The following is a 226,238-nucleotide window of genomic DNA, read 5'->3' as shown; positions in this document are numbered from 1 at the left end:
CCGCGCCATCGCGGCCTTCGGCCGGGAGGCGACCCGCCGCGGCGTGCCGCCGGTCGTCGTCCACCTGTTCGGCGCGCCGTTCATCACGTGGCGTGGCGTGCCGCTGGTGCCGAGCGACAAGCTGCCGATCGACCTCGACCCGGTGACCGGGGCCGAGACCACCTCGATCCTGCTGCTGCGCGTCGGCGAGGGCGAGCAGGGCGTGGTCGGCCTGCAGAAGTCGGGCGTGACCGGCGAGATCGAGCCCGGCCTGTCGGTGCGCTACATGGGCACCAACGACCACTCGATCGCCTCGCACCTCGTGACCCGCTACTTCTCGGCCGCCGTGCTGGTCGAGGACGCGATCGCCCGCCTCGATAACGTGCTGCTGGGCAACTACCATGACTACGCCTGAGGCACGCGCCCTCGGGCTGCCCGGGGCGAGCCCGGGCGAGCTGGCCCACGCGGATCTCGTCGGGCGCCTCGCCCGGGAGATCTACGGGCAGGGGCAGGCCGCGAGCCAGCCTTTCGCCCCGGCGATCCCCGCCGGCCCCCAGGTCCCGCAGGCTCTCGAGAGCCTGCCCCAGGGCCCGGGCGGCGCGCCGCTGCCGAGCGGCGCCCTGAGCGTGCCCTCGGCGCCTGCCGGCGGCCAGCCCGCCGTGCCGCAGCCCGACGCCTCCGCGCTGGCGGCGCGCTCGTTCGGGGCGCCGCCGGTCGGCCTGCCGGGCCTCTCCGGCCCGACCGTGCCGAACCTCGCACCCGCGAGCCCGGCCTTCGCCGATGTCGGGGCGATCCCGCCGGTCCACCCGGCGAGCCCGCGCCCCGTGCTGCCCGATTTCTCCTTCGCCGGCGCCCCGGCGCTGGCGGCCGCCCTGCCCGGCGGTCCGGAGCTGCACCGGCAGATCGCCGCGGACCATCCCCGCGCCAACGCCTTCGCGCACGCGCTCGCCCCGCACCTCGTGCCGGCCGACCCGTCGAAGGCCGGCCGCGACGAGGCGCAGGAGCGCTTCGCGCGGACCGGCCGGCTGTCCCCGGCGCCCGAGGCGCCGCCGTCCGACTACTACTTCCTGAACCTCGGCCCCGGGCCGGCCCGCAGGGCGCCGGCGAGCCCCCGGGTGGAGCCGGCCCGCTACCCGGGCCCGGCGCCGCGCCTGGCGGCACAGGGATCGAGCCCGGTGGCGGCGCCCTTCGACGTGGAGCATGTCCGCCGCGATTTCCCGGCCCTGCACCAGAGCGTCAACGGCCACCCGCTGGTCTGGCTCGACAACGCCGCCACCACCCACAAGCCGCAGGCGGTGATCGACGCGACCTCGGAGTTCTACGGGCGGCACAACTCGAACATCCACCGGGCCGCCCACACCCTGGCGGCGCGCTCCACCGACCTGTTCGAGGGCGGCCGCGAGGCGGTGCGCCGCTTCCTCAACGCCCCGTCGAAGGACGACATCGTCTTCCTGCGCGGCACCACGGAGGCGATCAACCTCGTGGCGAATTCCTACGGCCGGGCCAATGTCGGCCCGGGCGACGAGATCATCGTCTCGACCATCGAGCACCACGCCAACATCGTGCCCTGGCAGCTGCTGGCGCAGCAGACCGGGGCGACGCTCCGGGTGATCCCGGTCAACGACCGGGGCGAGATCATCTTCGAGCAGTACGCGGCGCTGCTGTCGGGCCGTACGAAGATCGTCTCGGTGACGCAGGTGGCCAACGCGCTCGGCACCGTGAACCCGGTGCGGGAGATCATCCAGCTCGCCCACGCCTACGGGGTGCCGGTGCTGGTCGACGCGGCGCAATCCTCGCCGCACATGCCGCTGGACGTGCAGTCCCTCGACGCCGACTTCCTGGTCTTCTCCGGCCACAAGGTGTTCGGCCCGACGGGCATCGGCGCGCTCTACGGCAAGACCCACCTGCTGGAGGCGATGCCGCCCTGGCAGGGCGGCGGCCACATGATCGAGGACGTCACCTTCGCGAAGACCGTCTACAAGAGCGCGCCCGAGAAGTTCGAGGCGGGCACACCCGACATCGCCGGGGCGGTCGGTCTCGGGGCGGCGCTCGACTACCTCGCGGGCATCGGCATGCCGGCGATCGCCGCCTACGAGCACGACCTCCTGGACTACGCGCAGGGCGGCCTGGCCGACGTGAAGGGCCTGCGCCTGATCGGCACCGCCCGGGAGAAGGCGAGCGTGATGTCCTTCGTGATCGAGGGGCAGACGAACGAGGCGGTCGCCCACCACCTCGACGCGCACGGCATCGCGGTGCGCTCGGGCCACCACTGCGCCCTGCCGGCCCTGCGCCGGTTCGGGGTCGACCAGTCGGTGCGGGCCTCGCTCGCCTTCTACAACACCCGCGCGGATGTCGACGCCTTCCTGAGGGCGCTCCACACCCTGCCGCGAGCGTGACCGGCGGGGCGCCGGTCACGCGGCCGGCTCGTCGCTGTCCGCGTTGAACCCGTCCCCGCGGGCGTGACGATCCGCGCGTCCACGATCGCGCGGGTCCCCGCTCCCGTGCGGGAGAGGGGGCCGGTCGCGCCCGACCACCGACCACCGACCACCGACGTCCGGCGGGGCGGGCGGTCCCCCTACGCCGCCGGCCGGAGGTGCCGCGTCCGCACCGTGCCGTCGATGGCCCGCAGCGCGCGCAGGACCCCGTCCGCCTCGCCCGGCCGCACCGACGCGTCGACCACGACGTAGCCGAACTCGCCGTCCGTCTGCAGGTACTGCGCGTCGATGTTGAGCGACCGGCCCGAGAAGATCGCGTTGATCTGCCCGAGCACGCCGGGCACGTTCCGGTGCACGTGGAGGAAGCGCGCGCCGGACAGGCGCGGCGGCAGCTGGACCTGCGGGAAATTCACGGCGCCGAGCGTCGAGCCGGTCTGGACGTAGTCGACGAGCTTGCGGGCCACCTCCGCGCCGATGCGGTCCTGGGCCTCCTCGGTCGAGCCGCCGACATGGGGGGTGAGGATGACGTTCGGCAGGCCCTGCAGGGGCGAGACGAAGCGCTCCGCGTTGGAGGTCGGCTCCACGGGAAAGACGTCGATGGCGGCCCCGGCGAGATGCCCGTCGCGCAGCGCCGCCGCCAGGGCGTCCAGGTCCACGACCGTGCCGCGGCTGTTGTTGATCAGGTAGGCGCCCGGCCTCATCGTGCGGATCCGCTCCGCGCCCATCAGCCCGTGGGTCAGCGGCGTCTCCGGGACGTGCAGGCTGACCACGTCGCTCAAGGCGAGCAGGGCCTCGAAGCTCTCGGCCGGCTCGGTGTTGCCGTGGCGCAGCTTGTCGGTGAGATCGTAGAAGATGACGCGCATGCCCATCGCCTCGGCGAGGTTCGAGAGCTGCGCGCCGATGTTGCCGTAGCCGACGATGCCCAGGGTCTTGCCGCGCACCTCGTAGGCGCCGGTGGCCGACTTGTCCCAGCCGCCGTCGTGCGCCGCGACCGAGCGCGGCACGATCCGCCGGAGCAGCATCACGATCTCGCCGATCGTGAGTTCGGCGACGCTGCGCGTGTTCGAGAACGGCGCGTTGAAGACCGGCAGGCCGCGGGCCCGCGCCGTCTCGAGGTCGACCTGGTTGGTCCCGACGCTGAAGCAGCCGATGGCGGCGAGATCGGGCAGGGCGTCGAGAAGCGCGGCGGTGACCTGCGTGCGCGAGCGGATGCCGAGGACGGTGACGTCGGCCAGATCGCCGGCGTCCCCGGGGCTGACCGCGCGCGGCAGTTGCCGGATGGCGCCGATCCCGGCCTGCGTGAAGATCTTGGACGCTGTCGGCGCTATGCTTTCGGTCAGAACGACGCGCTCGGTCGACACGGTCTGTCCTCCCTCCACGGACGGGATGCGATCCGCGACCTTGGCGCCGGCGCGGCACAGCGGCAAGGGCGGCGCGGGCAGGACGGGGTTGCGGGCGCGGACCGCCCTCCCCGGCCCCGCGGCGGGCGGCCCAACCCCGTCGTCTCGACGCGGCGCGCGGGGCCTGCCAGTGTCCGCCTCCCGGCGGCCGAGGCCGCGGAGCGACAGGTGCGTCATGACCGGATCGACAGCCCGGGCCGTCATCGTCCAGCCCGGCGGCGGCTTCGACAAGGTGACCTTCGGCGAGCGGCCCGTGCCGGAGCCCGGGCCCGGCGCGATCACCGTCCGCCTGCGGGCGAGTTCGCTCAACTACCACGACTACGCGGTGGTCAGCGGGATGTGGGGCCCGAGCGAGCCGCGCATCCCGATGTCCGACGGGGCCGGCGAGGTCGAGGCCGTGGGGCCGGGCGTGACCGAGTTCGCCGTGGGCGACCGGGTCGTCAGCACGTTCTTCCCGACCTGGCTGGAGGGCGCGCCGCGCGTCGAGGGCTTTGCCACCGTGCCGGGCGACGGGGTCGACGGCTACGCCCGCGCGCGCGTCACCGCGCCCGCCACCGCCTTCACCCGCGCCCCGCGGGGCTGGGACCACGCCGAGGCGGCGACGCTCACCACCGCCGCGCTGACCGCGTGGCGGGCGCTGCACGCCGATGCCGGCCTGAAGAGCGGCGACGTGGTGCTGGTGCAGGGCACCGGCGGCGTGTCGCTGTTCGGCCTGCAATTCGCCAAGGCGGCGGGGGCCGCGGTGATCGCCACCTCCTCCAGCGACGCCAAGCTGGAGCGCCTGCGCGGGCTCGGCGCCGACCACGTCATCAACTACCGCGCCGACCCGGCCTGGGGCGAGACTGCCCGGCGCCTGACCGACGGGCGCGGCGTCGACCACGTCCTCGACGTCGGCGGCCCGGCCACGCTGGAGCAGTCCATGGCGGCCGTGCGGGTCGCCGGCCACATCTCGGTGATCGGCATCCTCTCGGGCGTCGCGGGCGAGCTGCCGCTGGTGCCGGCGCTCCTGAAGCAGATCCGGCTGCAGGGGGTGCTGGTCGGCAGCCGGCGCCACCAGATCGAGATGATCCGCGGCATCGACGCCTGCGGGTTGCGGCCGGTCATCGACCGCCGCTTCCCCCTCGACGACCTCGTCGCGGCGTTCCGCCACCAGGAGAGCAACCGCCACTTCGGCAAGATCTGCGTCGAGATCTGAGCGTTCCGGCCGGGTCCCGGGCGGGGGACGGCGGGCGGCGCGGCGGGCGCTCAGCGGAAGGCGATCCCGAGCGCTCCGGGCATCACGAGGGCCCGGGGCGCCTCGGCCTGGCTCGGCGGAGGCGGCACGTGCGAGCAGCCGTTCTCGCAGAACGTGCGGAGCGTGCGCCGGTCGAGCCCGATGTCGCTCAGCATCTCGTCGTCGAGGGCCGATAGAATACGAAGATTTCGCGCCGCGATACGGTTCTTCCGGGCAGATTTGAGGAACGAGAGGATCATGATTCAGCCTCCGTTGCGCCGAAAGATCCGCGGTTCGTCCACGATCGGCCGGATCAGCGTCGCTTTATCCTGGAATGTGCGCATCCTCCGTTCGGATTAATGGTGGCCGGCGGCGCGAATATTTTTGCCGGATCGCGCTAAGCGTCCGCGATCGGCTGCGGGCAGAGCAGGAGCAGGCGCACCAGCTCGGCCTGGCGGCGCGTCCCCGTCTTCTCGAACAGGTGGCGCAGGTGCACGCGCGCGGTGTTCCGGGTGATCCTGCGGCGCGTCGCGCTCGCCGCGAGGTCGTTCCCGGCCAGGATGTCGACGGCCAGAGCCGCCTCCGCGGGCGTGAAGCCGAACTGGTCCTGGAGAACGCCGGCATCCGGCAGGCGCGGGGTCCCGGGGTCGGTGAGGCGCAGGAGAACGGCGCCCTCAGCGATCGGGCCCAGCGTCCCGGGAATCGCCGAGGCGGCGACCAAGAGTGTCCCGCCCGCGCTCTCCAGGCGCACCGAGCCGCCGCGATGGCCTGAGGCGCAGCGGGCGATGACCCGGCGCAGCGCCGCGCTGTCCTCGGGCGCCGCGCCGCGCAGGCCGCCGTGCTCGAGGCACAGAAGGCCGCGCGCGATGAAGGCCTGCGCGGCGCGGTTCAGGAAGTGGGCCCGCCCGTACCGGTCGGTCACCGCGAGCCCCTGCTCGAGATGCTCGGCCAGGAGATGGAGCGCCGCCTCCACGAGGGACGGGTCCGGGAAGGCCGGGGCGCCGCCGGCCTGGGACCGCCGCCCCTGCGCGGGGCCGATCTCGGATACTGTTTCGGCTCTGCGGGTGTTCAGGTGCGACTGACTGATCACGCTGGGATCCTCGCCGGATCGACATCACGATATCAGTAATAACCCGACATTGACCGCCGTTATTCCCGCGTCAGCCGGGCGGGCCCCCGGTCCGGGATTGGAACAGGTCGGCGAAGGCGCGCAGGTCGCGCCGGTTGAGATCCGACACCGCCCAGTAGGTCAGGTCGCCGAGGCGCCAGCGCTCGATCGTGGACCCGTCGCGCCGCTCCTCGCCGGCCCCGGGGCCGTCGGCGGCGGGGATCACCGTGACGCTGATGACGTGCCGGTCTCGGCGATAGACCAGGGTCGGCACGGGGGTGCCGCCGACGATGTCGACCCGGCCGCCGACCAGCGGGAAACCCTTGTCGGACAGGTCGGGGGCCTCGGGCGCGAGGGTGGTCCGGCCGTTGAACCACGGCTTCACGACGTGCCGGTCCGAGGAGGCGATGTCGAAGGGCTGCGGGGCCGCGAGGCCGCGGAGATGGCCGGCGAGCACGGCCTCGCCGGTATCCGGGGCGCCGCCGGGGCGGTCGAGATAGACGACGCCGCCGCCGAGCGCGGCCCCGCCGACGAGGCCGACGAGCAGCGTCGCGGCCAGCGCCTGCCAGGACCCGCGCCAGGACCCGCGCCAGGACTTGAGCCAGGACCTGAGCCATGTCTCGAGCCAGGTCTCGAGCCGGGACCCGAGCGGGCCTCCGAGGCGGCCGCGGGACGGGGGCGGGTCGGAGAAGCCGATCTGCTCGATCACGCGCGCCCGCAGGGATTCCGGGGCGGGCGGCCCCGCGAGGGTCTCGCGCAGGGTACCCGACAGGTCGCGGAGGCGGTCCGCCAGGGCCCGCGCATCGGGGTCCGCCGCGAGACGGCGCTCCATGGCCAGGACTTCGCCGGGCGACAGCTCGCCGTCCGCGTAGGCGCTGAGGAGCAGGAGGGTCTCGTCGTCGGTCATCGCCCGTCCTTCGCGAGCCGTGCAAGCAGGTGCTGCCGCGCGCGGCCGAGGCGCGACATCACGGTCCCGATCGGGACTCCCGTCACCGCGGCGATCTCCCGGTAGCTGAGGCCGTGGTACTCGCGCAGGACCAGCGCCTCGCGGAAAGCCACCGGCAGGGCCTCGACCGCCCGGGCGAGCTGCCCCGCATCGTCGCGGGCGATGAGGGTCGCCTCGGGCGTCTCCTGGGCCTCGGTCAGAGCGCCCCCGATCTCCAGCTCGGCGCGGGCTTCGGGGGCGAGGTCGTCGGCGAAGACCACCGCCCGCGGCCGGTGCCGCTGCAGCCAGGAATAGCCGGTGTTGCGGACGATGGTCAGGAACCACGCCCGGGCATTGCCCTCGGCGAAGCCCTCGATCGCCCGGTAGGCGCGCAGACACGCCTCCTGCATCACGTCCTCGGCGTCGGTGGCGTTGCCGGTGAGCCAGTGCGCGAGCCGGTAGCCCTCGTCCAGGCGCGGGAGAACGAGCTGGCTGAAGCGCGCCCGCGCCAGGGTCGTCATGTCGGCGGCCGGGCCGGGCCCGCCCCGTCGAGAGCCTGCGAAGCCATGGGGTCCCTGCCCTGGTGCTCCTGCCTGCAGCCTTGTGCCACACAATCGGGAACCGGGCGGCGGCGGGCTTTATTCCCGCGGCCGGGCACGAGAATTCTCTGGGCGCTGCTCTGGGGGCTACTCGGGGAGCCTCTCGGGCCGGTGGCGCGCCGCCACTGGCCGCCCCGGAGGCGTCCGGCGGTCCGGCGCCGCGGCCTCCGTCCCGCGGACCTGTCCGGACGGCGGTCGCGGGTCGGGCGCCGGTTCCGGGCAACCGTCCGGGCCGAGGCGCTTGCGGGCGACGCGCTCGGCCGCCGCCCGCTCCGCCGCCGAGGGGTTCGCGCCGCCGCTCTGATCCTGGGCCATGGCCGTATCCAACAGGAGCGGGACCGTGCGCGGTCCCGGTCGTAGCATCCTCGACAATGCCGGCGGACGGGCGCCGGATGCGCCAGCCCGCCGCTCGCGTCACCGCCAACGGGAAGGGGCAGGCCCCGCCTCCTCGGAGACGGGACCTGCCCCTGGATCAACCCGCGGGTCGGGTCACGGTTCGGCGCCGGGATCGGCGCCGAACCGCCGCGTCGGGACGCGTGCCTGGGCGCTCCTAGCGGCAGACGCGCCGCGGGCCCCACGGCGTCGGACGGAAGAAGCAGCGCGGGCCGTAGAAGCGCGGTCGCCGGTAGATCGGCCGGCAGCGCCCGTACGGGCCGGGCGCCCAGCCGGGGCCGCAGCCGAACGCGACCGTGCTGACCGCGGCGGGGCCGGTGATCGTATCGGCGCCGGCGGGCGCCAGGGGCGCCGCTCCGGCGGAGGCCAGGCCGAGGCCGCCGACGACAGCCGCGGCGGCCGCGATCATCTTCACGTGCATCATCATCAGACCTTCTGCTCGGTTCCGCGCCGGTTCGGTCCGGCGCAAGGCTCGGCTAGAATGGTCGTCGGGCCTGAATGTGGGCTGACCTCCTCTATAATTGTCTAGAAACAAACAGTCCCACTGGCGCACGCGCGGGCGCCGCAGCGGGGTTCTAGCGGCGGTCGGCGCGGCCCAGGAGCGAGGCCGCGGCCGCCGTGGCCCCGGCCAGCAGGATCCCGGTCAGGACCGGGTTGATCGAGGCCTGAGTGTAGGCGCTGCGCATGACGTGGTGGGGCGAGCCGCCCCGCACGGCCCCGTCGCGGCCGGCCGCGCGGAGGGCGCCGTCCCGCTGCCTGCCGGCCACGCCCGCCGTCTGGCTCCGCGACATCACCTGGGCGCCCATCCAGTCGGTCACCGCGGGCACCCGCTTGCGCATCGCGCTCATCAGCTTGCCGCCGCCGCCGACATAGAGGTCGCGGGGCCCGTGCTCCGCCGCGTACAGGATCGCGTCCGCGACGTCCGCGGGGTCGTAGACCGGCGGCGGCAGCTTGGGCGCCTGCGCCATGTAGTTCCGGGCATGCTCCGGGAACGGCGTGTCGATCGAGGCCGGCTTGATGAGCGTCACCGAGACCGGGGCGCCCTCCTCCTGGAGCTCCATCCGGAGCGCGTCCGTGAAGCCTTTGATCGCGTGCTTGGAGGCGGAGTACATGCCCTGGATCGGCAAGGCGAGGTCGGAGGCGACGGAGCCCAGGTTGACCAGCGCGCCGCCGGTCTTCTTCAGGTGCTGCAGCGCCACCGTCGAGCCGTAGACGATCCCCCAGAAGTTCACGTCGAACAGCCGGCGATGGTCCTCGTCCGAGACCTCCTCGAGGCGGCCGAAGATCGAGAGACCGGCGTTGTTCACCCAGGTGTCGAAGCCGCCGTAGGCGCGCACGGTCTCGGCGGCCAGCGCCTCGACATCCGCGCGGCGGGACACGTCGGTCACCACGGCCCGGGCCTCGCCGCCGCGCTCCTGGATGTCGCGGACGATGGTGTCGAGGGCGGCGCCGTTCCGGGACGCCAGCACGACGCGGGCGCCGCGGCGGGCGGCCGCCCGGGCCGTGGCGAGACCGATCCCGCTGGAGGCGCCGGTGATGACGATCACCTGCTCGCGCAGGGGCTTGTGCCGGATCTGCATGCTGCGTCTTCCTCTCTCGTGGGCTGTCTCGATGGCGGCGCTCAGCCCCGGCCGCCGCCCGGCCGGTCGCGCTCCGCGCCGAGGCTGGTCCCGCCCCGGCGCGCCTCCTCCTTCTCGGTGCCGGCCCGCTCCATCGGGCCGCCCTGCGGCCTGACCGTGCCGGTGGCGGTGTCGCGGGGGCTATCGGCCAAGCCCGCGCGCTCCGGTTCGCCGTGCGGCATCCGCTGGGCCTGGGTGTCGTCCGGCGCGTCGGCCATGCTGCATCCCTCGCGATGGAACCTGATCTACGGGCGCCGCCGCGTGCCGCGACGGAGCCCCGGGCGGATCGGACCACGCGTCCGATCCCCTCGAGGGCCAACCCGTCAGGCGCCCGGCGTATCCGGCGCCCCCGGTCGCGGCGGCGGACGTTGCGTGCGGGTGGGCGCGAACTGGGCGAACGCGCCGCAGGAACACGGCCGCGGGGCTCGTGTTGTCTGCCAAATCTTTCTCACGAGGCGCCGATGTCAGGAACCGCCAAGAAGACCGACCCCGAACTCTGGAATAAGGTCAAGACGCAGGTCACGAAGTCCGAGAAGGGCGGGAAATCTGGCCAGTGGTCGGCGCGCAAGGCGCAGATCGCGACCGCTGAATACAAGAAGGAGGGCGGCGGCTACGCCGGCAAGAAGGCGGCCGACAACCATCTCAAGCAGTGGACCGACGAGGAATGGGGCACGAAGTCGGGGAAGGAGAGCGGCAAGACCGGCGAGCGCTACCTGCCCAAGAAGGCCCGCGAGAGCCTGACCGACGAGGAATACGCCGCCAGCACGGCCAAGAAGCGGGCCGATACCCGGAAGGGCAAGCAGTTCTCCAAGCAGCCGAAGGCGGCCGCCGAGAAGGCCGCCGCGGCGCGCGAGGACGGCCAGTCCGCCAAGGCGTCCGGCAAGGGCAGCGGCAAGTCGGAGACGACGAAGGCCGAACTGATGCGCAAGGCCCGGGCGCAGAACGTGCCCGGCCGGTCGCGGATGTCGAAGGCGCAGCTGGAGCACGCGGTCCACGCCTGAGGCGCGCCGCGGCGGGTCGTCGCCCCAACGCAAGACGTCCCGGGAGTGGCTCCCGGGACGCTCCTCGGCTCAAGCGGCCAGTCTGATCGGGCTGGGGATGCTCAGGTCGAGAGAGGGTGCGGCCTGTCCAGAGGCCCGCGCGACGTCCCGGTGACCGGGACGCAGCCCCCCGCGGTGCGGGGGGCGCGATCGCGGGTGGATCTCAGTACGAGCCGAACTTGTAGTTCAGGCCGGCGCGGATGACGGCGAACTCGTCGTCGCGGCGGCCGATGTTGTTGTACACCACCGGGAAGTTGTTGGCGGCGTTGATGACGAACGCACCCTGGTTGCGGGTGTTGCGGTCGAGGTTGACGTATAGGCCTTCGACCTTGAGCGTCACGGCGTTCGAGCGGAAGAAGTTCAGGAACGAGTCGGTCGGCAGGGCGTACTCGATGCCGCCGCCGACCGCGTAGCCGGTGCGGAAGCTGTCGTTGCCGGCGAAGCCCCCGAAGGAGCGGTCGGCGCTGCCCGAGCCGTAGGCGAAGCCGCCGGTGCCGTAGAACAGCACGCGGTCGAAGGCGTAACCGATGCGGCCGCGGACGGTGCCGAAGAAGTCGAGGCTGGAGAGGCCGCGCGGGTCGGTCACGTAGTAGCCGGGGGCCAGCGGACCGGCGAGGAAGGCGTTGTTCCGGCTGCGGCCGAAGTCGAGGTACTGGGCGTCCGCCTCGATACCGACGACGATGCCGGAGCCCGGGGTGAACTGGAAGTTGTAGCCAACCTGGCCACCGCCGGTGAAGCCTTCCTGGTTGCGCTGGCTGAAGAAGGCGGTGGTGCCGTTGCCGTAGGGGGCGGGCACGCCGAAGCTGTTGGTGTTGTTGCTGCTGGCGTCGAAGGCGTAGCCGGCGTTGATACCGAAGTAGGCGCCGGTCCAGGTGAACACCGGGACGGGGGTGAACACCGGCGGCGGGGCGGCGCGGCGCGGCAGGTCGGCGGCCGAGGCGGCGCCGGTCAGGAGGGCCGTGGCGGCGCTCGCGAGCAGAAGCTTCTTGATCATCTGGTCCTCTGTCTCCCGTTGGGCGGGATGTGTGCGGGGCGGACAGAACGCCAGGACGCGCCGGGACGATAGTGCATCGCTGCAACAGCTCGGAATCGGGTCTTCGACGCCGAAACAGCCGGGTGCGCTGGAGCACATCGCGGAATCGACCGGTCGAAGCCAAGAAGAGGATCTGTATCCGAATGTTTCCGGAAACAAAATGCCCCGTCGCGCGGGGGGCGGACGGGGCTTCAGTTTGTTGGTGAACGTTCCCAGGACCAACCAGGAAGCTTCGAGGTTTAATAAATCCTACCGGCCGGCGGCCCGCAAGCCCGATCGCGATCCCGCGAGCGGTTAACATTAATTGACGGGCGGTCACGGTCGGTGCCCCGGCGCGCGGTCGTGGACGGTGCCGCAGATCTCGTGCGATCCGGCCCCGTATCGCGGGCGGCTGGACGCGTCCGCGCATCCACGCCGCGCCTATTCGCGCTCGCCCTCGCGGATCCGCGCAGATGAATCCAGCATCCGATCCCGTCCCAGTCTTGATCCCGCGCCGCCGTGTCTTGTCGCGCGGCCCGGACCGGGTCGATCTCCTGGGGAGCGGCAGATCTCGCGGCGGAACGGCGCCGCCGCGCCGGCGCGGCGCCGGCTCGCCCGGGCTGTGGAGAAGACGCCGCCACGGCCGGGCGGTGCGACGGCCGCGGCTTTTCCGGCCCGCCGCGGGCCCTATGTGCCGGCCTCGTCGTCGGTGGGAATTTCAGGAGACGCGCATGCGCCCCGTCGCGCTGCCTTCGATGCCGGCCTCCCGGGTCCGGATCGGGATCCAAGATGTCGGCCCCGCGTCGGCCGGGAGGCCTCGATGACCGACACGCCGGCCCCGTATCTCGCGGTGGCGTTCCTCTCGGCGCTGTTCCTGCTGGTGGCCGGGCTGCAGGCGGAGGGTCTCCTGTGGTGATCCGCCCGGCCCGCTGTCGTCGCGCCGCCGCGCGGCCGTCGGGCCCGGGCGCCGGCGGCGCGCGCGCGTAGCCCGCCGATGTTCGGCTTCTCCCTCAGCGCGACCGAACCCGACAGCATCGCCCACATCATCCAGGTGGCGCTCGCGCCCGCCTTCCTGCTCTCGGCGCTGGCGACGCTGCTCAACGTGTTCTCGACCCGGCTCGGCCGGATCTCCGACAAGGTCGACAGCCTCTCGGCGCAGGCCACCCGGGCGACGGACGCCGAGGCCGACCGCCTCGCCCGCCACCTGACCTTCCTGCGGCGGCGCTCCTTCGTGCTGGACGTGGCGGTGGTCCTGGCCTCGCTGGCGGGCGGCCTGATCGGTCTGGCCGTGCTCACGCTGTTCGTCGGCGCGCTGCGCGATGCGGCGACCGCGTCCGTCCTGTTCGCCTGCTTCGGGGCGGCGCTGGTCTGCACCGTGGCGGCGATCGCGGCGTTCATGACCGAGATCCTCATGGCGGGGCGCGGCGTCCGCGACGCGGTCGACCGCCAGCAGGACCAGGTGTCGACGCCGCGGTGAAGCCTCGAATCGCCCGGCCGCTCTCCGCGACCGGGGGCGGCCGCCCGGTCCTCCCGGAGATCGCAGGGGCGATCCTGCGGCGCCCGCTCCGGGTGCGCCCGCGGCGCCGGTCGGGCGAGCGGGGCCGAACCGGTGGCGATTTCGATTGCGGCGTGCGGGAACCGGGCCTTAGTCTTCCGGTGGCCTGATTCCGCCGCCGGCCGCGCCCGAGTGTTCCGCCATGAGCATCGCGATCCTGATTGCCTTCGTCGCCGGCGCACTCTGCCTCGGGATCCTGTCCGCGCTCATCCCGTTCGGGCGGCGCGAGGCCGAGTCGCTGGACGAGGCGCTCCCGTACGAGGACGAGTTCTTCGACGTCGGTGGTCCGGTGATCGATCTGGAGCCGCGCCACCTCACCTGACGGCGCGCCGGGCTGAGCCTACCGGGGTGCGGATCCCGCGGTGCCGGGCGTCGCGGCGTTCTGCCGGGCCGACCAGACGACCCGCCCGGCGGCATCCCGCAGGGCCGCCGAGCCCGCGCGGCCGGCGCGCAGCTCAGCGAAGCGCGCCTTCGCGGCGGCGACCGCCACCTCCTCGAGGGGGCCGGCAATCTGCTCGTCGTGGATGATGATGCCGCCGGCGCTCTCGCGGTGGATCATGCATTGCAGCCGATAGGGCGCCGGGGTCTCGGGCGGGGCCATGGCGATCTCCCGTCCGGTCACTAGGCCGACGCGCCGCCGGAGCCGGCGTGGCGCAGCAGGATCCCGGGCGCCGGCCCTGTGCCGGTTCGGATCGCGGGGACGCCGCGGAACATCCGGCCCTCCTCGGTTCGACGCGTCGAGCGCGATCCATACCAGATTCATCCGGCCCGGGGCCATCTCGCGCGGTGCCTCTCGCGCTCTGCCTCACGCGCTTGTCCCCGACACGCTCGCGGACCGCCCGCGCGGGGTGCGCGGGCGGCCGCTATCCGGCGGTCAGAGACCGCCCGAGCTTCGCTCAGGCCGCCTCGCCCTCCGCGTCGTCGGCGTCCAGGATCGTCTCCAGGTCGCCCACGAGGGCGTCGAGCTGGTCGGCGGTCGCGACGAGCTTGAGCTTCGTGCCGTCCTGCGCCTCGACCGCGATCTCGATGTGGTCGGCCACCTTGGCGGCCAGGGCCTGCTTCACCGTGTAGGTCGTCACGTTTGACGTGTCGGCGGACTTGTCGGCCATGCTGATCTCCTGAGTGGCTGCGGGCAACGCGGGGAGACCGGGATCGGCGGTGCGGCAGAAGCTCGCGACCATGGCCGACATCCAGGCGCGTCGTGTTCGGCCGCGCCTAGCCGCGCCTAGCCGCGCCTAGCCGCGCCTGCTCGTGTAGCGCTGGACCACGCGCTGCCGATGCGTCGGCACCTCCGGCAGCCGGGCGAAGCCCGCCGGGGTGCGGTCGCGGGCCGCCGCGGGTCGGGGTGCGGGCAGCAGCTCCGGCGGGGACCGGGGCGTCTCGACGACGACCGCCTCCAGCACGATGGGCCGCCTCGCCGGCGCGGGCCGCACCGCACGCTCCGGCCGTGCCCCGAGGGTCCCGAGGGTCCCGAGGGCCCAGAGGCCGAGGCAGAACAGGCCGATCAGGATCCCGTCCCAGGACGGCTCGGTCCGGCACATCAGGATCCCGGTGCCGGTGAGGGCGGCCGCGGCCGCGAACAGGCGCGGTGTCGGATCGGCGGAACGCATGCGGCACCTTCGGTGCGGCGCCCCTAGGGACCGGTGAACGGCGTCGCTCCAATTGTCCGCACCGCCCGGTTCTCCCCGCTTCTCCCCGACTTCTCCCCGGTACACACCGGTTCAGGCGGCCGGGACGGGCTGCGCGGCCCGGGGACGCGCCTCAGCCCGCGAGGCTGGACGGGGCCTGCCAAGCGACGCCGGGATGCTCGCGGATGTCCCCGGCCCGGGATCCGGTATCGGCGTCGCTCGTCCAGTCGCCGGGCTCGGCGACGTGGGCGATCTCGGCGTCCGGATAGGCGGCCGCCAGGAACAGGCGCGCCTCGCCCTCGGCCTCGGCCCGGACCGTCACGAGCGGCCGCTCGCCGCCCCCGTCGCGCACCTGCGCGATGAACAGCTTGGTCATGGTCTCCCTCCGAGTGGCTCCGCCGGCGCGGCGGGATCAGGCTCGCAGTTCCTCGACGTGGAGGCCGCCGGCCCGCAGGTGGTTCGGGATCCGGGTGCGGTCGCGGAAGCCGGCGGCGCGCGCCATCGCGTCGAGGGCCGCCAGGGGATCGAGCGCCGAGCCGCTCCAGAGAATCGCGCCGGTCGCCGCCTGCATGATCCGGAACACCTTCACGCCACGCTCCCGGCCTCGACCCTCGGACAAGCTCGGGGGACTCGCGGGTGTTCCCGACGAGCGGCCGTGGGCGGCTGCGGCCGATTCGCGCCGGCCCGGCCCCGGCGGGAACGGGCGGCGCCGGGCGGCGGTTCTCCAGCCAACGCCGGCACGGGCCGGCACGGCGAGAACCCTCGTCGAGAACCCGATCGGGATCCTCAGGAGAGCCATGACCAGCCGCACCGTTCAATCCGCCCTGCTCGCCCTCGCGCTCGTCGCCGGCAGCGCCGGGATGGCCGCCGCGCAGAGCACGCCCAACGGCAACACCTCGTCCCCCGGCGCCCCCGCGGGCGACAGCAGCACCGGCAACGGCGCCACCGGCAGCGGCGCGGCCCCGAGCGGCCGGTAACCGACGGTTAACCATAAGGGTCGAAGCCCTCGATCCTCACAACCGTGCAACTCTCCGTCCCGCGGCCACCCGGCTCGCGGGACGTTCTGTTTCCGGCCCCTCGCCGGCCGCGCCCGGACGAGGGCGCACCTCAGAGTCCGGTGATTGGAACGGAGTGCCACTTTTCTGAGCAGACAGAATCGCCATACTGTAGGCGTGACCGGGCTGCGCGCTCGGTCAGGACCGACACGGGCGATGCGACCGAAACCGATCCTGCAGCTCACGGGCGAGAGCCCGGGCCCTCGTCAGGCCGACGATTGGCGCGACGCCGTCGCGCCGTTCTGGGATTTCACGATCCGCCGGGAGGACCTGTCCGATTTCCGGGGGCAGTCCCGGGTCCGCCACCTCGGCACCGCGATCGTCTGCAGCGCCCGCGCCTCCGGGCTCCGGTTCGTGCGCGCGCGGGCCCTGACCGCCCGGATGGGCGTCGATCACATCGTCGCCCACATGCGCGTCTCCGGGCAGTCCAGGGTCACGATCGGCGGCCGGGAGCGGGACTGCGCCCCCGGCGACATCTGCCTGTTCGACCTGTCGCAGCCGCTCTCCGCCGCCTCCACGGACTACGAGGCCATCACGGTGGTGCTGCCGCGCCCGCTCTTCGGATCCCGGCAGAGCGGCCTCGACGCCCTGCACGGCTCGGTGATCCGGGGCGCGACGCCGTTCGGCCGGATGCTCAACGACCACCTGCGCTCCCTGAGCGCGCACGCGACCGGGTTCTCGGAGCCGGAGGCCGCGGCGGCGGCCGAGGCCACGGCCGCGCTGCTCGGCGCGGCGACCCTCGGCCTGCCGCAGGACGAAGGGGGCACACGGCCGCCCGAGCGGGCGCCGCTGCTCGTCGCGATCCGGCGCTTCATCGAGGCCGAGCTGGCCTCCGCGGACCTGTCCGCCGAGACGATCGGGCTGCGGTTCGGCGTCTCGCGCAGCGCCCTCTACCGGCTGTTCGTCCCGCTCGGGGGCGTGTCCGGCTACATCCGGCAGCGCCGGCTCGCCCGCGCCTATCGCGACATCGCCGCCGGCGACGGGCGCTTCGCCCGCATCTCCGAGGTGGCGTATCGCTGGCGCTTCGAGAGCCCCGCGCATTTCACCCAGGCCTTCCGCGCGGAGTTCGGCTGCGCCCCCCGGGATGTCCGCGCCCAGGCCGCGGCCGAGCCCGCCCGGTCCCCGGTCGCGGAGCCGCCGGCCCGGGCCGAGACCTGGACCGACTTCTACCAGTGGGTCCTCAAGCTGGCGGCCTGAGCGGGTCCGGGGCCGGATCCCGGACCTTGTGCCCCCGGCCTCGGATGGACCATAAGGGCCGCGATGACCTTCGGGGTTCGGCATAGGCGCCCGGCCGGGGCGCGGGGCTGGTGGGCGCTCGTCGCCCGCACGCTCGCGCTCGTCCTGGCTCTGACCGTCGCCGCTCCGGGCGTCGGCCTCGCGGCGGATCTCGCCTTCCACGCGGGCGGCCATCACGACCGGAGCCAGGGCCAGGCCCTCGACGCGCCGGCGGCCCCGGCGGCCGTCGATCCCGGCCTCTCGGAGCACCTCCATTGCGGCTGCCATCAGGCGGCCCGCCTGGAGGCGACCGAGATCGCGCCCCCGGCCGCCCCGGGCCGGTTGCTGCCGGGTCCCCTCGCCCAGGGCCGCCCCTCCGTCAGTCCAGACCGGCTGCCGCGCCCCCCGCGCGCGTGAGCTGACGCCGCCCGCGGGCGGCGCTCCGCCCGGATTCCGAACCGGCTCCGGGTTCGCCCTCACGTGACACCTGAACGGGACCTCCCGGGACCGCCGCGCGCGGCACCCCGCCGTCCCGGCCGAGCACCCGTCCCATGCGCATCGTCCTGTCCGTGGTCGCCGCCGCGGCACTCCTGGCCGCCGGCTTCGCCCTCGGGGCCGCCGTCCCCGCCCTGCCCGACCGCTTCCGGCAGACCCTCGCGGCCGCCGGGCTCGCCCGTCCGCCGGCCGGCGACCCCGATCGTCGCTACGCGGCCGCCGCACCGGACCGGCCGAAGGCCGCGCCCGATCCGCACGCGGGCGACGATCACGCCGGCCACGACGACCACGGCCACGCGCACGACCGCGCCCACGGCCACCCGCACGGCGCCGACGAGGCCCACGAGGCTGACGAGGCGGGCACGATCCGGATGCGGCCCGACCAGATCGCCGGCCAGGACATCGTCACGCGCACGGTGGCGGGCGGCACGCTGGCGCGCCACCTCCTCGTCCCCGGCACGATCACGCCCGACACCGACCGGATCGCCCGGGTCCCGGCCCGGGTGGTCGGGACCGTGGCCGAGATGCGCAAGCGCCTCGGCGACGCCGTGCAGGCGAACGAGGTCGTCGCCATCCTCGACAGCCGCGAGGTCGCCGACGCCAAGAGCGAGTACCTCACCGCCCAGGTCCAGGCCGAGCTGCAGACGATCAACTTCGAGCGCCAGCAGAAGCTGCTCGCCTCGCGCAGCGCCTCCGAGGCCGCGTTCGAGACCGCCCGGGCCGCCTATCTGGAGAACCGGCTCCGGGTCGACCTCGCCCGCCAGAAGCTGTCGGCGCTCGGCCTCGACGCCGCCGAGGTGGCGGCCGCCCAGAAGCGCGACGAGGCCACGCCGAACCGGTCGACCATGCGCCGCTACCCCCTGCGGTCGCCGCTCGCCGGCCGCATCGTCGAGCGCAAGGTCGACGTCGGCACGGCGGTCGGCAAGGAGGGCGACCCGGCCGACCTCTACACGGTCGCGGACCTCTCCACGGTCTGGATCGAGCTGTCGGTGCCGACCCTCGACCTCGCCCAGGTGCGGGAGGGCGCCCGCGTGACGGTCACGCCCGGCCGGACGGGCGAGACGGAGCGCCGGGCGGAGGGCCGCGTGATCTTCGTCAGCCCCTTCCTCAACCCCGACACGCGCTCGGCCCGGGTGGTGGTCGCCCTGCCGAACCCCGACCTCGCGTGGCGGCCCGGCACCTTCGTCACCGCCGAGGTCGAGATCGCGCAGGACGCCGTCCCGGTCCGGATCCCCAAGGCGGCCGTCCAGACCATCGAGGGTCGGAGCGTCGTCTTCGCGCGCACGGCCGAAGGGTTCGAGAAGCGGCCGGTCACCCTCGGCCGGTCCGACGACGAGGCTTTCGAGGTCACCGCCGGGCTCGAGCCCGGCGCCGAGATCGCGGTCGGCAACGCGTTCCTGCTGAAGGCCGAGCTCGGCAAGGCCGACGCCGGCCACGCCCACTGAGGAGACGGACGATGATCAGCCGCATCCTCGCCGTCTCGGTCCGCCAGCGCTGGCTGGTGCTGCTCCTCGTGCTGCTGGCATCTAGCTTCGGCGCCGCCGCGCTCACGCGGCTGCCCATCGACGCGGTGCCCGACATCACCAACAACCAGGTCCAGATCAACACCCTGGCCCCGTCCCTGTCGCCGGCCGACGTCGAGCGGCAGGTCACCTACCCGGTCGAGACGGCGCTCGCCGGCATCAAGGGCCTCGAGTACACCCGCTCGCTCTCGCGCAACGGCTTCTCGCAGATCACCGCGGTCTTCGCCGAGTCCCTCGACATCTACTTCGCCCGCCAACAGGTCGCCGAGCGCATCGCCCAGGTGCGGGAGGACCTGCCGTCGGGGGTCGAGCCGCGGATGGGCCCGATCTCCACGGGCCTCGGCGAGATCTACATGTGGTCGGTCCAGTACGCGCCGCTGCCTGAGCGCGCGACCGTGCCGGCGGGCCGGCCGGGCTGGCAGCCGGACGGGAGCTACCGGACCCCGGAGGGGCAGGTGCTCAGGACGGAGCTGGAGCAGGTCGCCTACCTGCGCACGGTGCAGGACTGGATCGTACGGCCGCAGATCAAGTCGGTCCCGGGCGTCGCCGGCGTCGACGGGATCGGCGGCTTCGAGAAGCAGTACCACGTCCAGCCGGACCCCACGAAGCTGACCGCCCTCGACCTGTCCTTCGCGGACGTCGCCCGGGCGCTCCAGGCCAACAACGCCAACCAGGGCGCCCGCTACCTGGAGGATAACGGCGAGAGCTACGTGGTCCGCGCCGCCGGCCGCCTGGAGGGCCCGGAGGCGATCGCCGACGTCGTGGTGGCGAGCCGCGGCGGCGTGCCGGTTCGGATCCGCGACGTCGCCACGGTGCGGATCGGGCGCGACCTGCGCACCGGCTCGGCGAGCGAGAACGGGCAGGAGAGCGTCATCGGCACCGCCCTGATGCGGATCGGCGAGAACAGCCGCACGGTGGCGGCCGCCGTCGACGCCCGCATGGACCAGATCCGGCGCGCCCTGCCCCCCGGCGTCGTCGTCCAGACCGTCCTCGACCGGACGCAGCTCGTCGAGGCCACGATCCGCACGGTCGGCAGGAACCTCGCCGAGGGCGCGGCCCTCGTGATCGTCGTGCTGTTCCTGCTGCTCGGCAACATCCGGGCGGCGCTGATCGCCGCGCTGGTCATCCCGGTCGCCATGCTGATGACCGTGACCGGCATGGTCGAGGGGAAGATCTCGGCGAACCTGATGAGCCTCGGGGCTCTGGATTTCGGGCTCATCGTCGACGGGGCGGTGATCATCACCGAGAACGCGCTCCGCCACCTCGCCGAGCGGCAGCACGCTCTCGGGCGGCCGCTCGTGCTGGAGGAGCGCCTGGAGACGGTGCGGGACTCGGCCGAGGAGATGATCAAGCCGTCCCTCTACGGGCAGGCGATCATCATCCTGGTCTACGTCCCGCTCCTGACCTTCACGGGGGTCGAGGGCAAGATGTTCCAGCCGATGGCGCTGACCGTCATCCTCGCCCTGGCGGCGGCCTTCGTGCTGTCGCTGACCTTCGTGCCGGCCCTGATCGCCATCGCCGTCACCGGCCGGGTCACCGAGGCGGAGAACCCCCTCGTCCGGGGCCTGAAGGCGCTCTACCGGCCCGTCCTCGCCGCGGCGATCCGGACGCCGGCCCCGTTCGTCGGGGCGGCGCTGCTCCTCCTCGCGGGCGCCGGGCTGCTCGCCACCCGGCTCGGGACCGAGTTCATCCCGCAGCTCGACGAGAAGAGCATCGCCCTCAACGCCACGCGGATCCCGTCCACCTCCCTCACCCAGTCGCAGGCGATGCAGCTCAAGGTGGAGCGGGCGATCGCCAAGTTCCCGCAGGTCGCCTACGTGTTCTCGAAGACCGGCACCGCCGAGGTCGCCACCGACCCGATGCCGCCGAACTCCTCCGACACGTTCGTGATGCTCAAGCCGCAGGCCGAGTGGCCCGACCCGGGCCTGTCGAAGGCCGAACTGCAGGAGCAGATCGAGGCGGCCCTGGGCGAGCTCGCCGGCAATACGTACGAGTTCTCCCAGCCGATCCAGCTGCGCTTCAACGAGCTGCTCGCCGGGACGCGGGGCGACCTCGCCGTGAAGGTGTTCGGCGACGCCTTCGAGCCGATGCTGGAGACCGCCAACCGGATCGCCGCGATCCTGCGCGGGATCCCGGGCGCCGACGACGTGAAGGTCGAGCAGATCGCCGGCCTGCCGGTCTTCGAGATCAGGATCGACCGGACCGAGGCGGCCCGGCTCGGCCTCAGCACCGGCGCGATCCAGGACGTGATCGGCGCCGCCATGGGCGGCCGGGACGCCGGGGTCGTGTTCGAGGGCGACCGGCGCGTGCCGATCGTCGTGCGCCTGACCGACCAGGTCCGCGAGGACCGGGAGGCCCTGGAGAACCTGCCGGTCCCCCTCCCCCCGGGCGCGAACGGCCGGGCCGCCTCCGTGCTCCTGCGGCAGGTGGCGCAGTTCTCGGTGAGCGAGGGGCCGAACCAGATCAGCCGCGAGAACGGCCGGCGCCGGGTCGTGGTCACCGCCAACGTTCGCGGGCGCGACATCGGCTCGCTGGTGGCGGAGGCGCAGGCCAAGGTCGCCGCGCAGGTGACCCTGCCGGCGGGCTCGTACGTCACCTGGGGCGGCCAGTTCGAGAACCTCGCCTCGGCTCAGGCGCGGCTCACCGTGGTGGTGCCGGTCTGCTTCTTCCTGATCTTCCTGCTGCTCACCTCGGCGCTCGGCGGCGCGCGGGACGCGCTCCTGGTGTTCAGCGCCGTGCCGCTGGCGCTCACCGGCGGCATCGCGGCCCTGTGGCTGCGGGGGATGCCGCTCTCGGTGCCGGCCGCGGTCGGGTTCATCGCGCTCTCGGGGGTCGCGGTGCTCAACGGCCTGGTGATGCTGACCTTCATCAAGCAGCTCGTCGCCGAGGGGCGGCCGCTGCGGGCGGCGATCCGCGAGGGCGCCCTCACCCGGCTGCGGCCGGTGGCGATGACCGCGCTGGTCGCCTCCCTGGGCTTCGTGCCGATGGCGCTCGCCACCGGCACCGGGGCCGAGGTGCAGCGGCCGCTGGCCACGGTGGTGATCGGCGGCCTGATCAGCGCGACCCTGCTGACCCTGGTGGTGCTGCCGGCGCTCTACGCGCGGTTCGGGCGCGCCGGTCCGGTCGACCGCGGCGCGCTCGCGGCCGGACCGGCGGCGGACCGTGCGGCCTGACGGCGCCCGCGCGGCGGCCGTCAGGCGGGGAGGATGTGCAGCATCCCGCCGACCATCCCGAGGGCGCCGATGCCGATCAGCCCCGCGGCGATGTAGAGCCGCATCCGGCTCTCGTCGGCGGTCGACGGCGGCTGGGGGTCTTCGGGCAGGTCGAACCAATCCATCGGGTGAGCGCAGCCGGTCGGGTGGGCGGGAGGCGCCGCCCTAGGCCAGCCCGATGACGACGGCATGACGATGGGGTGACGATGGGGGGATGGCCGCCCCGCGTCCGGCCGCTACGGCTTCACCAGCAGCACGTTCACCGCCTTGGCGAGCACGTGGACGGTGTCGCCCTCCTTGAGGCCCAGCTCCTCCAGCGAGTCGACCGTCATGACCGAGGCCATGCGGTAGGCGGTGCCGACCAGCTCCACCTCGACCTGGGCCATCACATCCCCGCGCTTGATCGCCGTCACCGTGGCGGGGATGTCGTTGCGCGCGCCGTGTTTCATGGGGCCTTCCGCGTTGCGCAGCCGGTTCGGCCGCCGTCCAGGCCTATCGCGGCCGGGCCCCCGGTATCAATCGCGACGCCGGCGCCCCGGCCGGGAGACCGCCGGGTGACCGCCGTGTTAGCGGCCCGGGGCAGGGCCCAGTCAGCGACGGCCCGAGGCTCCGGCCGAGCCGCCATCGCTGCCGCCCGGCTGGAAGCCGGCCGCGTTCGGCGGACCCTTCATCCGGCCATCCTGCTTCGGCATCTCCGAGCCCGGAGATCCGGTCGTCGTGCCCGTCGTCTCGCCCTTGCCCATCTCGCCCTTGCCCATCTCGCCCTTGCCCGTGTAGCCGGCCGCGTTGGGCGAGCCTTGCATGCGTGGGCCGGTATTCTCCGCGGCCGTGGCGGCCGCGCCCGTTGCCAGGAGGCCGGCGACGGTCAGGCTGATCAACGTCTTCATGTGCGAATCCTCGAACGTTTCCCCAGGCCGCCTCTCCGGGCGTATCGGGGCAACGCGGCCGGCCCGATCCCGTTCACAGGCCCGGGATCGGGTCGGCGCGGGCGCCGGAGTTGCGGAACAATACTTGCTGCGCTGCGATAATTCTGCATCGAAGAAGGCGCGGGCGCGCATTTCGGTGACGATGTATTGATTTATGTTCGCGTTATCGCGGGCGTGCACAATTGCAATCCGCGCCAGAATCTGTTTGAATATTGGTGTGCGTTGCATTTCATCGCGGTGACTGAATTCGCTCGCGGCCTATCGGGCTCCGCGAGGAGGTCGAACATGTACGCTTTGGCCAAGACCAGAGAGAGAACCGATTGGGAGCTGGTCGTCGTCTTCGGCAGCTGGATCGTCTTCGAAGTCGCGATCCTGACGCTGTGCTTGGTGTCGATGTAGGCTTTCTTCGGGACGACGCTCTGTCCGGATCGTCCGCCGGATCGCCCGGGACCGCGCGGGCCGGCTGATGCCCGCGCCGGACCGCCGATGCTTGGCGACGGGCTCGCCGACGCGCGGAAACGCTTGAGAGACCCGCGCGTGCCGGGGCATGCTCTGCCGATCGCAGGATAGGCCGACAGAGTCGGCGCGACGGCAGGGGACGGGTGCATGGCGAAGGCGGTGCGGGCAGGCGGCGATCGCGAGGCGCGTCAGAGACCCCCGGCCGAGGACGTTTACGCGGCGGAGCTCGCCCGCCTGCGCGCCGAGGATACGGCGCCGCGGCCGCCCGGCTGGCAGCTCTCGCTCCAGGCCGTCCGGCGCTTCATCTGCGGCGACGGCGCGACCCCCGCCAAGGTCGTCTGCGCCCCGGCGCTGGTGGAGCGGGCCATGGTCACCCTGGCGACCTCCCGCGCCCTCCTGCTGATCGGCGAGCCCGGGACCGCCAAGAGCCTGCTCTCGGAACTCCTCGCGGCGGCGATCAGCGGGCGCTCGACCCTGACGATCCAGGGCGGCGCGTCGCTGACCGAGGACCAGATCCGCTACGGCTGGAACTACGCGCTGCTCGTCGCCGAGGGACCGAGCCCGCGCGCCCTGGTGCCGGGCGCCCTCCATACCGGCCTCAGCGAGGGGCGGATCGTCCGCTTCGAGGAGCTGACCCGCTGCCCGCTGGAGGTGCAGGACAGCCTGCTCTCGGTCCTGTCCGACCGGGTGCTCGCCGTGCCCGAACTCACCGGCGCGGACGGGATGGTCTACGCCCGGGAGGGCTTCAACCTGATCGCCACGGCCAACACCCGCGACCGGGGCGTCAACGAGATGTCGGCAGCCCTCAAGCGCCGGTTCGGCTTCGAGACCGTGTTCCCGATCGCCGATCTCGAGGCCGAGCTCGCCCTGGTGCAGCGCGAGGCCACGGCCCTGCTGGCCCGCTCCGGCGTGCCCCGCGGCCCGGATCCGGAGGTGCTCGAGCTCCTCGTGACCTGCTTCCGGGAGCTGCGCGAGGCCGTGGACACCGAGGGCACCGGCATGGAGCGGCTCTCGTCCGTGATGAGCACCGCGGAGGCGGTCAGCGTCGCCCACGCCATCGGGGTGAAGGGCCATTTCCTGCGGGGCGATGCCGGCCAGCCGGAGGACATCGTCGCCTGCCTCGCCGGCACCGCCGCCAAGGACGACGCCGAGGACCTCGCCCGCCTGCGCCGCTACCTCGACCAGCGCGTCAGCCGCCGCTCCGGCGCGGCGTGGCGCGAGTTCTACGCGGCGCGGCACCTCCTCACCCCGCAATGAGCGGTCCCGCGCCGGATCCCGGCCGCCTGACCGTCATCGGCGTGCGCCACCATTCCCCGGCCTGCGCCGGGCTCGTCCGGCGGACGATCACGGCGCTGCGGCCGGCCTGCGTGCTGATCGAGGGGCCGGTCGACTTCAACCCGCACCTGCCCGACCTCGCCCTCGGCCACGACCTGCCGGTGGCGATCTTCTCGTTCCGGGCCGACGCGGCGGGCAGCGCCGCCTCCTACACGCCGTTCTGCGCCTTCTCGCCGGAATGGCAGGCCCTGGAGGCGGGCCGGGCGGTCGGTGCCGAGACGCTGTTCTGCGACCTGCCGGCCTGGGATCCGGCCTTCGGGCGCCGCGCCAACCGCTACGCCGACCCGCACGGGGCCCGCGCCGAGGCGGCCGAGCGGGCGCTCGCCGCCGCCCTCGGCGTCGCCGACCAGGACGCCCTCTGGGACGTCCTCGCCGAAGCGGCGCCCGAGGCGGAGCTGCCCGCCCGGCTCGACCGCTACTTCGCCCTGCTGCGCCCGCCCGGCACGGACGATCCCGCCGAGGAGGCCCGCGAGCGCTTCATGGGCGCCTACGCGGCCCACGCCCTGCGGGCGGCCGGCGACCGGCCGGTCGTCCTCGTCTGCGGCGGCTGGCACGCGGACGCCGTCCGGCGCCACGCCGCGGGGGCGGACGGGACCCGGCCCGAGCCGGCGCCGCCGGAGCCGGACCTGCGCACCGGCAGCTACGTGGTGCCCTACGCCTATCCCCGGCTCGACCGGTTCTCGGGCTACGCGGCCGGCATGCCGGCGCCGGGCTACTACGAGCGCGTGGCCGAGTCGGGCCTCGCTCCCGCGGCCGACTGGGCGATGACGGCGATCACCGCGGCCCTGCGCGAGGCCGGGCAGGTCGTCTCCACCGCCGACCGCGTCGCCTGGCGGGTCCACGCCGAGGCCCTCGCCCGGCTGCGCGCCCATCCGGCGATTCTGCGCGCCGACCTGATCGACGCGGCCCTCGCCGCCCTGGTGAAGGACGCCCTCGACAGCCCGCCGGCCTGGGCGGCCGGCGCCGCCGCGCCCGGCCACCCCGCGCTCGCCGCGATGCTGCGGGCGCTCACCGGCCCGCGCGAGGGACGCCTCGCCTCCGGCACCCGGCAGCCGCCCCTCGTGGCCGACGTCGCCGAGCGCCTGCGCGCCGCCGACCTGGAGCCCGGGCCGGCGCGACGCCATGTCGACCTCGACTGGGCCGCGCCGGGCGACCGGGCGCGGGCGCACCTGCTGCACCGGCTGGTGCTACTCGGGCTGCCGGGGATCGCCCGCGAGGGCCCGGACCGGGCCGAGCCCGGCCTGCCGCGGGAGCGCTTCACGCTCGTGCGCCACCCGCACTGGCTCGGCGCCCTGATCGAGGCCTCGCTCTGGGGCGGGACCCTGGAGATGGCCGCGTCCGCCCGGATCACCGCCCGGGTCGAGGCGGCGCCCGATTCCCTCGGAATCCTCACCGGCGCCCTGTCCGACGCGCTGTTCGCCGGCCTCACCCTGGAGGGCGAGCTGCTCGCCCGCCTGAGCGCGGGCATCGCGGCGGCGCACGACGCCGCCGCCCTCGGCGCCGCCGGGGCCGGGATCGTGCGGCTGTACCGGTTCGGCGACGCCTTCGCGCCGGCGCGGCCGGCCCTCGCCCGCCTCTGCGCCGTCCTGGCGGCCCGGGCGCTGTTCGTCGTCGAGGCCGTCCGGGACCCGCGCGCGGGGCTCGGCGCCGTCCCGCTGGTCCTCGCCTGCCGCGACCTGTTCCGCGAGGTCGGCGCGGAGATTCCGGGCCTCGATGACCTGCGCGCGCCGTTCTCCGCCATGCTCGGCCGCCGCCTCGCCGATCCGGAGACGCCGCCGGCCCTCGCGGGGGCGGCGCTCGGCTTCCGGGTCGCCTGCGGCGCGGCCGGATCGGACCCGGAGGCCGCCCTGGCCTGGCTGCGCCGCTTCGGCCTGCCCACGACGCTCGGCGACTTCCTCGCCGGCCTGTTCGCCCTCGCCCGCGAGGAGATCGCCGCCGACGCGACCCTCGCCGTCGTCGAGGGGCTGGTGGCCGCTTGGGGCGACGCGGATTTCCTGCGGGCGCTGCCGTCGCTCCGGATGGCCTTCGCGTGGTTCCCGCCCCGGGAGCGCGAGCGCATCGCCGTCGCGATCCTGCGCCGGAGCGGCCTCGGCGAGGCCCGGGCCGAGGTCGAGGCCCTGGCCTGGATGCGCCAGCGCGCCCGCCCGGCCGATCAGGCCGAGGCCCTGGCCCGCGAGGCGCGGGTCGCGGCGCGGCTCGCCCGCTACGGGTTGACCTGAGCCGCGACAAGGAAAATTTTACCGCCGCGCCACCGGGAGAGGACTGCATGCAGCGTTACGAGCTGACGGCGGGATCATCGGCGAAGTTCTGGGAGGCCGGAACCGAGGACAGCGTTCTCATCGTGAGATTCGGCCGGATCGGCACGCAGGGGCAGTCCAAGACCAAGCAGTTCCCGAGCGCGCAGGCGGCTCAGGCCGAGCGCGACCGGCTGGTGCGGGAGAAGACCGGCAAGGGCTATCGCCCGGCCGGCGACCCGGCGCCCGCCGAGCCGGATCCGGCCTCCGGTATCGAGGCGACGGCCCGGGCCGCCGATGCGCGGGGCGCCGATCCGGAGTCCGCCGAGGCCCCGCCCGCCCCCGCCGCCAGTGCGGAGGCGCCCCGCGTCCCGATCTTCACCGGCACGCCCCTGCCCACGCGCGGCCGTCCCGGCGCGCCCCTCGACGCCGCGGCCGACTGGGCCGCCTTCGCGGCGCGGATCCGCCCGCTGCTGGCGGACGCCCCGGACGAGGCGCGCGCGCAGGCCGAGGCCCTCGCCGCCCGGCTCGACGGCGCGCCGCCGGCCCTCGACCCGGACGAGGTCCGCGCCTGGCTGGAGCGGATCGAGGCTGCCTGCCCGGCGCTGAGCCAGCGCCCCTGGGGCGCCAAGCCCGGACCGCAGGGGCCGGCGGCCCGGGCGGCGTTCACGCATCTCGCCCGCTGGCTCGTGGCCCGCTCCGGCACCGGGGGGACGCTCGTGGCCCTGTTCGACCGGCTGCGGCCCCGCCCCTCCGGCCGCTACGGCTCCCTGCCGGTCTCGGCCTGGGACCTCCCCACCGCGTGCGGCGTCCGCGCCGCCCTGACCTCCGCTCCCGAGGCGGCGTACGCGGAGGCCTTGGAGGCGGCCCTCCGGCTCGCCGCGGCGGAGCCGGAGCCCACCCTCGCCCGCTGGCTCGCGGCGGTCTTCGCGGACGACCGGCCCGGCGCCGACCACGCCCTCTCCGCCGGCGCGGTGCTGGCGCGCTGCGACCCGCCGGATCCTAAGGCCTACGGCACGTCCCACGCGGCCCTGCCGCTGATCGTCGACCTGCCGCCCGCTCAGGCCGCGCCCTGGTACGCCGCGCCGTATCACCGGGCGACGCTGGCGACCTGCGATGTCGGGGCCGAGGAGGCCGCCGCGACGGTGATCGCCGTCGCCGACGCGGCCGGCGAGCCGGCCACCCCCGGCCTCGTCTGGCTCCTGGAGGGGGCGGTCGGCCCCGAGCGCACGATCGTCGCCCGGGCCCTGCTGGAGACCCGCGCCGCCGACGCCCTCGACGCGCTCCTGCCCTTCGTGGGCACCAAGCTGGTCCGCGACGCCCTCGACGCCGCCGACGCGGCCTTCCCCGACTGGATGCTGCGGTCCTATCTCGGCGCGCTCCACGGCAAGGGGGAGCCCGCCTACGGCCCCCGGGCCGTGACGCTCGCCGCGCGCCACGGGCACGCGGTCGCCCGCGCCTGGGCGGCGGCCGACGGGGCCCGGGGCGCGGGGCGCCTGGACCGGCTGCTCGCCCCCGGCAGCGCGCCGCGGGCGGCGCCGGAGGCCCTGCCGCCCGTGCTCCGGGACCCGCCCTGGCGGCGGCGCGGGGCCGCGCGCGCCCGGTCGGAACGGGCGGTGGCGCCGATCCCGACGCCCTTCGCGCACGGCTTCGACCCCGACGAGGCCCTCGACCGCAGCACCTTCTACTTCGAGGCCGGGACGCTGGTGGAGTCCATGACGGACCTCGCGGCGCGGATCCGCGCCACCGAGGCGGAGGCCCTCTACGACATGCCGATCCCGCCGCCGGCCGAGCCAGTGCCCGCCGCCGACGCGGATCCGGCCACCGCCCTGGCCTGGCTCGACCGCCGGCTCGACCTGGATCGCGACGCGTTCACCGGCTTCTTCTACTTCAACTACGGGCCCTGGTTCCGGATGGTCGGGTGGCAGCCCGAACCCCTGGCGCTGATGCTGTGGGAGAAGACCGGGCCGCAGCGCGCCCACTACGTCGCGTGGCGGCGCACCATCGCGGTGATGCTGTCGCGCTTCGGCGCGCGGGCCGTGCCCGGCCTCGTCCGCCTCGTCGCGGCGGATCCGGCGCAGCTCCTGCCGGAGGTCGAGCCGGTGGACGCCGCCGACCTCGCCCCGGTCGCCGCCCGGGCCTTCCACCGCACCCGCAAGCTCCGGCCGGCCGCGGCGGCGTGGCTGCGCGCCCATCCCCGCACCGCCGCGCTGCGGCTCCTGCCCGAGACCCTCGGGCCCGCCGGCCCGGACCGCGACGCGGCCGACGCGGCCCTGCGCTTCCTCGCCGCCGAGCCCGCGGGACGCGCCGCCCTCGACGGCGCCGTCGCGGCCTACGCGGAGCGGGATCCCGGCGTCCCCGGGGCGGTGGCCGCCGGCGTCGACAGCGACCCGCTGGAGCAGGTGCCGTCCAAGCCGCCGAAGCTCCCCGACTGGGTGGTCCCCGCCGCCCTGCCCCGCCCGGTCCTGCGGAGCGGGGGCGCCCTGCCCGACGCCGCCGTCGCCGCCCTGTGCGAGATGCTCGCCTTCTCGGACCCGCTCACGCCCTACGCGGGCGTCGCGCAGGTCCGCGCCGCCTGCACGCCGGAGAGCCTCGACGCCTTCGCGGTCGCGCTGTTCCGGGCGTGGATCGCGGCCGGCGCGAAGGCGACGGGGGAGTGGGCCCTGCAGGCGCTCGCCCTGATCGGCGGCGACCACGCCGCCCGCGACCTCACCCGGCAGATCCGCGCCTGGGGGCAGGCCGGCCTGAAGCCCCGCGGCCGGGCCGGCATCGCCGTGCTCGCCGGGATCGGCACCGACGTGGCGCTGATGAACCTCAGCGCCATCGCCGAGAAGAGCCCGCTGCTGCAACTGCGCGAGGCCGCCCGCGCCGCCATCGTCGACGCCGCCGAGGCTCGCGGCCTCGACGAGGTCGACCTCGCCGACCGGCTCTCCCCCGATCTCGGCCTCGACGCGCGCGGCGGGCTCGACCTGTCCTTCGGGGAGCGCCGGTTCCGGGTCGGCTTCGACGAGACCCTGAAGCCCGTCCTGCGCGACGCCGAGGGCCGGCGGCTCGCCGCCCTGCCCCGCCCGACCAAGGCGGACGATCTCGAATCCGCCAGGGCGGCGTCCCGGCACTGGGCGGCCCTGCGCAAGGACGCGGAGGCCGCGGCCGGCCTGCAGGTCACCCGGCTCGAGGCCATGCTGGCGTCCCAGCGCCGCGTCGCCCCCGGGGTGTTCTGGCCGTTCTTCGCCGCCCACCCGCTGATCCGCCACCTCGCCGGGCGGCTCGTCTGGGGCCTCTACCCGGACGCCGCGCCCGCGACGCCGCCGGCGCGCGTCTTCCGCCTCGCGGAGGATCTCGCGCCGACCGACGCCGCGGACGACGCCCTCGCCCTCGACGTCGCGGCGGCCGAGGGCGTGGTCGGCCTCGTCCACCCCCTGCACCTCGACCCGGAGGCACGGGCCGCCTGGAGCGGCCTGTTCGCCGATTACGAGATCGCCCAGCCGTTCCCGCAGCTCGCCCGCGAGACCTTCGCGTTCACCGAGGCCGAGCGGGGCGCCGCCGAGACCCACCGCTTCGACGGGGTCCGGGTGGGCGGCCGCCGCCTGCGGGGGCTGCGGCCCCAGGGCTGGTCGACCGACACGGGGAGCGAGCACGTCCATGCGGTGCAGCGCCCGGTCGCGCTGCCCGACGGCACCCGCCTCGTCGCGGTCCTCCGATTCGAGGACGGGTTCTGGCACCGGCCCGGCCCGGAGGGCGACGGGATCCAGACGCTGCGGACCCTGACCCTGTCGGAGACCGGCTGGCGCGCCGCGGCGACCCACCGGTTCGGCGACCTCGACCCGGTGACCGCGAGCGAGGTCCTGCGGACGCCGAGCCTGCTCGCCGCCGCCGGCGACGCGTGAGAGGGAGACAGCCCATGGAACGCTACGAACTGGTCGAGGGCAGCGCGGCCAAGTTCTGGGAGGTCGGCGTCTCCGGCCCGACGCTCACCGTCCGGTTCGGGCGCCTCGGCACCCAGGGCCAGAGCAAGGACAAGACCTGCGCCGACGCGGCCGCGGCCGCGAAGGAGAAGGACAAGCTCGTCCGCGAGAAGACCGCCAAGGGCTACGTCCGCGCCGACGGAGCGGCTCCCGCCCCAGCCCAGGCCCCAGCCCGGAAGCCCGCTCCGGCACAGGCGACCGGGCCGGTCGGCGAGACAGTCGGCGAGACAGTCGGCGAGACAGCCGCGGATCCGGCCGCCGCCCCGCCGCCCGTCGAGCCCCCGCCGGCCGCCCCGGCGGAGCCCGTCCCGCCCCCCGCCCCGGCCGCGGTCTTCGAGGCGGAGCCGCTGCCGACCCGCCTGCGCCCCGGTCCGCGCCCGGACGCGGCGGAGGCCTGGCAGGCGATCGCGGCGCCGCTGGCGGCCGCGCTCGGCGATGCCGAGGCCGCGCGCCTCGCCGGAACGCCGCCGGACCGGGACGGCCTCGCCGCCTGGCTGGACGCGATCGTCGACGCCGCGGAGGCGCGCCGACAGGCGAACCCGTCTCGGGCCGCCACCGGCGACGCCGTCCTGCGGCGGGCGCTGGAGGCGGTCCTGCGCTACGCCGTGGTCCAGGGCGGCACGGAGGCCGTCGCCCGGCTGGCCGACCGGCGCCGCCCGACCCCGAAGACGCCGCGCGCCTACCAGCGCCTGTCCTGGGCCGAGCCGCTCCACCTCGCCCTGCGGGCCGCCCTCGTGCACGCCCCGGAGGCCGAGTACGACGCCGCGGTCGCGCTCCTGAACGCGCGGATCGCCGAGGACCACGACTGGTCGGCGGCCTGCGCCTTCGCGTTCATCCTGGCCGACGACCGGCCCGCCCCGCACCCGCTCCAGCCCCGCGCGGTCGTCGAGGCCGCCTCCGCCGGGATCGACGTGGCGGCCGACACGGTCTACCTGCCGCTCCTCGCCGACGCGGCGCCGGAGGCGGTCGCGGCCTGGCGCGCCAAGCGCAGCTACCACCTCTACTTCGTCTACTGCGCCCTCGACGCGGCCGAGGCGGCCGCGACCCTGCTGGCGGTGGCCCGCGCCGCCGGGCAGCCGGCCCTGCCGGCCCTCGACTGGCTGCTGCACTACGCCCTCGACGAGCAGCGCCGCACGGTCGCCCTGGCGATCCTGTCGACCGGGGAGGCCGGCGCGCTGCCGGTCCTGCTGCCCCATCTCCACGAGAAGCCCGTCGCGGCGGCCCTCGACGCGGCGCTGGAGGCCGATCCCGCCGCGATCCTGCCCCGCTGCCTCGCCGCCCTCGCGGGCGGCCGGTCCGAGCCCGCCCTGCGCGCCCGGGTGAACCGGGCGCTCGATGCCCACGGGATCGACCGGGTCCGCGGCTGGCTCGCGGCGTCGGGCGGGCGCGGGGCCGGCATCCTCGACGCCCTGGCGGAGGCCCGCGCGGTGTCCCTCGCGGAGCCCACCGCCTGGCCGCGGGTGCTGCGCGACCCGCCCTGGCGGGCCAAGGCCCGGACCCGGGACGACCTCGTCCTCGCCCTCGCGCCGCTGCCGACCCCGTTCGCGCACGCGGTGCCGGAGGTCGCCCCGAGCTACTGGCGGGCGCGGAACGCCGTGACCCTCGACGGCCCGGAGGCGCTGTCGGCCTTCGTGGCGGCCACCGAGCTTTCCCATCCGACGCAGGGCTGGAGCCGGATCCCGCCCCCGCTCACCGAGCCGCCGCGCGACGATCCGCCGGCCCTGATCGCCTGGGTCGCCGCGCGCGTCGCCCAGATCGACGAGGCCTGCCGCTACTGGGCGAACTCGCCCTATCGCCAGCTGGTCGGCAGCCTGGAGCGGCAGCCCGAGCCCCTGGCGCTCGCCCTCTGGGCCCAGTCGCGCGTCGTTGCGGGATGCTTCCACGTCTCGCAGTGGCCGGAGATCGTGTGGGCGATGCTGGCGCGGTTCGGCGAGCGGGCGATGCCGGGCCTCGTCGGGCTGGTCGAGGCCGATCCGGTCGGGCTCCTGCCGGCGGTCCTGGCGGTGGACGATGCCCGCCTCGCAGGGCCCGCCGCTCGCGCCCTCACGAAGCTCAAGAAGGCCCGCGAGCCGGCCCTGGCCTGGCTGCGCCGCCATCCCGAGACCGCCCTCACCCGACTCTTGCCCGACGCCGTGGGCCGGCCCGGGGCGCTGCGCGACGCCGGCGAGCACGCCCTGCGCGTGCTGGCGCAGGACCGGGCGGACGGCCGCGCCCTCATCGCTTCCGTGGCCGCGCGCTACGCGGACCAGGCACCGGACGTGACCGAGGCGGCCGCGCAGGTGCTCGACCGCGATCCCCTCGCCCGCGTCCCCGCCAAGGTCGGCAGGCCGCCCGCCTGGGTCGTGCCGTCCATGCTGACCCGGCCGCGTCTGCGGGACGGGACTGCCCTGCCGGACGCGGCGATCCTGACCCTCTGCGAGATGCTGTCCTTCACCAACCCGGACGCCGTCTACGCCGGCGTGCCGATGGTCCGCGAGGCCTGCACCGAGGCGAGCCTCGCGGCCTTCGCGTGGGACCTGTTCTCCGCCTGGATCGCCGCCGGGACGCCCTCCAAGGACGGCTGGGCCCTGCGCGCGCTGGGCTGGTTCGGCACCGACGCCACGGCCCGCGACCTGACCCGCCTGATCCGCCGCTGGCCCGGCGAGGCCGCCCACGCCCGCGCGGTCACCGGCCTCGACGTGCTGGTCGACATCGGCACCGACGTCGCGCTGATGAACCTCAACGGCATCGCCGAGAAGCTGAAGTTCAAGGGGCTCCAGGAGAAGGCCCGGCAGAAGATCGCCCAGCTCGCCGAGGCCCGCGGCCTCACCCCCGAGGAGCTGGCCGACCGCCTCGCCCCCGACCTCGACCTCGACGAGCGCGGCGGCCTCGACCTCGATTTCGGCCCCCGCGGGTTCCGGGTCGGGTTCGACGAGACCCTGAAGCCCTGGGTCCGGGACGCCGCCGGCCAGAGGCTCAAGGACCTGCCCAAGCCCGCCAAGGCCGACGAGGCCGGGAAGGCCGCGGCGGCGGTGGCCCGCTGGGGTGCCCTGAAGAAGGACGCGCGGGCCGTGGCGAGCCTGCAGGTGGCCCGCCTGGAGGCGATGCTCGCCGGCGCCCGCCGGGTCCAGCCGACGGTGTTCGGCCCCTGCTTCGCCGCGCACCCGCTCGTGCGCCACCTCGCCCAGCGCCTCGTCTGGGCCACCTTCGCGGATGCCGACCCGCGGACCGGCCCGGGCCTGACCTTCCGGGTGGCCGAGGACCTGACCTTCACGGATGCCGACGACGCGCCGCTCGACCTCGACCTGACCGGGGCGGCCCCGGGCCTGATCGGCCTCGCCCATCCCCTGCAGCTCGACGCCGGGGCGCTGGCCGCCTGGGGGGCGCTGTTCGGCGACTACGAGATCGTCCAGCCCTTCCCGCAGCTCGCCCGCGAGACCTACGCGTTCACGGAGGCCGAGGCGGCCGCATCGACCACGAGCCGCTTCGCCGGGACCGTCGTGGAGGCCAACCGCCTGCGCGGCATGGCCGCCCGGGGCTGGCCCCTCGGGGCGCCCCAGGATGCCGGGGTGGTGTGGTGGATCGAGCGCGCCGTGACCTTCCCGGGCGCCGCCGCCGGCCAGGCGTCGCTGACTTTCTCGGAGGGCCTGTTCACCGGCGCGGTCGAGTTCGAGGACCGGGAGCAGACCCTCGGCGACCTGACCCTCGGCTCGCCCTGGAGCAGCCGGTCGGATCCGGGCCAGCGGACCTTCGGCGAGCTCGCGCCGGTCACGGCGAGCGAGCTCCTGCGGGGACCGAGCCTCCTCGCCGGGACGCGGCTGCGGTGAGCCTCGACCCGGTCACGCGCTGGCGGCTCATCCTCGGCGAGGCGGCGGACTCGGCCTGCGCGGGGGCCGGCTGCGCCCTGTCGGGGGAGGCGGCCGCCATGGATCAGACGCTCGACTGGCTCTACGGCCGCGACGCCGAGGGCGCGGCGCGGGGGGAGCGGCGCCAGGGCGGCCGCGAGGGCTCGACCCTGACGGTGCCGGGCTGGATCAACGCGGTCCACACGCTCTTCCCCCGCGAGACGATCGAGCGGCTGGAGCGCGACGCGATCGAGCTCTACGCCATCGACGACGTGGTCACGAATCCCGAGGTGCTGGCCCGGGTCGAGCCGAACGAGACGCTGCTGAAGGCGGTCCTGCGCACCAAGCACCTGATGGCGCCCGACGTGCTGGTGATGGCCCGCAAGCTCGTGCAGGAGGTGGTGCGGCAGCTGATGGAGCGGCTGGCCCGGGACCTCGCGGTGGCGTTCTCGGGGGTGCTCGACCGGCGGCGGCACACCCGCCTGCCCGGCGCCCGCGACCTCGACCTGAACCGGACGATCCGCGACAACCTGCGCCACTACGATCCCGAGAGCCGGCGGATCACGGTCGAGCGGCTGCACTTCTTCGCCCGGAACCGGCGCCAGATGCGGCCCTGGCAGGTGATCCTGCTCGTCGACCAGAGCGGGTCGATGCTCGATTCGGTGATCCACGCCTCGGTGATGGCCGCCTGCCTGTGGAAGCTCCCCGGCATCCGCACCCACCTCGTCGCCTTCGACACGGCGGTGGTCGACCTGACCCGCGACTGCGACGACGCCTGCGAGATGCTCATGAAGGTCCAGCTCGGCGGCGGCACCGATATCGGGGGCGCCGTGCGCTACGCGGCCGGGCTGATCACCGCACCGGAGCGGGCGATCGTGGTCCTGGTCTCCGACTTCTACGAGGGCGCGAGCGAGGCCGCGCTGGTCGAGCAGGTGCGGGCGCTCTCAGGCCAGCGGACCCGCGTGCTCGGCCTCGCGGCCCTCGATTCGGAGGCGCAGCCCGCCTACGACCGGGCGATGGCCCAGCGGCTCGTGGCGGCCGGCGCCGAGATCGGCGCGATGACGCCCGGCGAACTCGCCGGCTGGCTCGCCGCCGCGATCCGGGCCTGAACGGCGCCGATGGCCCGCCCCGACCTCCGCGCCCTCACGGATGACGGCCTGATCCAGCTCGCCAATGCCGGGCTGGTGAAGCGCGCGCTGCGCGAGGTGGCCGCCGGCGCGGGGCCGGCCCTCGCGGAGGCCGACGACGGCACCGTCGAGGCGCGCTTCGCCGACGGCACGGTCACGCGGCTCGGCCCCGGCCGGCCCCCCGACGCGGCCACCTGCACCTGCCCGGCGAGCGGGATGTGCCGCCACCGGGTCGCCCTCGTCGTCGCCTACCGGGCCGCGGCCGTCGCGGACGGGCCGGCCGAGGGAGCCGCCGAGGGGGCAGCCGGGGGAATGGCCGACGGGGCGGCGGTCCCGGCCGCGGAGGCGGTCGCCTGGGATCCCGGCACCCTGGACGGCGCCGCCCTCGAGGCGGGGCTCGGCGGCGCGGCGGCGGCGGAGCTGCGGCGCCTCCTGGCGGCCGGGATCACGGTCGAGCTGGAACGCGGCGCCGTGCCGGCCGCGCGGCTCCCGACCGCGACCGTGCGCTTCCTCGTGCCCGACGCCGTCGGCTACGCCCGCTGCGACTGCGCGGCCGGGGGCGGCTGCGCCCACGTCGCGCTGGCGATCCGCGCCTTCCGGGAGGCCGCGGGCGCCCCCGAGATCCGCCTGGGCGGCGCGGCTCCGGCCGGAGCGGCCACGGCAGAGAGCCCGGCGGAGGAGGGACTCGCCGAGGCCGTCGACCGGGTGATCGCCGGCCTGCTGGAGGCCGGTGTGGTGTCCGGGCCGGAGGCCCACGACGGCGCCCTCATCCGGCTGCGGCGCGCGGCCGAAGCGCGGGGCGCCACGCAGGTCCTGCTGGCGGAGGCGGAGCTCGCCGGGCAGCTCGCGGCCTATGCCGGGCGCCACGCCGCCTACGACGCGGCCGTCGTCCTGGCGCTCGCCGCGGAACTCCTCGGGCGCGTCCGGGGCGGGGCGGCCGCCCTCGGCCTCGGCCAGCCCTACGAGACCGCCATGGGCAAGACCCGCCTCGTCTCGCTGGGCGCCCGGCTCCTCGCCCGCGGCCGCGGCGCCACCGCCCGCGTGGCCCTGGCCGACACCGATACCGGCGCGCTCCTGGCGCTGGAGCGCGAATTCGCGCCGGGCGAGGCCGAGGCGGATATCGTGGCCGGCCTCCCCGGGCGCCTCCTCGGCCCGGGCCTGTCCGTCGCGGGCACCGGCCAGGGCCAGATCCTGACCAGCGTGGCCCGGCGCCGGGCCGACGGGCTCCTCGCCCTCGGCCAGGGCGCGCGGGGCCGCACGGCGCTGCTGCCGCGGGACGCCCTGGTGACCCTGCCGGCCCCCCTGGCGGCGCGGGACGTCCCGTCGATCCTGCGCCGCCTCGCCGACCGGCCGCCCGCCTTCCTGCGCCCGCGCGACCGGCTGGAGGCCTTCCACGTCTTCGCCGTCGAGGCGGTCCTGGGACAGGCCTGGGCGCCGGGCGCCCAGATCTGGCAGGCCGCCGTCGAGCTGCCGGAGGCGGGCGGCACGCTGCATCTCGCCCGCGCCTACGACCCCGCCGCGCCGCACGCCCTGGACGCCCTCGCGGGCGCCTGCGCGGGGCGCTGGGGACCCGTGCGGCAGGTCGCCGGCCCGGTGCGGATCGCGGACGGGGCCCTGGTCTGCGAGCCCTGGTCGGTGTCTGTCGACCGGCTCGTCGTGCCCGACCTCGCCGCCCCGGACGGCGCCGGCCACCCGATCCCGCCGGCGCCGGATCTGGGGCCGGCCACGCTCCTCGACGAGGCGGCCGCGCTCCTGGCGAACGCCCTCCATGCCGGCCGGCGGGCCTTCGCGGCCGGCGCCCGCGCCGGCGGCGCCGACCTGGTCGCCCGCCTCGCCGCGGCGGGGCATCCGGCCACCGCCGCGCGGCTCTCCGCCTTCCTCTCCGCCACCCTGGCGGCTCCGGGCACGCAGTCCGAGCCCTTCGCCCGGGCCGCCCTCTGGGTCGCCGCCATGCGCGATGATCCCGGGCCGGAAGAGGCCTGATCAGAGGCCTGATCACGGAATCGTGCGCGCGCGGTTGCCCCTGCGGTCCCGCTGGGGCAGCTTGCCGCGGTCTCGGGCGCCGCGATTCGCCGGCCGGCCCGTCCCGGTCGTTTCGCGAGGAGCCCGGATGCGAGGACCCGTCGATCGTCGCGCCCCCGCGACGCAGCCCTGCCCGGCCGCGCGGGCCGGCGCGGTGGCATGAGGGTCGTCCGTGCGGCGCGTCTCCACCTGCGGGACGCCACCTCCGACAAGGTCTACGACGTCGACCTGATCGAGAACGAGGCCCTCGGCACCCCCGAGCGCTACTTCGTCAACACGCGCTACGGCCGGCGCGGCGCGACCCTGCGCGAGGGCTCCAAGACGCCGCAGCCCGTGACCGCCGAGGCGGCCGCACGGGTGTTCGACAGCGTGGTCGTCTCCAAGATCAACGGCGGCTACCGCCGGGTCGACGGCCCGGAAACCGCCGCACCCGAGGCGACGGCCGACGGCCGCGCGGCGGTGCTGCGGGCGCGGCTCTCCGCCTGCCTGCGCGAGAGCTGGGCCGAGCGCGACCGCGACCGCCTGCTCTGGCGCGTCGGCGAGCTGCGGCTGGCCGCGGCCGCCCCGGACCTGATCGCCCTGGCGCGGACCCTCGGTCCGGCGCGGGCGAGCTACGCCCTGGTCTGGGCGCTCGCCCGGGCGGCGGGCGCGGAGGCCGGTCCGGTCCTGGCGACGATCGCCGCCGACGCGCCCGGAAGCGTGGTCCACGACCTCGCCCGCTTCGCGCTCGCCGCCCCGCTCACCGGGCCCTACCGGCCGCCGGAGGCCGAGCCGGACCTGCCCGGCATGGTCGCCCGGCCGGCCGAGGCCGGCGACGTCGACGGGCTGTGCGGGGCGCTGGACGGCCTCGCCCGGCACGATCCGGGCCGGGTCGGGCCGGCCCTCGTGGCGCTCGGCCGGCGGGCGCAGGCGGCGCCCGGCCTGCACGCGACGCTCTGCGCCGCCCTGCTCCGGCTGCCGGCGCGGCCGCCCTACCTGATCGGCCTGCGGCGCCTGTTCAAGCATGCCGAGATGGCCGACGACGCCGCCCTGTTCGGCGCCGCCGCCCAGCGCTTCGAGACCGCGCAGGCGATGTACCAGTCCGGCCGGAGCCACGCCTACGTCCCCGACCTCCGGCGCTACGTCGCGGTGGACGCGGCGCGCCAGGGGCCGGAAGCGCGGCTCGGCCTGTCCACCGCCACCCGCGCCTACATGAAGCGACGGATCTGGCGCGCCCTGCGCAAGCGCGGCGCCGTCGGGGACCCGGCCTTCGCGGCGCTCGCGGCGGGCTTCCTGCTGGCGCTCGGGCCGGAGGACCTCGACCCGCCGGCGCGCTGGACCGCCTGGGGGCGGCAGCCGGACGGGACCTGGGGCCGGCAGGCCCGGGCGCGGGGGCCGCTCGCCCGCAACTGGACCGCGAGCCAGCTCCTGTATCGCCACGCCCCGGAGGCCCGGCCGCGGACGGGATCGCTGACCTTCCTGGAGACCGGCGCCGTCGATCCCGACCGGCGTGACGAGGCGTTCCCGGATCTCTGGAGCGCCCGCCCGGACCTGGCGCTCCGCCTCGCCGCGGAGGGACGGATCGAGCCGGTGACGCGGCTGGGCCTGCGGGTGCTGCGCGCGGACCCGCGGGCCTGCGCGGCGCTGACGGCCAGCGAGATCGGGCGCCTGCTGGCCGCGCCGCACGACGCCGTGCGGACCTTCGCGTTCCGGACCGCCCAGGCGCGTCTCGCCGCCGGGATCGCCGAGCCTGCCGAACTCGCCGCCCTGGTGGCGGCGCTGCTCGCGAGCCCGGAGCCGGAGGCGCGGGCGCTGGCCCTTCGGCGCCTCGAGGCGGGGACTCCGATCGTCTGGTCGGACCCCGACCTCGCCGCCGCGCTGCTCACGAGCCCGGAGCCGGACGTCCAGGCGGCCCTCCCCGGCTTCGCCGGAGCGCGGGCGCTGCCCACCGGGCTCGCGGCGCCCCTGTTGGCGCGGCTGGTGGCATGGCTGCGGGCGATGCCGCCGGAGCCAGACGCGGCCGCGACGGCCGCGATCCGGGGTCTGCGCTCCGCCCTGCCCCTCCTGTGGCCGGACCACGACCTGCCGGTCGCGTCCGAGACCGCCGCCGCCCTGATCGCCCACCCGTCCGCCGCGGTCCGGTCCGCCGGCCTCGCCCTCCTGGCGCAGTCCGAGGCCGGGGCCGCGGGCCTGCCGCCGGAGAGCTGGGACGCGCTGATCGGCGCGGAATCCGAGGACATCCGGATCGCCGCCCTCGTCCTGCTGGCGCGCCTCGACGACGCGCGGCTCGGGCCCTACGCGGACCGGATCGTCGCCTTCGCCAGCGGGCCCGACAGCGCCGTCCGGCGGGCCGCCCGGCCCCTGGTGGCGCGCCTCGCGTCGGCAGATCCGGGCCTCGCCCCCCGCCTCGCCCGGGAGCTGATCGGCAGCCTGTTCCGCGCGGCGCCCGACGACGCCTACGCCGCCGACACCGTGGCCCTGCTGCGCGAGGCCCTGCCGGGGGAATGCGCCGCCCTCGACGACGGCACCCTGTGGCGCCTGCTGCAGGCGCGGGCCGACGGGGCCCGCCGCCTCGGCGCCGCCCTCCTGCCCGACCGGCGCCCCGAGGCCCTCAGCGTCCGCCAGATCGCCCGGCTCGGCGGCCACCCGTACCGGGCGGTGCGGGACTGGGCGACGGCGGCCTTCGCGGCCGACCCGGCCCGGTTCCAGGCCGCGGCGGCCGAGGCCGTCCTCCTCGTGGAGAGCGACTGGCCCGACACCCTCGCCTTCGCCCGCGGCCTGTTCGACGCGTGGCCGGAGACCGCCTGGACGCCCGAGGCGCTCGCCGTCGTCACCGACAGCGTCAAGCTGGAGGTCCTGACCCTCGCCCGCCACCTCCTGCGCAGCCGGCTCCGGCCCGAGGACGCGGAGGCGCAGGTCCTGCGCCTCCTGGAGCACCCCGCCCCGTCGATGCACCTCCTGCTCACCGAGCTGCTGACCGAGCAGGCCGTGGCGAGCGAGGCGGCCTTCGCGCGGCTGATCCCCCTCGCCCGCATCGTGATGCTGCAGGTGCTGCGGGGCCGGGTCGCCAAGGACCGGATGGCCGCCTTCCTCCGGGCCGAGGCCCTGCGCAGCCGCGCCCGCGCCGAGGCGCTGCTGCCGCTCCTCGCCGACCTGACCCTGAGCGGCACGGCCCGGGACCGCAGCGCCGCGATCCTGGCCCTGCGCGACGTCGCCGACGCGCATCCCGATCTCGCCGTGCCCCTCGTCCGGCGCCCGCCGGAGGCGCGGGGACCCGTCTCCGTCTCGGAAGAGGCCCGATGAACTTCGTCCATCGCTACCTCGGCGAGAGCCGGGCCGTCTCGGACGCGGACGCGACCCGGCTCGGCTTCGTCCCCGACACCCTGCGCGAGCCGACCTACTTCGCCGGGACGGTGGCGCGGCACCTGCCGTTCCGGGAGGCGATCTCCGCCCTGCACCACGTCGTCGTGTCGGACCTGCGCTTCAAGCCGAAGGACCGCACCGCCTACTTCGCGTGGCTCCAGGCCCACGAGCAGGAGCTCCTGGCCGAGGCCCTCGCCGAGAAGGACAGCCTGCGCGCGGAGATCGAGGCGCTGCGCGCCGAGTCCCGGGACATCGCGGCGCGCTCCGACGCGGTGATGCGGCCGTTCTACGACGCGCGGAAGCGGTACTTCGACCACCTCTACCGGGAGAACCTCGACGCCTGGATCGTGCTCGACCCGGTCATCACGGTCCATCCGGACGAGATCTTCTTCGAGGCGTTCAGCCTCGACGAATCGAGCTACGGGCGCCTGTCCTGCGACCACGACACGTTCGCGCGGATCGGCGACATGGCCTGCGGCACGACCAACATCGACTACAGCCACGCCCTCTACGACGAGTTCCAGAAGATCCGCAGCTACCGCGACACCGAGCTGGCGATCGACCCGACGGGCTTCGCGGTCCAGACCTCCGGCGAGGCCGCCTACCGCGAGGACAAGATCGACCTGCCCGATTCCTGGATGCGGGGCTTCCTGCAGGTGTCGAGCGCCATGGCGCAGCCCGCCCACGTGGTGGACCTGCACCCGGTCGACATGCACGCGATCCTGACCCGCCTCGCCGCGCGCCGGGAGCGCCACGGCCCGCGCTCCCTGCGGTTCCTGCTCGAGCCCGGCCGGCCGGTCAGCGTGCTGATCGAGCCCTGGAACGAGCGGCTGACCTTCCGGCGCTCGATCTACCGCGGGGGCGCGACGGCGGAGATCCGCCTGTGGGGCCGGCGGCGCCTCGCGATCCTGGCCCGGACCCTGCCGCTCGCCCGGTCGGTGCGGCTGCACCTCCTCGGCACCGGCCTGCCGAGCTTCGCGGTGGTGGATTTCGGCGGCCTGCGCTTCACCCTCGGCCTGTCGGGCTGGACCGCCAACGACTGGTCCCGGGCCGGGCAGTTCGACCTGCTCGCGCCCCGGGCCGACGTCGACGCCGACACCGCCGCCCGGGTCTTCGCGGCGCTCCGGCGCCACCACGCCGCCGACACCGGGCAACTCGCCGCCGAGACCGGCCTCGACCGGTCGACCGTGGAGGCGGCGCTCGGTGGCTACGTGCAGGCGGGCCGCGCCATGTTCGACCTCGACAAGCGGGTCTACCGCCTGCGGGAGCTGACCCGGGAGCCGCTGGCGCCGGGCGCCCTGCGCTTCGCCTCCGAGCAGGAGGCCAGGGCTGACCGGTTCCTGGCGGCCGGACTGGTCACCCTCGGGCCCGTCGAGCAGGCCGGCGACAGGCGGCGCCTGAGCGGGACCGTGCTGGACGACGGCCGGAGCCTGACGCCCGCGGTGGAGCTCGATTCCGACGACCGCATGGTCGGTGGCAGCTGCCAGTGCGGGTTCTACACCCACAACCGGCTGACCCGCGGCCCCTGCGAGCACATGCTGGCCGTGCGCCGCCTCGTCCACGCCCAGGTCGAGGGCAAGCCGGTGCGGTGGCAGGCGTGAGACGGACCCGATTGATGCGGCCGCGCGCCTGGCCTATCCTCCCCGCGACGAGGGGCGTCGGCCGGGGCGGACCTTGCATTTCGGGCGGCGATTCGCCGTCCCTGCACCCTGCCCGGCAAAGCGTCACTGGCCCGCTCTTCACTGGGCCGGCACTGACCACCGGTGCGCGTTCGCGGTTTGGGTTCGCTGAACCCAAACGCGCACCGGTGGTCGTGCCGGCGTCGAGTGGACCGGGCCAGTCCCGAGACTTGACGAAGGCATCCCGGCCGACGTCCCCCGTCACGCCTCCTGCCTGCGCCGGAGGTCGCCGATGAGCCAGCAGCCCGGCAGCCTGACCCGCCAGCAGCTCTACGACCGGATCCGCGAGAGCTCGAAGGACGAGGTCATCCTCGAGGAGATGATCCGGCTCGGCTTCTGGCCGGACGGGGAAGCGCAGCCCAACCCGCCGGACGACCTGATCCGCCGCCGCGGCGAGATCGCCCGCGCCCTCGCCGACCTCCACCGGCGGGAGGCGGCGTGGCGCGACCCGGAAGCCGCCCTCAAGGAGATGCATCGCCGCCGCAAGAAGGCGGCGCTGGAGCGGCGGCGCGAGACGCGGCTGCGCGACGCCCGCGACCGCCACGCGCGGGCGCAGGCGTGGCACGCGCGCCGGGAGGCGGAGATCCTCCATCTCGGCGACGGCGTCTCGGCCGGCCTCGCGCACGCGGACGCTCCGGCGCGGGGGCCCGCCCCCGGTCTCCCGCCCCTGGCGAGCCCGAAGGCGCTGTCCGAGGCCATGGGGATCGGCCTCGGCGAGCTGCGCTTCCTCGCCTACGACCGGGCGCTCAGCGCGGTGAGCCATTACCGGCGCTTCACCATCCCCAAGAAGGCGGGCGGCCTGCGCCGCATCTCGGCGCCGATGCCGCGCCTGAAGCGGGCGCAGTACTGGATCCTCGACGCGCTCCTCGCCCACGTCCCCGTGCACGCGGCGGCCCACGGCTTCGTGCCCGGCCGCTCGATCGTCACCAACGCCGCCGCCCATGTCGGGCGGGACGTCGTGGTCAATCTCGACCTCAAGGATTTCTTCCCGAGCCTCGACTACCGGCGGATCAAGGGGAAGTTCCGGGGCCTGGGCTACGCCGAGCCGGTGGCGACCGTGCTGGCGCTGCTCTGCACCGAGCCGGACGTGGACGCGGTCGAGATCGACGGCGCCCGCCTCTACGCCGCCCGGGGACCCCGCCGGCTGCCGCAGGGCGCGCCGACGAGCCCCGCGCTCACCAACCTCGTCTGCACCCGGCTCGACGCCCGGCTCGCCGGCCTCGCCGGCAGCCTCGGTTTCACCTACACGCGCTACGCCGACGACCTGACCTTCTCGGCCTCCGGCGAGGCCGCCGGGAAGGTCGGCGCGCTGCTCAAGTACGTCCACGCCATCGTCGCCGGGGAGGGCTTCACCGTCCATCCGGACAAGACCCGCGTGATGCGCCGCGGCCGGCACCAGGAGGTGACCGGACTCACCGTCAACGAGCGGGTCGGCGTGCCCCGCGAGACCCTGCGCCGCTTCCGCGCCCTCCTGCACGGGCTCGAGCGGCACGGGCCGGCCGGGCGCCGCTGGGGCGCGGCCGGCGAGGCGGGCGTGCTCCGCGCCGCGGTCGGCTTCGCGCAGTTCGTCCGGATGGTCACGCCGGAGACCGGCGCGCCGCTGCTGGCGCGGGCCCGCGCCCTCGCGGAACGCCATTCGGCTCCGGCGACGGCGCCCCGGCAGCCGGACTTCCGCGCCCGGTCCGCGCGGGGCGAGGTGCCCCTCGCCCGCTGGTGGGTGCCGGCCCCCCGCCCCGCGCCCGAGCCGGACCCGATCCTGGCCGAGGCCGAGGCGGCCGCCGCCCGGGAGGCGGCCGAGATCGCGGCCCGCGTGGCCGCGCCGGTGCCGGGCCGCAGCGGCGTGCCGGTCTCCGGGCGCCCGCGCCTCGGCGCGCCGGAACCGGCCGCCCGCGCGGAGGCCGCGCCGGACGCGGGCGCCGAGCCCGACGACGCCCCGATGAAGCCCTGGAAGGTCGTCCTGGGGATCTTCGTCCTGTTCCAGGCGGCCGCCCTGCTGCACCCGGCGCTCGGGCTGCTCGTCCTCGCGGTCGCCCTGCTCCTCGGCCTGCGACGCCTGCTGCGCCGCTGGCGACGGCGCCGATGAGCGTGGCCCGGAGCCTCCCGGCCGGGCACCTCCGGACCAGCCTCGCCGCGCTCTTCGCCCTGGCCCCGGCCCTCTCGCTCGGACCGGGGGCGTCCCGGGCCGACGAGGCGCCCGCCGCACCCGTCTTCAACAAGGCCGAGGCCGCGGAGATCGCGGAGCCGCTCCGGCAGGACCCGGCCTTGCTGCGCAGCTTCGGGACCTGCCCGGCCGACACCTTCGCGCGGGAGCGCCCGTTCTGGCGGTGGGCGTTCGCGCCCCGGCGGCCGACCGAGCGCCGCTGCGCGCGCGAGCCCGCTTCCTGCTACGCGCTCTGCACCCGGTGGTCGAACGCGCCGGCCTGCTTCGACCTCGCCCTCGCCCTCGAGCACCACGCCCTCGACGTCGCCGACATCCTCGACAAGGAGCGCCTCTACGCCCTCGCCTGCGCGGGCGGGTTTCCGGCGGGCTGCACCAACCGGGCTGCCGGGATCCGCAACGGCGACTACGCGGAGGATCCCTTCCGCGCCGCGCCGCGTGCCGACACGGACGCCTGCCTCGCCCGGAGCTTCCGCCTCGATTGCGACCGGCGCGGCGCCTGGGGCTGCGCCATGCTCGGCCAGGCCTATCGCCTCGGCGAGGGCGTCGCCGCCGAGGCGTCCCGGGCCCGGGCGGCGTTCGACATGGCCTGCGCGATCAGCCCGGACTTCGCGGCCTGCGCCTTCGCCAAGCGGCAGCTCGCCGAGATGGACGCGCCGTGAGCGCCGGCGACGCCGGGCCGGCCTCCGACGCCCTGCGGGCCCTCTACGGGCGGCTCGACCCGGTGCCCGAGGGGCCGTCGGCCCCGGGCCACGGGCGCGCCTCCCTGTGCGTGGACGTGGGCGACGGGGACGACGTCGCCGCGGCCGAGCGGTGGATGCTGGCCCATGCCGACCGGCTCACCCGCGTGCGCAGCACCGGCTGCGGCTGCTGCGTGATCGGCTGGGACATCGAGGGGCCGGCGGCGCTCGTCGCCACCCTGCCGGCGGCGCTCGGAGCGGTCTCCGACTGGGCCGGCCCGGCCGCGGCCCCGCGGCGCGCGCCGATCGCGTGGGGCCGGCGCCTCTGGGACCGCTGCGTCCGCCGCGGCTGAGACGCGGGTGTGACGGATGAGACACCGGAGCCTAGCGCGGCTCCGCGACGACCTCCGCGCGATCCGGCACCGGCGGCGCCGGCCGCCGCTCCGGGATCAGCCGGTCCGGCACCGCCGCCCCGCGCTCGAGGGTGGCGACCGCCAGCGTCGCGCCCCGGCCGCGCAGGGCGTGCGCCCCCAGCGAGCGGGCGCGGACGCCGTCGGGCAGCCGGTCCAGCCGATCGAGGAGATCCTGCGAGATCAGGATGCCGACGCCCAGCGGGCGGCACAGGGCCTCGATCCGCGCGGTGACGTTCACGGCGTCGCCGAAATACGCGATCTTGTGGCGGTCGACCCCGACCTCGGCCGTGACCACCGGACCGCCGTGCAGCGCCGCCCGCAGCCGCGGGACCGTGCCGAACCGGGCTTGCCAGGCCGCGGCCTGCGCGTCGATCCGGTCGAGCACCTCGAACACGCAGGTCACGCAGCGCGCGTCCTTGAGGCCGCGCTTCATCGGCCACGTGATCATCGCGAGGTCGCCGATGAAGTCGTCCGTGGAGCCAGCGTTGCGCCGCACCGGCTCGGCGAGCGTCGCGAACACGGCGCTGAGGTATTCCTGGGCGCGCAGGTCGCCGTGGGTCTCCGCGAAGGCCGTGGAGCCGACGACGTCGAGGAACAGGAAGATCCGCTCCTCCTGCACCGGCCTGTGGTAGCGGCCGATCATGAAGTTCACGAACACCTCGCCGCCGATCAGGTCGCGCATGCGCATGACGAAGACCAGCAGGGCCGACACGGCCAGCGAGTAGGCGAGGAAGCGCGGCGTGATCCGCACCGCCGTGGACAGGCTGTCGCCGGTCAGGCCGAACGCCCAGACCACCAGCCCGCCGAGGGCGCAGCCGAGCGTGATCAGCACCACGTAGAGCAGCTCGGCCGCCACCATGTAGACCAGCGCCGGCAGGCGGCGCAGACGCGTCTGGAGCCCCGACAGGCTCAGGCCGGGCACGAAGGCCAGCACCGTCCCGCCCACCGCCAGGGCGTAGACGAGGCCGGCGAGCATCGAGGCCCCGCCGACGAAGAGCAGGTTGTAGAGGAGGCCCGCCGCGCCGGAGGCGAGGAGGAGGGTCAGGGCCCAGAGCCAGCGGTACTGTGGGAGCATGGGCTGTCGGCGGGGTCGAGCGTGGCGGCGGGCACGGTTGGACCTACGCGATGGCGGGGGGCGAAGGCGAGAGGGCGGAGGCGCGCCGCGCCGGGTGGGTCGGGCCGGTGCCCTCAGACTGGCCGCCCGACCGTGACCGATCCGGAACGATTCGCGCCGTCCACGCGACGTCGCGGGCCGGTGTCGCCGCGCGGCCACAGGCGGTGCGCCGCGCGTTCGATCCGGGGCCTGGGACCTGCCACCCGGCGGATCCCGCGCGATCGCGGGAGGCTGGTGGGCCCGGCAGGACTCGAACCTGCAACCAGACCGTTATGAGCGGCCGGCTCTAACCATTGAGCTACGGGCCCGGGAGGCGCCGACGGATAGCCGATCCCCGGCCGCCCGTCACCCGGATTTCGCCGCGCCGCGGGGGCGCCGGGCCCCGGGCGCCGGATCCGGCCGGGCCGGCTGGTCCGCGGGCAGAGCCGTCGGCGCCGCCACCGGCACGGCCACCGGCGCGGGCGCCGTGTCCTTGATGCGCCACAGGTAGCGGGCCAGGATTGAGCGGTACGGCGCGAAGGCCGCCGCCACCGCGCCGGTATCGGCCCGCCCGGTGAGGCGGTGCAGGCAGCCCACCGCTGCCACGTCGCCCGCGGGCCAGATGTCCGGGTCGTGGAAGTGGAAGATGCCGACCATGTCGGCCGTCCAGGGGCCGACGCCGCGGATCCCGCACAGGATCGCCGCCCGCTCGGGATGCGGCAGGCCGGCGAGACCGGGCCCGAGGAGGCCCGCCGTCTCGGCCGCCACGATCGCCTGGAGCGCCCGCACCTTGTTGCCCGAGATGCCGCAGGCCCGCAGAGGCGCCGCATCCCCGGCCTCGAACAGGCCCCTCGGGCTCGCGCCCGCGGCCGCGGCGGCGGCCTCGATCCGGGCCCAGATCGCCGCCGCCGCCCGGACCGAGAGCTGCTGGTTGACCACCTCGACGAACAGGCGGTCGGCGACGCACGGATGCGCCGGCGGCTCGATCCGGATCGGACCGGCCCGCACCAGGGCGGCCCGCAGCGGCGGATGGGCGCGCGCCGCGTCCAAGAGGTGGGCGTAGATGGCGGGATCCAGCATCGCCGCAGCCTAACCGGGACGCGGAGCTTCCCGGAAGCGGCTCCGGAAGCGGCCCGGAAACGCGGCGATGCGGCCGCGCGCCTCGCGCCGGCCGGTCTGGACGGGACGCGCCCGCGGCCCAGGTCACGACACCATGGCGATCTTCTTCACCGCGGACACGCATTTCGGCGACCCGCACATCCTCCGCCACCGCGGGGCGCGGTTCGGCAGCGTCGAGGCCCACGACGAGGCCCTGGTCGCCGGCTGGAACGCCGTGGTCGGCCCGGAGGACGCCGTCTGGCACCTCGGCGACTTCGCCGCCCATGCCAGCCGGGCGCACTGCGCGGCGATCTTCGCGCGGCTGAACGGCACCAAGCGCCTCGTCCGGGGCAACCACGATTCGAACCGTGTCCTGGACCTGCCCTGGGCTGAGCCGCCGGTGGAGAGCGCCCGCCTCTCCGTCGCGGACGCGCGCGGGCGGCCGCACCGCCTGTTCCTGTCGCACTACGCGCACCGGGCCTGGCCGGGCCTGTGGCGGGAGACGCGCCACCTCTACGGGCACAGCCACGGCTGGCTCGCCGACACCACGCGCTCCTGCGATGTCGGCGTGGATGCCTGGGACGACCGCCCGGTCACCCTCGACGCGGTCCTGCTGCGCCAGGACGCGTCCGCTTGCGTGCCGGAGGAACTCGCGGCCCACGGCCTGCGCTGATGGGCGGGGACCGGCGCGCTATATCGTCCGCCGGAGCACCGACAGCCCGGCAGGAGGCCGCATCGCCATGACCGACATCCCCGCCCCGCCGCCGGGCTCGACCGAGGCGGCGGCCCGGGCCGCGACCCAAGCCGCGACCCAAGCCGCGACCCAAGCCGCTACCGAGCTCGGCCTCGGGACCGACTGGGCCGCCCTCGGCGCGGCGGACTGGGCCCGGGTCTGCCGCCGGGCCGGCGCGATCCTCGCCGGGCAGGGCCAGGCGCCGGCGCCCGGCTGGGACGGGGCCCTGGCGCGGGCCCTCGGCCGCCCCGATCCCGCGGCCGACCGGGACGAGCTGGCCCGCGACGCGGCCAACACCGTGCTGGCCGAGAAGGGCGAGGTCTTCGCCCCCGAGGACGATGCCTGAGGGGGACGACGCCACGCCATCGGGCGTGCCATCTCGCTCGCGATCGGGCGGGCCGGTGGTTGCCGTGGCGGGGGTGCGGGCCGATGTAGGAGGCATGCCTCATCCCGAACACAGGGCCGAACACCGGCCTGACCACCGACGTGCCGCCCCGAGACCGCCCGAGCGCTGCGCCCCCGGCGCGGCACCCGCCGCCCTGCGGGTGGTGCCCATCGCGGGCGGCCCGACCCTCGACGCGCGGACGCGCGTGCGGCTCGGCCACCAGATGCGGGCGATGTACGATCCGGTGATCGACGAGGCGCTGGATCCCCGGCTGGCGGAGCTGCTGCAGCAGCTCGACGCGGATCGGGGCGGCGTGACCTGAGATCCGGGGCGGGGGCGTCCGGCCCGCGCATCCGCTGCGGCTGCCGGTGAAGAGGCTCCCATCGGTGGATCGGGGGGATGTCACACCGATGGGAGCCCGGCCGAGTCGACGGATCGACCCAACCCGCTCCATATCGCCCAGGCGACGGCCGGGACGCTTTCACCTAAGTCAATTTGTGGGCGAATACGGCCGTCGAAGTATCGAATTGGCGTATTCGATCGCGAAAATCGTCGCGATCAGGCCGAGGTGCCGGTCACCGACAGCATGACCCCGTCGCTGCCGATCTCGTCGCCGCCGTAGCCGAGCATGCGCGCGAGCTGCTCGCGGGCGCGCCAGACCCGGCTCTTCACGGTGCCGATCCGGCAGTTCATGACGACGGCGGCTTCCTCGTAGCTCAGGTTCTCGATCGCCACGAGGACCAGCGCCTCGCGCATCACCGGCGCGAGGCGGTCGAGGGCCGCGCGCACGTCCTGCAGGTCGAGATGGCCCCCCTGCTCGGGGATGCTGGTCAGCTGCTCGGCGTAGTTGCCGTCGGTGTCGGCGACCTCGCGGCCCTGCTTGCGGTGCTGGCTGTAGAAGACGTTGCGGAGGATCGTGAACAGCCACGCCTCGAGGTTGGTCCCGGGGGTGAAGCCGCCGCGGCCGCGCCAGCCGCGCAGCAGGGTGTCCTGCACGAGATCGTCCGCCGCGGCCGGGTCGCGCGTCAGCGAGACCGCGAACCGGTGCAGAGCCGGCACCACCTCCAGCAGGCCCGCGCGGAAGGTCCTGTCCCGCTCGCCCTCCGCCTGCGCGAGTGCGATCTCCAGGCGCGCGAGCAGGTCGGCGAAGGGGTCCGCGGCACCGCCCGAGTCCAGGCCGATCCGGTCGTAGGTGCGGCCGAGCAGGGTGCCGAGATGGGCCCGCACGGCCTCCGGCAGGCCGAACCGGGCCCCGTCCCCGGCCTCCTCTGCGACATCCGCGACGGGATCGAGGAGCGATGAGCCTTCGGTGTCGGGCATTCGGTCCGGTCGTCGGCGGGCGGGCCGGTCAAGCCCAGAGGACCGGTTGTGGCGTGCCCGGGCCGCCCATGCCGCAACATGGGTTAGCGCTTTGCCCGAACGGGACTCAGCCGCGGGTGCCGAACCGCCGCGCCGCCGCGAGGCCGCCGAGGAGCGCCGCGCAGGCCCCCGCGGCGGCGAGCCCCGTGCCGAGGGCGGTGCTCAGCGTGCCGGCATCGGGGACGCGCTTGCGGGCGCGCCAGCCGCCGTCGGCGCGCGTGCCCTCCGGCGTCGGCGCGCGCAGGGCGCCGTGCGTGCGCGGCCCGGGCTCGGCCCGGTCGAGGGCCCACCGGAACCCGGCGCCCATCAGGTGCTCGGTCGGGTACGGGGCGAGGGCGTAGCCGACCTGCGCGAGGCGGGCCGGCCAGCCGACCGCGACCTCGTCGCGCGGGTGGCGCACGAGGCGGAGATAGGTCTCGGCCACGGCCTCGGGCGCGTAGTACAGGTGCCCGGGATTGAGCCGCCGGCCGCTGACATTGGCGCCGTGCTCCAGGCCCGGCGTGTCGACGATGGCGGGGAACACGGCGCAGACGCGGATGTGCCGGTGCCGGGCGAGTTCCTGGCGCAGGCTCGCCGAGAAGCCGCGCAGGCCGAACTTGCTGGCCGTGTAGGCGGCGGCGAAGGGCGTCGGCGCCCAGCCGCCCATCGAGACCGTGTTGATCAGCGTCCCCCGGCCGCGGTCGAGGAAGTGCGGCAGCACCGCGTAGGCCCCGTGCACGGCGCCCAGCAGGTTCACCGCGATCGTCTGCCGGTGCAGGTCCAGGGGGGCGTCCAGCAGGGGGCCGAACACCCCCACCCCGGCGTTGTTGATCCAGACGTCGATGCCGCCAAAGGTCCGGAGCGCCGCCCGGGCCAGGGCGTCCACCGCCTCGGGCTCGGTGACGTCGGTGGGCACCGCGACGGCCTCGGCGCCCGACGCGCGCAGGTCGCGGACGATCCCGTCGAGCACGTCGGCCCGCCGCGCCGCCAGGACCACGCGGGCGCCCCGCGCCGCGAAGGCCTCGGCCGCCGCCCGGCCGATGCCGCTCGAGGCCCCGGTGATGACCACCGTCCCGCCATCCAGGCGCGCCATGCCGGTTCTCCCCGTCGTTGTGCCGTCGAGTTGCAACTGCACGGCGAACCGTTCCCCGCGCCGCGGCGTTCCCCCTCGCAGCTGCGGCCATTCGGACGCGCTGTCCCGGGCGCCACGATGCGCGGCCCCGAGGGCGCCGCCCCCTGTCCGCCCGAACCCTGCCGAGGTCGCCGATGCCCGCCCCCGATCCAGCCCCCGCCAGGGCCGCCGCCCCCGAGGGAGGCGCCTCGACGGTCTGGACGCTCGCCCTCGCCACCGCGCTGATCGGCCTCGTCGCCCTCCCCCGCCGGCCGGCGCGAGGCGCGGCCGATCCCCTGGCCGGTCCCGCGGCCGACCGCGCCCCCGGCCGGTCCGTCGACCGGGACGGCGCGCGCCGGACGTCGCCCGCGCACGCGGGCCGGGAGGCCCACGCCGTCGCCCGGACCGAGGCCGATCGCGGGCGGCAGGCCTCGACGCCGACCGAGATCCCCGCCAAGGGCTGGAAGGACATCGCGCTGCGCGCCTATCACGACATCGGCGAGAACCGCCTGTCGCTGATCGCGGCCGGCGTCACCTTCTTCACGCTCCTGGCGATCTTCCCGGCGGTGGCGGCGCTGGTCTCCTGCTACGGCCTCGTGGCCGACGCCTCGACCATCAACGACCAGCTCGCCAGCCTCCAGGGCATCCTGCCCCAGGGCGCCCTGGAGATCGTCGGCGACCAGGTGAAGCGGCTGAACGAGCAGGGCAACACCACCCTCGGGTTCAGTCTGCTCATCAGCATCGCGCTGTCGGTGTGGAGCGCCAACGGTGGCGTGAAGCACGTCTTCGACGCCCTCAACCTCGTCTACAACGAGCGCGAGAAGCGCAACTTCCTCGTGCTCAATCTCGTCTCTCTCGCCTTCACGGCGGGGGCGCTCCTGTTCCTCCTCCTGGCGCTGGCCGCCGTGGTGGTGGTGCCGGTGGTGCTGGAGTTCGTCGGGCTCGGCGCGGACGCGTGGTGGCTGGCGCTGCTGCGGTGGCCGGTCCTGCTCCTGGCCGTGCTGCTCGGCCTCGCCCTGCTCTACCGCTACGGGCCGAGCCGGGACGCGCCGCGCTGGCGCTGGGTCACGCCCGGGGGCGCCCTCGCGGCCCTGCTGTGGATCGTCGCGTCGCTGCTGTTCTCCTGGTACGTCGGCCATTTCGGCAGCTACAACAAGACCTACGGCTCGCTCGGCGCGGCGATCGGCTTCATGACCTGGATCTGGCTCTCGACCATGATCGTGCTGGCCGGCGCCCAGGTGAACGCCGAGATGGAGCATCAGACCGCCGAGGACACGACCGTCGGCGAGCCGCAGCCCCTCGGCACGCGCCGGGCGCGCATGGCCGACACGGTGGGCGCCGCCGCGGAGTAGCGCGGCGCCCGGCCATCCTCGGGGACGGGGCCTCTTGGGCTAAGGGCCGCACGGGCGCAGGGCCTCGTGGGGAGCGCGTCGCGGGGGAGAACGCCGACTTAACACAGGTTGGCGCGCGTTTTCCTGCTGCAGGCACAAGCCGATCAAGAAGATCCGGACTTCGATGTTCGGAGGACGGTTTGGCCCCCTGCCGATAGAAATATCCGTGCCTCATTATTTCACCGATACCCTTGGCGGCGCCGTCGTGCGGGACGCTTCGGACGGGCGCGACGCCGCCCGATCCGCCGCGGTCGCCCGCCCGCGCGCCTGCCTCGGCGCCTGCCCGGCCGCGCGCCGTCGTCCGGCCGCCGGCACGCCGGCGCCGCGGTGATCTGACCGGAGGCGGACGTGGAGAACCCGTTCGTACGGAAGATGGAGCGGCATGTCCGGCTCGCGCCCGAGGACCGCGCGGTCCTCGACGGGTTGGGGCGCCTGCATGTCCGCCACGTCGCGGCCCGGCAGGATATCGAGGGGCAGCAGAGCGACCCGTACCACACGCACCTGATCCTCGACGGCTGGGCCTGCCGGTACAAGCAGTTCCCGGACGGGCGGCGGGCGATCGTCGCGCTGCTCCTGCCGGGCGACCTGTGCGACCCGTTCGTGTTCCGCCGGGCGCGGATGGACCACGCGATCGGCGCGCTGACGCCGGTCACCGTCGCGCGGATCGCCCCGGACCAGATCGGCGAGGCGGTCCGCGGCCGGCCCGCCGTCGAGGAGTGCCTGTGGCGGGAGCTGCTCGCCGCCACGGCGATCCACCGCGAGTGGATCGCCAGCGTCGGCCGGCGCTCGGCGATCGAGCGGCTGGCGCACCTGTTCTGCGAGCTGCACCTGCGGCTGACGCGCGTCGGCCTCGCGGACGGGATGACGCTGCCGATGCCGGTGACCCAGCCCGACCTCGCGGACGCCCTCGGCCAGACGAGCGTGCACATCAACCGCACCCTGAAGGAGCTGCGCACCGGCGGCCTCGTCGCCCTGCGCAGCCGCCGCCTGACGATCCGCGACCTCGACGGCCTGCGGGAGCGCGGGCTGTTCGATCCGGCCTACCTGCAGCTCTCCTGAGCGGCGCGGGCGATACGCCGCGGCAGCGGAGGCCGCGCGCGCCTTGCCGCGGCACGGCCGCGGCCGATCTGAGGCGGACCTGTCACCCGCCACGGGCGCCCGCGCGACACACGATGCACATCCATCTCGACGCGCTCGGCGGCGTCGCCGGCGACATGTTCGCCGCCGCCCTGCTGGACGCCTTCCCCGAGCATCAGGCCGGCGTGTCCGCCAGCATCCGGGCGGTCGACGCACGCATCGCCTGCGCGGTCCGGGCGCACAATGACGGGATCCTCAGCGGCGCGCGCTTCACCGTGTCGGCGCCCGGTACGGAGCCCGGGCCCGCGCCGCACCGGCACGAACACCCCGCGCACCACGACCATCCGCATCCCCACGATCGCGGCCATCAGCACGGCCATCAGCACGAGCACGGCCACGGTCATGCCCACGACCACGGCCACCGGCCCTGGTCGGAGATCCGCGCCGCGCTGGAGGCGGCGGATCTCAAGCCGGCGGTGCGGGCGCACGCGCTCGGCATCTTCGGGCATCTGGCCGACGCCGAGGCCCGCGTCCACGGCATCGCCGTGGACGCGGTGGCGTTCCACGAGGTCGGCGCTTTCGACTCGATCGCCGACATCGTGGCCGCCGCCCACCTGATCGCCGCCCTGGAGGCGCGCAGCTGGAGCGTCTCGGTCCTGCCGCTGGGCTCCGGCCGGGTGCGGACCCAGCACGGTCCCCTCCCCGTCCCGGCCCCCGCCACGACGCTGCTGCTGGCCGGTTTCGCGACCCTCGACGACGGGATCCCGGGCGAGCGCGTCACCCCCACCGGGGCGGCGATCCTGCGCCACCTCTGCGGCGACGATCCCGGGCGGGGTCGCCCCCGGGGCATCCTCGGGCGCACCGGCATCGGCTTCGGCACGAAGGTGCTGCCGGGCCTGAGCAACTGCCTGCGCGCCCTCGTGCTGGAGGACGGCGCCGCGTCCCGCCCGGGCCGGCGGGATCTCGCGGTGATCGCCTTCGAGGTCGACGACCAGTCCGGCGAGGATCTCGCCACGGGCCTCGACCGGCTGCGCGCGGAGCCCGGCATCGTGGACGTCGTGCAGATGCCGGTCATCGGCAAGAAGGGCCGGATGATGGCCCGGATCCAGGTCCTGGTCCGCCCGGAGAGCCTGGAGGCGGCGATCGCGGCCTGCTTCCGTGAGACCACGACCATCGGACTGCGTTACCACCAGGTGGAGGGTGCGGTGCTCGCGCGCGCCGCCCGCACGGTCGAGCACGACGGCCGGTCGGTTCGCGTGAAGATCGTGGCGCGGCCGGGCGGGCCCACCGCCAAGGCCGAGGCCGACGACGCCCGCGACCGTGCGGGCCACGCCGCGCGGGTCGCCCTGCGCCGCGAGGCCGAGCGGCGCGCGCTGGAACAGGAGCAGGAGGAGCGGTGACGCGCCAGCATCTGGAATCCGTCCTGGCGGGGCTCGGCCCCGTCGCGGTGGCGGTGAGCGGCGGGGTCGACAGCCTGACGCTCGCCACCCTCGCCCACCGGCTGGCGCCGGGCGCGACCCTCGTGGTCCACGCGGTCTCGCCGGCCGTGCCCGCGGAGGCGACCGCGCGCGTCCGCGCCGAGGCCGCCCGCGAGGGCTGGTCCTTACGGGTGATCGAGGCCGGCGAGTTCGCCGACCCGGCCTACCGGGCGAACCCGGTCAACCGCTGCTTCTTCTGCAAGACCAACCTCTACGGCGCGGTCCGGCGCGTCACCGACCGGCAGATCCTGTCGGGCGCCAACCGCGACGACCTCGGCGAGTACCGCCCCGGCCTCGACGCCGCCCGGGAGCACGGCGTCCGCCACCCCTACGTGGAGGCCGGGTTCGACAAGGCGGCCGTGCGGGCGCTCGCCCGCGACCTCGGCCTCGGGGCCGTGGCGGAGCTGCCGGCCGCGCCCTGCCTGTCGAGCCGGGTCGAGACCGGCATCGCCATCGAGCCCGAGACCCTGGGCTTCATCCACGCCGTCGAGCGGCTGGTCGGCGGGGCGCTCGCTGCGGAGAGCGGCGCCAAGCGCGCGGTCCGGTGCCGGGTGCGCGCCGAGGGCGTGGTGGTGGAGCTCGATCCCGCGAGCCTCGCGGCCCTGGCCGCGGAGGATCGCGCGAAGCTCGGGGCCGGCATCCGGGCGATCGCGCCGCCGCGTCTCTCCGGCCTCGTCCGGTTCGCCCCCTACCGGGTCGGCAGCGCCTTCCTGGTCGAGCCGCGGGAGGCCCGGGCGTGAGCATCTCCGAAGAGTTCACCCTGGATTTCGCCCGGCCCGAGCGGATCGGGTTGGAGGAGGCGATCTTCTGCGCCGGCAAGAGCCCGGAGCAGATCGACGCGATCCTGGAGACCGCCCGGGCGCGCGGCGCCTCGCTGCTCCTCACCCGCCTCGATCCGGAGAAGCGCGACCGGCTCAGGGACGCGGCGCGGCTCGACTACTGCCCGGTCTCGCGCACGGCGGTGTTCGGCGAGGCCCCCCGGATCACCGGCCCGGCCCGGGTCGCCGTGGTGGCGGCCGGCACCTCGGACGTGCCCGTCGCCCGCGAGGCCCTGCGGGTGCTGGCCTATGCCGGGCGGGCGGCCTCGCTCTTCGCCGATGTCGGCGTTGCCGGCCTGTGGCGGCTGACGTCGCGGATCGAGGAGATCCGCGCGCACCCGGTGGTGATCGTCGCCGCCGGCATGGACGCGGCTTTGCCGAGCGTCGTCGGCGGACTCGTGGCCGGCGCGGTGATCGCGGTCCCGACCTCCGTGGGCTACGGCGTCGCCGCGGGCGGGCGCGCCGCCCTCGACGCCGTGCTGGCGAGCTGCGCCCCTGGCATCACGGTGGTCAACATCGACAACGGCTACGGCGCCGCCTGCGCCGCCCTGCGCCTGCTCCACGCGGCGGGACGCCTCGCCGCGGAGATCGAACGATGACCCGGCGCGGATCGTTGTCCCACGCTACAGGGCAGGCAGCGCGACGAGCCCCTCTCCCGCACGGGAGAGGGGGCTCGTCGCGCTGCCTTCTTCTACGGTCGCACCGCCGACACGAGGCCTGCCGTTGCCGATCCCCACATTCTCGAACGGAGACAGCCGATGGAACGCCGCAGCTTCCTCCAGGGCGCCGTGCTCGGCGCGGGACTTTCAGGCGCGAGCCTCGCGGGCGCTGGCAGCGCGGGTGCGGCCGTGAGCGCCCCCGCCCTCCCCGGCAACCGCCCGCAGGACCCCGCGGACCTGCCCTTCGTCACCGATCCCGGCGAGCGCCGGGGCGAGATGCTCTACCGGACCTTCGGCAAGACGTCGGAGAAGGTCTCGGCCATCGGCATGGGCGGGTTCCACCTCGGCAAGAGCGCCGTGACCGACGACGAGGCGACGCGGCTGATCCATGCCGGGATCGACCGCGGCATCACCTTCATGGACAATTGCTGGGACTACAACGAGGGCCGCTCCGAGCTGCGCATGGGTGTCGCCCTCGACCAGGGCGGCTACCGCGACAAGGTCTTCCTGATGTCCAAGATGGACGGGCGGACCAAGGAGGAGGCGCTCAAGCAGATCGACACCTCCCTGAAGCGCCTGCGCACCGACCGGATCGACCTCGTCCAGCACCACGAGATCCTGCGCTACGACGACCCGGACCGGGTCTTCGCCGAGGGCGGCGCCATGGAGGGATTCCTGGAGGCCAGGCGCCAGGGCAAGCTCCGCTACATCGGCTTCACCGGCCACAAGGACCCGCGCATCCACCTGCAGATGCTGGAGGTGGCGGCCGAGCGCGGCTTCCACTTCGATTCCGTGCAGATGCCCGTCAACGTGATGGACGCGCATTTCCGCTCGTTCAGCCACCTCGTGCTGCCCTACCTCGTGCAGAACGGCATCGCGCCGCTCGCCATGAAGACCTTCGGCGACGGGGTGATCCTGAAGGCGGACGCGCCGATCAAGCCGCTGGAGTACCTGCACTTCTCGCTGAACCTGCCGGTCTCGGTGGTGATCACCGGCATCCAGAACCAGCGCGACCTCGACCAGGCCTTCGAGGCGGTGAAGACCTTCGAGCCGATGGACAAGGCGGCGGTGGCCGAGCTGCTGTCGCGGTCGAAGCCCTACGCGCTGGAGGGCAAGTACGAGCTGTTCAAGACGAGCGCGACCTTCGACGGCACCGCCAAGAACGCGGCGTGGCTCGGCGAGGACGTGCAGGGCGTGAAGAAGCTCGCGCCGGTGATGGAGTAAGAGCCGGGCCGGCTCTCCCTCTCCCCGCACGCGGGGAGAGGGAGAGCCGCCCCCTCACGCCACGTCCTCCAGCCGGATCGGCAGGCTGCGGATGCGGCGGCCGGTGGCGTGGTGGACGGCGTTGGCGATGGCCGCGTTCACCCCGATGATCCCGAGTTCGCCCAGTCCCTTCAGACCCAGCGCATCCACCCGATCGTCCGGATCGGGCACCAGCAGCGCCTCGACCTCCGGCGCGTCGGCCGCCGTCGGGACGAGGTACTCGGCCAGATCCGGGTTGCGGTAGGCGGCGCCGTCGACCACCGTCTCCTCGAGCAGCGCCGAGCCGAGGCCCCAGATCATCCCGCCCATGAGCTGGCTCTTCGCGGTCAGCGGGTTGAGAACGCGCCCCGCCGCGAAGGCGCCGGTGAGCCGGGCCACCCGGATCTCCCCGGTCTCGGCATGGATATGGACCTCCGCGAACTGCGCGCCGAAGCCCCAGGAGACCGCCTTCCCGCCCCCACCGAGGGCGAGCCCGATATGGCCCTGCCGCAGGCCCGCGAGCGCCTTCTCCCGGTCGCCGCCCGCCGGGACGAACTCCGCGACCGTCTCGACGCCTTCCGGGCCGACGGCCTCGCCGAGCGCGATCCCAGCCCCGTCCGGCGCCGCGAGCCGGCCGCCCGCGAGGCGAAGGCTGCCCGGATCGCGGCCGGCGAGGCGCCCGCCCTGCCCGGTCGCGGCCTGCGCCAGGGTCTCGCGGATCTGCCGGCAGCCGAGCGCCAGGGCATTCATCAGGCTGGTCGTGGTGCTCGATCCGCCCGAGATGCCCGCCACCGGCAACATCGTGTCGCCGAGCCGGACCGTCACCCGCTCCACCGGCACGCCGAGCCCGTCCGCGGCGCCCATCGCGAGCAGCGTGGTGATGCCGTTGCCGATCTCGTGATGCGCGCAGGCCACCTCCGCCGACCCGTCCGGGCCGAGCCGGACCCGCATCGTCGCGGCGGCGATCTTCACCGGCCGCACCGAGGTCGCGCAGCCCAGGCCCACCCGCCAGGGACCGTCGCGCATCGCACCCGGGCGCGGCACCCGGCGCGACCAGCCGAAGGCCTTCGCGCCGGCCTCGAAACAGGCCATCAACGGCCGGGTCGAGAACGGTTTTCCGCTGACCGGATCGACCGCCGTGTCGTTGCGCCGGCGCAGCGCGATCGGGTCCATGCCGAGGGCCGCCGCCATCTCGTCGACGGCGCTCTCCAGGGCGAACAGGAACGGCACCTCCGGGGGCGCCCGCATCGGCCCGGGGGTGTTGCGGTCGACCCGTACGGCCCGCTCCTCGGTGCGGATGTTCGGGCAGGCGTAGAGGCTCGCGGTCACCTCCGCGCCCTCCATCACGAAGGGATCGAAGCGCGAGGTCACGGTCTCGGCCTCGTGCACCAGGGCGGTGAACCGGCCCGACCGGTCGGCGCCGAGGCGGATGCGGTGGCGCGATTCCGGCCGGTAATTGGCGATGGTGAAGCACTGCCGCCGGCTCGGCACTAGGGAGACCGGCCGGCCGAGGCGCTTGGCCGCCAGGGCGACCAGCGCGGTGTGCTGCGACAGCGCGAATTTCGAGCCGAAATGGCCGCCGATCAGGCCCGCCAACACCCGCACCTGCGCGGGATCGAGCCCGAGCTGCGCCGCGAGCCCGTGCTGCACGGCGCCGACATAGCGGGTCGGCTCGTGCACGGTGAGCCGGTCGCCGTCCCAGGCGGCCCGGGTGGTGAACAGCTCGATCGGGTTGTGGTGCTGCACCGGCGTCGCGTAGTGCGCCTCGACCCGGACGGTGGCCTCCCGCAGACCCGCCTCGGCGTCACCTCGGGCGATGTCCTCGTGGTGCGGCTTGAGGTCGGCGAGGCGCACGGTCTCGGCGCCGGGCGCGTCGAAGCCGCCGGCGGCGGGCGCCTCCGCGTAGGCGACCCGGACCGCGCCGGCCGCCGCCTCGGCGGCCTCCAGGGTCTCGGCGACGACCAGCGCCACGATCTGGCCGGCATAGGCGACGGCGTCGGAATCCAGCGGCCGGTGCGAGCTGTTGGCGTAGCCGCCGGCCATCAGGTGCTTCACCGGGGCCACCGCGCCCGCGAGATCCCGGTGGGTGAAGATCCGCAGGAGCCCCGGCACCCGCTCGGCCGCCGCGAGGTCGAACCCGGTGATGCGGCCCCGGGCGACCGTGCTGGTCACCAGGGCCGCGTGGGCCGTGCCGGTCTCCGGCCCGGTGCGGTCGGAGCTGTAGAGGGCCCGGCCTGTGACCTTGTCGGGGCCCTCGACCCGGGTGTGGGCGTGGCCGAGATGGCCGTCGGTGTCCTGCGCGCCAGCGTCCATGCCGCCCTCCCCGTCCCCGGCCCTCGGGCCGCATCGCAAGGGGGAAGCGCCGTGAGGGTGTTACGGCTCCCCGGACGGTAGAGCGACAGGATGCAGCAACCGAACGGACCCGAACGTCCTCGCGCGCGGAGCGAGGACGGGGCGGGCTGCGGCAGCCTTCACTACCGCAGCCCCGGACCTCAGTTCAGGATCTCAGTTCAGGACCTTGCCGTCCGGCCCGACCTTGACCTCCTGCTCCTTGTCGGCGCCGGCGACCTTGATCTCGTACTGGACCGCGGAGCCGTCCTTCTCGACCTCGGCCTCGTAGGCCTTGCCGCCGCCGGCCTTCTGCTCGGCGATGGCGAGCGCGTCCTTCAGGGAGGTCTTGGCGTTCTGGAAGTCGGAGGCCTTCAGCCGGGTGAAGTAGCGCTCGATCGGCTGGTTCTCGGTCTTGTAGAGGGCGCCGGTATCGGCGTTGATGCCGTACTCGACGAGCTTGCCGCTCGGGTACACGACCTTGATCGCGTAGTGGGCCGGATCCTTGCTGTCGGCCTTCTCGAAATCGGCGTCGATGGCGCGGCCGCCCTTCTCGTCGCCCTGCGACTCGGCGGTGGCCAGCGCCTGGGCGAGGCCGACCTTGGCGACCTTGGCGACCTGCCACTCCTTCATGTTGCTGTCGGCCTTCGTGGCGGGCTCGGCCGGCGTCGCGGTGGGCGTCTGGGCCAGGGCGAGGCCGGTGGAGAGGGCCAGGAGGCCGGCTGCGGCGGTGAGACGGGTGATCATGGCGGGGTGTCCCTTCGCGGGTTCGTTCGCGGATGCGTGAAACGTCGGGTCCGGAAATCCGGTTGCCCGCGATCGGGAAAAAATTCGGCTCCTGGCCCCCGGGCCGAGCATCGGGCCACGCGGGGTCGACGGCCCGGCGAGACGGAGGGCCGGCGCCCCTGTATGACACGCGGACGTTCCGGCGCGCCCCTGGGCGACGGCGGACATTTCTCCGATGGAGCCGGTCATGACCGCGCACGAGCCCGAGCCGCTGGACGAGTTCACCCGCCTGCACGCCAAGCTGTCCGCCCTGGAGATCGTGCTCGGCGTCCTGATCGGGCGGCTCTCCGAGGAGAACCCGGAGATCCGCGAGGACGTGAAGCGCGACGTGGCGGCGATCCTGTCGGACATGCCGATCGACGGCCCGAGCGAGGAGATGATCGCCGCCGAGGTCCGCCGCGCCGCCGAGGTGTTGACCAGCGTGTCGATCGGCTGAGCCGTCAGCGCGGCGGCATCCGCAGCGCCCCGTCGAGCCGGACGGTCTCGCCGTTCAGCATCGGGTTCTCGCAGATGTGGCGGACGAGGTCGGCGTATTCCGACGGGCGGCCGAGGCGCGGCGGGAACGGCACGCTCTGGCCGAGCGTGTCCTGCACGTCCTGGGGCAGGCCCGCCATCATCGGCGTCTCGAAGATGCCCGGCGCGATGGTGACCACCCGGATGCCGTGCCGGGCGAGTTCCCGGGCGATCGGCAGGGTCATGGACACCACCCCGCCCTTCGAGGCCGCGTAGGCGGCCTGCCCGATCTGGCCGTCGAAGGCCGCGATCGAGGCGGTGTTCACGATCACGCCCCGGGCGCCCGCCCCGTCCGGCGCCTCCCGGGCGATGGCGTCGGCGGCCAGCCGGATCATGTTGAACGTGCCGACGAGGTTGACCGAGACCGCCCGCGCGAAGGTCTCGAGCCGGTGCGGCCCGTCGCGGCCGACCACCTTCTCCCCCGGCGCGATGCCGGCGCAGTTCACGAGCCCGTGGAGGTGCCCGAACGCGTTGAGCGCCGTCCGGACCGCCGCCGCGCCGTCCGCCTCGCGGGTGACGTCCGTCTCGACGAAGCGGGCCTGCGCCCCGAGCTCCGCCGCCACCCGGGTGCCGGCCTCCCGGGCGATGTCGGCCACGACCACCCGGGCTCCCGCCGCCGCGAGGCCCCGCGCCGCCGCCTCCCCGAGGCCCGAGCCCGCGCCCGTGACGATGAAGACCCGGTCCCTGATCATCTCGCTGGCCATCCTGGCTCCCCGACGCTTCCGGGCGGCCGACGGCGCCCCGCGATCCCCGAGGTAGCGCGGCGGCGCGGCCGCCGGAAGGCGTCCGGCCCAGCACCTGGGCTCGATCGCGCCCGTGTCGCGATTGACGTGTGATTTTTTCCCACATATAGAACGTGACGGCGGTCCGATGTATTGAGCCGTATCGTCAAGTGTTTCGCCAAGTGTTTTCCCATTGTTTCCGGCGCTTCATCGCGCGGCGGCAAGTCGTTCGGCCGCGCGCGGCCGGGTGGCGCCCGCATCCGGGCGGCGGGCCGGCCCGTCGTCCCCGGTCCCGACCGTCCGGGAGCAGCCGATCCCTCACGCCTGATCAAGGACTGCCATGGGCGCCCACTGGATCGAGACCGCGGCCCGGCACTGGCGGCACGGGCGGATCGTCGGGCATCGCTTCGCCGAGCGGCGTCCCGGCATCCGCGCGGCGCTCCGGGCGGCCGCGCCCGACAGCGTGCTGCTCGCCGGCAATTCCCACGCGGAGTTCGTCGGCGCGCCGGATCTCGGCGGCCGGCCCTGCATCAACATCGCGGTCGGCGGCAGCACCGCGGCCGATTGCGGTCGCCAGCTCGCGGCGCTGCGCGTCCCCGTCCGCTGCGCGGCCGCGGTGCTGATCATCGGCACCAACGACATCCAGCGCTGGCGGCATCCCGAGCGGGCCCGGGTGATCGACCGGTTCGAGGCCGATGTCGGGGGCATCCTGCGCCGCCTGGAGGCCTGGGCCGCGCAGGTCTTCGTCGCCGCGATCCCGCCGATCGGTGCCGGGGTGACCGGCCGGGATCCCGACGCCGTCGCGGCCTTCTCGGATCGCCTGGCCGCGCTCTGCGCCGCGGGGGGCCACGCCTTCATCGACCCGTTCGCGGCGTGGCGATCCGGCACCGGCGGCCTCGCCGGCGCGGGCCTCCACCGGGACGGCGTGCATCTGGCCGATTACGCGCCCCTGGCCGCGGCGCTCGCCCGCGCGGTGGCGGCCGATATGGGGGTGGTCGACGCGGTCCCGCCCGCGCGCAGGACCCGCAGGGCCGCTCCGGCCGCGCCCCTGCGGGTCCTGCGCGCGGCCTGGATCGGCCGCCCGTGAGGATCCGCGCGCGCCTCGCCGCGGTCCCGCGGCCGCCCGCGCGCGGCGCCGGGAAGCCTCTGCCCCTGCGGGTCTGGCCCGCCGACGAGGCGGTCTGGCTCGACGAGAACGGCGTCCGCCGCGCGCGGGCGGCGCGGCGCGCCCTCGCGGCGCTGGCCGCCCTCGGGTCCCGCGGCCGGTACGGGGCCCGGATCGAGGGCCGGGGCAAGGTCGTGACCGGTCCGGCCAGCGCGCTCGTCCTGCGCGACGCGGAGGCGGAGATCGGGTTCGTCCTCAGCGTCACGCCCTACGGGTACGGTGCGGAGCCGTTCTGAGCGGGTGCCGGTCAGGGCGGGGTCGTGCACAGCAGGGTCGGCGCGCAGGCCGTCCGGAAGCCCACCCTGGCGTAGAGCGCCTCGATCCTGCCCCCGGCCGGGCATTGCAGGAAGACCTGGCCGGCCCCCCGCGCCCGCGCCTCGCGCAGGGCCGCGACCGTCACGGCGGTGCCGAGGCCGCGGCGCTGCCGGTCGGCCCGCGTGCTGACATTGTACAGCCCCGCGGTCTCGCCGCGCAGGTAGAGGCTGGCGCAGGCCGCCGGCCCGGCGGCGTCGCGCAGGACGAGGTGCAGCGCCGCGAGGCCGGGCCGGCCCCGGGCCGCTCGCAGCGCCGGGATGTAGTAGCGGCGCAGATGGGTCCGCACGGCCGGCGCGTCGGACAGGTGGGCGAAGACCCGCTCGAAATCCGGCCCCGGCGCGGGCGTCGCCTGCACGGTGACGGCGCTGCCGGGCGGAGCCGGCGCCGGAAGACCCCGCGCCACCATCCAGCTCGCCGGGTAGAGGATCGCGGGCTCGAACAGGGCGCGCAGCAGCGCGATCTCCCCGTCGTCCCGGGCCAGGAAGGCCGGCGCCCGGGCGCGCCCGAGGGCCGCCGCGCCCGCCCAGGCGAACTGGTCGGGACGGCGCACCCCGAAGGCGAAGTTCAGGGTCGGATCCGGGATGCTGCGCGACCAGACGTAGCCGGCACCGCCGGGGCCGTGCTCGAGGCCGTCGATCAGGGAGCCGGTGAGCGCCGCCACATGGGCGTCGCGCAGGGTGTCGAAGGTCGGTTCGAGCTCCTGCATGTCAGGCGGCCGTCCAGGCGGGGGCTCGCGCGGGGGACCGCGCGGGGGCCTCGGCGAGCGGCGCCGTCAGCGCGGCGATCCGGTCGTGGAGGTGCGGCGACAGGACGATGTCGAGGTGATCCGTCTCGGGGACGGTCTCCACCCCGAGGAGCCGGTCGGTGAGGGGCGCCCAGTCGATCACCGGCAGGCCGCGGGCCCGCGACTCCGCCGCCACGAAGCTGCGGACCGGCACCGTGCCGGGCTCCAGGCGGAGGGCCCGGAACTGGATCGCGTGGTCGACGAGCGTCCAGAGCATCCGCTCCCGGCTGCCGACCTCGGGACCGTCGGCCGGCAGGGGCTGCGGCTCGGCGGCCAGGAAGCGCAGGAACTGCACCGCGGCCTCCGGGTCCATGCGGGCGCGCAGGGCCTCCCAGTGCGCGCGCATCGGCGCGCGCGCGAGCCAGGCCTCGACGAGGGCCTCGTGTGCCGCCCGCTCCGCGGGCTCGATCGGCCGGCCGGCGCCCGGGGCGAAGTTGGCCTCCAGGCCGCAGGCGTCGAGCATGCCGACCCAGTCCAGGGGGAAGCGCGGGCCGAGCCGCCGGGCGGTCTCGTAGGCGAGCACGCCGCCCCAGGACCAGCCGAGGAAGACGCAGGACCCCGCGCGGCCGCGCATCAGGTCGCGCACCCGCTCGGCATAGGCCTCCGCGAGCTCGGCCACGGTCGGCAGGGGCCGGACCGCCTCGACCAGGGAGGCGCACAGGAAGCCGTGCGCCTCCTGGTCGGGGCCGAGATGGGCCACCAGGGGCTCGTACTCCCGGGTGCTGACGAGCAGCCCCGGGAACAGCACCAGCAGCGGCCGCCCGCTCCCCGGCCGGCCGGCGGACAGCCGGACCACGGGCGCGAGGCCCTCCTCGTCGGCCTCCGATCCGGCGTCGATCCGGGCCGCCAGCTCCGCGACGGTCGGGTCGCGCAGGAGATCCGCCACGCCGATCCCGCCCCGCGGGGCGATGAGGCGCAGGCGCGCCACCAGCCGCAGGGCCGACAGGGAATCGCCGCCGAGCGCGAAGAAGCGCCGGTCCGCCACCCGGACCGGGAAGCCCAGGCACTCGGACCAGATCCCGGCGAGGCGCCGCTCCGTGGCGGTCCCGGGCGGGCGCCCGCGCCGGTCGTCGGCGGCGGGATCCGGCAGGGCGTTGCGGTCGACCTTGCCGCTGGCGGTGACCGGCAGCCGGTCGAGGATCGTCAGGCTCGCCGGCACCATCGGCTCCGGCAGGGTGCGGGCGAGGCCGGCACGGAGGCGTCCGGGCTCCGGTCGGCGTCCGCGTGCCGGCACGACGTAGCCCGCGAGATAGGCGCCGGCCGGACCCTGCCGGCGCAGGATCGCGGCCTCCGCGACCCCCGGCAGGGCGCGCAGGGCCGCCTCGACCTCGCCGATCTCGATCCGGTAGCCGCGGATCTTGACCTGATCGTCCGCCCGCCCCGCGAAGGCCAGGGTTCCGTCCGGTCGCCGCCGGACCCGGTCGCCGGTGCGGTACATCCGGCCGCCGCCCGCGGCGAACGGGTCCGGCAGGAAGCGCTCGGCGGTGAGCGCCGGGCGCTCCCAGTAGCCCCGGGCGAGGCCGCCGCCGATGTAGAGCTCGCCGGTCGCGCCGTCCGCGACCGGCCCGAGGTCGGGCCCCAGCACGTACGCCGCCCGCGCCCCGACCGGGCCGCCGATCGGCGCGTAGGGCTCGGCGAAGGTCGCGTCCGGCGGCACTGCCCAGACGAGGGGCGAGATCACGCACTCGGTCGGGCCGTAGCCGTTGATCAGCAGCCGGGGCTTCAGGGCGCGGCCGAGCCGCGCGAAGGTCTCCCGGGGCATCCCCTCGCCGCCGAAGGAGTAGACCTGGACCGGGGGGGCCTCGCCCAGGCGCTCGGCCCATTCGGCGAGCTGTCCGATGAAGCTCGTGGGGAAGCCCGCATGGGTCACCCGGTGGCGGCGGATCTGCGCCAGGGTCTCGGCGGCGGTCCAGAGCTCGGGTCCGCGCAGCACGATGCAGCCGCCGGCGACGAGCGGCGTCATCCAGCGCTCGTGGGCGCCGTCGAACGCGAAGGACAGGACGTGGAGTTCGCGCGATTCCGCGTCCATCGCGTAGGCCTCGGCCGTGGTGCGGCAGTGCATCGCCAGCGGCCCGTGCTCCACCAGCACGCCCTTCGGCGTCCCGGTCGAGCCCGACGTGTAGATCAGGTAGGCGGCGTCCCCCGGCTCCGGCAGGGCGGGAACGGGGCCGTCCGAGGCAGCCTCCAGCGCGGCGGGATCGAGCCGGGCGATGCCCGCGGGCAGCTCCAGGCGCGCGGCGATCGCGGGGGTGGTGAGGCACTGCGCGATGCCGGCATCCGCCAGCATCCCGTGGACGCGGGCGGCCGGGTAGGCGGGGTCGACGGGCAGGAAGGCCGCGCCGGCCCGCAGCACCCCGAGCAGCGCCACGATGATCTCCGGCGCGCGCTCCAGCGCCACCGCGACCCGGTGGCCGCGCCCGATCCCGCGCGCCGCGAGCGCGACCGCGAGGGCGCCGGCCCGGGCGTCGAGCTCGCCCCGGGTCAGGGTCCGGGTCCCGAACAGCACCGCCGGGCGCTCGGGCTCGGCGGCGGCGAGGCGGGCGAGCCGGGCCGGGACGCTCTCGCGGTCGGCGTCGGGGGCGAGCGCGGACGCGGCTTCGGGCACCCGCGCCGGATCCGCGATCCAGTCCCGCGCCGCCGCGATCCCGCAGGGGCCGTGCGCCCGTGTCCAGCCGGCGGGCAGCGCCCGGTCGGCCGGCCAGAAGGCGCCGTGCCCGGCCCGGTCGAAGGCCACCACGACCGGACCGAGGGTCCATTCCGCGGCCGCTTCCCCGGCCGTGCCCGAACCTGTGCTCGCAGCCGTGTCCGCAGCCGTGTCCGCAGCCGTGTCCGCAGCCGTGTCCGCGGCCGTGCTCGCCCCCGCCTCCTGGCCGTGCCTGTCCATCCGCTCGCTCCTGCGCCGCTCCGGGCTTCGACGGAGTGACGGTTGAGACGGTGCGCCGTTCACGGCGGCGCGCCCGAGCCGGCGGAAGACGTCCGCACGAAACCCCTGAACGCCGGGCGGCCCCATCCGTCAGGGATGTGCCGGCGATACGGAGGTGCCGGCGACACGCGGAGGACGGATGACGGACGCTTCGAGCCCACGGATGCGCGACGCGGGGGCGCACCCCGCACGGACCCACGATGGCGGGGCACAGGAAGCCGCGCAGGTGTCCGCGCAGGTGATCGCGCGGGTGCCCCTCACCCTGGAGGGGGCCCGGGAGGCCCCGGTCATCCGCCTCGCCGAGCCGGTCGCGCCGGCCGCGGCCGTGGCGGCGATCCTGGCGCGCGCCGAGGCTCTGACGGCCCAGGACACGCGGGTCCTGCGCATCGCCGTCGCGGCCGATCCGGTGACGTCCGGACGGCTGCTCGACCTCGGCGCGGCCCGGCCCGTCGGCGACGGGGTCGAGATCCTGCCGGGTCTCCTCTGGCAATGCGCCGCCCGCTGGCTCCCGAACACCCGGCCGCCCTTCCCCGAGCTGTTCACCGCCACGGCCGGTCGCCGCCACCCGCTGCGGCCCGGGACGCCCTCCGGCACGGTCTACGCGCGGGCGATCCCCTGGCTCGACCGGCGCCTGAGCTTCCGCACGATGACGGAGCCCGGCGACGTCGCCCTGTTCTCGGCCTGGATGAACGACCCCCGGGTCGCCGCGATCTGGCAGGAGACGGGCACCCTGGAGGCGCACGCCGCCTACATCGCCGAGCTCCAGGCCGATCCCGCCACCCTGCCGCTGTTCGGCTGCCTCGACGGCAGGCCCTTCGGCTATTTCGAGCTGTACTGGGCGCGGGAGAGCCGCCTCGGGCCGCTCTACGAATCCGGCCCCTACGACCGCGGCTGGCACGTGGCCATCGGCGACGCGTCCGTGCGCGGGCGACCCGCTCTCTCGGCCTGGCTGCCGTCGCTGATGCACTACCTGTTCCTCGACGAGCCGCGCACGCAGCGCATCGTGGGCGAGCCGCGGGCCGATCACGCTCAGCAGATCCGGAACCTCCACGCCTCCGGCTTCGCGACGATCGCCACCGTCGACTTCCCCCACAAGCGCGCGGCCCTGGTCGCCCTGTCGCGCGAGCACTTCGTCCGTGACCGGCTCTGGGTACCGGGCGCGGCCGCCGCCGACGCGGCGCCGCGGCCTCCCGCCGTGCCGGCCTAGACCGCCCTTCGAGCGAACGAGATGCGAGCGATGACGGATCACCCCGCGACCGACGACATCATCGGGATCGGCTTCGGCCCGGCCAACCTGTCGCTGGCCATCGCCCTCCGGGACGCGATGGGCGACGGGCCGCCGCGGCCGTCCCTGCGGTTCATCGAGCGGCAGGACCGGTTCGGCTGGCACCGGGCGATGATGCTGCCCGGCGCCGACATGCAGATCAGCTTCGTGAAGGACCTCGTGTCCCTGCGCGACCCGACGAGCCCGTTCAGCTTTCTCAACTACCTGCACGTGAAGGGGCGGCTCAGCACCTTCCTCAACCTCAAGACGTTCAATCCGTCGCGGGTCGAGTACAACGACTATCTCGCCTGGGCGGCGGACCAGTTCTCGGACGTGGTCGCGTACGGCGAGATCGTGGAAGCCGTGCGGCCGGAGACCCGCGACGGTCGGCTCGCCGCCTTCGTGGTGGAGGCCCGGGACGAGGCCGGATCGCGCCGCCTGCGCCGCTGCCGTCACCTCGTCGTCGCGGCCGGCGGCGACCCGGCGATCCCCGCCCCGCTCGCGGCCCACGCGCGGGACCGGCGGCTGATCCACTCCTCCTGGTACTTGCCGGGGATCGCGCAGGCCCTCGGGGCGCCGCGCCTGGACGGGCCGGAGCCCCACATCCTGGTGGTGGGCGGCGGCCAGAGCGCCGTGGAGATCGTCACCGATCTCGGCGCGCGCTACCCGCGGGCGCTCGTCGATCTCGCGATCCGCGGGCCCGCCCTGAAGCCCGCCGACGACAGCCCGTTCGTGAACGAGATCTTCGACCCCGCCTCCGTCGACCGGATCCACGGCGCCGCGGCGCCGGTGCGGGCGGAGCTGATCGCCGCCCACCGCGCCACCAACTACGCGGTGGTCGACGCCGACCTGATCCAGGACTTCTACGCCACGCTCTACGAGCAGACGGTGAGCGGGGTGACCCGCTACCGGCTGCGGCGCAGCACCCGGGTGGAGGCGCTGGAGCCGGAAGCGGGCGGCCTGCGCGCGACCCTGCGCGACGACGTCGACGGCACCGCGGAGCGGCAGAGCTACGCGGCCGTGATCTGCGCCACCGGTTACCAGCGCGCCGCCCTTCCGGCGATCCTCGAGCCCGTGCGGCCGTTCCTCGCCGGCGACGCCGCGGACCGGCATTACCGCCTGCCGCTGGAGCGCGCCGAGTCCCGGGTGAGCCTGCATCTCCAGGGGTTCAGCGAGCCGACCCACGGGCTGACCGAGACGCTGCTGTCGATCCTGCCCGTGCGGGCCGGCGCCATCGCGCAGACGATCCTCGCCGAGGAGCGGGCTGCCCGCGCGGCGATCCGCTCGGCCGCCGCGATCCCGTGAGGCGGCCGGTCGATCTCGACCAGGATCGGGTCGTCGCCCTGGTCCTGCGGCTGTCCGGGCCGGCGATCCTCGGCATCTCGGCGCACGCGCTGCAGATGCTGGTCAACGCGTGGTTCGTGGCCGATCTCGGCGCCGCCGCGATCGCTACCATCGCCCTGGCGTACCCGGTGACGCTGCTGGTCGCGGCGCTCGGGTACGGGGCCGGGATCGCGGCGGCCTCGCAGGTCTCCCGCGCCCTCGGGTCGGGGGACCGCGACCGGGCCGCGGCCGCCGCCGGCCTGGGCTTCTGGCTGAGCCTGCCGGCGGGGCTCGCCGTGACGGCCGCGATCGTGGCCGACACGCCGTTCTGGCTGCGCCTCCTCGGCGCCGACGCCGCCCTCGCCGCGGAGGCCGCGCCCTACACGGCGCTGGCCACAATCGGCACGGCCCTGATGCTGGTGATGATCGTCGGCGGCTTCGTCGTGCGCGGCCAGGGCCACGCGCGCCTCAGCGGCGCCGTCATGGTCGGCAGCTTCGGCCTCAACATCCTGCTCGACGCGGTGCTGATCCGGGTCTGCGGCCTCGGCACCGTCGGCGCCGGCTGGGCGGCGATCGGCGCGCAGCTCGCGGGCGCGGCCGCCTACGGCCTGCATTTCGCCCGGGCGCGGGGGCCGGACCGGGTGTCGTTCCGGTGGCCCGGCGGCCGGATCGGGCGCGGCACCCTCGCCGAGGCCCTGACGCTCGCGCTGCCCGCCACCGGCTCCAGCCTGCTCGCGGCCTTCGCGATGGCGCTGTTCGTGGAGGCGGCCGCGCCCTACGGCGACGCCGCGGTCGCCGCGCAGGGCATCGCCCTGCGCCTGACCCTGGTGGCGGCGCTGCCGCTCCTCGGGACGATGGCGGGTGCCCAGGCGGTGCTCGGCCACGCCGCCGGCGCCGGCCGGCGGGACCGGCTGCACCGCGCCCTCGCCTTCGTGCTCGCCGCCGCCCTCGCCTACGGGCTCGTCGTCGGCGGCCTGATGATCGCCTGCGCCGAGCCCCTCGCGGGCCTGTTCGCGCAGGATCCCGGGACCGCCCGCGCGGGCGCGCGCGCCACCGCGCTCTTCGCCGTCGCCTTCATGCCGGTGGGCCTACAGCTCACGGCCGCGACCCTGTTCCAGGCGATCGGCGCGCCGCGCCGGGCCGCCGCCGTGTCGCTGGCGGCGCAGGGGCTGGCGCTGATCCCGCCGCTCCTGATCCTGCCGCCGCTCCTCGGCTACCCGGGGGTGCTCGCCAGCCGGGTCGCGGCCGAGTTCCTGGCCGACGGGCTCGGCCTGGGGCTGCTGCTGGCCTGGGGCCTCGCCGCGCGCCGGGCAGGCGGCGCAGCGCCGGTCGAGGGCCGCGAGGCAGTGCAGGTGGCCGCGGCGCACGAGACCGCACACTAGGGCGCGTGAGACCCCGAGCCGGGCCGCGATCTCGATCTGCGGCACGCCCTCGACCCGGTGGAGCTGGAAGGCCGTGCGCACCGGCTCCGGCAGCTCGGCCACCGCGGCCTCCACCTGCCGCAGGGATTCCCGCGACGCCGCGGCCGCCTCGGGCGTCCCCGTGCCGGGATCGGCCGGGTCCGGGGCGGCGTCGAGGCCGGTGAACAGGCGCCGCTCGAAGCCCTGCCGCCGCGCGCGGTCGAGGGCGAGGTTGCGCACCATCCGCCCGACATAGGCGGCCTGGATCGCGGTCACGGCCGGGGGCGGATCGGCGATCAGCCGGAGCAGCACGTCCTGGACCACGTCCTCCGCCTGGGCCGGGCAGCCGAGGATGCGGCGCGCGCGCGCGAGATAGGCGGCGCGGTGGCGCTCGAACGCCGCGAGGTTCCAGGATCCGCCGGGCGGCCGGCCAGGCCGGCCCGGTGGGGCCGCGGCGATCCCCCGGCCGGAGGGGCCGGCGTCGCAGTTCCAGGTCGCCACTGTCCCGCTCACAATGTCCCACCTGCAGGGCTCGTGCAGGCGGGACGCCTATCATGTGGACGATTCGTGTAACAACGTCTATCTTCGTGGATTAGAATTATTAAAACTTAAAAATCTGCCCGATACTCGCGGTTATAGATGAGAAATCTGTCCAATCGCCCCGACAGGAGACGAAAAGTCATTCTGGATGCTGAATTCTGCGGCGGGACGCCCGGAATCGGACCCGCCGTCGCGCCGGATCTCGGCCCGCGCCAGGGTCCGCCGGCGCGTGTATGCTGGCGCTTCCTCGATTCGGGGCGCGGTGCGCGCGGCCGAACCCGTCCCCGCAGGATCGCGGCAGGAGAGCCAGGGCCGCGATGCCGTCCGTCGATACGCTCGTCCCGGTGGGTGCCTTCGCGCTGCTGGTCCTGGCGTTCGCCGTGAAGCACCTCGCGGCGGATTTCTTCTTTCAGACCGACTGGATGGCGCAGGGCAAGCAGCGGTCTTCCGCCTGGCTCGGCCCCCTCTGCGCCCATACCGGCCTGCACGGCCTCGGCACGCTGGCGATCGCGCTGGCGGTGAAGCCGGCCCTCTGGTGGCTGGCGCTCGTCGATTTCGCGATCCACACGGGGATCGACCGCGGCAAGGTGCTGGTCAGTCAGCGGACCCGCCTGCCGACCACGGATGCCCGGTTCTGGTGGCTGATCGGCATCGACCAGTTCCTGCACCAGGTCACCCATCTCGGGCTCGCCGTGGTGCTGGCGGCGGCCTGACTGGCGATCGGGAGAGCGGGTGCGCCGCCGGGCGCCTCACTGCATCTCCGCCTCGAGCAGCCGGTTCGTGTCGGCGACCTTGCCGGCCAGTTCCAGGATCAGGAAGCGCTGGAAGGCGAGCGCGAGGTCCGGGCGCTCCCGCTCCATCCGGGCGAGGGCGGCGCGGTCGATGACGACCACCCGGCAGGGGCTCTCGGCGACGGCGGTGGCGGTGCGCCGCCCGCCCTGGACCAGCGCGATCTCGCCGATCACCGTGCCGGCCGTGGTGGTGCGCAGGCGCAGGTTGCCGCGGCCGGGGACCTCCATCTCGATGGAGACGAGGCCCTGCTCCAGGAAGTAGAGGGCGTCGGCCGCCTCCCCCTGGCGCATCAGCGCCGCGCCCGCCGCGAGCTCGCGGACCGCCAGATAGGGCGCGAAGTCGTCCGCCCCGAACGTGCTGCCGAGCCGGTCGGCCATGTGCCGGGCGAAGACGGCGACCTCCCCCGGGCCGGCGCCGCCGGCCTCCGCCAGGAGCGTCGCCTCGGCGGCGCGCAGGGCCTCGTCCAGCGTGTCGAGGATCCGGACACGCGGGTCGGCGGTGAGCCCGTTGCGGGTGATCAGCAGGCGCGCCACTGGATCCACGTGGACCAGCAGCACGTCGAGGCGCCGCTGCTCGGCGAGCTGGCCGACCTTGCGGAACGCGATCAGCGCCGAGCTGTCGAGCCCCACGGTCTCGCGGAAATCCAGGATCAGGACACGCAGGTCCCCGGCCTCCGCGGCGGCCCGGCGGTAGATCGCCTGCGCGTTGAGGAAGAACAGGTAGCCCTGCAGGGTGTAGATCCGGGTCCGGCCGCCGGCCGCCTCGAGCCGCGCGGCGGCGTCGGGGCCGCGGATGACGCTGCTGCGCCGCTCCGCCCCGGATTGCGCCCGGCGGATCGCGCCGATCTGCCCGTACTGGACCCCGAAGATCAGGATCGCCAGCAGGACGCCGACGAGGAAGCCCGTGGTGGCGCCGAAATACGCGGTGGCGGCGCACACGACCAGCGCGATGGCGATCTCCCAGCCCGGCAGAGTGCGGCTGGCGACGCCGAGGTTGAACAGGAGCCCGATGCCGATGGCGATCAGGGCGCCGCCGGCCAGCGGGCGGGGCAGCAGCGCCAGGGGACTCGCGCCGACAATGAGCAGAGCCGCCATGACCGCGAGGGTCAGCCACCAGCCGAGCCAGTGGCCGCCGCCGATATTGTGCAGCAGCAGCGTCGAGGTCCGGCCGAAGCCCATCGCGGAGCTGCCGAACACGCTGCCGAGCAAGTTGGTGGCGCCCGAGGCGACGAACATCCGGTCGATGTCGAGGTCGCGCCGGATCTCCAGCTCGACGCTCACCACGTAGAGGATCTGGATGATCACCGCCACGACGACCAGGGTGGCGATCTTGGGCCAGATCGGCAGGAGCAGGTGCGGGTCGAAGGCCATCAGGCTGCCGATGGCGGGCGGCCGCAGCAGCGTGCCCGTCGGCAGCGGCTCGATCAGCCATCCCGATGCCTGCCCGGCGGCGACGCTGGTGCCCGTCCAGGCCAGCCCGAGATGGACCACCGCGAGGCTCGACAGGATCACCGCGGGGTAGGTCCCCCAGTGCCGGACGATCCGCGGCATGTAGAAGGCGCAGAACCCGATGACGAGGGTCAGGCCGATGCGGGCGAGCGCCCCGGCATCGATCCGGCCCGGATCGAGGTTCGCCGGGTCGACGGCGCGGAGTAGCGCCGCGACCGGATCGTCGACATGGCCGCCGATCTGCACGCCGCTGCGCAGGAACAGCAGCCCGACGCCGCCGAGGAAGCCGGCGAGCACCGGGTAGGGCAGGAGCTGCACCAGCAGGGAGGCCCGCAGCGTGCCGAGCAGCGCGAAGATCACGCCGGTGGCGAAGGTCGAGACGCCGCAGGCCACCAGGACGAGCTGGCCGACCGTCTCCGGATCGGTGATGCCGGCAGCCTCGAGCTGCCCGGCGACCGCCGCGGCGATCGCCGCCTGCACGATCGCGGCCGCGCCGATGAAGGACAGCGAGATCCGCGCGGTCCGGCGGAGCGCGATGAAGACGAGGCTGCCCAGCACGTAGGCCGCGAGCAGCGCCGACAGGCCGGCCGCGCGGCTCTCCGCCAGCGGACCCGAGAAGATGAGCTGGGAGTAGCTGATGAGGTCGAGCAGCAGCACCATCACGGTGACGGCCGCGGCCGCCACGATGCGGGCCCCGCGCAGCATCGCCGCGCGGCCGCCGGCCGGGGATGCGGTCCCGGCGGACGTCAGGTCGGTTGTCGTCATCGGCACGGTACCCGCGTCTCGAGATTCCGATGGGCGCGGAGCTCGCAGATCCCGGGGCAGATCCCGCGCGATCACGCGCACGGATCGTCGCCGAATCGCAGGACCTGACCTTGGCCACGCCAGTTCTCAACCGATGGCAGGTGCCGGCTTAAATTATCGTGCAGGCCGCTTCCGCGCGGCAGCATTGTGGGATCGCCGCGGTGGATCGCGCGGCGGATCGGCCGATCCGCCGCGCCGTCGGGGGCTTCCGGGTCGCGGCCGCCGCGACGGGCGTTCGGCCCTCAGCGCACCTCGCTGACGCGCTTGGTCGCCCGCTGCTCCTTCTTGTAGGCGGTGATCGCCGCCGAGCAGTTCGGGGAGAGCTTCTTGAGATTGGCCTTGAAGCAGGCCTCGACCTCCGGGCCGCCCGGCGCGTAGGCGCTGCAGAAATCCATGTAGTCGCCGGTGCAGTACTGCTTGAGGGCTTCCCGGGCCGGGGACTGCTCCGCGAAGGCCGCGGCGGGGCCGAGGCACAGACCGATGGCCAGGAGGGCCGTCTTGGTCGAAGTCATCGAAATCCTTCGCTCGTCCAGGCCGCGCGAGCGGGTCGCGCGGCGATGGGCGGTGCGGATGGGCGTCAAGGATGGCATGACCATGACGCCCGGGCTGTCCGAATGCAGATCAGCCATGCCCCGTGCCGGCGGGGCCGCCGCCGGTCAGTGCGCGCTGACGCGGTGGGTCGGCACGAGGTCGTTGGCGATGATCTCGCCGAACGGGCCGTCGTTGCGGGCATTGCTGGCCGGCCGGCCGGTTGTCGCGCGCAGCGGCAGCTTCGGGAAGACCAGCTCGGCGAACCGGTAGGCCTCCTCCAGGTGCGGGTAGCCCGAGAGGATGAAGCGGTCGATCCCGAGATCGATATACTCCTTAATCCGGTCGGCGACCTGATCGGCCGAGCCGACCAGCGCCGTCCCGGCGCCCCCGCGGACGAGGCCGACGCCGGCCCAGAGGTTCGGCGCCACCACGAGCTTGTCGCGGCTGCCGCCGTGGAGCGCCATCATGCGGCTCTGGCCGACGGAATCCTGCCGCTTCAGGGTCTCCTGCGCCTTGGCGATGGTGGCGTCGTCGAGCTTCGAGATCAGCTGCTCGGCGGCCTCCCAGGCCGCGGCCTCGGTCTCGCGGGCGATGACGTGCAGGCGGATGCCGTACGAGAAGGTCTTGCCCTTCGCCTCGGCGGCCTGCCGGGCGGCGGCGATCTTCTCGGCGACCTGCGCCGGGGGCTCGCCCCAGGTGAGGTAGACGTCGCAATGCTCGGCCGCGACCGACATGCCGGCCGCCGACGAGCCGCCGAAATAGAGCGGCGGGTAGGGCTTCTGCACCGGCGGGAAGATCACCCGGCCGTTCTCGGTGCGCAGGTGCTCGCCCTGGAAGGTCACGGTCTCGCCCGCGAGCAGGCCGCGCCAGATCGTCAGGAACTCGTCGGTGACGGCGTAGCGCTGGTCGTGGGACAGGAACACGCCGTCGCCGGCGAGTTCCACCGGGTCGCCGCCGGTGACGACGTTGATCAGGAGGCGCCCGTCCGAGATCCGGTCGAGGGTCGCGGTCATGCGGGCCGCCGCGGAGGGCTCCATCAGGCCCGGCCGGACCGCCACGAGGAAGCGCAGCTGCCTGGTCAGCGGCGCCAGCGCCGAGGCGACGATCCAGGAATCCTCGCAGGAGCGCCCGGTGGGCAGCAGCACGCCGTAATAGCCGAGCTCGTCCGCCCCCTGCGCGATCTGCCGGAGATAGCTGAGCGAGACGTCCCGGGCCCCCTCGCGCGCACCGAGATAGCGGCCGTCGCCGTGGGTCGGCAGGAACCAGAGGACGTCGGCGCGCCCGTCAGTCGGTGCGGTCATCGGAATCTCCTTCGCGGCCCGGCGGCCGGATGCGGCAAAAGCCGGATCCGACTGCGCGCATCCGGCGATCTCTGAGAGCTAGGGCGGTCCGCCGCTTCCGGGAAACGGCGGTCCGCATTCAGGCGTTCGGCTGCGATCCGAGCAGGTGATCGAGGATGCGGCCTTCGAGGCGGGCGAGGTCCGGGTCCCCGCGCCGGCGCGGGCGCGGCACGTCGACCCGCAGATCGAGGGCGATCCGCCCTTCGTCGACCACGAGGATGCGGTCGGCCAGCGCCACCGCCTCGGTGACGTCGTGCGTGACGAGGAGCGCGGTGAACCCCTGCGCCCGCCAGATCCGCTCGATCAGGTCCTGCATGCCGATCCGGGTCAGGGCGTCGAGGGCGCCCAGCGGCTCGTCGAGGGCGAGCAGGCCCGGCCGGCTCACCAGCGCCCGGGCCAGGGCCACGCGCTGGCGCTGGCCGCCCGACAGGGTGGCGGGCCACTGCCCGGCCTTGTCGGCGAGGCCGACCTCGGCGAGCGCCGCGAGCGCCCGCTCCCGGCGCTCGGCCCGGGAGCCGTGCCCCGACAGGCCGACCGCGACGTTGTCGACGACCCGCGCCCAGGGCAGCAGCCGCGGCTCCTGGAACATGATCCGCTTCGGCGGCTCCGACCGGCGCGGGGAACTCGCCGGCCCCTCCAGGTCGATCCGGCCGCCGGTGGGCGTGTCGAGCCCGAGGATGAGGCGCAGCAGGGTGCTCTTGCCGCAGCCGGAGCGGCCGACCACCGCGGTGAACCCGCCGGCCGGCAGGAACAGGTTCAGGCCCTCGATGACGGCGTTGCCGTCGAAGCTCTTGTGCAGGTCGCGGACGGTGACGGCGATCCCGCGGGCCGGCGGCTCGGCGGGCGAGTCCGCGGGTAGATCCGCGGGTGAATCCGAAGGCCTGCGCCCCGGCGCGGCGCCGGGTGCCGGCCGCGGATCCGTGCCCGGGAAGGGAAGCGCCTCGCGGCGGACGGCGTCGAGCAGCATCAGGCGCTCCTGTAGGCGGGGTTCCAGGCGAGGCAGGCGCGCTCGAGCTGGCGGGTCAGGGCGTCGGCGAGTTTGCCGAGGGCGGCGTAGATCAGGATCGCCAGCACGACGACGTCGACCAGCATGAACTCGCGGGCCTGCATGGCCATGTAGCCGAGCCCCGACGAGGCCGAGATCGTCTCGGCGACGATCAGCGTCAGCCACATGATGCCCAGCGCGTAGCGCAGGCCCACGAAGATCGACGGCAGGGCGCCGGGCAGCACCACGCGGGTGAACAGCTCGGTGCGGGACATGCCGTAGACCCGGCCCATCTCCACGAGGCCCGGATCCACCGAGCGGATGCCGTGCAGGGTGTTGGCGTAGATCGGGAAGAACACGCCGAGCGCCACGAGGAACAGCTTGGCCTCCTCGCCGATGCCGAACCACAGGATCACCAGCGGGATCAGCGACAGGTGTGGCACGTTGCGCACCATCTGCACCGAGGTGTCGGTCAGCCGCTCGGACAGGCGGGACAGGCCGTTGGCGAGGCCGAGCCCGAAGCCGATGCCGCCGCCGATCACGAAGCCTGCCAGCGCCCGCAGGGTGCTGACGCCGAGATTGGTCCAGAGTTCCCCGGTCCGCCCGGCCTCCCAGCCGGCCCGGACCACGTCGAGGGGCGCCGGCATGAAGCGGTTGGAGACGAGGCCGGCCGAGACCGCGGCCTGCCAGCCGAGCAGGATGGCGGCCGGCAGCAGCCAGGGCACCGCGGAGTCGCGCAGGCGATCGAGCTTGGAGGGGCGCATCAGCGGTTCTCCGTCCGCTTCTCGGACTTGACGGCGTCCGCGGGCCCGGGCGGCGTCCAGACCGCGTCGGCGACCCGGATGGGCTTCGGCAGGAGCCCGAGGCCGTGGAAGGCGTCGGCGACCTTCTGCTGGTCGGCGATCGCGGCCGCATCCAGGGGCGCGACGCCGTAGGACAGGCGGCCGAGCGCCACGGCGAGGACCGGTGCGGGGATGCCCACCGAGGGCGCCAGTTCCGCCGCCACGGCGTCGGCATGGCCCTCGGCCCAGGCGTCGATCTCCCCGATCGCCTTCAGCACGGCCGAGACGATCGCGGGGCTGGTGTCGGTGAAGCCGCGCCGGGACAGGTAGAACTGGCGGTTCGGGGCGAGGGCGTGCCCGTCGACCCCGCGCCCGTCGACCAGGACCCGGGCGCCCGTGGCGCGCTCGGCGGCGGCCTGGAACGGGTCCCAGATCACCCAGGCATCGACCGATCCGCGCACGAAGGCGGCGTTGGCGTCGGCCGGTGCCAGGAAGGCGAGCTTCACCGCGTCGTAGGGGACGCCGGCCTGCTCCAGGGCGCGCACCAGCAGGTAATGGACGTTCGAGCCCTTGTTGAGCGCGATGGTCTTGCCGCGCAGTTCGGCGACGCTGCGGATCGGGCTGTCCTTGGGCACGAGGATCGCCTCGCCCCGCGGCGCCGGCGGCTCGGTGGCGACGTAGCGCAGCTCCGGGCTCGCGGCCTGGGCGAAGATCGGGGGCGCCTCGCCGGCCGAGCCGAAATCGATCGCCCCGGCGTTCAGCGCCTCCAGCAGCGGCGGCCCGGACGGGAATTCGGACCACGCCACCGCGGTGCCGAGGGGCTGGAGGGCCTTCTCCAGGGTGCCGCGACCCTTCAGCAGCACGAGCGACCCGTATTTCTGGTAGCCGATCCGGATGCTGCCGGCCGCGCGGGCCGGCCGCAGCAGCGCGGCCGCCGCGAGGCCGAGCCCGGCGGACAGGAGGAGGCGACGGTTCGGGGCGGGGCCGCTGGCGGGCGACAGGGACAGCGCGCGGTGCGATCGGTCGGTCATGGCTCTCTGCGGTCGGTCTCAGCCGTTGCGGGCGGGGGGCGTCCAGACCGCGTCGGCGATGCGGATCGGCTTGGGGATCAGTTTCAGGGCGTGGAAGCGGTCGGCGACCCGCTGCTGCTCGGCGACGACGCGGTCGGTCATCGGGCCGAACACGTACTCGGCCCGGTCCACCGCCCGCCGCGTGGCCGCCAGCGGCACGCCGGTGCCCTGCGACAGGAGCGCGGCGACCGCGCCCCGGTTCTGCGCGCACCAGGTCGCCACCGCGCCCAGGGCGTCGATCACCGCGGTCAGCACCGGGGTGCGGGTCTCCGCGAAGGGGCGGCTCGCCAGCAGGAAGGTGTTCTGCGGGGCGATGTCGGTGGCGAGCGTCAGCACGCGCACACCCTCGCCCTGCTCGGCGATGGCGAGATACGGGTCCCAGATCGTCCAGGCGTCGACGCCGCCGCGGGCGAAGGCCGCCGCGGCGTCGGCGGGGGCCAGGATCACGGGCTCGATATCGGCGTAGCCCAGGCCGGCCTTCTCCAGCGCCGCGATGGTCAGGTTGTGCGCGCTCGTCCCCTTGGCGAAGGCGACCCGCTTGCCCCTGAGGTCGGCGAGGTCGCGCAGCGCCGAGCCCTTCGGCAGCAGGATCCCGGCACCGGAGCTCCCGCCCTCCTGGGCGGCCGCGTAGACCAGGTCGGACCGCGCGGCCTGGGCGAAGATCGGCGGCGCGTCGCCGGTCACGCCGACATCGATCCCGCCCACCGACAGGGCTTCCAGCAGCGGCGGCCCGAAGGAGAACTCGACCCAGCGCACCGCGTGTCCGAGAGGCTCCAGGCGCTTCTCGACGAGGCCCTGCTGCTTGGCGACGACCAGGATGCCGTTCTTCTGGTAGCCGATCCGCAGCACGCCGGGCTCGGCCGCCCGGACGCCCGGGGCGAGGGCCGGCTCGAGGGGCAGGGCCGCGAGGGCGGCCAGCAGGGCGCGACGGTCGAGCATCGGCCGCCTCACTCGGCGGCGGCGAGGGCGGGCGGGGCCGCGGCCGCCCGGTGCACGAGGAGCGCGGCAAGCTGCCCGCCGGCCTCGCGGGCGCGGGCGCGCACGCCGGTCTCGGTCAGCACGCCGTCGCTGAAATCGGGATCGGAGGCGTAGACCGCGGTCGGGATCTGGAGCGCCCCGAAGAAGCCGAAGAGCGGCCGGAAGGCGTGCTCGACCACGAGGGCGTGGCGCGCGCCGCCGCCCGTGGCCACGATCGCCACGGGCTTTCCGGCGAGCGCGCCCGGATCGACCAGGTCGAACAGGTGCTTGAACAGGCCGGTATAGGCGCCCTTGTAGACCGGCGAGCCGACCACGAGCCCGTCCGCCTCCTCGATGGCCGCGAGCACGCTGCGCGCGGCCGGCGTGAGCTGGTCGCGGGTCCAGGCGGCGCCGAGACCGGGCCCGGCATCGACGAAGTCGAGGATCTGCGCGTCGAGGGGAGCCTGGGCGCTGGCCTCGCGGAGCACGGCATCCACCAGCGTGCGGGTCTTGGAGGGCCGCTGCACGTTGGCGCTCAGCCCGACGAGTCTCGGTCGTGTCATTCCGGATGCCTTGCTGTGAGACAGGATGACGGACCGCCCCGACTCCGAAGAGCGGAGGTTGCGCGGCCGGACATCCGAACAGGCCGCTAGAATTGATGGCCGCAACTTCCGCCGTCAATGAAACGGCGTTCCCAATTCCCCGGTGAAGGAAAAACATTCTCCTCGAAAACGGGCCTGGAATACGGAGTTTCATCTCGTCAGCCGCGCGGAGCGGCGGAGAGATCTTGCGTCCTCGCGGTTCAGTCGCGCGAGAATCGGAGGTTCGGTCTCCCGGTGAGCCCGGCGGGAGAAGCGTGTTCTCGAAACGCGGGCGGGCTTGGAACCGAATCGCCGAGAGCGGTGCCCGGTGCGGCGGCGGACGCTGGGGCAGCCGGCGACCCTTCCGCGGTGACATCCCCGCGGGCGTCGGCGCCGTCCTCACCACCGTCATCGTCGGCGCGCCCGGCAGGGCCCCGATCGGCGGGCGCGCGCCTACTTGCGAACGAGGAGATGCTGGACGGTGCCGTCGTCGCCGTACTTGGTCCACATCTGCGCGCAGGCCTCCTCGGGACGCTCGCGGAGCTGCGTCGCCTCCGCGTCGAGGTCGTGCTGCAGGGCGACCGAGCGCTTCTTGGTGAAGAAGTCGGCGTGATTCAGGTGGTTCTCGTGGGAGAACTGGCGGAATCGCTCCGCATCGATCCGGACGTTCGGACAGTGTCTCGCCGCCAGATCGGCCTCGATCCCCGGACGGAGCGCCGGGATGTCCTTCTGCAAAGCCGAGCGCCGGGCTTCGGCCCAGGTGCCGAACACGGCCCAGGCCAGTGCGGCCGCCAGGAGAGGAGCAAATCTATTCATCGCAAGACATATCGCTGTGCCGCGACATCCCAAATCTCGCACCTGCGATAAGTTCGATCAGGGCCGCGGAAGGCAAGACACGTCTGTGTGAAAGCGCACGCCCCGCGCCCGACGCGGCGTCGGATCCGGAACCCTGACGGCCTCAGTAGGCCGGGACGACGCGCGTCTCGGGCAGCGGCGCCCGCATGGTGAAGTGCAGCCCCGCCGGCTGGAAGTCGAAGGCGATCTCCGCCTGGCACTGGACCTTCAGGACGCGCTGCAGCAGCGTCGAGCCGAAGCCCTTCCGGGTCGGCGTCGCCGTGGTCGGACCGCCCCGCTCGGTCCAGTCGAGGTGGAGCATGCGGGCGGCCGGCGTCTGCTCGATATCCCAGCGGATCGCGATCCGGCCCTCGGGAACGGACAGCGCGCCGTGCTTGGCCGCGTTGGTCGTCAGCTCGTGGATGGCCATGCCGGTCGGGACCGCGAGGTCGCCCATCAGGTCGATCGCGGGGCCGTCCAGCTGGATGCGGGAGCCCTCGACGTCGTTGTAGGGGCCGAGCTCGTTCATCAGCATCTCGCGCAGGGCCGCCTGCTGCCAGTAATCCTCGGTCAGGAGATTGTGGGTCTTGGCCAGCGAGATCACCCGCGCCGAGAACGACGCGTAGAACGCGTCGACGCTGGTGGCGGAGCGCGCCGAGGCCCCGAGCAGCGCCTGCACGGTCGCCAGCGTGTTCTTCACCCGGTGATGCAGCTCGCGGATCAGGAGCGCCTGCCGCTCGGTCGTGCGCTCGCGCTCCTCGAGATAGGCCCGCGCCTCGAGCTGCCGGCGCTTGGCGCGATGGGCGGAGCGGGCGGCCATGACCAGGGTCGCCGGATGGAACGGACGCTCCAGCACGCTCACGTTGCCCAGCATGTCGGTCAGCTGCGCGTTGGGCACGGCGCCCCGCAGCCGCAGGAGGATGAACGGGAAATCGGACCAGGGCGGCTGCGCGGCGATCCAGTCCGCCAGGGCCTGGCGGTTCGAGGAGAGCAGCGCCTCCTCGGTGAGGACCGCGCAGGCGGCCGTGTCGAGCCGGGAGACCACCTCCGCGAGGCTGCCGCACACCTGTGCCGCGATCCGCGCCTCGCCGAGGATGGTCGCGGCGACGACGGCGTCGCGGCCACCCGGCGTGAAGATGAGAACCGGCAGTTCAGCCTCGGTCATCAGCCGCGCGGGTCGGCAGGAGCGACGACCGCTCACCCTCGAATGTCGGAACGCCGGTCATGATACCTCGGAACGCGCTGAGCGGATCGCCAACGCGGATCCCGCTGGAGTCGATCCGCAATTCGCGGATCGTGTCCTCGTGGCTGCCGGTCCGCTTCTTCACGACCGAGATCGCGCGCCGCAGCCGCCCGTCGGCCTCGAAGGTGCGGAACAGCAGGATCGTGTCGCTGAGGTAGGTCAGGTCGACGTTCGCGCCCATCGCCCCGATCATGCCGTGCTGGGCCAGGATGAGGAGCGAGAGCACGCCCTGCTGGTTCAGGTAGGTCAGCAGCTCGTGCATCTGCAGGAGCAGGTAATTCTCCTCCGGCATGGCGTTGTGATAGCCGGTCAGGGAGTCGATCACGACCATCGTCACGCGCTCGTGCTCGACCGCGTTCTGCACGATGTCGGCGAGTTCGCCGGGCGAGACCTCGGCCGGGTCGATCTGCTCGACGATGAGCGCTCCGGCGGCGATCGCGTCGTCGACCGGCATGGCGAGGCCGCGGGCCCGGCGACTCAGGACGCCGGTGGTCTCGTCGAAGCTGAGGATCAGCGCCCGCTCGCCGCGGGCGATCGCCGCCGTGACGCAGGTGAGCGCCACCGTGGACTTGCCGACGCCGGACGGGCCGATCAGCATCGTGCTGGTGCCCCGGTCGAGGCCGCCGCCGAGCAGCTGGTCCAGTTCGGGGCTGCCCGTGCCGCACTGGTCGTCGGGAAAGGTGCCGAGATGCTCGGCCGCGACGAGGCGCGGGAACACCGTGAGCCCGCCGCGCCGGATCACGTAGTCGTGGAACCCGCCGCGGAACGGCGTGCCGCGCATCTTGATGACGCGCAGGCGCCGCCGCTCGCCGCCGTACAGGGGCGCGAGCTGCTCCAGCCGGATCACGGCATGGCTGAGACTGTGCAGGTTCAGGTCGTCCGTCTCGGCGGTGAGGTCGTCGAGGAGCAGCGCCGTGGTGTTCTGGATGAGCAGGAAGCTGCGCAGGGCGTGGACCTGCCTGCGGTAGCGCAGCGATCCCTGCGAGAGCAGCCGGATCTCCGACAGGCTGTCGAACACCACGCGCTGCGGCCTGAGCCGCTCGATCTCGGCGATCGCCATCCGCACGGTCTCGCCGAGTTCGAGGTCGGACGAGTGGACGAGGCTCTGCTGCTGCCCGGGATCGAGGCTGAGTTCCGGCGCGACGAGCTCGCAGATCTCGATGCCGTCGAGGGACCAGCCGTGGCGCTCCGCGACGTTCAGGAGCTCGCGCCGGCTCTCCGAGAGCGTGATGTACAGGCAGCGCTCGCCCCGCCGCACGCCGTCGAGGAGGAACTGCATCGCCAGCGTCGTCTTGCCGGATCCGGGCCGCCCCTCGATGAGGTGCGAGCGCTGGGACGCGTAGCCGCCGGCCAGGATGTGGTCGAGGCCGGTCACCCCGGTGGAGACCGGTGCCGCGTCGTGATCGGTCACTGCCATGTCGAGGTCTCTGCCGTCGTCCCACGGGCCGGGCCCGTCGACCGCGCGACGGAACGCGGAGCCCGGTCTCGTACACGAAGGCGCGCGCAGCGCGAAACCGGGCCTCGCGGTCGCGGGACGGCCCCTCCCCCGGCCGGGTCCGAGGGCCCGGCGCCCGCAGGGGCGGGCGCCGGGGTGGTCGGACCGCTACTGGCTGCCCGGGCCCTTCGCGAGGCCCGCCAGGGTGAACAGGTCCACCGACAGCTTCGCGCCGATCACGAAGGCGTCCGGGATCGGCTTCGGGCGGAACGGGAAGCGGGTCTGGTCCGGGTCGATCACGTATTGCAGGTTCGGCATCAGCCGCACCGCCGGGGTGAGCTGGATGCCGTAGCTCAGCTCCAGGATGGTCTGCAGGGACTCGACGTTCCGGGTGCCGAGCCCCAGCGACGCGCGCGCCGCCCGGATATTGGCCGTGCCCAGCGGCGAGAGCTTCTCCATGGCGACGACGAGGCCGAGGGTGTCGTAGGGCCGGCCCGGGAAGGTGCCGGTCAGGACGGCGCCGCCCTCCAGGAAGTAGTCCTGGGTCTGCCGGCCGCCGGTGCCGCCGATGACGACGCCGAACACCGACAGGCCCTGGACGCCGTTCGGATCCGGCCGCCAGACCATCTGGTCGAAGCGGGCGTAGATCGCCGACCGCCCGAACCGGGTCAGCGGATCGAGGCCGCTGAAGACCTGCGCGCCGCCCCGCCGGTCGAGCACGGGATCCTTGTAGTCCGACCGGTCGAACACGGCGCCGATGCTGTAGTTGCGCGGCAGCGGGTCGTTGCCGAAATTGGTCGAGTAGCCGACCTCTACCGGGACGAGGACTCCGGTGGCGCCGCGGGTCGACCAGTCGATGCCGTTCTGGGTCGGCAGCTGGTCGCGCGGGTTCACCTCGTAGATGCCGGCGTGCAGGAACACCGTGTCGTTGACCCAGGCCTTGGCGTGGCCGCCCCAGGTCGCGATCGGCCAGTAGGTGAAGTTCGTCAGCTTGAAGATGGACTTGGGCGCGCCGCAGGTCGCGTTGTTCTGGAAGTTGCAGTAGAGCGGCGAGGCCAGGAAGTTGGGGTTGGCGAGCAGGCGGCCGACCTCGATGTCGAGGCGGTTGTCGAGCAGCTTCTGCTCGTAGGACAGCAGCGTCAGGTGGGCGGTCTGGCCGCCGCCGTAGATCTCCTGCACGCTGCCGTTGAAGCCGATGTCATCCTGCGCCAGGCTCCGGCCGTGGCGCTGGGTGACGAGCGTGTGGACCGAGCCGCCGTCGATGCCGGCGAGGCGGGCGAGATCGGCGTCGAGGCCGAACGCGATCTGGCCCGCATAGGCCGATCCCTGCCGGATGCCGCCGGACGGGTTGGCGGCGAACTCGCCCGTATAGTTCAGGATCATGCTGATCCCGTTGCCGAGATCGAGGGTGCCCGGCGGCAGGCTAGGCGGCGTCGCGCTGCTGCCCTGCACGTCGAGGCTGGCCGCGGCGCTGCTGGCGCCCGAGAAGCTCCGCGCCTCCCGGATGACCCGCCGCCGGGCGCGGTTCGCCCGATACCTGGCCTTCTGCGCCGGGCTCGCCTCCCGCCCCGGATTCACCGGGGACGGTCCCCCGTCCGGGGCCGTCGCCTCAACCTGCGCGACCGCCGGGCCCGCGCCCGCCGTGAACGCCGCCGCGCAGAACGCGAGCGCGGCCCATCGCCGATGCTTTCCCCAATGCTTTCCCCAATGCTTTCCCATGTGTGACTCCCCCTTAACCGCGCGGCCTTGCCTGGCTCTGTCGCGTTCGTGTCCCGCAGGGGCCTTCCCGGGCAGTCCGTGTCCGGTCAGTCCGTGAAGGCCTCCACCGTGCGGCGCTCGCCGCGCATGAAGGCGTCGGCGGCGTGGATCAGCGGATTCAGGTCGACGTCGCTGGTGCCGGAGCGGACCAGGGCGGCGAAGCGGTCGTAGAGGCCGCGGTACTCCGCCTCGGGCGGGAGCGGCTGGTCGCGGCCGGCGATCGTCAGGGCGGCCCCGCCCCGCGACAGGACCAAGGGACCGTCGTCGGTCTCGACGCGGATGTCCCAGGTCTGCGGCCCGGTCTGGCGCCAGTCGAACCGGGCGCGGATCGGCGTGCCGGCGGCGTCCGCGAAGTGCAGGTCGGCGGCGATCGGCGCCTGCCGGTTCGCCGGCACCGACAAGGTCGCGCCGGTCAGGAGGAACGGCGGCAGGATGTGGGTGGCGATCGACAGGGCGTTGATCCCCGGATCGAACACGCCCATCCCGCCGGCGTCCCAGATCCAGTCCTGGCCCGGGTGCCAGTGCCGGACATCCTCCAGCCAGTCGATCGCCACCGACCGGATCCTGCGGCCCGACAGCCATCGGCGGGCGGGCTCCACCCCCGGCGCGTAGCGGGAGTGCCAGCTCGCGAACAGGCTCACGCCCCGGTCCCGCGCGGCCGCGACCAGGAGCCCGACCTCGGCCAGCGTCGCGCCCGGGGGCTTCTCGAGGAAGACGTGGCGGCCCGCCGCGATCCCCGCCAGGGCCGCCGCGAACCGCGCCTGCGGCGGCTGGCACAGGGCGACGGCGTCGAGGTCGCCGTGCGCCGCCAGCATCGCCTCCAGGGTGGCGTAGCTCGGCACCCCGTCGAGGCCGCCGTGCCGGCTCGCCACCGCCACGAGCGCGTAGTCCGGCGAGGCGGCGATGACCGGCAGGTGCTGATCGCGGGCGATCTTGCCGACGCCCACGAGGCCGATGCGGATCGGGTCCATCATGGTCAGAGCACCCGCACGGCCGTGTCGACGGCCGGAGCCGCCGCCAGCGGGTTGCGCAGGGGCCGCGTGAACGGCGCGGCCGCGATCTCGAACACGTCGCCCGGCCGGGTCGCGACGCCGTCGCTGAACGACAGGGTCGCGGTCCCGAAGAAGTGGACGTGCACGTCGCCGGGGCGCCGGAACGGCGCGTATTTGAAGTGGTGCCGCTCCAGGTTGGCGATGCTGTGGGACATGTTGGCCTCCCCCGACAGGAACGGCTTCTCCCAGAGCACGGCGCCGTCGCGCAGGATGCGGCTGGTCCCGCGCACGTCCGGCGGCAGGGCCCCGAGCCACAGCTCCGGGCCGAGGGCGGCCGGGCGGAGCTTGGAATGCGCGAGCCACAGGTAATTGCCGCGCTCGGTCACGTGGTCGGAGAACTCGTTCGCCAGGGCGAAGCCGAGGCGCACCGGCGTTCCGTCGGCGTCGATCAGGTAGATCCCGGCGATCTCCGGCTCCTCGCCGCCGTCGCGGGCGAAGGCGGGCGAGACCAGCGGCTCGCCGGGGGCGACCAGGCAGGACCCGTCGCCCTTGTAGAACCACTCGGGCTGCACGCCGGCCTCGCCCGGCGCCGGCTTGCCGCCCTCGACGCCCATCCGGAACATGCGCATCGAATCGGTCGGCGCCGGGTCGGCCGCGGCCGGGCGGTGCATCGCGTCGCGGCCCTTCGCGGAGCCGAGATGCGTCAGGCCTGTGCCGCTCAGCAGCAGGTGGGCGGGATCGGCGTGGTCGACGGGCGGCAGGAGCCGGACCGCGTCGAGATCGACGGGCGCGCCGAGCCCCGCCCGCTCCGCCGTCGCGGCCAGACCGTCCCCCGCCGCGAGGGCCTCTTGCGCCAGGGCCAGCACGCTGTCGACGCCGGGCACCCGCCCCGCCCGGCCGTCGGCGAGCAGCGCGACGCCCCGCTGCCCGTCGGCGGCGCGGAATTGTAGGAGTGATCGTCCCATCTGTGTCCTCCCGGGGACGACCGCTTCGGGGCGTCCTGAACGCGCGGCCGTCGAGGGCCGCGCGGCGGCCTGTCAGCGGCCGGGTTGCGGGGCGAGAGCGCCGTCGATCCGGCGTGCGAGCTGCCAGGGATTGTCCGGGCGCAGGGGCGGCGGCAGCAGCGCGTCGGGCAGGTCCTGGTAGCAGACCGGCCGCAGGAACCGCTCGATCGCCAGCGGTCCGACCGCGCTGCTGCGGCCGTCCGAGGTCGCCGGGAACGGCCCGCCACGCACCATCGCGGGGGCGACCTCCACGCCGGTCGGCCAGCCGTTCGCCAGGACCCGGCCGGCCTTGCGGGCCAGCAGCGGCACGAGCCCGGCGGCGAGATGCTCGTCCGCCCGGTCGAGGTGCAGCGTCGCGGTGAGCTGGCCGCCGAGGGCGTCGACGACCCGGGCGATCTCAGCCATGTCGGCGGCCGCGACGAGGAGCGCCGCCGGGCCGAACATCGCGTCGGCGAGCCCCGGATCCGCGAGGACGCGGCCCGCCTCCGCGCGCAGCAGGCAGGCCGGGGCGCCCCCCGGCCCGGCCGACGCCCCGCGGGCCGCGACCGTCACCCCGGGCCGCGCCGCCATCGCGGCGACGGCGCGCTCGAACCGGTCGCGGATGTCCGCGGTCAGCGTGGCGTGCGGCACGCTCGCGCGGATCGCCGCGCCGGCCGCCTCCGCGAAGGCGTCGAGGTCGGAGCCGGCGAGCCCGACCAGCAGGCCGGGCTCGGTGCAGAACGGCCCCGCCCCCAGCGTCAGCGACCGGACGAAGCCCGCCGCCAGGGACGCGCTCCGCGCCCGAAGGGCGCCCGGCAGCAGGACGACCGGATTGACCGCGCTCATCTCGGCGTAGACCGGGATCGGCTCGGACCGGCCGGCGGCGACCCGCGTCAGCGCGAGCCCGCCCGCCCGCGACCCGGTGAAGGCCACGGCCTTGATCCGCGGATCGGCGACCAGGGCGCCCGCGAGCGCGCTCGACGGCCCCGGCAGGTACGAGAACGCGCCGGCGTGCAGGCCGCTGGCCGCCACGGCCGCGCGCACGGCCCGCGCGACCATCTCCCCGGTGCCGGGGTGGGCCGGATGGCCCTTGACCACCACCGGGCAGCCCGCCGCCAGCGCCGAGGCGGTGTCGCCGCCCGCCACCGAGAAGGCCAGCGGGACGTTCGAGGCGCCGAACACCGCCACCGGGCCGATCGCGACGTGGCGCCGGCGCAGGTCCGGCCGGGGCAGCGGCTGCCGCTTGTGCTGCGCCGGGTCGATCGTCGCCCGGATCCACGCGCCGGAGCGGGCCAGGTCCGCGAGCAGGCGCAGTTGCCCGACCGTGCGGGCGCGCTCGCCCCCAAGCCGCGCGCGCGGCAGGCCCGTCTCGGCCACCGCCCGCTCGACGAGCGGCGCGCCGAGTTCGGCGAGGCCGTCGGCGACCGCCTCGAGGCAGCGCGCGCGCGCTTCCGGGGGCGCCTCGGAGACGTGCGGGAACGCCGCCTCCGCCAGCGCGCAGGCAGCCTCGACCTCCGCGGGGCCGGCAGCCGAGAAGGCCGGCTCCAGGGCCGCGCCGGTGGCGGGATCGATGGCCCGGAAGACCTCGGCCGTGGTCACGTCGGCGGCGCCGACCAGGACGCTGCCGCGGACCGTGACGGACCCTGGCGGTTCACTACTCATACAATTAAGCTAGAGCAGTTCGCCTCCGGCCGCAAGCGCGGCCGCGGTCCCGGTGCGGCGGGTGTTCCCCTTTGCGCTCCTACAACTTCAGGATACGATCACGCCGTTCCTGCCCCGACCCGGTGGCCCGGACCGGAGGTGGATGCGGTGAGGCAGGAGCGCGGCCCGGAGAACGTCACGCTGCCCCTCGCCACGGGGTCGCGCCGCATCCACGGCTCGGTCGCCCGCGATCTGGGCGCGGCGATCCTCGGCGGCCGCTACGCGCCCGGGGACGTGCTGCCCGGGGAGATCGAATTCTCTGAGAAATTGAACGTCTCGCGCACCGCCTATCGCGAGGCGATCCGCATCCTGAGCGCCAAGGGGCTCGTCGAGAGCCGCCCGCGCACCGGCACCCGCGTCAGCCAGCGCAGCCGCTGGAACCTGCTGGATCCCGACATCCTCGCCTGGGCCTTCGAGTCGGAGCCGAGCGAGTCCTTCATCCGCGACCTGTTCGAGCTGCGGATCATCGTCGAGCCGGCCGCGGCCGCGCTCGCGGCCGCGCGGCGCTCGGGCCTCGACATCGCCCGGATGGGCCACGCCCTGGAGGAGATGGGCCGCCACGGCCTCTCCACCGAGGCCGGGCGGGCCGCCGACCAGGCCTTCCACAACACGATCCTGGAGGCGGCCCGCAACGGCGCGCTGATGGCCCTGTCGAGCTCCATCGCCGCCGCGGTCACGTGGACGACGATCTTCAAGCACCGCCGCCAGGGCCTGCCCCGGGACCCAATGCCGGATCACCGCGCCCTCTACGACGCGATCGTGGCGGGCGACCCGGACGCCGCCCGCGCGACGATGACCGAGCTGGTCCGCCTCGCCCTCGCCGACACCGAGCTGGCGATGCGGCCCTGACGGTGCCGGCGGCGGGGCGCCGCCGGCCCGGCATCGCCCGAGCGGCCTCGGCGGCCCCACTGGCCTCAGCGCCCTCGGCGCCCTCAGTGATTGTCGCGCGGCACGCCCCGCGTCTGCGCGATGCGCTGGAACGCCTCGGCGCCCTCCAGGATGGCCCCGGTGTGCATCTGCCCCACCGCGGCGCGCTGCATCGCCTGCCAGGGGGTCTGCGAGGCCGGGTAGGCGTAGCCGCCGGCCGCCTCCAGGGCCTCGCGCCGCCGCGCGATCTCGTCGGCGTCGACCAGCATGTCGGCGGTGCCGCGGCGCAGGTCGATCCGCACCCGGTCGCCGGTGCGCAGGAGGGCGAGGCCGCCGCCGGCCGCCGCCTCGGGCGAGGCGTTGAGGATCGACGGCGAACCGGAGGTGCCGGACTGGCGCCCATCGCCGAGGCAGGGCAGCGCGTGCACGCCGGCCCGGATCAGCTGCGCGGGCGGGCGCATGTTGACCACCTCGGCGGCCCCCGGGTAGCCCACGGGCCCGGCCCCGCGCATGACCAGGAGGGTCTCCTCGGTGATGCCGAGGCTCGGGTCGTCGATCCGGGCGTGGTAATCCTCCGGCCCGTCGAAGACCACGACGGGGCCCTCGAAGGCGTCCGGATCCTCGGGGTTCGACAGGTAGCGGCTGCGGAACTCCGCGCCGATGACGCTGGTCTTCATCACCGCGGCGTCGAACAGGTTGCCGCGCAGGACCAGGAAGCCCGCCGCTTCCTTGAGCGGCCGCTCGATCGGCCGGATCACGTCCTCGTCCTCGATCGCGGCGCCCCGGCAATTGTCGCCGAGGGTGCGCCCGTTCACCGTCAGCGCGCCCTCGCGGATCAGGTCGCGGCGCATGAGTTGCGCCACCACCGCCGGGAGGCTGCCGGCGCGGTAGTAGTCCTCGCCGAGATAGGTGCCCGCCGGCTGCAGGTTGACGAGGAGCGGCACGTCGAGCCCGTGGGTCTGCCAGTCCGCGATGTCGAGTTCGACCCCCATGTGGCGGGCGATCGCCGCGAGGTGGATCGGCGCGTTGGTCGAGCCGCCGATCGCGGAATTGACCGTGATGGCGTTGAGGAAGGCGTCCCGGGTCAGGATGTCGGAGGGCTTCAGGTCCTCGGCCACCATGGCGACGATGCGCTTCCCGGTCAGGTAGGCGGCCTCCTGCCGGTCGCGGTAGGGCGCCGGGATCGCGGCCGAGCCGGGCAGCATCATGCCCAGCGCCTCGGCGAGGGTGTTCATCGTGGTGGCGGTGCCCATCGTGTTGCAGAAGCCCGTCGAGGGCGCCGACGAGGTCACCAGCTTGATGAAGCCGTCGTGGTCGATCTCGCCGGCCGCCAGCATCTCGCGGGCCTTCCAGACGATCGTGCCGGATCCGGTGCGCTGGCCCTTGAACCAGCCGTTGAGCATCGGCCCCACCGACAGGGCGATGGCCGGGATGTTCACGGTGGCGGCCGCCATCAGGCAGGCCGGGGTGGTCTTGTCGCAGCCCGTGGTCAGCACGACCCCGTCGAGGGGGTAGCCGTAGAGCAGTTCCACGAGCCCGAGATAGGCGAGGTTGCGGTCGAGGCCGGCGGTCGGCCGCTTGCCGGTCTCCTGGATCGGGTGGACGGGAAACTCCAGGACGATCCCGCCCGCCTCGCGGATGCCCTCGCGGATCCGCTCCGCGAGGACGAGGTGGTGGCGATTGCACGGGGACAGGTCCGAGCCGGTCTGGGCGATGCCGATGATCGGCTTGCCCGAGCGCAGCTCCTCCAGACTGAGGCCGAAGTTCAGGTAGCGCTCCAGGTAGAGCGCGGTCATGTCGATATTGTCGGGGTTGTCGAACCACGCGCGCGAGCGCAGGGGCCGTGCAATCGGTCGGTCGGTCATTTCTGGGTCCGGTGGGCGGGGCTGGTCGAGAAGCGGTAGGTGATCACGTTCCGGTAGGTCTTGCCGGGATCGAGCCGGGCCGAGCCGAAGGCCGGCTGGTTCGGCGTGTCGGGGAAGAGCTCCGGCTCCAGCGCCAGGGCGTCCGACTGGCGGTAGGCGAGGCCGGATTTACCGACCGCGGTCGCGTTGAGGAAGTTGCCGGCGTAGAACTGAAGGCCGGGCTGGTTGCTCGCCACGTCGAGGACGCGGCCCGATTCCGGATCCTCGACCCGCGCCACGGGGTGCGGCTCGGCCGTGGGCGCGTCGGTCACGACCCAGTTGTGGTCGTAGCCGCGCCCGCGCACGATCTGCGCGTCCCGCCCGTCGCGGATCCGCGCGCCGATCACTGCGGGCTCGCGGAAATCGAAGGGCGTCCCGGCCACCGGCAGGTGCTCCCCGGTCGGGATCAGGGTGGCGTCGACCGGCGTGAAGCGCTCCGCCGGGATGGTCAGGGTCTGGTCGAGGATCGAGCGGCCCGAGCCCTCGCCCGCGAGGTTGAAGAAGCTGTGGTTGGTCAGGTTGACGATCGTCGGCCTGTCGGTCGTCGCCTCGTAGGTGACCGTGAGGGTGTTCGTGTCGTCCAGCGCGTAGGTGGCGGTCGCCGTCAGCGTGCCGGGATAGCCCTCCTCGCCGTCCGGGCTGACGTAGCGCAGGGTGACCGAGGGGGCCGCGCCGCCCTTGACCGCGGTGATCGTCCAGAGCCGCTTGTCGAAGCCGGCCGCGCCGCCGTGCAGGGCGTTCGGGCCGTCGTTGGTCGCGAGCGTGTAGGTCCGGCCGTCGAGGGCGAAGCGCCCGGCGCGGATGCGGTTGGCGTAGCGCCCGACGCTCGCGCCGAAATAGTTGCCCTTGGCCAGGTAGGAGGCGAGGTCGTTGTAGCCGAGCACCACGTCCGCGGCCTTGCCGGAGCGGTCCGGCACGTCGAGGCTCCGCAGGAGCGCCCCCCACGACAGGATCCGCGCCGTGATGCCCGTGCCGTTCGTCAGCGTCACCTCCTCGACCGTCCTGCCATCCGGCAGCGTGCCGAACACCGTCCGGGTCGGCTCGGCCGCCCGGGCCGGTGCCGTCGTCAGGCCCGGCAGGGCCACACAGGCGCACAGCGCCAGGGATCCCACTCCACGCATCGCGTTCTCCCCCTCGTCTCTCCGCCCGCCGCGCCGGTCCTGCGCCGGCCCCGACGGGGCTCGCGGTTGACGACCGCGGACCCGGTATATACTCAGACAAATAAAAGGGACAACACGGGACCCCGGCAAGGCGGCCCGGAAGGCAGAGGACAACGCCCGATGGCAGGACCGATCGCGACCGCGGGGACCGCGGCGCCCCGGACGGGGGCGGAGGCCGCGGGCGACCGGGGCGGCTACCGCCCGGCCCTGTCGCTGCTGGCGAGCCTGTTCTTCATGTGGGGCTTCATCACGGTCATCAACAACACGCTGCTGCCGCACCTCCGCAGCGTGTTCGACCTCGACTACACGCAGACCACGCTGATCGAGTCCGTCTGGTTCATCGCCTACTTCGTCGCCTCGATCCCGGCGGCCAAGCTGATCGAGCGCGTCGGCTACCAGCGCGCCCTGGTGACGGGGCTGGGCATCATGGCGCTGGGCACGCTCGGGATGATCCTGGCCGCCCACCGGGTCTCCTACGCGATCACGCTCACGGCCCTGTTCGTGATCGCCAGCGGCATCACCCTCCTGCAGGTCGCCGCGAACCCCTACGTGGCGGTGGTCGGCCCGGCCGAGAGCGCCCCGGCGCGGCTCAACCTCGTGCAGGCGTTCAACTCCCTCGGGACGACCCTGGCGCCGCTGTTCGGCGGCTACCTGATCCTCGGCCGCTCGGCCTCGGGCAACGCCGCCGCCGGGGCCACCCTGACCCCGGCCGAGCGCCTGGCCGACGCGCAGTCGGTGCAGCTGCCCTACCTGATCGTGGCGGTGGTGCTCGTCGTCCTCGCCGTGATCATCGCCCGCTTCCCGCTGCCCGCCATGGGTGGCTCTGGCGGTTCCGGCGGCGCTACCGCCCGGGCCGCCAGGGCCGAGCGCGCCGGCCTGTCGCTCTGGCGCCACCGCAACCTCGTGCTCGGCGTGCCGGCGATCTTCATCTACCTGATCGCCGAGATCGGTGTGTCGAACCTGTTCATCAACTTCGTGTCGCAGCCCGAGATCGGCGACCTGACCCACGCCCAGGCCGCGCGCTACCTGTTCCTGCTCTGGGGCGGCATGATGGTCGGCCGCTTCGTCGGCAGCTACCTGATGCAGCGGCGCCCGGCCGAGACCGTGCTGGCCGGCGCGGCGATCGGCGCCTGCGCGGTGATGCTGGTGGCGACCTTCGCGACCGGCCACCTCGCCCTCTGGGCGCTGATCTCGGTCGGCCTGTTCCACGCGATCATGTTCCCGACGATCTTCACCCTGGGCATCCGCGGCCTCGGTCCGCTCACCGAGGAGGGCGCCGGGCTGCTGATCATGGCGATCGCGGGCGGGTCGCTGGTGGTGGTGCAGGGCTGGGCGGCGGACCGGTACGGGCTGCAGCACTCCTTCCTGATCACCGCCGCCTGCGAGCTCTACGTCCTGTTCTACGCGCTCTGGGGCTGCCGGACCGGCGCCGCATCGCGGCCGGCCGGCGCCTGAGCGTCGGCCAGATCGGGGAGCCCGCCATGGACCCGCGGATCCGCATCCTCGACCGGCCCCGGCGCGACCGGCTCGGCGAGGGCCCGGTCTGGGTTCCGGAGCGGGGCGTGCTGTTCTGGGTCGATATCGAGGCGCCGGCCCTGAACTGGCTCGACCTCGCCGACGGTGCCGTGGGCACGCGCCCGTTCCCGGAACCGCTCGGCTGGATCATCCCCCGCGCGGGCCGGCGCGACTTCGTCGTCGGGCTGAAGAGCGGCTTCGCGACCTACGACCTGGAGGCCGGTCGCCTCGCGCCGATCGGCGACCCCGAGCCCGACGATCCCGACAACCGCCTGAACGACGCCAAGGTCGATCTCGCCGGCCGGATCTGGGCCGGGAGCATGCACCAGGCCGAGACCGCGGTGTCGGGCTCCCTGCACCGGCTCGACCCGGACCTGACGTGGCGGCGGATGGATACCCGCTACGGCGTCGCCAACGGGCCGACCTTCAGCCGCGACGGCCGGATCCTCTATCACGGCGACAGCGCCGCCCGGACGGTCTACGCCTTCGACCTCGCCGCCGACGGGGCGCTGACGGGCAAGCGGCCCTTCCTGCGCTTCCCCGACGACTGGGGCTGGCCCGACGGCATGACCACGGACGAAGAGGGCTGCCTGTGGATCGCCCACTGGGGTGGCGGCCGGCTCAGCCGCTTCGATCCCGCGGGGCGCCTGCTGCGCGCGATCCCCCTGCCCGCCCCCAACATCACGAGCTGCGCCTTCGCGGGTCCCGGCCTCGACCGGCTGTTCGTCACCTCGGCGGCGCGGGGGGCCGAGCACGTGCCGGAGGCCGGCGCGCTGTTCGAGCTCGACGTCGGCGTCGCCGGCCTGCCGCCCCGCGCCTTCGCGGGCTGACGGACCCGGCGCCTAGGACAGAAATCCCCTGCGGCGATCTTCCCCCTCCCCCGGCGGGGCTGGTTTCCCGGCGGCCGGGGAGCGGGATGCCGGGGCCTGCGCGTGGCAACGGACCCCGCGGATCCCGCGACGGGGCCGCCGCGCCATGTGCCCGCGCGGTGCCGGTGAGGCCCGGCCAGTACAGCCGGTCCGGCATTGCTGGGGGAATAGGGCGCTGATCGTCGCCCTCCGCCGCGCGCATACTGGCCGCGCCCGCGGATCGACTGCCGCGCGATGATCCGTTGTTGTCGAAAGATAAGCCCCCGTATTTATTCGTCTTCGCCGTTATAGCCCCGCTTTTCTCCGAACAAATTCGGCTCTTAACCTGAGTTATTTCATCGAGACGGGATTCCCGATCTACATAGCTTTAAGTCCTTGCAGGGGAGTTTCCACGCCTCGTGCCGGAATCCGTGCTCATTACCGGTGGTGCTGGCTTCATCGGCCGCCACCTCTCCGCCGAACTGCTGCGCCGCGGCTACCGCGTGCGGGTGCTCGACAGCCTGATCGAGCAGGTCCACGGCGGCGGCGCCGAGGCGCTGCCGCCGGAGGTCGAGTTCCAGGCCGGCGACGTCCGCGACGGCGCGGCCGTGGCCCGCGCCCTGTCGGGCATCGACCGGGTCGTCCACCTCGCGGCCGAGGTCGGCGTCGGCCAGAGTATGTACGCGGTCGAGCGCTACGTCTCGGTCAACGATTGCGGCACGGCGGTCCTGTTCCAGCAGCTCATCGACGCCCCGGTGAGGCGCGTGGTCGTCGCCTCCTCGATGAGCATCTACGGGGAGGGGCTGTACCGCACCTCCGACGGCTCGACCGCCGAGGAGGTGGTGCGCCGCCCGCGCCGGCCCGGGGAACCCTGGGACCCCCTCGACGGGCACGGGCAGCCCATGCGGCCGATCCCGACGCCCGAGACGAAGCGGCCGGCGCTCGCCTCCGTGTACGCGCTGACCAAGTACATGCAGGAGCGCCTGACGCTCACCCTCGCCCCCGCCTACGGGATGGAGGGCGTGGCGCTCCGCCTGTGGAACGCCTACGGGCCGGGCCAGGCGCTGTCGAACCCCTATACCGGCGTGCTGGCGATCTTCGCGGCGCGCCTCCACAACGGCCAGCCGCCGATGATCTTCGAGGACGGCGCGCAGCGGCGCGACTTCGTCCACGTGGAGGACGTCGCGCAGGCCTTCGCGCTGGCCCTGGAGCACCCGGCCGCCGCCGGCCAGGTCTACAACGTCGGCAGCGGCCAGGACCGCACGGTCAGCGAGGTCGCCCGCCTGCTCGCCCGCGCCATGGGCCGCGCGGAGATCGCGCCGGAGGTGACCGGCCAGGCGCGGCTCGGCGACATCCGCCACTGCATCGCCGATATCGGCAAGATCCAGCGGGAGCTCGGCTACGCGCCGCGCCGCGACTTCGCCGAGGGGCTCGCCGAGCTCGCCGCCTGGGTGGCCGAGCAGCAGGCCGTCGACCGCGTCGCCGAGGCGCGGCGCGAGCTCGAAGCGCGCGGTCTCGTCGCGTGAGCGGCCGGCCGATCCTCGTCACCGGCGGCGCCGGGTTCATCGGCGCCAACCTGTCCGACAGCCTCGCGGCCGACGGCCACGCGGTGATCGTCTACGACATCCTCTCGCGCCCCGGCGTCGAGGCCAACCTCGCGTGGCTGCGGCAGCGCCACGGCAACCGGATCGTCCCGGTCGTCGCCGACATCCGCGACATCCAGGAACTGGGCCGCGCGGTGGCGGAGGCCGGCGCGGTGTTCCACTTCGCCGCCCAGGTGGCGGTGACGACGAGCCTCGTCGCGCCGCGGGCCGACATGGAGATCAACCTCCTCGGCACCGTGAACCTGCTGGAGGCGCTGCGGGCGCAGGCGCGGCCGGTGCCGCTCCTCTACGCCTCGACCAACAAGGTCTACGGCGACCTGCCCGACATCGCCCTGGAGGCGGTCGGCGACGCCTACCTGCCGGCCGATCCGGAGCTGCGCCGGCGCGGCATCGGCGAGACCCGGCCCCTCGACTTCCACACGCCCTACGGCTGCTCCAAGGGGGCGGCGGACCAGTACGTCCTCGACTACGCCCGCAGCTTCGGCATCCCGGCGGCGGTGATGCGGATGAGCTGCATCTACGGGCCCCGCCAGATGGGCAACGAGGACCAGGGCTGGGTCGCCCACTTCCTGATCCGGGCGCTCGCCGGCGAGGCGGTCACGCTCTACGGCGACGGACGGCAGGTGCGCGACATCCTGCACGTGCGCGACGTGGTGGCGGTCTACCGGGCGGCGCTCGCCCGCATCGACGACGCGGCGGGCCGCGCCTTCAACGTCGGGGGTGGCCCCGGCAACGCCGTGAGCCTGCTGCAGCTCCTCGACCATGTCGGCACCCTGCTGGGGCGCCCGGTGGCGCGCAGCTTCCAGGCCTGGCGCCCGGGCGACCAGCGCTACTACGTCTCGGACACGCGCCGGGCCGTCCAGCGGCTCGGCCTCGCCCCCTTCACGGGCTGGCGCGACGGCGTCGCCGACCTCGCCCGGTGGCTCGCCGCCGCGCGCGCGCCGTCGGACGGCGCGGCGCCGATCGCCGGAGCGGCCGCATGAGAGTCGCTCTGGTCAACCCGCCCTGGGACTACCGCAACAGCATCTATTTCGGCTGCCGCGAGCCGCACCTGCCGCTCGAGCTCGGCTACGCCGCCGCGCTGCTGGCGGCCTCCGGCCACGAGACGCTGCTCGTGGACGCCCATCTCGAGGGCCTGAGCGCCGAGGCCGCCGCCGACCGTGTGGCCGCCTTCGCCCCCGCCATGACGGTGGTGGCGACCGCCCCCACCTACCTGTTCTGGCGCTGCGCCCCGCCGGAGCTGCGGGTGCCGCGCCAGTTCCTCGACACCCTGGCGGGCCGGGGCGGGACGACCGTGGCGGTCGGCCCCCACGGCTCCGCGACGCCGCGGCCGGTCCTCGACAAGCTCGGCTGCGCCATCGTCGTGCGCGGCGAGTGCGAGGAGGTCGTCGCCCGGCTCGCCGCCCTGCCCGACCTGCGCCCGGAAACCCTGCGGGCCGTGCCCGGCCTCGCCGTCCGCGACGGTGAGGCGGTCGCGGTGACCGGCCCGCCCCAGGCCGGCCGCTTCACCGACCTGCCGGCCCTGCGCTGGCCGGATCAGTGGATCGCCCGGCACCGGCACCACCACCACCGGTTCGACGCCGCGCCGGACGGCCCGGGCGCCGAGGTCGAGGCCTCGCGCGGCTGCCCCTACACCTGCTCGTTCTGCGCCAAGATCGATTTCCGCGACGCCTATCGCCGCCGGGACCTGAACCTCGTCCTCGACGAGATCGACGGGCTGATCGCGCAGGGCGTCACCTACGTCTACTTCGTCGACGAGATCTTCCTGCCGCAGAAGCCGCTGCTGGAGGCGCTGGTCGCCCGGGACCTGCGCTTCGGGATCCAGACCCGGATCGACCTGTGGAAGCCCGACATGCTCGACCTCCTCGGGGCGGCGGGCTGCGTCTCCATCGAGGCCGGGATCGAGAGCCTGACCGAGGCGGGCCGCGCCGCCCTCGACAAGCGCTGCCGCGCCTCGACCGACGACCTCGCCGAGCGCCTGATCCACGCCCGCCGCACTGTGCCGTTCGTGCAGGCGAACCTCATCGCCGTGGCGGGGGACGACCCCGACCTCGTGGCCGCGTGGCGCGACCGCCTGCGCGGACAGGGCGTCTGGGCGAACGACCCGGTGCCGCTCTACCCCTACCCGAGCTCCCCCGACTACCGCCGCCTCTGGGGCGAGCCCGACGACCGGGCCTGGGAGCGGGCGCACGCCCATTACCTCGGCCAGTTCGCGCAGTTCAGCGACATCCAGGACGAGCGCCCCCTGCCCCTGCCCGAGCTGGAGGCCGCATGCGGGTGCTGCTGAGCCCCTCCCCGACAGCGGCGCCGCACGTCCTGATGAGCGCGGACGCGGTGGGCGGCGTCTGGCAGTACAGCCTCGACCTCGCGGCCGGCCTGGTCCGGCGGGGCCTGGCCGTGACGGTCGCGGTCCTGGGCCCGGTCCCCTCCGAGGCGCGGATCGCGGCGGCCGAGGCCGCCACCGGCGCGCAGATCCGCGCCACCGGGCTGCCCCTGGACTGGACCGCCGCGACGCCCGACGCCGTGCTGGACGCCGCGCGGGCGCTGGCCGGGCTCGCCCGGACCCTGGGCGCGGATCTCGTGCACCTGCACAGCCCCGCCATGGCGCTCGCCGATTTCCCCGTGCCGGTGGCGGCCGTGTGCCATTCCTGCGTGGCGACGTGGTGGGACGCCGTCGAGACCGGGCCGCTCCCGGCCGACCTCGCGTGGCGCCACGACCTGACCGCGCGGGGCTGCCGCGCCGCCGACGCCCTCCTGGCCCCCACCCGGGCGCACGCGCTGGCGACCGCCCGGGTCTGCGGCCTCGCGCGGCCGCCCGAGGTGGTCCGCAACGGGCGGGCGCCGAGCGGCGCGCGGCCCCGGGCCGCCGAACCCTTCGTCTTCACGGCCGGGCGCCTCTGGGACCGGGCGAAGAACGCCGCCGCCCTCGACCGGCTGGCCGCCCGCCTGCCGGTGCCGCTGCGCGCCGCCGGCCCCGTCGACGGGCCGAACGGCGCGCGGGTCGAGACGCGCCACCTGCGGCGCCTCGGGCGGCTCGACGATGCCGGGATCGCCGCGGAACTCGCCGGCCGCCCGGTCTTCGTGTCGCTCGCCCGGTACGAGCCGTTCGGCCTCGCGGTGCTGGAGGCCGCCGCTTCGGGCTGCGCCCTCGTGTTGTCCGACATGCCGGTCTTCCGCGAGCTGTGGGACGGCGCTGCCGCCTTCGTGGGCGCGGACGACGACGGGGCTGCCGCGCGGGCCGTGCAGGACCTCCTGGACGATCCCGCCCGGCGTGACGCCGCCGGGGCGGCCGCCGCCGATCGCGCCGCCCGCTACGGGGTCGAGGCGATGACCGAGGGCGTGCTCGGGGTGCTGCGCGGCCTCCTCGACGGGGCGCCGGCCCGGCTCGGCGGGGCCGCGGCATGAGGATCGCCTACTTCACCCACTCCCTGGCCTCGTGCTGGAACCACGGCAACGCGCATTTCCTGCGCGGCGTCCTGCGCGAACTGCGGGCGCGCGGCCACGACGTCGCGGCCTACGAGCCGGAGGGGGCCTGGAGCCTCGAGAACCTCCTGCGCGACCACGGCGCGGCCGGCCTCGACGCCTACCGGGCGGCCTATCCGGACCTCGCTTCCGAGCGCTACGCGGCAGTCGACGCTCCGGTCGACGCTCCGGTCGACGCTCCGGTCGACGCGGTGGTCGAGCGTGTGGCGGACCGCGACCTCGTTCTGGTCCACGAGTGGAGCGAGCCGGCCCTGGTGGCGGCGCTCGGCGCCGCCCGGCGCCGCGGGGCGCGCTACACGCTCCTGTTCCACGACACCCACCACCGGGCGGTGAGCGCCCCGGAGGAGATGGCCCGGTTCGACCTCTCCGGCTACGACGGCGTGCTCGCCTTCGGGGAGACCCTCGCGGCGGTCTACCGGGCGCGCGGCTGGGGGCGGCGCGCCTACGTCTGGCACGAGGCGGCCGACACGCGGCTGTTCCACCCGCCCGCGCAGGAACTTCCGGATCTCGACGGCGCCGGATCCGGCGCGGGTCCCCTCTCCCGTTCGGGAGACGGACTGGGTGAGGGATCTGGCCCATCCGGACGCGGCGCGCCGTTCCCGCGCGTCGATGTCGGGCTCGATCCTGAACCGTCTCGTCCCTCACCCCAACCCTCTCCCGCACGGGAGAGGGGGCGCGTCGCGTCCGATCCGGATGGTCCCGAGAGCGCCCGCGCCGGCCTGGTCTGGATCGGCAACTGGGGCGACGACGAGCGCAGCGCGGAGCTGGAGACCTACCTGTTCCGGCCGGCCGCGCAGGTCGGCCTGCCGCTGGACATCTACGGCGTGCGCTACCCCGCGGCGGCGCTCGCGACGCTCGAGCGGTACGGCGCCCGCTATCACGGCTGGGCGCCGAACGCCGCCGCGCCCGGCCTGTTCGCCCGCCATCTCGCCACCGTGCACGTGCCCCGGCGCTTCTACGTGGAGCGCCTGCCCGGCATCCCGACGATCCGGGTGTTCGAGGCGCTCGCCTGCGGCATCCCGCTGGTCTGCGCGCCCTGGGACGACGCGGAGCACCTGTTCCGGCCGGGCCGGGACTATCTCGTCGCCCGCACCGGCGCCGAGATGGAGAGCCACCTGCGCGCCCTGCGGTCGGATCCCGGCCTCCGGCAGGCGCTCGCGGCCGCCGGCCTCGCCACGATCCGGGCGCGCCACACCTGCGCGCACCGCGCCGAGGAACTTCTGTCCGTCGCCGCCAGCCTGCGGGCACCCGCCACCCTGGAGGCCACCGCGTGAAGATCGCCTTCTACGGCTCCTCCCTGCTGTCGTCCTACTGGAACGGCGCCGCGACCTATTACCGGGGGATGCTCGCCGCCCTGGCGCGGCACGGCCACACGATCACCTTCTACGAGCCCGACGCCTTCGACCGGCAGCAGCACCGGGACATCGAGCCCCCGCCCTACGCGGCGGTGACGGTCTACCCGGCGACGATCGAGGCCGCCCGGGCGGTCGTCGCCGAGGCGGCGATGGCCGACGTGGTCGTGAAGGCGAGCGGCGTCGGCGTGTTCGACGACGAGCTGCTCGAAGGGATCATCGCGGCGTCGCGCCCGGAGGCGGTGCGGATCTTCTGGGACGTCGACGCCCCGGCGACGCTCGCCGAGATGCGCGCCGATCCCGACCACGCGCTCCGCCGCGCCCTGCCCGACCTCGACCTCGTGCTCACCTACGGCGGCGGGCCGCCGGTGGTCGAGGCCTACGAGGGCTTCGGCGCCCGGGCCTGCATCCCGATCTACAACGCGCTCGATCCGGACACCCATTTCCCGGTGCCGCCGGAGCCGCGCTTCGCGGCCGATCTCGCCTTCCTGGGCAACCGCCTGCCCGACCGCGAGGCCCGCGTCGAGAAGTTCTTCCTCGCGGCGGCGGCGCGCCTGCCGGAGCGGTCTTTCCTCATCGGCGGCAACGGCTGGGAGAGCCGCGGCCTGCCGCTGAACGTCCGGCATCTCGGCCACGTCTACACGCGCGAGCACAACGCCTTCAACACGACGCCCCTCGCCGTCCTGAACATCGCCCGCGACAGCATGGCGGCGGTCGGCTTCTCCCCCGCCACCCGGGTGTTCGAGGCGGCCGGCGCCGGCGCCTGCCTGATCACCGACGCCTGGGAGGGCCTCGGCCTGTTCCTCGACGCGGGGACCGAGGTGCTGGTCGCCCGGGACGGGCGCGACGTCGCCGACCACGTCGCCGCCCTCACCCCGGAGCGGGCCCGCGCCATCGGCGAGGCCGCCCGCCGGCGCATCACGGCGCAGCACACCTACGCGCGCCGGGCGGTCGAGGTCGACGCGATCCTGCGGGCGGAGGCGGCCCGCAAGGCGGACGCGAACCGGCGGAGCGTCGCGTGAGCGCGGCCCCGATGCGCCTGGTCGTCCTGGGCCTGAGCCTGTCCTCGTCCTGGGGGAACGGCCACGCGACCACCTACCGGGCGCTGCTCAAGGCCTTCGCGGGGCGCGGCCACCACGTCCTGTTCCTGGAGCGCGACGTGCCCTGGTACGCCCAGCACCGCGACCTGCCCGAGCCCGGCTTCTGCGACCTCGCCCTCTACGCCGATCTCGACGGGCTCGACGCGCACCGCGCCGCCATCGCCGGGGCGGATGCCGTGATCGTCGGGTCCTACGTGCCGGAGGGCGTCGCGGCGGGCGCCCGCGTGCTCGACTGGGCCCGGGGGACCCGCGCCTTCTACGACATCGACACGCCGGTGACGCTGGCCGCCCTGGAGGCCGGCACCTGCGCCTACCTCGCGGCCGGGCAGATCCGGGATTACGACCTCTACCTGTCCTTCACGGGCGGCCCGACCCTGCGGCGCCTGGAGCGGGCCTACGGCGCGCCCGCCGCGAGAGCGCTCTACTGCTCGGTCGATCCGGATGCCTACCCGGCCCTCGACCGCCCGGCGCGCTACGATCTCGGCTATCTCGGGACCTACAGCCCGGACCGGCAGCCCACGCTGGAGCGCCTGCTGGTCGAGCCGGCCCGCCGCGCCCCCGATCTCCGCTTCGCGGTGGCGGGCCCCCAGTACCCGGCCGGCATCGACTGGCCCGCCAACGTCGAGCGGATCGAGCACCTGCCGCCGGACCGGCACCCGGATTTCTACGCGGCGAGCCGCTACACTCTGAACGTCACCCGCGCCGACATGGTCCGGGCCGGCTGGAGCCCGAGCGTGCGCCTGTTCGAGGCGGGCGCCTGCGGCACGCCGGTGATCTCCGACCGGTGGGACGGTCTCGACACCCTGCTCGTCCCGGAGCGCGAAATCCTGCTGCCCGACGGCCCGGACGCCGTCCTGGCCATCCTGCGCGGGCGTCCCGAGGCGGATCGGCGGAGCCTCGGCGCCGCGGCCCGCGCGGCGATCCTCGCGCGGCACACCGCCGCCGCCCGCGCCGAGGAACTCGAACGCTTCCTCGGCGAAGCGGGCGCGCTGTCGGGATTCGCGCGCTCCGCCGCGCCCGATCTCGCGATCATCGGTCACTAGGCACTCGGGAGAATGATGGTGGGAACCAGGAGCGGCATCCGAGTCCTCGTCGCCGGCGGTGCCGGGTTCATCGGCTCGCATCTGATCGACGCGCTCCTCGCCGACGGGGCGCGCGTCACCTGTGTCGACAGCCTGCTGACCGGGCGGCGGGCGAATCTCGCCCATCTCGCCAACGAGGCGCGGTTCGACTTCGTCGAGGCGGACGTGACGGAGCCGCTGCCGGCGCTGCCGCGGTTCGACTGGGTGTTCAACCTCGCCTGCGCGGCCTCGCCGCCGCACTACCAGGCCGACCCGGTCCACACGATGATGACCAGCGTGCTGGGCACCGGCCGGCTGCTCGAGATTGCCCGGGACGCCGGGGCGCGCTTCCTCCAGGCCTCCACCAGCGAGGTCTACGGCGATCCGGAGCGGCACCCGCAGCAGGAATCCTACTGGGGCAACGTCAACCCGACCGGGCCGCGGGCCTGCTACGACGAGGGCAAGCGCTCCGCCGAGACCCTGACCTTCGATTTCGAGCGCCAGCACGGCCTCGACATCCGCGTCGCGCGGATCTTCAACACCTACGGGCCGCGGATGCGCGCCGACGACGGCCGGGTCGTCTCCAACGTGATCTGCCAGGCGCTCGCCGGCGACGACATCACGGTCTACGGCAACGGCGAGCAGACCCGTTCCTTCTGCTACGTCAGCGACCTGGTGGACGGGCTCCTCCGGCTGATGGCGGTGGAGACGCCCCTCGCCGGCCCGGTCAACCTCGGCAACCCCCGCGAGCTGACGGTCGGCGCGCTGGTCGACCTCGTGGTGCGGATGACCGAGACCCCGTCCCGGATCGTGCGCCGGCCGCTGCCGGTGGACGATCCCCAGCGCCGCCGGCCGGACATCACCCGTGCCGAGACCCTGCTCGGCTGGTCGCCGCGGGTGCCCCTGGAGGAGGGCCTGGAGGCGACGATCGCGTGGTTCTCCCGCGAGATCGCTCCGCGCCGGGCGCGTCCGGCCATCGAGGAGCGCGCCGTTGTCGCCGGCTGAGCCACGCCCCGGGCGGCCGAGGCGCTGATGGACGCCGCCCCCATCCGCGTCGGCCTCGTCGGGATCGGCAACTGCGCCTCGTCCTTCGTGCAGGGGCTGCACCATTACCGCGACGCGGCGCCCGGCGAGCCCGTGCCCGGCCTGATGTCGCCGGACCTCGGCGGCTACCGGGTGCGCGACATCGCGGTCGTCGCGGCCTTCGACGTCGCCGCCGGCAAGGTCGGGCGCGACCTCGCCGCGGCGATCCTGGCCGAGCCCAACAACACGCAGGTCTTCGCCGCGGTGCCGGAGACCGGCGTCACGGTGCGGCGCGGGCCGACCCACGACGGGATCGGCCGCTACCTCGAGGGGGTGGTCGCGGAATCGCCCGAGCCGGTGGCCGACGTGGTCGCGGAGCTGCGGCGCACCGACGCGCAGGTGCTCGTCTCCTACCTTCCGGTGGGCTCGCAGGCGGCCACCGAGTTCTACGCGGACTGCGCCCTGCAGGCCGGCTGCGCCTTCGTGAACTGCATCCCGGTCTTCATCGCGTCGAACCCGGAATGGGCGGAGCGCTTCGCCGCCCGGGGACTGCCGATCGTCGGGGACGACATCAAGAGCCAGGTCGGCGCCACCATCGTGCACCGGGTGCTCGCCAACCTCCTGCGCGAGCGCGGCGTCCGGCTGGACCGGACCTACCAGCTCAACTTCGGCGGCAACGCCGACTTCCTGAACATGCTGGAGCGCGAGCGGCTGGAATCGAAGAAGCTCTCGAAGACCCGGGCGGTGACGAGCCAGCTCGACGGAGCCCTGGCCCCGGGCGACATCCATGTCGGCCCGAGCGACCACGTGCCGTGGCTGACCGACCGGAAATGGGCGCATATCCGCCTGGAGGGCACGGCCTTCGGCGGCGTGCCGCTCAACATCGAGCTGAAGCTCGAGGTGTGGGACTCGCCGAACTCCGCCGGCATCGTGATCGACGCGGTGCGCTGCGCCCGCCTCGCCCTCGACCGGGGCCTCGGCGGGGCGCTGGAAGGGCCGTCGAGCTACTTCATGAAGTCGCCGCCCCGGCAGTTCACCGACGCGGAGGCGCGGGACCGCACCCTGCGCTTCGCGGCGGGCGAGGGCGTGTGATGGTGGTTGGCGTACCGGCGGGCGCGGGGCGGACGACGCGTTCGCTGACCCCGATCGCCGTGTTTCCGACGGGCCGCCCCGCATGAGGCAGGTCTTCCTCGTCCGCCACGGCAGCCACGACCGGCTCGGCCGGATCCTGTGCGGGCGCATGCCGGGCGTCTCCCTGAGCGAGGCCGGCCGCGCCGAGGCGCGGGCGCTGGCCGACGCCCTCGCCCGCCGCCTCGCCGGGCGCGGCGCCGGCACCCTGCTGGCGAGCCCGCGCGACCGCACCGCCGAGACCGCCGCGCCGATCGCCGCGGCCCTCGGGCTGACGGTCGCGACCGAGCCCGACCTCGACGAGATCGAGACCGGCGCCTGGACGGGCCGCAGCTTCGACGCCCTCGCGGCCGATCCCCTCTGGGCCGCCTGGAACGCGGAGCGCGCGACCGCCCGCCCGCCGGGCGGCGAGAGCATGGCGGAGGCGCAGGGACGGGTCGGCCGGGTCCTCGCCCGCTTCGCCGCGGACGGCGCGCCCGTGATCCTCGTGAGCCACGGCGACGTCATCCGGGCCGCCCTCCTCGGGCTCCTCGGCCTCGGCCTCGACGCCTACGACCGGATCGTCGTCGACCCGGCCTCCTGCAGCGAGCTCGCCCTCTGGCCCGGCGGCGGGCGGGTCGTGTCGATCAACGAACGGACCGCGCCATGACGGACCGCACCCTGACGGACCGCACCCTGACGGACCGCACCCTGACGGACCGCACCCTGACGGACCGCACCCTGACGGACCGCACCCTGACGGACCGCACCCTGACGGACCGAGCCATGACGGCCTCCGACCTGCGCCGGCAGGCCGACGCCCTCGGTCCCTGGTTCCACAACATCGACCTCGGCGACGGCGTCTGGACCGCCCCGGACCACTTCCTCGGCGACTATCCGGGCGTGAAGTGGCGGCGCTTCGCCGGGGCGCTGCCCGCCGACCTGACCGGCAAGAGCGTCCTCGACATCGGCTGCAACGGCGGCTTCTACGCCATCGCGATGAAGCAGCGCGGCGCGGCCCGCGTGCTCGGCCTCGATTCCGACGAGCGCTACCTCGCCCAGGCCCGCTTCGCCGCCGCCAGCCTCGGCCACGACATCGAGTTCCGGAACCTCTCCGTCTACGACGTCGGCACCCTGGGCGAGCGGTTCGACGTCGTGCTGTTCATGGGCGTGCTCTACCACCTGCGCCACCCGCTGCTGGCCCTCGACCTGATCCGCGAGCACGTGGCCGGCGACCTGCTGGTGTTCCAGTCGATGCTGCGCGGCAGCCGGGCGGTCGAGCCGGTCGCCGAGGATTACGACTTCTGGGACATGGACCAGTTCGAGCGGCCCGGTTACCCGCGGATGCACTTCGTCGAGCGCGCCTACGCGCACGACTGGACGAACTGGTGGATCCCCAACCGCGCCGGGATCGAGGCGATGCTGCGGGCGAGCGGCTTCGCCATCGCGGCCCAGCCCGAGGCGGAGGTCTATCTCTGCCGCACCGCGCCGGTCCCCTACGGGCTGGGGGCCGCATACCCCGCGCGGTCGCAGTCGGACGAGAGCGGGCAAGGACGCGGGAACACGCGATGATCGACTCGGTGATGCTCTGGAACGAGCCCAACAACAAGTCGCACTGGGACCCGGAGATCGACCCCGACTGGCTGCTCTTCGCCGAGATGGCCAAGGAGGCGGGCCACGCGGTCCGGGCGGCGAACCCGAACCTGATCCGCGTGCTCGGCGGCATCTCGCCGATCGACCCGGTCTTCATCCGCAACATGGAGGGCCGCGGCGTCCTCGACGCCGTCGACGCCGTGGCGGTGCACGGCTTCCCCCTCGACTGGAACCTGTGGTCGATCCACGACTGGCCGGCCAAGCTCGACGAGATCCGCGCCGTCACCGACCTGCCGGTCTGGGTCTCGGAGGTCGGCGTCTCGACCTTCGGCGCCGAGGAGGTCCAGGACTGGGGCCTGCGCCGCACCCTGGAGTTGCTCTCCGGCCGGGCGCCGCGGATCCACTGGTACAGCCTCTACGACCTGCCGCGGGAATGGGAGGCCACCACCCGCCACAAGGAGGCCGAGGGCTCCTCCTACTACCGGCACTTCCACATGGGCCTGCTCCGGCAGGACGGCACCCCGAAGATCGCCCTGGAGAGCTTCGCCCGCCACACCCCGGAGATCGGCCTGTGCCAGTGGTTCCACTTCGAGGACCACCGGCTCGACGAGGCCGTCGCGTGGATGAAGCGGCTCGGTGTCCGCTACCTGCGGACCGGCCTGTCCTGGGCCGACAGCTTCCGGCCCGGGGCGCTGGACTGGTTCGACCGGCAGATGGCGGCGCTGCAGGATTTCGACGTCACCGTCACGTTCTGCTTCACCCCGGAGCACCGGGGCATCTCGCCCCACCACACCAGCGCGCCGCTGGTCCGCGCCGAGTTCGCGGAATTCTGCGCCGCCATGGTCCGCCGCTACGCCCCCGCGCCCCTGCCGGGCGCGACCTGGTAGAGCCCGCGGCGCGCCGGCCGGGCCATCGCGGGAAAGCAGTCGCGGGCCGATAGTCGCGGGCCGATAGTCGCGGGCCGACAGTCGCGGGCCGACAGTCGCGGGCCGACAGTCGCGGGATCGTGCGCCGGCCTCATCCGGATGGGGGATGCGGGCGCCCCGTCCTGGGTCTACGGTCGGGCCTTCTCCGAGACGAGATCACCTAAAGCCCGCCCGGCCAAGCCGCGGCGGGCTTCTTGTCGGGTGCCGTTCGGCGCCCCGCCGGGCGTCCCGGCCCCGCGCTACCGGCGGATCGGCAGCCGGTGGCGGGCGTACCCGGCGGCATCGCGCACGACCAGGTTCCAGGACCGGTCGGGATCGGAGGCGCAGACCTCGTCGGCCATCTCGGCGATGACGCTGCGCGCCTCGGCCATGGCCTCGTCCAGGCTGCCGACCTCCACGCCGTCGTCGTCCCGGATCGTCTCCTCGCTGCTCTCGAGGTCGAAGTAGAAGCGCTCGGACACCGACCTCCCCCTGCTGCCGGCCCGCGGCGATCGTCCGGATATCTCTACGTAGTGCGAAACACGACTGGGAAAGGTCTTCGGTTGGATAAACCTTAATGCATCTAAAACATGGAGTTTGCCCGGTTCTACGCGATCCGCCTGAGATTCCGCTCACGTTATCAATTATAGGAATCCTCAGCGTCCCCCCGCCGTCGTCCGACGGCCCGGAGCGGTGGCGCTCCTGAGCCGGGGCCCCGTGACATGTCGACCTCCGCCAACCCGCCCAACCCGAGCGCCGAGACGGCCGCGCTCCGCAAGGACAAGCTGCGCGCGCACATCAGGAGCGTTCTGTCGACGATCCGGTCCCATCATACGGGCCGCGGGGCGTCGTCGATCCGTGCCACGGGCTACGTCCTTGGAGGGTGGTTCTGCGGCGCGGCTGCGGCATCGATCCCGCTTTTTACGTAGCAACGGTCCGTCCAAGGGATGTGTTTCTCGAGGCGCCGCGATCCGGCGCGTCGAACGGCGTCCGATGACAGAGAACGCCCAGCTTCGATCCCATATCCGCGGCGTGCTGCTCAGATTGGTGCAGCGGCTGCGCGAGCGGGCCGGCTGACGGGGGCCTCCGCGAGGCCGGTGGGGAACCTGGGGGAGCCGGTCCGCCGCGCGGCGGACCGGCCCCGTCGTCCGGCGGCTCAGCCCGCCTGACCGCCCATCATCGCCTGCATCCGGCTGAGCCGGGCGATGTGCAGGTTGATCAGCGGCAGGGCGCCGCGGGCGATCGCGCGCAGGCCGGGATCCTCGCCCGACTGGGCGTAGGCGCCGTGGATGCCCAGCGCCTCCCGATGACCCTGGAGCGAGGCGTTCACGAAGGTGGCGTCGTATTGCGGCCCCGGCGGCATGGCGCTGAGCTGCGCCAGGATCTGCGCCTTCTGCGCGTCGGTGGTCATGCCCTGGGCCGGGCCCGGGCCGCCGAGCACGCCGCCCGCGACGCCGCCCGCGACACTGCCCGCCGCGCTCACGGCGGTGCCGGCCACCGCCACGGGCGCCGCGACGAGGCCGCCGATCAGGCCGCCCGGGCCCGCCGCCGCGGCCGGGCCGGGGATCGGGGCGCCGCCCGTGTAGGCGCCGATCTTGCGGGCGAGGTTCACCTGCTCGACCACCTCGGCGCGGGCGAACTTCTTGACGCCGGGATTGGTGGTCTTCGCGTGGGCGTCGCGGGCCGTATTCTCCAGGAACAGGCCGCCGCCGGTGGCCATCTGGAGATAGGCGCCGGTCGGGATCGCGCCGGCCGGCGTGACCTGCGCGAGGGCGGTGCGCGTGACCGCCAGGGCCGCGGTGGCGCCCAGCATCGTGGTGAGGAGAGCGCGTCGGTGCATGCGACGGTGCATCATGGGAGTGGCTTCCGGATTGGGTGAGGCACCCGACGCCCCGATCATCGCTTGAGGTGCTGCCCGGCGAACCGCACAGGGCGGACAAGGTTCCTGCCCGGCGGGCCGGCCGGAAGGCGGGACCGGGATGCCCGGGAATCCGCTGGATGGACCGGATTTCGCGCGCGAATGATCGGTGCTGCGCAGCCTTCGCGCCGGGAGGTGCCGTCTTCGCTGCCCGGCCCGCGGCTTTATCTCCGATCGATACAGATCTAGATTGTCGCACCGAACGAGGCGGCGCCCCGCGCCGGGCCGCGGCCGTCCGGACCGGCTCTCGAGGTGACGATGGGCCAGACGACGATCAAGGACGTCGCCCGACGGGCCGGCGTGAGCTTCCAGACGGTCTCGCTGGTCCTGAACCACCCGCAGAAGGTCGCCCGGACCACGCGCGAGACCATCGAGACGGCCATGCGCGACCTGGACTTCGTGCCCAGCCTCGCCGCCCGGTCCCTGCGCAAGAAGCCGAGCCGCAGCATCGCCTGCGTGTTCGCCCCGGCGCCGGAGCCCGCCGCCGACGGAGGTCGCCCGGGGGAGGAGGCCGATCACGGCCACGTCCTCCAGACCTTCGGCACCGTCACCGACCAGCAGGGCTACACCCTGGTCCACCGCTGCCGCCGCGGCGACGACCCGGACGGCCCGGGCCGAATCGCCAGCCTCGTCAGCGAGGCCCGGGTCGACGGACTCGTGGTCTTCGCCGAGGATCGGGACGACCCGCTGATCGGCCTGCTCCAGGCCAAGCGGTGCCCGTTCGTGGTGTTCGGCCTGGACGTGCCCGGCACGCACTACGTCGCGCGGGCCGAGCGCGACGCGATCCACGGGGCCGTCCGCCACCTGATCGCGGCGGGCAGCCGGTCGATCTGCCTGCTCGCGGGCGACGATCGCCGGCCGCTCGCCGCCACTGAGCGGTTCCGCGGCTACCGGGACGCCCTCGCGGAGGCCGGGCTGCCCCTGCGCGACGCCCTCGTGGTTCCCTGCGACGGGACCGCCGCGGGCGGCTACCGGGCCGCGCGGGCGCTGCTCGAGAGAGGGCCGGGCGCCCGGCCGGACGCCGTCGTGGCCGCCAGCGACCGGGTGGCGTTCGGCGTGCTGCGGGCGCTGCACGAGGGCGGCGTGCGGGTCCCCGCGGAGATCCGCGTCGTCGGCTTCGACAACCTCACCCAGGGGGCCTACGCGGTCCCGAGCCTGACCTCGGTCGATGTCCCGGTGCTCGACATGGTCCGGTTCGCGTTCGCGACGCTGGTCGCGCTGATCGAGGGGACGCGGGCGCCGGACGACCTCGCCCAGAAGCTGTTTCCCACGCGCCTCGTCGTGCGCGAGTCGAGTGCGCCGCCGCCCTAGAGCCGTTTCCGATCGGGTCGGGGCGGTTTGTTCGGACGGTCACTCCGGTCGATACAGCCGCGCCGCCCCCTCTCCCGTGCGGGAGAGGGTTAGGGTGAGGGATGCGACCTCTCCGGACAGACCTGATCCCTCACCCTGTCCCTCTCCCGCCCAGGAGAGGGGACCCGCGCCGCGTGCGGTACGGGCTCGGCGATCGCCCCCGTCTCGACCGGATCGGGAACGACACGGGCGGGACGGGTCCTCACTCCGCCGCGAGGACGCCCGACCCGGATTCGCCGCGCCCGAACTGCGCCGCGTGCAGGCGGCTGTAGGGGCCGCCGGCGGCGAGCAGCGCCGCGTGCCGGCCCGCCTCGACGACCCCGCCCTCCCCCAGGACCACGATGCGGTCGGCGTCCCGGATGGTGGCGAGGCGGTGGGCGATCACCAGGGTCGTGCGCCCGCGGGCGAGCTCGGCGAGCGCCCGCTGGATCTCCCGCTCGGTCTCGGTGTCGAGCGCCGAGGTCGCCTCGTCGAGGATCAGGATCGGCGGGTTCTTGAGGAAGACCCGCGCGATGGCGATGCGCTGCTTCTGGCCGCCCGACAGGCGCACGCCGCGCTCGCCCACCACGGTGTCGAGGCCCTCCGGCAGGCCGTCGATCAGCCCGCCGAGCCGGGCGCGCCGCGCGGCGGCGTCGATCTCGGCCTCGGTGGCGTCGAGGCGGCCGTAGGCGATGTTCTCCCGGATCGTGCCGGCGAACAGGAACACGTCCTGCTGCACGATGCCGATCTGGCGGCGCAGGCTCGCCAGGGTGATGGCGCGGATGTCGATGCCGTCCACGGTGATGCGGCCCGCCTCGACTTCGTAGAAGCGCGGCAGCAGGGCGCAGAGGGTGGTCTTGCCGACCCCCGAGGGGCCCACGAAGGCCACGGTCTCGCCGGCCGCCACCGCGAGGTCGAGGCCGGTGAAGACCGGGCGGCCGGGGCCGTAGCCGAAGCTCACCCCCTCGAAACGGATGTCGCCGCGCAAGGCGCCGACCGCGCGGGCCTCCGGCCGGTCGGTGATGTCGGGCTCGGTGGCCAGCAGCTCCTGGTAGCGGCGGAAGCCCGCGACCCCCTTCGGATACGTCTCGACCACGGCGCCGATCTTCTCCAGCGGCCGGTAGAACACGCCCACCAGCAGCAGGAAGCCCACGAAGCCGCCGGGCGTCAGGTCGCCCCGGACCACGAAGGCGGCGCCGCCGAGCAGCACCGCGATCTGGACGAGGCGCAGGCCCAGGTAGTTGATCGACAGGCCCGCGGCCATCAGCCGGTAGGCCTCGAGCTTGGTGTCGCGGTAGCGGGCGTTGTCGAGGGCGAACAGAGCGCGCTCGTGGGGCTCGTTGGCGAAGGCCTGCACGACCCTCATGCCGCCGACATTCTCCTCGATCCGGGCGTTGAAGGCGCCGACCCGGCCGTACTGGGCCTGCCAGTTGCGGGTCATGCGGCCGCCGTAGCGGATCGACACGAAGGCGATCAGCGGCAGGATCGCCGCGGTGATCAGCGCCAGCGGCGCGTGGACCGTGAGCATCAGCGCGAAGGCGCCGAACAGCGTCATCACGGCGATGAACAGGTCCTCGGGCCCGTGATGGGCGACCTCGCCGATCTCCTCCAGGTCCTTGGTCACGCGGGCGACGAGGTGGCCGGTCTTCTGGCTGTCGTAGAAGCGGAAGGAGAGCTTCTGCAGGTGGTCGAAGGCCCGGGCCCGCATGGTGGTCTCGATGTTGATGCCGAGCACGTGGCCCCAGTAGGTGACCACCACCATCAGGCCGGTATTGGCGACGTAGACCAGCGCCAGCGCCGCCGCGGCGAGCAGGATCAGCCCCCAGTCCTGCCGGGGCAGCAGGCTGTCGATGAAACCCTTCACCGCGATCGGGAAGCCGAGCTCCAGCAGGCCCGACAGCACCGCGCAGCCGAAATCGACCAGGAACAGCGTCCGGTACGGCCGGTAATAGGCGAGGAAGGCCTTCAGCATCGCGCGGCTCGGATCAGCGTTGGGCGGCGCACTCGACGGGGCAGAGCGCGCCGCAGGACGGCACCCCTGGCAGGCGGTGGCGCAGGCAGCAGACGCGCCGCCGCCGGCAGCCCGACGCCCCCGGGCACAGCGCCTGCGCCAGCGGGCTCCTAGCGCAGCCGGAGCCGGCGCGCCATCCGAGGCAGGCCGCGACGTCGTCACAGGCGGCGGTGCAGGCGCTCGCACAGCCGCCGCCGTCCCCCTCCCCGTCCCCAGCCAGCCCGGCGAGCGGGTCCCCGAGTTCCCGGGCGACGTAGTCGAGGATCACCGCGGCGTTGCCCCAGAGGACCCGGGGCGCGATCCCGCACCGGGCGTGGCAGAGCTCGACGAACGGGCGCAGATGCGCCTCCACCAGCCCGGTCAGGCCGGGCGCCGGGCAGGCCGCGCAGGCGGACCCGTCCGCGGGGAGGCGGAAGCGGCACGGGCGGCCGGCCCCGTCGAGCTCGAGGCTGACCGCGTCGAAGGCGAGCGGCAGCGGCCGGCCGAGGCGCACCAGGGCGGTCAGCGCCGGCGTCGCCAGGGCCGCGAGGTAGAACTGGCTCCAGTACGAGACTCGGACCCGCGGGTCCGCGGTCCGGAACTCCGCGCCGAACCCGGCCCCGAAGGCCGCCAGCGTCGCGTCGAACACGTCGGGGTCGCGCAGGGCGCCGAGCGGTAGCGCCTCCGGGCCGCCGGGGCCCTCGGCGATCCCGTCCCGGTAGGCCGCGAGCGTGTCGGGAACCTGGGCGGCGACCTCGGCGATCATCGCGCCGCCCCGTCGTCGCGCAGGGTCCGGTCCACCGCGACGGCGAGCCACGCCACCGCGGCGGCGTAGAGCGGCAGGGTGGCGGCGAAGTAGCCCGGCCAGCCAATCCAGCCGGCGAGCGCCGGGGCGGCCACCCGCAGCGGCATCGCGGCGAAGAAGGCGGCGCCGAACAGGAGCGCGTAGTCGGTGGCGGGCTTCGGACCCTGGGCCCAGCGGTAGATCATGTTGAAGACCGGCACGCCCAGGAACCCGCCCGCGACGAAGCTCAGCACGGCGGCGGCGACGCCGAGATCCGGCATCCGGCCCGCGCAGGCGACGACCATCAGGCCCCCGGAGGCCAGGACGCCGAGGGCCCCCGCGGCGATCAGCCGGACCGTGCCGAACCGCGCGGCCAGCCAGCCGGCCGCCAGCGCCATGACGAGGTTCACGGCCGGGAGCACGGTGCCGGTGAGCGTGCCGACCTGCCCGAGCGGGACGCCGAGATCGAGGAGCGCCAGGGTGTTGGGCCCGGCCACGAGGTAGGAGGCGGCGAAGTAGGCCCCGAGCACCAGCACGCGTCCGCCCAGGCGGCGCAGCCGGGCCAGCGAGCCCGACCAGCGCTCCGGGCCGGTCCCGGCTGCCCCGCTGCCGGCCCCGCGCGGGCGCGCCTCCCGGTAGCCCAGGATCGGCAGCAGGCAGAGGGCGTCGAGGGCCGCGCAGGCCAGGACCGCGCCGCGCCAGCCCAGGCTGTCGTAGGAGCCGACCAGCACGCCGACCCCCAGGATCCCGCCGAGGGAGGCGCCGCACAGCTTGGCCGAGGCCACGAAGGCGCGCCGCTCCGCCGGCACGGTCTCGACCACCAGGGCCTCGAGGGCGATGTCCATGGTCGCCACGCAGGCGCAGGCGGCGATCGCCAGGGCGAGCAGCGCCGGGAGCGGCCAGGTTTCGCCGAGGCTCAGGACGGCCAGCAGGAGCACCGAGGCGGCCTGCGCGGCCGCGATCCAGCCGATCCGGTGGCTGAGGAACGGCAGGCGGAGCCGGTCGAGGAGGGGCGCCCACAGGAAGGTGAGCCCGACCGGCAGGTTGATGAGCTGCAGCAGCCCGACCTCGGCCAGCTCCACGCCCCGCGCCCGCAGGATCAGCGGCGCCCCGCCGGACAGGAAGCCGAGCGTCGCCCCGAAGGTCACGTACAGGCAGAAGAACGGCGCCAGCGGCCGCAGCCCCGACAGGGTGTCGACGACCCGGGTGCCGATGGCAGGACCCGCGGAACCGGTCACCGCGCCCCGCACGCTGTGCCGCGATCCGCGCCGGCCCGGAGGCTGCAGTTTATAATCACACTAATCTATTGATTTACCACGGTTTTTGCTGTTTAGAGAGGTCGGCGCCGGGGATCAAGCCGGCGGCGTTTCGCGGCGCGTCGACGCGCGCCCCGCCGGCGGATCCAGCGTTAACCTTTCGTCAACCATGCCCCCGACAGAGTCCCCGGCGGAGGGCTGAGCCATGACCCGACGCCGGGATTTCGACGCGCTGAGCGAGGCGCAGATCGCCGCGGACCGCACGCAGGGGCGCTGGGTCGAGCCGAAGGCGGGCTTCCGCCCGCCCGGGCCGCGGGCCGTGTCCGATCTGCTCGACACGATCCAGCATGTGGCCGAAGCCGCGACCGGCGAGCGCAGCTTCCTGCACCTGCGTCCGGAGGCCGGCCGGCCCCGCGGGCGCTGAGACGATCCGTCCCGCGGTGCCGCCGCCCTGACCGCGCGGCGCGCTGGCAAGGGCCGACCGGTTCTGCAACAACGCCGGCATGAGACGGCGTTCCGCCCGCGCATCCGCTTGCTCGCACGCGTCGATCGCGTCCGCCCGATCCGGCGGCGCCTCATGAGCGCGGACGAGGCGGCGGACCGCCGGCCGCGCAACCGCACCCTCGCGCGGGAGGTCGAGCGCCGCCGCGCCGCCCCCGCGGCGACCGGCGCGGCGGCCAGGCTGCTGATCGGCGATGTCGGCCTGCCCGGCGGCCTCGCCGGCCGGGAGAGGGTGGAGGCGGCCCGAGCGCACCGGCCGGATCCGAAGGTCCTGTTCATCACCGGCTGCGCCGAGAACGCGGCCTTCGGCACCGTCGGCCTCGAACCGGGGATGCGGATGATCACCGAGCCGTTCTCCGTGGAGGCCCCGGCCGCGCGGGTGCGCGCGATGATCGCCGGTCTCGACTGACCGCCGATGCCGCCCCGCTTCCGATACCGCACCCCGCGCTCGCTCCTGCACTCTCTGCCGCGCTGGCTGCCGCGCTCACCGCCCCTGTCCCTGACGACCCGCATCCTGCTGCTCGTGCTGCTCGCCCTCGCCCCGGCGCTGGCGATCCAGGGCTACAACGAGGTGGCCCTGCGGGCGAGCCGCGACGCGGCCGTGCGGGCCGACGCCCGCGCCACCGCGCGGGACGTCGCGGAGGATTTCGCGCAGATCTCCGAGCGGATGCAGCAGGCCCTCGACCTGATCTCCGAGGACGCCACCGTGCAGGTGCGGGAGCCGGCGGCCTGCACCGCCTACCTGCGGCGGGCGGCCGCGCGGCTGCCGCACGTGCTGCTGATCGCCCTCACCGATCCCGACGGGGCCGTGATCTGCGACAGCGCCGGCGCGCCCGCGGGCTCCTACTCGAGCCGCGGCCGGGCCTATCACCGCCGCGCCCTGGAGCGCGGCGGCTACGCGGTGGGCGGCTACGCGGTCGGCTTCCAGACGCGGCGGCCGTCGATCCACTTCGCCCGGGCCGTCCACGCCGGCGACTCGGCGGGCGCGCCCGCGGGCGTCCTGCTCGCCGCCGTCGACCTCGACTGGCTCTCCGATCACCTGGAACAGGCGCTCCATCAGGCGGAGACGGCGATCACCGTGACGGACCGTGACGGCCTGATCATCGCCCGCCGCCCGGACGAGGCGGCCTGGATCGGCAGGCCGATCCCGCCCGACCGGGCCGCCATGCTGGAGGCCGCGGGCAGCGACGTCCGCGTCGCCGCGGGCCTCGACGGTCGCCAGCGGATCATCGCCACCGCGATGCCGGACGGCCCGCTGGCGGGGGTGCGCGTGGTCGTCGGGCGCGACTACGCCACCGCCTTCGCGGACATCGACGCCGCCACCCGCCGCGGGCTGGTGCTGATCGCCCTGGGGGCGGCCCTGGCGCTCGCCGCCGCCCTCGTGGCCGGGCGGGTGTTCATCCGACGCCCGGTCGACCGGCTCCTGCGCACCGCGGCGGCGTGGCAGGCCGGCGACCTCGCCGCCCGCACCGGCCTGCGCGGCGCCGCGGAGTTCGACCGGCTCGGCAGCAAGCTCGACGCCATGGCCGGCACGCTCCAGAGCAGCACCGCCGCGCTGCGCGCGGAGATCCAGCGCGGGCGCGCCCTGCAGGCGCAGCAGGGGACGATGCTGCACGAGCTGAACCACCGGGTGAAGAACACCCTGGCCACCGTCCAGGCCCTCGCCCGGCAGTCCCGCGGCTCCGCGGAGGTCCTGGAGGCGCGGATCCTGGCCCTGTCCAAGACCCACGACCTCCTGACCCGCGAGGATTGGAGCGGGGCCGCCCTGCGCGAGGTGCTGGAGAACGAGCTCGGCCCGTACCGGACCGGCGGCGACCAGATCCGCCTGGACGGGCCGGACGTGTCGCTGAGCCCCCGCGAGGTGCTGGCCCTCGGCATGACGGTCCACGAGCTGACCACCAACGCCGCCAAGTACGGCGCCCTCTCGGTCCGCGAGGGCCGGGTCCGGGTGGCGTGGTCGCTCGCCGCCGGCGCGGCGGGGGAGCGGCGCCTGCGACTCAGCTGGGAGGAGCGCGGCGGCCCGCCGGTGCGGGCGCCGACCCGGGTGGGCTTCGGGACGCGGCTGATCGCCGGCGGCGTGCGGCGCGAACTCGCCGGCACCGTCGACCTCGCCTTCGAGGCCGAGGGCCTCCGTTGCCGCCTCGACGTGCCGCTCGATCCGGGCCTCGGCGCCATGCTGGCGCCGACCGGCTAGGGCCGGCGTGGCTCGGTCGGATCGCTTCGTTCCGACAGGGACTTGGCTCCGGATTCGGACAGATTGGTCGAGCGCGCCCGGAACGGCGCGCGGGACCGGCCCCCGCTCAGGTCACGCGCGAGCATCGGGCCGCATCATACTGACATCGCTGGGATTTCCAGTCTCGACGTCACGCGCCGGCGCGGGTCACCTCGCGGACGTCCCGCTTCACCTGCCGCCACGTCCGCCAGGGCTCGAGGTTCGAGAGCGCCATCCGGCGGGCGCCCATCCAGCCGAGGCCCAGCGCGATGACGAGGAACGGCGCGGCGACGATCAGCGCGGCCGGCGCCTCGGCGCCGAACGGCACGGCCAGGAGCTTCACCACGGCGTCCAGGCCGAGGAAGAAGGTGACGATCAGCAGCACCGGGATCGTGCCGACGATGGCGATCAGCGACACGATCGCCCGGAAATTGCCGTCGACCTCCGTCCGCGCCAGCGTGAGCAGCGCCTCGATATGCGCCGTCCCCTCGCGCAGGGCCGCGATCAGCAGGGCGAGGGTTCCGTCCGGGGTCTGACGCATGGATACGAGGGTCCTCGGGGCCGTCTCCGGCCGGCTCTCGCCAACGGGGCCGCGGCCCGAAGCGTTCCGCGCCGGGCGCTCACAGCATCAGGAGCGCGGCGCCGAGGATCAGCACGGTCGCCAGACCGGCCAGGAGGACGGCGCGGCCGGCATCGGCGCCGTCGTCCGGGGTCGGCTCCGGGGCGGCCGGCGCGGCGGATGCGGGCGCCGCGAAGGCCGCGCCCGGCGCCGCCTCCGCGGCCCGGACCGGCGGCGTGCCGGGCCGCGGCGCGGGAAGGGTGACCGAGACCGGGAGCGGCCGGTCCGTCGGGGGGCCGAAGGCCTCGGGCTCGACGCTCACGCCCGCTGCCTCCAGCTCCAGCATCACCAGGACCAGGGCGTCGACGTCCATGCGCTCGACGGGCAGCGCGGCGCGCAGATCGTCGGCGGTGAGGATGCCGCGGGTCCGGCCGAGGGCGACCAGCCGGTCGAGCGTCCCGCGATCCAGAGCCTGCGTCATGTCCCGCCTCCGCGGTCGCATCCCGACTGTCCATCGAGAACGCGCCCGGGCGGCGCCGGTTACCGGCGGCCGCGTGCGGTCCGGCGCTAGGCGCCGAGGACAGGCCCGGCCGCCGGCATCGCGCCGGTCTCCGGCCGGGCTTCGGCCGGTCCCGGCCGGAACTGGAGCATCGGCCGCTCGACCAGGTACCAGCTCAGCAGGCCGAGGGGGATGGCGGCCGCGAGGGCCAGGGCGGCGACCGTCCAGGGGGAGATCCCGGGGATCCGCGCGACCAGCAGGTTCTGCACCGGCCAGGCGTAGAGGTAGAGCCCGTAGGACGGGTCGACCTGGGCGGTGGCGCGGCTGAGGGCGGTGGGGCGCACCGCGAGGGCGAACCAGAAGATCAGGTAGCCGCCGAGGATCGCGAAGGCCGGCTCGGCCAGCGGCCGACTGAACATCAGCGGCAGGAGCAGCAGGGCGGCGAGGGTCGCGCCGCGCCGCGTGTAGGCGATCCGGTCGGCGAACAGCCGGAAGGCACCGCCGCAGCAGAACACGAAGGTGAGGCGGATCATCTCCGAAAGGGATCCGAGGGTGTCGCCCGGATGCCCGACGGGCAGGAAGAGCCAGCGCAGGGCGAGGAGGCTGCCGAGCCCCCCGAGCAGGCCGAGATAGCGCCCGCGGCGGCGCAGGGCCCGGGCGGTGCCAACGAGGCCGAGCAGCAGGTAGCAGCCGAACTCGCACGGGATGGTCCACATCGCGCCGTTGAGCAGCGGGTAGGGCAGCTCGGCGAAGGCGCCCGGGACCACCGGCATCAGCAGCAGCGACAGCCGCAGCAGGGTCTCGAGCGGCGAGGCGGCCGCGAGGTTGCCGCCGCCGAGGGGCGCGACGACGGCGATGCAGAGCAGGGACGCGACCACGAAGGCCGGGTAGATCCGCAGCGCCCGTCGCGCGAGGTAGTCGCCGAAGGAGCGCTTGGCGCGGTAGCTCGCGGTGATCAGGTAGCCGCTCACGAGGAAGAAGCCATCGACGGCGATCTCCCCCAGCGACAGCGTCCCGAAGACCTGCGTCAGCAGCTCCCGCGACCGGTTCCCGTCCACGAGTTCGGGGGCGTGGGCGAGGATCACCAAGCTCGCGAACAGGAGCCGCAGGGACCCGAAATTGTTCGCCCGCGGATCCCGGCCGCCCGTCGCCTCCGCCACCTCTGCCCGCTCCGCGACCCGTCTGTCCGGCGCCCAGGGGCCGGGAAACGGCGCGCGAAGGCAAGGACTCGGGGGCAACACGCGCCGGAGATCGGGCCACCTCGCCCGCGGTCGCGCGCGAAGGTGCGGTCGCCGTTGCGCTGGCGGCGCGGTTGGGCTAGGGAATGGCCACGGCCTGCACCCGTAGCTCAGCTGGATAGAGCGTTGCCCTCCGAAGGCAAAGGTCACACGTTCGAATCGTGTCGGGTGCGCCAATCTTAAGGCTCTGATTTCCCTATAGATTTGGCTTTCAAGGTTCCGGCGGCAAAGCCCATTTTCGATCCTTTTGTCACACTGGCGTCACAAGCACAGTGAGCAGGGGTCATGGCTACCATCCGAAAGCGCGGGCAAGCGTGGCAGGTTCAGATTCGCCGCGATGGGTTTCCTCCGATCACAAAATCGTTCCGTTCGAAGGCTGATGCGGACGGTTGGGCGCGAGAAACTGAGCGTCAGATCGAGAGAGGCGAACTATCCGGCCACGGGCGAACCGCGAATCGGCTAACCGTCGGTGCCTTGCTGCAACGATATGAGGCCGAAGTGACAAGCCGGAAGCGCGGGCAACGGTTTGAGGCATCCCGCATTCGGACCTTCCTTCGATCCCCACTCGCAAACGTCGCGGTTCATCGGCTATCGGCGCAAATGGTCGCGGCCTATCGGGACGAACGCCTCAAGAATGTGAGCGGTGAGACAGTCCGCCGGGAACTGACGGTCCTCAGGCACTGTATCGAAGTCGGCCGCAAGGAATGGGGTGCACCGTTCGCCGGAAATCCTGTCCGTCAGATCACCCTCCCCTCCCCTTCAAAGATGCGAGGCCAACGACTGCCAGAGGGTGCCGAAGCCTTACTGGCAGACGCGCTGTCAAAAACCCGGGTGTGGTACTTGCGGCCATTCCTGATGCTGGCACTCGAAACAGGAATGCGTCGTGGCGAGTTGCTGGCCCTTGAATGGGCCAACATCGATATGAATGCCAGGCTAGCGGTACTATCGATTTCAAAGAATGGGCATGGACGATCTATCCCATTGACACCCAAGGCCATGAAGATTATTTCGGGCATTTCCGTGATCGATAATAAAGTATTTCCGGTTAAAGAAAGCGCGGTGAGACTTGCGTGGGAGCGACTTCGTAAGCGCGCTGGTCTTAATCATGTTAAAATACACTCTATGAGGCATGAAGCTATTAGCAGAATGTTCGAAAAGGGGTTGAGTATACCCGAAGTATCGCTGGTGAGCGGTCATCGTACACTGGCCTGCTTGCAGAGATACACTCACATTCGGCCTGAGCACGTTGCAGAGAAGCTAGCCCGGCTGTCTGCGGCGCCTGAATAACTGTTGTACGCGGTGAGACGGTGCGGGATGGCTGTCTCTCCGCGGTTGATGTAAGACCTTGAAAATCGACGCGCGTACAACTGTTATAGCCTCGGATGAGCCAGTATTTAGTTTAAAGATCGCTGTGATTGTCAGTAATAATCGCTATCAACGTATTTACTTATCTCTGATTGTGTGATACGCGCCTGATTCAATGTGATATAATCTCACAACGGCAATAAATATTCCTTGACTCTGTCTGGGTATTGTGGCACTTTATTGGAACCTCAGATGAGGTCAGAAGCCACATCCGGCGGTTTTCGCTGGATGTAATAATCAACTACATTGCGAATATCAGCAAGCCGACCTTTTCGGGCGGATGGATACGCATGATTAAAGTAGAACAAGAACTTGATAAATATTAACTTTCCAAATAACTATTCCTATATTGAACTTTACCCAAAATCCAAGAGGCCCAGGAAATCGGATTGGCCTAATCAAGGATGCGCAATCGAAGACATTGAGCGCCTCGGTTCGATCCCGGCCGACCTCAACTTCGGTATTCTGACAGGGGCAGCATCCGGCGGTCTTGTAGATATCGACCTCGACGGACCGTTCACGATCGAGGCCGGCGCGATGATCCTTCCCTCTACGGGGCTGGTCATGGGCCGCGATAGTAGGCCAGCATCGCATTGGTTCTACCGCATCGAAGGCGACGCCAGGTCCGTCAAGGTGGTGCATCCTGTGAACGGAATGACCCTTGTCGAGTTTCGCGGAGATGGCTGTCAAACGATGATGGCCGGTTCCGAGCACCCCGACGGCGAGTTAGTGCGCTTCGAGGCTGGAAAGGATGAGGAACCGTCGTGGGTAAGCCGCCAGGATCTCCTTAAGGCGGTACGGCAGATCGCAACAGTGAGTGTGCTGTCTGGCCTCTGGAACCCGCTTGGCCGACATAATCTCTCACTGTGGTTTGCCGGACTGTGCGCTTGCAACGAAGTGAGTCAGGAAGCCTGTGAGACTGTCATACGGACTGTTTGCGCTATCGCGGGCGACGAAGAAGCCGATGACCGTCTTGAGGCTGTAGCGACCACGTACCAGCGGATTTCAGATCGACGACCGGTGGAATGGCGCGCTAAACTGACGGATCTGTTTGGTTCAGAGAAGACAGTCCTGACACTGATTGAGTGGATGGGTGGACGCCGACCCGCAGTGAAAGCTGTTGCGAAGGCTAACGACGCGCCGATGATTTCGATGACGGTGGATTTTAATACCGACATCTCCACTGCCGAGGCATTCTGCGGCTGGACGGGTGACAGACTCATCTATGCGGAACACGAAGGACGTTTCTATGAGAACCGTGCCGATGTCTATGACCCTGCTTCAAGCGTCGCGGTCAAAGCTAGGATCATGGAGTTTCTGAAAGAGCCGGCGAGCGCAGGAAACGTAAACGATCCGGCAAAGGTCCGGGCATCACAGTCAAACACTAGAATCAATGCTGTCTATGAACTATCAAAGGCACTGATGCGAAGGGATGATAGGGAGTTTAATCGGCACTCGCATCTTATTGGAACTCAAAATGGTGTTCTCGATCTGACCAAACGAGAGTTGGTTGATACAACTGATATTGTTACGCGAAGGATTGGTACGGAGTTTCACCCACACGCTTCGTGCCCTCGGTTTAAGGCGTTCTTAGGTCAAGTGTTCGACGGCGATAATGACAAGATCGAATATGTCAGGCGCGCGATTGGGTACACTTTGACCGGAAGTGTCGAAGCTCAGACCATGTTCATCTTGATCGGGTCTGGTGCAAATGGGAAGTCGGTGTTCCTGAACCTCTTGCAAGCCCTGATGGGTGATTACGGGACCTCGCTACCAGCCCATTCGATTATGCAGCCAAGGTTCTCAAACGACAAGACCGACGACCTAGCCTCACTGGATGGGAAGCGGTTTGCCTTTGCTACGGAGGGTGAGGCTGGTGACAAGCTTGCCGTAGCCAAAATAAAACGGATGACCGGCGGCGATATGATGTCGGTCAAGCGTCTCTACAAGGACTACTTCAATCTAAAACCGGAGTTCAAGCTGTGGTTCGCGAGTAATGATCTACCCCAGATATCGGGAAACGATGAGGCGATTTGGCGAAGGATTCACGTCATCAACTTCCCTGTGACGTTCAAGCCTGACGAACGTGATCCAAAGTTGCTTGAGACTTTGAAGGGCGAGTTGCCGGGAATCCTGAACTGGGCGTTGGAAGGCTTGCGGCAGATTGGTGAGTTGAAGGGTGACTTTCTAGCGCCGCCCGATTCTGTGAGACAATCGATAGCGGAGTATCGAAGTGACAATGATAACGTGAGCGATTTCATTGATGGAGCGTGTGTTCGTGACTCGAAGGAGCGTGTAATGGTAGGGGATTTGTATAACAGTTATGTGAACTATTGCCAGAACAGTGGCTCCGAACCACAGAACAATATCACCTTTGCCAAGTCTCTTAACCGATTGGGCTTTGGGATTCACAAGCTCAGCAAGGGGAACGCACGGACCGGATTAAGACTCAAATAATATGTGACGGGGCTTCGCACCCCGTCGCTTCCCTTCGGTTGCGATTAGTTGGTTCTACACGGGATGGACGAATGGATGATGGTGAGGTAACTATCCATCATCTATATCTATTTCTTATTTTATTTTTAGGTATGGAACATCCATCCCTCCATCTGTAGCAACAACAAACATCGGAGGAGGACAGAAGCAAGAGAATCATAGAGCCGAAAGACGTCAAAAATGGCAACCGACAGCGATCCGATTTTAAGTGCAGTTTTGAGAAACAGAAAGGAAACCGCTATGATTGATTTGAAAGACAACAATATTGTGAATAAAACAGTAATATACGACAGGAAGGCGAGTCATAGGATGAGATATATTTTCAAAGAGGCCCTGACGATCTTGCGGGAACGGGAGAAAAATCCGCGACGGCCTATCGAATGGCACAAGATGGATTGGCGCATCAATGAGATGAAGCCAATGGCCGATATCGCACTAGAGAGCATCGATCCTGAAATCTCTGTTCCGGCTGAGTTACACGAGAAGTTTCGGTATCAACTAAATGAGGCGCTTAAAGTGGGATGGGATAGGCTCAAGAGCAAGAACATCTATTACATTGAAACTCAGGACCTTGTTCGCCGGGCCAACAGCGAACGGCTAAGTTTCCGCAAGTTGGCGCCGAACTATATTCCAGCGTGAGCGGATCGCGTTGGTGGCACGTCACTCAACCAATCCGATGTAGCCACTGGCATCGAATGGGCGGCGTGCACAGCCTCACATCCGATAGGGATGGTTCTCACCTACAGAGCTATCGACGTGTCTTGTGAGCCTGTCCGTCGGAAGCACCATCACGCCATGATGCCCGCAGGATGGGCCAGGATCGCTCAAGAGCGTCCACGGTGCCATAGAAGCGCGTGGACGCTCCTTCTGGCCTTAGGAATCCTCGGCCAACCCTGAGGCGCCCGATCCGAGGCCCGTCAGGCGCCAGGGTCGACAACAGTTATTGTCATTCGGTCCCGACCCCGTCGCACCGCCCATAAGCCTCCTAAGGGAGCGTAGGTCGACCCTACAAGGGACCACGGCTCCCTGGCGGCGAGACGGGTTGGCTAAATAGGAAGGGGATGACCCACAACGAGAGCTATCGAACGGCTCTGGCAGATTGTCTTGGTCATCCCCAACCCCACCCTCTTGGTCGTCCGTGGCGCCTTCATGACTCCACGATGCCTTTAGGATCGCTCTGGATCGTTCGCCGTGCCTTTCTACGTGTATAGATTGCGGTCCTTCCTGTAGCTGTGCGGACTGGTAAGTTGAGGGGTGCCTTGTCGCTCTATGATCCAGATTTCGATTTCATTGTTTCATCCATCGACAGCGACGAAGAAAGGCCAACGTGATATGCAGAGTGGCGCTGATCGATGATACTATTGGAAGTATATGAAATGTGATGCAGGCACTTCTAAGAAAATAAAGGAATATGATCGCTATGGCTGGATCTGTCGAGATCGATTTTGCGAAAATAGATGCTGATAGTTTCGAAGAACTGTGCTTTGAACTGCTGATACGTCTGGGATTTAACAAGCTTACGTGGCGCCAGGGAGGCGCGGATAGCGGGCGAGACATTGATGGTTTTAAGATGGTGTCTAACGGTCTCACGGACGATTACGAAGAAAAATGGCATTTTGAATGCAAGCATTACGCCAAAGGCGTTCCGCCTGCTGAGCTTCACTCAAAGATCGCATGGGCAGATGCCCTAGACCCTGACCATCTCGTTTTTTTTGTATCATCTTACATTTCAAATCCTGCGCGAGACTTTATTACGGGGATCGCTAGTAAGAAGACTTATAGGATCCATGTGATCGAAGGGCCAAAGCTACGGCATATAGTAGGTCGGTATAGTGATATTGTGGATCGTTATTTTCTGAGTGCCTCTCAAAGACTTATGCGGGATACTTTCAACTCATGGGTTGTCTTCGGCTTAATGCCTAAAGCTGATGTTTTGGCGGAGCTTGCAAAAGAAGATATGACGCAATACGGCTTGGCGGAAATCTGCTTTTTATATATTGCGATAAAACTTGAGGCCGATGCCATCGAGGAGTTGTCTTCGCCTTGGGATTTTGGAGAAATGGGTATTAGACATATTATCGACGGAGCAAACACAAAGAAAGGCGTGCTAGACGGCGTGTTGATTGTAAAAAGAAATAGTCAAGTTGGAAGCTCGAATAACTTTGAAATATTCAATAAATACGTTGTGGCTAGTCTCGATTTTTCAGATAATCAAGGAGAAGGCGTTGCCCTGTATTGTTTTGCCAGGGATAGTGAAGGCGAGGGGGTAGAGATATTTCTGCCCAAGAATACTGATCCAAAGCCCGTTATAAGATATTTGGCTAATGGAGCTCGCCAAGCGATGGCGGTGTCGGTCGAACTAGTCAATAAAGCCCCTCGGAACGATAACTGAGTTTGATTTTTCAAAATATGTGATATGATTTAATATGCGCACTCAGACGATTATAGGCCGCCTTAAGAATGGTTCGCCCGACCTTTCAGAGGATCCAGCACCCATCCTTCCGCCCGCTCTCATCCAGTGCGAGGAACTATGGAAGGACCGTGGAAGGCGTAGATCGTGGCAGAAGGATCAGTGGGCGTTCGTTAGGCGCACCGTTGAACCGTTGCTCTACGCCACGATTGAACCGGAGTCAGAACATCGCCAGAACGGCCTGCTGCATCCTGAGAAGACCATCCCGGCGCGTTCCATACAACTGTTATCATGCAGCTTCGAGAACGGCCCGCTTCCCACCATCTCAGCCTATGCCGAGTTCCACATGACTTTCGACAGGACGTTCACGGACACGGGCCAGCTATACGACTGGCAGGAACAGACTGATTGGCTGGATCATGCCCTATGCTTCGGCTTCCGCTTCCGAGATGGTGGTGAGTGGGATGCGACGTACGATCACGCGGGCATAGATTTCGAAATCCTCACGCCCTGATGCTTGTCTCGTATAACTGTTGTGCGGTATCGACCATACGATCATTCCAGGCCAGCCGGTTGAACCATTCCTCAGGGATCGCCGAAACACCGTAGGCCGCTCCCGCTATCTGCCCGGTCACAGCTCCTACCGTGTCTGCATCGTCGCCCAGGTTCACGGCCAGAAGCACGGCATCCCTGAACGTCGTCGTCTCGGATACGCACCAAAGGGCCGCTTCAAGGGTATGGATCACGTAGCCCGAGGATCGGATCGCGGATCGTTCCTTGTCTCGATACGAACCATCCATGACCGTCTGAACCCCAGAACAGAACGGCCCGTAGGATTCTGAGAGAACGTCCCTGAGAGGCTTTCCGGCGATGAGGGAGGCCAACACCAGCGCCAAGGCATCACAGGCGTCCACGGCCTCATCAGCACCGTGCGTCGTATAGCTCTGACGCCGACTCACGTCCCTCACGCCGTCGGGATCGTTCCAGTAGCGGAGGGCCACAGGAGCAAGCCGCATTATCGAACCATTTCCCGCTGTCCTGGCATCCGTCGGACCGGCCAATGGATCACCAGTGCGTCGGAACAGTTCCAGGGCCTCCCGGGTCGTCATGCCGATATCGAAGCAACCGCCCGTGCAAGAGTTCTCGCCAGCCTGATACCAGCGACAGAACCGTTCCATGAGATCGCGTTCGTTCAGGCCACCGCAGGCTATGAGTGAATCGGCGAGACAGAGGGCCATGGACGTATCGTCGGTCCACTGTCCCGGGAGCAGATCGAAGGGGCCGCCTCCCACCATGTCATAGACCGGTGGCTTCGCGTCCCTGGCCTCAAACTCAAGCGTGGTCCCGAGGACATCACCGACTGCAAGGCCGATGAAGGTGCCTAAGGCACGGTCGCGGGTCGTCTCGGACATTCAGAAGGGCCTTGTCCTCGCATCGGGGCTCTGCGGATATGCGGCCATGCATCAGGCCCTCTAACCCCGTGGTTCTTCTGCGCGAGGATGCAGATCCGATCCTTGCAGCAGCCTGTACACGGACGCCCGCGACACTTTGAGTTCTTTAGCAATGGCGCTCGCTCCGATCCCCTGTGCGTCAAGTGCTCGGATCCGTTCGGCATCGATAGTGGGCTTCCGACCCTTGTAGACCCCTTCGGCCTTGGCCTTCGCAACACCCTCAAGCTGACGCTCTCGCCGAATGGCCGTTTCGAACTCGGCAAAAACTCCAAGCATTTGTAAAAAGCATCGCCCCGCGGCACTGGACGTGTCGATGGGCTGCTCAAGCACCCTCAGGGAGACATTCTTCGCCTCAAGCCGGGCAACGATAGAGGCAAGGTCCCGCACCGATCTGGCGAGCCTATCGATTCGTGTAACTGTTATTGCATCGCCGGGCCGTGCGAACTGGATGATTGTTTCGAGTTCGGGCCGGCCATCCAGCTTCGTGCCTGTCGCCTTCTCGGAACGGATCACGTCACAACCTGACCGTTCCAATGCCTCTTGCTGAATCACTAAACTCTGAGATGATGAACTCACGTTGGCGTAACCGTAGATAGCCATTGGCGAGGCATCCGTCTCATATGCATCTAGATCCAACGATCATACCGTCTCGAAACGGTGCATGCAACCCAAATAAGACGCCGTTTGGGTGGCAGAACTGTCTCGCGCCACTGTGCTGCTAGCGTTTACTCGCCGAGACGGCTCGCTCCGATTGCATGACGTAGAACGCAAACCAAAATCATTTTAGAAATAGCGTCGTTAGTTGGGCGGAGAGTACCAAGTGAATATCGTCGATTTTGAAATCGAGAACTTTAAGGGAATCAATAAGACCAGGGTTGAAATAAGCACCAAAGCCCCCGGGAATATTGTGACCCTTATTGGATTGAATGAGAGTGGCAAAACTACCATATTGGAAGCAATATCCAACTTCGTATCCGTTGATCGTGAAACATCAGATATTGTCAGGACCGTTGTTAATAGTCAAGGCGCAGCTGATCTAATCCCGAAGACACTCAAGCCCAACTTTACTGGCGAGATATCTATCAGGGCCAATCTTTTGATTGACGACTCTGATATCGACGATTTGGCAGAGTTTATGCTAGCACAGCACAACGTTCATATTGATAAAAAGACCTGCCCAAGATCGATGTATGTCAAAAAGTGTTACGTCTATGTAGATAGCGATTATGTGACAACTAAAAGCATATGGAGCCCTGTTTTCCAAGGGACGAAAGGTAAAGGAAAAAAGGTTATTCCGATATCGGGTGGGCAAAATAAAGAGATATGGGAGGCTGCTACTGATTTCTTGCGTGGCAAGTTTCCAAAGATTGTATACTTTCCCACTTTCATGTTCAACATGCCTGATAGGATATACCTTGAAGACCACCCAAGTTGGGCGAAAAATAGTCAAGCTTTGGTCATAAATAGATATTTCAAACAGGTATTGCAGGATGTTGCCGATTCCTTGCATAGTAATATCTCATTGCAGACGCATATTGTCGATCGTATTGCGCGGCATAGAGATGAAGTAACCAATCCGTTGCAGTTTCTAGCAACTTTCCTCGGCTTGGATGCCGCAACACAAATCAACGCAGTCACAAACAGGCTTGCCTCGAAGATCGGGCGTGTTGTCTTCGAAGCCTGGAACGAAATCTCGGGGAAAAGTGTCGCCGGTAAAACCGTCAGAGTCCTATGGTCAGTCGATTCCGAAGCAAAGAATATCCCGTATTTAAAGCTTTACATACATGATGGCGAGGACGATTTTGCCATCCATGAGCGTTCATTGGGTTTTCGATGGTTTTTCACGTTCTTGTTGTTCACTCAGTTCCGGGCGAGTAGAAAGTCAGAGCGCGGCACTATATTTTTATTTGACGAACCTGCCGCTAATCTACACGCTCGCGCTCAAACAAAACTTCTAGAAAGTTTCTCTAGGATTGCGACCGGGAATAAATATATTGTTTATTCGACGCATAGTCACTACATGATTGATCCCATGTGGCTCGAGAAGGCGGTTATCGTTGAGAATACAGCAGTCGATTTTGATGAAGATGACGATGTGGATTTGGAAACAAAGGCAACTAATATTATTGCGAGCCGCTATAGGAGCTTCGTTGCTGCCAACCCAGAGAGAGTTTCCTATTTTCAGCCGGCGCTCGACGCCCTTAAGTTCAGTTTCGGGCCCTTGTTGCCCGGCAAGAATGCTCTGATTGTAGAAGGAAAATATGATTTTCATCCGCTTAGGTACTTTCAAAAGAGATTTAAGCGCGAAGACTTTGCAATCATTCCGGCTCCATCTGCGTCAGAGGCGGGGACACTCATTAGCTTGCTAAGAGGTATGGGCACAAACTTCGTAGTTATGCTTGATGACGATGGCGCTGGTCGTCGTGCCGCGAGAGTGTACCGCGACACTCATTTGTTGAATGAAGATCGGGTCTTTACGATTGCCCGATTTGAGCCGGAGTGCGCTGGAAAGCCCTTTGAGGAACTTTATAGCCAGGAAGTCCAACAACTTGCTGTAACTCAAGGATGGAAAGATCAATCAAAGGGTGGGCTCTCATTGCTCTTTCAAGAACTTTTGATTAAAAAGAACTTTGATGTGGATCTCGGTGAAACTGAGGTCAAGGCAATAAAAATCTTTGATGGCATTCTTGGTAGCCTCGCATTGCCGACGATATCGGCTGAATCTAAAGCTAGGTCGAAGGCGGGTCCGAGATCGCGACAATGATTTATTGTAAATCCCGATAAATAACCATAAAGCTGGTGAGCTATGTGAGCGGAAACCGAGTCATAGCGTCCGCCAACATCGCGTGGGTCGGTGCCTCATATCGCCGGCCAACCGATGTGACACGATGGCTAGTCATCACAACGCTTGAGCGTCCTTCGATGCAGGCTCCGAACGCGCCCATCTTCCAAGTATGTCGCCACCCGTTGTCACCTTCGTCGGGTTGGTAGCGCGTTCGTTGTGGGTACGAGCCTCCTTGTTTGGTCCACCAATCATGTCGTTCGCTAGCCTACTCAGCTTGGAGACGGGCGCTATTTGCTATCCGGCACCGGTCAGCGGTTGAGCTGTCCGGACCCGAGCTACTGAGTCCCTATGTCCGCACTGACCGTCATGTTCATCCGTCACGCTGAGAAGCCCGGTGGTAGCTTCCCCGGGGATGGCACCACGGCAGACGGCACCGCGGACGATAAGTCTCTTGTGATCCGGGGATGGCAAAGGGCCGGAGCATGGGCGGCATTGTTCGGATCGGATCTATGCAGCGCCGACTACCCGAGGCCGAACGTCATCTACGCGGCCAAGCCCGAGCCCGTGTTCAAGAAGGCTAAGTTCAGCCAACGTCCGTTTGAGACCGCGACGCCCTTGGCCGAACGCCTGCAACTGCCCCTCCGAGCCAACTACGGGGTCTCACAGGAGCACGAACTGGCGAATGAGATACGGAGCCTTACCGGGGTGGTGATCGTCTTCTGGGAGCACAAGGCCATCGTCACCGACCTGATCCCGGCTCTCAAGGGCTCTCAGACCATCCCCGGCGTTCCGACCAAATGGGACCCTGACCGCTTCGACGTGGTCCTACGGTTCGATAGGGCGGTGCCGGATGCCCCTTGGTCGTTTCGCCAACTGTCTCCGCGACTGATGAGCGATGATAGTGATGCACCGTTCACACAGGTTGAGGGATAGGGGAAGGGGCATCCAACCACGATCCGTTACGGCGTGGGCCCGTCCGTGGATCGTCGGCTGATGCTCCCTCCCAACGACCGTCTCACGCCCGTCCTATCATGCCGGGATCGTTGACTCAGGCTCCCTGTATGACCCCTCCCCTGTCACAACGCTGTCACAACGATAGGCCGGATCGTGCGGATAGGCGGGATTGAGGTTCGCGTAGAGTGCGTGTAGCGTGTGCCGGTAACAGATTGATTGGAAATGGGTATCTGGACCGAACGGCCGTCCAACCGTGATCTTAGCTTAGGTGTAGCGTTGCCCTCCGAAGGCAAAGGTCACACGTTCGAATCGTGTCGGGTGCGCCAATCTTCTCAATGACTTAGTGCAAAAATGGTCGATCGCGGATCGCTTCGGGTAGCACCCGGGTAGCACGCGGACCGAAAGCCGCATCTCGCGACGGTCATTCTCGGTAAGCGTGAATTAGGCGCCCTGCCCGCTCGCGACGGTGTTCGGCTTTGCGAGAAACCCGAGGGCGGCTTCTCAGCAGGATCGCTGAGGGCAATCATGTCTCGGCGGTAGACCATTTAGCGAGACCGTGAAGGGCCTCCGCTAGCGCCACGCGAATGAGCCTCGTCAAGCAGCGCGCGGGCCGTGAGCACGCTCTAGAACGCAGGGACGGCCCATGTCTCATCCGTCTCGCCGCTCGCCCCGTGCGACCACGATCAGCGCCCCATCGGAAAGCGATCGCTGAAGCTCCTTCGCTTCGGACCACGGCGCAGAAAGCCACGTCGCCCATTCCTCCGGCCTCGTGAGGATCACCGGCATCGCCTTGCGATGAACCGACCCGGCCTCGGCGTTCGGCTCTGGCGTCAGAAAGGCGAACAGGTCGTCGGTCGTCTAGCCGTCCTTTACCTTCCGCACCGAGGCCCAGCCCTAAACCCGAATGGCGGCGAAGCATGTGAGAGGGCGATCCTCGGCGAGCGCGAACCACACGGGCGGGTGCGATCCGTCGGCGACCTTCTCGCTCCCTCGGGAGCTTGTAGTCGCTACGGGGTATGGGTGCTCGGCGAAAAGTAAAGCCATACCGCGTAAGGTTGATATCGGTCAAAATTATCCTCTGTAAGGGATATTTGAGCTGCTAATTGGGATGTTGGAAACGGAGCCGCCGTAGATACGTAATACGTCAGCTGCAAATTTTCTCGAGTTGGCCCCGCCAGATGGTCCAACGGTAATTCCTCTGACAATATTTGATATATGCGATGACAAATTTAAGGCTTGATACTCAACGATCTCGTAATGTCTCCGTCTGTTTTCTATCAATGCAGTTTTTACATCGGGAATGTTTACATACCGAAATTCCTGTTCATCTTTGTAGCCGCTATGTTTATAGTATAAGGCGATCTCAGTTGCGGCGCGAAGAGATTCTTCTATAACCATGTCAACGGCGTCGTCGATTGCATAGCGCTGTGGTCCGTTGCTTATATTTTGCAATATATTTTTTGCACGCTGAGCGATTATTCCCATTTTGCTCATGACGTCTGCGTCATCATATATGACAGCATAATATTTACCGCCTGGAAAAGTCGTATCGAAATGCTTGCTTAACTCGAGTCTATCAAACTCTAACGCGAACCCGCGACCATTATCGGCGTAAGATCGCCATTGACCGAGATCATTGCGATGCCAACTGGTCGAAAGCACGAAGAATCTCGCGGAGCTCGGCAATACCTGTGCGGGATTTAACTCGTTGAGCTCTTTAATTTTATCATTTAACCGAGTGATTCCAAGATTTGGTGGCTCCGCCAGTGCCACCCTAAACATATCGAGACCGTGCAATAATTCGGTTGGGTCGTTGAGGCTGAAAATATCAGTGAGCCAAAGTTCCTTCTTTTTTAAAATTCCTTCCAGGCCATAGTCGTTAGTGTAGTGATACACTTTCTCGCTTCTACTCGAAAGGATTGATTTTATACTGGTATCTTCTATCTGATCTCGACACTCGGCGGCGAAACTATCAACTTGTGACGCAACTATTTTTATCATTTCTTCATATTCGGTTTCATCGATACTTCTACGGCCGCCTGAGGATATTTGCATGTCACCCCTACTCGGTTCTCTGATAACAATGATTGGAACTATCAACATTACATTGCTTGGGACTATCTATAGATTTTTCACTTGATTGCTTAGAGGATCAGAGCGCTGTCAAATGAGCGGGCGGCATAGTCATTGAAGCTGCGACTTGAACTCAAAGGTGGTCCGAGCCGCGTCACAAACCTATTTGCCACCGACTTGCTTGCACGAACTCTCACCGCAGCATCATCGCAAAGCCCGGGGTCGTCAAACAGCAATCCGCCGAGCTCACCATGCTTGGGGTTGATTTGGCCGCGGGTCCCCAGCGGCGCTAAACGCTAACCTCCGCCGCAATGCACGAACCCGCCCCATGGCCTTCTATATGACAGCCAAACGCAGAGGGCCACGATCGCAGCCGTCGCCCGGTATCGCTCGCCTACCCTCCCCGCGCGATCCGCCCGGCTCTGAGAATCGCCTGAGCGGCCGTCTCAGCCGGGTCGACGACCAGTGCCGGCTTCCTGGCGGGTTCACGGAGCGAGGGGAACACGGGCTCCCGAAGGTCCATCTTCTCGGCCAACTCAATGAGCCGCCCCGTTGCGGACTGCGGCGACGCGGGCTTAGGCTTGGGGAGCGACGGAGCAGTCGCTTTCAGCGTCGGCTTCAAAGCGGCGATCGTCTTCACCGTGGCGGCCTTACCTCTGACCCGTGCCGCCTCGACCTCCCGAAGAAGGTCGCTTCGAACGACAGCCCGAAGCGCATCGACGCTTACGGGCGGCGGAAGGCCTTCCCTGGCTCGATCGTCGCACGCCTTTTGAAGGCGCCGCTCGACCTCGATCTTGATCTCACTATCGAACATGTCTCGCTCTCCTCTATCCCGAACCCGCGCCGACTTTGATGCTCGGCGCGGGGTTATGAACGGTGCCGGCTACCGCTCGCGATCGCGTCGCGGGTCGTCGTGCGGAGAGGGTACGAGCGCCGGAATGGGCGCATGCTTCCGAGGCCGAGTACGGTCGACGTAACCGCCGAGGACGACCCTCTCGACAGGGACAGGCCGCGGCCAGTGCGCAGCTTCGCCATAACGAAGAGGCGGCAATTGCCGGATCACGTCGAGGATCGAATCCAGACCCTCAACGGGACGGCGCTCGACCGTTACGCCCTCGCGCAACGGGACGGGTTCCCCGTCGACCCACCGGACCGAACCGCGCGGAGCATCTTCAGGAGGGCCTTGCACCCGGCCGAGATGCGCTCCCTCGGGGTTCGGCCAGGACGCGCGCCAGCGGGGCGGGGCGGCGCGGCAGGCCTGCGGGGCCGGCAGGTCGATCGTCTCGCCAAGTTCGCGAGCGCGATGCCTCAGCGCCGTAGCGGAGTCGTAATAATCCGAGAGATCCGCCAGGATCGACGCCAGAGCTGCGGCGGCGGCATCGTACTCGGCCATGAGCCGGGCTTCTACGGCTTCGCCCTGATGGGTAGCCGCGGCTACGTCGACGTGGAATGCCTCGCGCTGCTCGACCTGAAGAGCTTCGGCGTGGGCGGTCTGAAGCTCGCGGATCGCGTGATCGGCGACCTCAACCTCGGCGCGAGCAAGCACAGCGTCAGCCTCGGCGGCGACGATGCCGGGCGCATCGAGGGCTTCGCACGCGGCGGCGCGGTTCGAAGCGGCGGCGGCGATCCGGGCTTGAGCCGCGGATCGGGCGGCTTTGCGAGCCTCGATCTCGACCGCAATCTCGCCAGAAGCGAGCGGGGCAGCTGAGCGAGCCCGGCGGGGGAAGAGCTTGTCGAGGATACTCACGCGACACCCCCGACGGTGCGAGCCTTAAGGTACTTTACGAGTTCGACGTTCGAATAGAGCGCCTTGCGGGAGGAAAAGCGCACTACGGCCGGGCCTTCGCCCTTCCGCTCCATCTCGCGCAGCGTCGTGACGCTGACGCCGAGGAGTTCAGCGACTTCGGCACGGGTGCAAAAATCTTTGGGATTGACCTCGGTCATGATGAACCTTCGCAGCTGTAATCAGCGACAGGCTCCATTTGACCGCGCTTAACTGCGCTTGTCGGGGCTGTTTGAATCGCCCCAAACAAAAAAGGCGAGCGACCGAAGTCGCCCGCCAAGTCACCGAGGAAGAATCAGAGTATGCCGTTCCCGCATTTGAGGCGCGGGGCCGATCGCGTCGCTATCCGATGGCCCCCGAAGCGGCCGGCGCCTCATCCGACTGCCTGATCGCTTTCAAGTGGTGCCCGCGGTAAGCAACTTCGGCGGTCAGGCGGATCGCGTCGGGCATGGTGAGATCAAGCCGTTCGGCGATCGGACGAAGCGCCTCAACGATTTCAGGAGGCAGCGCGCGTTCGGTCGGAAGAGGAACGAACTCGAAGTTCAGATGCCCGAGAACAGCTTCGATTGAGTCGAGGTTTGGGCGGTTCTTGTGGCGCCACGCCTTGATCGTCGGGCGGTTCACCCCTGACCCAGCCTCGACGGCGTCATAGGTCTGCCCCTGGCGGCGCATCTCGGCGAAGACGAGCTTCACATGGGGGCCGACCCGCTCAGGGATGGTGACCGCCGAGGGACGGCGCTTCTTCGGCTTGATGGAGCGGCTGAAAGTAGGTGAGAACGGCATGGGGCGATTTTGATGATCGCCGCATGGATTGCGAGGGTACTTTGGTTGCCCGAACAGTGCTGGCTGGCGCTCTAATATACCTTTGCTATTAGAGCAAATATCCCCTTCGACAAGGCAGTCATAATTAAGCCTCCAAATATGATTCTATGCTTGAGCGCTGTGTCTTTGTTTTCGTCCAAGACGTTCACCGGGTATGCCCATTTAAGATATGTGAAAAGAGTACGGTATACGATCAAAGATAGACCCAAGCCATAAATAAATGCAGGGACCCGATAAGACTCAGTTGGACCGTTCAAGGGCGCAAAAGTATTTATTGAGCTCGTGACTACGTAAAGGGCGTACGGAAGCGCTATAAACCAGAGGCCAAAATCGTAAGCAAATCGGCCGTGTATCGGCTTATACCAATTCGAGTTCTGCTTTACTCTGCTTGAAACCACATGCTGACAAGCACGAAAAAAACCCAACTCGTTCGCATTAATGAAAACTCGGCTACCATTCGGAGTTGGTTCGGATTGAAGGGGATTGGTATCGAATATTGGCGGCTTGCCAAACTCCAACCAAATTTCAAAGCGATTGATAGGGATATTACCGTTGGCATGCGCCCGGAATGAGTTTTGATTTGTGAAATATATAGTATTGATGGGAAACGGCAGATCTTTCGATTCGAATATATCTTCTGTTTGTCCGTATTTTGTCACTCCGTCCTTCCCGATTATCGAGACCGTTACAAGGAACGCTTTTTTCTCAAGAGCCGAAAGCTCAGCCTGCCATTCGGCAGGATCTTTTCCGTCAGGCTTCGCCATTCTGGAAAGCATTTTCCTTCCGTCGTCTAAAGCTAATTGCTGAAACTCGCGAAAGGCTTGCTTTATTGACGGCAGTGAAAAAGCGTAGCCCCGCACCGGCAAGTTCACGGTGAACCATTCCAGATCTACTTTGCTAGAGCTTAATACGTCTTGCGACATTACTTCTTACCCTTGGGCGCCGACGAATTTTTTGAGACTCGACAGCGGGTTGCTCGTATCAGAGCAACCGCTGAGTCAGAAATAGCATTTCGCGATTTCGTATCTAGGGAAGAACCGAGGTCGCGCGTTACCCGCTTGGGGTGCCCCCGTGGAGGGACCCAAGCGCATAGCAGCGCATTTCATCGCGTTCAGTCATGCTTTGGGCGCTAACCTGCTGACTTCGCTCTCGCACGCGTTCGCCGCGGCAAACATGGCGGCCCAAGCGTGGATCCGCTCGCCGACGAGACGCCCGACCCGCCCGAAGGACGGCCGCACCCATGCTACGCCGGGCGCCTTCACAGTGATCCGTTCGATCGGCCCGACCCCACGATCGTTCAGCCAACGCTGCAGAGCGTTCGGTCCTTTTGGCCCGTTCGGCAGAACGACGATCTCGGTCGGCTGTGAGCGACCCGTGCGCTTGGCCTCGACGAGGCTGACGTTCACCCCAAGGTCTAAGAGCGAATCCTTCCTAGGGCGTCTCTGCAAACTCATGTGAGCCAGAGCATGGTCATGCCGAGGGTGACCATGGCGAGGTAGTTGGCAGCCCGCTTCTCGTAGCGGGTGGCGATGCGGCGATACTGCTTGAGACGGTTGATCAGCCGCTCGACCTTGTTGCGCTCGCGGTACGCGGCCTTGTCAAAGTCGGGCTGACGCGGCTGGTCCTTGCGGGTCGGGATGACCGGCTCGATCCGACGCTGCCTGAGGCGACAACGCGCCGGCGGACTGGAGTAACCCCGGTCCCCTGCCGTCCTACGGGGCCGCAGGCGCGGGCGGCCTCGCCCTGAGCGCGGCACCGCGCCCTTGTCCATCAAGGCGTCCAGTGCGAACTGCTCATGCCTTTCGCCGGCCGTCAGCACCGCCGCGATCGGCTTGCCGCCGCCCTCGGCACGCAGATGAAGCTTGGTCGAGAAGCCGCCCTGGCTGCGCCCCAGCGCCTCGCCCACGCCCTCGACCGTGCCCTCACCCCCCGATGGCGCCGGACCGGCGTGCCCCGGCGGCGTGCTGGTGGGCGCGCACCACCGTGGCGTCCACGAAGTGCAGATCCCAGTCGAGGTCGCCGCGGGCGTCCGCCTGCGCCTGCAGGCGCTGCAGCACCCGGTCGAACACGCCGGCCTTGCGCCAGCGGTAGAACCGGCTCGACACGGTTCCGACCGCCCCGTAGCGGGTCGGCAGGTCCTCCCAGGGCGCACCGGTACGCAGGATCCAGAGCATACCGTTGAGCACTTGGCGGTGATCCTCGGCAGGCCGGCCCGTGCGCGGCTTCTGCGGAGGCAGCAGCGGGGCGATCTGCTCCCACTGCGCGTCAGTCAGTTCAAAGCGTCGCATCAGGCCCACATGGGGCCGATCCCGCGGCCTGTGAACCCTTTGCAGAGACGCCCTAGACCTAAGGGTGAGCCTCACGGCTTCAGACATGTTCTGAGCCGCTTTCGGGCTCGAAGCGAGATCCGGGAACGCGGCCTGGATATTGGCGGCGGCGGTGAAGATGACGCCCTCGGCCGCCATATCGGCCCACGAACCCAGCCGGGACCGATCCCATACCTCAACCCGGTCGACCGTGATCGGCAAGGGCACGTCTGAGACGATATCGAGGAAGAACGGCTCGTCGGCCTTACGGCGCAGCGGGCGAAGACGGCCGATCGCCTGGATCAGCTGGCCCTCACAAACCTGCCACCGCAAAGCCTCGACGACGGGATCGGGATGCCGGTAGTGCTCGATCTGATGGGCCGTCCCATCCGTGAGCCGGATCGCGCCGGGGACGCGAGGATACCAGCGGAACTTACCCGGCTCGGCACCGTCGGTTGTGATTAGGCGTGGAATAAGGACCCCGTTTTCGGGGTGATCGGCGTCCAAACGGGACCCCCAGGACAAGTCATCCACACTGCCTTCCGGCTCGAACGGGAGGCTTGCGCGGGATGTTGGTCGTGGAGACGGTCGCAAAGATCCGCCGCGCTTACTTCGTGCAGCAGAAGCCGATCAAGCAGATCTGCCGGGAGCTGAGGGTCTCGCGTAAGGTCGTGCGCAAGGTCATCCGCTCCGAGGCGACGGCGTTCCAATACACCCGCGCCATCCAACCTGCCCCGAAGCTCGGATCGTGGCGGGACGAGCTCGATCGGATGCTCCTGGCGAACGCCAGCAAGGCGCGGCGCGAGCGACTGACGCTGATGCGCGTCTACGAGGCTCTGCGTGGGCTCGGCTACGAGGGCGGCTACGACGCGGTGCGCCGCTATGCCAAGGGCTGGAAGCGCGAGCGCACCGCCGTCTCGACTCAGGCGTTCGTGCCGCTCTCCTTCGCGCCGGGCGAGGCTTACCAGTTCGACTGGAGCCACGAGACGGTGCTGATCGGCGGCACAACCACAGAGATCAAGGTCGCCCACGTCCGGCTGTGCCACTCTCGCATGCCGTTCGTGCGGGCCTATCCGCGCGAGAGCCAGGAGATGGTGTTCGACGCCCACGACCGGGCGTTCGCCTTCTACCGCGGCACCTGCCAGCGCGGGATCTACGACAACATGAAGACCGCCGTGGACGCGATCTTCGTCGGACGTGAGCGCGCCTACAACCGTCGCTTCCTGCAGATGTGCTCGCACTACCTCGTCGAGCCGGTGGCCTGCACACCGGCCTCGGGCTGGGAGAAGGGGCAGGTCGAGAACCAGGTCGGGCTGGTGCGCGAGCGTCTGTTCACGCCGCGCATCCGGGTGAGGAGCTACGACGAGTTGAACGCCCTGCTGCTCGACGGGGTGATCGCCTACGCCAAGGCTCACCCGCATCCCGAGCAGCCCGACCGGACCGTGTGGCAGGCCTTCGAGGCCGAGCGGGCAGCCTTGGTCCCCTACGCTGGCCGCTTCGACGGCTTCCACGCCGTGCCGGCGGCCGTGTCCTCGACCTGCTTGGTTCGCTTCGACAACAACCGGTACTCGGTCACGGCCTCCGCCCTCGGGCGGCCGGTCGAGGTGCGCGCCTATGCCGAGCGCGTAGAGATCCGTCAGGACGGGCGCATCGTCGGCGAGCATGCCCGCGGCTTCGGTCGCAACCAGACGATGTTCGACCCCTGGCACTACGTCCCCGTGCTCGCCCGCAAGCCCGGTGCGCTCAGGAACGGCGCGCCGTTCAAGGACTGGGTGTTGCCTGCGGCCCTCGACCGGATCCGACGCAAGCTCGCCGGCTCCGCCGACGGCGACCGGCAGATGGTCGAGATCCTCACCGCCGTGCTGCGCGACGGGCTGAGCGCAGTCGAGGCGGCCTGCGCCGAGGCGCTGCGTGAGGGCGTGCACTCGGCCGACGTCGTCCTCAACATCCTGGCACGCCAGCGCGAGCCCACCGCCCCGGTCACCATCCTGACGCCCGAGAGCCTGCGGCTGCGCCATGAGCCGGTCGCCGACTGTGCCCGCTACGACAGCCTGAGGAGAGCCCCATGATGGAACGTCAGGACATCCTCGCCACCATGGGCGAGCTGAAGCTGTTCGGGATGAAGGCGGCCTACGACGAGATCATCAAGGTCGCGCTCAAGCGCACCCACGAGCCGCAGCAGGTCGTCGGCGACCTGCTCCAAGCCGAGATCAGCGAGAAGCAGGCGCGCTCGATCCGCTACCAGATGACGATCGCCAAGCTGCCCCTGGCCAAGGACATCGCCGAGTTCGCCTTCGCCGACACGCCGGTCAACGAGGGGCTGGTGCGCGATCTCGCTGGCGGCGAGTTCCTGGCCCATCAGCGCAACGTCGTGCTGGTCGGCGGCACCGGCACCGGCAAGACGCACCTGGCCATCGCCATCGTGCGAGCGTGTATCCGGGACGGGAAGCGAGGCCGGTTCTACAACGTGGTCGACCTCGTCAACCGGCTCGAAGCCGAGGCGCGTGCCGGTCGGCAGGGCCGCATCGCCGACCATCTCATGCGGCTCGACTTCGTGGTGCTGGACGAACTCGGCTACCTGCCGTTTGCGCAGTCAGGCGGCCAGTTGCTGTTCCATCTGATCAGCAAGCTCTACGAGACCACCTCGATCGTGGTGACCACCAATCTTGCCTTCGGCGAGTGGCCGAGCGTGTTCGCCAGCGACGCCAAGATGACCACGGCGCTGCTCGATCGGCTCACCCATCACTGTGAGATTGTCGAGACCGGCAATGAGAGCTGGCGCTTCAAGAACCGCGTCTGAGGCCAGCGCCTACGCCGCGAAAGCTGGACGTCGGATCAGCTCAGCCGCACCGCACCCAGCTTGCGAAGGGGTCCCGATTGCACGCCGATCCGGGGTCCCGTTCCAACGCCTTTTGACAGGGCTCGCGGAAGAGGACCCAATTGCTCTACCCAGTGGGATCCTCCGATTGGATCTCGACCATGTGGTACCTGTACGGCGCCGTCCTACTGGCCGGGATCGCCAACGCCATCCAGCCAGGCCAGAACAGTACCCTCGCCAGGGGCTTCTCTCAGCCGCTCGTGGCTGGTCTGGTCGTTGGGATCGGTACTGCCCTGACCGTCCTGATCATCGGTCTCATATCCCGTCGTTTGGCATGGCCGACGACGCAGGAGCTTTCGCAGGTGCCGTGGTGGGCATGGGGCGGCGGCTTCATGGGTGGCGGAGTCGTGATCGCGCAGCTGCTGATTGCCCGCCAAGTTGGGGCCGGGGCGTTTCTCGGGCTGCTGGTGACGGCGGGCGTCGTTACTTCCATCCTGCTCGACCATTTTGGCTTGGTCGGCTTCGAGGTGCATCCGGCTAGCCTCTGGCGGATCCTGGGCGGCCTGCTGATGGTAGCTGGTGTCGCGCTCGTTGCGCTTTTCTGAAGCTGATCGTGTCCCAAGCTGCCAGCTTCTTCTCTGATGGGATGGCGATAGCTATCCAGCGGGGAATTCGCCGAGTGTCTGGGCTCGCGATTGATGCGCGTGTCCAGATGCCGTTTTCCAAAACCGAGCACCTGAAGGCGAAGGGCTATCTGAAGTGAGGCGCACGAAGCCCAAGCTGCCCAACAGTCTGACCCAGAACCTGTCGGATCCGAAGGTCGTGGCTTTCAGGCCCCGAGACCGTCGGCGTAGTCGCAACCGTCTGTCCAATTTGACGCAGAAGATCGCTATCTCGGTCGTGACCCTCGTCGTCATCGTGCTGGCCGGCGGGCACCTGCTGCGCGCGTGGTAGGCTGCACGCGACACTGTCATGGACGGCCGATCGTCCAGAGTTTCGTGCGGCACCGCGAGGATCCTGAGACGGCGCAATGATACGATTTACGACCGTGCCCGAAGGCTCCGAGAACAGAGAAGCTGATACACCGATGGCAAATGACGACACTCTCGCGAAGGCGCTTGCCAACGTGAGGCAGCAGCGCGCGACCCTTGAGGCTGATTTTGAACGGGTCGGCGCCGAGCTGACGAAACTCCGCCTTGCCGAGCGGTCGCTCGCATCGATCGTGGAGGGCACGCCGCTGGACGAGCCTGCAGACGATCTGCCGACACGCCGTCACGCTCCGGCTGGCGAGGATCGGCCTCGTGGTATCCGTGGCCCCCGGGGACCGCGCGCCAACTCGGCCAAGGGGCGGCTGAAGGCGCTTCTTGAGGAAGCTGGATCTGAGGGTTTGACGCATGCCGAGATAAGCGAACGCCTGACAGACGTGGCGGCCAACACCCTGAACACGTACCTCAGCGTGATGGCCAACAGCGGGGAGTTGGAGCGGGACGGCGATAAGTACCGGGCCGGTGCTCCGGCGACGAGCGCAGCGGGCGAAGGCGCCGTTGAGGACGATCAGGCTGAGGGCGAACAGAAAGACAGCGAGAGGGCTGAGGCCGCCGAGTAGGCCCACTACCCCATGCTGCCCTGTTGGCAGATTGTGTCTGCAGGGCAGCAACGGCTATGCGGATTCGAGGGCCTGTAGCTCAATGGTTAGAGCCGACCGCTCATAACGGTCTGGTTGCAGGTTCGAGTCCTGCCGGGCCCACCACTTCGCACGGCGTCCTAGAGCCCGCTGGCGTCATCTTCATCAACGAGAGTGGGGAGGGGCCAGGCGGGCGGCCACACAAAGCGTAGCGCCGCAGTCTCTCGAGCGCCCCGAAATTGACCGCGTTTAGGAGGTCTTGGGCTTCTTTGCCGGGCGTGACCGCTCCTTCGAGGCTGCGATCGCTCGGGCGGCCCCGGGGTCGATTGTTTTGCCTCTATTCGAGCGTTGCCGCGAAGAAGCGATTGCCCGAGCGGCCCTCTCCTCGGAGGTTCCTCCCTCCGCCCCCTGCTGCGAAGCGGCGACGGCACGAGCGTAGCGTTCGGCCGCGGCTCGATCCTGAAGCGTGGGCTGCCCGGATGCCTCGATCGACCGGGCTGCACGCTCCTCGAGGCTCAGGTCCTCGACCGACCGTCTCGGGCTCTCAGAAGCCCGAAGGATCTCATCCACGGTCGCCCAGCGCCAGCGCACGCAGCTGGGCGAGATGCTTATCGGCGGCGGCAGGAGGCCCCGGCGGACGTAATCGTCCACGGCGCTCTCGCTGATCATGAGCTCGGCGGCGAGCGCCCGGCGCGTGAGGTAGGAGGCGGTCGGCATTAAGCCGTTCTAGGGTAGATGCTTCGGCGGCAAGCTGTTGCCGCGGCTCGAGGCCGAGCGCGAGGCTGCGGGTGTTCCGTGGAACACCGCCGCTCGTCGCCGGCATAATCTTCATCCAGGAGGACGGCGAGGGGCCGGGCGTGCGGATGAAGAAGATCGAGAGTTCCGTCTGATGGCACGCGAACCCTGCGTTCCGCCGATCCTTCCTGTTGCCGATCTTGATTGGCGACGGCTGCTCCCCTGGCGGGACGGGCCAACGCCGCGTTGGCGCGCTACGACGGGATGTTGCAGGCGCTGCTCAATCCTGCGGTCTTACTATCGCCGGTGACAGCGAATGAGGCCGTGCTGTCCTCTCGCATCGAGGGCACCGTCGCCACTCTCGAAGAGGTGCTGCAGCAAGATGCAGGCATCGAGCAGGCAGCCAATCGGCATGCCGATCTCGAAGAGATTTCGAATCATCGGAACGCGATGCGGGATGCCGAGCAAGCACTCCAGCATCGACCGCTCTCCCTATCCCTGATCAAGGGTGTCCACCAGCATCTGCTCAATGGGGTCCGAGGGCACGACAAGGCACCCGGAAGCTTCAGAAACGATCAGAATTGGATCGGGCGTCCCAACTGTAAGATCGAGCAAGCGCGCTTCATTCCGCCGAGTCCGATAGTGCTCCCACAGGCGCTCGACGACTGGGCCTCGTACCTCGCCTCGGAGGATGAAGATCCGATCATACAGGTTGCTGTTGCTCACGCTCAGTTCGAAATTCTTCATCCCTTCAAAGATGGGAATGGCCGGATCGGTCGCATGATCATACCTCTGCTTCTATTCCAGAGGCAGGCGCTATCCCGGCCCATGTTCTACCTGTCCGAGTTCCTCGAAAGTCACAGGTCAGAGTATTACGACTCGCTCCTGAATAAAACCGATAATGGTGATCGGCAGTCCTGGATCGAGTTTTTCTTGGGAGCAATTGTCAACCAGGCAGATATAAATCTGGAGAAAGTGAGGAACATATTGGCCTTTTATGAAGGAAAAAAGCAGAATTTCATTGAGGCTACGCGCTCGCAATTTGCCGTTCCGGCCTTGGATGCCTTCTTCATGAGGCCAATTATCAATACGACTGACTTCGCCACACATACGGGTATTGAAAACCGTGTGACGGCCAACGGCATCATCACACAGCTTCACAAAGAGGGTTTGATCCGGCGGGTCCGGAAGGGCGCTGGCAGGACGCCGAGCGTCTTCGCGCTGCCGGAACTCATCAACATCACAGAAGGAAGAGAGGTGATGCCTCTTGCGTTAGGCAAAACCGATTCTGCTTAACGCGACGCGTTTTGTGTAAGGCCGGCTATGGGCGACTCAGCTTGCGTAAGGCGGCCCGCCTGCAACCTTACGCAACGCGTTTTGCGTTAGGTGCAGGCTACGAAACACCGCTCCGGTAGCACTCGGTACCCCTTTGCAACGAGCCATTCCGCCACCATGCGCACAGCCGTAGCCGCTCTTCTCGCCCTGATCGTTCTTTCAGCCCCATGCGCCGCCGAGATCGACGCCGCCACGTGCAAGCGGCTCGCTGGCAAGGCGGGAAGGCGATAGCCGACCACGACTCGGCGCTCGAAGCGCTCCTCGCGCAGCAAGTCGGTGCGTCGGCCCGTGCAACGCCCACACCTATCCGAGAGGCCGCCGAGCGCGTTGACGTGGCCCGTGACCGCCTTGCCAATGCGCTACGGTCCTACATCGTTTCGCTGGAAGATCTGCAGGCTCAATTCAGCAGGTGCCCTCAACGGTAGGCCTCCGGAACTCAGCGCAGCGCGATGTTGAGGGCCGGTACCCGCGTTGCGCGCTCCAGGCGCATCGCGGAAAGCCGCGCGGGCTGCTGCCTGAGGGCGGCCCGCTCCGCTCGGTTGGTGCCGCCGGGCACGTAATCCAGGATTGGTGAGCGGTAGGCGAACTCGACCGTCACGAGGTTGTTGAAGCGCCGCTGCGCCAGGGCGGCGACCACCTCGTAGACCCCCGACGTGCCCGGGGCGGTCATCTTCATGTCGCCCTGTTCGATCTTCCGGGCATAGGGGAGCGGGTTCAGGACGGTGTAGACCTTGGCCTCGGGCGGGTGCGCGAGGTCGAACGGCTGGCCGTCAGCGAACCACGAGTGGGCGCTGGCATAGGCGCCCGACCGCACCGGCGAGTGCGTGACGAGCTGCTGGTTGATCCACGCCAGGACGTCGGCGATCAGCGCGTAGCGGACCTCGATGCGGCCGCCGTCCAGCCTCACGCTGGACAGGGGCGCCCCGGGCCGGCCGTCGACCAGAACCGCCGATGGCTGCTGATGGTTGCGCGCGCTCACGTCGGCGATGATCCGAGCGGCCGCCTCCGCCGCGACGCGCTGGCAGTTCTACACCGACAGGGCCGCGGCGATCCTCTGGCGGGCGACGCTCACGGGGAACGTGGCGTCGGAGGAAGGCACCCGAAGTCCTCGGGGCGCAGCGGGCGGCGCGCGGGCGGCACGCTCAGCAAGTGGGCCGGGGCGGCGGGCGGCTTCACCTCGCCGAGCAGTCGCAGGCCTTCGCTACACGCCACGAGGCCGGCGTGCGTCAGCGCGAGTGCCTCGCCCAGTTTCTCGACGCCTGCGAGCGTCCGCAGGTGCTCCTCCTTGGCCGCGAGCGCGATCGCCTCGTACCCCTTGCGGAGCATGAAGCGCTCATCCTCGGTGAGTTTGCGCCCGAGCTGCTTGGCCAGATCGCGATTGCCGGCCTTGAGAAATCCGGCAATCTGCCGGTCGAGCTCGCCGCCGCGGTAGGTGGCGCGGCCATCCTGGATCCTCGGCACCAGGAAGTCGCGCGCCAGATTGGCACCCATGCTTACCACGTCGTGGAGCCCGGGCTGCTCCTGCAGGCTCCAGTAGCGCTGCCGCTCTGCATCATCTGCGAAGCGAAGCTGAATCGTCGGCCCGTCAGACACGAGCAAGCCCTCCCTTCCTCGCCAGCGCCTTGGCGGCGCGGCGCTGCTGACGGGACAGGCCGGCCCCGGTCGGCGCGGTGGCCTCCAGGCGGGCGAGGGCGGCGGGATCGAAGTCGAAGGTCGCGAAGTCGATCACGCCGGTCCGCACGGCGCGGTCGAAGCGCTCGAACGGCCAGGCCGCGCCGAACCCGGAGGGAGCCACCTTCGGCAAGCACGCTTCCTCGAGCGGCGCGGGCTGGATCGGATCGCCCCCACGGTCCGGCCATTCGTGGATGACACCCTGCCGGACGCCCTCGCGATCGATCACGGTGAGCCACAGCGCTCCGCCGATCACGTGCTTGCCGGCCACGCCGGGGCCAGCCATCGCATCGGCGGCCTGCCGGCGCTGCGCCTCCATCAGCGGAATGCCGTGCCGCACCGGGTCGAAGGTATCGGCGGTCCAGTCGACGCCCTCCTCGGCGCCCTGGCGGTGCATCTGCCACAGCTCGCCGGCATTCAGGTGCGCGTGATGGAAGATACCGTCCTCGTCCTCCAGGCTGCGCCAGACGTAGGGCGGCTCGTCCGCGTCGAGAAAGGCCGAGGGCGAGCGCAGCACGTAGGCCTCGGGGCGGTCGCGGCGCTTGCTCCACCCGACCGCGTGCACCTCGATCAGCGTCTGTCCGGCGAGTTCGCCCGCCTCGATCGCCTCGCGGTGCCCACGTTCGATCGCCGCCGCGCTGCGCGTCAGGAACTCGTCGAAGCTGGCGAAGGTCTCGGCGAGAGCCAGCACAAAGGTCGGCCCCCACCAGTTCCCGCGGCCAGTGACGACACCGGTCCAGCTCTCGACGGCGTAGGCCTTCAGCTCGAAGCCGACGATCGTCCCGGTCGCGTCGTAGAGGCTGGCGTCGGTGAGGACGCAGGCCCTACGCGAACCGCAGATGACGTTTACGGCGCTCATGATCGCGATCCTTCTTCCGAGTGGGTTTGTGGCCGCAGGCGCCGCCCGCGATGCCGGCAATGCCGGCCCGCCGCGGCCAGGAGGGGATTGCCGGTCATGGCACCCGCCAGTAGGCCGCTGACGCCACCCAGGAGCGGGCTCTGAGACGAGTAGCCAACGGCACCGCCGGCCGCGATCGAGGTCAAGCCCTGGCCCAGCGGCGAGGTCAGGATCCCGCCGCCCTGCCGCGATTCCTTCAGCCAGCCGCTGACCGCGCTTCCGAGGCCCGTCTCGGCGCCCAGGCCAAGGGCCGACGCGATCTTGTCCGTGTTGAACAGGTTGCCGAACATGCCCGCGGTCGGCGGGGACGGGCCCTGCGCGCCCGGCAGCGGGGCGCCGGCCTCGTTCGACGACCCGCCGCCGAGCAGCCCCCCGAGGTTGAGCTTGCCCCCGAACAGGCCGCCGAAATCGCCGCTCCGCCGGTGGAGGCTCGCGTCCAGAAAATGCGCTACTGCGTCGAGCACGCCGGAGCGACCTGGGACGTGGATGTGTTCGGCGGCGTCCTCGATGGGCTGATCCTGGCCGAGATCGAGATGGCACGCGAGGACGAGGCAGTGGTGTTACCGCCTTGGGTCGGACGTGAGGTCACGCTGGATCAGCGCTACCGTAACTCTCGGCTGGCGATGGGCGCGATGCCATACCGGCTGGCGGCCTGAGAGCACATCTTAACAGCATCCGGCCGCACGCCTCCCTCTCTTCTACGAGCCGGCGAAAATCGGACGGCCGGGCAGAACTTTAGCCTGCTCACATCCTCGTCATTGCCGGAACTATCGTTGACCTCGCGCCACTTCCGGCAAGGTAGCCGCACAGCTTTGTCGGGCTGCTTATGGGCAAGGCTTGGTACTCGATGCTCGACCGACCCATCATCAGCCTCGCGGTGTGGCTCTCGAAACCGGTGGGCTTCCTGGCGACCTGCTTCACGGTCGCGGCCGGCCTCGGATCCGGCGCACTCCTCAGCTTCAACGACCACTGGGCATTGGTCTTCAACCTGTTCCTGTCCATTGCCGCCATGCTCCTGGCAGGCGTCATCCTCGTGGCCGGTGCACGAGACACCGCGGCCATTCAGATCAAGCTCGATGAACTCATCCGCGCCGTGGCGGACACGGACGAGCGCTTGATCGGGATCGAGGACCACAGTGCCGAGGAGTTGGAGCTTCTCAGAGCCCGTCCGGTAAGGGTCTGAGGCGGGGTTGAGTGGCCGGGATGGCGATGATTCCAGGAGGGTGCTGAAGCCTGACCTGGAAGCGCCATGTGGACCCCGACCACCCGGCGGCAGCATAGCCGCGTGGGCCTTCGCTATGAAACCGACCTTACCGACGCCGAGTGGGCGGTGATCGAGCCACTGATGCCGAGGCCAGCGCCCTGTGGCCGGCCTCCGCTCTGGACGACACGGGAGGTCCTGAACGCCATCTTCTACGTTCTGAGGGGTGGGATCTCCTGGCGGTTGATACCCAAGGATCTACCGCCGCGCTCGACCACGTTCGGCTACTTCAGCCGCTGGCGCGACACAGGGCTGTTTGGCCGGATCAACCACCACCTGGTCATGGCCGATCGCGAGCGAGTCGGACGGGAAGCCTCACCATCTGCCGCGGTCCTCGACAGCCAAAGCATCAAGACGACGGAGAGCGGCGGCCCGCGCGGCTACGATGCCGGCAAGAGGGTCAAGGGGCGCAAGCGCCAAGCGCTGGTCGACATGGACGGGCGCGCGCTCGTCCTCGATCCTCAGCCTGCCGACGTACAGGACCGCGACGGAGCCGTGCCGGTGCTGCGCCTGTCGCGTCGGACCTTCCCGTTCATCGCCAAAGCCTTCGCCGATGCAGGCTATGCCGGCAACAGACCGGCGACCGCCACGATCATCACGGTCGAGATCGTGCGCAAGCCGCCCCATCAAGTCGGCTTTGCCGTGCATCCACGCCGCTGGGTGGTCGAACGGTTCTTCGCCTGGATCAGCCGCAATCGCCGCCTCTGGAAGGACCCAGAGGCGACTATCGCCTCGGCCAGAGCATTCCTCTACGCAGCAGCCGTCATGATCCTCGTCAGGCGACTGGCCCGCTCAGCCTGACTTCTCGGACGGACTCTCAGGCAGGACAAGGCGACCGTGCCACCCCCGTCGGGGAGTGCTGGACGGACGTAATCGCATTGTCGCGGCAGGGAGCTTAATAGGCGGCCAGCGGATCGACAGAGAGCGGCACGATGGCCAAGGACAAAAAGAGCACCTTCCCCGGCTCCCTGCGGGACCACAAGGATGCGGCGAAGGCTGAGGCCGAAAAAGTCAGCGCCAAGATCGACGAGGCGTTCCAGAAGCTCGCGAAGAAGATGCGCGAGCGTGCCGACAAAGCAAAGGCGAAGATGGACGATACCCGCAAGCCGGAAAAACGTGCTGTCCTGCTTCGGCGCTTCGAACTGTATGCGGATGCGGCAACTCACCTCGAAGAACGGCTGCCTCAGCGCGACGACTGACGGGCAAAACTCGGTCTCGGGGGTTATTTCGATATGGGAGTTCGCCAAGAAGGGCGCGGGTCGGTGAGCGACCGGCTCGTTGCGCGGATCGGCAGCACGGGTTCGCTCCTGGGCTTCACGGTGCTGGCGACAATCTTGGCGGCACGCGGACTGTCAGGATTGGTGCCTTGAGCCTGGTCTACGGGCGCCGCTGACTGCGCTCGCGGGTGATCTGCGGTCAACTCTGCTCCGCACATTCGCGCAGTTTCTTCCGGGTGGCGCGATGTACCAACCTCATCCCGCCGAATCGGCGCGCATCACGGCGGATGCCTATGGCGCTCGAACGATGAAAGGCGCCCCGGCATAGACCAGGGCGCCTGACCTCCGTCGCTGCTCACTCAGCATCGGCGGCCTCCTTCGGTTTGGGAGCACGCGCGAGCTTCTCGGTCGGTGCTGCAGCGGCTTGCAACCTGTGTGATAGGGAGGATGCCTCCAGTAGTTGGCGATCTCTCTGGACGCATTCCATGACCGAGCGGGGGCGACCGCAGCAAATCGAACGCGGTCAGCCTGTCGAGGCGCTCGCTGGCACGATTGAGCGCGTCACCTTCCACAGTCCGGAGACCGGCTTCTGTGTGATCAAGGTCCAGGCGCGCGGCAAGCGCGACCTCGTGCCTGTGATAGGCCACGCACCCGCGATCAGCGCTGGCGAGTGGATCACCGCGACCGGCATCTGGCACACGGACCGCCAGCACGGCCTGCAGTTCAAGGCTGATACCCTCAAGGTCACGCCGCCTACCGGAACGGAGGGAATCGAGAAGTACCTCGCTTCCGGCCACATGCGCGGCATCGGCCCCGCTATGGCCAAGCGCATCGTCGCTGCCTTTGGGGAAGGCACCTTCGAGATCATTGAGGCTGAGCCGGGCCGCCTCACTGAGGTAGAGGGCATTGGACCCAAGCGCGCCGCCCGCATCGTCGCCGGATGGGCTCAGCAGAAGGCCGTGCGCGAGATCATGCTGTTCCTGCACGCCCACGGCGTCGGGACGGCCCGGGCGGTGCGCATCTTCAAGACCTACGGCCACGAGGCGATCGCGGTCATGACCGAGGATCCCTACCGTCTTGCCAGGGACATCCGGGGCATCGGCTTCAAGACCGCTGACGCCATCGCGATGAAGCTCGGCCTGACTATAGAGGCGCCGCAACGCCTGCGGGCCGGGATCTCGTTCGCCCTGCAGACTGCCACGGATGCGGGCCACTGCGCCCTGCCGGTGGCTGAGCTCGTAGCGCTCGCGGTCGAGCTCCTCGGTGTAGAAGCGCCGCTGATCCGCTCGGCACTCCTCGATGTGCTGGAGACCGGCGAGGTCGTCCAGGACATCGTCGGCGACAAGGCCTGCATCTTCCTCGCCGGCCTGCACGCCGCCGAGCGCGCCATCGCCGAGCGGCTCAGGCGCCGCGCGCAGGGAACCCCGCCTTGGCCGGAGATCGACCTCACCCGGGCGCTGCCTTGGGTGGCGGAAAAGACGGGCAAGACGCTCTCGCCCTCGCAGGAGGCCGCCGTGCGCCTCGTGCTCGGTACGAAGCTCGCGGTGGTCACTGGTGGCCCAGGCGTGGGCAAGACCTCAACCCTCGACACGATCCTGCGTATCCTGCGCGCCAAGGGTGTGCGGGTTCTGCTCGCAGCGCCCACTGGCCGGGCCGCCAAGCGGATGAGCGAGCAGACCGGGCTGGAGGCCAAGACCCTGCATCGCCTTCTCGAGATTGACCCCAAGCACGGCGGTTTCTCGCGCAACGAGGATAACCCCCTCCCCTGCGATCTGCTCGTCATCGACGAGACCTCGATGGTCGACGTGCCGCTGATGAACGCGCTGACGAAGGCGGTGCCGGACCAAGCGGCGTTGCTCCTCGTTGGCGATGTCGATCAGCTGCCCTCGGTCGGGCCCGGTCAGGTGCTGGCCGACGTGATCGGCTCCGGCGCTGTGCCGGTGGCGCGGCTCACAGAGGTCTTTCGGCAGGCGGCCGAGAGCCGGATCGTGGTCAACGCTCACCGGATAAACGCGGGTAAGATGCCCGAGGCGGCACCGCGCGGCACTGAGAGTGACTTCCACTGGATCGAGATCGACGAACCCGAGCCGGCCGTGCAGGCGCTGATCGAGGTGGTGACGCGTCGGATTCCCGCTCGGTACGGCCTCGATCCGGTCCGGGACGTACAGGTGCTCACCCCGATGCAGCGCGGCGTGCTGGGCGCGCGCAACCTCAACCACGAACTTCAGGCGGTCCTAAACCCGAACCCGCCGATCTCGGTGGAGCGGTTCGGCTGGCGCTTCTCGCCCGGCGATCGAGTCATGGAGAGCCAGAACGACTACGACCGGGAGGTGTTCAACGGCGACCTGGGCACCGTGGCTCGCATCGATGACGACGAGGGCGCGGTGATCGTCGAGTTCGAGGGGCGGGAGGTGATCTACCCTTATGGCGAACTCGACACGCTGGTGCCGGCCTACGCCACGACCATCCACAAGTCCCAGGGCTCGGAATACCCCGCGGTAGTGATCCCGCTGGCCATGCAGCACTGGACGATGCTAGCGCGCAACCTCCTCTACACAGGCGTGACGCGCGGCAAGCGCCTAGTGGTGCTCCTCGGGCAACGGAAGGCAGTTGCCATCGCGGTCCGCGGTGGCACGATGAAGCCTCGTTGGACGAAGCTGCGGGAGTGGCTGTCGCAGCGCCCTTGAAGCTCGAACGAGCTCGAACCGCCCGGCTCCGGCCGCGGCGGTTTTTTCGTGTCGATGGCCCGCGGCTCGCAGCGGCCTAGCATTCCTCTCAGGGATTCACTCAGCCCTGCCGGCACCGCCGCGCGGGGCTTTTTCGTGAGCGTACTCGCGACCAGCGACGAACCCACGGGGATGACGGTGTGCGGAGACCGGACGATCGGTGTGGCGATGCGGATAAATTGCTTCCGCCATGGGTTGTCCGGCAACAAGTACATCGGAGAACTGCCGTGAAGAAGCTCCTGCTTGGCGCATGCGCCGTAGCTCTGTCATCCTTCGTTATGGCGCAGGCGACCACGCCCGCCGACGCGCGATCGCGCCATATGAAGTCGGCCAAGCGGACCGGCGTCCCCATGATTAACAACACCGGTGGCCGCGGCTCGTCGAGCTCCGCCGCAGGCGGCAATGCCGGTCAGCCTTCCCGTGGATCACGGTCGATAGGCGGCAGCGGCGGTGGCACAGGCAACGGCGGTGGCGGCTGAGCGGCTCGCGCGACCACATCTGTGTTTGGGCATTATCCCGAAGATCTGCCCGCGGCCCGCCCGGATCTCCGGCGCGGGTCTTTGTTGTTCATGGCGTTGATCCCGTTCGACGGCTTCGCCACAGGCGATCGGGCTCAAGTCGCATCATGACTCGTCGTCGAGCGACCTGGGCACGGTCAGACCGTGCCGCTCCTCGAGTTCAGCTCGGCCGGCATCGGTGATGCGGTACTCGACGTTCTTCGTGTCCGGATCCGTCCGCCCGGTGGCGACGACGAGGCCGAGCACCTCCATGCGCCGCATGTAGCCGCTCACCTGATAGAAGCGGGCACCGGTCTCGGCGAGCGTGCGGAGCCGATAGAGGCTTCCTGGCGGGAGCTTGTACATCGCCCACCACTGTACCGATTATCGGTACGGACGTCAGTGGAGATGGCTTGGTAACCGCCGCCGGCCATCCTGCTGCCGAGCCAAGTTGCGTATCGGCTCGGCTCACTCGCTGGTGAGATCAGGCGCTGCTCCAGCGCCCGGTGACCAAACAAGAGCGCCCTGCTCAGTTCATGTGCCGGTGCCGGTCCTGCACCTCTTGCTGCGCGAGCTTCCGGCCCAGCGACATCAGGAGCGCGTCGGCCTGCGCTTTCAAAGCCGGATCTCGCAGCTCCGCAATGGCTTCCTGTGCGGCGATGGCGTGCTCGGCAGCCCGGTCGAGTGGCGTCTCGCCGGGGCAGAGCATGGAGTCCCCGAAGGTGCCTTCGCTCATCCGCATGGACGTGATGTCCACGAGGATCCCCCCGCCACCGACTGGTCGTCCCTGATGATCGGCGGTGAAGCGCCCTCGAGCCAGAACCCAGCGGGTCTGACCGTCGACCGAGATCACCCGATACTCGGTCAGGAAGGTGCTGCCTTCGCTGGCGCTACGCCGGATCAGGTCGAGAACCCGCTCCCGATCCTCAGGGTGTATGGCATCAACGTAGTGAGTGAGCGGAACGCCCACATCCGCTTCCTCAGGGTCGACATCGAACAGCAGCGCCACGAAGGCATCCGAGCGCGCACAGTCCGTTGCCGCGTCCCATTCCCACCGGCCAATTACGTCGAGTGCATCGAGCGCTGACTGGAACGCCTTCGGACAAGTCTGACCACTACGGGACCGCGACTTCGGCACGCCGTACCTGCCTCGCTGCTGGCTTACATCGATGTGATCTGTCGCACGCCACAACCCAGAGGAGCAAGCTTTGCACTAGCGCAACCGTTGCGCGTTGCGCGCAATCCAATAGGATGCGAGCCGATCTGAACGTGGACAAGAGGCGCCTCGTGCGCCCACCCGGAGGCACATGGGATCCAAGGCACCGCCCTTCAGCGAGCCTTCTTCTGACGCATCCCATTGGGATGAGGCTCGCAACGCCTCAACGCTTCGGCAGGAGAAGACGGAACGGCTGCTGAAGCGGATCGCCGGGGCAGTGCAGGTGCCACCGTCCGCATTCTACAGGCCACCGAACGCCGTCGATGGGGGAGCACCCACCGCGACCAACTCGATTACTTCGCTCGCGAGCGACGTTGAATGCGCGGAGCTGCTGGCCGCTTTCAAACTTGTCAGCGATCCTGAGGATCGACGCAGGCTCTCGGAGCTCGTGCGGAGGATGGCTGAGCGAGGCTGAGGCCAGTCAGGCGCTCCCCCGCCCGGTTCGCCGCGGCGGGTCTTGTATGCACCGGGCCAACATTTTAGCCTTTGCTCGTCACCTAGCTTTCGATGTGCAAAGTGCCGCCCCTCATATTTATCGTCGCGACATGCACTCTTTCATAAACACGCCTCGCGCAGGCATGTTAAATCGGTTAGAAGCAGCAGATCCTTTGCCCGGATTTCTTGTATAAAGCCTCTTCCCTTCGGCCTCATGCAGGCATTTCTCGCGCTTCTCATTTACTTGTGCAGCGCCAACACTGGCGGTTGCTGCTAAAACGATGAATGCAATCAATATTTTGATCATTGTCCGACCTCAATTTGTGGAGGCGCAACGCCGCCTATACGGAACTGTGTTTATTAAGGGGCAGCAAGGCATGCGAGACAAGCATTGTCAGTTCGATGCCAATCCGCGTTGCATATTAATTCGGATCACAAATTAGTGAGATCGGACGCTCCTCCGCCCCGTGAGCAGATCGGGGCGGGGCCGAGCGGGCTGGCCATGTCGGATATCTCGGGGCAATGTCGCGGCCGCTGGCCTCAGCCGATAGAACTGACGGATCAGGTGACTACATCGGTTGTTGATGGTCCTCGATGCATCGTGCGCGCACAGCATGGGCGGATTCGACGATGATGGAGAACGATGACGTGCTCCGGCGCTTGAAAGACCGGACCTTCCTGCGAGCCTTCGCAATAGGGCTGAGCGCGCCTGGCTTGCTCGTCACGGGCGCTCAGATCGAAACGCGTGGCCTGCGACGGGGCGAGACGGTTGAGCACGCGTGGGCAAGTGTAGGCCAGCATCTCGCCCGCGCGAATCGTCGGATTGCCGGTGAGCGGCGGAGTTCTTGATCTGCCGCCCGATCAGGGCGGACCGCCAGATGAAGCCAAGCGACAGATAATCAGGCAAGCTGCCGACGCTCTGGATGGCGTAGCCCCCCGGAAAATCGGGAAGACGTAGTCCGACGTGGCATTGGTAGCCTGCCGCTTGCGCCTGCGTCCGCGTCGGCCGTGCAGATGCAAGTCACATCAACGCAGCATGTCGGCCCCGTGCCGGCACCGGACACAATTGCTGAATACGATGCGGTGGTGCCTGGAGCTGCGGATCGCATGATCAGGATGGCTGAGCGCGATCAGGCTGCATTCATCGCATCAAATGCTCGCCAGCAGTGGCTGGACTATTCCTTCAACGCTCTCTGTGTGTTGGCGCAGCGTCGCTGCGCTTGGTGCCGTTCTGTGGGCCGCCGTCTGCCTGGGCGCCGCTGGACGCGAAACGGCGGCGGCCGCTGTGGCCGCTGTGGGCGGCGCAGGCATCATCGGCGCTATCGTGAACGCCCGCTGGAAAAAAGCAGATTGACCATTGAGGTCTGAGTCACTTGCGCTGGGTGCGGGCCGAAGCTGAGGCGCACGACCTATTTGGGCTTAGGCAACCATTGGGCCGTATCCCGTCAGCATGTCCGACCTCCCGCCTGCCGTCGCCTCCTGGCACGACCAGATCGAGCGCCTGTCCGAGCACGCCTCGCCGTGCCGCCGCTTCTCCGTAAGGTTGGCGACCAACTAATTGTTAACCATACGAGAACATGCTTCAGCGAAAGCGCTACGTCGGCGAAGTGTTTGAGGCGCCCGTGGGGTTGATGTCGCCGAGGCATCCGACCGCTGCAGCCCGAATTCAGCGCCTCTGCTATCTACATCTTCGCTTGAGGGTGCGTTGTGAGCTCCAATCTATTTTCTACCCAGAGCGGAAGATTCGAGTATCAGGGTGGAATTGATTTAGTAGATTGCGGCGATATTCACCTTTTCATGATGATGCGGGACAATCTTTATAATATATGCGTCCCGCCCGATCGGAAGGGAAGTCTCCCGCAGATTTTTATAGAAACGCTCATCGGAACGGGTATGCCCGGCCTCCCATTAGTCGAAGCAGCATAAAGACTGAGCATCGAGCGCGATTTGCGCTTTATAAAGTCGTCGACCACATGATCCGGAACTGTCCGGGCTTCACATTTCTCGACGTCGGGGCATTTGTCGGCGATGTAAGCCTGAGATTTGCTAACTATTGCCGAGCCGAGCAAGCGTCCTGCTCGTTTATGTGTTTCGATCCGACCCTGGCCGGCGATCTCGTGCCGTTCAACATCGAATTGAACGGCTTGGGGGACTATATTACACACCATAGCCTAGCCGTATCTCATATCACTGGCCCTATACCTTTCGAGCAACGATTGGGACACAGTGACTCAGGCAGTAGCGCTTTGGCTAGAGGGACAAAAATACTCTTGTGAGATCTGTAAGATTGTCATCAGTGCTGCAAACACTCACGCCTCCGGCAGCATTTATCAAGATCGACACTGAGAATTTGGAAAATGTAATCATTGATGACTGCAAAGACTTTATTACTGACGCCCCAACACACTCTGCGTTGAGGTCAATGCGTCGTCTGGGGCACTTTTCGATACATTGGCAGATCTAGCAAAGACACATGCTTTATGGGATATTGGCTATGTTCCTCGGCCATTCCGTGCAAGGGCAGTGCAAGACATGCCTTCCTGGTTGCAGAATGTTCGGGGACCTCCTTGTGGTTACACGGACGTTCTAGCTATTGCTCGTAAGATGCGAAACTTCGATGAAATTTGAGCCGATCTAAATATTACTGTAGAAGAGCCTGTCGGGTATAGCCTGGTCTATTGAGTTTTGGCTTTTTTAAATTCAAGACCGATCGGGTTCCGGCTTGATAGTAGGCATTGAGCCGAGGCGCACTGGCTCAGCTGGGCGGCGCCGCAGCTGTTCGGGGTTCACCCGCAGCACGGCTTCCTGCGCGTGGAGTATGCCGGCGCGCTGATGGTCAACGACAGCAAGGTCGTCGGCGTCGAGCCTGACCGGATCGTGTTCGACCGGTTCAGCGGCTACCGAACGAAGCCCGGGCAGACCTGGGGACCGCCGGTCTGGGAGTTCGCCACGCGGGTCAGCCGAAGCGCCTGACGGGTCTCGGCTTTCCGGACGTCATCCACACCGCTCCACCGGGATCTCGCTCGCCTCGACTGCCGCCGGTTGAAGCGCGTCCCCGCCTCGGGCTTGTTCCGTCTTCGTTCGCGAGCGGAGGGCCACCAAAATGGGGCGCCTGGGGGATGCGGTGCCCGGTCGGGTGTACGTCGACTGCGCCACCTGCAAGCGCTCGGGTCGGTACACCGTCGCCAGCCTGATCGGTCGCTACGGGGCCGACATCTCGACGCTCGACCTGCTCCGGCACCTGACGGCCTCGTGCCGCTACCAGCGCCCGTTCGAGGCGTCGCCCGCGCGGAAATACGAGCGCCTCTGCCTCGCCGCGATCACGCTGCCGCCGCCCGCCAGGAAGATTCCGCCGGTGCCGCCGGGTGACCCCTACACGGTCGAGGTCTGACGCGAGACCGGCGGCAACATCGAGCTGCACCTCGCCACCATCTACCCGCTGACCGTGGCGATCGCGGCATTCGAGGCGGCGTGCCTGGAGTGGCCGACGCACATGGTCACCGTGCGGGATGGGGCTCGGATCGTGCGAAAGGGGGAGCGGCCACCGCCCCCGGCGCTGTCTCGGCGCACCAAAGCCGCCACATCTCGCTGAGGGCCAGACCAACTTCCCTGGCATGGCCGGCGTGATCCATGTGGGGACTGGCGACCAAGCGCTCGCGCAGGCCGCTGCGCAATTTGAGAAGTTCGTCCGGATCGCCGGCGAGACGGCAGGCGATGGCGACATAGCTGTCGACATCGTGGGCGATTAGATCCGGCAGCCCTAGGATCCCGAGGATGGCGGCGCCCACCCGCGAGATTGTCCGGGGGCCGGCGAGTGTCACCACAGGGACGCCCATGTAAAGAGTGTCGAATGTCGTGACGTTGCCGTTGAAGGGGAACGCATCCAGCGCGATGTCGACACTGCCGTGCATCGCATAGCGATTGGCAGCATTGCGGGGCGCGAAGTCGACGCGGTTGAGGGGCAGGCCGCAGGTCGCGAGACGTGCTTCCACTGGCCCGCGCGTCCTTGGATCGTCGATATCGGTTACGATCAGCTTCAGCCGGGCGTTGGGCACCGCTGCTAGGATCGCGGCCCAGGCCTTGAGCGCGGCGTCGGTCATCTTCTCGAAGCGGTTGAAGCAGCCGAAGGTGACGTGTCGGTTTCTTGTGAAGGGCGCTGTCTCGGCGACATCCGGCGCCGGTAGGAACGGCCGGTAGCAGGTGCCGGTGCCAGACACCCGCCAGAGGATCTCGGAATGCAGGTGCTCAGTCTCCCCGATCGGGTCGTAGACCGCGTCAGTGAGGCGGTAGTCTATGGCGGCCAGCCCCGTGGTGACTGGCAGTCCGATCCAGGTCACCTGAACCGGCGCGGGCTTGCGCGCGAAGACCAGCAAGCGGTTGCCGCCACTATGGCCTGCTAGGTCTACGAGTACGTCGATCCGATCCGCCTCGATCAGGTCCGCTACGGCCTCGTCGTCAAGAACCTCGATTAGTCGCCAAGAATCGAAGCGCGTCTTCAGCGTCTCCGTCACCGCGTCTTCGCAACTGGTATTGCTATAGGCAACGAGATCGAAGCGTTCACGGTCGGCGTGGTGCAGGAAGGGTTCGAGGAACCGCACCACCGGGTGATCGCGAAAATCCGCCGAGACGAAGCCAATGCGCAGGCGCCGATCCAGATTGCGATCATTGGCGAAGGGCCGGATGCGCAGCAGCGCGTCAGCATGGCAGCGGCCGTAGGTCTTCGCCTTCTCCGAGAAGCTTTCCACCGAACTATGCTCGGCAAAGAGCTGCGCATGTGCAAGGTTGCAAAGCGCGAAAGCGGCGGCGGGATTGATTGCTAGCGCCTTCTCCAAAGTGGCGATCGCCTCTTCGGTGCGCCCAAGGCGGTGTAGCACCGCGCCGAGATTGTTGTGGAACTCGGCTGAGCCGGGAACTCGAGCGATCAGTTCGCGCCAACAGCCAGCGGCATCCTGCTGGCGCCCAGTATCCTGATACACGATGGCGAGATTGGCTCGGGTGTCATCCAAGGCAGGGTCGAGTTCGAGCGCTTTCTCGAAGGCCGAGCCAGCAGCGACTAGGTTGCCGATCGCCCGGAAGGCGAGACCGAGATCGGCGAAGTACGTGGCGTTGCCGCTGTCGCGGTAGATCGCGATGGTGATCAAATCGATGGCGTGCTGTGCACGCCCGGCGCGTAGGGCGATGAGCCCAGCAAGATGCACCGCGTCACCATTATCTTTGTCGATAGAGATTAAGAGTTCGAGGAGGCACTCCGCGTCCTCGAGCCGCCCAGCGGCGAAGGCGAGGCGAGCGTTCGCGCCGAGCACCTTAACCAGCGGCTGGCAGTGCTCGGACACGATCTGAGGTGAGAAGCCGTGCACCAGAAAGTGATTGAGGATGCTACGGGCGTCTGTCACCCGGTCGCAGGCGAGGAGCGCCCCGATTAGTGCCACCCAGCGAGAGGCCTGCTCAGGTGCCGAGCGAAGCGCCGCGGTGTGATGAAGGACCGCACGGGCATGATCGCTCAAGAGCGTGGCGATGAGGCCAAGATTGTAATGCGCCGCCGCGTGTCCCGGGTCGAGATCAAGGCATCGTCTGTAATGCTGATCGGCTTCGTGCAGGCGCCCGGCGGCATGATGGGCGGTGGCCATGTTGAGTATGGGCCTTACCAAAGCCTTCAGCTCCCGCAGCGGCTCGCCCCGGCTCATCTCAAGTCCTTCCGACGTCTCGGCACCATCGGTCGACGTGCTTAATGACGTGTAAATTAAATTAAGGCTTCTAACGCGGAGCGCCACCAGGTGACGTTCCGCGCAACTCGCTGACCGCGAGACCGTCAGCCTCCAGGCGCACCAGCGCGCGGGTGGCGTGCAAGCCGCGCTCCCGGCCGGGGATACCCGCGCCCTCGGCGATCTTGGTCGCGGTCAACGGCTCGGACGTCAGCGCCGCCAGCACGCGCGGGCGGAGATCCTGGCGCGGCCGGGCGCCTCGAGGCGATGGAGCCTTCGGCATGGCGCCGAGCTATCGTGAGTCGCCGCCCTCGACGCGTCCTCGGCTCGCGGCGAGGCGCCACAACTCGAAATCCATGAAGATCAAGTCACCGCTTGAGGGGCGGGTCGGGTAGAAGGGCGCCTACAATCGGCGCGACCCAAGAGTCCGTTTCTGGACTGAAGGCACGAAAATCGACGTCGAACTGCCAGTAGATCCAACCCCAGCCTTGGCGTTCGGCTGCCCGCGCGATAGCCGCCGTGTAGGCGACGCGAGACGACATGTCACCGGTTTCGTAGGCGCCAAACTCTCCCAAGAGGAGCGGACGTCCGTGGCGGGTCCCCCAGTCCTGGGCAGTGACAAAGTCGGCGTCGATCTGCGCCCGCTCGACCGCTGTCCCCCATGTGACTCCGGTCGTCTTGGAGATCGGCGGCTCAATCCAGGGGGCACCCTGGTGCGTGAACGCCATAGGCGCGTAGTAGTGGATGGTGACGATCAGGTTCCGATCTACCTCCGGCAGCATAAGCTGAGGTAGAAAGCTGATGCTGTTCCAATTTGCCGGACCGACAATCAGCGTGCGGGTCGGATTGGTCCGACGGATCTCGGCGATCAATTCGGCCAGAAGCTCATTCCACGCCTCAGCGCCCAGGCCTTTGTTTGGCTCATTCAAGATCTCGAAAAGCACCGTATCGGGACGCTGGCTGTACCTCGCGGCGACTTGCTGCCAGAACGCCATCAGCCTGGGTTTACACGTCGGCGGATCGAGGCCGCAGGGTTGATAATCGTGCTCATCCAGGATGACATTCAATCCAGCAGCCTGGGCGGCATCTACAACTCGATCGAGCGTGTTGAGCCAGTCCGGATCGAGGATCCGGGCGTCGTCCATGTGGGCGAAGGCTTGAAGATTGATCCGCACAGTCTGGAACCCGCGCCGGCGGATACGGTCGAGGTCGGCGAGCTTGAAGCGTGCTGGGCCGGTTTTTGACCAAAGAGGATCGTCCGACAAGATGTTGATGCCAGCTCCGAGCCGCGCTGCCGCCTCGGCAGCCCGATCGGAAGCGCCCGGCTCGGCGACGGCTGATTGTGTGACGAGCAGGGACAATCCCAGGACGGCAGCGCCAAGCCAAGGCAAAATGCCAACACCGCGGTAGTGCGCGGCCATGTCCTCCAACCCCCTCGCCAAGCTACATCGACGTCAATCTGTGTCTCGCACGGAATGATCTGCATAGATATCGCGTAACGGGCTCGCTCATCCCCATCACCGGATGGGCCAGCAGGATAGCGGTCCGGACCATGTTGCGCTTCCAGTCCGGCTTGTCGGTGGTCAGCGCTTCGGCCGCGCGAGTGTTTGTCCGGAGCGTCTCGACGAGGTCGAGCGTCCAACCTTCGCGAGCGGGTAGGCCTCTGTCGCCAAATTCGCGAGCACTGCGTTGATGGCCGCGTCGATTTCCTGATCGGCGGCCTTGCGCAACTCGGAGACGGTCGGGCGTTCTTGGCCCTGGGCGGCCCGTTGCAGCCGCGTCGTCGTTGAGTCCATGAGGCCGGGGCGCACGGGAAGGCATCATGCCCATCAGCGCAAGGCCGCTCTGTGACCCGGTCGTATGCGCTGGTGAATCACGGCTTCTCCATCATGCTCATCGCCCCAGCGATTTGCATGGCAACACGGTCCGCTGCGGCGATCAGCACCACGTCGAGGTGGTGGATGTACCGAGATGTGACCCCGTGACCGGCACGGCCCAGCATCGCGCCGATCGTGGCATCGCTGTAGCCGAGATCGCCGGCCGTCGAGGCGAACGCGTGCCGCAGCGTGTGAGGATGAATGGCACGGCTGTCTCGGCAGGAGACGCCTGTCTTCCAGACCGTTCCAACGTGGTCGGAGTGGCACTTGCGCATAGGACAGACCTTCTTCTCCGATGAGCATCTGCCGACTGATCGGACCCGACGGCCACCGACCCGCCCGGCAGGAGACCGGCGATCGACGGACACGCCGCGACGAAATCCGTTCGGCCGCATCGCCTTGGATCCGTGTCGCCGTCCGACCGATTGACCGTGGAGAGACGGGCCACGAGCCGATCCAGTCCGGCGCGCAGACCGCTCGAGGCAAGCCAAGAGGAGGCTTCGTGGACGGATCCGAGGAACGGGAAAAGCGCGACCTCAAGCCTCTGGTGATCGCGCTCGTCGTCGTGGGGCTCGTCTTCGCGGGGTCCATCGCGGGCTACTGGACCTGGCAGACCGGCAGCCAGCAGCATACCGCCTCGCGGCAGAGCGACGGATCGGCGACGGCACTCCCCAAGTGAGCGGGCGACCCGGGCCACAGGTCCGGCGAACTCCGTCATCGTCGGCGCAGCGGGCGTCTGAGCTAGCGGATCGGCAGTATCGAGTCAGCGCTTAAAGAAAAGCTCCCACGATACTGGCAATCCATGCGGTCCGTGACACCCGGTCTTCAACGGGACCCGGTATTCGGGCGGCGCCGACGGAGATCGGCTCTGCCAAGACCTGGAGATGGGTTGATGCTCAAGTCCCTCGCCGCCGCGGCACTGCTCACCGTCGGCATCGCCGCACCGGCCTCGGCGCTGCCCGTCGCGGGGTCGCCGCTCCCCGCCGCGCAGGACGGGCTGATCCAGCACGTCTACGGCGGCTGTGGGCCCTACGGCCACCGCGGGCCGTATGGCGGGTGCCGCGCCGGCGGCCAGTGGGGCGGGTATGTCGGCCGGGCCTGCCCGCGCGGCTTCCACCTCGGTCGCGGCGGGCGGCGCTGCTGGCCGAACCGTTACTGATAGCGGCACCTCCGGCCCCTGTGGCGCGGCCGCGACACGGGCCGACGAACCCCTGTGGACGGCGCGCGCCGCCCCCGATCCGTCACGGTTCAGGGGCGAGCCCGACGTCCTCGCGCCCGACTCGGCCGTGCCATGTTCGCCCGTTCCCGCGCCTTCGTTCTCGACCATCGCGAGCGCCTCGCGATGGTCGTCTCCTCGGCCCTGTTCCTGGCCGGCGCGCTCCCGCTGTTCTGGGTGACCGGCTGACCGCCGCGGCATTCCGTGCCGGATCGCAGGAACACCCCGGGAGCGTGCGCTCCCAGGGTGCTGCCGACCTCGCGGCCAGTTTGATCGGGCTGGGGATGCGAAGGTCAACCGGAAGGCTGCTCTTCGGCGGCGGAGAGCGGTGAGGCGGACCAGCGCCCCCGCGCCCGCCGCCGCGTCTCCCGGCACGGAGGCCGGGAGCGGCGCGGCCCGATCTCAGTACGAGCCGAACTTGTAGTTCAGGCCGGCGCGGACGACGGCGAACTCGGTCTTGGCGGCGGCGCCGTTGAGGTAGGCGGTGCCGTTCGGGGGCAGGAGGTTGCCGTAGAACACGCCGCCGGCGGAGTTCTTCTGGCGGTCGAGGCTGACGTACAGGCCCTCGACCTTCAGGGTCACGGCCGAGGAGCGGAAGAAGTTCAGGAACGAGTCGGTCGGCAGGGCGTACTCGACGCCGCCGCCGGCGGCCCAGCCGGTGCGGAAGCTGTCGCGGAAGCGGTTGCCGGAGAAGTTCTGGTCGTCCTGACCCGAGCCGTAGGCGAAGCCGCCGGTGCCGTACACGAGGGTGCGGTCGAAGGCGTAGCCGAGGCGGCCGCGCACCGTGCCGAAGTAGTCCAGCCCGTTGCCGCTCGTGGCGACGAAGGCGCGCGGGGCGGCGAACGCGATGCCCGGCGCGCCGCCGAAGGCGTAGTTCTGGGTGGCGTTGGCGCGGCGGGCGAAGTCGACGTACTGGGCATCGGCCTCGAAGCCGATCACGACGCCGGAGCCGGGCGTGAACTGGTAGTTGTAGCCGATCTGGGCGCCGCCCGAGAAGCCGTCGTTGTTGCTGCGGTTGTTGACGCTGACGACGCCGGCGGTGCCGGGCGAGTTGATCAGCGAGCCGCCGGGCAGGGCATAGTTGCTGGTGTTGCGGCTGTTGGCGTCGAAGCCGTAGCCGGCGTTCACACCGAAGTAGAAGCCGGTCCAGGTGAACACCGGCACCGGCGTGAACACCGGCGGCGGCGCGGCGCGGCGCGGCAGGTCGGCGGCGGACGCCGCGGCGGTCAGAGCAGTGAAGGCGGTCAGGGAGGCGAGAAGCTTGGTCATCACAGGCGATCCGGGTTTCGATCTGGTGATAAGGCTACCAAGCTCTGAGCAGAATAGCTGTAGTTTTACGGACACACAGCCTCCCCGTGTCGAAGAAAACATAGTAAATCGGATATTAACCCCGGTCGGTCCGGTTAAATACTGGTGAAGTTCTAGCCGTGTGCTCGGGATGTCTCGGCCGCGGGGCGACCGCGTCGCTCCCGGCGGGCCAGTGCTGAGACGGGCAGGAGCGACGCGCAGACATTCGTCGGCGCGCGCTCTCGGCCACCGCGGCGGGAAGGGTCTGTCGTCGCGGCGGGCGCGCCGCGGGTGACCCGGGCGCTACCCGCGCCGGATCCGTCCGGCGGTGCCGCGGGATCGGGGGGCGGGCGGCGCGCGGGGACCTGCCCGGCGGTCCCCGCACCCGGGTCCGCGCTAACCCGTCCGGTCGCGCCGAGTGATGTGCTTGACCAGCTCGGCCAGCCTCTCCTCGGCCTTCTTCAGAGCCACGCGCGAACTGTGTCCGGGCGGCGTTCCGTCGGCAGCCTCGCGAAGCTTCGCGATGGTGCCCTGGGTGTCCTCAACCTCGGCATCGAGCGCGGCACGCTCACCGGATCTATCGATGGCCATATCGATCCTCCAGGTGTTCTGCCCCTGGCGGCCGCCAGGGCGCCACGTTCTGAGGTAGGCGGCAGGCCGGCCGTGGCGAGCCTCGCGGGCGATGCCGGAACCGGGTTTCCGGCACGATCCGGGTTCGGCGATCCCGTCGCCGCCCGTGCGCCACGGCACGCCGCGGCGTGATCCCGGCGACCTCGGCCGGCGTTCTACCGGCACACCCACCGGAGACGGACGCCATGCTGATCCTCAATCCCCTCACCGGCCAGACGGTCGACGTGCGCGTGCCCCACCCGCAGCCCAGGAAGGCGTGAGCCCGCCCGGCGCTGGGTCTGGCCGAGGCGCCCTCCCCGGTCGCGCCGCGGCCCCGGGCTCGCCCGCCCGCACGATTCCGCCACGCCGGGCCGCCGCGCGGCGCGACTGCTCACACGGAGCGCGGGGGCCGGCGCGCCAGCCGCTCGGCCTCCGCCTGCCACGCGTCGCGCTCGGCCTGCAGGGCCTCGATGCGGGCATGGAGGTGGCCGGCATCGATGGCGGTCTCCATCAGCATGTCCTGCGCGGTGGAGAGCTGCTGGCGCAGCTCGGCGTTCTCGGTCGCGAGCGCGAGGAGCAGGGCCGCCACGTCATCGCTCATCCGGGCCCCTGTGCCGCCACCGAGCCGGCGCGTTTAGCCCCGGCGCGATCGCGCCACAACCGCCCCGCGGGCGCCCACGGACGGGTCGCCGTCCCGATCCGCGCGGTCGAGCGGCTGCCGGCTCGCGCGTCAGGCGGCCTCGTCCGACAGGAGGCGCCCGACATAGTGGCGCCCGACCGACTCGATGACGGGCGCGAACAGGCCGGCCATCCAGGGCACCAGCGCCTCGACCTCCAGCGCGTCGTCGGCCACCTGGATCGCGACGCGCGCCGTCTGCCCGTAGCCGCTGCCGGAGAAGGCGCGGCGATTGCCGAGCCAGTCCTCGGCCTCGACCTGGATCTTCTCCGCCTCCAGGCGGCGGAAGGCCCAGTCCATGTGCAGGTCGATGCGGCGGCGAACCTCGGCGGTCCCGAGGTCGTGCGGGACGGTGATGGTCAGGCGCTTCGGCACTGAAATCTCCTCGCGGGCGGGGCCCGTGAGGTGCGGCCGGAAGGTTAACGCTCGGTGATCGGCGCTGCCCGATCGAGCCGCAGGGCAGATCGCCGGCGCTCAGTACCGGACGGTGCGGACGCCGCCGGCGCCGCCGCCCACGACGCTCCGGATGACCTCCTTGGTCGACGGGCTGATTCCGCCATCGCCGCGCAGCCGGCGCCCGTCCGCCCGCTCGAGGCGCGCGACGTCGTCGGAGCACCGGTCCAGGGCGTGGCGGACCTTGGACGACAGCGGCCCGCCGCGTTCCGCCGGGGCGCCGCCCATCTCGAACCGGAGGCAGAAGGCCAGGTAGCCTTTCAGGTCGTCGAAGGCGGCGGCCTGTGCCGCCGACGTCAGGACGATGAACATCAGGGCGGATCGGGCGAGCATCACGCGCTCCAGGGCAGGCGGTCCGTGCGGGCAACGCGCGAGCGGGGCGTTGGTCCCCGGGGCGGCGTCACGCGGCCGCCGCGCTCAGCCGCTGCGGCGCGGCGCCTGGGCGGCGTCGCGCCGCTGATCCTGGGTTCCCCGACACTGCACGTATTCCGGCGTTCCCGGCTCGGCGCCGTAGCTCCGGCAGATCGCGTCGTCCTTCGCGGCGACGTCCGCCTCGCTCATGAAGAGCTCGCCGCGGCCGGGACGGTTCGCCGCGTTGCAGGCCGTCAGGGCCGTGGCCGCGATCGCCAGAACGATGATGTGCTTCATGGGACTCCTCGCCGCCGATCAGCACCACAGCGGCGCGGCGCTGTCGATGACGCCGCCGCGGCATCCACAGGCCGGCGGTCGACATGGTTATCCAAGGATGGCCAGAGGGTTAGCGCGGCGCCGTTGATCCGGTCCGTCCGCCGCACGGGGCGCAGCTATCCCGGCAAGCAAGCGTAACGCCGTCGTGACCGGCAGTCCCTGCGTGGCCGGCATGTCGTGTCGCCAGTGCAACCGCGGCGCAACGCCGGCTAAGCATCCGCCCCTGCATCCTCCCGAAGGCAGACCCACCTTCAGCCCCGCCGGCAGCGCCGCGCGGGGCCTTTTCGTGCGCCGGGCGCCGCCGGGCACGAAGGCGAGCGGCGTCGGAAACCCGGTCCGTGCTCCCGCGTTCGGGCACGGAGGCCCGTGCGCGAGGCGCAGTCAGGGCCGGGATGCCAAGGAGCACATGATGCGTCATGCCCTCTTCGCCATCTTCGCGCTGGTCGCGGCGTCGCCCGGTTCGGCGCAGACCAACACCGGTCCCGCACCGATCCGGCAGCCGGGGCCGCCCCAGCCGGTGACGCCGGGCACGCCGGCCGGAACCGTCGTCGTTCCCGGTGGCAGCCAGAACAGCGGTCCGGGCAGCACCACCGTCGTCGCGCCCACCGGGACGGGAGCGGCGACCATCACGACGGATTCGGCCGCGGGCGGAAATGCCGGCCAGCCGGAGCGGGGCGTTCCCCAGGTCGGCAAGGGAGGCGAGGCTGGCGGCGGCAGCTGATCGCCGACCCGGCGCCCCGAGATTTCGTCCCGCTCCGCGCCGCCGGCGGCGGTCGGATGCGGCGAGGCGGGCGGCGACGCGCGTGCGGGCATCGAGACGTGAACATCGTGCCGTCGCACTGCGGCACAGGACCGTCCGGATCGTTAGGCTAAGTCCCGGCGCCGAGCTCAGTCTCGGACCTCGAGCGCGTCAGCTGCGGGCCGTCGATTCCGATCGCCGTCGACATGTCAGGTTCTGTGATCAATCTAAGATAATGATGATTTGTCGATTGGTTGGTACTTTTATACCGGTAAAAAATATATTGGATTAATCAGTGCGGTCCTGTCGTTATGAAGTTATAAAGACATCAAAGATTTGGCGGGGCGCCATCGTGCGTCTGTCGGAGATTGCGTTGGCGGATTCTGACTTCGAGGGTGAAAAAGCCAGGCCGAACGACAAGAGATCGATGCTCCGGCAGATCGCGCACGCGCTCGGGGTGTCCGAAGACGCCTTTCTCCACGAATCCGAGGCGTTCGCCACGATCGACATGACCGGGGAATTGCTGCGCGTCTGGTACGCGCTCACCCTGTCGGACCGCCGCTTGCTGCTCGAGATGGCGCGCGGGATGATCTCCCGCGGCTAGAACGGCCACGGCTCCTCCTGTGACCCCGGCCCTGTCCGCTCGCCCGGCGCCACGAGGTCCACGATCTCGTCGAGCGGCTGCGTCACCCGGATGGTCCGCCCCGCCGCGGTGATGAAGGTCTCGTTGCGCATCAGGTCTGTGTCGCTCAGCGCCTGGACGCTGGTCACGCGCAGCAGGTGGCGGCAGCCGTCGCCGTCCTGCACCTGGAGGAAGTTCCCGACCCGCCGAACCGCCGACATGGCGCTCTCCCGCCCCGCTGGTGATCTGTGGCCTAGGCGCCCTGCAGGCTCTCGGCGAAGTCGTCGGGGATCTCGCCCCACTGGCCGAGGATCGTGACGCCCTCCAGCTCGCCGGTCTCGTCGTCGGCCACCACCTTCAGGGCCGCCGCGCCCGGCATCCGCCTGGCCATGTTCTCGGCCTTCTTCACCGCCCCGCTCTCGGTCTGCGCCGGCTCCTGCCGGGCCGGCCGCAGCCGCTTCCGGTGCACCTCGAAGGGCTGCACCACGAACGCCGTCCTCATCACCATCTTGTCCCCCGGTTTGTCACAGGTTCTCCACCGGCCGCGGGGACCGACCAAGGACCGGCCGCGACAGGCGTTTTCGAGCCGCGTCCACAGGCGTCCACCGGCCTCGAAGGAAAGGTCTCGCCCGCAGATTGTGCCCGGCTCGCCCGTGTGATCTGTTCCATTTCTGTTCTAGCACGGCGAAGCCGCGGGTGCACCTCGCTCGGAGTGATGTGCGGCCGGTGGCGGAGCCCCGACGCCGTCCGCCCCCCGTCGATCGGGCTGGCGCAACGCCGGGCGACCTGCCCGGCTCGCCGGCCTCCTGGCGGCCGCCGAGACGTGCGCGCATCGTTCGCGGACCCTCGAGATCCGCGGCGTCCACGGCGACGCAGGCGTGCCGCGGCCGCACGGCTTGCTCGCCAGGGTTGCTTGTGGAACCGTGGCGGCCTGAGACCCGGAAGAGGCGACGGATGCTCCGCACCGTGCTTTCGCAGACGGAGCGCGACCTGACATGACGGCTGGTGATCCGCCCAACAAGATGGCCGAAGTCGCCGGACTGGCGGCCGCGATCGCCGACCACATCCTCGCGCAGCACGAGGCGGGGACCACGATCCCGCCGGACCAGTTCCGGATGCTGGTGAGCGCCGCCCGGATGCTCCTGGACAACGGCGTGGCGTGGCCGCCGTCGGTGACCTACCTCGTCATGGAGGTCGCCCGGCGGGTCGAGGAGGCCGAGCCGCCGCCCAAGGGCGACGAGGTCGTCGCGCACCTGACGCAGGCGCTGGACGCGGCGAGACCAACCTGAGGCGCAGCGTCACGCGGCGGGGGCGCCGATTTCCCGCCGGATCGGTGCCCTATATGGTCCCTATGCCCACACTCGGCCTCAAGCTCCCGCTCCGGATCTGCGTCCTCGAGAACGCCGCCTGCGTCGAAGATGCGGCCGGCCGGCGCACCGGCTACGTCTACTGGGACGAGGGCCGGCCGAGCGGCGGCGACAGGCCCTTCACCCGCGCCGAGGCCATCGAGCAGGTCCGGATCATCGCGGGCGCCTGGGCCGGCGCCCTGGTCAACAGCGGCACCCTCGACACCGGCCCGGCGCCCGAGCCGGGTGCCGCCGCCGCCGAGCCGTCTCCGGAAGTCTGACCGCGCTCCCCGGAGAGGGATCGCCGCTACAGGCCGGCACCGCTCGAATACGAGACCGGCGCGCCCGGGCCCGAGCTCGTCGCGGAGGCCGCGACGGTGGCGGCGATCCAGTCGCCGTCGCTGGTCCCGGACATACGGCACTCCCGCGCCATGGCCCGCACCTGGCGGCGCCAGAGCCAGAGGCGGAGGGTGTGGATGAGGTCGTGCATGGTCGTCGGCCTCGCGCTGTCGCTCCCGTGGATGTGGTGCGCGCGCGCGGTCCGCTCAAGCCTGCGGCAGCGCAGCGGCCGGAGGAGGCCGTCAGTCGGCGCCGAGTTCCCGCGTCACCGACGCCAGCGTGTCGGCCATGTAGTCGAGCATCGGATCCGTCAGGCCGGGCCAGACGCCGATCCAGAAGCTGTCGCGCATGATCTTGTCGGTGTGGGTCAGCGCGGCGTGAACCCTGTAGGTCACGTCCCGGAAGGCCGGCTGCCGGGTCAGGTTGCCGGCGAACAGCAGCCGTGTCCCCACGCGCTTCTCTTCCAGACGCGTGACGAGGGCGTTCCGATCGATGCCGGCCCCGTCCCGCACCGTCAGGAGATAGCCGAACCAGCTGGGCTCCGAGCCCGGGGTCGCCCGCGGCAGATGGAAGAGCCGGTCGAGCCCGCGCTCCCGCAGGCGCCGCTCCAGGCCGGCGAAGTTCTCGCGGCGGCGCGCCACGAAATGGTCGAGCTTGGTCAGCTGGCTCACCCCCAGGGCAGCCTGCATGTCGCTGACCTTCAGGTTATAGCCGATGTGGGAGTACGTGTACTTGTGATCGTAGCCGCGGGGCAGGTCACCGAGTTTCCAGCCGAAGCGGTTGCCACAGGTGTTGTCGGTGCCGGGCTTGCAGTAGCAGTCCCGCCCCCAGTCCCGGAACGACTCGACGATCTTGGCGAGCGGGCCCTTGTCCATCAGCACCGCGCCGCCCTCGCCGGTGGTGATGTGGTGGGCCGGATAGAAGCTCAGGGTGGCGACGTCGCCGAAGGTCCCGACCCCCTGCCCGCCGATGGTCGCGCCGAACGCGTCGCAGCAATCCTCCACCAGCCAGAGGCCGTGGCGGCGGCAGATCTCGGCCACCCGGACCACGTCGAAGGGGTTCCCGAGCGAGTGCGCGATCATCACCGCGCGGGTCTTCGGCGTCACCGCCGCCTCGAGCAGGTCGACATCGACGTTGTGCGTCTCGACGTCGACGTCGACGAAGACCGGCACGCAGCCGTGCTGCACGATCGGCGCGACGGTGGTCGGGAAGCCCGCCGCGACGGTGATCACCTCGTCGCCCGGCCGCAGGCGGCGCGCGCCGTGCTTCGGCGAGGTCAGCGCCGCGAAGGCCAGGAGGTTGGCGGCCGAGCCCGAGACGGTCAGCCGCGCATGCTTCCGTCCGAACGCCGCCGCGAGTTCCCGCTCGAACCGGTCGGCGTAGCGCCCCGCCGTCAGCCACATGTCGAGGGAGGCGTCGATCAGGTGGGCGCAATCCTCCGCGTCCATGACCTTGCCGGAGGGCGGGATGTAGGTCTCGCCCGGCACGAAGGCCGGCTTCCCCCGGGCCTCGAAATGCGCCCGGGCGAGGCTCAGGATCTCGGTGCGCAGGGCGTCGGTCATGGGGACGAAACACTTTTGTCCGGTCGCGGGTCTCGGGCAGCTATAGCGCGGGATCGGCCGGGCGTGAGACTGACATCGGCGCTGGGACCCGCTGCGATCGCGCCTGCTGTCCTGTCGGAGCGCCTGTCGGAGCGCCTGTCGGTGCGCCTGTCGCTGACCGGGCGCATGGCTCAGAACGGCGTGTCGAACGCGTCGAGACCGGGATGCAGGCTATCCCGGTCCGACAGGGTCGGGTGCGCGATGCCCCAGTCGAACCCGAAGCTGTCCCAGCGGATGCCGACATCGGCAGCGGGGGCGTGGACCGACGTGACCAGGTAGAGCAGCGTCGCCGCGCTGGAGCGCACGGCGAAGCCGTGGGCGCAGCCCTCCGGAATGTAGACGCCGGCGGGCGCCGCCCCGTCGAGGTCGAGGGCGACGGCGCGGCCGTAGCCGGGCGAGCCCCGACGCAGGTCGAGGACGACGTCCGTCACCGCACCGGACAGGCACCAGACGAGCTTCGCGTGCTGGTGGGGCGGCACCTGGAAATGCATGCCGCGGATCACGCCCCCCGCCGAGGTGGAGCAGTAGACCTCGGCGAAATCGGTCCTCAACCCCGCTGCCGCGAGGCTCGGCGCGTGCATCAGCTTGTGGAAGCTGCCGCGGGCATCGCGGCTGCCGGGCGCGCGGAGGGCGAGTACCCCCGGAAGGTCGCTGGTCCGGATCTCGAACATCACTGCGCCGCCATCAGTTCGGTGAGGCCGCGATCCAGGCCGACGGCGGCGGACCAGCCGGGCAGGAGCGGCCCCATCCAGGGCCGCATCACCTCCCGTGCCCGGTAGGGCCGCGCGCCCCAGGCCACCGGAACGGGCCGCGCGCCTAGACGCTCGATCCGCGCCACGAGCGCGCGCAGCGACAGCGTCTCGGGCCCGCGCAGCGCGAAGGATTCCCGCGTGCGCCCGGGCGCCGCGCGGATCCTGTCCAGGGCGGCGCGGCTCCCCGACAGCACGTCGTCGACGTGAAGCAGGTTGAGCATCTGCTCGCCCGGGGACAGGTCGATCCGTCGCCCCTCCCGCTGGGCCTGGAGCAGGGCCGAGACGAGCTTGCCGCGGCGATCCGCCGGTCCGTAGGTGTCCGGCAGCTTCAAGGTCAGGATCGTGAAGCCTTCCGCCTCGGCGTAGTAGGCCGCGATATCCTCGAAGGCCTGCTTGGTCGCCGCGTACAGGGTCGCCGGATCGTAGCGATCACCCGCGAAATGCTGCCAGATCGTGCCGAAATTGACCATGTGCCGGACCTCGCAGCGCGCCATCGCGTCGAGGAGCTGCGTGCCGAACAGCAGGTTGGCCTGGATCAGCGGCGCCACATGGTCCGGCCCGTGCACGCCGACGAAGTGGGTGGCGGCGTGGATCACCGCCTCGGGCGCGAAGGCGCGCATCGCGGCGTGCAGCGTGTCCGTCGCCCCGTCGTGGCGCAGGATCGTCGCGCGCGGGTCGAGGAACTCGGTGGCCGAGTTCGCCCGCGCCAGGGCGCCGACGGCGATGCCGGCCTCGGCGAAGCCCCGGGTCAGACGTCCGCCGACGAAGCCGGTCGCGCCGGTGATGAGCAGGCGGCCGAAGGGCGGCGGCGCTACCACGTCTTCCACGGCGCCCGTCCCGACGCCCAGAGCGCCTCGAGGTTGGTCTTGTCCCGGAGCGTGTCCATCGCCTGCCAGTAGCCGTCGTGGATGAAGGCCTGCAGGTCGCCCTCCCGGGCTAGGCGCTCCAGGGGCTCGCGCTCCCAGACCGTCTCGTCGCCCGCGACCGTGTCGATCACCGACGGCGCGAGGAGGAAGAAGCCGCCGTTGATCCAGCCGCCCTCGTTGTCGGGCTTCTCCTCGAAGGCCGTGACCCGATCGCCGTCGAGGGCGAGGTAGCCGAAGCGCTTGTCGGGCCGCACCGCCGTCACGGTGGCGCGCTTCCCGTGGGCGCGGTGGAAGGCGATCTGCGCGGTGACATCGACGTCGCTGACGCCGTCGCCGTAGGTGAGCGCGAACATCTCCTCACCCTCCAGGTGATGCCGGACGCGCTTCAGGCGGCCTCCGGTCATGCTCTGGTCGCCCGTATCGACCAGCGTGACGGTCCAGGGCTCGGCGGTCTTCCGGTGGATCTCCATCCGGTTCTCGGCGATGTGCATCGTCACATCGCTCATGTGGAGGAAGTAGTTCGCAAAATATTCTTTGATGATGTACCCCTTGTATCCGAGGCAGATCACGAAGTCGTTGATGCCGTGGCGGCTGTAGCCCTTCATGATGTGCCACAGGATCGGCCGGCCGCCGATCTCGACCATCGGCTTCGGCCGCGTGGCGGTCTCCTCGGACAGGCGCGTGCCGAGGCCGCCCGCCAGGATCACGGCCTTCACCGGCCGTCTCCCCGGCCCGCGGGGCGTGAGCGGAGGGTGGGGCGACGTGCGTGCATGATCAGGCGCTGTCCTCGTCTGCGTGGCCGGCCGCGGCCGCGATCCGGCCGTATTCCGCGATCTGGGCCTCGACGAGCGCCTGGGCATCGGCGGGACGCGCGCTGTAGTCGCGGTACCACTCCATCGTCAGGCGTACCGTGCGGGCGAAGCCGAGCCGGGGGCGCCAGCCCAGCTCCGCCTCCGCCTTGGCCGCGTCGAGCTTGAGGATCCCGGCCTCGCGCAGGGCCGAGGCCTCGATGCGGACCGGGATGGGGTCTCCGCCCCAGGCGGCCAGCGCCTGCTCGATCAGCCGCCGCACCGCGACCTCGCTGGCGCGGGCAGGGCCGAAATTCCAGGCACCGACCACCGTGTCGTCGGCGGCCAGGAGCCGCGCGCCGAGCAGCAGGTAGCCGTGCAGGAGTTCGAGCACGTGCTGCCAGGGCCTGACCGCGTCCGGGTTCCGCAGCGTGAGCGGCGCGCCGCTCCGGATGGCGCGGACGAGGTCGGGCACGAGCCGATCCTCTGACCAGTCGCCGCCGCCGATCACGTTGCCGCCGCGGGCGGTGGCGAGGCGCAGGCGCGATCCCGGCATCAGGGCCTGCCGGTAGCTGCCGGCCACGATCTCCGCGGCGGCCTTGCTGGCGCTGTAGGGATCCTTGCCGCCCAACGGGTCGGATTCGCGGTAGCCCCAGACCCACTCGCGGTTCTCGTAGCACTTGTCCGAGGTGACGCAGACGACTGCGCGGACCGAATCGGTGTGGCGCGCTGCCTCCAGCACGTGGGCGGTGCCCATGACGTTGACCGCGAAGGTCTCGAGCGGGTCGGCGTAGGAGCGTCGCACCAGCGCCTGGGCCGCGAGGTGGAAGACGATCTCCGGACGAAACGCCGCAACGGCTCTGCGCACGGCCTCGGCATCGCGGACATCCACGAAGGCGGATTGCATCCGGTCGGCGAGCGCGAGATCGCGGAACAGACTCGGCCTCTCGGCCGGAGGCGGCAAGGCGAGGCCCATCACCTCGGCGCCCTGGTCGAGCAGCCAGGCGACGAGCCACGCGCCCTTGAAGCCGGTATGACCCGTGACGAGGACACGGGTGCCGCGATAGCGCTCGAGGGTCATCTCAACGGTCCGGACCGGCTGGGCATCGATCGGGGCTCACGCGACGGCTGGATCCGCCGGCCGCATCCTCGCCCGATCCCCCGTCCCCGCCGCGCCGGTCTCCGAGGGAGAGGGGCGGCTCAGTGCGTTCCAGAAGAATCCGTACAGATCGGGCGCGCTGATCTTCTGCTCCTTGGCGAAAGGGCCGCACGCGTTGAAGAACATCATCAGGACATACCGGATGAGCGCGGACTTGAGCGGATCCGAATGGGCAAGATCGCCGAGCTTCGGCTTCAACTGCTCGAAGAACTGGAACATGCCCGCATAGGCCTGCTTCGCCGCCGAGGTCGCCTGATGACTCTCCTGATTCGCATGCACCCGATACAGGAAGACGGCCTCGGGCGAGTAGAACACCTTCGACGCGCGGTTGAGAACGCCGACGAACGGGATCGTGTCGGAGAAGTAGGAGCCCGACAGCGTCGGCTGCCCGCCGGCGTCCAGCCACGCGGCACGCCGGTAGAAGGTCGAGAAGACGGTGTTGATCTGGGTGTGGGCCGTCGGGCTGGCGAAGTACCGCGTCAACCACGACTCCGCGGCCTCGATTTGGGCCTTCGCCGAGAGCGGCTCGGCCTGGTGCAGGATCTGGCTCGCGCCGTCGATCAGAACCCGGCGCCCCAGCCCAACCTGAACCGCGTCGTCGGCCTCGAACGCCGCCACCATCGTCGAGATGTAGGTGTTCGAGATGAGATCGTCGTCGCTCAGCAGCAGCATGTACTTGCCGCGCGCGTGCTGGACCGCGTCGGTCACGTTCGCCTCCATGGGCAGCGTGAACGACCGGGTGAGGACCGTGAGCCGATCGTTCCGGAGCTGGCCCAGGAAGCTTCCCGTGGCATCGGTGCTGGCGTTGTCGCTGATGATCAGCTCAAGGTTGCCGTAATCCTGCGTCGAGACGGAGCTCAGGGTCTGCGCCAGCAACTCGAGACGGTTCAGGGTCGGCACGATCAGGGAAACCAGCGGCAGCGACATCGAACGGCTCTCTGACTGGATCGACCGAGGCGCCGGGGCCGGACGGCTCGGCTGCGCGCCGCGCGGTTCGAACGGACGGACCAGACCGGGAACGGCGTGACGCGGGTCAGACCTGCCAGAATCGAAGACCTGTGTCGATCAGGGCGCATGGATTCCTCTGCCCCGGCGCGCGATCCCCGATCGGCCGGCGCCGCGCTCCCTCGGGGAATCAACCCTCACTCCCCTCCCCCGGCAAACCCGCCCACGCCTCGCGGACGAGCGCGAGGCGCCGCTCGGCCCGCGCCGCGTCGGCCTCCTCGACTTGGTGGAGGACGGCCTCCAGCGCCTCGGACCCGCCGAGCGCCGCGGCCGCCTCGCCCTGGCGGCGCATGGCGGAGCGGTGCGCCCGCATCGCCGGCCCGGCCTTCTGCCCGGCCTCGATCGCCTCCAGGGTCGCGATCAGGGCGGCCGCGAACGGCGCGACGTCGCGCCAGGACGCCGCGGCGGGCGCCGGTTCGGGCGGGCGGGCCTGCTCCGGCGGCGGCGCGGAGAAGCTGGTGGTGAGCGGGCGCTTCATGACGAACCTCCACGGGCGCGATATAGGTGGCCATCGGCCGGCGCGGAGCTGTACGAGGAGCGCATGGCCGAAAGGCGGAAGGCTACCGGGTCCGGCGAGGATGGCCTGTCGCGCCACATCCTCCCCAATGCCGGCACGATGGTCGGCGTCTGCACCACGCTGATCGGCCTCGTGAAGATCGCCGAGGGCTGGATCGGGCCGAGCCACGTCGACGAGGCCGCCGCCCTGACTGCGATCCTGTTCCTGGTCAGCGCGATCGCGTCCTACCTGTCGATCCGCCTGGGCGACGCCGGCGACCTCTCGGTCAGCCTGGAGCGCTGCGCCGACATCTGCTTCGTCATCGGGCTGACCGGCCTGACGCTGATCGCGGTCCTGTTCGCCTACGAGACGATCTGACGGCGCGCCGCGCGGAGCCGGTCGGGCAGGGCCTCGCGATCGGTCAGCGCCGCCGCGAGGACCGCGAACAGGCCGAGATGCAGGCCGAGTGCCGCCAGCCCGGGATCGCGCAGGGACCACAGGCCGGCCGCCCCGAGCGCCATGAGCGGCGGTCCGGCCACGTAGACGGCGCTGCGCCACCCGGCGGGCCGGCCGAGACGCCAGAAGCAGCCGGCCAGCGCCGCCAGGGCGAAGCCGCCCTTGAGCGCCGCCATGAAGCGGATCACCCGCACGAGGTCGGGATCGACGGGCGCCGCGGGGACCCGCGCGGCCGCGACGAAGGCCAGCGGGAGCGCGAGGATCGTCAGCGCGGCGAGCAGCAGGCGCGCCCGTGGGGCGCCGCGCGTCGCGGGCCCGGCCGTGGCCGGGATCGTCATCGCCTGAACCCGCATCGGCTTCCTCCTGCGCGCGCCGCGATCGGGGGCGAGTCTAGGCTCTCCGGAGGCTCCGGTCACCTCGCGGGGGAGGGCGGCGGCCGGGCCGCGCCGTCGCGGGCCGGGTCCGAGGGCGGCGCGTGCGGCTCAGCAGCCGCGGAACAGCGCCACCCCGAAGGCGGTGAACTTCAGCGGCAGGTGGCAGTGGCGGTCGGGGTCGTCGAGCCGGAAGCGGATCGCGGCCTCCTCCAGGAACCCCTCCCCCGCGGCCCCGACGAAGTCGCCGATGACGAACACGACCTCGTAGAGGCCGGCGGCGAGCCGCGTCCGCACGACCGGATGGTCGAGGGTCCCGTCCGCCCCGAGGCGGCCCTCGGCGATCACCCGCCGCTTTCCCCCGGCGCGCAGGACGCGCACGCGCATCCCCTCGGCCGGCCGGCCCGTGGCGGCGTCGACGGCGTGGAGCGACAGCCCGGTCACGGGGCCCTGCCCTCCCAGACCATCCGCCAGGGATGGGCCGCCTCGTAGGCCGCCGCCATCGCCACCAGGACCTCGTCGCCGCCCCAGGGCGCCACGAGCTGGAACCCGATCGGCAGCCCGGCGCCCGAGGGGCGGCAGGGGATCGAGATCCCCGGGCAGCCGGCGGCGTTGACGAAGCCCGTGAAGGTCGCCGAGCCGCGGGACCCCACCGGCACCCCGGCGATGCGCGGCGGATGGGAGGCCTCCGCCGGCCAGGGCAGCGCCGCCGCCGCGGGGGTCATCAGCAGGTCGTGGCCGGCGAACAGGGTGGCGAGGTCCCGGCGCAGCGCCAGGGCCATCCTCTGCACGTCGAACAGGTCGGCCGCCGACAGGGCCGCCCCAGCCTCCGCCAGGGCGCGGATGTCGGCGCCCAGCTCGTCGCCGCGGCCGGGATGCGCGCGCATGAGCCACGCGATGCCCGCCTGGCCGAGGACCGGCCACGCCTCCGTGAGGGCCGTCGCCGCGTCGAAGCGGCCGGTCTCGACCCGGTGGCCGAGGCCGGCGAGGCGCCCGGCCGCCTCGGCGACGCTGTCGGCGATCTCGGGATCGACCGGGGCCGTCCCGAAGGCCGGGACGTGCAGGATCCGCAGCGGGCGCTCCGGCACCGCGGCGCTCCCGAACGGGCCGAAGCCGTGCGGCGCGACGGAATCCGGCTCGGCCGCCCCGAGGACCCGCATCGCCGCCGCGAGGTCCTCGACGGTGCGCGCCATCGGCCCGACCACCTCGAGGTCGAGCATGATCGGCGGGAGCCCGCCCGTCCGCGGCACCCGGCCAGCCGTCGGCTTCAGGCCGACGAGGCCGGTATGCGAGGCGGGGCGGCGGATCGAGCCGCCCGCGTCGGTCCCGAGCGCCAGGGGCCCGATCCCGGAAGCCACCGCCGCGACGGCGCCGCCGCTGGAGCCCCCCGGCGTCAGCGCCGGATCCCACGGGTTCCGGGTGACCCCGTGGACCGGGTTGCCGGTGTAGCCCTGGACGGTCAGCTCCGGGACGTTGGTCTTGCCCAGGATCACCGCCCCGGCCGCGCGCAGCCGCGCCACCGGCGTCTCGTCGCGGTCGACCGCGCGCGCAGCCCCCTCCCCCGCGTAGAGCCGGCTTCCCCAGCCGGTCGCGAACCCGGCGACGTTCAGGCTGTCCTTGACGGTCAGCGGCACCCCGTCGAGGGGCCCGAGCGGCCGCCCCGCCCGCCAGCGCGCCGCGCTCGCCGCGGCGGCGCGCTCCGCGCCCTCGGGATCGACGGCGACGAGGGCATTGAGCGCGGGGTTCACGGCCTCGGCCCGCTCCAGGCAGGCGCGGGCGGCCGCGACCGGGCTCGCCGTCCCGGCGGCGTAGCGGCGGCCCAGGGCCGCGGCGGATAGGGTCCAGAGCGGGCCGGTCGCGTCGATCCGGGTCATGACTCCTCCTCGCGATGGGCGATCCAGCGGGCGAGCGGCCCGGTCAGGCCGGTGGCCGGCTTCGCGGGCGGCCGGGCGAAGCGGCCGGCCCGGGGCGAGCGCGTCCCGAGCCGCACCAGGGCCTGCGCCTGGCCCAGGGCGGCCGCCAGCGGGTCGACGAGCGGCACCGGCACCGCGTCCCGCAGGGTCGCGGCGAGGCCGGCGAGCGGCGCCCCGGCCAGGATCACGACGTCGGCCCCCTCCCCGACCGCCCGCTCGGCCAGGGCCAGGATCTCGGGCCGCAACTCGTCCTGCACCTCGGTCACCGCCCGGAACGGCCGGCGCACCGCGTGGAGGCCGGCGCAGCGCGCCGACAGCCCGGCCAACGCCACCGCGTCCTCGTACCAGGGCAGCAGGGCGGGCGCGAAGGTGACGACCGCGAACCGCGCCCCGAGCTGGCAGGCGGTCAGCATCGCGGCTTCGGCCATGCCGACCACCGGCAGGTCGAACAGCTCCCGCGCGGCGATAAGCCCGGGATCGCCGTAGGCGGCGATCACCGCGGCGTCGTGGCCGGCCTGATGGGCGGCGAGCGTCTCCAGCACAGCGGCGCCGGCGAGCTGCGCCTCGGCCCGGCTCGCGATGTAGGGCAGGCCCGTCGTGGCGGTGAGCGCGGTGATGTGCGCGTCGGGGGCGAGCGCCGCCTCGGCGGCCCGCGCCATGCGCGCGGTCATCGCCGCCGAGGTGTTGGGGTTGAGGAGCAGGATGCGCATGCACAGGCTCCGGGCGCTTCAGGCCGCCATCCGGCGGGACAGGCCGGCGGCCCGCTCCATCACGGCGGCGAGCAGCACGGTCACGAGGATCAGCACGCTGGAGGCTGCCGCCACCGTGACGTCGAGGCGGCCCTCCAGGTCCTGCCACATGCGGATCGGCAGCATGTCGGTGGCGGCGTCGCGCAGGAACAGCGAGACCGGGACGTTGTCGAAGCTCGCCATGAAGGCGATGAAGCCACCGGCCAGGATCCCGGGCCGGATCAGCGGCAGGGTCACCCGGCGGAACGTATACAGGCGCGAGGCGCCGAGGGAGGTCGAGCTCTCGAGGAGCACCGGGTCCATCTGCGACAGGGCCGCCACGGTGGTGCGGACCACGTAGGGCACGCAGACCACGGTGTGGCCCAGCACGAGGGTCAGCGGCGAGACCGGGATGCCGGCGAGGCTGAACAGCATCAGGGCGGCGAGCCCGAAGGCCAGGGCGGGCAGGACGAGGGGCGACAGGAACAGGCTGTCGAGGAGCCGCGCGGAGAGCCGCCGCGACCGCGCGATGGCGAGGGCCGCCGCGGTGCCCAGCACCACCGACAGCAGGGTCGTCCAGCCCGCCACCACGAGGCTGTTCCAGGCGGCGGCCCGGAGCTGCTCGGCCTCCGCGAGCGCCGCGTACCAGCGCAGGCCGTAGCCCGGCGGCGGGAAGCGCAGGGAGAAGCCGCTGGTGAACGACACCACCACGACGATCGCGGTGGGCGCCGCCAGCAGGACGAGGCAGAGCCCGGCCAGCAGCAGCACCGCGCCGTGGAAGCTGAACCAGTCGACGTCGCGCCGCAGGCTCGTCCGCATGGTGACCTCCCGGTGAGCTCCCGTTTACCTCAGGCGCGCGCGCGGCCGCCCGACAGGCGGCCCGCGAGGTTGAGGAGCGCGACGCAGGCGAGCACCGCCACGAGGAAGACGATCGCGATCGCCGCCGCGAACGGCCAGTTGTTGAGCGACGAGGCCTGCTGGTACAGGTACATGGGCATGAACAGCATCTGCCCGCCGCCGATCAGCGACTGGGTGATGAAGGCGGTGATCGCCGCCGCGAAGGTCAGCAGGCAGCCCGCCACGATGCCGGGCAGGCAGAGCGGCAGCGTCACCCGGAGGAAGGTGCGCCACGCCCCCGCCCCGAGCGCCGCCGAGGCGTCGGCGAGGTTCGGGTCGATCCGCGACAGGGCGGTGACCAGGGGCAAGACCATCAGCGGCAGCTGCACCTGCGCCAGCGCCAGGACGAGGCCGCCCTCGGTGTAGAGCAGCTTCAGGGGCGCGTCGGTGAGGCCGAGGCCGAGGAGCGCGGCGTTGACGATGCCCTGGCGCCCCAGGATCACGATCCACGCGAAGGTCCGCACCACCACGCTCGTGAGCAGCGGCAGCAGCACGATCAGGGTCAGCAGGCCGCGCAGCCGGCCGGGCGCCCAGGTCAGGAGCAGCGCCAGCGGCAGGCCGAGCAGGAGGGTCAGCGCCGTGACCTCGACGCCGAGCCACAGGGTCGCGCCGAGCACCCGCAGAGAGAACGGGTCGAGCAGGAACCGGGCGTACTGGTCGAGGCCGAACCGGGTCATGGCCGGATCGGCGTAGAAGCTCACGAGCACCAGCAGCGCCAGCGGCGCCAGGAAGAAGACGAGGAAGAAGGCCCCGAGCGGCAGCGCGAGGCGGATGTCGTAGGCCGCCGTCCAGGTGCGGCCCGGGCGGAGGGGCGCCGCCACCGGGCCCGCCGCCGTGGCCGGGCCGGCGCTCACACCCGGATCTCGCGGTTGAAGCGTTCGATCCAGGCCGGCCGGCCGCGGTTGATCGCGGCCCAGTCCTGGAACACCGACTTGCGCTTCAACTCGTCCGCGTCCCTCGCCAGGACCTTCGCGACCTCGCCCTCCATCGCGACCTTCCGGTTGGTCGGCACGATCAGGTAGGGGCTCTGCATCAGCTTGGCCTGAACCTCCGGCGACAGGGCGGCCTCGATCAGCCTGAAGGCCAGCTCCTTCGACGGCGTGTTCTTGACGATGTGGATCGTCGTCTTGAAGGCGATGATGCCCTCCTTGGGCGCCGCGAACTCCACCGGCACGCCGCGGGCCTTCAGGATCTGGATCGCGTTGAAATTGCCCGGCCCGATGTCGACCTGCTCCTGCTGGTAGAGGGCCGCCAGGGCGCCCGGGTTGGCCGCGACGGCGGCGAGGTTCGGCTTGAGCGCCTCCAGCGCCTTGAAGCCGGGCTCGACGTCGGTCTCCGAGCCGCCGTGCATCCGGGCGATCTCGACGAGGAAGCCGGTGCCGAGCGTCGAGTTCAGGTTGGTGATGCCGACCCGGCCCCTGTACTCGGGCTTCCACAGGTCGGCCCAGGAGGTCGGCGGCGTCTTCACCTTCTCGGGGTTGTAGGTCAGGCCGACGATCTGGAAGAACGGCGCCGGGCCCATCGGCTCCTGCGCGTCGGCGATCAGGTCGCCGTAATGGGCCGACTGGGCCACCGGGTAGGGCTCGACGAGGTCCTGGGCGATGGCCGTGAGGGCCGGCCCCGGATCGTGCAGCATCACGTCGATCGGCGGGTTGGCGCGGGCCGCCTGGACCTTGGCGATCTGATCGACCGAGAGCATCGGGTCGAGGATGACGTCGCCGCCCGAATTCTTGCGGAAGGCCGGCACCAGCACGGCCCGGTGCGCCTCCTCCCAGCTGCCCGTGAAGGTCGCGAAGACGAGCTTGCGCGCCTGCGCGCGGGACAGGCCCGGGAAGGCCTGCGCGGCGCCGAGGGTCAGGGCGCCGGCGAGGAGGCTGCGGCGGTGCAGGGGCATGGTCGATTCTCCTGGCTCGGTTTCGGGCGTCTCGGCCTCAGTGTCGGGGATCGGGAAAGACGCCGACCCGCTCGGGTGCTGTCGGGCGCAGGCGCACGCGGGTGCCAGGCGGCCGGGGCCGGGCGCCCGCCGCGCGCGGCTCGGCGGTCTTCAGGCGGGCGCCGCCGTCGAGGCGGATCTCGTGGACCAGGGTTGCGCCGAGGGGCAGGCCGACCTCGACCGCGCCGTCGAGGCCCTCGCCGTCTCCTGCCCCGTCCTCCGCGAAGGCGACGTGCTCGGGCCGCAGGCATGCGGCGACCCGGGTCCCGTCCGGCAGCGCCGTGGCGGCGGGGAGCAGGCCGCCCGCCTCCAGGGCCACCGCGCGGGCGCCGCCCGGCTCGGTGGCGAGCCGCCCGTGCAGGACGTTGGCCGTGCCCACGAAGGTGTTGACGAACAGCGTCTCGGGGCGGTCGTAGACGTCGGTCGGGGGGGCGAACTGCTCCAGGCGCCCGGCATTGAGCACGGCGACCCGGTCGGCCATCGACAGGGCCTCCTCCTGGTCGTGCGTGACGATCAGCGTGGTGGTGCCGGCGCTGCGCTGGATGCGCTTGATCTCGATCTGCATGTCGAGGCGCAGGTTCTTGTCGAGGGCCGCGAACGGCTCGTCGAGGAGCAGGATCGAGGGGCGCACGGCGAGCGCCCGGGCCAGCGCCACCCGCTGCTGCTGGCCGCCCGACATCTCCCGCGGGTAGCGCCCGGCGAGGTGCTCCAGGCGCACCAGCGCCAGCATCTCGGCGACCCGCGCCCTCTGCTCGGCCCGCCCGACGCCGCGAGCCGCGAGGCCGTAGGCGACGTTGTCGGCGACGCTCATGTGCGGGAACAGGGCGTAGTTCTGGAACACGATGCCGACGGTGCGCCGGTTCGGCGGCAGGTGGTCGACCGCTTGGCCGCCGATGATGACGCGCCCCTCCGTGGGCTTCAGGAAGCCCGCCACCGCGCGCAGCAGGGTGGTCTTGCCGCAGCCGGAGGGCCCGAGCAGCGCGACGAGCTCCCCGCCCCTGATGTCGAGCGTCACGGTGTCGACGGCGAGCGCCGTCCCGTAGCGCTGGGTGATCCCGTCGAGGATCAGGGTGGTCCCGGCGCTCACGGACGGCCCTCCCCGCCCGCCGCGAAGGCGCGGCCATGGGCAGCGAGATGCGCCGTCGGGAAGCCCGCCAGCTCCAGGCCCTTCCACAGGGTGACGGCCACGGAATCGATCACCGGCACGCCGAGTTCGGCCTCCAGGGCCGGGGCGAGCGCGGCGCCCGCGAGGTTCGTGCACACGATCGCCACCGCGTCGACGCCCTCGGCCGCCACCGCCCGGGCCATGCCGGCGATGGCCTCCGGACCCGCCTCGGCGAAGGCGAAGTTCTCCGACAGGCCGAGATGGCGCTCGGCGCCGCAGTCGAACCCGGCCACGCCCCAGTTTTCTTGGATCCGGCGCTGCACGTCGCCGGTATAGGGCGTGATGAGGCCGATCCGCCGGAAATCCCGGGCGCGGAACAGGTCGCGGAAGGCGAGCGCGGCGGTGGAGGCCGGGCACCCGGTCCGGTCGGTGATCGCGGCGCTCAGGCGCTCGTCCGCGTCGAAGCCGAGCCAAGCGCCGGAGGTGCCGTTCCACAGGATCGCGGCCGCGCGGGCGTCGGCGAGCAGCTCGGCCGCCGCCAGGATCGGCTCGGGGTCGAACTGGTCCAGGGCCGCCGCCGACAGGCCGATCTCCGTCACGCGGAAACGGGCGAAGTGGGCGCTCACGCCGGCGAGCCCGGCCAGCAGGTGGGCGGTGGCCGGCTCCAGGACGCTGTTCGACGAGGGCGTCAGCATGCCCAGACGCGTCGTGCGGTTCGGTCGTTTCATCGCATCCATCCCCGATGCAGCGAGCATCCGACACGCCTGGACGGGCGACAAGGTATTTTCTGCATGCTGCATGCAATTTGCGCAAATGCATGATAAGACAGCGCAAGCGTCCGAAAAATGGATCATCCTCGGGCTGCCGGACGCGCTAGGCTGGCGCGGTGGAGCGGGAGGATCGATGGACGTCGTCGCACGCCGCCGGGGCCGGCCCCGCAAGGCCCCGGTCGTCCCGGCCGCGCGGGTGCCGCGGACCGGGCTGCACGAGCAGGCGGCGGCCCGGCTCAGGGACATGATCGTGCGCGGCGCGCTGCCGGCCGGCGCGTCCCTCGTGGAGACGGACCTCTCCGCGGCGCTCGGGATCTCCCGGACCCCGCTGCGGGAGGCGCTGAAGCTCCTGGCGGCGGAGGGGCTGGTCGAGCTGCACCAGAACCGCAGCGCGCGCGTCCCGGACTGGACGCCGGAGGAGATCCTCGAGCTGTTCGAGGCCCTGGCCGGGATCGAGCGGCTGACCGCGGAACTCGCGGCGCCGCGGATCTCCGAAGCCCTGATGGACGCGCTGCGCGGCAAGCAGGCGCGGCTCGACCGGATGCACCGGGACCAAGTGCTCGACGCCTATTTCGCCCTGAACCAGGAGATCCACCGGACGATCGTCGAGGCTGCCCGGAACCGCCCGCTGGCGGAGGCCCACGCGGCGCTCCAGGCCCGGGCCCAGTGGGCGCGCCTGCGCGCGCTCTCCAGCGGCAACCGCTGGGAGGAATCGGCCCGGGAGCACCGGGACCTGTTCGAGGCCCTCGCCGCGCGGGACGCCGCCGCGGCCGGGTCCGTCGCCCACCGCCACGTGCTGCGGACCGGCGTGGTGATCGCCGAGACGCTCCAGGCCCGGCGCGCGGACCCCGCGGCGCGGTAACGAAGCGTTAACCCTGTCGTCGCATCGGTGGGTCACCAGCCGGACGCTGGCCTTCCACGCCCATCCGATCCGCCCCTCAACACGGGTGGGCGTGGAAGCCTCGGCCGCCGCCCGTCAGGCGTCGCCGAACGCGACCCCGAGCTCGGTCTCCTGGCGCCACGTGACCCGTGCCGGCCGCCGCTGGCCGCCGACCCCGTAGGCCAGCACGAAGGCGTCGGGCACGCCGATCACGCTGACGACCTTCAGGCGGGCGCCCCCGTCCGACATGTTGCGGATCGTGCAGTCGATCACGCCGCCGCCGGCGAGTTCGATATGGCCTTCGAGCAGGGTCCGTCTGCGGGGCGCGGCGCGTCTGTCGTCCATCCTCGTTACCCTATGGTTGCGGGCCGGATCCCTCCGGATCCGCGCGCGCTCCACCGACCCGGGGCACGGATGATCGATCCCGCCCGCCCCGTCCCGGCGCGACGCCGTCGGGCCCGATCCGGGCCGTCCGCCATCGCGCCCAGGAGACCACGGCGTTCGTGTCGATTCCGTCAAAGCGCTCCGCGAAAGCGCGGCAGCGCGCCGGTCAGGACGTCCGCACGAGTTGCAGGGCGCCCCGCGGGGTCGGCGGCGCGACGCTGCGGGTCTGGTTGCGACCGCCGTTCTTGGCCTCGTACAGGGCGCCGTCCGCCAGCCGGTAGGAATCCGGCAGCGGCGCGCTCCGGTCGGCACCCGGCCGGACGGCCGCGAGCCCGATGCTCACCGTCACGGCCCCGGCCCCGATCCCCGCCGACGGAACGGTCAGGTTGGCCACCTCGGCGTGGACCGTGTCGGCGACGCGCAGGGCGCCGGCCTCGTCCGTCTCGGGCAGGAGCAGGGTGAACTCCTCGCCGCCGATGCGGCTGACGAGATCCTGGGGGCGGTGCACGCTCGCCGCGAGGCAGCGGGCCAAGCCCCGCAGGATCTGGTCGCCCACCGGGTGCCCGTAGCGGTCGTTGAAGCGCTTGAAATGGTCCGCGTCGACGATGAGCAGCGACAGGGGCTGACCGTCGCGCCGGGCCGCGTCCAGGTTCCGCCGGAGGGCGTCCTCGAAGCAGCGGCGGTTCGGCAGGCCGGTCAGGGCGTCGGTGCGCGACAGCGCCGCCATCTCGGCCCGCAGCGCCTCGCGGCGACGCAGCTCCCGCCCGAACAGGAGCGACAGCGCGATCGTGAGGCCGCACAGCGCCAGCACGATGCCGCCGATGATCGTCGCCTTCGCGGCCCACTCCGCCTCCACGTCCTTGGTGGACAGGGCGACGTTCAGGATCAGCGGCAGATTTCCGATCCGCGTGAACGTGTAGTTCCGCTCGACACCGTCGCGCACGGAGGTGCTGACGAAGTTGCCGCGTCCCTCGCGCAGGAACCGTTTGAAGATCGCGGTCTGCCCGATATTCGCCCCGAGATCCGCCTCAACGTAGGGGTAGCGCATCAGGCGAGTGCCGTCGGTCAGGTACAGGTTGATGGCCCCGCCCGGTCCGAGATCGATCTCGCTGAACAGGTGCGTGAAGTAGGACAGCTTCACGGTGCCCAGGACCACGCCGCCGAAGCTGCCGTCGGGCCGGTCGATGCGGCGGCTGAACGGGAGCATCCGCTCTCCGTTGAGCCGCGACACGATCGGGCGCCCGACATGGAGGCCGAGCCCGGTGCTCGCCCGGTGGACCTGGAAGTACTCGCGATCCGCGTAGTTGCCCGGGCGCGGCGGCACGGCCGCGATGTCGCCGACGGCGTCGCCCCGCTCGTCCAGGATCAGCATCACGCCCATGTCGCGGGCGGTCGCGGCGCGGTCGAACAGGATGAGCTGGCGCAGGTGCGGGTCGGCCGCGGCCAAGCCCGGCACCTTCAGGTTGTCGACCGCCGCGTGGATCGAGAGATCGTACATCTCGATGTTGCGCGCGATGTCGCGCTCGAGGACCTGCAGGAGGTTCCAGGAGGTCTGCTCCGCGCTGGTCCAGGCGTCGCGGCGCAGGTCGGCCAGCATGAGACCGGACGTCACGACCATGCCCAGCGGGGCCAGAATCCCGAGGACGATCCAGGTGCGGGCCGAGCCGAGCCACGGGGCGATGCGTCGCCAGACGTTCATCGGCCCCCCGCGGACGGCGCTTCGTTGCCACGCTCTGGCACGCCGAGCCTTAACCGCCGCTTTCGCGGCGGTCGGGCCGGTCTTACATCCCGGGGTCTCTGTCCACGATCCGAGACACCTCGTTGATCGCGCCGCGCGGCCTTCCGAGTTCGCCGCCGGCCGGCGGGAAATCCTGCGTCACGGGCGCGCCGGAGATGTCGGCGGTCGCCGCCAGGAGACTCAAGCCATGGCCGGCGGTCCGGCGCGAGGCCTCCGCGCGGTCGACGCGGCGGAAGACCTCGCTGCACTTCCCCGGCGTCAACCCGGCCCTGGCTCTGCGCGGCGAGCCGTTGTCGGTTCCGACGGCGACCGGCTTCATACGCCCTTCGGCATCGCGATCCTGAACGGCGTCGTGCTCGCGAGCTACATCCGCGATCTAGAGGCGTCCAACTCCGGTGTCCGGGAGGCCGCCATCCACGCCGCCGCGAAGCCGCTGCGGCCTGTGATCATGACGGCTCACCTTACGGCACTGAACTTCCGGCTATGGCGTTCTCGACCAGCACCCGCGTGGAGGTGCGGCGGCCGCTCGCCACCGCGGTGATCGGGGTCCTGATCGCCGCGACCCCGCTCACCCTGGTGCTGCTGCCGGCGGTCGATACCACCGTCGCCGGCCTTCACCGCCCTTCGAGTGGTCCCGGCCCCCTCCGGGATACGGTTCCAAAGCGCGGCGGCTCGCGGCGACCGACCCGTGGACGCGACAAAGTATCCGCAATCGGTATGTGGATACGCAATTCTGTGCTGATGCCGGGACGATGCTCAGGCGACTATGCTGAGCTGACACGGAGCGGGAGTCCGGCATGTTGGACGGCGACGCCTTTGCCCACGAGATCGCGGCGCTCCTGATCGCCGACATCAAGACCTCCGGCGCGCGCACCCGCGGCGAGCTCGAGGAGGCCTGCCGGATCTCCCTCGAGAGCCTGCTCGGCGGCACCGTGGTGCCGCCGCAGATCGCCGTGCTGATGCCGATCGGCCTGGAGCGGTGGCCGCGGGTGGTCGTGAAGGGACGGCCCCTGCCGGACGTGTAGGCCGGCGCCGCTCGCCCCCCTCAGCGGCCGATGACGCCGGTGCCCCCGGTCGGGCCGATGGCGTTCGGCCCGGTATTTGGAGCGGGCGTCGCGGCTTGGTTCCTCTGGATGTCCATCCGCAGCGTATTGCTCTGGGTCGTTTGCTCCTGTCGCAGAGCGCGGACCTGACCGCTGGTCTCCATGGATTGATTGGCGGCGTTCGGATTGTTCTGCTGCACCTGGGCCAGGGCGGGTGTCACGGCGGCCGCGGCCAGACCGAGGCTCGCGGCGGTGAGCGTGGCGATGAGGGGGCGCATTGAAAGGCTCTCGCGCTGAGGGATCCTGCGGAGTTGACACGCCGACGGCCCGCCAAGTTCCATCTCGGTCGCGGCAGGTTGCCGTCCTCGCCGTTTGGCGGGGTGGTTAGCCAATTCCTGTCGACTGACGGCGTTCTTCACGTCTTGTTAAAGCATCGGGGCAAGGCTGTCGGTGGCGTCGGGTGCGGGACGTTGAGGGGGGCGTGATGCGGGCCTTGTCGGCGGAGGATGAACAGGCTGTTGATCGGCTCACGCTGCAGCTTCTTCACGACGCCTATTGCGACCTCGCGGCGGTCCTGCGAGGTGCCCAGCCACAGGCGGCCGCGGCGATCCTCGGCGTCATGGAGCAGCGCGTGACCGACGTCCTGACCCGGATCTGCCGGCAGGGTTCGGAAGGGACGGCCTCGGTGGAGATAGCCGTCGCCGTCGGCGAGCGGATCGGGGAGATCATGGATCAGGCCCACGGACGGGACGTCGCCGGGACGCGAGCCGCTTGATTTGAAGAGATCACGGACACCGGCACAACCAGCGTGTTCAACGCCTTGCGCATACTCTACCATTCGAGGTTCAGTTAAAATTACTGGCCGCGCGAAACTAGTTTCGAGTTACATGAGTCTATATTTTAGCTTCCGAGTATACGGCCCCACAATAGCCAGCTTGTCCATTTTTACATGAGTCGGCTCAGCTGCAATGCTTCGCGGCTGCAAATATTTCCATAATTATACCGTCTCGGGTCGAAAAGCCAGCTTATGGCTTTCTGGGCCGATCACGGCGTGTTCGAAGCCCTTATGTTCCATGGGGGCATGAGTTTTTATGGAATTTTAATACGGTTCCATATCCTTCGCGGCGCATCTAACTTGTAGTTCAACTGAATTTCTCGAAGTATGGAAAGTTCCGTCTCGTTGCTCCATCTTGTCAGGGGCGTGGCGCCATTTGATGGCGCGGACTCTCATTGTGGCGTGGTGGTCCTGGGTAGTGAGCCGAAGCATGCCAAGAGTATCTCCCGATCCCGTCTCGACACGCCTCGGGCGTCGAGAAATGCTGGGACGCGTGAGGTGGCTTCATGAACCTCATCGAGAATGGAACTGGCGTCGGCAGCGGAGAGGCCAAATTTTATGTAGGCCGCGAATGCGGTGCTCGGGTTGCATTCCCGGCTGATACCGGGAGCAGGGGCGCAGACATGCTTGGTGCCCAAAGGATGCGGGACAACATCGAACACCGGTGAAAGGGTCCAGCCGGTCCCATCGTTGATGAAAGCGTGGTTGCGCAAATGATCGTCGGTGTTCCGAAGATAGGCATTGACCAGGAGCCTGCGAAACATCTCGCGTTCCGGCTCGTGTGCACCGATACGGCGCGCGGCTGCCGCGATGTCCAAATAGGTCTTGCTTGTCGCATAACCATAAGCTGGCTCGCCCAGCAAAGTGCCGGCGCTGAGGTAAGACAAACACGCTCCAGCCGAGGATCGATCAAAACGTGATACCAAGAGAACCGGCCTGTCGTTTACGATACGAAGTTCCCGCTCCGGGACTTGAAGGCCTGCTGCCTCGGCGAAATCGAGGCAAACCGCTTCAGCCCTGGGATTTTCGAACCTGTCGTCCCACGCGGAAAATTTGGCTATCCATTCTTTTTCTGAAATCCGAACACGCGCCTTCGGTCGAGCTCCCCCAACATCCGAGCTGTGGATGAGTAGCTGCGCGAGTTGGCGCGCCGACGCTTCGCCTTCCTCGTACTTCTCTGCTGCGATGAGCGCACCCTCAAGGTCGTCCTCGCTTTGGGCGCGCTCAAGCGCTGCTTCCATCCTGGGTGTCCACCTCTCGGGAGCCTCTGGCGTTGGGCCGAAGGCCAGATCGCCAGTGCGCGACAGGCCGCCCAGAGCCAGAAATTCCGGCATGCCGAGTTCCAGTTCTGGAAATACCTGTGTCAGGATTCCTTTGCCCCAGCCGTCGGGGCCTGCATCGTGAAAGGCCAGATGGACCTCTCCCAAGGACGCAGGCCGCCACTTGTTTCCGAACGGCAGGCCAATGGGGTCAATCGGCCTGCGTCCTTCCGAAGCTAGATAGTCGGAGCTATAGGCAAAACGACCGATCCGCCGTGAGGAGCCACCTTCGAAGACCAAGAGGCCGATGGGCACATAGCCGCTCGGCCCTGACCGGAACACGTGAATTTCCTCAATGCGGTTGTACTTAGAGGTTCGCCACATACCCGCTCACAATGATCCCGCGGCGATCCAGCATGGCATCCGCTGTGTCTCTGATGTGAGCACACAGGCAAATGTCGCCACGTTGATCTGTGCGGATCGGTGAGATCAGCGCAGTGTGCAAGTATCTGCTGGCGACAACCGGCCACCCGGCCGTCCGGCGATCATGCGATGTGATGCGCTCACCCGCAACAAGGAAATGGGCGCCAGGCTTCCGTTAACGATCGCGACAGGAAGGACTTCCTCAAGAGCATATTGCCGCATCTGCGGCCTTTTCAAAGACGCCGGTCCGCGCCAAGTTCGTCCCTGGCAGACCACACGCACACGCCGCGCCGCTCTTTAGCAGGGAGCGGCCGACACCGGTGTTAGCAGCACCGAATGCCGGCCTGACCACAATCCGTATCGTCGAAGGATACCGACCATGGCTGAGACCTTCACTACCGGCGTTATCGCGCCGACGAAACTAGCCCGATGCATGAATTCCGGGCAGTCCCAAGCCCCCGTCCCGGCAACCCACCTGATCGCCTGAAGGTGCGCTGGCACGCGATACGCCGTGCCTCAGCGTCCTCTCGCTATCCTGCAATCCTGACGCCCTCGTTGCCGCAGGCCTGAGGCTGCGAAAAACGAGCCCGTTCGTCGCCCTGCCATTCGGTGAAGGGCGCGGGTTGGCGTCGCCTGGACGGAAACCATCCATGACCATCGTCGTCCCCCACCCCGCCGCCCAGCGCGGCGGCCGACAGCGGTTATCTGCACGTGGGCAGCCTGGATCCGCGACCGCCAGCCGGATCACCGTCCCGCTCGGGAGCGCCGCGGCCCTAGGCTGCGGCCACGTTCAGCCCGCGATCCCGCAGATCTGCGCACCCGAACTGATGGCCGCAGCCCAGGCCGCGCTCGACGGCGCGTTCCGGGCGACCTTCGTGCCCGATCCCCTGCTCGGACCGGGCTTGTCGCAACTCGGATCCGTGCTGGCCTCCATGGTCAAGAGGCACGGGTCCCTCATCGAGGCGGCGATCACGGACGTCCTTGAGCGAAGCGGGCGCTACCTCGTGCTGCGCAACGTCGCGATGCCGATCACCGTTCCGACCCAGGAACTCGTCCGCGCCAGCAGCGTCGCCCAGCTCAACCAGACCTCGATCGAACTCGCGGGCGCCGTCGCGCAGTCGGTATTTCTCGACCTGATCGTCGTCGACCGGAAAGAGAGCCGAGCCATCATCGCCGAGGTCAAGAGAGGCTCCGGAAAAAATGAGGCTAGGAAAATCCACCAAGTCGAATGGGTACTGCGGTGCGCGCAGGTCCAGGGCCACTCGTTTCTGGCTTCACTCGGCTATGAGGTCGCGCAAATCCGCGCCGTGCTGATCGACGTCTATGGACGGGCCGGGTACGGTGATGACCTTACGGTGAGCGGACCGGCCATAGATCATCTGTTCGCGACCCCGGTCTTGGCAGCGCTCGAGACTGTGACTGCGGCGCTTCAAGCCCGATTGCGCGCGGCTGTGCCGGACCTTCTGACGATGGCGTTGGCGAGCCTCGCCGTTCCTGAGAACGTCAAACACCCGCACTCGCCCGGGCCGCTCGCGCCCTGACCGCACCACGTTGGCATCAGGTCGCGGCCGCGACCTGATGCGTCCATCTCGCTCTCCATCAATCCCGCACCGTGCGCCTGCGCGCCGTCGCGCTCTCCAGGTCTGTCTCAATGACACTCGCTCGTGACCCCGATGCCCATCTCTCCGGCACAACTGACGCGGCCAAACTCTCGCTGCCGCTGTCCTGGTGGCGTGTCCTCGCCCCTGAGGCGCTCGATATGGCGGCGCAGTGCCGCCTGTCCGCTGCCCTGAATGCCGCGCAGCCCCTGCCGTTCCCCGACTGGTCCGCTGCTTGCCGGGGCGATTCGGCGACTGCGATCCATATCGCCCTCAACGTCCTCGCCGAGGCCATCGCCTTTCCTGGGCGCCTCGATCCGGCGATGTCGGCGATCTGCCTCTGCGCCGTACGAGGTGACGGCTCCTGCACCGACCTGCTCGTGCACGTGCTCGGGCGGCGCGCTCGACGCCGGGCTGATCTCGAGGTGCTCTGCCTCGCCCATGCTTGGTGCTCCGTTCCGCGCCGCGGTTCCGACCGCGCCGGCGTCGCCCACTGAAGGGGAGGAAGCCGATGGCATTCTCTTCGACCCCGCCTGCCCTGCAGATCGACTCCGAGGCGGCACGTCGCCTGCTCGAACCGATGCTTCCGCGCCGCCTGCGCGCCTGCCTCACTCAGGATCTGCGTGTGGCTTCTGCTTGCTCCGAGCTCGCCCTCGAGATCACCACCCTCGCCCCCGATGCCGAGGCGCTGGTCTCCGCCTGGATCGGGGCGGCCACTTCGGAGGGCGGCTTGTGGCGTGACCGTCGATGGATAGCCCGACGATCCGCTCTGATCCGGTTCCTCGACGTGTGGGCCGTGGAGCACGATCAGCCGGTGGCGCGGGCGTTGGCCGATGTCGCGACGCTGTTGTCCTGCGCCGGCGATGATCGCAGAGCTGCAGCGCGCTTGGCCCAGCCCCTGTGGCTGGAACGCGAAGCGGTTCTCGACCTCCGGAAAGGGTTTGCAGGGCTGGCCGAGGCGCAGACGCGCCTCACTATCGGACGCGTCGCCGAACAGGGTGCCGATTCGGACATCACCGGGGCGACCGATCTCGCTGTCGCGCTGCAGGCAGCTTGGCACGACGCGCTTACGGACGCGCTTCTGACGTTCTCCGAGAAGACGAGCAGCGCCATCGCCGCTGCTGCCACTTTGGCCTGTGGCGCCGATGATGCCTTCGCCAGCGACGTGGCACTCGTCCACGCGCTCGTGCCCGTTGGGGAGGTCTTGACACGACCCGTCGCAGACGGCGCGGCGACGCGGGAGCGGCGCAGATGGAAGACGATCGAGGCTCAGCTCGCCAAGAAGAGCGAGGCGCGCCGGCGCGAGAAGGCGGCGACCGTCGACACCACGCCACAGCTGCCGGATGCCGATGCCCCACCCGCGGAAGTGTCCAAAGGCCACGTCCTCGTCGTTCCGGCGATCCAAGAGACCGGGAGTGACCGCGGCAAATCCATCGCCCGCGGCTATGAGCACATCATCGGCAAGCCGCTCCCGCTGGTCGCCGTGCCGGATCTCGCGGATGTGCGCGCTCGGTTGGTATTCGAGTTTCCTTACGCGCAGACCATGATCGACCGACTTCTGGCCGATCTGATCGGACATGAGCACGCCACGCTCCGGCCGACTCTGCTGATCGGCCCGCCGGGAGCCGGCAAGAGTCGCATCGTCGCGAGGATCGCCCATCATCTCGGATTGGGGCTGTGGCGGGTCGATGCTACGCGGGACGCGGGCGCATCGCTCGGTGGCCTTGATCGCCGCTGGGCAACGTCGGAGCCAGCGCATCCGATCATGGCGGTGGCTCGATCTGGCACCGCCAATCCGCTGATGCTGATCGACGAGTTGGAGAAGGCCGCGACGCGCGCAGATCACGGTAGGCTCTGGGATGCCTTGCTTCCGATGCTCGAACCGGAGACCGCCCGGGCCTACCAAGATCCTTGTTTTCAGACCGAGGTTGATATCAGCCGAGTGTCCTGGTTGGCCACGGCCAACGGGGTGGTCAACATTCCTGGTCCGTTGCTCGACCGCTTGCGTGTCTTGGAGATGGCGGCGCCAAGCCAAGCAGATCTTGAGGCGCTGCTCGGACCGGTCCTGGAGGGTATCGCTGCCAATCGCGGGCTCGATCCTGCCTTTGAAGCGCCTCTGGATGGGGAAGCGGTCGCGCTGCTTCGTCGATCCTGGCGCGGGGGATCGGTGAGGCGGTTGACCCGATTGGTCGAGGCATTCGTAACGGCGCGCGAAACTCTTGCGGTTCGGCATTAGGGAGTGAACCGAGCCAGGGTATTGTAGGGTTTGGCAGTTTGTGATTCCAGGCGGCCGTTTGCAGCCTGGAGGTGGCGATGGCGAACCTGTTCTGACTCTCGGACGAGCAGTAAGGCGATGACCGAGCCGTTCATGCCCAGGAGCCAGCCCGGCCGCGGGCGGAAGGACGACCGGCAGATCATCTCGGGCATCCTGCACGTCCCGACGTCGGGCGCCGCTGGTGCGACTGCCCGGCCGCGTATGACCCGCGCACCACGGTCTACAACCGCTTCAATCGCTGGTCGCGGCGCGGCTTCTGGAAGGCAATGCTCTCCGCGCTGGCCGAGGCCGGGTGGGCCGGCAACGCAGGCACTCTCGACAGCAGTTTCGCCCGGGCTCACCGGTCTGTCCATGGAGGGAAAGGGGGCGAGGGCGCAGGTCATCGGCTCGTCGCGCGGCGGCCAGACGACCGAGATCCACGCTCTCAGCGATGTCCTCGGCCGGCCCAACGTCCTCCCGCTGACGCCGGGCAACGCCAGCGACGTCACAACCGCCCCAGTATTGCTGGTCGAGGCGCCGGGCCGGATCCGCCGCCCGAGCGCCAACAAGGGCTACGACGTCGATTGGCTGGCCACCGATCTGCGCAGGAACGGCATCATGCCCGTCCTTCGCCACCTTGAAGCAGAGCGATGAGCCGGCGCCCCGATCTCCGAAAAACAGAGATGCGCGACGCCGAGACTATACGGTAGGCGACAGGGGGCACAACGAGAATCAAGTCGGCCATTGAGCACTTCTGTGAGGCGTGCGTTGTGTCTGGCCTTAGCGAACCTAGAAGGTGCCAGAGAAACGGCTCGGTATACGCCAGATGTCTGGCGCAGCGATCCAATCCTTCTTTTCGATTTGATCTGCAAAGACACGTTTCGTATCTTCGAAATGTTTCTCTCCCCGTCGCATCTCTATGACGCGGCGAGGCAGACTCGCAACCTCGTTTTGAATGTGATCTATGAACTTGTCCGGTGGTATTGAATGATGTGATGCTTCAATGCTAGTTGGTGTAGCAGCGTTTCGCTTCTTCTGTCGTTCGTACAAAATCCCATTGTCGCAATGGGCGATATGGAATAAGAAAAGGTCGGCGAAATTTGGTCGATGATTGCCGACGATGCAATGAAATCCGTGCATCCAATCAGTTCGTCCAGCGATCAGCGTGGGCTTGCACAATGCAGAAAGAGGCCGAGCAAAGCAACGCTGATGAGAAATTGGCGCCTTGAAATCGATGGCACTCTCTTCAGCGACATGGAGCACATCGACACCAAACATGGTCACGACGTGGGGCAGATTATGATCCGCAGCGTATGAGCCCAAATTCGACGATATGGCTGGATCTGGGACAACGAGCTCGTCGGCATCTGTAAAAAGAACGCGCTTATAGCCGATGAATAAGGAGGCGCAGAAGTCGCATACCGTTTGCGCCCGCGCACTCTCATCCATCGGAGTGCGTGGGAGCCTTATTAGACTCGCGTCTATGTTTTCAGTTGAGCCATCGTCGGAACCGTGATCAATGACATAGCAGTGCTCAAGCCCAATCTGCCGTTTGTAGTGCTCTAGCCAGACCGGAAGCAGCGCTTTTTCATTGTACGTCATCGTGACGACAGCGAGTGGCTGTTTCTCCACAGAGATCTCCCGATGCGTGCAGTTTGCTTAAGCATTGCGTCTGCGGGTTGCTATGATAGACGGGCGTTTTGCCAGCGTGGATCCTGCTATGTCGTCATTATGAATCGCGTATGCTTCAGCGAATGAAACATCGAATCCAAGATTGTCGAAAATTTTGATATAGAGGCCGCGCGATAAGTGCCACCAAACATAAAATACATTTGGGTCGTCCAAGTTCGTGATTGGATGGATGACGAGTTCATCAAGCGGAAGCACGTCCGTGAAGGGAATCAGTACGGCTTCCTTGGCAAGCCGGGCCCAGGCTCCAATTGAATAAACCGGATCCGAGAGATGTTCGACTATTGCACCCGCCATCACCACGTCGAATGTCTGTTCCGGCCATTCGTAGAGTTCTGCGATTGGTGCATATACGCACTTAGCCTTGCTATTGAACTTATGCCAAGCATACCACCAGGAATTTTTGATCGGTATAAGGTTTTCTCTTTCCCATATGGCTCGTGATTGTTTTATGTCGCGGTAAGAGAGGGTGCTGGCGAACGGCATGTGCCGGAATTCAACGGTCGAGGCAGCATCCAAGCCGGTGACTTGAGCGCCGTGTTTCTCTGCATTGAAAGCCAAAAAACCAGACGCTGTGCCGACATCCAGCACGGTCTTGCCTTGTAAATTATAGCTGCCAATGTATTGAAGGAAGTCATCGATCTGCCAACTGCCTTGAACGGCTTCGCCATCCGGAAATTGCATCGAGTGGTACCAATAGCATCGGCTATTTAATGCGTCGTGCCATGGCGCTTCGAAGCGCGGTTCAATTATTACACTGGCCTCTGCACTCATCCGCTTCCTGCCTATCTTAGGTTGAACGGGGCGTCGCTCATACACCGCAACCAGCGGAATGTCTCCCTATTTTTCGAGCAGGCGCAACGTTGGTCTAAGCATACCTCTATCGTGGCGAGAGATTTTTGTGAGAAGTACTCCCACATGATGCCGTCCGCCTAGCAGAAATCCCATTGGAATCGCCTGCTGGCCCGCGCCATTTGAATTAAATATTTTATACAATTGCTCAGTGATTGGATAGATCCGCTAGCGTTCACCGATTGAACCTTGTCCAAAAGATTGATTTGCGCCGAACGCATTTTCTTCGAGCATCCTGAGCCTTGAGGCAGGTGGCCGCCTTGCTTCGCAAACGCCTCATGAACGATCAGATTGCCTGTGCCCTTCGGCAGGCGGAGGCGTGAGCGGCTGTAGAGCAGGTTCGCCGGAAGCTCAGCTAGTCCCGGCCGAAGTTACATAGCTAAAGTAGGTGTTTAGCCTGCATGGATATACAGAAGACACGGCATTCGAAGGGACTAACGCCTGGGAACAGAAATCACATGATGCTCAATTGCTTCGTGATTTCTCCGCGTTTTGCGTGGAGGGGTCGCGGTGACGGGGACGGCACTTCGAGGTTACGATGATCCTGCCCTCGTACCTGCCAGGTTGCTCTACCGAACCTCGGTCACCCCATGACGCTGCGCCCTTGCGTTCGAGCTTCTGCTGCCATCATCCTGCCGGCCGCTGCGGTATCTTCGCACAGCCATTCCCGCGGCTGATGCCGCCGCGCGCAGGCTCAAACCCGGATTGGGCTTGGCTTGCAGCTGGTGGCGAGGCCGGTGCCCGCCTGAGTATGCAGACCGACGCCTGATACGATCCTGCGCCCTGTCCACTGCCGCTGCTGAGCGTGAATCGGTCTCGCGTCGTAGGCATCGATGATCGGCTTCTCCGCAAAAGACGAGCTTACGGCCTACGCCTCGTCGATCTCGAATGCAGTCGCCCAATCGACCTGCTGCCCGACCGTTCGGGAGTGGCCGTCACCGACTGGCTGCGTCGCGATCCCGGCATCCAGATCGTCGCCCGCGACCGGTCCACCGAGCACGCCCAAGCGCTCACCGCTCGCGCGCCAGTTGTGCTTCCGGTCGCTGATCGATGGCATCACCTCCTGAACATGCGCCCACCGCTCGAACGCTGGCTCGGCCGCGTCGACAGTCGGCTGTGTCAGTTGCCCGCTCTGTCTATCGGTGATGGCCGCCATCCCGGGGATCGCCTGCGCGCCTACCGCCGCAGCGCCGCTGAGATCACGAGGAGTCGTGACAGTCGCGCTCGGCGGCTTGCAGCCTACGAGGACGTGCGTCGGGGTTATCTGGCAGGTGCGACCCTCCTGGCGATCGGTCGCGCTACAGGGTTGGCGCGCGCGACCGTGCGCAAGTACGCCCAGATTAAGAGCTTCCCCGAGCGCGCGAACCAGCGGCCCAATCCGTCTCGCCTCGATCCCAATCTCGCCCATCTGGAGCAGCGCATGGCCGAGAGCTGCGAGAGCGCCATGGCGCTCTGACGCGAGATCCGCGACCAGGGCTTTGCTGGAACTCATCGGCAGGTGCATCGCTACATTGCCGAGCGGTGTACGCCGCCACGGCGGAGCATCGCCCACAAATGGTTGTCGGGGGCTGGCCCGACGCGCGCAACGGTTCTCAGACCAGAAACACTTGCTTCTCGAAAGCAGCTGGCCTGGACCACGGTTCGGACCATCACGACGTTGCCGTCCCATGCCGCGGCCGACCTCACTCGGATCTGGCAGGATGCCGAAGTGGTACGCATTGTCGATCTGACGCAGCGGTTCACGAAGTTGATGCGCGCCTGCGGCCTGGATGGCGACCAACTGGCCGATCCGGTGGGCGAACTCGGTAGGTGGCTCCTCGAAACGCGCACCTGCGGCGTCGCGGCGTTGGAAACCTTCGCGGCTAACTTGGCGCAGAATCGGCGGGCGGTCCAGACTGCACTGACGACGTTCTGAAGCAACGCCCAGGCCGAAGGGCAGATCGGCCGGCTGAAGATGCTCAAGCGTACCATGTACGGCCGCGTCAGTTTCGCAGCGCCGCAGAGAGCCGCGATTTCTGTACGCTTTGCCGACCTCGCCCGACAGCAGTACGTCGAGAGCCTCGGGACTTGGTTCACGGCGGCGTTCGCGACGCTGCGGGGGAGATTCGCAGACAATCTGCGGCGTGACCGGGAGGCGCTGATCGGAAGGATCGCGACACCATGGTCGACGAGCCCTGTCGACGGGCAAATCAGCCCGTTGAAAATGCTCGAGCGCACGAAGTTCGGGCGGACTGGCTGTGCGTCTCTCCGTCAACCCGTAATGGCCACGCGATGACTCAGATCCGCCGCAAAGAACGCGATCGAAACAGTATTCATCGCACGCTGGCACAACAGGTGGAGCGCTGAAAATTGGTTCGTTTCCATTCGTGGGGGGCGGATGCCGTTCGCCTCTCGCTTGACGGGCCCAGATCTGTGAAACCTGACCTAAGTCACGTGGTAGGCGGTCTTCGTATTCGATTTTTTCAGTTTTAGCGTCTTCGCGGTCACGGGTTTTCGGCGTTCCTATGAGCAGGGTCGTGGCGATCTGGTCATCCACCGTGGAGTGCATGCGCGCGCCCCTATTTGAGCGGCACAAAATAGGAGGGGACGACACCTCCCCGTTCTTTGAGATAGTCATGCTACGAACCACGGTCGTGCGACATGCGCGGCTTCTCAGCACGACGTTGTTCGACGGATCAGATATATAAACTGCGTCGTCAGGGGACGATGTACCTGCACAGCCGGGCGCGACTGTAGCCGGCGACATTGCCGCCGGGGTTGCAGCAATCGCTGTACCGCCGAACAGCGACGTACTGATCCCCTCCGAAACGTCGCGCGAATGTTGGATCTCGCGTTCACTCCTGAACACTCCAACGATTGGAGACTCAGGCGCATCTGTCATGACGGATCCCGCGGTGGTCGTAAGCGAGTTGTCAACCGCGATACGCAGCCGCAAGCGGATGGCGGCACGGGTCTGCAGTTCAACCGGTATCCTTCTTCTGATCCCAGCTGCTTTTGTCCCGCGCTCCGTCCTCGGAGATGAGGAGGCGCTCTTCGCGCAGCGCTGGCCCCATTCTCGGTTAGCGTGGAGGCCATCGTCTGTGGGGCGCAGCAGCGAACGGATCTCGCACCTGTCCTCGTACTCATGCATCACGATCGCCAGAACCCGGTGGACGCCGAAGTATTCGTCCAGCAGAGCCAGATGCTGCGCGATCCAAGCCGGACGCGCCGCGCGAACACGTGGCCCCTCTGCGATGCAGATCGCGCCAACCAGCATCGTCTCCGCCACCGAACGGCGGGTCCCGTTGCAAGTCACGACGAATGCGGCAGTCAGCAGCGCATGAAAGCGTGTCAACGCCCCATCGAGATCTCCCCGCAGCGCGATGATCGACTCCGTCGTCAGCGGCGCGAACAGTTCCTTGATCCGCGCATCGCTCTCCCTACGAGAGAAGAGCTCGAGCCTCACCGAGGTGACGATGTCGCCGGGGGTAAAACGTGCGGTCCGCATGCCGATCTCCGCTCCTGATCGTAGCATTGTGGAGCCCGATGAAAGACGCAAGATGGCTCAAAATCGGTCTGCCCGAGTTGCGCTTTGACTCAGTCGAGAGAACGTCATTTTTTTGGTGGGTGCAGGTCTTAGAGGATCGCTCGACGAACGCGCTTTGTCTTTTTCATGCCGATCTACGAAGCTCCGCCGTGGTCGATCGCGGGCCATTGTCTCCTGTCTCGTGGCACACGCGGATCGCGAGAGATCAAGCGGGGGTAACGCAGACGGTAACAGTCCGCTGCGCGGTTCGCATTCGGCCAGTCACCCCCGCCTCCTTGGTGGAAGTAACGTAGAGTTTTGGATCATGAGCGTAGCGGTAACAGGGCAGAGCGAGACGACACGACGGGATTATGCGGCCACGGCTCGAGCCTTCATTGGCATGGTCGGTCGCGAGCTCGACCAGCAGGCCCCATCCCCCGTCGACGTGGTTGATTATTTCTTGGGACAGCACGGAAGGTGGTCAGAGAGCACGATCCGGCATACTCGGGCAGCGCTGCGCTTTGCTTTCGTTGAAACGAGCCGCAAACATCCCAACCATCCGCGTTTGGTAAGGGCGTTGCAGCGCCTGAACGCGACCGATTGTGAGACTGGCCGCCTTGTGACGCCCATACCGTGCGTGCGCACCAAGCGGCAGACGAGCGCGAAGAAGCGGAAGAGTCTGACACCGGCCGAGGCCCACGCTCTCTTGCTCGCCCTTTGCGAGGTGGGACATCGTCACGCCCCCATCGCCCAGGCGCAGGTCTTTTTTGGCGTCGACCTCGGATTGCGCCCCGTAGAGTGGGAGACAGCTCAGATTGTCGATGGCTATCTCGTTATTCAGAACGCCAAAAACACCAATGACCGTGGCAATGGGCCGACGCGAAGGCTGCCGCTGGACGGATTTGGGGACGACTACGTTGCATCGCTGGCCGCATCTCTCGATCGAATAGCCGATGCGCTCGTCAGCGAGACGTGGGAGACGATCCACCAGAACGTTGCCCGCGCAATGACAGCGGCGTCGATCAAGGCGGGAAAGATGTGCCCCAGTCTAAGAATTCATCCCGCCTGCCCATACACACTACGCCATGTTGCGACTGCCCGGATGAAGGTGGACCTTCCGCCGGAGGTAATTGCCGCGATTCTGGGGCACCGCTCGATCCACACCGCCTCCCGCAACTATGCACCAGCCCGTTCGGCGAAAGGGTTCCGTCCGATCGTGACGACCGCAGATCCTATTGCAGTTGCGCAGGTCAACGCATTTCGTAAAGATCTTGCGAAAATTGAGAGCGTTGACGATCACGGTCCGAAAGCCGGACTGTAGGCCGCCTTCTGCCGCATCTCGTCGACGTTATTCGCTGGCGCACGCGTTGCGCCAGCGAATTGCTGAATCGTGACCTTCCGGCCGCTTGAAGTTAATAAGGGTGCCGCGTGGCATGATATCGAAGAGCTGCGGTAGGGGCAGCTTGAGATTGTTGACACTTTCTTAACCATAATGTGAGCACGCTGCGTCTGGAAGGTTTTCTCCCAAAGTTGTGATGCTATCCGATGTATCCCAGAGCTGGCAATTGCTTTGGTATCGTTGATTTGATCACGAATTTGTCGAACGCGTCGTCGGTAAAGCAGAAAGAAGTGGAGTTGGGCCTAGTCACGGTATCAGGTTCTGCGCTTCATGGTCATTACGGCTGAGTTGCGCGACAGGCGACGTGATGGCGCATTGGGCGTAGGTCTGTTGCCCGTGCTCCAGCCTGTCGCCGCCAATCGACCCGGCGAGTGTTGGTCGGCAGAATCAAAATGAAGCATGTTAAGGTTGTTTAACTGCAAAACACAAATCCCCGTCAATTTTCGGCGGTCAAATGAATTTTTTGATCAAAAAATTAGGCTAAAGTTGCATGGGTGTGCTGTGTCATAGATATTTTTACGAATCACTTTGCGATTTTGTCATATTCGCGAGGTCGGTCCTCAAAATATGGACTGGGTGACGGTTAGGGGAAATATAAAAGGCTGTATGGTGCAGGCGGGTTCGCCGAAGCTGTTGAGTGTTCGGAATAATGCTATGCTGACGGTTACGCGGACACCCCTACGGATTAGTTTGTTTGGTGGCGGCACCGATTACCCAGAGTATTTTGAGCGCGCCCCGGGCGCTGTCGTCGGCGCGGCGATCGATAAGTATATCATCATCGCGGCGCTCGATCTGATTGGCTGCCAGGATTATAATTATCGATTAAGTTACTCTCGTGTTGAGCATTGCAACAATATCTCAGAAATTGAACATCCTGTCGTTCGAGAAGTATTGAAGCATTTCAATGTGACCCGTAGACTCGATATGAGCATCATCTCCGATTTACCTGCGGCGGGCAGCGGATTGGGCTCTTCTTCGGCTTTCACCGTCGGTTTCTTGCGTACGATCTACGCGATATTGAATCAAAAGCCTACGAAGATCGAGTTGTCGAAGAAGGCGATCGAAGTCGAACGTGAAATTTTGCGCGAGAACGTTGGCGTCCAGGATCAGCTCCACGCGGCCTTCGGGGGGATCAACCGTTTCGATTTTAATGGCTCCGCGATTCGGATCTCGCCTGTTCAGATGAGCGCTGCTGCCATACAGCAACTCAACGCGTCGATGGTGTTGGTCCATACAGGCATCGCGCGGCGCGCAACGACAACGGTCGCCGCGCAGATCGCGGTGACCCGCGCGCGCGCGATCGACAAGGAACTGTCCGAACTCTACCGCCTCGTCGAGGAATGTGTCTCGCTGCTGGAGGCCGGAACGAGCGGCTGGCTCACGCAACTCGGCGAGATGCTCTCCGCCTCGTGGCGCATCAAGCGAACCCTGTCGCGTGAGGTCTCGAACGCGGTGCTCGACGATCTGTTCGAAGCGATCACCGCGTCGGGGGCCTACGGGGCGAAGCTGTGCGGCGCGGGCGGGGGCGGCTTCTTCCTCGCTCTGATCGATCCCGCTCGGCTTCCGGCCCTGATCGAGCGGGTCGCGCCGCTGTCCGTCGTTCCGATCGGCATCGACGTCGACGGGTCCACCCTGATCTATCGCCAGACGCGCTGAGCGGCGTCCTCACAGGCCCCAGCCCGGCCGCAGCCGGGCCTCGGACCCATCGCGACGAGAGGCAACGATGCGAATTCTGATCACCGGCGGCGCGGGCTATATCGGGACGATCCTGGTGCCGATGCTGCTTGAGCGCGGGCACCACGTGACGGTGCTCGACACGTTCAAGTCCGGAGCCCCGGACCTGTTCTCGGCCTGCCAGTATGACACGTTCGAGCCGATCAAGGGCGACGCGCGCGACACGCGCATCCTGGACGAGCTGATCCCGAAGCACGACGTGCTCATCCCTCTCGCGGCCCTGGTCGGCGCGCCCCTCTGCAAGGAGGACGCGATCGGCGCCACGACGCTCAACCGCGACGCCGTGATTGCCCTAGTCGAGCGTGCGGGCGGCGAGCAGAGGATCGTCTACCCGACGACCAACTCGGGTTACGGCGTCGGCGAGGCCGGCAAGTTCTGCACCGAGGACTCGCCCCTGCGGCCGATCTCGCTCTACGGCACCACCAAGGTCGAGGCCGAGAAGGCGGTGCTCGACAGCGGGCGCGGCGTCAGCCTGCGGCTGGCGACGGTGTTCGGCATGGCGCCGCGGATGCGGCTCGACCTCCTCGTCAATGACTTCACGCACCGGGCCGTGACCGACCGGGCGCTCCTGGTGTTCGAGGGCCACTTCAAGCGCAACTACATCCACATCCGCGATGTCGCCAAAGGGTTCATCTACGGGATGGACAATTACGACCGGATGCGTGGCGAGGCGTACAATCTCGGCCTGTCGAGCGCCAACCTGTCGAAGCTGGAACTCTGCGAACGCATCAAGGTGCACGTTCCGAACTTCGTCTACGTCGAGGCCCCGATCGGCGAGGATCCCGACAAGCGCGACTATATCGTGTCCAACGAGAAGCTGGAGGCGACCGGCTGGTTCCCCGATTTCGATCTCGACCGGGGCATCAAGGAACTGATCAAGGGCTTCCGAATGATACGCAACTCGCGGTTCGCCAACGCCTGATCCGGGTGACCGGAGCCCAGCAGCGAACGCCCGCCGGTTGGCCCGAGAGGTCGGCCGGCGCGGGGACGGACCGAGGTGAGCATGAGCGCGATCGTCGATTTTCTCACGCAGACCCGCGACACCTTCCAGGCCGCTCTCGACGACTCCCGCTTCCACGCGACCCTCGCCGAAATCGCCGATCTGGTGACCGCGTCCCTGCGCGGTGGTGGCAAGCTCCTGACGATCGGCAATGGCGGCAGTGCCGCCGACGCGCAGCACATCGCGGGCGAGTTCGTCTCGCGGCTCAACTACGACCGGCCGCCCGCCGCGGCCGTGGCGCTGACCACCGACACCTCGGTGATCACCGCGATCGGCAACGATTACGGCTACGAGCACGTGTTCGAGCGGCAAGTGCTGGCCCTCGGGCGGCCGGGCGATGTCCTGCTCGCCCTCTCCACATCGGGGCGGTCGCCGAGCGTGCTGAAGGCGATGGACGCGGCACGCGACCTGGGTCTGCGGGTTGTCGCCTTCACGGGTGCGACGGGCGGGGCGATGCCCGAGCGGGCGGATGTCTGCCTGCACGCGCCGACGGACGCCACGCCCCTGATCCAGCAGATCCACATCACCGCCGCGCACATCGTCTGCGGCCTCGTCGAAGAAAGCCTGTTCCCGCGCGGGACGGCAGCGTGAGGGACGGCCTGTGACCGAGCCAGAGCGGAAGGGCGGAGGCTCTGTCCGGCAAGCCATGATCCTGTGCGGCGGCTTCGGCACGCGCCTGGGCGCACTGACCTCGGCGATGCCCAAGCCGCTGCTGCCGGTATCGGGTGAGCCGTTCCTGGACGTGCTGCTGTTCGAGCTCGGCCGCCACGGCTTCACCGAGATCGTGCTGCTGGCCTCATTCCACAGCGAGAAGATCCGCGCCTATGCCGCCGACAACCCGGTCGCGCGACGCTTCGGCATGACGCTTCGGGTCTCGGTCGAGCCGGAGCAGGCCGGGACCGGGGGCGCCGTCGTGCACGCCCTTCCCGAGGCCGACGAGACCTTTCTCCTGCTGAACGGCGACTCGTGGTTCGATGTGAACCTGCTGTCCCTGCCCGCGATGGCGGCCCGTCATCCCGAAGCGGCGATGGTCCTGTCGCTCCGTCGGGTGCCGGACGCCGCGCGCTACGGCGTCGCGCTCGTCGACGGCGTCCGGATCACCGCCTTCCTCGAGCGGCCGCTTGAGCCGGGCCCCGGCCTCGTCAACGCTGGCGTCTACCTGGTGCGCCGCGACGCGCTGGCCGGCCTGCCGCCGGCCTGCTCGCTGGAACGGGACGTCCTGCCCGCGCTGGTCGCCGAGGGCCGCGTGGTCGGCGAGGCCCACGACGGCTACTTTCTCGATATCGGCGTGCCCGAGAGCTACGCCCGAGCCCAGGAAGAGATCCCGGCCCGTCGGAGGAGACCTGCCGCCTTCCTCGATCGGGACGGTGTTCTCAATCACGACCACGGGTATGTCGGTTCCGTGGACCGGTTCCAGTGGATGGCGGGCGCGCGCGACGCCGTCCGCGCGCTGAATGATGCCGGCTACTTCGTGTTCGTCGTCACGAACCAAGCGGGGGTCGCCCGCGGCTTCTACACCGAGGCCGACGTCGCCCGTCTGAACGCTTGGCTGCGGGACGACCTGCGCGTGGCCGGCGCGCATATCGATGATCTACGCTACTGCCCCTATCATCCGGACGGGACGGTCGAGGCCTACAGGGCGGTCCACGGATGGCGGAAGCCCGAGCCCGGCATGATCCTCGATCTGATGGTCCATTGGGACATCGACCGCGCGCGCAGCTTCCTGGTGGGCGATCAGGAAACAGATCTCGCCGCCGGCCGTGCGGCGGGGCTCGCCGTGCACCACTTCAGGTCGGACGACCTGCTCGCCTTCCTGCGAGAGGTCGCGCTGAAGGAGTAGGAAGGGCCCAGGAGGTGTGCGCCCTCGCCGGGGCGCGCTTCGCCGTCTGGCACTGTCAATCGTGCGACTGGATCGAGAGCTCCGCTTCCGCGGCCTCGCGCATGGCGCGATCCCAGTCGAGCTTGCGCTTGGGCGGAGTCTCGCGCTCTGCGTCCGGAGCTTTCCGATCTCGCAGAGCGACGATCTTGATGTCGTACTCGGGCACGCTTCGATCCGCTCTTTAACCGACGATTAATCGTATTGGCGCAACGCGCGGGTCTTGTCAGCGGTTCGATCGCTCGATCCACAATCCGGTGACGGCCCTCATCCGGTGCTGGACAGGCCGATCAGGAGCATGGCGGCGTGCACGGCTCCGACGATGGCGCCCGATTGGGCGAGCTGTAAGGCCTCGGCCCGCGGTACGCGCACCACGGCGATGTCCTCGGCGGGATCCGGAAGCGCCGGCCCGGCCGCGGTCACGCGCGCGCGGACGAGATGCATGCGGTTGGCGTATAGCGGGCCGGATCCGCGTTCAGGGTGACCACGCGCTCGGCATCGGCGAAGATGTAGCCGGTTTCCTCGCGCATCTCGCGCTCGGCGGCCGCCAGGATATCGGGGTCGGCGGGGTCGATGGCCCCGCCCGGAAGCTCCAGGCTCGGGCCCCCATGGGCGTGACGGTACTGGCGTACGAGGATGACGTGATCGGCCGCGTCGATGCCCAGCACGAGCGCGATGTCCGGCGTCTCGAGCACGTAATAGGGATCGACGATGTGACCCGACGGCGTCACGCAGTCGTCGGCACGGAGACCGAGCCAGCGATCCTTCATGACGTGGTGGGATTTGCGGACTGTCCAACTCGGTGTCGAGATCATTGTTCTTTGCGGGCCTGGGGTTTGTACTTTCGGATATCCGCCGCGGTCATTGTGGATCTTCGCCGCTGGAGGACATGCGCGATGGCAAAACTGTCTCGCCTTTCGGCTCTGACTTCGATCGAGCTGCGACCGCGCGTTGCGCTGCCATGGCTCAGCCGATAAGCCTCGTGGGGTCGTAGAGCCTCGCGCCGCGGATGTCACAGGTCGTAGGATGACGGGAACGAAACTCGCCATGGCATGCCGCGTCTGCGACGGACGCGATGTCGAGCTGTTCCTCGACCTGACCGATCAGCCGCACTGCAACCGCCTGATCCCGCCGGAGCTCGCCGACCGGCGCGAGCCGCATTTCCCCCTGCGCGCCGGCTTCTGTCGCGACTGCACGCTCGTCCAGATCGATCACACGATCCCGAAGGAGAGCATGTTCAGCGACTACCCCTACGTCTCGGGCACGACGAAGACGCTGGTGGAGCATTTCCGCCAGACGGCGGCCCGGCTCGTGGAGCGGTACGGCCTCGGGCCGCAGGACCTCGTCGTCGACATCGGCAGCAACGACGGCACGTGGCTTCGGCAGTACGAGCCCTTCGGCCTGCGCCGCTGCGGCGTCGAGCCCGCCTCCAACGTCGTGGAACTGGCCCGCGCCGCCGGCGTGCCGACGCTGAATCGCTTCTTCAACGCGGAGACCGCCGAGATCGTCCGCGCGCAGGACGGGCCGGCGAGCCTGATCACCGCCGCCGGCGTCTTCTTCCACCTGGAGGAGCTGCACAGCGTCGTGAAGGGCATCGTCACGCTGCTCAAGCCGGACGGCGTCTTCGTCGTGCAGGCGATCTACCTGGGCGGGATGATCGAGAACACCGCCTTCGATCAGATCTACCACGAGCACCTGTGCTACTACACGCTCCGCTCCCTGGAGCAGCTGTTCGCGCGCCACGGCCTGGAGGTCTTCGACGTCAGCGTGGTGCCGGTCCATGGCGGCTCCCTCGAGGCGCATGTCGGCTTCCCCGGCGCCCACCCGGTCAGCGACGCGGTCAAGCGCATGCGCGCCGACGAGGAGGCCCGCGGCTACGGCAAGTTCGAGACCTATGTCGGCTTCGCCGAGAACGTCCGGCGCCTGCAGGCGGCGCTGCTCGACCTGCTGGAGCGCAGGCACGCCGAGGGGAAGACGGTCCACGCCTACGGTGCCCCAGCCAAGGGCGCGACGCTGCTCAACGCCTTCGGCATCGGCCCGCGTCTGGTCCAGTACGCGGCCGAGAAGAATCCGCTGAAGTTCGGCCGGCTGATCCCCGGCGCCCGCATCCCGATCGTCGAGGAGGGCAGCGTACCCGCGCCCGACGCCTATCTGGTGCTCGCCTGGAACTTCATCGACGAGTTCCTGGCGCGCGAGCGCCGCTACCTCGAGAACGGCGGCGGCTTCATCGTTCCGGTGCCGGAACTCAAGGTGATCACCGCCGCCGACTTGCCGAAGGCGATCTGAGCGTGGCTGCCGTCTCCCGATCCTCCTTGCCCGAGACCGTCGTCGTCGTCGGTGCGACCGGGTTCGTCGGCCGCAACCTCGTCGCGCATCTCGCCGACCGCGTGCCGCGGCTGATCGCGGTCAGCCCCTCCGGCCGCGCGGTGCCGGGGGCGCATGAGGCCGCGCGCTTCGATGCCCTGGAGGCGCTGTCGGTCCCCGCCGACGCGATCATCGTCAACGTCGCCGCGCAGCGCTACGACGCTGACAAGTTCGAGACGGCGCAGAGCGACCTGCTGACCGGCAACGCCGAGATCGCCAACCGCCTCTACCGGTTCTGCCTAACGAAGGGCATCCGCGAGGTGCGCGCGGCCTCGAGCGTCGCGGTCTACCCGGCGGCCCTCGATCCCCTCGACGACGCGCGGCCGATCGACCTCAACGCGCCGCCCAACCGGAACGAGGCCTTCTACGCGTGGTCGAAGCGCTGGTCCGAGGTGATTGCCGACCTCCACGCCGAGCGCTACGGGATCCATACGATCAGCTTCCGCCTGAGCAACCCCTACGGTCCCCACGACTCGACGGATCCGCGCAAGGCGCACGTCCTGCCAGCCTTCGTGATGCGCGCGCTCGCACCTGGGGAGCGCTTCGAGATCAAGGGCAACCCGCTGGTCGAGCGCGACTTCATCTACGTCGGCGACGTCGTCGACGTGTTCGCCCGCTCCCTGGAGATGCGGGAGACGAGCGACGCGCTTAACCTCTGCCGCGGCGAGACCACGACCCTGCTCGACCTCGCCCGCACCATCCTGGAGGTGGCGGGCGAGAAGCGGCCGGTGCACGCCCCCGACACGGCGACCCACGGCGTGCTCGCCCGCCGCTCGACCAACCGGCGGCTTTGCGAGCGCTTCGGGATGTCGAGCTTCACGGGACTCGCGGACGGGCTGCGGCCGACGATCGCGTGGTATCGCGAGACCTATCGCGACGGGGCTCACCATGCCGGGGCTTGAGCGCGACATCGTCATCGGGGCGGACGGCTTCCTCGGGCGCAACCTCGTCCCGCGGCTCCGGGCCGAGGGCCGCGAGGTCGTCGGGATCTGTCGGGCGGCGGGCGACCTCTCCGCGTGGGCGAATGTCGAGCGGGCGCTGCGCGCGGCGCCCCCGGCCGGCCGGATCTTCCACGTGGTGACCCGCCAGCGGACTGGCGCGGTGCAGTACGACATCCAGGGCGAGCTGCTGGCGATCAACGCCCGGGTCCACCTGAATGTCCTCGAGGCGTGGCGCCTGTTCCAGCCGCAGGCCAAGCTCGTCTCCACGGGCTCGTCCTGCACCTATCCGGAATCGGCGGAGCCGCTGTCCGAGGCGCGGTTCGGGCAGGGACCGACGCACCCGTCGGTGATCGGCTACGGGCTCGCCAAGCAGGTCTTGGCGACGGGCTCGGCGGCCTACGCGCACCAATACGGCCTGAGTTTTCTGCACTGTGTGCTTGCGACCCTGTACGGACCGCACGACAACAAGGCCTCCGACCGCAGCCACTTCGTCGGCGCCCTGCTCGACCGCGCCGTGCGGGAGAAGGCGGCGGGCGCTGAGCAGTTCGAGGTCTGGGGCAACCCGCAGACCGTCCGCGAGGTGCTGTACGTCGACGACCAGATCGACGCGATCCTGGCGGCCGACCGGGCATTCGAGAACGAGATCCTCAACTGCGCCGCCAACACGCCCGTCACCGTCGAGGCGGTGGCGCGGGCGGCCCTGGCCGCCCTCGACTGGTCCGTCCCCCTGGTGAGCCCGCCCGGCTCGTTCCAGGGCGCGGCCTACAAGATGCTCAACTCGACGCGGTTCCTCGACCGGACCGGCTGGCGGCCGCGCATCGATCTCGAAGCGGGCCTGCGAAGGCTCGCCGCGGCGGAGTACGCCGACCGTTAGCGAGCCGCGACCGGCCATCAGGTCGCCCGCGCGGACCACTGGTGTAGCCTACTGAGCGGCCGCGCCGAGCGAGGCGAAGGTCGTCAGTGCGCCTTGAGGGGGCCCCAGCCTCTTGTGATGTTCGGGACGGCTCCGAGACTCCGTGAAGGTTCAGGCTTTTGCCGACATCGCGGTCGCGGCGGAGGCAAGTCCCCACCGGACGAGATCCTGCGCCTCCTGTGCCGTCTTGGCCTCCGCGTAGCAGCGCAGCTCGGGCGCATTTCCTGAGGCCCGGAAATGGATCGTGCGCCCGCCGTCCAATTCGATCCGGATCCCGTCCTGCTGATCGATCGAGTCCGTTGACCCGATCGGGCCTAGGAAGGCGGCCCGGAAGTCCGGCTCCCGAAGGCGATCGAGGAAGGCGGCGCTCGTGTCGGATGGGGTGTTGGGTAGGCGGTCGCTGGCCATCTCTCCCGCATCCAGGGAGGCCACGAGATCCGCGAGGGCGGTGCCGGCGGCTCGCACCGCTGCTAAGGTGGCTAGGATCGGCAGCATCGCGTCGCGCGTCGGAAGGGCGGCTAAAGTCCTGCCGTGGAGCGTAACGTCCGATCCGAGCAGGAAGCCGCCGTTTGCCTCGAAGCCGGCGATGATCCGCGCCCCGGCAGACGTCGCCAGCTCCATGCCGGCGATGACGAAAGGCGATCCCACCTTCGTACGAACAACTTTCCGGAAGCCGCCGGAATGCTCGAGCGCAGAGCCGGCGGTGACCGGCACCACCACCGTGTCGGCACCGAGGAAGCGGGCGGTGATGAGCCCGAGCACGTCGCCCCGCAGTATCCGGCCCGCGCTGTCGGCCACCAGCGGCCGGTCGGCATCGCCGTCCGTGGTCACGAGCGCGTCGAAGGAGCCCGGTTCCATGACGTCGCGGATGAAGGCGATGTCCTCCGGACGATGCGCCTCTGTATCGATCGGCACGAAGACCTGCGACCGGCCAATCGGCGTCACCTCCGCGCCGAAGCCGGAGAGCAGGTCGACCATCAGGTCGCGGGCCACCGAACTCTGCTGATAGACCGCGATCCGCAGGCCATGCAGGATGTCCGGCGCGAAGGCGGCAGCGTAGCGCTGCTGATAGCGCGCGATCGCGTCGGGTTCAGGCGTGGCGGGCGTCGAGACCTGACCTTCGCCGGACGCGCCCTCCCCCAGGGCGGCCAGGATAGCGGCCTCGTCGGTCTTGGTGATCTCGCCCTCGGGCCGGTAGAATTTCAGACCGTTGCGATCCTCGGGGATGTGGCTGCCCGTGACCATGACAGCATAAGCACCGCGCCGCATCGCCTCGAGGGCGAGGGCCGGGGTCGGCAGCGGGCCGCAATCGATCGCCGTGAAGCCGGCGCCTGCCGCGGCATCTGCGACCGTCGCGGCGATGCCGTTGCTGCTGTCGCGCAGATCACGCCCGATGACGACCATGCGGCCGCCTTCGCCCTGGGAGACGGATCTGAAGAACGCACTGGCATAGGCGTAGCTCGGGCCACCGACGAGGTCGGTTACGAGACCGCGCAAGCCGCTCGTCCCGAATTTCAGACTGCTCACGGTACCTCCCTCGTCGCCGTAGTGGCGCACTCGCACAGGATCGATGCCTCAAACCGTTCGTAGGCTCAATGCTTAGCGGTAGGCAGCGCGCTCGGGATGGTCGAGTTCGGACTGCCGTGAGTCGCGACTGATGTGTCGGCGAGGCTGACAAGCGTGCCCTGCTGGCGCGCGGTCCAGTCTCGGAGCGCACATGTGCACCGCGCGCCAATTATCGCGGCATTAAAAGGCCGGTAGCTGCTGCTCCAGATGCGCGCGAAGGATCGAGTAGTGTCGGACGACTTCGTCCAGCGTTTCGGTGTTCTTCTTTCTGATCGCCTCCGAACCCAGCGGCTCGCGGTAGGTAGCGGCGTAATGGGCGGCGTGCGCCTTCAGCTTGACGGCGACGAAGTCGAGATCGGCCGACCACACGGCTTCCGCGCGAACCTGCTGGAGGCGTCTGGCGATCGCGAACCAGTTGAGATCAAGGGCGATGCCGCTGCCCATCTCCTTGAACAGGTCGAACATCGAATCCAGAATGGCGATTGCGGACTGCGCCGACATAGCCGAACCTTCCCCGTCAGGATCGTGCTGTCACGAGATCTGGGCGCGCGTACCAGTCGTCGAACAGGGACAGCTGACGGAAGCGCCGTCGGTAACCGTGGCCGCTCAGCAGCGCGGCGATCTTCTCCCGGCTGCCGGAGAAATTATGCTCGACGCTGATCAGCGCGATGTCGTGACGGGTGAAATCGAAGCTCTGCAGCACGTCGAGCTCGCCGCCTTCCACATCGATGCTCATGTAGTCGATGCGCCGCGGCGCCCGGGCCTCCGAGAGAAACCGTTCCAGCGAGATGGTCGCCACCGGGTATTGCCGGCGCTCCTGGCGGAACTGGGCATGAAAATCGTCGTCGGCAAAATCCTCCATGCCGGAGAGCTCGCCGATGTCGACTTCGTTGAACAGAACCTCAATCCCGTCGGTCTTGTAGACGCACTTATCGGAGATGTAGCAGCTACGGTTGCGATGCAGCGCATCGTGCCAAGCCCGCGCGGGCTCCGCCAGGGCTCCCTGCCAAGCGTAGGTCTTTTCCAGCAGGAGCGTGTTGCTCAGGCTGACGCCATCGCAGGCACCGAATTCCACGAAATAGCCGTTTCGTTTCTCTTGGAGCTCGTACAGCACCCACAGGTCCTGCATCAACTGCGCATTGGAGTACGGAGCCATCCGCGTGGCGAAGGACAGGAAATCGAGATCCGAGCTGAGAATGTGCGGGTGTGCGTCCAGATTATCCCTCAGGTTGATCAGGGCATTGAACACCGTCAGGAGTTCGACATCCATGGTCCTGGGCTCCAGTCTCAGAACGAGATCGCGCGTGCGCGCAAGCGTATCAGGGTTCAGCCGCGCGTCGCGGCTCGGCCCGGCATACGCGACGCCGCCAGGATCCGATTTGAACCTTCGAACAAGATGCCGTGCTGAAGCGCGGCCGGTCCGTGATCTGGCACGGTCCGCGCAGCCTTGCGGATGGCGGCGAGGAAGCGCTTGCGACTGAACCCGTAGGGTCGCACGCTTCCGATCAGAGAGTCGATCAGGGTCGACGTCGCCTCCGACCGAGCTCGAGCCAGATCGCGCTCGCGCAAAGCGGCGTCGCGCTCGGCCTGGAGGAGAGTCAATTCAGTTTGTTGCTGTTGGATCCGGCGGATGTACTTCGTATCGATGGCATGAACGGCATTCGTCATCGTGTGACAGCCCTGGCCCGAAGCGGTTGGAGAGTTCGAAGCCGAAGGCTCGCGTCCCGATCACGCGGAAGCCTGCTGTCGGCTCTGGTGGGGCAGCCTGAGGATCGTGCCGGCCGCGGGTTGCGCGATTGTAGGGCAAATGCGCAACCCTGCATTCTTCAAGCTTGAAGCTTGCTGACGACATGCTTGACCAGCAGAAGGCCGATGCTGGCGCAGGTCAGGCCGAACATGATGATGTAAAGATAATCTACCTGAATGCCTGCGTAGGGATAGTAGGCGGACCTTACCCACTCAGCCAGCTGCATGGCTGGATTGTACTTCATCCAGTAGTATACTTTGTCGGGCATGTAGCTTGGGAGGAACATGACTCCGCTCGATACATACAGGATGATGCTGAAAAGTGCGTAGCCGATCAGCCAGCCTGGGAAAAAGCCGATGATCGCCACGTTGATTGTTCCAATCCCGATGCCAAGTACGATCGCGGCAAGGTAGCCGCACATAGCCGTGAATGGGTCCGCTGGAATCGGATTGGTCCCAATGACAACCAGGATGGAGCAGACGACCAGCAACGCGAGGAAGCCGGTCACGATCTCCACGAGGATGCGGGCCAGGATCACGTCGAACAGCTTGACCTGCGGGTAATAGGTCAGCGGCCGGTTCATGATCACCGCCTTCATGACCTCGCGCGAAATGTACTGGAAGACCAGAACTGGAACCGCACCCGTTGCGAAGAAAAGAGCCCTGTTGTCGCCGAGAGGCGCCGCCAACTTCTGGAAAGTGTAGATCGCAATCAGCATGAAGACGTGCACGCAGGGCCAGAGAACGACCACGCCGTAGCCCCAGAGAGACGCTCCGAAGCGGGTGCGCATGTCCCGCAGGATCAACGCATGAAGCACATGCAGATAGGACTCGATCGGGCTCTTCTGTCCCTGGACCGGCGGGAGGGCGGGCATCGACGTGACCTCTGGTTGCCGGGCCTGCTTCGATGAGAAAAGGGGCTAAAGTGCGTTGGCCGGTGCCCCCCGGTCGGATGAGTGGCGGGTCGCGAGATCATAGTAGTCGCGCAGGAGGCCCTCGTAGGTCGCGGCTTGAATAAGCCGGGCGCGGCGGTCATCCGCCGTCATGTCAATGGCCAGCAGGCGGTCGTTGCAGGCGGCGGGATCGGTGACGAGCGCGCGGGGCAGGAGATGGCCGTCCGGCCGACCGCGCAGCCGCTCGGCCGGCGCGCCGAGGTCGAAAGCCGCCACCGGCAAGCCGGTGCGCAGGGCCAGGGTCAGCGCGTATGCGTAGGTCTCGGGCCAGATCGACGGCAGTAGCACGAGGTCGGCCGAGACCTGTGTGACGAGATCGAGTGTCTCGTCATCCTCCCAGTGGCGGCTGGTCTCGGCGATCTGGAGGGCTGCCCGGGCGACCCGGTCGAGGGTCGGATCGTCTGTGGAGTACCGCCCCGTCTCGGCAACGCCGGCGCGCTCCAGCCCGCTCGTCAGGGCCGGGTCCGAGTGACCTACGATCGAGAAGTGCAGCGGCAAATCCCGCTTGCGCGCGTCCGAGGCTAGGGCCTGCAGGAACAGGCCGCCCTCAGGGAGGCTGATCGCGCCGAGCACGGCGACGCGGCGGATTCGGCCGGGCCGCTGGAGGGCGGTCGAGCGCACCGACCGCTCCGGCTCGACGTGCGGCCGCACCGTGACCGACAGATCCGGGTACACCGTCCGGATCCGGGCCGCCGTGTCGGAGGACGGCGCGAACACCCGCGCGGCGCCGGCCAGGAACGCCCCGAACGCCGCCCGCCGCTCGCCCGGATCCGGCTCCTCGAACCCGTCCGCGTCCACCGCCAGGCACGACCGGCACTCCGCCACCGGCGCCAGGCCGCAGTAGCGCCCGTCCGGCTGCACCAGGTGGTTGCGGTGGCACACCGGCGAGTAGTCGTGCAGCGTCCACGCGTAGGGCCGCCCCGAGCCCGCCACCACCGCCATCAGCGCCCGCGCCGCGCCCCAGCGCAGCCCCGCCAGCGAGTGCACGTGGATCAGAACCGGCGCCAGCTGCCCGACGAACTCCGCGAGCTCGGCCGCGTCGCGCGGCAGGTACAGGCTGTCGAGGTTGGGCAGGTACAGGAACTCGGGGCCGCGATACGAGACGTGGACCTCGAGGTTGCGGGTCCGGTCGATCTGCAGCAGCACCACGCTCAGGCCCTCGGCCCGGGCCAGCGCGACCATGTCGTCGATGTGCCGCTGGATGCCCCCGCCCCAGCTGTGGGTCACGTACAGCAGCGCCCGCCCGGCGAAGTGCCGGGCCAGCCGCGCCCGGTCGAGCCGCGCCCGCCCGCGCCGGCCGGGATCGGCCTGGACGAACTGGCCGACCCGGGCCGGGTAGTCGGGGTGCTTGGCCAGCAGCGCCGCCTGGCCCTGGTCGTACTCGCCGCCCGCGTCGAGCCCGAACGAGATCTGGCCGGCATGGTGGACGAACACGTCCTCGGCGAGCAGGTTGACGAAGCCGGCCTTGGTGGCGCGCAGGCACCAGTCGTTCTCCTCGCCGTAGCCCTTGCCGAAGGCCTCGGCGTCGAGGTCGCCGACGGCGTCGAGGGCGGCGGCGGTCATGTACATGCAGAAGCCGACGCCGGTGGGCACGGGCACGGCGCGGCCGCGGTTGACCTGCGCGGCCACGCGGTCGAGGTCGGGCCGGGCGATCTCGAGCGGCATGGTGTTGTTGGCGTTGAAGCGCGGGTAGGAGCAGATCGTGGCGTTGTTGGACAGGGGCGTGACGCTGCCCACGGGCAGCCCTGCGCCCATCCCTGCCCCGGCCTCTGCCCCAGCCTCTGCCCCTCCTTCCGTGCCGGACCCGGCCCGAGGCTCGGCGTTGTGTTCGGCGTTGTGTTCGGCGTGGGCGACGAGGCGGTCGAGCCAGTCGCCGAAGACTTCAGCGTCGGAGTTGAGCAGGACGACGGCGCGGCCCTGGCGCAGGCCGAGGGCGCGGTTGACCGAGCGGACGAAGCCGAGGTTGCGCTCGTTCTCGACGAGGTGGAACAGGCCGCGTCCGGCGAGGGCGGCCAGCTCCGCGGTGAGCTGCGGGTCGGGGGAGCGGTCGTTGACGGCGAGCAGGGTGAAGGGGGTGGCCTGGGGCGCCGACAGGCAGGCGTGGAGGGCGCGCAGGGTCTCGCCGCGGCCCTTGTAGACCGGGACGATGACGACGACGCGGGCCTGCGCGATGGGCAGGGCCCGGGGCAGGCGGTCCCAGTCGTCGGCCGCCGGGGCCTCCATGGGCGGGTAGGTGCCGAGATCCTCGGGGCAGCCCATCAACCCGGCGGCCCGGCCGGTGCGCACGTAGTGCAGGAACGGCGACTCCCTGGGACCCAGCAGGTGCCCGTAGGCCCGGCGGTAGAAGCGGGTCGAGAAGGTCTTGCTCGGGTCGCGGTCCTCCTCCTGGCCGTGGGACAGGAAGTGGATCGCCGGGCCGTTCTCGAAGCCGCGCGTGTCGGGGTAGCGCTTGACGTACCAGGGCGCGTCGAAGAGCGGCTCGATCAGGCGGGCCTGCTCGAACAGCTCCGCGTCCTCCTCGGCCGGCGGAGCGCCGTAGCGCGGATTGAAGGCCTCGCCCGCGAGGTCGTCGCCGCGCAGCAGGGCCCGGGCGAGGTGGTGGACGAAGGGCGGGACGCCCGTCGCCTCCGCGGAGGGGTGGTGCGCGCGGTAGGCCCAGCCATTGAAATCGGGCCTGGGGTTGCGGCCTTTCCGCCAGCCGGTGTCGCAGTAGTCGCGCAGCGCGTCCTCCGCCTCCGACAGCCCGTAGCGCGCCCGGTAGAAGCCGTGGTCGAAATGCCCCGCCACCAGCCGCGCCTGCAGGTCCAGGAACGCGTCCCGGTCGAGGGTCTCCCGCCCGATCGCCCCCAGCCAGCCCGTGTCCTCGACCGGCGCCCGCGCCGGCCGCAGCCCGCAGACCCGCAGCAGCGCCGCCAGCGTCGAGCGCCCCGGGCCGGGATCGCGCAGCTCCCGCCAGCCCGCCTCGGCGAAGTGCAGGAACGGCTCGCGCCCGCCCACGTCCGGGTAGGTCGCCCGGTACCAGTCCGCGTCCACCGCCGGCAGGTTCAGCCGGTGCGGCCCCGCGAACGGCTCGGCCCCCGTCAGCCGGGTCTCGGCGACGTAGCGAAAGAACGGGTCGTCCGCGACCGCCCGGCTGCCGGCCCGCGCCTGCACGTAGCTGGCCGGGTCGAAGTCCGGCCGCGGGCCGATCCGCGCCCGCCAGCCCTCCGCCACGTAGTGGCGCAGCAACTCCGTGTCCGAGGCATCGGCCAGCGCCTCGGCCTGCGGTCCGGGCAGGCACCGCCGGTAATGGGCGGCGTCGAAGTAGGGGGCGAGCGTCTCGATCCGCAGCGCGAGCGCGGCCTCCGGGTCGGGGCGGGCCTTTCCGCCGTGGAGGACGTAGTGGACCAGCGGGTTCCGGGTGGCGAAGGTGATCCCGCGGCTGAGGCAGTAGGCCAGGGTGTCGAAGTGCGGCGCCGGCTCGCGGCCCTCGCGCCAGCCGGAGGCCATGTAGTGGTCGACCGGGTCGACGCCGGCGGCGGCGAGGTCGGGGTTGCCGGCGAGATAGTAGGCGCCGTCGACGAGGCGGCGGGCGAGGCGGTGGGCCTCGGCCGTTTCGGGCTTGGGCAGGGCGGCCGCCTCCCCCGCCCCTTCACGTCCGGCGCGGCGGCGCGCGAGGGCGTGCAGGAGCGGGTTGATGCCGGCGCGGGCGAGGTGGGGATGGGTGGCAAGGTAGGCGGCGGAGTCGAAGTCGGGGCGCGGGTCGCGGCCCGCGCGCCAGCCGTGGACGAGGTAGTCGCGCACCGGGTCGGCCGTGATCCCGTACCAGCTCGCGTAGAACGCCGTGTCAAAGTGCGGGGCCAGGGCGGCGAACTGCGCGTCCGCGGTGACGAGATCGTCCGCCGCCGGCAGGCCGCGGCGGGCCGCCAGCCGGATCAGCGGGTTGCCGCTCGCGCGGACCGGGCCGGAGCGCGCCCAGCGATGGTACAGGCCGCGGATCTGCTTCAACGCGCGGCGCCCGTTCTGTCGCGCGACGGCCGCCGATCGCCGTCGGAGGGCGTGTCGGAATCGGCGCTGGGTTCGAGGCCTGGAGCTCGGGTGAGCATGTGTTCGCGCGGGCTGGATCGAAGGCGTCTCGGCGCGCCGGGCAGGGTGCCGCGCCGCCGGCTCATCGCCCTAACGGAACGCGCGCGCGGGGTAAACAACCGCACGCCCTGCCCGACGTCCCGCGCGCGCGCCCAGCGCGGTCAGATCAGGTCGGACCGCCACGTCACGTTCTCCCGCACGATCCGCGCGGGGTTGCCGGCGGCCACGCAATGGGGCGGCACCGTCCCGGTGACGACGGCGTGCGCGCCGACGATCGCGTTGTCGCCGATGACCGTGCCCTTGAGCAGCGTGGCCTGATTGGCGATCCAGACGTGGTTGCCGACCCGCACGGGCTTGGCCGGGTTCAGCCGCGCGCCGGTGTCCCGGGTGACGATGGAGTGGAAGTCGCTCGTCGTCATCCAGACGCCTGACGCGATCGAGCAGTCCGTGCCGATCTCGATCGCCTTTCCCTCGACGGGGTTGAGATGGACGAGCCCGGTGAAGCCGGTCCGGTCGCCGATGCGCAGCACCGAGCCGGGGCCGATATAGATGTTGGCCATCGACAGCCGCACGTCCTCGCCGACATCGAATCGGCAATTCGACTCGATGACGATGTGCATGTCCTTGTCGGACACGCAGCCCCTGCCTATGCGGATGTAGTTGTTGTCACCGTTGACGTAGATTTTTCCCGCTTGGCTGTGCTGATCCCGCGAATCAATGTCGATGACATTATTCTCCCCTTTGTCGAAGATATTCAAAGACATAATTCGCTCTGCGGGATCTATGAACGCCCCTGGGTGCGGCGCGGCCGGCGTCCCGGAGCGGACGGCCGCACATCGAACCCGCGGAAGGAAGTTCGCCTTCTGACATGACGATTACGGTATCGGCGTGCCGAGATCGGGATCCGTCGACATTCGGCGGTCGCGCCGATGCCTCCGAGCCGGCATCGGCGTTTCAGGAATGTCTCTAAGCCATCGGGCGCTGTCCTCACAACTCGCGCGGGGATCGTGCGCCCGCGGCCGGGCGCGGTCGGCGCGCCTCTCCGCGGCTGTTGACGCCGGGAGGCACCTGTGAGGTATGCCGTCAGTCAGCGAAAACATGGGATGAGGCCGTCCGGTGGCTGAGAACAACACCCTGACGAAGGCCCTGGTGGACGTTCGGGCGCGCAGGGCCGCGCTGCAGAGCGACTACGACCGGATCGCGGCCGAGCTGACCAAGCTCCGGGCGGCGGAGGCGGCGCTGACGTCCATCGTCGAGGGGATCCCGCTGGAGGCCTCCGGTCTCCACGCCCCCGAGGGACCGCGGGCCGCCGCGGCCGACCGCGCCGCGCCCGCCTCCGGCGGACGGCGGGGCGCCCGCGGTCCCCGGGCCAACTCTGCCAAGGGGCGGCTGAAAGCGCTGCTCGGCTCGGCCGGCCCGCAGGGCCTGTCGCACGCCGAGATCGCGGAGCGGCTGCCCGACGTCGCGCCCAACACCCTCAACACCTATCTCAGCATGCTGGTGACCGGCGGTGAGGCGATCCGGAACGGCGACTTCTTCACCGCCGCCGCGGCGCCCGACGGGGCCGAGGACGGGGACGCCGAGGTCGAGGCGGATCCGGACACGGACGAACAGGTCCGGCACGACGCCGCCGCGGAGTGATCCCGGCGCCGGGCTCGGACAGGGCCCTCCGATACGGTCCCGTGCCCGCCACGCCCACGGGTCAGGCGGCCGCCGACATCCGCCGGATGATCGGCAGCATCAGCGCGCTCGGCGCGGCGGCCGGCACGGGGAAGATCGTGGCGGTCTGGTCCGTCTTCACCCGGGGCAGCCGCTCGATCACGGTCCGCAGGTTCGGGAGCGTGCGCGCCAGGGTCGCGGCGAGCGTCTCGCCAGCGATCTTGGCCATCACGTATTCCAGGGTGTCGCGGGGCGCCTCGTCGATGGCGCTGGTCGACGGGTAGAAGGCCGCCAGGGCGTCGCCGCGCTCCAGGCAGAACTGGCTCAGCTCGTAGAAGGCGGTGTTGTAGACGCGCATCATCTCGTCCAAGCAGGCCGGCTCGAAGGGGGCGCGCTTCTGGCGGAAGATGCGGGGCGTCGCGAAATGGTAGAGCTGCGACGGGCGCATCGCCAGCGCCGCCAGCTGCGGCGCGGTCGGCTCGGCTGCGTCGTAGCGGAGGACCTGGCAGCGCTCGCCGGCGTCGCGGATCTCCCGGGCGATCGTCTCCGCCTCGTCGGCGCCGGACGCGTAGGTGATGCAGACCGCCCCGCCCCCCGCGGCGATCAGCTTGGCGGTCGCGGCGCCGAGGCCCCGCGACCCGCCGACGATCAGCGCGGACACCGCCGCGAAGGCGCCCGGCTCCACCAGCGCCGCGAGTTCCCGCAGGCTCTCCTGCTCCACCGGCCGCGGGCGGACGAAGCCTTCGACCCGGGCGACGAGGCCGGGGCCGACGGCGTCCAGCGTCACCGATTGCAGCATCGGCTGGAACCGCTTCACGGCGTAGCCGAGGCTCAAGCCGGTTCCGCCCTCTGTGACGGTCACGTCGATCTTCGAGAGGATCGAGTGGAGGCCGGGCACGAACATGCCGACGAGTGTCGAGAGACCCCCCAGGGCCGCAACCCGGCCCGGGCCGAGGGCGCGGGCGAGGCGCGGCGCCAGCGCGGCGATCGCCGCCGGGTCCGGCAGCGCGAAGGCGCCGGCGAGGCCCGGCAGCGCCGCCGGATCGCGGGCGACCGGCTCCGCGGGGATCGCGGTCGGCGCCGCCTCGACCGCTTGGGCCGGGGCCCGGTCCGCCGCGAAGGTCGCCTGGATCGTCAGAGTGCGGACGCCATCCACCGCCAGGGACAGGCGCAGCTGCCGCGTGTCCGCCT

General features: G+C 70.3%; 214 protein-coding genes, 3 tRNA genes and 6 pseudogenes (2 of these 223 running past the window's edge). 105 read left to right on the top strand and 118 right to left on the bottom strand.

The window, feature by feature from the left end:
• A protein-coding gene (locus tag LOK46_RS07415; protein WP_273563181.1) for a family 2B encapsulin nanocompartment shell protein crosses the window boundary here: on the top strand, positions 1–394 show its 3' end. The gene continues 1,022 nt to the left of window position 1, outside the view; the window shows 394 of its 1,416 coding nt (coding positions 1,023–1,416); its start codon lies beyond the left edge, outside the window; it ends in the stop codon at positions 392–394.
• A complete protein-coding gene (locus LOK46_RS07410; protein ID WP_273563180.1) occupies positions 381–2,375 on the top strand; it encodes a family 2A encapsulin nanocompartment cargo protein cysteine desulfurase in 1,995 nt (664 codons plus the stop codon). Before LOK46_RS07415 ends, LOK46_RS07410 begins: the two co-directional genes overlap by 14 nt.
• 179 nt (positions 2,376–2,554) lie before the next feature.
• On the opposite strand, the gene serA is transcribed toward LOK46_RS07410, so the two are convergent.
• Entirely contained in the window at positions 2,555–3,775 is a 1,221-nt protein-coding gene (gene serA, locus LOK46_RS07405; RefSeq protein ID WP_273563179.1) for a phosphoglycerate dehydrogenase, read from the bottom strand.
• A gap of 214 nt (positions 3,776–3,989) precedes the next feature.
• On the opposite strand from serA, the gene LOK46_RS07400 reads away from it, so the two are divergent.
• A complete protein-coding gene (locus LOK46_RS07400) occupies positions 3,990–5,009 on the top strand; it encodes a zinc-dependent alcohol dehydrogenase family protein (protein WP_273563178.1) in 1,020 nt (339 codons plus the stop codon).
• A 50-nt stretch (positions 5,010–5,059) separates the two neighbouring features.
• Here LOK46_RS07400 and LOK46_RS07395 read toward each other — a convergent pair whose 3' ends face one another.
• The 9 genes and pseudogenes from LOK46_RS07395 to LOK46_RS07355 form a co-directional block, all read right to left on the bottom strand.
• Complete coding sequence (locus LOK46_RS07395; RefSeq protein WP_273564747.1) at positions 5,060–5,203, bottom strand: hypothetical protein; 144 nt, start codon at positions 5,201–5,203, stop codon at positions 5,060–5,062.
• Between the two features lie 15 nt (positions 5,204–5,218).
• Positions 5,219–5,287 (bottom strand): annotated as a pseudogene (locus LOK46_RS07390) (DUF1127 domain-containing protein); the annotation flags it as partial.
• 137 nt (positions 5,288–5,424) lie between these two features.
• Complete coding sequence (locus LOK46_RS07385) at positions 5,425–6,117, bottom strand: helix-turn-helix transcriptional regulator (protein ID WP_273563177.1); 693 nt, start codon at positions 6,115–6,117, stop codon at positions 5,425–5,427.
• 70 nt (positions 6,118–6,187) lie between these two features.
• Positions 6,188–7,042 carry an anti-sigma factor family protein gene (locus tag LOK46_RS07380; protein WP_273563176.1) on the bottom strand — a complete coding sequence of 285 codons (855 nt, stop codon included), beginning with the start codon at positions 7,040–7,042 and terminating at the stop codon, positions 6,188–6,190.
• The gene (locus LOK46_RS07375) at positions 7,039–7,581 is read right to left on the bottom strand and encodes a sigma-70 family RNA polymerase sigma factor (RefSeq protein ID WP_273563175.1); all 543 of its coding nucleotides are present in this window, start codon (positions 7,579–7,581) and stop codon (positions 7,039–7,041) included. Before LOK46_RS07375 ends, LOK46_RS07380 begins: the two co-directional genes overlap by 4 nt.
• A gap of 165 nt (positions 7,582–7,746) precedes the next feature.
• Positions 7,747–7,974, bottom strand: coding sequence for a hypothetical protein (locus LOK46_RS07370; protein ID WP_273563174.1), 228 nt, complete (start codon positions 7,972–7,974; stop codon positions 7,747–7,749).
• A gap of 235 nt (positions 7,975–8,209) precedes the next feature.
• The gene (locus tag LOK46_RS07365; RefSeq protein WP_273564555.1) at positions 8,210–8,476 is read right to left on the bottom strand and encodes a GCG_CRPN prefix-to-repeats domain-containing protein; all 267 of its coding nucleotides are present in this window, start codon (positions 8,474–8,476) and stop codon (positions 8,210–8,212) included.
• A 151-nt stretch (positions 8,477–8,627) separates the two neighbouring features.
• The gene (locus LOK46_RS07360) at positions 8,628–9,632 is read right to left on the bottom strand and encodes an SDR family oxidoreductase (RefSeq protein WP_273563173.1); all 1,005 of its coding nucleotides are present in this window, start codon (positions 9,630–9,632) and stop codon (positions 8,628–8,630) included.
• A gap of 41 nt (positions 9,633–9,673) precedes the next feature.
• Entirely contained in the window at positions 9,674–9,889 is a 216-nt protein-coding gene (locus tag LOK46_RS07355) for a hypothetical protein (protein WP_273563172.1), read from the bottom strand.
• Positions 9,890–10,132: 243 nt separating this feature from the next.
• Here LOK46_RS07355 and LOK46_RS07350 point away from each other — a divergent pair, with 243 nt between their 5' ends.
• Positions 10,133–10,672, top strand: a complete 540-nt coding sequence (locus tag LOK46_RS07350) for a hypothetical protein (RefSeq protein WP_273563171.1) — start codon at positions 10,133–10,135, stop codon at positions 10,670–10,672.
• A gap of 202 nt (positions 10,673–10,874) precedes the next feature.
• Here LOK46_RS07350 and LOK46_RS07345 read toward each other — a convergent pair whose 3' ends face one another.
• Positions 10,875–11,705 carry an outer membrane protein gene (locus LOK46_RS07345; RefSeq protein WP_273563170.1) on the bottom strand — a complete coding sequence of 277 codons (831 nt, stop codon included), beginning with the start codon at positions 11,703–11,705 and terminating at the stop codon, positions 10,875–10,877.
• A 1,012-nt stretch (positions 11,706–12,717) separates the two neighbouring features.
• On the opposite strand from LOK46_RS07345, the gene LOK46_RS07340 reads away from it, so the two are divergent.
• Both LOK46_RS07340 and LOK46_RS07335 read left to right on the top strand, forming a co-directional pair.
• Positions 12,718–13,200, top strand: coding sequence for a DUF2721 domain-containing protein (locus LOK46_RS07340; RefSeq protein WP_273563169.1), 483 nt, complete (start codon positions 12,718–12,720; stop codon positions 13,198–13,200).
• A 220-nt stretch (positions 13,201–13,420) separates the two neighbouring features.
• Positions 13,421–13,600: a hypothetical protein gene (locus tag LOK46_RS07335; protein ID WP_273563168.1), complete on the top strand. Its 180-nt coding sequence runs from the start codon at positions 13,421–13,423 to the stop codon at positions 13,598–13,600.
• Positions 13,601–13,618: 18 nt separating this feature from the next.
• On the opposite strand, the gene LOK46_RS07330 is transcribed toward LOK46_RS07335, so the two are convergent.
• The 5 genes from LOK46_RS07330 to LOK46_RS07310 form a co-directional block, all read right to left on the bottom strand.
• Positions 13,619–13,879 carry a hypothetical protein gene (locus tag LOK46_RS07330; RefSeq protein WP_273563167.1) on the bottom strand — a complete coding sequence of 87 codons (261 nt, stop codon included), beginning with the start codon at positions 13,877–13,879 and terminating at the stop codon, positions 13,619–13,621.
• 295 nt (positions 13,880–14,174) lie between these two features.
• Positions 14,175–14,387, bottom strand: a complete 213-nt coding sequence (locus LOK46_RS07325) for a hypothetical protein (protein ID WP_012318394.1) — start codon at positions 14,385–14,387, stop codon at positions 14,175–14,177.
• A gap of 126 nt (positions 14,388–14,513) precedes the next feature.
• Entirely contained in the window at positions 14,514–14,888 is a 375-nt protein-coding gene (locus LOK46_RS07320; RefSeq protein ID WP_273563166.1) for an energy transducer TonB, read from the bottom strand.
• Between the two features lie 151 nt (positions 14,889–15,039).
• Entirely contained in the window at positions 15,040–15,282 is a 243-nt protein-coding gene (locus LOK46_RS07315) for a hypothetical protein (RefSeq protein ID WP_273563165.1), read from the bottom strand.
• A 36-nt stretch (positions 15,283–15,318) separates the two neighbouring features.
• Positions 15,319–15,495 carry a hypothetical protein gene (locus tag LOK46_RS07310; protein WP_273563164.1) on the bottom strand — a complete coding sequence of 59 codons (177 nt, stop codon included), beginning with the start codon at positions 15,493–15,495 and terminating at the stop codon, positions 15,319–15,321.
• Positions 15,496–15,703: 208 nt separating this feature from the next.
• On the opposite strand from LOK46_RS07310, the gene LOK46_RS07305 reads away from it, so the two are divergent.
• The 5 genes from LOK46_RS07305 to LOK46_RS07285 all read left to right on the top strand — a co-directional run bounded on the left by LOK46_RS07305 (position 15,704) and on the right by LOK46_RS07285 (position 22,367).
• Complete coding sequence (locus tag LOK46_RS07305) at positions 15,704–15,883, top strand: hypothetical protein (protein ID WP_273563163.1); 180 nt, start codon at positions 15,704–15,706, stop codon at positions 15,881–15,883.
• 234 nt (positions 15,884–16,117) lie between these two features.
• On the top strand, positions 16,118–17,158 hold the full coding sequence (locus LOK46_RS07300) for a helix-turn-helix domain-containing protein (protein WP_273563162.1): 1,041 nt from the start codon (positions 16,118–16,120) through the stop codon (positions 17,156–17,158).
• A gap of 63 nt (positions 17,159–17,221) precedes the next feature.
• Positions 17,222–17,593, top strand: a complete 372-nt coding sequence (locus tag LOK46_RS07295) for a hypothetical protein (protein ID WP_273563161.1) — start codon at positions 17,222–17,224, stop codon at positions 17,591–17,593.
• A gap of 134 nt (positions 17,594–17,727) precedes the next feature.
• Entirely contained in the window at positions 17,728–19,116 is a 1,389-nt protein-coding gene (locus LOK46_RS07290) for an efflux RND transporter periplasmic adaptor subunit (protein WP_273563160.1), read from the top strand.
• 11 nt (positions 19,117–19,127) lie between these two features.
• Entirely contained in the window at positions 19,128–22,367 is a 3,240-nt protein-coding gene (locus LOK46_RS07285) for an efflux RND transporter permease subunit (RefSeq protein WP_273563159.1), read from the top strand.
• Positions 22,368–22,387: 20 nt separating this feature from the next.
• Here the strand turns inward: LOK46_RS07285 and LOK46_RS07280 are convergent, their stop codons facing one another.
• From LOK46_RS07280 to LOK46_RS07270, 3 genes are all read right to left on the bottom strand, one after another.
• The gene (locus tag LOK46_RS07280) at positions 22,388–22,531 is read right to left on the bottom strand and encodes a hypothetical protein (RefSeq protein ID WP_273563158.1); all 144 of its coding nucleotides are present in this window, start codon (positions 22,529–22,531) and stop codon (positions 22,388–22,390) included.
• Positions 22,532–22,642: 111 nt separating this feature from the next.
• The gene (locus tag LOK46_RS07275) at positions 22,643–22,855 is read right to left on the bottom strand and encodes a TOBE domain-containing protein (protein WP_020095100.1); all 213 of its coding nucleotides are present in this window, start codon (positions 22,853–22,855) and stop codon (positions 22,643–22,645) included.
• Between the two features lie 141 nt (positions 22,856–22,996).
• Positions 22,997–23,293, bottom strand: coding sequence for a hypothetical protein (locus tag LOK46_RS07270; protein ID WP_273563157.1), 297 nt, complete (start codon positions 23,291–23,293; stop codon positions 22,997–22,999).
• Positions 23,294–23,938: 645 nt separating this feature from the next.
• On the opposite strand from LOK46_RS07270, the gene LOK46_RS07265 reads away from it, so the two are divergent.
• The 11 genes from LOK46_RS07265 to LOK46_RS07215 all read left to right on the top strand — a co-directional run bounded on the left by LOK46_RS07265 (position 23,939) and on the right by LOK46_RS07215 (position 46,510).
• On the top strand, positions 23,939–25,048 hold the full coding sequence (locus LOK46_RS07265) for an ATP-binding protein (RefSeq protein ID WP_273563156.1): 1,110 nt from the start codon (positions 23,939–23,941) through the stop codon (positions 25,046–25,048).
• Positions 25,045–27,345 (top strand): DUF5682 family protein, encoded by a 2,301-nt coding sequence (locus tag LOK46_RS07260; protein WP_273563155.1) that lies wholly within the window; start codon positions 25,045–25,047, stop codon positions 27,343–27,345. Before LOK46_RS07265 ends, LOK46_RS07260 begins: the two co-directional genes overlap by 4 nt.
• 47 nt (positions 27,346–27,392) lie before the next feature.
• On the top strand, positions 27,393–31,247 hold the full coding sequence (locus tag LOK46_RS07255; RefSeq protein WP_273563154.1) for a WGR and DUF4132 domain-containing protein: 3,855 nt from the start codon (positions 27,393–27,395) through the stop codon (positions 31,245–31,247).
• A 14-nt stretch (positions 31,248–31,261) separates the two neighbouring features.
• Positions 31,262–35,131 carry a DUF4132 domain-containing protein gene (locus LOK46_RS07250; RefSeq protein WP_273563153.1) on the top strand — a complete coding sequence of 1,290 codons (3,870 nt, stop codon included), beginning with the start codon at positions 31,262–31,264 and terminating at the stop codon, positions 35,129–35,131.
• Positions 35,128–36,258 carry a VWA domain-containing protein gene (locus LOK46_RS07245; protein WP_273563152.1) on the top strand — a complete coding sequence of 377 codons (1,131 nt, stop codon included), beginning with the start codon at positions 35,128–35,130 and terminating at the stop codon, positions 36,256–36,258. Before LOK46_RS07250 ends, LOK46_RS07245 begins: the two co-directional genes overlap by 4 nt.
• Positions 36,259–36,267: 9 nt before the next feature.
• Positions 36,268–38,259 (top strand): hypothetical protein, encoded by a 1,992-nt coding sequence (locus tag LOK46_RS07240; protein WP_273563151.1) that lies wholly within the window; start codon positions 36,268–36,270, stop codon positions 38,257–38,259.
• Between the two features lie 198 nt (positions 38,260–38,457).
• Positions 38,458–41,580 (top strand): hypothetical protein, encoded by a 3,123-nt coding sequence (locus LOK46_RS07235; RefSeq protein ID WP_273563150.1) that lies wholly within the window; start codon positions 38,458–38,460, stop codon positions 41,578–41,580.
• Positions 41,577–43,241 carry an SWIM zinc finger family protein gene (locus LOK46_RS07230; protein ID WP_273563149.1) on the top strand — a complete coding sequence of 555 codons (1,665 nt, stop codon included), beginning with the start codon at positions 41,577–41,579 and terminating at the stop codon, positions 43,239–43,241. The genes LOK46_RS07235 and LOK46_RS07230 overlap by 4 nt, the downstream gene beginning before the upstream one ends.
• A 310-nt stretch (positions 43,242–43,551) precedes the next feature.
• Positions 43,552–45,402, top strand: coding sequence for a reverse transcriptase family protein (locus LOK46_RS07225; protein WP_273563148.1), 1,851 nt, complete (start codon positions 43,552–43,554; stop codon positions 45,400–45,402).
• Complete coding sequence (locus LOK46_RS07220; RefSeq protein ID WP_273563147.1) at positions 45,399–46,139, top strand: hypothetical protein; 741 nt, start codon at positions 45,399–45,401, stop codon at positions 46,137–46,139. The genes LOK46_RS07225 and LOK46_RS07220 overlap by 4 nt, the downstream gene beginning before the upstream one ends.
• Positions 46,136–46,510, top strand: a complete 375-nt coding sequence (locus tag LOK46_RS07215; protein WP_273563146.1) for a hypothetical protein — start codon at positions 46,136–46,138, stop codon at positions 46,508–46,510. Before LOK46_RS07220 ends, LOK46_RS07215 begins: the two co-directional genes overlap by 4 nt.
• Before the next feature lie 31 nt (positions 46,511–46,541).
• On the opposite strand, the gene LOK46_RS07210 is transcribed toward LOK46_RS07215, so the two are convergent.
• The 3 genes from LOK46_RS07210 to LOK46_RS07200 all read right to left on the bottom strand — a co-directional run bounded on the left by LOK46_RS07210 (position 46,542) and on the right by LOK46_RS07200 (position 48,743).
• A complete protein-coding gene (locus LOK46_RS07210; RefSeq protein ID WP_273563145.1) occupies positions 46,542–47,645 on the bottom strand; it encodes an adenylate/guanylate cyclase domain-containing protein in 1,104 nt (367 codons plus the stop codon).
• Positions 47,646–47,916: 271 nt separating this feature from the next.
• A tRNA-Ile gene (locus tag LOK46_RS07205) sits at positions 47,917–47,992 on the bottom strand.
• 37 nt (positions 47,993–48,029) lie between these two features.
• Positions 48,030–48,743: a DNA-3-methyladenine glycosylase family protein gene (locus LOK46_RS07200; RefSeq protein ID WP_273563144.1), complete on the bottom strand. Its 714-nt coding sequence runs from the start codon at positions 48,741–48,743 to the stop codon at positions 48,030–48,032.
• A gap of 133 nt (positions 48,744–48,876) precedes the next feature.
• Between LOK46_RS07200 and LOK46_RS07195 the strand changes: the two genes are divergently transcribed.
• From LOK46_RS07195 to LOK46_RS07185, 3 genes are all read left to right on the top strand, one after another.
• On the top strand, positions 48,877–49,434 hold the full coding sequence (locus LOK46_RS07195; protein ID WP_273564554.1) for a metallophosphoesterase: 558 nt from the start codon (positions 48,877–48,879) through the stop codon (positions 49,432–49,434).
• A gap of 67 nt (positions 49,435–49,501) precedes the next feature.
• Complete coding sequence (locus LOK46_RS07190; protein WP_273563143.1) at positions 49,502–49,840, top strand: hypothetical protein; 339 nt, start codon at positions 49,502–49,504, stop codon at positions 49,838–49,840.
• Positions 49,841–49,934: 94 nt separating this feature from the next.
• Entirely contained in the window at positions 49,935–50,201 is a 267-nt protein-coding gene (locus LOK46_RS07185) for a hypothetical protein (protein WP_273563142.1), read from the top strand.
• 236 nt (positions 50,202–50,437) lie between these two features.
• Here LOK46_RS07185 and LOK46_RS07180 read toward each other — a convergent pair whose 3' ends face one another.
• Together LOK46_RS07180 and LOK46_RS07175 are read right to left on the bottom strand one after the other, a co-directional pair.
• Positions 50,438–51,199, bottom strand: coding sequence for a sigma-70 family RNA polymerase sigma factor (locus tag LOK46_RS07180; protein ID WP_273563141.1), 762 nt, complete (start codon positions 51,197–51,199; stop codon positions 50,438–50,440).
• A 106-nt stretch (positions 51,200–51,305) separates the two neighbouring features.
• Positions 51,306–52,310, bottom strand: a complete 1,005-nt coding sequence (locus LOK46_RS07175) for an SDR family oxidoreductase (protein ID WP_273563140.1) — start codon at positions 52,308–52,310, stop codon at positions 51,306–51,308.
• A gap of 173 nt (positions 52,311–52,483) precedes the next feature.
• On the opposite strand from LOK46_RS07175, the gene LOK46_RS07170 reads away from it, so the two are divergent.
• The 6 genes from LOK46_RS07170 (at position 52,484) to LOK46_RS07145 (ending at position 58,975) form a co-directional block, all read left to right on the top strand.
• Positions 52,484–53,680, top strand: a complete 1,197-nt coding sequence (locus LOK46_RS07170; RefSeq protein ID WP_273563139.1) for a YihY/virulence factor BrkB family protein — start codon at positions 52,484–52,486, stop codon at positions 53,678–53,680.
• 387 nt (positions 53,681–54,067) lie between these two features.
• A complete protein-coding gene (locus LOK46_RS07165) occupies positions 54,068–54,778 on the top strand; it encodes a Crp/Fnr family transcriptional regulator (RefSeq protein WP_273563138.1) in 711 nt (236 codons plus the stop codon).
• Between the two features lie 113 nt (positions 54,779–54,891).
• Complete coding sequence (locus LOK46_RS07160) at positions 54,892–56,196, top strand: LarC family nickel insertion protein (RefSeq protein WP_273563137.1); 1,305 nt, start codon at positions 54,892–54,894, stop codon at positions 56,194–56,196.
• A complete protein-coding gene (locus LOK46_RS07155) occupies positions 56,193–57,014 on the top strand; it encodes an adenine nucleotide alpha hydrolase (RefSeq protein WP_273563136.1) in 822 nt (273 codons plus the stop codon). Before LOK46_RS07160 ends, LOK46_RS07155 begins: the two co-directional genes overlap by 4 nt.
• Positions 57,011–57,691 (top strand): nickel pincer cofactor biosynthesis protein LarB, encoded by a 681-nt coding sequence (larB, locus tag LOK46_RS07150; protein ID WP_273563135.1) that lies wholly within the window; start codon positions 57,011–57,013, stop codon positions 57,689–57,691. Before LOK46_RS07155 ends, larB begins: the two co-directional genes overlap by 4 nt.
• Positions 57,692–57,850: 159 nt before the next feature.
• A complete protein-coding gene (locus LOK46_RS07145) occupies positions 57,851–58,975 on the top strand; it encodes an aldo/keto reductase (protein WP_273563134.1) in 1,125 nt (374 codons plus the stop codon).
• A gap of 54 nt (positions 58,976–59,029) precedes the next feature.
• Here the strand turns inward: LOK46_RS07145 and LOK46_RS07140 are convergent, their stop codons facing one another.
• Together LOK46_RS07140 and LOK46_RS07135 are read right to left on the bottom strand one after the other, a co-directional pair.
• The gene (locus LOK46_RS07140) at positions 59,030–61,306 is read right to left on the bottom strand and encodes a xanthine dehydrogenase family protein molybdopterin-binding subunit (protein WP_273563133.1); all 2,277 of its coding nucleotides are present in this window, start codon (positions 61,304–61,306) and stop codon (positions 59,030–59,032) included.
• A gap of 192 nt (positions 61,307–61,498) precedes the next feature.
• Complete coding sequence (locus LOK46_RS07135; RefSeq protein ID WP_273563132.1) at positions 61,499–62,068, bottom strand: PepSY domain-containing protein; 570 nt, start codon at positions 62,066–62,068, stop codon at positions 61,499–61,501.
• A 226-nt stretch (positions 62,069–62,294) separates the two neighbouring features.
• Here LOK46_RS07135 and LOK46_RS07130 point away from each other — a divergent pair, with 226 nt between their 5' ends.
• The gene (locus LOK46_RS07130) at positions 62,295–62,543 is read left to right on the top strand and encodes a hypothetical protein (RefSeq protein ID WP_273563131.1); all 249 of its coding nucleotides are present in this window, start codon (positions 62,295–62,297) and stop codon (positions 62,541–62,543) included.
• A gap of 4 nt (positions 62,544–62,547) precedes the next feature.
• Here the strand turns inward: LOK46_RS07130 and LOK46_RS07125 are convergent, their stop codons facing one another.
• A complete protein-coding gene (locus LOK46_RS07125; RefSeq protein WP_273563130.1) occupies positions 62,548–63,324 on the bottom strand; it encodes an SDR family NAD(P)-dependent oxidoreductase in 777 nt (258 codons plus the stop codon).
• 358 nt (positions 63,325–63,682) lie between these two features.
• Here LOK46_RS07125 and LOK46_RS07120 point away from each other — a divergent pair, with 358 nt between their 5' ends.
• Together LOK46_RS07120 and LOK46_RS07115 are read left to right on the top strand one after the other, a co-directional pair.
• Positions 63,683–64,429: an SGNH/GDSL hydrolase family protein gene (locus tag LOK46_RS07120; protein WP_273563129.1), complete on the top strand. Its 747-nt coding sequence runs from the start codon at positions 63,683–63,685 to the stop codon at positions 64,427–64,429.
• Positions 64,426–64,743 (top strand): hypothetical protein, encoded by a 318-nt coding sequence (locus tag LOK46_RS07115; RefSeq protein WP_273563128.1) that lies wholly within the window; start codon positions 64,426–64,428, stop codon positions 64,741–64,743. The genes LOK46_RS07120 and LOK46_RS07115 overlap by 4 nt, the downstream gene beginning before the upstream one ends.
• A gap of 11 nt (positions 64,744–64,754) precedes the next feature.
• Here the strand turns inward: LOK46_RS07115 and LOK46_RS07110 are convergent, their stop codons facing one another.
• A complete protein-coding gene (locus tag LOK46_RS07110) occupies positions 64,755–65,528 on the bottom strand; it encodes a GNAT family N-acetyltransferase (protein WP_273563127.1) in 774 nt (257 codons plus the stop codon).
• A 1-nt stretch (position 65,529) separates the two neighbouring features.
• Positions 65,530–68,490, bottom strand: coding sequence for an amino acid adenylation domain-containing protein (locus LOK46_RS07105; protein WP_273563126.1), 2,961 nt, complete (start codon positions 68,488–68,490; stop codon positions 65,530–65,532).
• A gap of 178 nt (positions 68,491–68,668) precedes the next feature.
• Between LOK46_RS07105 and LOK46_RS07100 the strand changes: the two genes are divergently transcribed.
• The 3 genes from LOK46_RS07100 to LOK46_RS07090 are packed head-to-tail and all read left to right on the top strand — an operon-like array spanning position 68,669 to position 72,498.
• On the top strand, positions 68,669–69,736 hold the full coding sequence (locus LOK46_RS07100) for a GNAT family N-acetyltransferase (protein ID WP_273563125.1): 1,068 nt from the start codon (positions 68,669–68,671) through the stop codon (positions 69,734–69,736).
• Positions 69,737–69,766: 30 nt separating this feature from the next.
• A complete protein-coding gene (locus LOK46_RS07095) occupies positions 69,767–71,098 on the top strand; it encodes a lysine N(6)-hydroxylase/L-ornithine N(5)-oxygenase family protein (protein ID WP_273563124.1) in 1,332 nt (443 codons plus the stop codon).
• On the top strand, positions 71,095–72,498 hold the full coding sequence (locus tag LOK46_RS07090) for an MATE family efflux transporter (protein WP_443192874.1): 1,404 nt from the start codon (positions 71,095–71,097) through the stop codon (positions 72,496–72,498). Before LOK46_RS07095 ends, LOK46_RS07090 begins: the two co-directional genes overlap by 4 nt.
• Before the next feature lie 33 nt (positions 72,499–72,531).
• On the opposite strand, the pseudogene LOK46_RS32910 reads toward LOK46_RS07090, so the two are convergent.
• A pseudogene (locus LOK46_RS32910) lies at positions 72,532–73,017 on the bottom strand (sigma factor); the annotation flags it as partial.
• Between the two features lie 356 nt (positions 73,018–73,373).
• Between LOK46_RS32910 and LOK46_RS07080 the strand changes: the two are divergent.
• Positions 73,374–73,769, top strand: coding sequence for a DUF3307 domain-containing protein (locus LOK46_RS07080; RefSeq protein ID WP_273563122.1), 396 nt, complete (start codon positions 73,374–73,376; stop codon positions 73,767–73,769).
• 36 nt (positions 73,770–73,805) lie between these two features.
• Here LOK46_RS07080 and LOK46_RS07075 read toward each other — a convergent pair whose 3' ends face one another.
• The 15 genes from LOK46_RS07075 to LOK46_RS07005 all read right to left on the bottom strand — a co-directional run bounded on the left by LOK46_RS07075 (position 73,806) and on the right by LOK46_RS07005 (position 91,253).
• Complete coding sequence (locus tag LOK46_RS07075; RefSeq protein WP_273564553.1) at positions 73,806–76,061, bottom strand: cyclic nucleotide-binding domain-containing protein; 2,256 nt, start codon at positions 76,059–76,061, stop codon at positions 73,806–73,808.
• 281 nt (positions 76,062–76,342) lie between these two features.
• On the bottom strand, positions 76,343–76,612 hold the full coding sequence (locus LOK46_RS07070) for a hypothetical protein (RefSeq protein ID WP_273563121.1): 270 nt from the start codon (positions 76,610–76,612) through the stop codon (positions 76,343–76,345).
• 144 nt (positions 76,613–76,756) lie between these two features.
• Positions 76,757–77,932 (bottom strand): FMNH2-dependent alkanesulfonate monooxygenase, encoded by a 1,176-nt coding sequence (gene ssuD, locus LOK46_RS07065; protein WP_273563120.1) that lies wholly within the window; start codon positions 77,930–77,932, stop codon positions 76,757–76,759.
• A gap of 118 nt (positions 77,933–78,050) precedes the next feature.
• Positions 78,051–78,938 carry an ATP-binding cassette domain-containing protein gene (locus tag LOK46_RS07060; RefSeq protein ID WP_273563119.1) on the bottom strand — a complete coding sequence of 296 codons (888 nt, stop codon included), beginning with the start codon at positions 78,936–78,938 and terminating at the stop codon, positions 78,051–78,053.
• On the bottom strand, positions 78,938–79,720 hold the full coding sequence (gene ssuC / locus LOK46_RS07055) for an aliphatic sulfonate ABC transporter permease SsuC (protein ID WP_273563118.1): 783 nt from the start codon (positions 79,718–79,720) through the stop codon (positions 78,938–78,940). The genes LOK46_RS07060 and ssuC overlap by 1 nt, the downstream gene beginning before the upstream one ends.
• Positions 79,720–80,769 carry a sulfonate ABC transporter substrate-binding protein gene (locus LOK46_RS07050; protein ID WP_273563117.1) on the bottom strand — a complete coding sequence of 350 codons (1,050 nt, stop codon included), beginning with the start codon at positions 80,767–80,769 and terminating at the stop codon, positions 79,720–79,722. Before LOK46_RS07050 ends, ssuC begins: the two co-directional genes overlap by 1 nt.
• A gap of 18 nt (positions 80,770–80,787) precedes the next feature.
• On the bottom strand, positions 80,788–81,747 hold the full coding sequence (locus LOK46_RS07045; protein ID WP_273563116.1) for an aliphatic sulfonate ABC transporter substrate-binding protein: 960 nt from the start codon (positions 81,745–81,747) through the stop codon (positions 80,788–80,790).
• Positions 81,748–81,755: 8 nt separating this feature from the next.
• Positions 81,756–82,328: an FMN reductase gene (gene msuE, locus LOK46_RS07040; protein ID WP_273563115.1), complete on the bottom strand. Its 573-nt coding sequence runs from the start codon at positions 82,326–82,328 to the stop codon at positions 81,756–81,758.
• Positions 82,329–82,799: 471 nt separating this feature from the next.
• Entirely contained in the window at positions 82,800–83,162 is a 363-nt protein-coding gene (locus LOK46_RS07035) for a hypothetical protein (protein WP_273563114.1), read from the bottom strand.
• 142 nt (positions 83,163–83,304) lie between these two features.
• Positions 83,305–84,345, bottom strand: a complete 1,041-nt coding sequence (locus tag LOK46_RS07030) for a sensor histidine kinase (protein ID WP_273563113.1) — start codon at positions 84,343–84,345, stop codon at positions 83,305–83,307.
• A complete protein-coding gene (locus LOK46_RS07025; RefSeq protein ID WP_273563112.1) occupies positions 84,332–85,840 on the bottom strand; it encodes an ATPase domain-containing protein in 1,509 nt (502 codons plus the stop codon). The genes LOK46_RS07030 and LOK46_RS07025 overlap by 14 nt, the downstream gene beginning before the upstream one ends.
• 186 nt (positions 85,841–86,026) lie before the next feature.
• Positions 86,027–87,577 (bottom strand): carbohydrate porin, encoded by a 1,551-nt coding sequence (locus LOK46_RS07020; protein WP_273563111.1) that lies wholly within the window; start codon positions 87,575–87,577, stop codon positions 86,027–86,029.
• Positions 87,578–87,663: 86 nt separating this feature from the next.
• On the bottom strand, positions 87,664–88,587 hold the full coding sequence (locus LOK46_RS07015) for a Gfo/Idh/MocA family protein (protein ID WP_273564552.1): 924 nt from the start codon (positions 88,585–88,587) through the stop codon (positions 87,664–87,666).
• 5 nt (positions 88,588–88,592) lie between these two features.
• Positions 88,593–89,573, bottom strand: coding sequence for an AraD1 family protein (gene araD1 / locus LOK46_RS07010; RefSeq protein WP_273563110.1), 981 nt, complete (start codon positions 89,571–89,573; stop codon positions 88,593–88,595).
• Between the two features lie 72 nt (positions 89,574–89,645).
• On the bottom strand, positions 89,646–91,253 hold the full coding sequence (locus LOK46_RS07005; protein WP_273563109.1) for an aldehyde dehydrogenase (NADP(+)): 1,608 nt from the start codon (positions 91,251–91,253) through the stop codon (positions 89,646–89,648).
• 147 nt (positions 91,254–91,400) lie between these two features.
• Between LOK46_RS07005 and LOK46_RS07000 the strand changes: the two genes are divergently transcribed.
• A complete protein-coding gene (locus LOK46_RS07000; protein ID WP_273563108.1) occupies positions 91,401–92,141 on the top strand; it encodes a FadR/GntR family transcriptional regulator in 741 nt (246 codons plus the stop codon).
• Between the two features lie 83 nt (positions 92,142–92,224).
• Here LOK46_RS07000 and LOK46_RS06995 read toward each other — a convergent pair whose 3' ends face one another.
• Together LOK46_RS06995 and LOK46_RS06990 are read right to left on the bottom strand one after the other, a co-directional pair.
• A complete protein-coding gene (locus LOK46_RS06995) occupies positions 92,225–94,024 on the bottom strand; it encodes an IlvD/Edd family dehydratase (RefSeq protein ID WP_273563107.1) in 1,800 nt (599 codons plus the stop codon).
• A complete protein-coding gene (locus tag LOK46_RS06990) occupies positions 94,021–95,184 on the bottom strand; it encodes an aldose epimerase family protein (RefSeq protein WP_273563106.1) in 1,164 nt (387 codons plus the stop codon). The genes LOK46_RS06995 and LOK46_RS06990 overlap by 4 nt, the downstream gene beginning before the upstream one ends.
• 159 nt (positions 95,185–95,343) lie before the next feature.
• On the opposite strand from LOK46_RS06990, the gene LOK46_RS06985 reads away from it, so the two are divergent.
• From LOK46_RS06985 to LOK46_RS06920, 14 genes are all read left to right on the top strand, one after another.
• Entirely contained in the window at positions 95,344–96,678 is a 1,335-nt protein-coding gene (locus LOK46_RS06985) for a sugar MFS transporter (RefSeq protein WP_273563105.1), read from the top strand.
• 26 nt (positions 96,679–96,704) lie between these two features.
• Entirely contained in the window at positions 96,705–97,568 is an 864-nt protein-coding gene (locus LOK46_RS06980; RefSeq protein ID WP_273563104.1) for an SMP-30/gluconolactonase/LRE family protein, read from the top strand.
• Positions 97,569–98,005: 437 nt separating this feature from the next.
• The gene (locus tag LOK46_RS06975; protein WP_273563103.1) at positions 98,006–99,112 is read left to right on the top strand and encodes an NAD-dependent epimerase/dehydratase family protein; all 1,107 of its coding nucleotides are present in this window, start codon (positions 98,006–98,008) and stop codon (positions 99,110–99,112) included.
• Positions 99,109–100,173, top strand: a complete 1,065-nt coding sequence (locus tag LOK46_RS06970; RefSeq protein ID WP_273563102.1) for an SDR family NAD(P)-dependent oxidoreductase — start codon at positions 99,109–99,111, stop codon at positions 100,171–100,173. The genes LOK46_RS06975 and LOK46_RS06970 overlap by 4 nt, the downstream gene beginning before the upstream one ends.
• Positions 100,170–101,477: a TIGR04295 family B12-binding domain-containing radical SAM protein gene (locus LOK46_RS06965; RefSeq protein WP_273563101.1), complete on the top strand. Its 1,308-nt coding sequence runs from the start codon at positions 100,170–100,172 to the stop codon at positions 101,475–101,477. Before LOK46_RS06970 ends, LOK46_RS06965 begins: the two co-directional genes overlap by 4 nt.
• Positions 101,462–102,595, top strand: a complete 1,134-nt coding sequence (locus tag LOK46_RS06960; RefSeq protein WP_273563100.1) for a glycosyltransferase — start codon at positions 101,462–101,464, stop codon at positions 102,593–102,595. Before LOK46_RS06965 ends, LOK46_RS06960 begins: the two co-directional genes overlap by 16 nt.
• The gene (locus LOK46_RS06955; RefSeq protein ID WP_273563099.1) at positions 102,592–103,947 is read left to right on the top strand and encodes a CgeB family protein; all 1,356 of its coding nucleotides are present in this window, start codon (positions 102,592–102,594) and stop codon (positions 103,945–103,947) included. Before LOK46_RS06960 ends, LOK46_RS06955 begins: the two co-directional genes overlap by 4 nt.
• Positions 103,944–105,047 (top strand): CgeB family protein, encoded by a 1,104-nt coding sequence (locus tag LOK46_RS06950; protein ID WP_273563098.1) that lies wholly within the window; start codon positions 103,944–103,946, stop codon positions 105,045–105,047. The genes LOK46_RS06955 and LOK46_RS06950 overlap by 4 nt, the downstream gene beginning before the upstream one ends.
• A gap of 11 nt (positions 105,048–105,058) precedes the next feature.
• Positions 105,059–106,168, top strand: coding sequence for a CgeB family protein (locus LOK46_RS06945; RefSeq protein WP_443192892.1), 1,110 nt, complete (start codon positions 105,059–105,061; stop codon positions 106,166–106,168).
• 15 nt (positions 106,169–106,183) lie between these two features.
• The gene (locus LOK46_RS06940) at positions 106,184–107,191 is read left to right on the top strand and encodes a UDP-glucuronic acid decarboxylase family protein (protein WP_273563096.1); all 1,008 of its coding nucleotides are present in this window, start codon (positions 106,184–106,186) and stop codon (positions 107,189–107,191) included.
• Between the two features lie 27 nt (positions 107,192–107,218).
• Entirely contained in the window at positions 107,219–108,301 is a 1,083-nt protein-coding gene (locus tag LOK46_RS06935) for an inositol-3-phosphate synthase (protein WP_273563095.1), read from the top strand.
• 82 nt (positions 108,302–108,383) lie between these two features.
• A complete protein-coding gene (locus tag LOK46_RS06930; RefSeq protein ID WP_273563094.1) occupies positions 108,384–108,986 on the top strand; it encodes a histidine phosphatase family protein in 603 nt (200 codons plus the stop codon).
• A gap of 116 nt (positions 108,987–109,102) precedes the next feature.
• Positions 109,103–109,888 (top strand): TIGR04290 family methyltransferase, encoded by a 786-nt coding sequence (locus LOK46_RS06925; protein WP_273564551.1) that lies wholly within the window; start codon positions 109,103–109,105, stop codon positions 109,886–109,888.
• Entirely contained in the window at positions 109,885–110,796 is a 912-nt protein-coding gene (locus tag LOK46_RS06920) for a beta-xylosidase (RefSeq protein WP_273563093.1), read from the top strand. Before LOK46_RS06925 ends, LOK46_RS06920 begins: the two co-directional genes overlap by 4 nt.
• A gap of 278 nt (positions 110,797–111,074) precedes the next feature.
• On the opposite strand, the gene LOK46_RS06915 is transcribed toward LOK46_RS06920, so the two are convergent.
• Positions 111,075–111,296, bottom strand: a complete 222-nt coding sequence (locus tag LOK46_RS06915) for a DUF6894 family protein (protein ID WP_273563092.1) — start codon at positions 111,294–111,296, stop codon at positions 111,075–111,077.
• Between the two features lie 674 nt (positions 111,297–111,970).
• Positions 111,971–112,654, bottom strand: coding sequence for a DUF4142 domain-containing protein (locus tag LOK46_RS06910; protein ID WP_273563091.1), 684 nt, complete (start codon positions 112,652–112,654; stop codon positions 111,971–111,973).
• Positions 112,655–112,990: 336 nt separating this feature from the next.
• On the opposite strand from LOK46_RS06910, the gene LOK46_RS06905 reads away from it, so the two are divergent.
• Positions 112,991–114,043: a LacI family DNA-binding transcriptional regulator gene (locus tag LOK46_RS06905; protein ID WP_273563090.1), complete on the top strand. Its 1,053-nt coding sequence runs from the start codon at positions 112,991–112,993 to the stop codon at positions 114,041–114,043.
• 241 nt (positions 114,044–114,284) lie between these two features.
• Here LOK46_RS06905 and LOK46_RS06900 read toward each other — a convergent pair whose 3' ends face one another.
• Genes LOK46_RS06900 through LOK46_RS06890 form a run of 3 tightly spaced genes read right to left on the bottom strand, consistent with a single transcriptional unit; the run spans position 114,285 to position 118,073 of the window.
• Positions 114,285–116,033, bottom strand: coding sequence for an ABC transporter ATP-binding protein (locus tag LOK46_RS06900; RefSeq protein ID WP_273563089.1), 1,749 nt, complete (start codon positions 116,031–116,033; stop codon positions 114,285–114,287).
• Positions 116,034–116,046: 13 nt separating this feature from the next.
• Entirely contained in the window at positions 116,047–116,817 is a 771-nt protein-coding gene (fhuF, locus tag LOK46_RS06895; protein ID WP_273563088.1) for a siderophore-iron reductase FhuF, read from the bottom strand.
• Positions 116,814–118,073, bottom strand: a complete 1,260-nt coding sequence (locus tag LOK46_RS06890) for an MFS transporter (RefSeq protein WP_273563087.1) — start codon at positions 118,071–118,073, stop codon at positions 116,814–116,816. The genes fhuF and LOK46_RS06890 overlap by 4 nt, the downstream gene beginning before the upstream one ends.
• Positions 118,074–118,296: 223 nt before the next feature.
• Between LOK46_RS06890 and LOK46_RS06885 the strand changes: the two genes are divergently transcribed.
• From LOK46_RS06885 to LOK46_RS06875, 3 genes are all read left to right on the top strand, one after another.
• Positions 118,297–118,515 (top strand): hypothetical protein, encoded by a 219-nt coding sequence (locus LOK46_RS06885; protein ID WP_273563086.1) that lies wholly within the window; start codon positions 118,297–118,299, stop codon positions 118,513–118,515.
• Positions 118,516–118,668: 153 nt separating this feature from the next.
• Positions 118,669–119,001 (top strand): hypothetical protein, encoded by a 333-nt coding sequence (locus LOK46_RS06880; RefSeq protein WP_337251967.1) that lies wholly within the window; start codon positions 118,669–118,671, stop codon positions 118,999–119,001.
• A 6-nt stretch (positions 119,002–119,007) separates the two neighbouring features.
• Complete coding sequence (locus tag LOK46_RS06875; protein ID WP_273563085.1) at positions 119,008–120,786, top strand: sensor histidine kinase; 1,779 nt, start codon at positions 119,008–119,010, stop codon at positions 120,784–120,786.
• Between the two features lie 169 nt (positions 120,787–120,955).
• Here the strand turns inward: LOK46_RS06875 and LOK46_RS06870 are convergent, their stop codons facing one another.
• From LOK46_RS06870 to LOK46_RS06860, 3 genes are all read right to left on the bottom strand, one after another.
• Positions 120,956–121,345: a phage holin family protein gene (locus LOK46_RS06870; RefSeq protein ID WP_273563084.1), complete on the bottom strand. Its 390-nt coding sequence runs from the start codon at positions 121,343–121,345 to the stop codon at positions 120,956–120,958.
• Positions 121,346–121,424: 79 nt separating this feature from the next.
• Complete coding sequence (locus tag LOK46_RS06865) at positions 121,425–121,844, bottom strand: RNA polymerase sigma factor region1.1 domain-containing protein (RefSeq protein ID WP_273563083.1); 420 nt, start codon at positions 121,842–121,844, stop codon at positions 121,425–121,427.
• Between the two features lie 86 nt (positions 121,845–121,930).
• Complete coding sequence (locus tag LOK46_RS06860) at positions 121,931–123,022, bottom strand: acyltransferase family protein (RefSeq protein WP_273563082.1); 1,092 nt, start codon at positions 123,020–123,022, stop codon at positions 121,931–121,933.
• Between the two features lie 177 nt (positions 123,023–123,199).
• On the opposite strand from LOK46_RS06860, the gene LOK46_RS06855 reads away from it, so the two are divergent.
• The 6 genes from LOK46_RS06855 to LOK46_RS06830 all read left to right on the top strand — a co-directional run bounded on the left by LOK46_RS06855 (position 123,200) and on the right by LOK46_RS06830 (position 129,885).
• Positions 123,200–123,276: transfer RNA gene (locus LOK46_RS06855), tRNA-Arg, on the top strand.
• 109 nt (positions 123,277–123,385) lie between these two features.
• Positions 123,386–124,387, top strand: coding sequence for a tyrosine-type recombinase/integrase (locus tag LOK46_RS06850; RefSeq protein WP_273563081.1), 1,002 nt, complete (start codon positions 123,386–123,388; stop codon positions 124,385–124,387).
• Positions 124,388–124,777: 390 nt separating this feature from the next.
• A complete protein-coding gene (locus LOK46_RS06845; RefSeq protein WP_273563080.1) occupies positions 124,778–126,922 on the top strand; it encodes a phage/plasmid primase, P4 family in 2,145 nt (714 codons plus the stop codon).
• Between the two features lie 219 nt (positions 126,923–127,141).
• The gene (locus tag LOK46_RS06840) at positions 127,142–127,600 is read left to right on the top strand and encodes a hypothetical protein (protein WP_273563079.1); all 459 of its coding nucleotides are present in this window, start codon (positions 127,142–127,144) and stop codon (positions 127,598–127,600) included.
• Between the two features lie 781 nt (positions 127,601–128,381).
• Positions 128,382–129,353, top strand: coding sequence for a restriction endonuclease (locus tag LOK46_RS06835; RefSeq protein WP_273563078.1), 972 nt, complete (start codon positions 128,382–128,384; stop codon positions 129,351–129,353).
• A gap of 211 nt (positions 129,354–129,564) precedes the next feature.
• Positions 129,565–129,885 (top strand): hypothetical protein, encoded by a 321-nt coding sequence (locus LOK46_RS06830; RefSeq protein ID WP_273563077.1) that lies wholly within the window; start codon positions 129,565–129,567, stop codon positions 129,883–129,885.
• On the opposite strand, the gene LOK46_RS06825 is transcribed toward LOK46_RS06830, so the two are convergent.
• A complete protein-coding gene (locus LOK46_RS06825) occupies positions 129,875–130,783 on the bottom strand; it encodes an ADP-ribosylglycohydrolase family protein (protein ID WP_273563076.1) in 909 nt (302 codons plus the stop codon). The genes LOK46_RS06830 and LOK46_RS06825 overlap by 11 nt on opposite strands.
• Positions 130,784–130,843: 60 nt before the next feature.
• A complete protein-coding gene (locus tag LOK46_RS06820) occupies positions 130,844–131,422 on the bottom strand; it encodes a recombinase family protein (protein ID WP_273563075.1) in 579 nt (192 codons plus the stop codon).
• 220 nt (positions 131,423–131,642) lie between these two features.
• On the opposite strand from LOK46_RS06820, the gene LOK46_RS06815 reads away from it, so the two are divergent.
• On the top strand, positions 131,643–133,586 hold the full coding sequence (locus LOK46_RS06815; protein ID WP_273563074.1) for an AAA family ATPase: 1,944 nt from the start codon (positions 131,643–131,645) through the stop codon (positions 133,584–133,586).
• Positions 133,587–133,955: 369 nt separating this feature from the next.
• Positions 133,956–134,540, top strand: coding sequence for a histidine phosphatase family protein (locus tag LOK46_RS06810; RefSeq protein WP_273563073.1), 585 nt, complete (start codon positions 133,956–133,958; stop codon positions 134,538–134,540).
• Positions 134,541–135,209: 669 nt separating this feature from the next.
• On the opposite strand, the pseudogene LOK46_RS06805 reads toward LOK46_RS06810, so the two are convergent.
• The 3 genes and pseudogenes from LOK46_RS06805 to LOK46_RS06795 all read right to left on the bottom strand — a co-directional run.
• Positions 135,210–135,587 (bottom strand): annotated as a pseudogene (locus tag LOK46_RS06805) (SOS response-associated peptidase family protein); the annotation flags it as partial.
• Positions 135,588–135,632: 45 nt separating this feature from the next.
• Positions 135,633–136,616: a DUF2971 domain-containing protein gene (locus tag LOK46_RS06800; RefSeq protein WP_273563072.1), complete on the bottom strand. Its 984-nt coding sequence runs from the start codon at positions 136,614–136,616 to the stop codon at positions 135,633–135,635.
• Between the two features lie 412 nt (positions 136,617–137,028).
• Positions 137,029–137,448, bottom strand: a complete 420-nt coding sequence (locus LOK46_RS06795; protein ID WP_273563071.1) for a hypothetical protein — start codon at positions 137,446–137,448, stop codon at positions 137,029–137,031.
• Between the two features lie 204 nt (positions 137,449–137,652).
• Here LOK46_RS06795 and LOK46_RS06790 point away from each other — a divergent pair, with 204 nt between their 5' ends.
• On the top strand, positions 137,653–138,342 hold the full coding sequence (locus LOK46_RS06790; protein ID WP_273563070.1) for a hypothetical protein: 690 nt from the start codon (positions 137,653–137,655) through the stop codon (positions 138,340–138,342).
• Between the two features lie 35 nt (positions 138,343–138,377).
• On the opposite strand, the gene LOK46_RS06785 is transcribed toward LOK46_RS06790, so the two are convergent.
• From LOK46_RS06785 to LOK46_RS06765, 5 genes are all read right to left on the bottom strand, one after another.
• Positions 138,378–138,578, bottom strand: coding sequence for a helix-turn-helix transcriptional regulator (locus tag LOK46_RS06785; RefSeq protein ID WP_273563069.1), 201 nt, complete (start codon positions 138,576–138,578; stop codon positions 138,378–138,380).
• Positions 138,579–138,759: 181 nt separating this feature from the next.
• Positions 138,760–139,200, bottom strand: a complete 441-nt coding sequence (locus tag LOK46_RS06780) for a hypothetical protein (RefSeq protein ID WP_273563068.1) — start codon at positions 139,198–139,200, stop codon at positions 138,760–138,762.
• A gap of 71 nt (positions 139,201–139,271) precedes the next feature.
• Positions 139,272–140,162 carry a hypothetical protein gene (locus LOK46_RS06775; RefSeq protein WP_273563067.1) on the bottom strand — a complete coding sequence of 297 codons (891 nt, stop codon included), beginning with the start codon at positions 140,160–140,162 and terminating at the stop codon, positions 139,272–139,274.
• A gap of 192 nt (positions 140,163–140,354) precedes the next feature.
• Complete coding sequence (locus LOK46_RS06770) at positions 140,355–140,645, bottom strand: hypothetical protein (RefSeq protein WP_273563066.1); 291 nt, start codon at positions 140,643–140,645, stop codon at positions 140,355–140,357.
• 44 nt (positions 140,646–140,689) lie between these two features.
• A protein-coding gene (locus LOK46_RS06765; RefSeq protein WP_273564550.1) for an IS5-like element ISMra2 family transposase occupies positions 140,690–141,527 on the bottom strand; the annotation gives its coding sequence in 2 pieces (ribosomal slippage) (positions 140,690–141,169 and positions 141,171–141,527; 837 coding nt in all).
• Positions 141,528–142,114: 587 nt separating this feature from the next.
• Between LOK46_RS06765 and istA the strand changes: the two are divergent.
• The 6 genes and pseudogenes from istA to LOK46_RS06735 all read left to right on the top strand — a co-directional run.
• Positions 142,115–143,608 (top strand): annotated as a pseudogene (gene istA / locus LOK46_RS06760) (IS21 family transposase); the annotation flags it as partial.
• A 5-nt stretch (positions 143,609–143,613) separates the two neighbouring features.
• Positions 143,614–144,345: an IS21-like element helper ATPase IstB gene (istB, locus tag LOK46_RS06755; protein ID WP_092047643.1), complete on the top strand. Its 732-nt coding sequence runs from the start codon at positions 143,614–143,616 to the stop codon at positions 144,343–144,345.
• A 179-nt stretch (positions 144,346–144,524) separates the two neighbouring features.
• The gene (locus LOK46_RS06750) at positions 144,525–144,968 is read left to right on the top strand and encodes a DMT family transporter (protein ID WP_273563065.1); all 444 of its coding nucleotides are present in this window, start codon (positions 144,525–144,527) and stop codon (positions 144,966–144,968) included.
• Positions 144,969–145,450: 482 nt separating this feature from the next.
• Complete coding sequence (locus tag LOK46_RS06745) at positions 145,451–145,969, top strand: hypothetical protein (RefSeq protein WP_273563064.1); 519 nt, start codon at positions 145,451–145,453, stop codon at positions 145,967–145,969.
• Between the two features lie 68 nt (positions 145,970–146,037).
• Positions 146,038–146,113 (top strand) — tRNA-Ile (locus tag LOK46_RS06740).
• A gap of 813 nt (positions 146,114–146,926) precedes the next feature.
• Positions 146,927–148,018: a Fic family protein gene (locus LOK46_RS06735; RefSeq protein ID WP_273563063.1), complete on the top strand. Its 1,092-nt coding sequence runs from the start codon at positions 146,927–146,929 to the stop codon at positions 148,016–148,018.
• 475 nt (positions 148,019–148,493) lie between these two features.
• Here the strand turns inward: LOK46_RS06735 and LOK46_RS06730 are convergent, their stop codons facing one another.
• From LOK46_RS06730 to LOK46_RS06715, 4 genes are all read right to left on the bottom strand, one after another.
• Complete coding sequence (locus tag LOK46_RS06730; protein ID WP_273563062.1) at positions 148,494–149,036, bottom strand: hypothetical protein; 543 nt, start codon at positions 149,034–149,036, stop codon at positions 148,494–148,496.
• 89 nt (positions 149,037–149,125) lie between these two features.
• Positions 149,126–149,656, bottom strand: coding sequence for a hypothetical protein (locus tag LOK46_RS06725; protein ID WP_273563061.1), 531 nt, complete (start codon positions 149,654–149,656; stop codon positions 149,126–149,128).
• Positions 149,643–150,587 carry a hypothetical protein gene (locus LOK46_RS06720; RefSeq protein WP_273563060.1) on the bottom strand — a complete coding sequence of 315 codons (945 nt, stop codon included), beginning with the start codon at positions 150,585–150,587 and terminating at the stop codon, positions 149,643–149,645. The genes LOK46_RS06725 and LOK46_RS06720 overlap by 14 nt, the downstream gene beginning before the upstream one ends.
• Positions 150,584–151,090, bottom strand: a complete 507-nt coding sequence (locus LOK46_RS06715; RefSeq protein ID WP_273563059.1) for a hypothetical protein — start codon at positions 151,088–151,090, stop codon at positions 150,584–150,586. Before LOK46_RS06715 ends, LOK46_RS06720 begins: the two co-directional genes overlap by 4 nt.
• Positions 151,091–151,108: 18 nt before the next feature.
• On the opposite strand from LOK46_RS06715, the gene LOK46_RS06710 reads away from it, so the two are divergent.
• From LOK46_RS06710 to LOK46_RS06685, 6 genes are all read left to right on the top strand, one after another.
• A complete protein-coding gene (locus LOK46_RS06710) occupies positions 151,109–151,282 on the top strand; it encodes a hypothetical protein (RefSeq protein WP_273563058.1) in 174 nt (57 codons plus the stop codon).
• A 191-nt stretch (positions 151,283–151,473) separates the two neighbouring features.
• Positions 151,474–151,809 carry a low affinity iron permease family protein gene (locus tag LOK46_RS06705; protein ID WP_273563057.1) on the top strand — a complete coding sequence of 112 codons (336 nt, stop codon included), beginning with the start codon at positions 151,474–151,476 and terminating at the stop codon, positions 151,807–151,809.
• 66 nt (positions 151,810–151,875) lie between these two features.
• On the top strand, positions 151,876–152,688 hold the full coding sequence (locus LOK46_RS06700; RefSeq protein ID WP_043075003.1) for an IS5 family transposase: 813 nt from the start codon (positions 151,876–151,878) through the stop codon (positions 152,686–152,688).
• 131 nt (positions 152,689–152,819) lie between these two features.
• Positions 152,820–153,086: a hypothetical protein gene (locus tag LOK46_RS06695; protein WP_273563056.1), complete on the top strand. Its 267-nt coding sequence runs from the start codon at positions 152,820–152,822 to the stop codon at positions 153,084–153,086.
• A 503-nt stretch (positions 153,087–153,589) separates the two neighbouring features.
• A complete protein-coding gene (recD2, locus tag LOK46_RS06690; RefSeq protein WP_273563055.1) occupies positions 153,590–155,791 on the top strand; it encodes an SF1B family DNA helicase RecD2 in 2,202 nt (733 codons plus the stop codon).
• 266 nt (positions 155,792–156,057) lie between these two features.
• Positions 156,058–156,309, top strand: a complete 252-nt coding sequence (locus tag LOK46_RS06685; RefSeq protein WP_273563054.1) for a hypothetical protein — start codon at positions 156,058–156,060, stop codon at positions 156,307–156,309.
• A 144-nt stretch (positions 156,310–156,453) separates the two neighbouring features.
• On the opposite strand, the gene LOK46_RS06680 is transcribed toward LOK46_RS06685, so the two are convergent.
• Together LOK46_RS06680 and LOK46_RS06675 are read right to left on the bottom strand one after the other, a co-directional pair.
• On the bottom strand, positions 156,454–156,693 hold the full coding sequence (locus LOK46_RS06680; RefSeq protein WP_273563053.1) for a hypothetical protein: 240 nt from the start codon (positions 156,691–156,693) through the stop codon (positions 156,454–156,456).
• A 163-nt stretch (positions 156,694–156,856) separates the two neighbouring features.
• Positions 156,857–157,336: a PAS domain-containing protein gene (locus tag LOK46_RS06675; RefSeq protein WP_337251966.1), complete on the bottom strand. Its 480-nt coding sequence runs from the start codon at positions 157,334–157,336 to the stop codon at positions 156,857–156,859.
• 1,656 nt (positions 157,337–158,992) lie between these two features.
• On the opposite strand from LOK46_RS06675, the gene LOK46_RS32905 reads away from it, so the two are divergent.
• From LOK46_RS32905 to LOK46_RS06665, 3 genes are all read left to right on the top strand, one after another.
• Positions 158,993–159,346: a DUF2335 domain-containing protein gene (locus LOK46_RS32905; protein WP_443192891.1), complete on the top strand. Its 354-nt coding sequence runs from the start codon at positions 158,993–158,995 to the stop codon at positions 159,344–159,346.
• A gap of 1,443 nt (positions 159,347–160,789) precedes the next feature.
• Positions 160,790–160,951 (top strand): hypothetical protein, encoded by a 162-nt coding sequence (locus LOK46_RS06670; protein WP_273563051.1) that lies wholly within the window; start codon positions 160,790–160,792, stop codon positions 160,949–160,951.
• 130 nt (positions 160,952–161,081) lie between these two features.
• Entirely contained in the window at positions 161,082–161,369 is a 288-nt protein-coding gene (locus LOK46_RS06665; protein WP_273563050.1) for a hypothetical protein, read from the top strand.
• A gap of 106 nt (positions 161,370–161,475) precedes the next feature.
• On the opposite strand, the gene LOK46_RS06660 is transcribed toward LOK46_RS06665, so the two are convergent.
• The 4 genes from LOK46_RS06660 to LOK46_RS06645 form a co-directional block, all read right to left on the bottom strand.
• Positions 161,476–163,749, bottom strand: a complete 2,274-nt coding sequence (locus LOK46_RS06660; protein ID WP_273563049.1) for a tetratricopeptide repeat protein — start codon at positions 163,747–163,749, stop codon at positions 161,476–161,478.
• A gap of 299 nt (positions 163,750–164,048) precedes the next feature.
• On the bottom strand, positions 164,049–165,101 hold the full coding sequence (locus tag LOK46_RS06655; RefSeq protein WP_273563048.1) for a glycoside hydrolase family 5 protein: 1,053 nt from the start codon (positions 165,099–165,101) through the stop codon (positions 164,049–164,051).
• A 162-nt stretch (positions 165,102–165,263) separates the two neighbouring features.
• The gene (locus LOK46_RS06650; RefSeq protein WP_273563047.1) at positions 165,264–165,491 is read right to left on the bottom strand and encodes a hypothetical protein; all 228 of its coding nucleotides are present in this window, start codon (positions 165,489–165,491) and stop codon (positions 165,264–165,266) included.
• 62 nt (positions 165,492–165,553) lie between these two features.
• Complete coding sequence (locus tag LOK46_RS06645; protein WP_273563046.1) at positions 165,554–165,832, bottom strand: hypothetical protein; 279 nt, start codon at positions 165,830–165,832, stop codon at positions 165,554–165,556.
• A gap of 227 nt (positions 165,833–166,059) precedes the next feature.
• Here LOK46_RS06645 and LOK46_RS06640 point away from each other — a divergent pair, with 227 nt between their 5' ends.
• Positions 166,060–166,236 carry a hypothetical protein gene (locus LOK46_RS06640; RefSeq protein WP_273563045.1) on the top strand — a complete coding sequence of 59 codons (177 nt, stop codon included), beginning with the start codon at positions 166,060–166,062 and terminating at the stop codon, positions 166,234–166,236.
• A 213-nt stretch (positions 166,237–166,449) separates the two neighbouring features.
• On the top strand, positions 166,450–166,716 hold the full coding sequence (locus LOK46_RS06635) for a GCG_CRPN prefix-to-repeats domain-containing protein (RefSeq protein ID WP_273563044.1): 267 nt from the start codon (positions 166,450–166,452) through the stop codon (positions 166,714–166,716).
• 459 nt (positions 166,717–167,175) lie between these two features.
• Here the strand turns inward: LOK46_RS06635 and LOK46_RS06630 are convergent, their stop codons facing one another.
• The 6 genes from LOK46_RS06630 to LOK46_RS06605 all read right to left on the bottom strand — a co-directional run bounded on the left by LOK46_RS06630 (position 167,176) and on the right by LOK46_RS06605 (position 170,446).
• Positions 167,176–168,042 (bottom strand): outer membrane protein, encoded by an 867-nt coding sequence (locus tag LOK46_RS06630; RefSeq protein ID WP_273563043.1) that lies wholly within the window; start codon positions 168,040–168,042, stop codon positions 167,176–167,178.
• 414 nt (positions 168,043–168,456) lie between these two features.
• Entirely contained in the window at positions 168,457–168,810 is a 354-nt protein-coding gene (locus LOK46_RS06625; RefSeq protein WP_273563042.1) for a hypothetical protein, read from the bottom strand.
• A 250-nt stretch (positions 168,811–169,060) separates the two neighbouring features.
• Positions 169,061–169,270 carry a hypothetical protein gene (locus LOK46_RS06620; protein ID WP_273563041.1) on the bottom strand — a complete coding sequence of 70 codons (210 nt, stop codon included), beginning with the start codon at positions 169,268–169,270 and terminating at the stop codon, positions 169,061–169,063.
• Between the two features lie 129 nt (positions 169,271–169,399).
• The gene (locus tag LOK46_RS06615; RefSeq protein ID WP_273563040.1) at positions 169,400–169,720 is read right to left on the bottom strand and encodes a polyhydroxyalkanoic acid system family protein; all 321 of its coding nucleotides are present in this window, start codon (positions 169,718–169,720) and stop codon (positions 169,400–169,402) included.
• Positions 169,721–169,819: 99 nt separating this feature from the next.
• A complete protein-coding gene (locus LOK46_RS06610; RefSeq protein WP_273563039.1) occupies positions 169,820–170,131 on the bottom strand; it encodes a hypothetical protein in 312 nt (103 codons plus the stop codon).
• 84 nt (positions 170,132–170,215) lie between these two features.
• Positions 170,216–170,446 carry a hypothetical protein gene (locus LOK46_RS06605; protein WP_273563038.1) on the bottom strand — a complete coding sequence of 77 codons (231 nt, stop codon included), beginning with the start codon at positions 170,444–170,446 and terminating at the stop codon, positions 170,216–170,218.
• Between the two features lie 445 nt (positions 170,447–170,891).
• Between LOK46_RS06605 and LOK46_RS06600 the strand changes: the two genes are divergently transcribed.
• Together LOK46_RS06600 and LOK46_RS06595 are read left to right on the top strand one after the other, a co-directional pair.
• A complete protein-coding gene (locus tag LOK46_RS06600; RefSeq protein WP_273563037.1) occupies positions 170,892–171,206 on the top strand; it encodes a hypothetical protein in 315 nt (104 codons plus the stop codon).
• A gap of 391 nt (positions 171,207–171,597) precedes the next feature.
• Complete coding sequence (locus tag LOK46_RS06595) at positions 171,598–171,828, top strand: hypothetical protein (protein WP_273563036.1); 231 nt, start codon at positions 171,598–171,600, stop codon at positions 171,826–171,828.
• Here LOK46_RS06595 and LOK46_RS06590 read toward each other — a convergent pair.
• Both LOK46_RS06590 and LOK46_RS06585 read right to left on the bottom strand, forming a co-directional pair.
• Positions 171,825–172,067 (bottom strand): hypothetical protein, encoded by a 243-nt coding sequence (locus tag LOK46_RS06590; RefSeq protein ID WP_273563035.1) that lies wholly within the window; start codon positions 172,065–172,067, stop codon positions 171,825–171,827. The genes LOK46_RS06595 and LOK46_RS06590 overlap by 4 nt on opposite strands.
• A 32-nt stretch (positions 172,068–172,099) precedes the next feature.
• Positions 172,100–172,354, bottom strand: a complete 255-nt coding sequence (locus tag LOK46_RS06585; RefSeq protein ID WP_273563034.1) for a hypothetical protein — start codon at positions 172,352–172,354, stop codon at positions 172,100–172,102.
• A 487-nt stretch (positions 172,355–172,841) separates the two neighbouring features.
• Between LOK46_RS06585 and LOK46_RS06580 the strand changes: the two genes are divergently transcribed.
• Together LOK46_RS06580 and LOK46_RS06575 are read left to right on the top strand one after the other, a co-directional pair.
• Positions 172,842–173,135, top strand: a complete 294-nt coding sequence (locus LOK46_RS06580) for a hypothetical protein (protein WP_273563033.1) — start codon at positions 172,842–172,844, stop codon at positions 173,133–173,135.
• Positions 173,136–173,188: 53 nt separating this feature from the next.
• The gene (locus LOK46_RS06575; protein WP_273563032.1) at positions 173,189–173,473 is read left to right on the top strand and encodes a hypothetical protein; all 285 of its coding nucleotides are present in this window, start codon (positions 173,189–173,191) and stop codon (positions 173,471–173,473) included.
• Positions 173,474–173,499: 26 nt separating this feature from the next.
• Here LOK46_RS06575 and LOK46_RS06570 read toward each other — a convergent pair whose 3' ends face one another.
• The 8 genes from LOK46_RS06570 to LOK46_RS06535 form a co-directional block, all read right to left on the bottom strand.
• Positions 173,500–173,682: a hypothetical protein gene (locus tag LOK46_RS06570; protein ID WP_273563031.1), complete on the bottom strand. Its 183-nt coding sequence runs from the start codon at positions 173,680–173,682 to the stop codon at positions 173,500–173,502.
• A gap of 91 nt (positions 173,683–173,773) precedes the next feature.
• Positions 173,774–175,093, bottom strand: coding sequence for a lipopolysaccharide biosynthesis protein RfbH (gene rfbH, locus LOK46_RS06565; protein ID WP_273563030.1), 1,320 nt, complete (start codon positions 175,091–175,093; stop codon positions 173,774–173,776).
• Between the two features lie 170 nt (positions 175,094–175,263).
• The gene (locus LOK46_RS06560; RefSeq protein WP_273563029.1) at positions 175,264–175,803 is read right to left on the bottom strand and encodes a dTDP-4-dehydrorhamnose 3,5-epimerase family protein; all 540 of its coding nucleotides are present in this window, start codon (positions 175,801–175,803) and stop codon (positions 175,264–175,266) included.
• Positions 175,803–176,711, bottom strand: a complete 909-nt coding sequence (locus LOK46_RS06555; protein WP_273563028.1) for an NAD-dependent epimerase/dehydratase family protein — start codon at positions 176,709–176,711, stop codon at positions 175,803–175,805. Before LOK46_RS06555 ends, LOK46_RS06560 begins: the two co-directional genes overlap by 1 nt.
• Positions 176,696–177,466 carry a glucose-1-phosphate cytidylyltransferase gene (gene rfbF / locus LOK46_RS06550; RefSeq protein ID WP_273563027.1) on the bottom strand — a complete coding sequence of 257 codons (771 nt, stop codon included), beginning with the start codon at positions 177,464–177,466 and terminating at the stop codon, positions 176,696–176,698. Before rfbF ends, LOK46_RS06555 begins: the two co-directional genes overlap by 16 nt.
• Positions 177,467–177,524: 58 nt before the next feature.
• Entirely contained in the window at positions 177,525–178,619 is a 1,095-nt protein-coding gene (gene rfbG / locus LOK46_RS06545; protein ID WP_273563026.1) for a CDP-glucose 4,6-dehydratase, read from the bottom strand.
• Positions 178,620–178,655: 36 nt separating this feature from the next.
• Positions 178,656–179,624 carry a glycosyltransferase family 2 protein gene (locus LOK46_RS06540; protein WP_273563025.1) on the bottom strand — a complete coding sequence of 323 codons (969 nt, stop codon included), beginning with the start codon at positions 179,622–179,624 and terminating at the stop codon, positions 178,656–178,658.
• A 208-nt stretch (positions 179,625–179,832) separates the two neighbouring features.
• Positions 179,833–180,180 (bottom strand): hypothetical protein, encoded by a 348-nt coding sequence (locus LOK46_RS06535; protein WP_273563024.1) that lies wholly within the window; start codon positions 180,178–180,180, stop codon positions 179,833–179,835.
• A gap of 63 nt (positions 180,181–180,243) precedes the next feature.
• Here LOK46_RS06535 and LOK46_RS06530 point away from each other — a divergent pair, with 63 nt between their 5' ends.
• On the top strand, positions 180,244–180,576 hold the full coding sequence (locus tag LOK46_RS06530; RefSeq protein WP_273563023.1) for a hypothetical protein: 333 nt from the start codon (positions 180,244–180,246) through the stop codon (positions 180,574–180,576).
• On the opposite strand, the gene LOK46_RS06525 is transcribed toward LOK46_RS06530, so the two are convergent.
• From LOK46_RS06525 to LOK46_RS06485, 9 genes are all read right to left on the bottom strand, one after another.
• Positions 180,561–181,007: a hypothetical protein gene (locus LOK46_RS06525; protein WP_273563022.1), complete on the bottom strand. Its 447-nt coding sequence runs from the start codon at positions 181,005–181,007 to the stop codon at positions 180,561–180,563. The genes LOK46_RS06530 and LOK46_RS06525 overlap by 16 nt on opposite strands.
• Positions 181,008–181,136: 129 nt before the next feature.
• A complete protein-coding gene (locus LOK46_RS06520; protein ID WP_082557858.1) occupies positions 181,137–181,469 on the bottom strand; it encodes a hydroxyisourate hydrolase in 333 nt (110 codons plus the stop codon).
• Positions 181,466–182,899: an amidase gene (locus LOK46_RS06515; RefSeq protein ID WP_273563021.1), complete on the bottom strand. Its 1,434-nt coding sequence runs from the start codon at positions 182,897–182,899 to the stop codon at positions 181,466–181,468. The genes LOK46_RS06520 and LOK46_RS06515 overlap by 4 nt, the downstream gene beginning before the upstream one ends.
• The gene (locus LOK46_RS06510) at positions 182,896–183,648 is read right to left on the bottom strand and encodes an aspartate/glutamate racemase family protein (RefSeq protein WP_273563020.1); all 753 of its coding nucleotides are present in this window, start codon (positions 183,646–183,648) and stop codon (positions 182,896–182,898) included. Before LOK46_RS06510 ends, LOK46_RS06515 begins: the two co-directional genes overlap by 4 nt.
• Positions 183,649–183,666: 18 nt before the next feature.
• Positions 183,667–184,485 (bottom strand): ABC transporter permease, encoded by an 819-nt coding sequence (locus LOK46_RS06505; RefSeq protein ID WP_273563019.1) that lies wholly within the window; start codon positions 184,483–184,485, stop codon positions 183,667–183,669.
• Between the two features lie 29 nt (positions 184,486–184,514).
• Complete coding sequence (locus LOK46_RS06500; RefSeq protein ID WP_273563018.1) at positions 184,515–185,417, bottom strand: ABC transporter permease; 903 nt, start codon at positions 185,415–185,417, stop codon at positions 184,515–184,517.
• Positions 185,414–186,457 (bottom strand): ABC transporter substrate-binding protein, encoded by a 1,044-nt coding sequence (locus tag LOK46_RS06495; protein ID WP_273563017.1) that lies wholly within the window; start codon positions 186,455–186,457, stop codon positions 185,414–185,416. Before LOK46_RS06495 ends, LOK46_RS06500 begins: the two co-directional genes overlap by 4 nt.
• Positions 186,458–186,494: 37 nt before the next feature.
• A complete protein-coding gene (locus LOK46_RS06490) occupies positions 186,495–187,583 on the bottom strand; it encodes an ABC transporter ATP-binding protein (RefSeq protein WP_273563016.1) in 1,089 nt (362 codons plus the stop codon).
• Entirely contained in the window at positions 187,580–188,338 is a 759-nt protein-coding gene (locus tag LOK46_RS06485) for a maleate cis-trans isomerase family protein (protein ID WP_273563015.1), read from the bottom strand. The genes LOK46_RS06490 and LOK46_RS06485 overlap by 4 nt, the downstream gene beginning before the upstream one ends.
• A 166-nt stretch (positions 188,339–188,504) precedes the next feature.
• Between LOK46_RS06485 and LOK46_RS06480 the strand changes: the two genes are divergently transcribed.
• Complete coding sequence (locus LOK46_RS06480) at positions 188,505–189,233, top strand: GntR family transcriptional regulator (protein ID WP_273563014.1); 729 nt, start codon at positions 188,505–188,507, stop codon at positions 189,231–189,233.
• A gap of 114 nt (positions 189,234–189,347) precedes the next feature.
• Here LOK46_RS06480 and LOK46_RS06475 read toward each other — a convergent pair whose 3' ends face one another.
• The 3 genes from LOK46_RS06475 to LOK46_RS06465 form a co-directional block, all read right to left on the bottom strand.
• Positions 189,348–189,596 (bottom strand): PilZ domain-containing protein, encoded by a 249-nt coding sequence (locus LOK46_RS06475; RefSeq protein WP_020094697.1) that lies wholly within the window; start codon positions 189,594–189,596, stop codon positions 189,348–189,350.
• Between the two features lie 205 nt (positions 189,597–189,801).
• On the bottom strand, positions 189,802–191,334 hold the full coding sequence (locus LOK46_RS06470) for a GGDEF domain-containing protein (protein ID WP_273563013.1): 1,533 nt from the start codon (positions 191,332–191,334) through the stop codon (positions 189,802–189,804).
• Positions 191,335–191,416: 82 nt separating this feature from the next.
• Entirely contained in the window at positions 191,417–191,692 is a 276-nt protein-coding gene (locus LOK46_RS06465; RefSeq protein ID WP_273563012.1) for a hypothetical protein, read from the bottom strand.
• Between the two features lie 478 nt (positions 191,693–192,170).
• On the opposite strand from LOK46_RS06465, the gene LOK46_RS06460 reads away from it, so the two are divergent.
• The gene (locus LOK46_RS06460) at positions 192,171–192,398 is read left to right on the top strand and encodes a hypothetical protein (protein ID WP_273563011.1); all 228 of its coding nucleotides are present in this window, start codon (positions 192,171–192,173) and stop codon (positions 192,396–192,398) included.
• A gap of 20 nt (positions 192,399–192,418) precedes the next feature.
• On the opposite strand, the gene LOK46_RS06455 is transcribed toward LOK46_RS06460, so the two are convergent.
• A complete protein-coding gene (locus LOK46_RS06455; RefSeq protein ID WP_042675634.1) occupies positions 192,419–192,694 on the bottom strand; it encodes a hypothetical protein in 276 nt (91 codons plus the stop codon).
• Positions 192,695–192,900: 206 nt separating this feature from the next.
• Here LOK46_RS06455 and LOK46_RS06450 point away from each other — a divergent pair, with 206 nt between their 5' ends.
• A complete protein-coding gene (locus tag LOK46_RS06450; RefSeq protein ID WP_273563010.1) occupies positions 192,901–193,191 on the top strand; it encodes a hypothetical protein in 291 nt (96 codons plus the stop codon).
• A gap of 452 nt (positions 193,192–193,643) precedes the next feature.
• Here the strand turns inward: LOK46_RS06450 and LOK46_RS06445 are convergent, their stop codons facing one another.
• A complete protein-coding gene (locus LOK46_RS06445) occupies positions 193,644–194,894 on the bottom strand; it encodes a type II toxin-antitoxin system HipA family toxin (RefSeq protein WP_273563009.1) in 1,251 nt (416 codons plus the stop codon).
• Positions 194,895–195,583: 689 nt separating this feature from the next.
• Here LOK46_RS06445 and LOK46_RS06440 point away from each other — a divergent pair.
• The 4 genes and pseudogenes from LOK46_RS06440 to LOK46_RS06425 form a co-directional block, all read left to right on the top strand.
• Positions 195,584–196,474 (top strand): hypothetical protein, encoded by an 891-nt coding sequence (locus LOK46_RS06440; RefSeq protein ID WP_273563008.1) that lies wholly within the window; start codon positions 195,584–195,586, stop codon positions 196,472–196,474.
• A 71-nt stretch (positions 196,475–196,545) separates the two neighbouring features.
• Positions 196,546–197,028, top strand: a complete 483-nt coding sequence (locus tag LOK46_RS06435; RefSeq protein WP_273563007.1) for a hypothetical protein — start codon at positions 196,546–196,548, stop codon at positions 197,026–197,028.
• A 14-nt stretch (positions 197,029–197,042) separates the two neighbouring features.
• Entirely contained in the window at positions 197,043–198,767 is a 1,725-nt protein-coding gene (locus LOK46_RS06430; protein ID WP_273563006.1) for an AAA family ATPase, read from the top strand.
• A gap of 117 nt (positions 198,768–198,884) precedes the next feature.
• A pseudogene (locus tag LOK46_RS06425) lies at positions 198,885–199,415 on the top strand (IS5 family transposase); the annotation flags it as partial.
• A 159-nt stretch (positions 199,416–199,574) separates the two neighbouring features.
• On the opposite strand, the gene LOK46_RS06420 reads toward LOK46_RS06425, so the two are convergent.
• Positions 199,575–200,417 carry a glycosyltransferase family 2 protein gene (locus tag LOK46_RS06420; protein WP_083916314.1) on the bottom strand — a complete coding sequence of 281 codons (843 nt, stop codon included), beginning with the start codon at positions 200,415–200,417 and terminating at the stop codon, positions 199,575–199,577.
• 27 nt (positions 200,418–200,444) lie between these two features.
• The gene (locus tag LOK46_RS06415) at positions 200,445–201,248 is read right to left on the bottom strand and encodes a class I SAM-dependent methyltransferase (RefSeq protein WP_273563005.1); all 804 of its coding nucleotides are present in this window, start codon (positions 201,246–201,248) and stop codon (positions 200,445–200,447) included.
• Between the two features lie 647 nt (positions 201,249–201,895).
• Between LOK46_RS06415 and LOK46_RS06410 the strand changes: the two are divergent.
• From LOK46_RS06410 to LOK46_RS06385, 6 genes and pseudogenes are all read left to right on the top strand, one after another.
• Positions 201,896–203,319: pseudogene (locus tag LOK46_RS06410) on the top strand (transposase); the annotation flags it as partial.
• Between the two features lie 1,837 nt (positions 203,320–205,156).
• The gene (locus LOK46_RS06405) at positions 205,157–206,152 is read left to right on the top strand and encodes a hypothetical protein (protein ID WP_273563004.1); all 996 of its coding nucleotides are present in this window, start codon (positions 205,157–205,159) and stop codon (positions 206,150–206,152) included.
• A 732-nt stretch (positions 206,153–206,884) separates the two neighbouring features.
• Positions 206,885–207,886: a GHMP family kinase ATP-binding protein gene (locus LOK46_RS06400; protein ID WP_273563003.1), complete on the top strand. Its 1,002-nt coding sequence runs from the start codon at positions 206,885–206,887 to the stop codon at positions 207,884–207,886.
• A 67-nt stretch (positions 207,887–207,953) separates the two neighbouring features.
• On the top strand, positions 207,954–208,886 hold the full coding sequence (locus LOK46_RS06395; protein WP_273563002.1) for an NAD-dependent epimerase/dehydratase family protein: 933 nt from the start codon (positions 207,954–207,956) through the stop codon (positions 208,884–208,886).
• 81 nt (positions 208,887–208,967) lie between these two features.
• Positions 208,968–209,555 carry a D-sedoheptulose 7-phosphate isomerase gene (locus LOK46_RS06390; protein WP_273563001.1) on the top strand — a complete coding sequence of 196 codons (588 nt, stop codon included), beginning with the start codon at positions 208,968–208,970 and terminating at the stop codon, positions 209,553–209,555.
• A gap of 10 nt (positions 209,556–209,565) precedes the next feature.
• On the top strand, positions 209,566–210,804 hold the full coding sequence (locus tag LOK46_RS06385) for an HAD-IIIA family hydrolase (RefSeq protein ID WP_273563000.1): 1,239 nt from the start codon (positions 209,566–209,568) through the stop codon (positions 210,802–210,804).
• A 55-nt stretch (positions 210,805–210,859) separates the two neighbouring features.
• Here LOK46_RS06385 and LOK46_RS06380 read toward each other — a convergent pair whose 3' ends face one another.
• From LOK46_RS06380 to LOK46_RS06370, 3 genes are all read right to left on the bottom strand, one after another.
• Entirely contained in the window at positions 210,860–211,009 is a 150-nt protein-coding gene (locus tag LOK46_RS06380; RefSeq protein WP_273562999.1) for a hypothetical protein, read from the bottom strand.
• 98 nt (positions 211,010–211,107) lie between these two features.
• Positions 211,108–211,284 carry a hypothetical protein gene (locus LOK46_RS06375; protein WP_273562998.1) on the bottom strand — a complete coding sequence of 59 codons (177 nt, stop codon included), beginning with the start codon at positions 211,282–211,284 and terminating at the stop codon, positions 211,108–211,110.
• Complete coding sequence (locus tag LOK46_RS06370) at positions 211,260–211,610, bottom strand: NUDIX hydrolase (protein WP_273562997.1); 351 nt, start codon at positions 211,608–211,610, stop codon at positions 211,260–211,262. The genes LOK46_RS06375 and LOK46_RS06370 overlap by 25 nt, the downstream gene beginning before the upstream one ends.
• Before the next feature lie 277 nt (positions 211,611–211,887).
• Between LOK46_RS06370 and LOK46_RS06365 the strand changes: the two genes are divergently transcribed.
• The 3 genes from LOK46_RS06365 to LOK46_RS06355 are packed head-to-tail and all read left to right on the top strand — an operon-like array spanning position 211,888 to position 215,019.
• A complete protein-coding gene (locus LOK46_RS06365) occupies positions 211,888–213,126 on the top strand; it encodes a class I SAM-dependent methyltransferase (protein WP_273562996.1) in 1,239 nt (412 codons plus the stop codon).
• Between the two features lie 26 nt (positions 213,127–213,152).
• Positions 213,153–214,106, top strand: coding sequence for an NAD-dependent epimerase/dehydratase family protein (locus tag LOK46_RS06360; protein ID WP_273562995.1), 954 nt, complete (start codon positions 213,153–213,155; stop codon positions 214,104–214,106).
• Positions 214,093–215,019 (top strand): NAD-dependent epimerase/dehydratase family protein, encoded by a 927-nt coding sequence (locus LOK46_RS06355; RefSeq protein ID WP_273562994.1) that lies wholly within the window; start codon positions 214,093–214,095, stop codon positions 215,017–215,019. The genes LOK46_RS06360 and LOK46_RS06355 overlap by 14 nt, the downstream gene beginning before the upstream one ends.
• Before the next feature lie 150 nt (positions 215,020–215,169).
• Here LOK46_RS06355 and LOK46_RS06350 read toward each other — a convergent pair whose 3' ends face one another.
• From LOK46_RS06350 to LOK46_RS06320, 7 genes are all read right to left on the bottom strand, one after another.
• On the bottom strand, positions 215,170–216,585 hold the full coding sequence (locus LOK46_RS06350; protein ID WP_273562993.1) for a phosphomannomutase: 1,416 nt from the start codon (positions 216,583–216,585) through the stop codon (positions 215,170–215,172).
• Between the two features lie 219 nt (positions 216,586–216,804).
• The gene (locus tag LOK46_RS06345) at positions 216,805–217,125 is read right to left on the bottom strand and encodes a hypothetical protein (protein ID WP_042675484.1); all 321 of its coding nucleotides are present in this window, start codon (positions 217,123–217,125) and stop codon (positions 216,805–216,807) included.
• A 16-nt stretch (positions 217,126–217,141) separates the two neighbouring features.
• Complete coding sequence (locus LOK46_RS06340) at positions 217,142–217,894, bottom strand: FkbM family methyltransferase (protein ID WP_042675482.1); 753 nt, start codon at positions 217,892–217,894, stop codon at positions 217,142–217,144.
• Between the two features lie 56 nt (positions 217,895–217,950).
• A complete protein-coding gene (locus tag LOK46_RS06335; protein ID WP_273562992.1) occupies positions 217,951–218,292 on the bottom strand; it encodes a hypothetical protein in 342 nt (113 codons plus the stop codon).
• Positions 218,293–218,450: 158 nt separating this feature from the next.
• On the bottom strand, positions 218,451–219,245 hold the full coding sequence (locus tag LOK46_RS06330; protein ID WP_076729265.1) for an ABC transporter permease: 795 nt from the start codon (positions 219,243–219,245) through the stop codon (positions 218,451–218,453).
• Positions 219,246–219,290: 45 nt separating this feature from the next.
• Positions 219,291–223,310: a glycosyltransferase gene (locus LOK46_RS06325; protein WP_273562991.1), complete on the bottom strand. Its 4,020-nt coding sequence runs from the start codon at positions 223,308–223,310 to the stop codon at positions 219,291–219,293.
• 239 nt (positions 223,311–223,549) lie between these two features.
• Positions 223,550–224,023, bottom strand: coding sequence for an acyltransferase (locus LOK46_RS06320; RefSeq protein ID WP_273562990.1), 474 nt, complete (start codon positions 224,021–224,023; stop codon positions 223,550–223,552).
• A gap of 481 nt (positions 224,024–224,504) precedes the next feature.
• On the opposite strand from LOK46_RS06320, the gene LOK46_RS06315 reads away from it, so the two are divergent.
• Positions 224,505–225,029, top strand: a complete 525-nt coding sequence (locus tag LOK46_RS06315; protein WP_273562989.1) for a hypothetical protein — start codon at positions 224,505–224,507, stop codon at positions 225,027–225,029.
• A gap of 61 nt (positions 225,030–225,090) precedes the next feature.
• On the opposite strand, the gene LOK46_RS06310 is transcribed toward LOK46_RS06315, so the two are convergent.
• Positions 225,091–226,238, bottom strand: the 3' portion of a protein-coding gene (locus LOK46_RS06310) for an SDR family NAD(P)-dependent oxidoreductase (protein ID WP_273562988.1). 286 nt of this gene lie beyond the right edge of the window; the window shows 1,148 of its 1,434 coding nt (coding positions 287–1,434); its start codon lies off the right edge, out of view; the stop codon is at positions 225,091–225,093.

Origin of the sequence: Methylobacterium sp. NMS14P, from assembly GCF_028583545.1 — a bacterium.
Lineage (GTDB): Bacteria > Pseudomonadota > Alphaproteobacteria > Rhizobiales > Beijerinckiaceae > Methylobacterium.
Note: the sequence above shows the minus strand (reverse complement) of the source record. Positions and strands in the feature narration are given on the sequence as shown.

Coding starts and splice junctions, on each gene's coding strand:
- LOK46_RS06960 (WP_273563100.1), top strand. CDS start 101,462: ATGCGGGTGCTGCTGAGCCCCTCCCCGACAGCGGCGCCGCACGTCCTG.
- LOK46_RS06865 (WP_273563083.1), bottom strand. CDS start 121,844: ATGACGCAGGCTCTGGATCGCGGGACGCTCGACCGGCTGGTCGCCCTC.
- LOK46_RS06705 (WP_273563057.1), top strand. CDS start 151,474: ATGCTCGACCGACCCATCATCAGCCTCGCGGTGTGGCTCTCGAAACCG.
- LOK46_RS06875 (WP_273563085.1), top strand. CDS start 119,008: ATGCCGCCCCGCTTCCGATACCGCACCCCGCGCTCGCTCCTGCACTCT.
- LOK46_RS07035 (WP_273563114.1), bottom strand. CDS start 83,162: ATGAATAGATTTGCTCCTCTCCTGGCGGCCGCACTGGCCTGGGCCGTG.
- istB (WP_092047643.1), top strand. CDS start 143,614: ATGGAACGTCAGGACATCCTCGCCACCATGGGCGAGCTGAAGCTGTTC.
- LOK46_RS07255 (WP_273563154.1), top strand. CDS start 27,393: ATGCAGCGTTACGAGCTGACGGCGGGATCATCGGCGAAGTTCTGGGAG.
- LOK46_RS06470 (WP_273563013.1), bottom strand. CDS start 191,334: ATGAACGTCTGGCGACGCATCGCCCCGTGGCTCGGCTCGGCCCGCACC.
- LOK46_RS07265 (WP_273563156.1), top strand. CDS start 23,939: ATGGCGAAGGCGGTGCGGGCAGGCGGCGATCGCGAGGCGCGTCAGAGA.
- LOK46_RS07060 (WP_273563119.1), bottom strand. CDS start 78,938: ATGCTGCTCGACGCCGTCCGCCGCGAGGCGCTTCCCTTCCCGGGCACG.
- LOK46_RS06485 (WP_273563015.1), bottom strand. CDS start 188,338: ATGGATGCGATGAAACGACCGAACCGCACGACGCGTCTGGGCATGCTG.
- LOK46_RS07400 (WP_273563178.1), top strand. CDS start 3,990: ATGACCGGATCGACAGCCCGGGCCGTCATCGTCCAGCCCGGCGGCGGC.
- LOK46_RS07120 (WP_273563129.1), top strand. CDS start 63,683: ATGGGCGCCCACTGGATCGAGACCGCGGCCCGGCACTGGCGGCACGGG.
- LOK46_RS07030 (WP_273563113.1), bottom strand. CDS start 84,345: ATGACCGAGGCTGAACTGCCGGTTCTCATCTTCACGCCGGGTGGCCGC.
- LOK46_RS07330 (WP_273563167.1), bottom strand. CDS start 13,879: ATGGCCCCGCCCGAGACCCCGGCGCCCTATCGGCTGCAATGCATGATC.
- LOK46_RS06530 (WP_273563023.1), top strand. CDS start 180,244: ATGGCCGAAAGGCGGAAGGCTACCGGGTCCGGCGAGGATGGCCTGTCG.
- araD1 (WP_273563110.1), bottom strand. CDS start 89,573: ATGGGACGATCACTCCTACAATTCCGCGCCGCCGACGGGCAGCGGGGC.
- LOK46_RS07075 (WP_273564553.1), bottom strand. CDS start 76,061: ATGACGACAACCGACCTGACGTCCGCCGGGACCGCATCCCCGGCCGGC.
- LOK46_RS06345 (WP_042675484.1), bottom strand. CDS start 217,125: ATGTCGGCGCAGTCCGCAATCGCCATTCTGGATTCGATGTTCGACCTG.
- LOK46_RS07300 (WP_273563162.1), top strand. CDS start 16,118: ATGCGACCGAAACCGATCCTGCAGCTCACGGGCGAGAGCCCGGGCCCT.
- LOK46_RS07200 (WP_273563144.1), bottom strand. CDS start 48,743: ATGCTGGATCCCGCCATCTACGCCCACCTCTTGGACGCGGCGCGCGCC.
- LOK46_RS07170 (WP_273563139.1), top strand. CDS start 52,484: ATGCCCGCCCCCGATCCAGCCCCCGCCAGGGCCGCCGCCCCCGAGGGA.
- LOK46_RS07270 (WP_273563157.1), bottom strand. CDS start 23,293: ATGAAGACGTTGATCAGCCTGACCGTCGCCGGCCTCCTGGCAACGGGC.
- LOK46_RS06540 (WP_273563025.1), bottom strand. CDS start 179,624: ATGTCGCTGCCGCTGGTTTCCCTGATCGTGCCGACCCTGAACCGTCTC.
- LOK46_RS06455 (WP_042675634.1), bottom strand. CDS start 192,694: ATGCGCCCCCTCATCGCCACGCTCACCGCCGCGAGCCTCGGTCTGGCC.
- LOK46_RS07140 (WP_273563133.1), bottom strand. CDS start 61,306: ATGGACGCTGGCGCGCAGGACACCGACGGCCATCTCGGCCACGCCCAC.
- LOK46_RS06590 (WP_273563035.1), bottom strand. CDS start 172,067: ATGTCGGCGGTTCGGCGGGTCGGGAACTTCCTCCAGGTGCAGGACGGC.
- LOK46_RS06785 (WP_273563069.1), bottom strand. CDS start 138,578: ATGACCGAGGTCAATCCCAAAGATTTTTGCACCCGTGCCGAAGTCGCT.
- LOK46_RS07230 (WP_273563149.1), top strand. CDS start 41,577: ATGAACTTCGTCCATCGCTACCTCGGCGAGAGCCGGGCCGTCTCGGAC.
- LOK46_RS06990 (WP_273563106.1), bottom strand. CDS start 95,184: ATGCGTGGAGTGGGATCCCTGGCGCTGTGCGCCTGTGTGGCCCTGCCG.
- LOK46_RS06910 (WP_273563091.1), bottom strand. CDS start 112,654: ATGCACCGACGCGCTCTCCTCACCACGATGCTGGGCGCCACCGCGGCC.
- LOK46_RS06395 (WP_273563002.1), top strand. CDS start 207,954: ATGCGAATTCTGATCACCGGCGGCGCGGGCTATATCGGGACGATCCTG.
- LOK46_RS06995 (WP_273563107.1), bottom strand. CDS start 94,024: ATGACCGACCGACCGATTGCACGGCCCCTGCGCTCGCGCGCGTGGTTC.
- LOK46_RS06930 (WP_273563094.1), top strand. CDS start 108,384: ATGAGGCAGGTCTTCCTCGTCCGCCACGGCAGCCACGACCGGCTCGGC.
- LOK46_RS06645 (WP_273563046.1), bottom strand. CDS start 165,832: ATGCGCAAGTGCCACTCCGACCACGTTGGAACGGTCTGGAAGACAGGC.
- LOK46_RS06745 (WP_273563064.1), top strand. CDS start 145,451: ATGGCAAATGACGACACTCTCGCGAAGGCGCTTGCCAACGTGAGGCAG.
- LOK46_RS32905 (WP_443192891.1), top strand. CDS start 158,993: ATGCAAGTCACATCAACGCAGCATGTCGGCCCCGTGCCGGCACCGGAC.
- LOK46_RS06695 (WP_273563056.1), top strand. CDS start 152,820: ATGGCCAAGGACAAAAAGAGCACCTTCCCCGGCTCCCTGCGGGACCAC.
- LOK46_RS07125 (WP_273563130.1), bottom strand. CDS start 63,324: ATGGCCAGCGAGATGATCAGGGACCGGGTCTTCATCGTCACGGGCGCG.
- msuE (WP_273563115.1), bottom strand. CDS start 82,328: ATGACACGACCGAGACTCGTCGGGCTGAGCGCCAACGTGCAGCGGCCC.
- ssuD (WP_273563120.1), bottom strand. CDS start 77,932: ATGACCGCACCGACTGACGGGCGCGCCGACGTCCTCTGGTTCCTGCCG.
- LOK46_RS07365 (WP_273564555.1), bottom strand. CDS start 8,476: ATGATGCACGTGAAGATGATCGCGGCCGCCGCGGCTGTCGTCGGCGGC.
- LOK46_RS07260 (WP_273563155.1), top strand. CDS start 25,045: ATGAGCGGTCCCGCGCCGGATCCCGGCCGCCTGACCGTCATCGGCGTG.
- LOK46_RS06525 (WP_273563022.1), bottom strand. CDS start 181,007: ATGCGGGTTCAGGCGATGACGATCCCGGCCACGGCCGGGCCCGCGACG.
- LOK46_RS06465 (WP_273563012.1), bottom strand. CDS start 191,692: ATGAAGCCGGTCGCCGTCGGAACCGACAACGGCTCGCCGCGCAGAGCC.
- LOK46_RS07320 (WP_273563166.1), bottom strand. CDS start 14,888: ATGCGTTCCGCCGATCCGACACCGCGCCTGTTCGCGGCCGCGGCCGCC.
- LOK46_RS06870 (WP_273563084.1), bottom strand. CDS start 121,345: ATGCGTCAGACCCCGGACGGAACCCTCGCCCTGCTGATCGCGGCCCTG.
- LOK46_RS06885 (WP_273563086.1), top strand. CDS start 118,297: ATGACCCGACGCCGGGATTTCGACGCGCTGAGCGAGGCGCAGATCGCC.
- LOK46_RS06840 (WP_273563079.1), top strand. CDS start 127,142: ATGGCAACCGACAGCGATCCGATTTTAAGTGCAGTTTTGAGAAACAGA.
- LOK46_RS07050 (WP_273563117.1), bottom strand. CDS start 80,769: ATGACCGACCGATCGCACCGCGCGCTGTCCCTGTCGCCCGCCAGCGGC.
- LOK46_RS07240 (WP_273563151.1), top strand. CDS start 36,268: ATGGCCCGCCCCGACCTCCGCGCCCTCACGGATGACGGCCTGATCCAG.
- rfbG (WP_273563026.1), bottom strand. CDS start 178,619: ATGACCCTCGAGCGCTATCGCGGCACCCGTGTCCTCGTCACGGGTCAT.
- LOK46_RS06620 (WP_273563041.1), bottom strand. CDS start 169,270: ATGAGCGATGACGTGGCGGCCCTGCTCCTCGCGCTCGCGACCGAGAAC.
- LOK46_RS07305 (WP_273563163.1), top strand. CDS start 15,704: ATGACCAGCCGCACCGTTCAATCCGCCCTGCTCGCCCTCGCGCTCGTC.
- LOK46_RS06390 (WP_273563001.1), top strand. CDS start 208,968: ATGAGCGCGATCGTCGATTTTCTCACGCAGACCCGCGACACCTTCCAG.
- LOK46_RS06800 (WP_273563072.1), bottom strand. CDS start 136,616: ATGCAAATATCCTCAGGCGGCCGTAGAAGTATCGATGAAACCGAATAT.
- LOK46_RS06635 (WP_273563044.1), top strand. CDS start 166,450: ATGCTCAAGTCCCTCGCCGCCGCGGCACTGCTCACCGTCGGCATCGCC.
- LOK46_RS06610 (WP_273563039.1), bottom strand. CDS start 170,131: ATGCTCGCCCGATCCGCCCTGATGTTCATCGTCCTGACGTCGGCGGCA.
- LOK46_RS06925 (WP_273564551.1), top strand. CDS start 109,103: ATGACGGCCTCCGACCTGCGCCGGCAGGCCGACGCCCTCGGTCCCTGG.
- LOK46_RS07130 (WP_273563131.1), top strand. CDS start 62,295: ATGACCGCGCACGAGCCCGAGCCGCTGGACGAGTTCACCCGCCTGCAC.
- LOK46_RS07380 (WP_273563176.1), bottom strand. CDS start 7,042: ATGACCGACGACGAGACCCTCCTGCTCCTCAGCGCCTACGCGGACGGC.
- LOK46_RS06515 (WP_273563021.1), bottom strand. CDS start 182,899: ATGACCCGGATCGACGCGACCGGCCCGCTCTGGACCCTATCCGCCGCG.
- LOK46_RS06415 (WP_273563005.1), bottom strand. CDS start 201,248: ATGAGTGCAGAGGCCAGTGTAATAATTGAACCGCGCTTCGAAGCGCCA.
- LOK46_RS07335 (WP_273563168.1), top strand. CDS start 13,421: ATGAGCATCGCGATCCTGATTGCCTTCGTCGCCGGCGCACTCTGCCTC.
- LOK46_RS06820 (WP_273563075.1), bottom strand. CDS start 131,422: ATGGCTATCTACGGTTACGCCAACGTGAGTTCATCATCTCAGAGTTTA.
- LOK46_RS06945 (WP_443192892.1), top strand. CDS start 105,059: ATGCGCCTGGTCGTCCTGGGCCTGAGCCTGTCCTCGTCCTGGGGGAAC.
- LOK46_RS07100 (WP_273563125.1), top strand. CDS start 68,669: ATGACGGACGCTTCGAGCCCACGGATGCGCGACGCGGGGGCGCACCCC.
- LOK46_RS06700 (WP_043075003.1), top strand. CDS start 151,876: ATGTGGACCCCGACCACCCGGCGGCAGCATAGCCGCGTGGGCCTTCGC.
- LOK46_RS06775 (WP_273563067.1), bottom strand. CDS start 140,162: ATGTCGCAAGACGTATTAAGCTCTAGCAAAGTAGATCTGGAATGGTTC.
- LOK46_RS07280 (WP_273563158.1), bottom strand. CDS start 22,531: ATGGATTGGTTCGACCTGCCCGAAGACCCCCAGCCGCCGTCGACCGCC.
- LOK46_RS07185 (WP_273563142.1), top strand. CDS start 49,935: ATGCCTCATCCCGAACACAGGGCCGAACACCGGCCTGACCACCGACGT.
- LOK46_RS07210 (WP_273563145.1), bottom strand. CDS start 47,645: ATGCTCCCACAGTACCGCTGGCTCTGGGCCCTGACCCTCCTCCTCGCC.
- LOK46_RS06795 (WP_273563071.1), bottom strand. CDS start 137,448: ATGTTCGATAGTGAGATCAAGATCGAGGTCGAGCGGCGCCTTCAAAAG.
- LOK46_RS06430 (WP_273563006.1), top strand. CDS start 197,043: ATGGCATTCTCTTCGACCCCGCCTGCCCTGCAGATCGACTCCGAGGCG.
- LOK46_RS07250 (WP_273563153.1), top strand. CDS start 31,262: ATGGAACGCTACGAACTGGTCGAGGGCAGCGCGGCCAAGTTCTGGGAG.
- LOK46_RS06605 (WP_273563038.1), bottom strand. CDS start 170,446: ATGAAGCACATCATCGTTCTGGCGATCGCGGCCACGGCCCTGACGGCC.
- LOK46_RS07285 (WP_273563159.1), top strand. CDS start 19,128: ATGATCAGCCGCATCCTCGCCGTCTCGGTCCGCCAGCGCTGGCTGGTG.
- LOK46_RS06460 (WP_273563011.1), top strand. CDS start 192,171: ATGTTGGACGGCGACGCCTTTGCCCACGAGATCGCGGCGCTCCTGATC.
- LOK46_RS06510 (WP_273563020.1), bottom strand. CDS start 183,648: ATGCGCATCCTGCTCCTCAACCCCAACACCTCGGCGGCGATGACCGCG.
- LOK46_RS07375 (WP_273563175.1), bottom strand. CDS start 7,581: ATGACGACCCTGGCGCGGGCGCGCTTCAGCCAGCTCGTTCTCCCGCGC.
- LOK46_RS07355 (WP_273563172.1), bottom strand. CDS start 9,889: ATGGCCGACGCGCCGGACGACACCCAGGCCCAGCGGATGCCGCACGGC.
- LOK46_RS06655 (WP_273563048.1), bottom strand. CDS start 165,101: ATGGCCGCGCACTACCGCGGTGTTGGCATTTTGCCTTGGCTTGGCGCT.
- LOK46_RS06835 (WP_273563078.1), top strand. CDS start 128,382: ATGGCTGGATCTGTCGAGATCGATTTTGCGAAAATAGATGCTGATAGT.
- LOK46_RS06665 (WP_273563050.1), top strand. CDS start 161,082: ATGGGGCGCCTGGGGGATGCGGTGCCCGGTCGGGTGTACGTCGACTGC.
- LOK46_RS06450 (WP_273563010.1), top strand. CDS start 192,901: ATGCGGGCCTTGTCGGCGGAGGATGAACAGGCTGTTGATCGGCTCACG.
- LOK46_RS06335 (WP_273562992.1), bottom strand. CDS start 218,292: ATGACGAATGCCGTTCATGCCATCGATACGAAGTACATCCGCCGGATC.
- LOK46_RS06495 (WP_273563017.1), bottom strand. CDS start 186,457: ATGCCCCTGCACCGCCGCAGCCTCCTCGCCGGCGCCCTGACCCTCGGC.
- LOK46_RS06580 (WP_273563033.1), top strand. CDS start 172,842: ATGACGGCTGGTGATCCGCCCAACAAGATGGCCGAAGTCGCCGGACTG.
- LOK46_RS07370 (WP_273563174.1), bottom strand. CDS start 7,974: ATGGCCCAGGATCAGAGCGGCGGCGCGAACCCCTCGGCGGCGGAGCGG.
- LOK46_RS06985 (WP_273563105.1), top strand. CDS start 95,344: ATGGCAGGACCGATCGCGACCGCGGGGACCGCGGCGCCCCGGACGGGG.
- LOK46_RS06955 (WP_273563099.1), top strand. CDS start 102,592: ATGAGGATCGCCTACTTCACCCACTCCCTGGCCTCGTGCTGGAACCAC.
- LOK46_RS07190 (WP_273563143.1), top strand. CDS start 49,502: ATGACCGACATCCCCGCCCCGCCGCCGGGCTCGACCGAGGCGGCGGCC.
- LOK46_RS07275 (WP_020095100.1), bottom strand. CDS start 22,855: ATGAAACACGGCGCGCGCAACGACATCCCCGCCACGGTGACGGCGATC.
- recD2 (WP_273563055.1), top strand. CDS start 153,590: ATGACCGAGCGGGGGCGACCGCAGCAAATCGAACGCGGTCAGCCTGTC.
- LOK46_RS06445 (WP_273563009.1), bottom strand. CDS start 194,894: ATGTGGCGAACCTCTAAGTACAACCGCATTGAGGAAATTCACGTGTTC.
- LOK46_RS06340 (WP_042675482.1), bottom strand. CDS start 217,894: ATGGATGTCGAACTCCTGACGGTGTTCAATGCCCTGATCAACCTGAGG.
- LOK46_RS06810 (WP_273563073.1), top strand. CDS start 133,956: ATGTCCGCACTGACCGTCATGTTCATCCGTCACGCTGAGAAGCCCGGT.
- LOK46_RS06405 (WP_273563004.1), top strand. CDS start 205,157: ATGAGCGTAGCGGTAACAGGGCAGAGCGAGACGACACGACGGGATTAT.
- LOK46_RS06400 (WP_273563003.1), top strand. CDS start 206,885: ATGCTGACGGTTACGCGGACACCCCTACGGATTAGTTTGTTTGGTGGC.
- LOK46_RS06900 (WP_273563089.1), bottom strand. CDS start 116,033: ATGCTGAAGGCCTTCCTCGCCTATTACCGGCCGTACCGGACGCTGTTC.
- LOK46_RS06575 (WP_273563032.1), top strand. CDS start 173,189: ATGGTCCCTATGCCCACACTCGGCCTCAAGCTCCCGCTCCGGATCTGC.
- LOK46_RS06600 (WP_273563037.1), top strand. CDS start 170,892: ATGATGCGTCATGCCCTCTTCGCCATCTTCGCGCTGGTCGCGGCGTCG.
- rfbH (WP_273563030.1), bottom strand. CDS start 175,093: ATGACCGACGCCCTGCGCACCGAGATCCTGAGCCTCGCCCGGGCGCAT.
- LOK46_RS06480 (WP_273563014.1), top strand. CDS start 188,505: ATGGACGTCGTCGCACGCCGCCGGGGCCGGCCCCGCAAGGCCCCGGTC.
- LOK46_RS07175 (WP_273563140.1), bottom strand. CDS start 52,310: ATGGCGCGCCTGGATGGCGGGACGGTGGTCATCACCGGGGCCTCGAGC.
- LOK46_RS06850 (WP_273563081.1), top strand. CDS start 123,386: ATGGCTACCATCCGAAAGCGCGGGCAAGCGTGGCAGGTTCAGATTCGC.
- LOK46_RS07160 (WP_273563137.1), top strand. CDS start 54,892: ATGCACATCCATCTCGACGCGCTCGGCGGCGTCGCCGGCGACATGTTC.
- LOK46_RS07135 (WP_273563132.1), bottom strand. CDS start 62,068: ATGATCACCCGTCTCACCGCCGCAGCCGGCCTCCTGGCCCTCTCCACC.
- LOK46_RS07070 (WP_273563121.1), bottom strand. CDS start 76,612: ATGACTTCGACCAAGACGGCCCTCCTGGCCATCGGTCTGTGCCTCGGC.
- LOK46_RS07235 (WP_273563150.1), top strand. CDS start 38,458: ATGAGGGTCGTCCGTGCGGCGCGTCTCCACCTGCGGGACGCCACCTCC.
- LOK46_RS06780 (WP_273563068.1), bottom strand. CDS start 139,200: ATGCCGTTCTCACCTACTTTCAGCCGCTCCATCAAGCCGAAGAAGCGC.
- LOK46_RS07360 (WP_273563173.1), bottom strand. CDS start 9,632: ATGCAGATCCGGCACAAGCCCCTGCGCGAGCAGGTGATCGTCATCACC.
- LOK46_RS06505 (WP_273563019.1), bottom strand. CDS start 184,485: ATGCGGACGAGCCTGCGGCGCGACGTCGACTGGTTCAGCTTCCACGGC.
- LOK46_RS07020 (WP_273563111.1), bottom strand. CDS start 87,577: ATGGGAAAGCATTGGGGAAAGCATTGGGGAAAGCATCGGCGATGGGCC.
- LOK46_RS06680 (WP_273563053.1), bottom strand. CDS start 156,693: ATGTACAAGCTCCCGCCAGGAAGCCTCTATCGGCTCCGCACGCTCGCC.
- LOK46_RS06825 (WP_273563076.1), bottom strand. CDS start 130,783: ATGTCCGAGACGACCCGCGACCGTGCCTTAGGCACCTTCATCGGCCTT.
- LOK46_RS07145 (WP_273563134.1), top strand. CDS start 57,851: ATGGAACGCCGCAGCTTCCTCCAGGGCGCCGTGCTCGGCGCGGGACTT.
- LOK46_RS06630 (WP_273563043.1), bottom strand. CDS start 168,042: ATGACCAAGCTTCTCGCCTCCCTGACCGCCTTCACTGCTCTGACCGCC.
- ssuC (WP_273563118.1), bottom strand. CDS start 79,720: ATGCGCCCCTCCAAGCTCGATCGCCTGCGCGACTCCGCGGTGCCCTGG.
- LOK46_RS06880 (WP_337251967.1), top strand. CDS start 118,669: ATGAGCGCGGACGAGGCGGCGGACCGCCGGCCGCGCAACCGCACCCTC.
- LOK46_RS07025 (WP_273563112.1), bottom strand. CDS start 85,840: ATGGCAGTGACCGATCACGACGCGGCACCGGTCTCCACCGGGGTGACC.
- LOK46_RS06440 (WP_273563008.1), top strand. CDS start 195,584: ATGACCATCGTCGTCCCCCACCCCGCCGCCCAGCGCGGCGGCCGACAG.
- LOK46_RS07105 (WP_273563126.1), bottom strand. CDS start 68,490: ATGGACAGGCACGGCCAGGAGGCGGGGGCGAGCACGGCCGCGGACACG.
- LOK46_RS06720 (WP_273563060.1), bottom strand. CDS start 150,587: ATGAGCGCCGTAAACGTCATCTGCGGTTCGCGTAGGGCCTGCGTCCTC.
- LOK46_RS06905 (WP_273563090.1), top strand. CDS start 112,991: ATGGGCCAGACGACGATCAAGGACGTCGCCCGACGGGCCGGCGTGAGC.
- LOK46_RS07395 (WP_273564747.1), bottom strand. CDS start 5,203: ATGCTGAGCGACATCGGGCTCGACCGGCGCACGCTCCGCACGTTCTGC.
- LOK46_RS06940 (WP_273563096.1), top strand. CDS start 106,184: ATGGTGGGAACCAGGAGCGGCATCCGAGTCCTCGTCGCCGGCGGTGCC.
- LOK46_RS07220 (WP_273563147.1), top strand. CDS start 45,399: ATGAGCGTGGCCCGGAGCCTCCCGGCCGGGCACCTCCGGACCAGCCTC.
- LOK46_RS07080 (WP_273563122.1), top strand. CDS start 73,374: ATGCCGTCCGTCGATACGCTCGTCCCGGTGGGTGCCTTCGCGCTGCTG.
- LOK46_RS07180 (WP_273563141.1), bottom strand. CDS start 51,199: ATGCCCGACACCGAAGGCTCATCGCTCCTCGATCCCGTCGCGGATGTC.
- LOK46_RS06935 (WP_273563095.1), top strand. CDS start 107,219: ATGGACGCCGCCCCCATCCGCGTCGGCCTCGTCGGGATCGGCAACTGC.
- LOK46_RS07350 (WP_273563171.1), top strand. CDS start 10,133: ATGTCAGGAACCGCCAAGAAGACCGACCCCGAACTCTGGAATAAGGTC.
- LOK46_RS07195 (WP_273564554.1), top strand. CDS start 48,877: ATGGCGATCTTCTTCACCGCGGACACGCATTTCGGCGACCCGCACATC.
- LOK46_RS07325 (WP_012318394.1), bottom strand. CDS start 14,387: ATGGCCGACAAGTCCGCCGACACGTCAAACGTGACGACCTACACGGTG.
- LOK46_RS06965 (WP_273563101.1), top strand. CDS start 100,170: ATGAGAGTCGCTCTGGTCAACCCGCCCTGGGACTACCGCAACAGCATC.
- LOK46_RS06585 (WP_273563034.1), bottom strand. CDS start 172,354: ATGGTGATGAGGACGGCGTTCGTGGTGCAGCCCTTCGAGGTGCACCGG.
- LOK46_RS07225 (WP_273563148.1), top strand. CDS start 43,552: ATGAGCCAGCAGCCCGGCAGCCTGACCCGCCAGCAGCTCTACGACCGG.
- LOK46_RS06375 (WP_273562998.1), bottom strand. CDS start 211,284: ATGCATCTCGTCCGCGCGCGCGTGACCGCGGCCGGGCCGGCGCTTCCG.
- LOK46_RS07410 (WP_273563180.1), top strand. CDS start 381: ATGACTACGCCTGAGGCACGCGCCCTCGGGCTGCCCGGGGCGAGCCCG.
- LOK46_RS07015 (WP_273564552.1), bottom strand. CDS start 88,587: ATGGACCCGATCCGCATCGGCCTCGTGGGCGTCGGCAAGATCGCCCGC.
- LOK46_RS07315 (WP_273563165.1), bottom strand. CDS start 15,282: ATGACCAAGCTGTTCATCGCGCAGGTGCGCGACGGGGGCGGCGAGCGG.
- LOK46_RS06920 (WP_273563093.1), top strand. CDS start 109,885: ATGATCGACTCGGTGATGCTCTGGAACGAGCCCAACAACAAGTCGCAC.
- LOK46_RS06570 (WP_273563031.1), bottom strand. CDS start 173,682: ATGCACGACCTCATCCACACCCTCCGCCTCTGGCTCTGGCGCCGCCAG.
- LOK46_RS07005 (WP_273563109.1), bottom strand. CDS start 91,253: ATGAGTAGTGAACCGCCAGGGTCCGTCACGGTCCGCGGCAGCGTCCTG.
- LOK46_RS07290 (WP_273563160.1), top strand. CDS start 17,728: ATGCGCATCGTCCTGTCCGTGGTCGCCGCCGCGGCACTCCTGGCCGCC.
- LOK46_RS07295 (WP_273563161.1), top strand. CDS start 17,222: ATGACCTTCGGGGTTCGGCATAGGCGCCCGGCCGGGGCGCGGGGCTGG.
- fhuF (WP_273563088.1), bottom strand. CDS start 116,817: ATGATCGCCGAGGTCGCCGCCCAGGTTCCCGACACGCTCGCGGCCTAC.
- LOK46_RS07095 (WP_273563124.1), top strand. CDS start 69,767: ATGACGGATCACCCCGCGACCGACGACATCATCGGGATCGGCTTCGGC.
- LOK46_RS06750 (WP_273563065.1), top strand. CDS start 144,525: ATGTGGTACCTGTACGGCGCCGTCCTACTGGCCGGGATCGCCAACGCC.
- LOK46_RS06475 (WP_020094697.1), bottom strand. CDS start 189,596: ATGGACGACAGACGCGCCGCGCCCCGCAGACGGACCCTGCTCGAAGGC.
- LOK46_RS07110 (WP_273563127.1), bottom strand. CDS start 65,528: ATGCAGGAGCTCGAACCGACCTTCGACACCCTGCGCGACGCCCATGTG.
- LOK46_RS06365 (WP_273562996.1), top strand. CDS start 211,888: ATGGCATGCCGCGTCTGCGACGGACGCGATGTCGAGCTGTTCCTCGAC.
- LOK46_RS06370 (WP_273562997.1), bottom strand. CDS start 211,610: ATGAAGGATCGCTGGCTCGGTCTCCGTGCCGACGACTGCGTGACGCCG.
- LOK46_RS06980 (WP_273563104.1), top strand. CDS start 96,705: ATGGACCCGCGGATCCGCATCCTCGACCGGCCCCGGCGCGACCGGCTC.
- LOK46_RS07340 (WP_273563169.1), top strand. CDS start 12,718: ATGTTCGGCTTCTCCCTCAGCGCGACCGAACCCGACAGCATCGCCCAC.
- LOK46_RS07345 (WP_273563170.1), bottom strand. CDS start 11,705: ATGATCAAGAAGCTTCTGCTCGCGAGCGCCGCCACGGCCCTCCTGACC.
- LOK46_RS06535 (WP_273563024.1), bottom strand. CDS start 180,180: ATGAAGCGCCCGCTCACCACCAGCTTCTCCGCGCCGCCGCCGGAGCAG.
- LOK46_RS06560 (WP_273563029.1), bottom strand. CDS start 175,803: ATGTTCGAGATCCGGACCAGCGACCTTCCGGGGGTACTCGCCCTCCGC.
- LOK46_RS06355 (WP_273562994.1), top strand. CDS start 214,093: ATGCCGGGGCTTGAGCGCGACATCGTCATCGGGGCGGACGGCTTCCTC.
- LOK46_RS06330 (WP_076729265.1), bottom strand. CDS start 219,245: ATGCCCGCCCTCCCGCCGGTCCAGGGACAGAAGAGCCCGATCGAGTCC.
- LOK46_RS07045 (WP_273563116.1), bottom strand. CDS start 81,747: ATGCTCGACCGTCGCGCCCTGCTGGCCGCCCTCGCGGCCCTGCCCCTC.